The sequence below is a fragment of the Lactobacillus helsingborgensis genome (assembly GCF_000970855.1).
Taxonomy (GTDB): Bacteria; Bacillota; Bacilli; order Lactobacillales; family Lactobacillaceae; genus Lactobacillus; species Lactobacillus helsingborgensis.
On the sequence record NZ_KQ034046.1, the window covers coordinates 1,012,441 to 1,194,096 of the forward strand.

General features: G+C 36.3%; 164 protein-coding genes, 2 tRNA genes, 2 pseudogenes, 1 CRISPR repeat array and 4 other annotated features (1 of these 173 only partly in view). Of the genes and pseudogenes, 27 read left to right on the forward strand and 141 right to left on the reverse strand.

Features of this window, described 5'->3' with window-relative positions:
• The 10 genes from JF73_RS04715 to JF73_RS04760 form a co-directional block, all read right to left on the reverse strand.
• Positions 1-1,142 carry the 5' portion of a flavocytochrome c gene (locus JF73_RS04715; protein ID WP_046327181.1) on the reverse strand. It extends 253 nt beyond the left edge of the window, so 1,142 of the gene's 1,395 nt are visible here — the first part of the coding sequence; its start codon is at positions 1,140-1,142; its stop codon lies beyond the left edge, outside the window.
• Between the two features lie 30 nt (positions 1,143-1,172).
• Positions 1,173-2,576 (reverse strand): class II fumarate hydratase, encoded by a 1,404-nt coding sequence (locus JF73_RS04720; protein WP_046327182.1) that lies wholly within the window; start codon positions 2,574-2,576, stop codon positions 1,173-1,175.
• A 185-nt stretch (positions 2,577-2,761) separates the two neighbouring features.
• On the reverse strand, positions 2,762-4,798 hold the full coding sequence (locus tag JF73_RS04725) for a copper-translocating P-type ATPase (protein WP_046327409.1): 2,037 nt from the start codon (positions 4,796-4,798) through the stop codon (positions 2,762-2,764).
• A 118-nt stretch (positions 4,799-4,916) separates the two neighbouring features.
• Positions 4,917-6,290 carry a branched-chain amino acid transport system II carrier protein gene (brnQ, locus tag JF73_RS04730; protein WP_046327183.1) on the reverse strand — a complete coding sequence of 458 codons (1,374 nt, stop codon included), beginning with the start codon at positions 6,288-6,290 and terminating at the stop codon, positions 4,917-4,919.
• Positions 6,291-6,382: 92 nt separating this feature from the next.
• Positions 6,383-6,634, reverse strand: a binding site (T-box leader).
• A gap of 83 nt (positions 6,635-6,717) precedes the next feature.
• Positions 6,718-8,103, reverse strand: coding sequence for a branched-chain amino acid transport system II carrier protein (gene brnQ, locus JF73_RS04735; protein ID WP_046327184.1), 1,386 nt, complete (start codon positions 8,101-8,103; stop codon positions 6,718-6,720).
• Between the two features lie 99 nt (positions 8,104-8,202).
• Positions 8,203-8,451 (reverse strand) — a binding site (T-box leader).
• Positions 8,452-8,506: 55 nt separating this feature from the next.
• Positions 8,507-9,145, reverse strand: coding sequence for a copper homeostasis protein CutC (locus JF73_RS04740; RefSeq protein ID WP_046327185.1), 639 nt, complete (start codon positions 9,143-9,145; stop codon positions 8,507-8,509).
• A 58-nt stretch (positions 9,146-9,203) separates the two neighbouring features.
• Complete coding sequence (locus tag JF73_RS04745; protein ID WP_046327186.1) at positions 9,204-10,112, reverse strand: glycosylasparaginase; 909 nt, start codon at positions 10,110-10,112, stop codon at positions 9,204-9,206.
• 132 nt (positions 10,113-10,244) lie between these two features.
• The gene (locus JF73_RS04750; RefSeq protein WP_046327187.1) at positions 10,245-11,660 is read right to left on the reverse strand and encodes a DASS family sodium-coupled anion symporter; all 1,416 of its coding nucleotides are present in this window, start codon (positions 11,658-11,660) and stop codon (positions 10,245-10,247) included.
• A gap of 4 nt (positions 11,661-11,664) precedes the next feature.
• Positions 11,665-13,500, reverse strand: coding sequence for an FAD-dependent oxidoreductase (locus JF73_RS04755; protein ID WP_046327188.1), 1,836 nt, complete (start codon positions 13,498-13,500; stop codon positions 11,665-11,667).
• A gap of 12 nt (positions 13,501-13,512) precedes the next feature.
• A complete protein-coding gene (locus tag JF73_RS04760) occupies positions 13,513-15,297 on the reverse strand; it encodes an FAD-binding protein (RefSeq protein ID WP_046327410.1) in 1,785 nt (594 codons plus the stop codon).
• Positions 15,298-15,502: 205 nt separating this feature from the next.
• Here JF73_RS04760 and JF73_RS04765 point away from each other — a divergent pair, with 205 nt between their 5' ends.
• Complete coding sequence (locus JF73_RS04765; protein ID WP_046327189.1) at positions 15,503-16,396, forward strand: LysR family transcriptional regulator; 894 nt, start codon at positions 15,503-15,505, stop codon at positions 16,394-16,396.
• 60 nt (positions 16,397-16,456) lie between these two features.
• Here the strand turns inward: JF73_RS04765 and JF73_RS04770 are convergent, their stop codons facing one another.
• From JF73_RS04770 to JF73_RS04795, 6 genes are all read right to left on the reverse strand, one after another.
• A complete protein-coding gene (locus JF73_RS04770; RefSeq protein WP_046327190.1) occupies positions 16,457-17,176 on the reverse strand; it encodes an MIP/aquaporin family protein in 720 nt (239 codons plus the stop codon).
• Positions 17,177-17,309: 133 nt separating this feature from the next.
• Positions 17,310-17,681: a dihydroxyacetone kinase phosphoryl donor subunit DhaM gene (gene dhaM / locus JF73_RS04775; RefSeq protein ID WP_046327191.1), complete on the reverse strand. Its 372-nt coding sequence runs from the start codon at positions 17,679-17,681 to the stop codon at positions 17,310-17,312.
• Positions 17,678-18,262: a dihydroxyacetone kinase subunit DhaL gene (gene dhaL / locus JF73_RS04780; RefSeq protein WP_046327192.1), complete on the reverse strand. Its 585-nt coding sequence runs from the start codon at positions 18,260-18,262 to the stop codon at positions 17,678-17,680. Before dhaL ends, dhaM begins: the two co-directional genes overlap by 4 nt.
• Before the next feature lie 19 nt (positions 18,263-18,281).
• Positions 18,282-19,277, reverse strand: coding sequence for a dihydroxyacetone kinase subunit DhaK (dhaK, locus tag JF73_RS04785; RefSeq protein WP_046327193.1), 996 nt, complete (start codon positions 19,275-19,277; stop codon positions 18,282-18,284).
• 189 nt (positions 19,278-19,466) lie between these two features.
• Positions 19,467-19,949 carry a nitroreductase family protein gene (locus JF73_RS04790; protein ID WP_046327194.1) on the reverse strand — a complete coding sequence of 161 codons (483 nt, stop codon included), beginning with the start codon at positions 19,947-19,949 and terminating at the stop codon, positions 19,467-19,469.
• 30 nt (positions 19,950-19,979) lie between these two features.
• Complete coding sequence (locus JF73_RS04795) at positions 19,980-20,693, reverse strand: SLAP domain-containing protein (protein ID WP_046327195.1); 714 nt, start codon at positions 20,691-20,693, stop codon at positions 19,980-19,982.
• Positions 20,694-20,903: 210 nt separating this feature from the next.
• Here JF73_RS04795 and JF73_RS04800 point away from each other — a divergent pair, with 210 nt between their 5' ends.
• Positions 20,904-21,758: a glycosyltransferase family 8 protein gene (locus JF73_RS04800; RefSeq protein WP_046327196.1), complete on the forward strand. Its 855-nt coding sequence runs from the start codon at positions 20,904-20,906 to the stop codon at positions 21,756-21,758.
• Between the two features lie 166 nt (positions 21,759-21,924).
• Positions 21,925-22,206, forward strand: a complete 282-nt coding sequence (gene hbs / locus JF73_RS04805) for a non-specific DNA-binding protein Hbs (protein ID WP_038522851.1) — start codon at positions 21,925-21,927, stop codon at positions 22,204-22,206.
• Between the two features lie 55 nt (positions 22,207-22,261).
• Here the strand turns inward: hbs and JF73_RS04810 are convergent, their stop codons facing one another.
• The 5 genes from JF73_RS04810 to JF73_RS04825 all read right to left on the reverse strand — a co-directional run bounded on the left by JF73_RS04810 (position 22,262) and on the right by JF73_RS04825 (position 25,931).
• Positions 22,262-22,963: a methionine ABC transporter permease gene (locus tag JF73_RS04810; RefSeq protein ID WP_038522854.1), complete on the reverse strand. Its 702-nt coding sequence runs from the start codon at positions 22,961-22,963 to the stop codon at positions 22,262-22,264.
• Entirely contained in the window at positions 22,956-24,017 is a 1,062-nt protein-coding gene (locus tag JF73_RS04815; RefSeq protein WP_046327197.1) for a methionine ABC transporter ATP-binding protein, read from the reverse strand. Before JF73_RS04815 ends, JF73_RS04810 begins: the two co-directional genes overlap by 8 nt.
• 18 nt (positions 24,018-24,035) lie before the next feature.
• A complete protein-coding gene (locus tag JF73_RS04820) occupies positions 24,036-24,884 on the reverse strand; it encodes a MetQ/NlpA family ABC transporter substrate-binding protein (RefSeq protein ID WP_038522860.1) in 849 nt (282 codons plus the stop codon).
• A 46-nt stretch (positions 24,885-24,930) separates the two neighbouring features.
• Positions 24,931-25,170 (reverse strand) — a binding site (T-box leader).
• A 61-nt stretch (positions 25,171-25,231) separates the two neighbouring features.
• The gene (locus JF73_RS09625) at positions 25,232-25,420 is read right to left on the reverse strand and encodes a hypothetical protein (protein WP_143435077.1); all 189 of its coding nucleotides are present in this window, start codon (positions 25,418-25,420) and stop codon (positions 25,232-25,234) included.
• Positions 25,398-25,931, reverse strand: coding sequence for a dihydrofolate reductase (locus JF73_RS04825; protein ID WP_046327198.1), 534 nt, complete (start codon positions 25,929-25,931; stop codon positions 25,398-25,400). The genes JF73_RS09625 and JF73_RS04825 overlap by 23 nt, the downstream gene beginning before the upstream one ends.
• Before the next feature lie 156 nt (positions 25,932-26,087).
• Here JF73_RS04825 and JF73_RS04830 point away from each other — a divergent pair, with 156 nt between their 5' ends.
• Positions 26,088-26,396, forward strand: coding sequence for a TipAS antibiotic-recognition domain-containing protein (locus JF73_RS04830; protein WP_052727775.1), 309 nt, complete (start codon positions 26,088-26,090; stop codon positions 26,394-26,396).
• A gap of 27 nt (positions 26,397-26,423) precedes the next feature.
• Here JF73_RS04830 and pnuC read toward each other — a convergent pair whose 3' ends face one another.
• The 5 genes from pnuC to JF73_RS04855 form a co-directional block, all read right to left on the reverse strand.
• Positions 26,424-27,137 carry a nicotinamide riboside transporter PnuC gene (gene pnuC / locus JF73_RS04835; RefSeq protein WP_046327199.1) on the reverse strand — a complete coding sequence of 238 codons (714 nt, stop codon included), beginning with the start codon at positions 27,135-27,137 and terminating at the stop codon, positions 26,424-26,426.
• Positions 27,138-27,257: 120 nt separating this feature from the next.
• The gene (locus JF73_RS04840) at positions 27,258-28,412 is read right to left on the reverse strand and encodes a cation:proton antiporter (RefSeq protein WP_046327200.1); all 1,155 of its coding nucleotides are present in this window, start codon (positions 28,410-28,412) and stop codon (positions 27,258-27,260) included.
• Between the two features lie 138 nt (positions 28,413-28,550).
• Positions 28,551-28,874, reverse strand: coding sequence for an AzlD domain-containing protein (locus JF73_RS04845; protein WP_046327201.1), 324 nt, complete (start codon positions 28,872-28,874; stop codon positions 28,551-28,553).
• The gene (locus JF73_RS04850) at positions 28,861-29,568 is read right to left on the reverse strand and encodes an AzlC family ABC transporter permease (protein WP_046327202.1); all 708 of its coding nucleotides are present in this window, start codon (positions 29,566-29,568) and stop codon (positions 28,861-28,863) included. Before JF73_RS04850 ends, JF73_RS04845 begins: the two co-directional genes overlap by 14 nt.
• Before the next feature lie 154 nt (positions 29,569-29,722).
• Complete coding sequence (locus tag JF73_RS04855) at positions 29,723-30,130, reverse strand: carboxymuconolactone decarboxylase family protein (protein ID WP_046327203.1); 408 nt, start codon at positions 30,128-30,130, stop codon at positions 29,723-29,725.
• A gap of 140 nt (positions 30,131-30,270) precedes the next feature.
• Between JF73_RS04855 and JF73_RS04860 the strand changes: the two genes are divergently transcribed.
• From JF73_RS04860 to JF73_RS04870, 3 genes are all read left to right on the forward strand, one after another.
• Positions 30,271-30,639, forward strand: a complete 369-nt coding sequence (locus JF73_RS04860; RefSeq protein WP_046327204.1) for a MerR family transcriptional regulator — start codon at positions 30,271-30,273, stop codon at positions 30,637-30,639.
• A 177-nt stretch (positions 30,640-30,816) separates the two neighbouring features.
• Positions 30,817-30,905, forward strand: a tRNA-Ser gene (locus tag JF73_RS04865).
• A gap of 472 nt (positions 30,906-31,377) precedes the next feature.
• Positions 31,378-32,208: a hypothetical protein gene (locus JF73_RS04870; RefSeq protein WP_046327205.1), complete on the forward strand. Its 831-nt coding sequence runs from the start codon at positions 31,378-31,380 to the stop codon at positions 32,206-32,208.
• Positions 32,209-32,797: 589 nt separating this feature from the next.
• On the opposite strand, the gene JF73_RS04875 is transcribed toward JF73_RS04870, so the two are convergent.
• Entirely contained in the window at positions 32,798-33,502 is a 705-nt protein-coding gene (locus tag JF73_RS04875) for a hypothetical protein (protein ID WP_046327206.1), read from the reverse strand.
• Positions 33,503-34,111: 609 nt separating this feature from the next.
• Positions 34,112-35,032 (reverse strand): hypothetical protein, encoded by a 921-nt coding sequence (locus JF73_RS04880; protein ID WP_143435079.1) that lies wholly within the window; start codon positions 35,030-35,032, stop codon positions 34,112-34,114.
• A 254-nt stretch (positions 35,033-35,286) separates the two neighbouring features.
• Between JF73_RS04880 and JF73_RS04885 the strand changes: the two genes are divergently transcribed.
• The gene (locus JF73_RS04885) at positions 35,287-35,865 is read left to right on the forward strand and encodes a phosphatase PAP2 family protein (RefSeq protein WP_370448315.1); all 579 of its coding nucleotides are present in this window, start codon (positions 35,287-35,289) and stop codon (positions 35,863-35,865) included.
• Between the two features lie 77 nt (positions 35,866-35,942).
• On the opposite strand, the gene JF73_RS04890 is transcribed toward JF73_RS04885, so the two are convergent.
• Entirely contained in the window at positions 35,943-37,496 is a 1,554-nt protein-coding gene (locus JF73_RS04890) for an L-lactate permease (RefSeq protein ID WP_046327208.1), read from the reverse strand.
• Positions 37,497-37,795: 299 nt separating this feature from the next.
• Entirely contained in the window at positions 37,796-38,626 is an 831-nt protein-coding gene (locus tag JF73_RS04895) for a DegV family protein (protein WP_046327209.1), read from the reverse strand.
• A 243-nt stretch (positions 38,627-38,869) separates the two neighbouring features.
• Between JF73_RS04895 and eno the strand changes: the two genes are divergently transcribed.
• Positions 38,870-40,156: a phosphopyruvate hydratase gene (gene eno, locus JF73_RS04900; RefSeq protein ID WP_046327210.1), complete on the forward strand. Its 1,287-nt coding sequence runs from the start codon at positions 38,870-38,872 to the stop codon at positions 40,154-40,156.
• A gap of 249 nt (positions 40,157-40,405) precedes the next feature.
• Positions 40,406-40,969: a CRISPR direct-repeat array (repeat unit 36 nt; unit sequence GTTTTAGATGGTTGTTAAATCGATGATGATTAGAAC).
• Between the two features lie 256 nt (positions 40,970-41,225).
• Here eno and JF73_RS04905 read toward each other — a convergent pair.
• Positions 41,226-41,558 carry a YxeA family protein gene (locus JF73_RS04905; protein WP_052727776.1) on the reverse strand — a complete coding sequence of 111 codons (333 nt, stop codon included), beginning with the start codon at positions 41,556-41,558 and terminating at the stop codon, positions 41,226-41,228.
• Positions 41,559-41,775: 217 nt separating this feature from the next.
• Here JF73_RS04905 and JF73_RS04910 point away from each other — a divergent pair, with 217 nt between their 5' ends.
• Positions 41,776-44,049 carry an HAD-IC family P-type ATPase gene (locus JF73_RS04910; RefSeq protein ID WP_046327211.1) on the forward strand — a complete coding sequence of 758 codons (2,274 nt, stop codon included), beginning with the start codon at positions 41,776-41,778 and terminating at the stop codon, positions 44,047-44,049.
• 435 nt (positions 44,050-44,484) lie between these two features.
• Here the strand turns inward: JF73_RS04910 and JF73_RS04915 are convergent, their stop codons facing one another.
• The 10 genes from JF73_RS04915 to JF73_RS04960 all read right to left on the reverse strand — a co-directional run bounded on the left by JF73_RS04915 (position 44,485) and on the right by JF73_RS04960 (position 55,848).
• Entirely contained in the window at positions 44,485-45,003 is a 519-nt protein-coding gene (locus JF73_RS04915; protein WP_038522909.1) for a GNAT family N-acetyltransferase, read from the reverse strand.
• Between the two features lie 231 nt (positions 45,004-45,234).
• A complete protein-coding gene (locus JF73_RS04920) occupies positions 45,235-46,176 on the reverse strand; it encodes an aldo/keto reductase (RefSeq protein ID WP_046327212.1) in 942 nt (313 codons plus the stop codon).
• 472 nt (positions 46,177-46,648) lie between these two features.
• Positions 46,649-47,176 (reverse strand): adenine phosphoribosyltransferase, encoded by a 528-nt coding sequence (locus JF73_RS04925; RefSeq protein WP_038522915.1) that lies wholly within the window; start codon positions 47,174-47,176, stop codon positions 46,649-46,651.
• Positions 47,177-47,276: 100 nt separating this feature from the next.
• Positions 47,277-49,553 carry a single-stranded-DNA-specific exonuclease RecJ gene (recJ, locus tag JF73_RS04930; protein WP_046327413.1) on the reverse strand — a complete coding sequence of 759 codons (2,277 nt, stop codon included), beginning with the start codon at positions 49,551-49,553 and terminating at the stop codon, positions 47,277-47,279.
• 41 nt (positions 49,554-49,594) lie between these two features.
• A complete protein-coding gene (lepA, locus tag JF73_RS04935; protein WP_046327213.1) occupies positions 49,595-51,427 on the reverse strand; it encodes a translation elongation factor 4 in 1,833 nt (610 codons plus the stop codon).
• Between the two features lie 101 nt (positions 51,428-51,528).
• Entirely contained in the window at positions 51,529-52,464 is a 936-nt protein-coding gene (locus JF73_RS04940; protein ID WP_046327214.1) for a YitT family protein, read from the reverse strand.
• A gap of 15 nt (positions 52,465-52,479) precedes the next feature.
• Positions 52,480-52,791, reverse strand: coding sequence for a PTS sugar transporter subunit IIB (locus JF73_RS04945; protein ID WP_218838185.1), 312 nt, complete (start codon positions 52,789-52,791; stop codon positions 52,480-52,482).
• Positions 52,781-54,109, reverse strand: coding sequence for a PTS sugar transporter subunit IIC (locus JF73_RS04950; protein WP_046327215.1), 1,329 nt, complete (start codon positions 54,107-54,109; stop codon positions 52,781-52,783). The genes JF73_RS04945 and JF73_RS04950 overlap by 11 nt, the downstream gene beginning before the upstream one ends.
• Position 54,110: 1 nt before the next feature.
• Entirely contained in the window at positions 54,111-55,514 is a 1,404-nt protein-coding gene (locus JF73_RS04955) for a glycoside hydrolase family 1 protein (protein WP_046327216.1), read from the reverse strand.
• A complete protein-coding gene (locus tag JF73_RS04960) occupies positions 55,507-55,848 on the reverse strand; it encodes a PTS lactose/cellobiose transporter subunit IIA (RefSeq protein ID WP_046327217.1) in 342 nt (113 codons plus the stop codon). The genes JF73_RS04955 and JF73_RS04960 overlap by 8 nt, the downstream gene beginning before the upstream one ends.
• Positions 55,849-55,993: 145 nt before the next feature.
• Between JF73_RS04960 and JF73_RS04965 the strand changes: the two genes are divergently transcribed.
• Complete coding sequence (locus tag JF73_RS04965) at positions 55,994-57,877, forward strand: BglG family transcription antiterminator (RefSeq protein WP_046327218.1); 1,884 nt, start codon at positions 55,994-55,996, stop codon at positions 57,875-57,877.
• Between the two features lie 41 nt (positions 57,878-57,918).
• Here the strand turns inward: JF73_RS04965 and dnaJ are convergent, their stop codons facing one another.
• From dnaJ to JF73_RS05065, 20 genes are all read right to left on the reverse strand, one after another.
• Positions 57,919-59,061 (reverse strand): molecular chaperone DnaJ, encoded by a 1,143-nt coding sequence (gene dnaJ, locus JF73_RS04970; protein ID WP_046327219.1) that lies wholly within the window; start codon positions 59,059-59,061, stop codon positions 57,919-57,921.
• 80 nt (positions 59,062-59,141) lie between these two features.
• A complete protein-coding gene (gene dnaK / locus JF73_RS04975) occupies positions 59,142-61,004 on the reverse strand; it encodes a molecular chaperone DnaK (RefSeq protein WP_046327220.1) in 1,863 nt (620 codons plus the stop codon).
• A gap of 18 nt (positions 61,005-61,022) precedes the next feature.
• A complete protein-coding gene (gene grpE / locus JF73_RS04980; protein ID WP_046327221.1) occupies positions 61,023-61,610 on the reverse strand; it encodes a nucleotide exchange factor GrpE in 588 nt (195 codons plus the stop codon).
• Between the two features lie 12 nt (positions 61,611-61,622).
• The gene (hrcA, locus tag JF73_RS04985) at positions 61,623-62,672 is read right to left on the reverse strand and encodes a heat-inducible transcriptional repressor HrcA (RefSeq protein WP_038522942.1); all 1,050 of its coding nucleotides are present in this window, start codon (positions 62,670-62,672) and stop codon (positions 61,623-61,625) included.
• A gap of 135 nt (positions 62,673-62,807) precedes the next feature.
• Positions 62,808-63,740 carry a riboflavin biosynthesis protein RibF gene (ribF, locus tag JF73_RS04990; RefSeq protein WP_046327222.1) on the reverse strand — a complete coding sequence of 311 codons (933 nt, stop codon included), beginning with the start codon at positions 63,738-63,740 and terminating at the stop codon, positions 62,808-62,810.
• An 18-nt stretch (positions 63,741-63,758) separates the two neighbouring features.
• Positions 63,759-64,652, reverse strand: a complete 894-nt coding sequence (truB, locus tag JF73_RS04995) for a tRNA pseudouridine(55) synthase TruB (protein WP_046327415.1) — start codon at positions 64,650-64,652, stop codon at positions 63,759-63,761.
• A 44-nt stretch (positions 64,653-64,696) separates the two neighbouring features.
• Entirely contained in the window at positions 64,697-65,059 is a 363-nt protein-coding gene (locus JF73_RS05000) for a ribosome-binding factor A (protein ID WP_038522947.1), read from the reverse strand.
• Between the two features lie 20 nt (positions 65,060-65,079).
• Positions 65,080-67,716 carry a translation initiation factor IF-2 gene (infB, locus tag JF73_RS05005; protein WP_046327223.1) on the reverse strand — a complete coding sequence of 879 codons (2,637 nt, stop codon included), beginning with the start codon at positions 67,714-67,716 and terminating at the stop codon, positions 65,080-65,082.
• Positions 67,717-67,720: 4 nt separating this feature from the next.
• Positions 67,721-68,032, reverse strand: coding sequence for a ribosomal L7Ae/L30e/S12e/Gadd45 family protein (locus tag JF73_RS05010; RefSeq protein ID WP_046327224.1), 312 nt, complete (start codon positions 68,030-68,032; stop codon positions 67,721-67,723).
• Between the two features lie 2 nt (positions 68,033-68,034).
• Positions 68,035-68,331, reverse strand: coding sequence for an RNase P modulator RnpM (gene rnpM, locus JF73_RS05015; protein WP_109918474.1), 297 nt, complete (start codon positions 68,329-68,331; stop codon positions 68,035-68,037).
• 17 nt (positions 68,332-68,348) lie between these two features.
• The gene (gene nusA / locus JF73_RS05020) at positions 68,349-69,593 is read right to left on the reverse strand and encodes a transcription termination factor NusA (protein WP_046327225.1); all 1,245 of its coding nucleotides are present in this window, start codon (positions 69,591-69,593) and stop codon (positions 68,349-68,351) included.
• Between the two features lie 18 nt (positions 69,594-69,611).
• Positions 69,612-70,085, reverse strand: coding sequence for a ribosome maturation factor RimP (rimP, locus tag JF73_RS05025; protein WP_046327226.1), 474 nt, complete (start codon positions 70,083-70,085; stop codon positions 69,612-69,614).
• 105 nt (positions 70,086-70,190) lie between these two features.
• Positions 70,191-74,498 (reverse strand): PolC-type DNA polymerase III, encoded by a 4,308-nt coding sequence (locus tag JF73_RS05030; protein WP_046327227.1) that lies wholly within the window; start codon positions 74,496-74,498, stop codon positions 70,191-70,193.
• Between the two features lie 5 nt (positions 74,499-74,503).
• Positions 74,504-76,204, reverse strand: a complete 1,701-nt coding sequence (locus JF73_RS05035; protein WP_046327228.1) for a proline--tRNA ligase — start codon at positions 76,202-76,204, stop codon at positions 74,504-74,506.
• 26 nt (positions 76,205-76,230) lie between these two features.
• Complete coding sequence (gene rseP, locus JF73_RS05040) at positions 76,231-77,487, reverse strand: RIP metalloprotease RseP (protein ID WP_046327229.1); 1,257 nt, start codon at positions 77,485-77,487, stop codon at positions 76,231-76,233.
• 10 nt (positions 77,488-77,497) lie between these two features.
• Positions 77,498-78,295 carry a phosphatidate cytidylyltransferase gene (locus JF73_RS05045; protein ID WP_038522967.1) on the reverse strand — a complete coding sequence of 266 codons (798 nt, stop codon included), beginning with the start codon at positions 78,293-78,295 and terminating at the stop codon, positions 77,498-77,500.
• A gap of 8 nt (positions 78,296-78,303) precedes the next feature.
• Positions 78,304-79,038 carry an undecaprenyl pyrophosphate synthase gene (gene uppS, locus JF73_RS05050; protein ID WP_046327230.1) on the reverse strand — a complete coding sequence of 245 codons (735 nt, stop codon included), beginning with the start codon at positions 79,036-79,038 and terminating at the stop codon, positions 78,304-78,306.
• 4 nt (positions 79,039-79,042) lie between these two features.
• A complete protein-coding gene (frr, locus tag JF73_RS05055; RefSeq protein WP_038522972.1) occupies positions 79,043-79,600 on the reverse strand; it encodes a ribosome recycling factor in 558 nt (185 codons plus the stop codon).
• Entirely contained in the window at positions 79,593-80,327 is a 735-nt protein-coding gene (pyrH, locus tag JF73_RS05060; protein ID WP_038522975.1) for a UMP kinase, read from the reverse strand. The genes frr and pyrH overlap by 8 nt, the downstream gene beginning before the upstream one ends.
• A 171-nt stretch (positions 80,328-80,498) precedes the next feature.
• The gene (locus tag JF73_RS05065; protein WP_046327231.1) at positions 80,499-81,410 is read right to left on the reverse strand and encodes an ROK family protein; all 912 of its coding nucleotides are present in this window, start codon (positions 81,408-81,410) and stop codon (positions 80,499-80,501) included.
• Positions 81,411-81,612: 202 nt separating this feature from the next.
• Here JF73_RS05065 and JF73_RS05070 point away from each other — a divergent pair, with 202 nt between their 5' ends.
• Positions 81,613-82,749: an acyltransferase family protein gene (locus JF73_RS05070; RefSeq protein WP_046327232.1), complete on the forward strand. Its 1,137-nt coding sequence runs from the start codon at positions 81,613-81,615 to the stop codon at positions 82,747-82,749.
• A gap of 26 nt (positions 82,750-82,775) precedes the next feature.
• Here JF73_RS05070 and JF73_RS05075 read toward each other — a convergent pair whose 3' ends face one another.
• The 4 genes from JF73_RS05075 to JF73_RS05090 all read right to left on the reverse strand — a co-directional run bounded on the left by JF73_RS05075 (position 82,776) and on the right by JF73_RS05090 (position 86,068).
• Entirely contained in the window at positions 82,776-82,958 is a 183-nt protein-coding gene (locus tag JF73_RS05075) for a hypothetical protein (RefSeq protein ID WP_046327233.1), read from the reverse strand.
• 204 nt (positions 82,959-83,162) lie between these two features.
• On the reverse strand, positions 83,163-84,038 hold the full coding sequence (gene tsf / locus JF73_RS05080) for a translation elongation factor Ts (protein WP_046327234.1): 876 nt from the start codon (positions 84,036-84,038) through the stop codon (positions 83,163-83,165).
• A gap of 39 nt (positions 84,039-84,077) precedes the next feature.
• Positions 84,078-84,881 (reverse strand): 30S ribosomal protein S2, encoded by an 804-nt coding sequence (gene rpsB / locus JF73_RS05085; RefSeq protein WP_038522991.1) that lies wholly within the window; start codon positions 84,879-84,881, stop codon positions 84,078-84,080.
• 155 nt (positions 84,882-85,036) lie between these two features.
• Complete coding sequence (locus JF73_RS05090) at positions 85,037-86,068, reverse strand: GIY-YIG nuclease family protein (protein WP_046327235.1); 1,032 nt, start codon at positions 86,066-86,068, stop codon at positions 85,037-85,039.
• A gap of 58 nt (positions 86,069-86,126) precedes the next feature.
• Between JF73_RS05090 and JF73_RS05095 the strand changes: the two genes are divergently transcribed.
• Complete coding sequence (locus JF73_RS05095; RefSeq protein ID WP_046327236.1) at positions 86,127-86,741, forward strand: lysophospholipid acyltransferase family protein; 615 nt, start codon at positions 86,127-86,129, stop codon at positions 86,739-86,741.
• Between the two features lie 86 nt (positions 86,742-86,827).
• Positions 86,828-88,003 carry an SAM-dependent methyltransferase gene (locus JF73_RS05100; protein ID WP_046327237.1) on the forward strand — a complete coding sequence of 392 codons (1,176 nt, stop codon included), beginning with the start codon at positions 86,828-86,830 and terminating at the stop codon, positions 88,001-88,003.
• 67 nt (positions 88,004-88,070) lie between these two features.
• On the opposite strand, the gene JF73_RS05105 is transcribed toward JF73_RS05100, so the two are convergent.
• From JF73_RS05105 to JF73_RS05125, 5 genes are all read right to left on the reverse strand, one after another.
• Complete coding sequence (locus tag JF73_RS05105; RefSeq protein ID WP_038523003.1) at positions 88,071-89,471, reverse strand: FAD-binding oxidoreductase; 1,401 nt, start codon at positions 89,469-89,471, stop codon at positions 88,071-88,073.
• Between the two features lie 122 nt (positions 89,472-89,593).
• Positions 89,594-91,384: an ABC transporter ATP-binding protein gene (locus JF73_RS05110; protein WP_046327238.1), complete on the reverse strand. Its 1,791-nt coding sequence runs from the start codon at positions 91,382-91,384 to the stop codon at positions 89,594-89,596.
• Between the two features lie 2 nt (positions 91,385-91,386).
• Positions 91,387-93,141 carry an ABC transporter ATP-binding protein gene (locus JF73_RS05115; RefSeq protein ID WP_046327239.1) on the reverse strand — a complete coding sequence of 585 codons (1,755 nt, stop codon included), beginning with the start codon at positions 93,139-93,141 and terminating at the stop codon, positions 91,387-91,389.
• 70 nt (positions 93,142-93,211) lie between these two features.
• Positions 93,212-93,427 carry a YneF family protein gene (locus JF73_RS05120; protein WP_038523011.1) on the reverse strand — a complete coding sequence of 72 codons (216 nt, stop codon included), beginning with the start codon at positions 93,425-93,427 and terminating at the stop codon, positions 93,212-93,214.
• Positions 93,428-93,495: 68 nt separating this feature from the next.
• Complete coding sequence (locus JF73_RS05125) at positions 93,496-93,744, reverse strand: DUF896 domain-containing protein (RefSeq protein WP_038523014.1); 249 nt, start codon at positions 93,742-93,744, stop codon at positions 93,496-93,498.
• A 145-nt stretch (positions 93,745-93,889) separates the two neighbouring features.
• On the opposite strand from JF73_RS05125, the gene lexA reads away from it, so the two are divergent.
• Positions 93,890-94,513, forward strand: a complete 624-nt coding sequence (gene lexA / locus JF73_RS05130; protein WP_038523018.1) for a transcriptional repressor LexA — start codon at positions 93,890-93,892, stop codon at positions 94,511-94,513.
• 14 nt (positions 94,514-94,527) lie between these two features.
• Here the strand turns inward: lexA and JF73_RS05135 are convergent, their stop codons facing one another.
• Positions 94,528-94,902: a MerR family transcriptional regulator gene (locus JF73_RS05135; protein WP_046327240.1), complete on the reverse strand. Its 375-nt coding sequence runs from the start codon at positions 94,900-94,902 to the stop codon at positions 94,528-94,530.
• Positions 94,903-94,962: 60 nt separating this feature from the next.
• Between JF73_RS05135 and JF73_RS05140 the strand changes: the two genes are divergently transcribed.
• Positions 94,963-95,262, forward strand: a complete 300-nt coding sequence (locus tag JF73_RS05140) for a hypothetical protein (protein WP_046327241.1) — start codon at positions 94,963-94,965, stop codon at positions 95,260-95,262.
• Positions 95,263-95,479: 217 nt separating this feature from the next.
• On the opposite strand, the gene JF73_RS05145 is transcribed toward JF73_RS05140, so the two are convergent.
• From JF73_RS05145 to ylxM, 7 genes are all read right to left on the reverse strand, one after another.
• Positions 95,480-96,244 (reverse strand): nucleoside phosphorylase, encoded by a 765-nt coding sequence (locus tag JF73_RS05145; protein WP_046327242.1) that lies wholly within the window; start codon positions 96,242-96,244, stop codon positions 95,480-95,482.
• Between the two features lie 100 nt (positions 96,245-96,344).
• A complete protein-coding gene (rplS, locus tag JF73_RS05150; protein ID WP_038523030.1) occupies positions 96,345-96,692 on the reverse strand; it encodes a 50S ribosomal protein L19 in 348 nt (115 codons plus the stop codon).
• Positions 96,693-96,809: 117 nt separating this feature from the next.
• A complete protein-coding gene (gene trmD, locus JF73_RS05155; protein WP_046327243.1) occupies positions 96,810-97,535 on the reverse strand; it encodes a tRNA (guanosine(37)-N1)-methyltransferase TrmD in 726 nt (241 codons plus the stop codon).
• A complete protein-coding gene (gene rimM / locus JF73_RS05160) occupies positions 97,525-98,040 on the reverse strand; it encodes a ribosome maturation factor RimM (RefSeq protein ID WP_046327244.1) in 516 nt (171 codons plus the stop codon). Before rimM ends, trmD begins: the two co-directional genes overlap by 11 nt.
• A gap of 64 nt (positions 98,041-98,104) precedes the next feature.
• Complete coding sequence (gene rpsP, locus JF73_RS05165; protein ID WP_038523039.1) at positions 98,105-98,377, reverse strand: 30S ribosomal protein S16; 273 nt, start codon at positions 98,375-98,377, stop codon at positions 98,105-98,107.
• A gap of 86 nt (positions 98,378-98,463) precedes the next feature.
• The gene (ffh, locus tag JF73_RS05170) at positions 98,464-99,891 is read right to left on the reverse strand and encodes a signal recognition particle protein (RefSeq protein ID WP_046327245.1); all 1,428 of its coding nucleotides are present in this window, start codon (positions 99,889-99,891) and stop codon (positions 98,464-98,466) included.
• Positions 99,892-99,895: 4 nt separating this feature from the next.
• Positions 99,896-100,237: a YlxM family DNA-binding protein gene (gene ylxM / locus JF73_RS05175; protein ID WP_046327246.1), complete on the reverse strand. Its 342-nt coding sequence runs from the start codon at positions 100,235-100,237 to the stop codon at positions 99,896-99,898.
• A 379-nt stretch (positions 100,238-100,616) separates the two neighbouring features.
• On the opposite strand from ylxM, the gene JF73_RS05180 reads away from it, so the two are divergent.
• Positions 100,617-102,050 (forward strand): APC family permease, encoded by a 1,434-nt coding sequence (locus JF73_RS05180; protein ID WP_046327247.1) that lies wholly within the window; start codon positions 100,617-100,619, stop codon positions 102,048-102,050.
• A gap of 46 nt (positions 102,051-102,096) precedes the next feature.
• Here JF73_RS05180 and JF73_RS05185 read toward each other — a convergent pair whose 3' ends face one another.
• From JF73_RS05185 to JF73_RS05275, 19 genes and pseudogenes are all read right to left on the reverse strand, one after another.
• The gene (locus JF73_RS05185) at positions 102,097-103,578 is read right to left on the reverse strand and encodes a glycoside hydrolase family 1 protein (RefSeq protein WP_046327248.1); all 1,482 of its coding nucleotides are present in this window, start codon (positions 103,576-103,578) and stop codon (positions 102,097-102,099) included.
• 8 nt (positions 103,579-103,586) lie between these two features.
• Complete coding sequence (locus JF73_RS05190; RefSeq protein WP_046327249.1) at positions 103,587-105,470, reverse strand: beta-glucoside-specific PTS transporter subunit IIABC; 1,884 nt, start codon at positions 105,468-105,470, stop codon at positions 103,587-103,589.
• Positions 105,448-106,320, reverse strand: coding sequence for a PRD domain-containing protein (locus JF73_RS05195; protein ID WP_046327250.1), 873 nt, complete (start codon positions 106,318-106,320; stop codon positions 105,448-105,450). Before JF73_RS05195 ends, JF73_RS05190 begins: the two co-directional genes overlap by 23 nt.
• Positions 106,321-106,464: 144 nt before the next feature.
• Positions 106,465-107,889, reverse strand: a complete 1,425-nt coding sequence (locus JF73_RS05200) for a C69 family dipeptidase (protein ID WP_046327251.1) — start codon at positions 107,887-107,889, stop codon at positions 106,465-106,467.
• Between the two features lie 28 nt (positions 107,890-107,917).
• A complete protein-coding gene (ftsY, locus tag JF73_RS05205) occupies positions 107,918-109,132 on the reverse strand; it encodes a signal recognition particle-docking protein FtsY (protein ID WP_084608692.1) in 1,215 nt (404 codons plus the stop codon).
• A 2-nt stretch (positions 109,133-109,134) separates the two neighbouring features.
• A complete protein-coding gene (gene smc / locus JF73_RS05210; protein ID WP_046327252.1) occupies positions 109,135-112,698 on the reverse strand; it encodes a chromosome segregation protein SMC in 3,564 nt (1,187 codons plus the stop codon).
• A 12-nt stretch (positions 112,699-112,710) separates the two neighbouring features.
• On the reverse strand, positions 112,711-113,397 hold the full coding sequence (rnc, locus tag JF73_RS05215) for a ribonuclease III (protein ID WP_046327253.1): 687 nt from the start codon (positions 113,395-113,397) through the stop codon (positions 112,711-112,713).
• A gap of 107 nt (positions 113,398-113,504) precedes the next feature.
• Positions 113,505-115,274 carry an oligopeptide ABC transporter substrate-binding protein gene (locus JF73_RS05220; RefSeq protein WP_046327254.1) on the reverse strand — a complete coding sequence of 590 codons (1,770 nt, stop codon included), beginning with the start codon at positions 115,272-115,274 and terminating at the stop codon, positions 113,505-113,507.
• A 269-nt stretch (positions 115,275-115,543) separates the two neighbouring features.
• On the reverse strand, positions 115,544-117,310 hold the full coding sequence (locus JF73_RS05225) for an oligopeptide ABC transporter substrate-binding protein (protein ID WP_046327255.1): 1,767 nt from the start codon (positions 117,308-117,310) through the stop codon (positions 115,544-115,546).
• A gap of 193 nt (positions 117,311-117,503) precedes the next feature.
• Positions 117,504-119,264 (reverse strand): annotated as a pseudogene (locus tag JF73_RS05230) (oligopeptide ABC transporter substrate-binding protein).
• 534 nt (positions 119,265-119,798) lie between these two features.
• Positions 119,799-120,716: an ABC transporter permease gene (locus JF73_RS05235; protein WP_046327256.1), complete on the reverse strand. Its 918-nt coding sequence runs from the start codon at positions 120,714-120,716 to the stop codon at positions 119,799-119,801.
• A 14-nt stretch (positions 120,717-120,730) separates the two neighbouring features.
• Positions 120,731-121,690 (reverse strand): oligopeptide ABC transporter permease, encoded by a 960-nt coding sequence (gene opp4B / locus JF73_RS05240; RefSeq protein ID WP_046327257.1) that lies wholly within the window; start codon positions 121,688-121,690, stop codon positions 120,731-120,733.
• A 2-nt stretch (positions 121,691-121,692) separates the two neighbouring features.
• Positions 121,693-122,670, reverse strand: coding sequence for an ATP-binding cassette domain-containing protein (locus JF73_RS05245; RefSeq protein ID WP_046327258.1), 978 nt, complete (start codon positions 122,668-122,670; stop codon positions 121,693-121,695).
• A 2-nt stretch (positions 122,671-122,672) separates the two neighbouring features.
• A complete protein-coding gene (locus JF73_RS05250; protein ID WP_038523088.1) occupies positions 122,673-123,683 on the reverse strand; it encodes an ABC transporter ATP-binding protein in 1,011 nt (336 codons plus the stop codon).
• A 118-nt stretch (positions 123,684-123,801) separates the two neighbouring features.
• Positions 123,802-124,044 (reverse strand): acyl carrier protein, encoded by a 243-nt coding sequence (gene acpP / locus JF73_RS05255; protein ID WP_038523089.1) that lies wholly within the window; start codon positions 124,042-124,044, stop codon positions 123,802-123,804.
• Positions 124,045-124,064: 20 nt separating this feature from the next.
• On the reverse strand, positions 124,065-125,063 hold the full coding sequence (plsX, locus tag JF73_RS05260; protein WP_046327259.1) for a phosphate acyltransferase PlsX: 999 nt from the start codon (positions 125,061-125,063) through the stop codon (positions 124,065-124,067).
• 17 nt (positions 125,064-125,080) lie between these two features.
• On the reverse strand, positions 125,081-127,117 hold the full coding sequence (gene recG / locus JF73_RS05265) for an ATP-dependent DNA helicase RecG (RefSeq protein WP_046327260.1): 2,037 nt from the start codon (positions 127,115-127,117) through the stop codon (positions 125,081-125,083).
• Positions 127,118-127,119: 2 nt separating this feature from the next.
• Positions 127,120-128,778 (reverse strand): DAK2 domain-containing protein, encoded by a 1,659-nt coding sequence (locus tag JF73_RS05270; protein WP_046327261.1) that lies wholly within the window; start codon positions 128,776-128,778, stop codon positions 127,120-127,122.
• Between the two features lie 21 nt (positions 128,779-128,799).
• Positions 128,800-129,162 carry an Asp23/Gls24 family envelope stress response protein gene (locus JF73_RS05275; RefSeq protein ID WP_034981534.1) on the reverse strand — a complete coding sequence of 121 codons (363 nt, stop codon included), beginning with the start codon at positions 129,160-129,162 and terminating at the stop codon, positions 128,800-128,802.
• A 164-nt stretch (positions 129,163-129,326) separates the two neighbouring features.
• On the opposite strand from JF73_RS05275, the gene rpmB reads away from it, so the two are divergent.
• Positions 129,327-129,512 (forward strand): 50S ribosomal protein L28, encoded by a 186-nt coding sequence (gene rpmB / locus JF73_RS05280; protein ID WP_038523104.1) that lies wholly within the window; start codon positions 129,327-129,329, stop codon positions 129,510-129,512.
• Between the two features lie 48 nt (positions 129,513-129,560).
• On the opposite strand, the gene JF73_RS05285 is transcribed toward rpmB, so the two are convergent.
• The 10 genes from JF73_RS05285 to gmk all read right to left on the reverse strand — a co-directional run bounded on the left by JF73_RS05285 (position 129,561) and on the right by gmk (position 140,092).
• Positions 129,561-130,247, reverse strand: coding sequence for a thiamine diphosphokinase (locus JF73_RS05285; RefSeq protein ID WP_046327262.1), 687 nt, complete (start codon positions 130,245-130,247; stop codon positions 129,561-129,563).
• Positions 130,244-130,891, reverse strand: coding sequence for a ribulose-phosphate 3-epimerase (gene rpe / locus JF73_RS05290; protein ID WP_046327263.1), 648 nt, complete (start codon positions 130,889-130,891; stop codon positions 130,244-130,246). The genes JF73_RS05285 and rpe overlap by 4 nt, the downstream gene beginning before the upstream one ends.
• Before the next feature lie 11 nt (positions 130,892-130,902).
• Positions 130,903-131,796, reverse strand: a complete 894-nt coding sequence (rsgA, locus tag JF73_RS05295) for a ribosome small subunit-dependent GTPase A (RefSeq protein WP_046327264.1) — start codon at positions 131,794-131,796, stop codon at positions 130,903-130,905.
• Complete coding sequence (gene pknB / locus JF73_RS05300; RefSeq protein ID WP_046327265.1) at positions 131,789-133,774, reverse strand: Stk1 family PASTA domain-containing Ser/Thr kinase; 1,986 nt, start codon at positions 133,772-133,774, stop codon at positions 131,789-131,791. The genes rsgA and pknB overlap by 8 nt, the downstream gene beginning before the upstream one ends.
• Positions 133,771-134,520, reverse strand: a complete 750-nt coding sequence (locus JF73_RS05305) for a Stp1/IreP family PP2C-type Ser/Thr phosphatase (RefSeq protein WP_046327266.1) — start codon at positions 134,518-134,520, stop codon at positions 133,771-133,773. The genes pknB and JF73_RS05305 overlap by 4 nt, the downstream gene beginning before the upstream one ends.
• 4 nt (positions 134,521-134,524) lie before the next feature.
• Positions 134,525-135,850, reverse strand: coding sequence for a 16S rRNA (cytosine(967)-C(5))-methyltransferase RsmB (gene rsmB / locus JF73_RS05310; protein ID WP_046327267.1), 1,326 nt, complete (start codon positions 135,848-135,850; stop codon positions 134,525-134,527).
• Entirely contained in the window at positions 135,837-136,781 is a 945-nt protein-coding gene (fmt, locus tag JF73_RS05315; RefSeq protein WP_046327268.1) for a methionyl-tRNA formyltransferase, read from the reverse strand. Before fmt ends, rsmB begins: the two co-directional genes overlap by 14 nt.
• A gap of 14 nt (positions 136,782-136,795) precedes the next feature.
• Positions 136,796-139,195, reverse strand: a complete 2,400-nt coding sequence (priA, locus tag JF73_RS05320) for a primosomal protein N' (RefSeq protein ID WP_046327269.1) — start codon at positions 139,193-139,195, stop codon at positions 136,796-136,798.
• A gap of 62 nt (positions 139,196-139,257) precedes the next feature.
• On the reverse strand, positions 139,258-139,476 hold the full coding sequence (gene rpoZ / locus JF73_RS05325) for a DNA-directed RNA polymerase subunit omega (protein WP_038523130.1): 219 nt from the start codon (positions 139,474-139,476) through the stop codon (positions 139,258-139,260).
• A gap of 1 nt (position 139,477) precedes the next feature.
• Complete coding sequence (gene gmk, locus JF73_RS05330; RefSeq protein WP_038523133.1) at positions 139,478-140,092, reverse strand: guanylate kinase; 615 nt, start codon at positions 140,090-140,092, stop codon at positions 139,478-139,480.
• A 205-nt stretch (positions 140,093-140,297) separates the two neighbouring features.
• On the opposite strand from gmk, the gene JF73_RS05335 reads away from it, so the two are divergent.
• Positions 140,298-140,573, forward strand: coding sequence for a hypothetical protein (locus tag JF73_RS05335; protein WP_046327270.1), 276 nt, complete (start codon positions 140,298-140,300; stop codon positions 140,571-140,573).
• A gap of 37 nt (positions 140,574-140,610) precedes the next feature.
• On the opposite strand, the gene JF73_RS05340 is transcribed toward JF73_RS05335, so the two are convergent.
• From JF73_RS05340 to JF73_RS05415, 16 genes are all read right to left on the reverse strand, one after another.
• Positions 140,611-141,495: a GNAT family N-acetyltransferase gene (locus JF73_RS05340; RefSeq protein WP_143435085.1), complete on the reverse strand. Its 885-nt coding sequence runs from the start codon at positions 141,493-141,495 to the stop codon at positions 140,611-140,613.
• A 20-nt stretch (positions 141,496-141,515) separates the two neighbouring features.
• A complete protein-coding gene (recN, locus tag JF73_RS05345) occupies positions 141,516-143,204 on the reverse strand; it encodes a DNA repair protein RecN (protein WP_046327272.1) in 1,689 nt (562 codons plus the stop codon).
• A gap of 9 nt (positions 143,205-143,213) precedes the next feature.
• Entirely contained in the window at positions 143,214-144,026 is an 813-nt protein-coding gene (locus JF73_RS05350) for a TlyA family RNA methyltransferase (RefSeq protein ID WP_046327273.1), read from the reverse strand.
• Complete coding sequence (locus JF73_RS05355; RefSeq protein WP_046327274.1) at positions 144,026-144,892, reverse strand: polyprenyl synthetase family protein; 867 nt, start codon at positions 144,890-144,892, stop codon at positions 144,026-144,028. Before JF73_RS05355 ends, JF73_RS05350 begins: the two co-directional genes overlap by 1 nt.
• A 12-nt stretch (positions 144,893-144,904) precedes the next feature.
• Positions 144,905-145,147: an exodeoxyribonuclease VII small subunit gene (locus JF73_RS05360; protein WP_046327275.1), complete on the reverse strand. Its 243-nt coding sequence runs from the start codon at positions 145,145-145,147 to the stop codon at positions 144,905-144,907.
• Positions 145,128-146,495: an exodeoxyribonuclease VII large subunit gene (gene xseA, locus JF73_RS05365; RefSeq protein ID WP_046327276.1), complete on the reverse strand. Its 1,368-nt coding sequence runs from the start codon at positions 146,493-146,495 to the stop codon at positions 145,128-145,130. The genes JF73_RS05360 and xseA overlap by 20 nt, the downstream gene beginning before the upstream one ends.
• Positions 146,485-147,333, reverse strand: coding sequence for a tetrahydrofolate dehydrogenase/cyclohydrolase catalytic domain-containing protein (locus JF73_RS05370; RefSeq protein ID WP_046327277.1), 849 nt, complete (start codon positions 147,331-147,333; stop codon positions 146,485-146,487). Before JF73_RS05370 ends, xseA begins: the two co-directional genes overlap by 11 nt.
• A 50-nt stretch (positions 147,334-147,383) precedes the next feature.
• Positions 147,384-147,782: a transcription antitermination factor NusB gene (nusB, locus tag JF73_RS05375; protein ID WP_038523160.1), complete on the reverse strand. Its 399-nt coding sequence runs from the start codon at positions 147,780-147,782 to the stop codon at positions 147,384-147,386.
• Positions 147,760-148,218 (reverse strand): Asp23/Gls24 family envelope stress response protein, encoded by a 459-nt coding sequence (locus JF73_RS05380; protein WP_046327278.1) that lies wholly within the window; start codon positions 148,216-148,218, stop codon positions 147,760-147,762. The genes nusB and JF73_RS05380 overlap by 23 nt, the downstream gene beginning before the upstream one ends.
• Positions 148,219-148,237: 19 nt before the next feature.
• Positions 148,238-148,807, reverse strand: coding sequence for an elongation factor P (efp, locus tag JF73_RS05385; RefSeq protein ID WP_038523166.1), 570 nt, complete (start codon positions 148,805-148,807; stop codon positions 148,238-148,240).
• A gap of 72 nt (positions 148,808-148,879) precedes the next feature.
• Entirely contained in the window at positions 148,880-149,989 is a 1,110-nt protein-coding gene (locus tag JF73_RS05390; RefSeq protein WP_046327279.1) for a M24 family metallopeptidase, read from the reverse strand.
• A gap of 148 nt (positions 149,990-150,137) precedes the next feature.
• Positions 150,138-150,437 (reverse strand): 50S ribosomal protein L27, encoded by a 300-nt coding sequence (rpmA, locus tag JF73_RS05395; protein ID WP_276308982.1) that lies wholly within the window; start codon positions 150,435-150,437, stop codon positions 150,138-150,140.
• A 7-nt stretch (positions 150,438-150,444) separates the two neighbouring features.
• Positions 150,445-150,759 (reverse strand): 50S ribosomal protein L21, encoded by a 315-nt coding sequence (rplU, locus tag JF73_RS05400; RefSeq protein WP_038523174.1) that lies wholly within the window; start codon positions 150,757-150,759, stop codon positions 150,445-150,447.
• A gap of 13 nt (positions 150,760-150,772) precedes the next feature.
• Positions 150,773-150,845: a sequence feature (ribosomal protein L21 leader region), on the reverse strand.
• A gap of 88 nt (positions 150,846-150,933) precedes the next feature.
• Positions 150,934-151,773 carry a YitT family protein gene (locus JF73_RS05405; protein WP_046327280.1) on the reverse strand — a complete coding sequence of 280 codons (840 nt, stop codon included), beginning with the start codon at positions 151,771-151,773 and terminating at the stop codon, positions 150,934-150,936.
• A 169-nt stretch (positions 151,774-151,942) separates the two neighbouring features.
• Positions 151,943-153,271 carry a DUF2325 domain-containing protein gene (locus JF73_RS05410; RefSeq protein ID WP_046327281.1) on the reverse strand — a complete coding sequence of 443 codons (1,329 nt, stop codon included), beginning with the start codon at positions 153,269-153,271 and terminating at the stop codon, positions 151,943-151,945.
• An 89-nt stretch (positions 153,272-153,360) separates the two neighbouring features.
• Positions 153,361-155,124: a DUF2207 domain-containing protein gene (locus tag JF73_RS05415; protein WP_046327282.1), complete on the reverse strand. Its 1,764-nt coding sequence runs from the start codon at positions 155,122-155,124 to the stop codon at positions 153,361-153,363.
• 203 nt (positions 155,125-155,327) lie between these two features.
• Between JF73_RS05415 and JF73_RS05420 the strand changes: the two genes are divergently transcribed.
• A tRNA-Arg gene (locus tag JF73_RS05420) sits at positions 155,328-155,401 on the forward strand.
• A gap of 103 nt (positions 155,402-155,504) precedes the next feature.
• On the opposite strand, the gene JF73_RS05425 is transcribed toward JF73_RS05420, so the two are convergent.
• A complete protein-coding gene (locus JF73_RS05425) occupies positions 155,505-155,660 on the reverse strand; it encodes an AbrB/MazE/SpoVT family DNA-binding domain-containing protein (protein ID WP_233335871.1) in 156 nt (51 codons plus the stop codon).
• Positions 155,661-155,697: 37 nt separating this feature from the next.
• Positions 155,698-155,823: pseudogene (locus tag JF73_RS09840) on the reverse strand (AAA family ATPase); the annotation flags it as partial.
• Positions 155,824-156,217: 394 nt separating this feature from the next.
• Here JF73_RS09840 and JF73_RS05430 point away from each other — a divergent pair.
• Together JF73_RS05430 and JF73_RS05435 are read left to right on the forward strand one after the other, a co-directional pair.
• Entirely contained in the window at positions 156,218-156,397 is a 180-nt protein-coding gene (locus tag JF73_RS05430) for a type II toxin-antitoxin system HicA family toxin (RefSeq protein WP_046327283.1), read from the forward strand.
• A gap of 47 nt (positions 156,398-156,444) precedes the next feature.
• Positions 156,445-156,837 (forward strand): type II toxin-antitoxin system HicB family antitoxin, encoded by a 393-nt coding sequence (locus tag JF73_RS05435; RefSeq protein ID WP_046327284.1) that lies wholly within the window; start codon positions 156,445-156,447, stop codon positions 156,835-156,837.
• Positions 156,838-157,002: 165 nt separating this feature from the next.
• Here JF73_RS05435 and JF73_RS05440 read toward each other — a convergent pair whose 3' ends face one another.
• The gene (locus JF73_RS05440; protein ID WP_052059662.1) at positions 157,003-157,404 is read right to left on the reverse strand and encodes a hypothetical protein; all 402 of its coding nucleotides are present in this window, start codon (positions 157,402-157,404) and stop codon (positions 157,003-157,005) included.
• 584 nt (positions 157,405-157,988) lie between these two features.
• Between JF73_RS05440 and JF73_RS05445 the strand changes: the two genes are divergently transcribed.
• The 3 genes from JF73_RS05445 (at position 157,989) to JF73_RS05455 (ending at position 161,981) form a co-directional block, all read left to right on the forward strand.
• Entirely contained in the window at positions 157,989-159,029 is a 1,041-nt protein-coding gene (locus JF73_RS05445) for a PTS sugar transporter subunit IIC (RefSeq protein WP_371212568.1), read from the forward strand.
• 76 nt (positions 159,030-159,105) lie between these two features.
• Positions 159,106-159,462: an arsenate reductase family protein gene (locus tag JF73_RS05450; protein WP_046327286.1), complete on the forward strand. Its 357-nt coding sequence runs from the start codon at positions 159,106-159,108 to the stop codon at positions 159,460-159,462.
• A 116-nt stretch (positions 159,463-159,578) separates the two neighbouring features.
• Positions 159,579-161,981 carry a Xaa-Pro dipeptidyl-peptidase gene (locus tag JF73_RS05455; RefSeq protein ID WP_046327287.1) on the forward strand — a complete coding sequence of 801 codons (2,403 nt, stop codon included), beginning with the start codon at positions 159,579-159,581 and terminating at the stop codon, positions 161,979-161,981.
• Between the two features lie 88 nt (positions 161,982-162,069).
• Here the strand turns inward: JF73_RS05455 and carB are convergent, their stop codons facing one another.
• The 6 genes from carB to JF73_RS05485 all read right to left on the reverse strand — a co-directional run bounded on the left by carB (position 162,070) and on the right by JF73_RS05485 (position 170,459).
• Positions 162,070-165,252, reverse strand: coding sequence for a carbamoyl-phosphate synthase large subunit (gene carB / locus JF73_RS05460; RefSeq protein WP_046327288.1), 3,183 nt, complete (start codon positions 165,250-165,252; stop codon positions 162,070-162,072).
• Positions 165,245-166,330 carry a carbamoyl phosphate synthase small subunit gene (locus JF73_RS05465; RefSeq protein WP_046327289.1) on the reverse strand — a complete coding sequence of 362 codons (1,086 nt, stop codon included), beginning with the start codon at positions 166,328-166,330 and terminating at the stop codon, positions 165,245-165,247. The genes carB and JF73_RS05465 overlap by 8 nt, the downstream gene beginning before the upstream one ends.
• A complete protein-coding gene (pyrC, locus tag JF73_RS05470; RefSeq protein WP_046327290.1) occupies positions 166,327-167,604 on the reverse strand; it encodes a dihydroorotase in 1,278 nt (425 codons plus the stop codon). The genes JF73_RS05465 and pyrC overlap by 4 nt, the downstream gene beginning before the upstream one ends.
• A complete protein-coding gene (locus JF73_RS05475) occupies positions 167,604-168,560 on the reverse strand; it encodes an aspartate carbamoyltransferase catalytic subunit (protein WP_046327291.1) in 957 nt (318 codons plus the stop codon). The genes pyrC and JF73_RS05475 overlap by 1 nt, the downstream gene beginning before the upstream one ends.
• 146 nt (positions 168,561-168,706) lie before the next feature.
• Positions 168,707-169,249: a bifunctional pyr operon transcriptional regulator/uracil phosphoribosyltransferase PyrR gene (gene pyrR, locus JF73_RS05480; RefSeq protein WP_046327292.1), complete on the reverse strand. Its 543-nt coding sequence runs from the start codon at positions 169,247-169,249 to the stop codon at positions 168,707-168,709.
• Positions 169,250-169,535: 286 nt separating this feature from the next.
• Positions 169,536-170,459, reverse strand: a complete 924-nt coding sequence (locus JF73_RS05485; RefSeq protein ID WP_046327293.1) for a dihydroorotate dehydrogenase — start codon at positions 170,457-170,459, stop codon at positions 169,536-169,538.
• 242 nt (positions 170,460-170,701) lie between these two features.
• Here JF73_RS05485 and pyrF point away from each other — a divergent pair, with 242 nt between their 5' ends.
• Positions 170,702-171,409, forward strand: a complete 708-nt coding sequence (gene pyrF, locus JF73_RS05490; RefSeq protein WP_046327294.1) for an orotidine-5'-phosphate decarboxylase — start codon at positions 170,702-170,704, stop codon at positions 171,407-171,409.
• On the forward strand, positions 171,410-172,045 hold the full coding sequence (gene pyrE, locus JF73_RS05495; RefSeq protein ID WP_046327295.1) for an orotate phosphoribosyltransferase: 636 nt from the start codon (positions 171,410-171,412) through the stop codon (positions 172,043-172,045). It abuts the gene before it with no gap.
• Between the two features lie 1,345 nt (positions 172,046-173,390).
• On the opposite strand, the gene glnA is transcribed toward pyrE, so the two are convergent.
• The 9 genes from glnA to JF73_RS05535 form a co-directional block, all read right to left on the reverse strand.
• The gene (glnA, locus tag JF73_RS05500) at positions 173,391-174,728 is read right to left on the reverse strand and encodes a type I glutamate--ammonia ligase (RefSeq protein ID WP_046327296.1); all 1,338 of its coding nucleotides are present in this window, start codon (positions 174,726-174,728) and stop codon (positions 173,391-173,393) included.
• 168 nt (positions 174,729-174,896) lie between these two features.
• Positions 174,897-176,144: a methionine gamma-lyase family protein gene (locus JF73_RS05505; protein ID WP_046327297.1), complete on the reverse strand. Its 1,248-nt coding sequence runs from the start codon at positions 176,142-176,144 to the stop codon at positions 174,897-174,899.
• Positions 176,137-177,057, reverse strand: coding sequence for a tRNA (adenosine(37)-N6)-dimethylallyltransferase MiaA (gene miaA, locus JF73_RS05510; RefSeq protein WP_046327298.1), 921 nt, complete (start codon positions 177,055-177,057; stop codon positions 176,137-176,139). Before miaA ends, JF73_RS05505 begins: the two co-directional genes overlap by 8 nt.
• Positions 177,058-177,127: 70 nt before the next feature.
• Positions 177,128-177,532, reverse strand: coding sequence for a rhodanese-like domain-containing protein (locus tag JF73_RS05515; RefSeq protein ID WP_046327299.1), 405 nt, complete (start codon positions 177,530-177,532; stop codon positions 177,128-177,130).
• 54 nt (positions 177,533-177,586) lie between these two features.
• Complete coding sequence (locus tag JF73_RS05520; protein ID WP_046327300.1) at positions 177,587-177,805, reverse strand: YqgQ family protein; 219 nt, start codon at positions 177,803-177,805, stop codon at positions 177,587-177,589.
• Positions 177,805-178,485: a rhomboid family intramembrane serine protease gene (locus JF73_RS05525; RefSeq protein ID WP_038523231.1), complete on the reverse strand. Its 681-nt coding sequence runs from the start codon at positions 178,483-178,485 to the stop codon at positions 177,805-177,807. Before JF73_RS05525 ends, JF73_RS05520 begins: the two co-directional genes overlap by 1 nt.
• Positions 178,486-178,492: 7 nt before the next feature.
• Positions 178,493-179,068: a 5-formyltetrahydrofolate cyclo-ligase gene (locus JF73_RS05530; protein WP_038523234.1), complete on the reverse strand. Its 576-nt coding sequence runs from the start codon at positions 179,066-179,068 to the stop codon at positions 178,493-178,495.
• Positions 179,069-179,121: 53 nt separating this feature from the next.
• A complete protein-coding gene (gene rpmG / locus JF73_RS09535; RefSeq protein WP_081945351.1) occupies positions 179,122-179,271 on the reverse strand; it encodes a 50S ribosomal protein L33 in 150 nt (49 codons plus the stop codon).
• 82 nt (positions 179,272-179,353) lie between these two features.
• A complete protein-coding gene (locus JF73_RS05535; protein ID WP_371212569.1) occupies positions 179,354-181,381 on the reverse strand; it encodes a peptidoglycan D,D-transpeptidase FtsI family protein in 2,028 nt (675 codons plus the stop codon).
• Between the last annotated feature and the right edge of the window lie 275 nt (positions 181,382-181,656).

A 181,656-nucleotide genomic window follows, 5' to 3' on the forward strand; every position in this document is an offset into this window, starting at 1 on the left:
TTATGCTCCATTCCCGTTGATCTGCCAAATTCTTTATCTGTTTTATTTGTGACAGACTCATTCCAATTAGTAATAGTTTCGTTCAAGTTGGAAGCTGTGACACCAATATTTTGAGCTAGATCAGAAATTGATTCTCCATGACTAACCAATCCTACGTGATCATAAAATTCAACAGCAGTAAAGTTATTTCTAATACCTTGATCGAAAATCAAAAAAGCGCCGTTTTCATTTAAGTTGCTAATTGCGTCAGAAACAATTTTACGTGTACTTAACTCGTTGACGAATCTTTTACCAGATTTGTTAACTAGGATAGCTCCTTCTCCTCTTAAGCCTTCTCCTATCAAGTAGACGTGGTCACTATCAGTTTGTGCAGTTGGATGTACTTGAATAAAATCCATTTGCTCCAGCTGTGCATCAATTTGACCGGCAAGCTTTAAACCATCGCCAGTAGCACCGGGCTGATTCGTAGTCTTATAATTTACAAGGTCAGGACGATATTTTTTAATTAATTCTTTAGATGAACCAAAGCCACCTGAAGCTAAAAGAATAGCGCTTGCACTCACTTTTACTTGTCCATTCAGAGTATCAACCTGAACACCAGTTACTTGCTGTTTGTTATCTTGTAAAAGCTTAGTTACTTTTGCATTATTAAAAACTGGTATTTTATCTTCTTGTATTTGCTTTAAGGCTCCAGTTACTAAATAATTGCCTACCGGTTCCATTGAAGCAGGACGATGAGCTCTCTTTTTGCCCATCCCACCAGTAATAGTTAAATTAGTTAGCTCTATACCGTGATCCATTAGCCAATCTATTGCAAGAGCAGAATGATCGACAAAATAGCGTAGAAGTTCACGGTCATTCATCAATCCTCCGCCTTTGAGAGTTTCACGGTAAAAATCTTCTTTATCATCTATGATTCCCTGTTTTAGTTGAACAAGACTTTCAGAAGCATTCATTCCAGAAGAAGCCCTGTTTGTGTTTCCACCTAAATCAGAATTCTTTTCAAAGACAGCAACATTCAATCCTAATTCATGAGCCTGAATAGCTGCAGTTAAGCCGGCACCCCCTGCACCGATTATAATTGCGTCGTAACTTTCTTGTATTTCAGAAGCCTTATTAGGCGTAAAAACGAATTTACCCATTGATTTCTCCTCTACAGAAATTTAAAAGATTTATTTTTCAGGATTAGTCTGAGATATATTGGTCATTTCCATATAATCCATCCATTCATCATATTCCTTTTCAGTTAATTTGCCACTTTTGAGTGCTGCTTCTTTAAGCGTTGTTCCTTCTTTATCCGCAGTCTGTGCAATCTTAGCAGCTGCGTGATAGCCAATATGAGGTGACAAGGCAGTCACTGTCATCAAAGAACTCTCAAGCAGATCGTCCATTTTTGCAGCATTAACAGTCAAACCAGCAATCATTTTATCAGCAAAGCCTGTAATAGTTCCAGTTAAAATATCACATGAATCTAAAAACGCGGTGATCATAACTGTTTTGTAGACATTCATTTCAAAATTTCCTTGTGAACAGGCAAAAGTAATTGTAGTATCATTGCCAAAGACTTTCGCAGCGGCCATTGTTACCGCCTCAGCCTGAGTAGGATTAACTTTGCCAGGCATAATCGAAGAACCTGGTTCATTAGCGGGGATATTAAGTTCGTGATAGCCTGCTCTGGGACCTGATGCCAAGAATCTTATATCTTGGGCTATCTTAAACATGTCAGCAGCCAAGGTTTTTAAAGCACCATGGACAACATCTATGCCAGAATGGTGAGCTAAACCCCAAAACTTATTGGTATTAACTTTAAAATCATGGCCGTAGACTTTAGACAGTTTGTCAGCAATTTTGACAGTCATTCCCGGTGCAGCATTGAGGCCTGTCCCAACAGCTGTGCCACCAATTGCAAGTTCATATAATGTTGGCTTAAGTTCTTTGATATAGGATAAATCATGTTTTAAAGCTGAAATATAGCCAGAAACCTCTTGACCGAAAGTTATCGGAGTAGCATCTTGTAAATGAGTACGGCCAACTTTGACGGTTTTCCAATACTTGTCCTGCTTAATTTTTAGTTCGTCAATTAAGTGTTGCACGGCAGGTTCAAGCTTATCTAAAGCTTCAACTGCAACAATATTCATTGCTGTGGGATATGTATCGTTTGAAGATTGTCCTCTGTTAACGTCATCATTGGGTAAAATATCCAAATTTGGATGCATCTTGTTAGCTAGGTTAGCTACTACTTCGTTAACGTTCATATTGCTCTGAGTACCAGAACCGGTTTGTAATACGTGTAAAGGAAAATCTTGACGCAATTCATGATCATCTAATTTTAATAGTTGATCAATCGCTTCCTCAATAGCTTGCCCTTTTTCTACTGGTTCATCGCCGACTTCTACATTCGATTCAGCTGCAGCTTTTTTTAAATGTAAAAAAGCACGAATAATTGCAAGGGGCATTAATTCACCACTGGGAAAATTGTTACGACTTCTTTCAGTTTGCGGACCCCACAGTGCATCTTTAGGAATTTTAACAGGGCCAATTGTATCACTTTCAACACGATATTCTTCTTTACTCATACTAGATCTCCTTTTCAAATGTTAGTATTTTAGCTATTAAAAGCAGTAATATTCTCTTGCACTCATAATACAGATTTTTAGTTTTATTTTCAATATTTTAAAATAAAAGGGCTATCATTTTAAAATTTTAAAATTTATTTTATTTTAGCAAAAAAGCACTCTTATTGAGTGCCTTAATCAAATTTTTATATTTTTAGTGTTTCAGCATTAATAGCTACTATTACAGTTGAGAGCGACATTAAGATCGCACCGACTGCTGGGGAAAGTAAAATCCCCCATGGAGCTAGGATACCAGCAGCAAGTGGTAGTGCCACAATATTGTAGCCAGCACCCCACCATAAATTTTGGACAGTTTTTCTTTGGGTATGCTGCGCTAGTTTCAAAAAACTAATGATATCCAGTGGTTCACTATTAACTAAGACCACGTCAGCTGAATCCACCGCAACATCAGTACCTGCACCAATGGCTACACCAATATCAGCTTTAGCCAAACTAGGAGCATCATTGATACCGTCACCGACCATCATTACCTTTTGACCTTTATCTTGTAATTCAGCCACAATTTTTTGCTTGTCTTGCGGCATTAAACCTGAGTGAACTTCTGTAATTCCAAGTTTTTGGGCAATGTTTTGGGCAACATTTTCATTATCCCCAGTTAGCATCACGGGCGTGATATTCAAAGCTTTAATTTGTTTAATTAGTTCAGCAGCGTTAGTCTTAATCTCATCTCCCACGGCAACGTAACCTAAAAGTTCATTGCCCGCAATCAAGTAACTCGAGGTGTAGTTTAAAGCATCAACTTGTGGAAAATTATTGACAATACTTCTAGCTGTTTTTTCATTTACTAACTGGTAATCTTTACTGTTTAAAGTTCCAGCAACGCCTTTGCCGTCAAGTGTTTTACTATTTGACAATGGATAGAGCTCAATATTTTTTTCCTTAGCAAACTGTAAAATGCTTTGCGCAATCGGGTGATTAGAATCTTGCTCAAGTGAAGCGATCAGTTTAATTACTTCATCTGCACTGTACGACTTATTCAAGCTGTCACATTTGCGCACTTGAAACTTGCCTTCCGTCAGAGTGCCAGTTTTATCTAAAAGCAAATAATTAATTTTAGAGCTGACGCTGATCACGTTGCGATTTCTGATCAATAAGCCATTTTTAGCACCGATTGAGGTACTCTTAGCATTTACCAGCGGAATTGCCAACCCTAAAGCATGCGGACAAGCAATTACTAAAACGGTAACCATCCGTTCTAGCCCACCTGCTATTCCCCGCAAACTAGTCCAGACAATTAGAGCAATAATACCGAAAATTAACGCAGCGTAAAACAGCCAGCTTGAAACTCGATCAGCCAAATTTTGTAATTTTGACTTGTTCATTTGTGAAGACTCAACAAGTTTATTGACGTTTGCTAAAAAGCCGGAGTTAGCTGAATTGGTGACCTTGACAGTTAATGTGCCAGAACCATTAATAGAGCCGCCAATTACTTTATCACCTTTTTTACGAGTAATTTCGCGTGATTCACCAGTCACTAATGATTCATTAACTTGGCTTGAACCGGTGATGATGACACCGTCTAATGGAATACTTTCACCAGCTTTTACCAATATAACTGCATCTTTTTGTACATCATTGATTGCCGTATCTTTAACTTGATCACCTGATTGTACGTGAACTTTATCAGGTAAAAGTTTTGCTAAATCATGAACAGAACTATTGGCATTCATGACAGATGTCATCTCTATCCAATGTCCTAAAAGCATAATTAAAATTAACGTTGCCAGCTCCCAGAAAAAGTCCATTACATGAACTTTACTGTTTAGCAAATCATTTTTTACAAAAGCATACAGGCTATAAATATAAGCCGTAGTGATACCCAAGGAAATAAGGGTCATCATTTCGGGCTTTTTATCTTTTATTTCATAATACGCCCCGGATAAGAAAGGTTCTCCCCCATAGAAATACAGCACAGTTGCGAAGATCACCACTACCCATTCAGAACCCGGAAAAGAGAACTGAAAAGGCAAATGGACTCCCATCGCTGGTGATAAAAATATAATCGGTAAAGATAAAATCACAGAAACCCAGAACTTTTTCTTCAAATTGCCCATATGCATCATGTGCCCGCCATGCATCATCATATCATGGCCACCCATTTGCATGGATGAATCATTGTTATTCATTGAATGATTCATATTATGATTGTCGTTCATATCCATATTGTTCAAATTGCTCAGTCCCATCTATTTAAACCAAATTTTGCTCTTTAGTTTAATCTACTTTTATAAACAGATGGTGTCAAAAAATTAGCTTTAATAACATGAACTATATGTTGAGCTATTTGTTTTTGGCTGCGTGATAAAAATGGATGGCAAAACCTATTGCCAAACCCACAATAGCTGGAAATACCCAGTCCATTCCGATATCTGCAAAGGGTAAAAAGCGCATTTGAAATGATTTTAACTGCAGTGCCCACGGCTGCTTGCTAACAACAGGGGGAAAAGAGGCGATCATATCCAAGATAGCTGGAATAAAGGTTAAAGCAATCCCCCAGAAATAGACAATTGGGTCACGGTCAAAAAGAGAGCCGGAAATAGATAAAATAATCAAGACCATTGCTATAGGATATAAAAACATCAGCATTGGTGTTGACCACGAAATAATAGTATCTAGACCAAAATTAGCAGTAATAAAAGAAACGAACGTCATTATTGTCAACCAACCATGATAGCTGATTTTATTAAAACTACGGTGAAAATCTTGGGCAAACGCTGCAATCAAGCCAACTGCGGTTGTTAGACAGGTCAAGGTAACCAATGTAGCCAGCAAAGCATGACCAAAGTTACCTAAATAATAAGTCACGATTTGATTAAAAACAGTGCCGCCTTCTGCTGAAACTTTAAAATGGTTTAAAGTAGTTGCTCCTAACCAAATTAAGCCCACATAAATTACTCCTATAGCACCGGTCGCAATGACTCCTGCCCTAGCTGTAACTTCAGCGTTGCTTTTAGCCGAGGTTTTTCCCAGCTGTCTGACAGCAGAAACGATTGTATAACCGAAAGCTAAGCCCGCTAATGCATCCATCGTGTTATAGCCTTCTAAAAAGCCATTAAAAAATGGAGCAGTTTGGTAAGCAGCAGTTACGTTTTGCTGCTTTGCCGCACCCATAGGTGAAAAAGCTGCTAATAAAAAGACGGAAAACAGCAACAACAAAAATAATGGATTTAGAATACGACCTATACTATCCAAAATGGTGGATTGCTGGTATGAAATAATAAATGCCAATATAAAAAAGATTGCAGAAAACACCAGTAATGCCGGTTTCGCCACAGATTTGGGCAAGACCGGTTGCAAGCCCACTGAAAATGAAATACTAGCAGTCCGCGGCGTTGCAAATAATGGTCCTAAAGTTAAATGAATCAAAACCATAAAAGACAGGGCAAAAATTTTACCTAATGGTTTACCAATGTCGTAAACACCTTTGGCATGACTGGCACTGATTGCGAGTACAGCTAAAAGTGGTAATAAAACTGCAGTCACTAAGAAGCCAAAAGTAGCCATCCCCCAATTAGCTCCTGCAAGCTGCCCCAAATGAATAGGAAAAATCAAGTTACCAGCACCAAAAAATAATCCGAATAACAAAGAAGCAACAACTAAATATTGTTTCCAAGTTAAGGGTTTGGTATTCACATCTTGTTCAATTTCTTCCATCATGATTCCTCCTAAACAGAAAATCAAACACAAATTAATATGATAAAAAACTTTGATAAATAATAGGGCAATAAAAAAGCACCCTTGATTTAATCAAGGGTGCTGTCAGCACGGTACCACCTATATTACTGTAAACATTTTTACTGCTAAAAAATCTCACAGTCACTTCACGTACGGTAAAAATTACGATACGCTAACACGTTAATGGGTGTCACCAATATAAGCTACTAATCATTCACCATATAGCTCAAAGTTACTTTCAGTTTGCCATCACGGTCCATTTTCAGCTACAGGACTCTCTAAAACGCTACATGCAAACTTACTTATCTTTTCATCGCTTTATCAATATTAATGATATTTTAATCAATGCCTTTTTTCATGTCAACTATAATTTTAAAAACACCGTTAAAATTTAGATGGTACATTACTAATTTTGTAAAGATTTGACTTTTCTTGTTACCACATAATGACATGCTAAACCAATTGTTAATCCTAGTAAGGCTGGAATAATCCAATCCATTCCAATTGCCGCAAAAGGCAGGAATTTCATTTGCACACCTTTTAAGGCCAGTGCCCACGAACTTTGGCTTACTACAGGTGGAAAAGCAGCGATCATATCTAAAAATGCAGGAACAAGTGTGAACAGTACAGTCCAGAAATATACCACTCTATCTTTGTTAAATAAATTCGCAGTAATTGAAAGCAGAATTAAAACCATTGCAAAAGGATAGAGAAACATCAACATTGGTGTGGACCAGGCAATAATAGTGTCCAGACCAAAATTAGCAGTCAAAAATGAAGCTAATGTCATTAAAAATAACCAGGTATGATAACTAACTTTAGGGAAGCTCCGGTGAAAATCTTGAGCAAAAGCAGCGATTAAACCGACCGCAGTAGTTAAGCACGTCACTGTAATCAGACTAGCTAGAAGCGCATGCCCCACATTGCCCAAATAATAAGTCACTATTTGATTGAAAGTAGTGCCACCATCTGCAGCAATTCGATAATGTTGCAAGGTGGTTGCACCCAGCCAGATCAAAGCTACATAGATGACACCAATAGTTAAAGTTGCCAGTATACCCGCTTTGGCAGTGACTTTAGCATTGCTTTTGGCAGTGGTTTTGCCCATTTGTCTGACAGCAGTCACAACGGTTACCCCAAATGCTAATCCAGCCAGCGCATCCATCGTATTATAGCCTTGCAGAAAGCCGTTAAAAAAGGGAGCCTGTTGGTATGCTAAAGTTACTTTTTGAGCTGCAGCTCTACCCATCGGCGAAAAGAAACCCATCAGAAATACGATAAATAACAGTAACAAGAATAATGGATTTAGCACTTTGCCAATGCTGGTTAAAATGTTTGATTCTTCATAAGCAACCACAAACGCACATACAAAAAATATAGTTGAAAAAATTAGCAGACCAATTTGAGCCATGTTCTGCGGCAACATGGGCTCAATTCCTACTTTAAAAGAAATACTAGCTGTACGGGGTGTACCAAAAAGAGGTCCGATAGTAAGGTGAATTAAGATCATAAAAACTAAGGCAAATGTCGAACCCAGAGGCAGTCCAATGTCATATACGCCTTGGGCATGCGTTACACTAATAGCCAAAACCGATAATAAAGGCAATAGAACAGCAGTTACCAAAAAACCTAAAGTAGCAACCAGCCAATTTGCGCCCGCCATTTGTCCCAAGTGAATGGGAAAAATGAGGTTTCCTGCTCCAAAAAATAATCCAAATAATAAAGATGCTACAACTAAATATTGTTTCCAAGTTAGTGGTTGCTGGTTAACATCTTGCTCAAGTTCGTTCATGCATAAACCTCCAATTATAATAAAAATTGTTATTGCTCATTTTTTCTTCCAGTGAATTTTTTGCCATTTGAAATAAAAAAAGCACCCTGAATTTAATGAATTCAGGGTGCTTCAATTGGCACGGTACCACCTTTTTTACTGGCAAATTATCTCAAATTAATTTAACCAATCACTTCACGTACGGCAATATGCGATACGCTAACACAATAATGGGTGTTACCAATAATGGTTACTTTAATTCACCATATAGCTCCAAGTGATTTTCAGTTTGCTTTTGCGGCTCTATTTCAGTCTCCAGAGCTCTCTGTACGTTACCAGTAAACTTACTTTTCTCTTCATCGCTTTTAAGATATTAAAGGTATTTTAGTTTTTAATTAAAATATTGTCAAGTTTTCCTCAAAAATCAAGCCACTATTTTTGTGCCATGAACTTGTTGTACGTTTAATTTTTCAGCAATAAAATCACAATTTGTGCTTGTAATACCACCACCGGGTAAAATCTCTATCTGTCCTTTTGCCCAAGAAATAATTTCCTTAAGGTGGGAAATATTAGCCAAGATAGGTTTGCTCAGCTCACCGCCATGCGTCAAAATTCTTTTAACACCCTGTTCAGCCAACCAGCTTAGCTCTGCCTTTTGGATTCTTTGGGGAATTTCGTCAAAAGCCATGTGCATGACTACTTCAATGTTCAAAGAATGAGCCAAACTAAGCAGCTGTTTCATTTGTAACTTATTTAAATGGTTTTGGGAATTTAAGCAGCCAAATGCTACCCCCTGTGCTCCTAATTTGGCTGCTATTGTTAGATCACTAGCCATAATCTCAATTTCACTTGCACTATAAACAAAATTGCCACCACGCGGTCTAATCATTACTACAACTGGAATATTGCAGCTTTTAGTATAAGCGAGGGCTTTTTTCATTACACCGTATGTGGGAGTTGTCCCCCCTAACGCCAAGTCATTATTTAATTCAATTCTTTGAGCGCCATTTTTTATTACACGAGCAATATCGGTAAAATTTTCTACACAGGCTTCTTTTAACATTTAAATTCCTTTCTCAAAAGTTAGTAAAAATAGCACAAGCAGACAATTTTATCATTATTTAGTTAAAAGCTGAAATTTGGGTTTTATTATTTGGTGCAGGGTTAGCAGTAAATATCTGGGCTTTGTGCTTATTATCAGCAACACAAAAAGTAAATTCAACATTAGTTGCGACACCCCATTCCCCCTTATTATTCAGGGCAATTAATGAAATCTCACCAACTTGGCCATAGCGCTGTTTTAATTTTTTACAAAAAGAATAAACAGCTGAGTCACATGCTTCTTGCGGGCTTCTACCTGCAGACATTTGCCGCACAATTTCATAAGATAAACAACCTTTCATAATATCTTCACCAAGACCAGTAGCAGCCGCTGCTCCTATATCACTGTCAGCATAAAAACCTGAACCTGATAAAGGAGAATCACCAATCCGACCATTTTTCTTCATAAATAAACCAGATGTTGAAGTTGCTACCGTAACAGCACCATTTTGATCTAAAGTGATTGCGCCAACAGTGTCGTGACCAGCATAGGGGTGAACATCATGCTCATGAGTCTCTTTAACTTTTTGCTGCCATGTTTTCTTAGCATTAGCAGTAAGCATGTTAGTCATTTCAAAACCATTTTTCATCGCGTAATTGCTAGCACCTTCACCTACTAAAAAACTATTGGTTTTGTTTGAACTCAATTTGCGCGCCACAGAAACCGCATGCTTGACATTTTCAATAGCGGCTACAGAACCTTGTGCGAGTGTATTACCATCCATAAAGGCAGCATCCATTTGCACGATGCCGTTTTCGTTGGGCAATCCGCCATAACCAACAGAAGTATACTCGGCATTAGATTCAACCTGATTAATTAGTTTTTCAACTGCGTCTTTGGCATCTGTACCCTTTTTTAACAAGTCTGCTGAGGTTTTTAGGCCCTCATAAGACATATTCCACGTTGAAATTACCGCCCAATTATTCATTTTTAATCTTCCTTTTAAATTAGTATAGTAATAATACTAAACTAGAGCAGAAGAAGTAACAAGTGCCATCATAAAAATCTTTGGCGGGCAAAATAAAAAAGCTTTGAATACTACTATTCAAAGCTTTTTTGATTACCACATGCCGATAACTTTAGTCCAAACCAGACCGCCGCCTAACCAGATGATGTTAAGTACAACACCAATTATGGCGCTTAGTTTCCACCAATCTTTGTTAGAAACATAGCCTGTTGAAGAAAGCAAAGCGGCAGGACCTGCCGAATAGCTTGAAGTTGACAAGTATAAAGAACCGTCCAAAGCTAGCATTAACGCTGCCATCATAGGTGGCACTCCGGCGCCGATCGCAATTGAGAGAAATCCTGCATATAGAGCAGAAATTTGTGTAGAAACACTTGGGAATAAATAGTGGAGGTAGAAGTAAACCAAGAATAAGATTACCAGTACTAAAACCCAGTTCATACCATGAAGTGCACTACCTAAAGTCTTTGAGAACCAAGGGAAAAAGCCCAAAGTCATTAATTTTTGAGACATCAACATGATAATTGAAAGCCAAGTTAAGATGTTCCAAGCAAAACTTTGACCTAAAATATCCTTAACATTGATGACGCCAAATACCAATAGTAATGCAACTGCAATAAAGCTGACTAAAGTAGCGTCAATGCCAAACTTAGAGCCTACTAACCATAATGCAACTGACAGGACAAAAACCACACCCATAATTTTTTCTGCAGCTGTCATTTTGCCTAATTCTTGTAATTTTTTGTCTGCCCAAGCATGAGCATTAGGTGTTTCTTTGATCTTAGGAGGGTAAATTTTATATAGAATAAAAGGTACTAATATTAAGGAAATTATGCCTGGTACGATTGCAGCTACAAACCATTGCATCCAGGAAATAGTAACGTTTTGGGTCTTTGCTATTCCTAATGCCACCATGTTACCGGCTAAACCAGTTAGAAACATGGTGGATGTAACGATGTTAACTTCGTATTCTGTAAAGACCAGGAATGAACCCATGTCACGCTCAGTTCCCTTTTTAGGATCTGAACCCATTTCTCTTGATAAGTTATCAATAATTGGGTACATAATACCGTTAACACGAGCGTTGTTACTTGGGATACCAACTGCCAGAACAGTCTCCACTAGGGATAAGGCATAAGCCAAACCTAAAGTTCTCTTGCCAAAAGTTTTGACAAAGAAGTAGGCAATTCTTTTACCAAGACCCGATTTAATAAAGCCGGCCGCCATAAACATACACATAGCGACCATCCATGCCGTGGAATTACCAAAGCCGGCAGTGACTTCTTCCATCTTAAAAATACCGGTTAATGTAGCAATTACCACCGCTATTATTGTAGTTGCCATCATTGGTAATGGTTTAGTTACACAGGCAATTATAGTTGCAATAAATATGGCGAATAGGTGCCAGGCTTGAACGTTAATTGCCGCTGGTTTTAATGGAGTTAACAGCCATAAGCCAATGCCAATAGCTAGTGGTAAAACCCACTTTTTCCATTGAATTTTATCTGACATTTCTTTATTCTCCTTTAGAGCTATTTTGTGCTTTCTTAATCGCCGCATTCACGGCTTCCTTTAAAGCATTAGTTGTGGTAGAAGCTCCTGAAACTGCATCAACATTCGTAGAATTATTACTTACCATTTCCTGGGGTATACGGTCAATGGCTACAGCGCCAATTCCTTCCGTTTCATGATTTTCTAGTACTTCAATTTTTTTGATTTCATTATCAAAATAGGTCACGCGAACCAAAATCCTACCGCCAATACCTGCTTCAGAAGATCCTAGAAACTGATTTTGTCCCAGCTCAATTTGATCGTCCTTTTCACCATCCAAAAGATCATTAATTCGCGGCAACTTCTTCGTTAAATTAATCGAATCTTCAATTGGCTCTAACTTGGCAGCATTTTCTCCAGCAATTTTGCCAAAAATCAAGCATTCAGCTAAGTTGCCACCGCCCTGATAACGATTGACGCACATTCCGCCAAGCTCACCAGCTGTGTAGAGACGTTTGATTGGTTGATTGTTGACATCAAGTACACGGGCTAACTCATCATGTTCTGGTCCACCTTGGGTATTAAGCACTGCGGGAGCCAATTTAACTGCATGGACGTCATCTTTTAAATCGAAACTAGTCATTGACTCAGGTGCACGACCAAATTCCATATCCTTGCCGTTAGTGGCAAACTCGTTAAATTGCGAAACAGTATTTTCCAGATTTGCGGTCGGTACATTCATTTTTTGAGCTAATTCAGCCAGTGAACCGGCACTAACAACCTTGTCAAAGAACTTACCGTACTTGAGTTTTCCTTGTTTCTGTTCTAAGACAAACTTTTGATATTGCTGATTATCAAAGACCAACCAAGCATTGTCGTAAGCGTGAGGCAATAGATAGTCTCCATGTTCAGCGATATGACCATGTCTGAATTTGGCATCTTCACGCATAAAGCGAGTGCCGTCGTCTGCCACCGCAAAAATCGCACCTGATTTGACATTTTGCCAGCCGCTAACTTGCCGACCACGCTCATTTTCACCTTCAGCAATTACATAGCTGGGGACGATGCCTAATGACTCATAATTGCTCATGTGCCACATTTTTGCTCCAACTTCAGCAGTCATTTTAATCCCGTCACCCTTATTATAGAGAGTGCCCAGCGGAGTTAATTTAGTGACGTGCAGGTAATCTTGCTGCATCTGCTCATTATTTTCAAATCCACCTGTAGCAACAATTACTCCTTTGCGAGCATGAATATAATATTGTTTCTTATTACGATTAATAATTACTCCAGCTATTTCACCAGTTGCCTCGTCCTGCAATAAATGCTCTGCTTTAGAATTAAGCCAGACATCAATGTTGGCAGCATTTTTGACTACTTGAGCACGAATTACTTTCCATAGTTCAGCATCAAAGTCTTGATTATGAACCAGAGCAAAATCAAAGGTTTCAGAGCCGCGATATTCAGGATACTCACATAAATTCTTTTTCTTTGCTAAATGGTCACCCGGTTGATTATCACGTGACCAGATAAAAGGATCAATACCAAAATACTTCTTAAAATATTGCGGCATATTAACAAAGCCATCAAGATAAACAGCCATTGTTTTCTGATCAAAATTATATGGCGCTGCCAGCTGCTCATAATATTCAGCAATCTTCTTTCTATCATGTGCCATAGCAACATGCTGTGCTGAATAACGGGTGTTACCACCCTCATGACCATAAGGAGCAGCGTCAACTAATAAGACTTGAGCACCATTTTCTGCCGCAAAACGAGCTGCCGTGCCTCCGGCTCCACCGAAACCTAAAACGACTACATCATACACACCATTCCACTTAGTTTTTTCGTTGATTTTCATTTTTGCACTTCTTTACTGCTTTTCAGCGTTCTCAATTGCTTGGTTGACCGCTTCTTTAAAAGCAGCACTAGTTGTACTTGCGCCACTGACCGCATCAACCTCTGTAGTTTGTTTTTCAATCATTTCATTAGTTAGAACGGGAATTGCTTTACCTCCCAAATAAGGCGTTTCTTTTTCTTGCAGTGTTTCAATTTGAGAAATCTTATCACCTGACATCGTGACGCGTACCACAATTGGGACATCATTAATGCCATTTTCACTTATTCCAATCCCCTGATTAGGTCCAGATTCAAAATCGGTTGAAGAAGCATGAGCATCAGATTTTAGATCAGGGTTTTCTGAAGCACCTGTAACTACATCAACTTCAGCCATTTTTCTTTTTGGCCACGCAGCATTTTCTCCTGCAATTTTGCCAGAAATTAACAAATCAGCAATACTGTTTGCACCAATATATTTGGTAGCAAAAATATCTCCTAATTCACCGGCTTCATATAAATGAGGAATAACATTATTCTCCATGTCCAAAACTTCGCAATTTTCATTACGACGAGCGCCACCATGCGTGTGCAGAATGTTGTGGCGAATTGGGATAGCATAATATGGGCCTGCACCAAAAGCACGCATTGTTTCAATTTTGCGATTTAAAAACATATCGCGCTTTTTTTCATTGACTAAAAAGTTAAAATCACTGACAGCTTCGGCCAATTTTGGTGCGGCAATCTTGTCAGCTAATTCGGCAATAGTTTCAGCTTTTATTGCATAGGTAATCAGGCTCTTAATTTGTTCAGCCTTATCTGAGTCATCATGAGCTAGTTGCTCAAATTGCCTTTGATCCATGATGATATGTGGATGATTTTGATTAGGCTGCATAATCCAGTTGCCGTGGTTATATTTGTAACCATGACGGTCTTCTTCGTCTTCACGGTAATACCGCGTGCCGTCATCGCCAGCAACGAAAATACTACCATTAAATAAGCTTTTCCAGTTGATCATATAGGCAAATTTTTCTCTTGGCGCGCCTTCTCTTAAAGAAAAACCATGTGAATCATAGTTAGACATATGCCACAGTCTAGCGCCAGCTTCAACTGCCAAATCAATTCCTTTACCTTGATTATACAAAGTACCAATTGGAGCTAAAGAACCTTGACCTAAAAATGTTTGAACCATATCTTGGTTATTTTCAAAGCCGCCACATGATAGAACTACACCATTTCTGGCAGCCACATTTCTATTTATACCTTGATGTTTAATTTGCACACCTAAAATGGTTTTAGTGTTAGGATCCTGAATTAAGTGTTGTGCGGGACTTTCAAACCAAACATCAATTTTGTCTAAACGCTCGTAAACTTTTTTACGTAATAATTTCCAGAATCCGCCATTATACATACCAGCAGTCATGCTTTGTGAGCGCATTGTTTCTGCATGCTTGTATTCCGGATATTCTCCTTGAGGTCTTCTCCCAGTATATTGTGCTTCAATGCCAAAATATTTTTGAGAGTACTCCTTCATCTTCAAAACATTATTGACAAAAGCGTCTAAATCTTTTGGATCATACTTAAAGGGATAATAAGTTTGCTTATAATATTCACGGAGATCAGCAAAATTATCGCTCCAAGCAAAAGCACCACCAGCATACCTGGTATTGCCACCTTCATGACCTTCGGGAGCTGAGTCAATGAGGAGAACGTGCGCATTATTATCTGCCGCAAATCTTGCTGCACCGGCACCAGCTCCGCCGAATCCGACGACAATTACGTCGTAAACGGCGTCCCATTTGAGAGTTGAATCGTAGATCAAATTTTTCACCATCACTTTCTTATAAACTATTCTTAACCCAAATATATCCTCACCAACTTTTTAAGTCTAATTAAATTTTTTGAAAAAATATTCTAGTTTCATAATACAAAATACTATTGTAGCAACTTGTTATTGTACATTAAAGTTAAATTTAATATAATTTAATCAGATATATTTATAAATTTTATTTATTTAGGAAGTACTCATGAATGAAAAAGACTTATTATATTTTTGTAAATTAGTCGAAACTGGTAACTATACCACTACAGCCGCATTCTTTGACGTTACCCAGCCCACAATTTCCATGGCAGTGAAGCGGTTGGCAGATAAGTTCGATGATCCACTAATATTGCAAAAAAATCGCAAAAGTAAAATAACTTTGACTGATGCCGGCGACTTACTTTATAAAAGAGCAAAAATTCTATTGCAAGATATCGCCAGCATCAATTATGATGTGATGCATGCCAGTGACAAAAAAATTCGGCTTGCCTTTTCTGGGGAAGCCGGTAGCCTTTACATCGCCGATATTATACAAAAATTTTATCAAGCAAATATTGCTAATTTAATTGAATCTAGAATCGAAAGATCGGCTAACGCATTCTCTGATTTAACTGATGGCACTGTAGATGTGGCGATATATTCGTGGATGGTTCCTATTAATGATCCCGAATATTTTATTCATAACCTGCAAAGAACTGAACTAGTCATTATTACCAGTACGAGCGACAAGTGGCGGGATGTCCACCAAATTAATGCATCCGACTTACGCAACCGCAAGTTTGTGGCTCGTAAAAGAGGCTATTTAACTAGAGAATGCCTGGAACAGGAAGCAAAATTAGGCGATTTTACGCCACAGATTTCATACACAGCTACTACAATGAGAATGATGATTGAATTAGTTAAACGCAATGTAGGGATTGCTCTTGCTATGGAAAGCAGTCTAAAAGAGGTTTCTGATATTCACGTCATTCGGTTAAAACCAGGGCAAAAATTGTGGGCATACATGCAGATAGCAATGAGAAAGAGCTTTATACCTAACAAATATCAGCGCAAAGGGATCGAAATACTGCGACATTTTAAACCAGATGAATATCAATAATTTGGGCATAAAAAAACTCATGACTTTTCAGTCATGAGTTTTTGATATTACAGTTGAACTTTATGATAAAAGATTAAACAATAATGCAGCTAATGTACCACCAAGAAACGGACCAAAGACTGGAACCCAACTATAAGACCAATCTGAGTCTCCTTTGTTAGCTATTGGCATAAATTGATGTGCTAGTCTTGGACCAAGGTCACGAGCCGGGTTAATAGCGATTCCAGTAGGTCCTCCCAAGGAAAGACAGATTGCTGTAATCAAAAATCCGGCTAATAGTGGATTCAATCCAGGAGCCAACTTAATATTGGTCAATCCGAGTAAACCGTAAACTAAGACAAATGTTGCAATCATTTCAGTAAAGAAATTCCAACCATAGCTCCTAATTGCCGGTTCCGTAGCGAAAGAACCTAAAATTCCTCCTTTATCAGTTGTTTTTGCCCAATGTGGGTAGTATGTCAACCAAACTAGGATACCACCAATAAAGCCGCCGGCTATTTGTGCCACAATATATGGCAAAACTGAAGACCAAGGTAATTTATTTGCAATTGCCATACCTAATGACACTGCTGGGTTAAAATGCCCTGGACAAAGCCAACTGACACAGAACACGCCAAATGTTACAGCGAAGCCCCAGCCAAAAGAAATTGCGACCCAGCCGCTGCCTTCAGCTTTTGACTTTTTTAGATTGACACCGGCGCAAACGCCATCTCCTAGCAATACTAAGATGATAGTTCCGAAAAACTCACCCATTAATTGCATTGTTAAGTTACTATTCATTTTTATCTCCTACTATGATTATTGAGCCCTTTAAAGTCTCAAAATAATTATTAGTAGTAAACTGTCCCCATTTAGAATATATTACTTTATTAGTTTAATGTAAACCCTTTCTGCAATAAAAAATATTGTGAGCTCACTTTTTAATTTTTAATGGTTCTAGTTGCTGTTCAATCTCAGACAGATCAACTCCAGCTTCTACCAAAGCTGCTGCCGTATATGCTCCTTCAATAAAAGAGACATCATACACATGTATTTTCTTAGAAGTCATTTCTTGCGCCAGTTCCAAATTCATTTTGGCACTACCTAAATCATAAAAGGCCAGAATTTCGCTTGTTTGATTATCACTAAATGCTTGCAAAATTTTATCCATACTGGTACCGATGTCTTGATCATTTGTACCACCAGCAATCGTAATAGGAACATCTTTAGCTACTTGCTTTAAGAGCTGGTTCAAACCTTTTGTAATTTCTGGGACGTGTGAAACTAGTGTAATTCCTAAATTCATAGAATACCCTCAGTTTCTAATAATGCCTTAAAAAGATAGCCGCTTGATTGAGAACCGGGGTCAATATGACCCTTCGATCTTTCTCCTAAATATGATGCCCGCCCTTTTTTAGCCACCATTTCTTTAGTATGAGCTACTGCTTCATCGATTTTAGCGGCTGTTAAAGAATGGTCTTTTACTTCAGGAACTAATTCTGTCCAAACATCAACCATAGTTTTATCACCAGGAACAGCTCCACCACGCTTTTTTATTCCAGTTAATGCTGCTTCTAATAACTCACCGATATCACTGGTGGAGCTGCTTTTTTTAGCCATTTCTAAAAAAGCAGTACCGTAAAGTGGTCCCGAAGCACCACCAACAGTAGAAATTAAAGTCATAGCAATTTGCTTAAAAGCATCTGTAATAGAATCTGGCATCGTACTTAATTTTTGACTAACAGCGCTCATACCGCGGCTCATATTAAAGCCGTGATCACCATCACCAATTGCAGTGTCAAGATCACTTAAATATTGTTTATTTTGCTCAATTTTAGTGGCAAAATTATTCATCCATTCAACTAAGTTATTAACAGTTAACCCCATATTACAAACTCCTTTGTGATTACCAAGCTATTGTTTCAACCGGCTTATTCAAATACTCCAGCCATTTCTCATCTGCTAATTCAAAAATAGTAAGAGAAATACCAGCCATATCTAAAGAAGTCATATAATTGCCGACTTTCATAAATGACGGATTGACGTTAAACTCATTTAGTTTATCAAGTAAATCATTACTAAAAATGTACTGTTCCATTAAAGGAGTCGCACCCATGCCATTAACTAAAACCGCATATTTTTTGTGCCCTTCTAAGTGCATCTCATCGTTCAATTTTCCAACTAATTCTGTGACTAGATCTTTTGCCGGTCTAATTTTTTCACGACGATAACCTGGTTCAGAGTGAATGCCAACGCCATATTCAATTTCATCATCTTTTAAAACAAAACCTGGTTTGCCAGTTTCTGGATTGGTTGCAGCTGAAAGGGCAACAGCAATAGTCTTAATATTCGGCAAGACCTTTTTAGCAGTAGCATCAATTTCGTCTAAACTAGCACCTTCTTGAGCTAATGCCCCTACAATTTTATGCATGAAAATTGTCCCTGCAACACCGCGTCTTCCTTGAGTAAAAGTACTATTTTCAACAGCAATATCATCATCAACGACAATGGATTTAACTTTGATATTATCCATATCAGCCATATCTTTTGCCATATCAAAGTTCATGACATCTCCGGAATAGTTCTTAATAACTAAGAAAACTCCTTTACCTTGATCAACAGCTTTAATTGCTTCATAAATTTGATCTGGGGTTGGCGATGTAAAGACTTGTCCGCAAACAGCTGCACTTAGCATACCTTTACCAACAAAACCAGCGTGAGTAGGCTCATGACCTGAACCGCCCCCGCTGACAATGCCGACTTTGCCGCTCATTGAGTCTTTATCTGCTCTTACAACTGCTGCAGTATCTTTTATTTTTTCAAGATATTGCGGGTAGGATCTCACCATACCATCAACCATTTCTGGTACAACATTAGCAGGATCATTAATAATTTTCTTCATGACTTATACTCCTTAAACAAACTGAAAAAACAATTTAATTGTAACGCTTACATTATTTATTATACCAAGTACAGATTGCATAAACCATTGAGTCTGCAAAAATTATATATTTTGATAGCAAAAAAGCTTTAGTTTTCTTGTAAAAAGATTAACTAAAGCTTTTTAAAAATTTTGTTTTTAAAAGACCTGTTATTTTCTGATAACCTGATACCGATTGGCACGATTATTATCTGGCTGTTCAGCAGCATGTCCGCAAGCTACTATCACACATGTCTGAAAACCAGCAGGAATACCCAATTCTTTTTGCAAATCACTCGCAGAATTAAGAACTAAAGCCGCATTCATCAAATAAACTGAACCTAAGTTTAGCTCTGCAGCTTCAATCATTAAATTCTCTGCCGCTACTGAGGCATCCCTCTCGCCAAAACTACTATCTTTTTTGACGTTAATGACAAACAACAATGGAGCATTATAGCAAGCATTATTTGTTACCTGCTCTATCTTAGACAATAAGGTTTCATCTTCGACAACCGTCATTTGCATTACATCTGCCTCATGCATGCCGCATGGAGCAGCCTGAAAAGCAGAAATCAATTTATTGATGTCCCCTGGAGCAACCTTTTCACTGGTGTATTTTCTAACAGCTACTCTTTTTAAAACTGGATCAGTCATTTGTATGCCTCCTAGAAAACAAAAACTAAATTATTTAATAACCGCTTTACCGGTCTTGTGAACTAAATCAGACCATTTTAAGAATTCTGTATCAGAAATTCCTACAAACTTTTTGCCTTTGACCTTCTTGACGCTAAATACAAAAACTGTCTTACCTTTTTTAACGTAAGAATATTTATTGCCTTTTACCAGAAGCTTGCCTTTGCTATTGTAGACTTTAGCATTCCGTTTGACTTTATAGCTGGCAACTTTAAAAAGTTTCACATTACCGGGCTTGATGTATTCATCCTTCTTACTTTTCTTACCATTGACTGATATTTGCAAGTAACTCTTATTTTTAACCGTCTTAAGACCAATAATTGAAAGAATTGTTCCCTTTTTCAGCTTTTTGTTTTTAATTCTTTTACCTTTACTATCATAAATATAGGCATTTTTCTTTAACTTAACAGTTTTACCAACATACTTAAACGCGTTACTGGTATTAGTAGTATTCTTGTTAGGTTCCTTATTAGTATCTGACGGGGACGAAGTATTATTCTTATCTCCTGTTGTATTCGTCTGATTTTGATCAGTATTAGTGCTGGTATTGGTATTTCCTTCAGCTGTATTGGTGCTTGAAGCAGTAGTCTGATTTTGACTTGAAGAAGCTGCAGCTGTATCTGCGGCCAAAACCGGTCTGCTCGTACTCAAACCAATAGTCAGAGTAGCAACCCCAACTATACTTAACAATAGTCTTTTCTTCATATTGACACCTCATTATTAAAAAACTTATTTATATACATTCTACTACTTTGAATAAATAATTTCTTGTCTGCCAGTGAAAACAGGCTGTACATAAACTAATTTAACCAATGATTAATACTTTTACCACTTATATTATAAGGTAATAATTTCATTTTTGCTTTATACTAGTAAAGAATGAAATTGAAACTTACGCTTCAAAGGAAGGACTCCATGGAAAAGCAGCAAAAAGAACCAATCGAAATTTTGGTCACTATTGACCAGAATTATATCAAACCACTTGAAGTAATGATGTACTCACTTAAACTCAACAACTTGAATGAAAATTTTCGGGTCTGGCTGATTTACGACAATATCAATCGGCACTCTTTGACTAAATTAAAAAAATTTGGGGCAAAGATAGGCATTGACGTAATGACGCTAACAATGAATAAAAATATTAGTTTTCCCGATTCCCTGCTTAACTTGCATGACTATCCTAAAGAAATGTATTTCAGATTACTATCAAGCAAGATTTTGCCAGCTGATTTGCATCGCATTATTTACCTGGATCCCGATATATTAGTAATCAATTCCATCGTCCCTTTATGGCAATTAGACTTACAGGGTAAAATGTTTGCTGCCTCAGTACATGAAGGTTTAACCGACATTATGAGTTCAATTAATAACATTAGGCTTGGCACGTCAACTGGATATTTTAATTCAGGAATAATGCTAATGGATTTAGACCAGATGCGTGTAAAAATAAATATTGAGGATATTACACAGGCAATTGAAGAACACCACGACACTTTAATTTTGCCAGACCAAGATATATTAAATTACTTGTACGGTGAGGACATTTTAAAAATACCCGAAACAAGATGGAACTATGATGCCAGGGCATTTTCAGTTTACTTGACAAGAAGTACGGGTGAAATTAATACTGAATGGGTTATGAAAAACACTTCGATTTTGCATTTTTGTGGTAAGCCAAAACCCTGGCAAAAAGAAAAACATTCTCGTTTCAAACCCTTGTATTTGAATTACCAACAAATGGTCAATCGCCTGTTAAAACAAGAAAAATAAATATAACATTTAGCGTTTTACTGTTGAAGGAAGCTATATCTGTGCTAAAATAATAAAAGTTGCCGAATATCAAGCGACACAATGCTTGACGTGGTCTAGGTATAGAAAATACTCGGCTATTTTTAGCATTGAATGTGTAATATTTTTTATAGAAAAGAGAAGAATTATGGCTTCAATTAACAAATCTGAACTTACTAAAGAAGTTGCAGCAAAAACTGACCTTAAGCAAAAGGATGCTGAAAAAGTTATCGACGCTTTAATTGAATCAATTAAAGACAATTTGGCAAAAGGCGAAAAGGTACAAATTATTGGTTTTGGTTCTTTTGAAGTACGTGATCGTGCTGCTAGAAAAGGTAGAAACCCACAAACTGGTAAGACTTTGACCATTCCTGCAACCAAAGTACCAGCATTCAAGCCTGGTAAAGCATTAAAGGATGCAGTTAAATAATTTCTATTAATAAATACGAAAAAACAACGAGTTTTTAGCTCGTTGTTTTTTATATTTAATGATTTTGATGATTTAACTTGGTAGCGAAGAAGTCACCAATCACTTGAATGATAAATATTAGAATAATGACTAAAGCTGTCGCAACAAACGTTACGTCATTATTAAACCTATTGTAACCGTATGAAATAGCTGTATTACCTAGTCCTCCTGCTCCAATAGCACCGGCCATTGCTGTCAGTCCAATTAAACTGATAATTGTAACTGTAGAAACACGTGCAAGCTCAGATCTTGCTTCATTAATATAGACATTAAAAATAATGTCCCAAATTGTAGCTCCCAAACTTTGAGCAGCTTCAATTTTACCGTGATCAACACTTTCAAGTGCGACTTGTACTTGACGGGCGTAAAAAGGGAAAACTCCCAAAGTTAGAGGAACAAGTGCAGCCTTGACGCCAATCTGAGTGCCCACTATTTTTTGAGTGACTGGTGCGATAAATGCCAGCAAGATAATAAATGGGATTGCCCTGAAAATCGAAACTATTTTGTCACAAATATTAAACCAGAATTTGTTTGGTCTAATACCATCACTTTTAGTTAAAACTAGAATAACTCCGAAGATTAATCCTAATATGCCACCAAAAATACCAGACCAAAAAGTCATAAATAATGTTTGAATAATGCTGGTACCCCAGCCGGTATCACCTAACCAGCCTAACTGCACCACATTAGGAAAAACACTGTTAAACCAACTACTCATATAGGTCCCCCTTTTCGTTTAGTCGAGTAACTGCCACTTTTTCTTTTCTTAAAAAGTCCACTGTTGCTTGTTGTTTGTCTTTGTCGCCTTTAACTTGAACTAGCAATGTACCAATTGGTTCGTCATCTAATAATTCCACGTTACCATATAACATACTTGCTTCAACGCCAATTTGACGGTACAAATCAATGATGATGGTTTTGGTCACATTTGCCATACTATAGACTAATTGGTAAATTGCTTCGTTATCATTAAGTTTGTCCAAATTAAGTGACTTAAGCGTATTAATGACTTCAAGGGAGCCACCAACAAAACTTTTAGTAAGATCATTTTGTGGATGAAGCACCACATCACGCAAGTTGCCTTTTTCAATTATTTGACCAGATTGCATCAAAGCAACTTTGTTACAAATTTTCTTAACAGCACCCATTTCGTGTGTGATTAAAATGATTGTCAGATTAAGGTCTTTTTGTAACTTTTTTAGTAAAGATAAAATTTGTGCAGTATTTTGAGGGTCAAGAGCACTAGTAGCCTCATCAGAGATTAGAATATCTGGTTCATTTGCAAGTGCGCGGGCAATCGCAACCCTTTGCTGCTGCCCACCTGAAAGCTGAGCTGGGTAAAAGTTGGCCTTCTCTTTTAAATCGACCAGGTCCAATAAATTTAGTGATTTTTCCTTTATTTCTTTTTCTTTCAGACCAGAATGCTTTAGGGCAAAGGATACGTTGTCAACTACACTAATTTCATTTAGCAAGTTAAAGTTTTGAAAAATCATGCCGATCTTTCTACGCGCTAATTGTAAATTTTTATTAGCTATCACTTGCTTGCCGTCTTTGACAAAATCAGTATCATTGACTCTAATGTTTCCGGCAGTTGGTTTCTGCAACAAGTTAACAGTTCTTACTAAAGTAGACTTGCCTGCTCCAGAAAAACCTACGATGCCATAGATATCACCCTTTTCTACCGTTAAATTAACGTCGTGAACAGCATGTACAACCTTTCCTTTTTTGTCAGCGAAATCAACATTAACATGTTCTAATTCAACAATCCCCATTACATTCTTCTCCGATCATTAAAACTTAACGTCCCAAGCTGGTTTACTCATATCACCATAAAACTTCTTGTCTAAGCGCTTAGTTTCAGCTGTTTGATATGACTTTACTACAGCTAAATAATCTTTATTCTTTTCCTGACCTTTCTTTGCACAAATGATATTTACCCATTGTAAAGAATCTTTATTAACTGGTTCAATGAAGATAGTTTGCTTCTTACCTAAGCCTGCAGGACCGGCAAAGTCATTGTTAACTACAGCGGCATCAACAGAATTAATTACTCGACCACATTGATCAGCACTAACTTCTTTAACTTTGATGTTCTTAGAGGTTTTAATTACGTCTGCAGCAGAAACTAAAATTTTACCTTTGCGTAACTTAATTAAACCAGCATTTTTAAGAACAAATAATGCACGTGATTCATTACTTGCGTCATTTGGAACAGCAATCGTAGCGCCCTTCGGTATCTCACTTAATTTATGGTACTTCTTGGAGTATAACCTAATTGGGTTAATTTCAGTCCGACCAATTGCAACTACACCGCCTTTATTTGCCTTATTCCAAGCTTTAAGAAAGGCATAGTGTTGAAAAGCATTGAGGTCAATATCACCACTTTTAACAGCTTTATTAGGTTGGTTATAATCAGTAAAGTTTTTAATCTTAATTGTTACCCCGTACTTTTTCTTTGCCAAAGCAGCAGCATGTTGCCAAATAATTTGCTTGGGCTTGGTTTCACTAACAATACCCACAGTGACAACGTGATTGCTCTTTTGATTATCACCTTTTTTACCAAAACTAAACCAAGCAATAGCTACTACAACTATAGCTACCACAACTCCAATAATTATATTGCGACTTTTCTTTGTCATTTGAAAAACCTCCCAATTTTTCAATAAAAAAAAGCACTCATCCTAACATAAGGACGAGTGCTTCGTGTTACCACCTTTATTTTATTTATTACTCACGTAATAAATCTCACTAGCTATCTACCAATAGCTTGCAATTCTAACGGATGCAACTCCGCCACTAGCTAAATATCACCAGCAGTCATCATTTCGAGCCCATGTTCACTACACTTCGTTAACTAACTCTCACCAAACGTTAGCTCTCTTTATTAACTTGAGTAATAGTTACTCTGCTTTTCAAGATGTATTAATTATTTAATTGTTTATTAATTTAGCATTTAAAATTTATTCTGTCAACCACAAAATTAAAATTATTTGCTATTTTCATGGTATGACTTTATTTGGTCAAAATAAAAACGTCCGACTGCAAAAGTAACTATTCCCATACCGATTACTTGCCACCAATAATTATGATCCAGGTTCTCTGCTAAAATAAAACTGCTTATCAAGGTTAGGATACAGATGATTAAAATTAGACTAGATGTTAATATTCGTCTCATTAGATTGCTCCTTTCTTTTATATGTTAAAAAGTCAAATGAATATTTATTCTGCTCATCAGGGTAATGACTTTCTTTTTTAATCAAACTAAATTCATCATATTTGATTGGAATCATTGTTGTGTCAGCAGTGAAAGTTGCTTTTATTGCCGTTTTTTCCAAGTAGTCTGCCTGCTTAATTAAAGCTTTAAAAACCGAATTGCCTCCTATCACACATAAATTCTGGTTTTTATGTTTTTCAACCCATTCTTGTAATTCATTCTTTGACTGCACAATTACGACATTTTTGTTATTTTGATATTTTCTTTTTAATTCTTTACTAGTTGTCAGAACTACATGTTTTCTGCCCGGCAAGACTTTAGGCAGGCTCATAAAAGTTTTACGCCCCATTATTATTGAGTGACCATAAGTTATTTCTTTAAAGTGGTGTAAATCCAAGGGCAATTTCCACGGTAAATGCCCCTCTATACCAATTTGATGTTGTTGATCTTCAGCCCATACAAAAGTAATCATTTGTTCTCCTTTAACTTAATTATACCGTTTTTGAGTGCACTTTGGGAAATACTCGCATATCTGCCGTTTATTTTTAAACGACAAATCAATTTACACATGATTTTCGCTTTTAATATTGCTATAGTTATTTAAGTAGATAAAATGATGGAGGAAAAAATGACTAAAGCGGATCAATTTACAGATGAAAAATACAACCTAATGAAACAGACAGAAGCCGATTTAATAAGGGACTTGCAAGCTGTAGTCAAGGAACCTGAAAAAGAAGCAGAGCTTAGCGCTGAAATTTTTAAAAAGCATCAGAAATGGCTACAAATCATTATGCCTAATTATTCACCTGAAATACATTTGGGAATTGTTAGTGCCTATGACACTGATACCCGTTATCAGTCATATTATGATGATAAGGCGGGAAAAGGTGCAACCAAAATTTTAAGCAGAATTGTCAAGAAACATTTAGCAAAATAAAAAGTTCTTCCTAACAGAAGAACTTTTTTAATGGAACCAATGTGTGTGCTTATCCGTAAAAGCTAATAAATCATTGCTTAAATACAAAATGTAGGTCAAAAATAATGTCAGATTTGCATCCCCCTGAAAAGCAGTTACACCCCAAAGTATTATTGCTAAAATCCCCTGAATAGTCCAAAAATAATATTGCTCTCTATAATGCAACATACAAAGCATCGAACCAGTAATACCGACTGCACCTGCGGTGGCATCAATCCAGGGTCTGGGACTGATAAAAATTCGGGTATCCATTAAATAAAGCAGGCTTAAAACAACAGAGAAAAATAATAAGCTAAAAACCCAATTTTTAAAATTCAAACCACGAATATGTTTTTCAGCATTTTTCGTCCAAGACGGCAAGAGCAAAACTGGTAAGTCTAAAAGAAAAATATAGATGGCTTGCAAAATAATGTTGGCATAATTTTGCGCAGCAACAGAAACGATAATATAAATAATACTTGAAACTAACCCCAATATGCCGTTAATCGGTCTGGCATTTGTGATAGCAAGAGTGCAAGTAAATCCCAATATGGCTGCTACCATGGTAATTAGTGAAATAAAGTTTACTGACGATGAAAAAGTGGTGCCGATAATAACACCTATTCCCAACATCAATAACATATAAGTCTTAAAACTCCAACCCCGCATTTGGTTGATATACCATTGCATTTTAAAAATTCCAGTATTCAGCTGCATTTTCATTTTTTAAATCTATCCCTCCATCAAAATTGAATGAAAACATGTTTTTAATCATACCATACTTGAAGTGTGGGAAAAGAAATCGAACTTTTATCTGATAAAAATGTGCCACCTAAAATTGGATTATTTACTATGGCTAATTGCCCATTTTAACAAAAAAGGTGATAAAACAGTGGTCATAATAATAGCTCCAATCACAGTAGAATAAGCAGACGGCGCCAGTAAATGATTAGACAGACCTATTTGTGCAACCACCAGAGCCATTTCTCCGCGAGTAACCATTCCCGTTCCGACCAAAAAAGCGTTTGAATTGGTAAAACCAGCTATTTTTGCCCCTAAGCCAGCTCCAATTAATTTTGAAAGTATGCTCCCTACCGTTAAAAGCAAAAACAGTAAGAAATCATTGGCAATGCTTTTAATGCTCATTTCTAGGCCAATGCTGATAAAAAAGACCGGAATAAAGCTGCTGTAACCAATAGCAGTAAAATTTTGTTTTAAGCTTTTTTGAGCTTGAGTTTTGCTTAAAGCCAATCCAGTAAAAAATGCCCCAATGACATTGCTCAGACCAACAATTTCTGCTCCCCAAGCACTTAAAATGATCACTATCATAGCTATAAGAGTCTCCGAAGCTGGTAAGGTGATTTTTTGACTTAACTTAAATAGTCGCGGTATTATCTTGACGCTGATAAAAGCCAGCAAAAATAAGTAAAGAATTTGCAGGAATATCGCCAATATTAATTTTAAACCGGCACTATTTTTGGCGGTTGCAACCCCGATCATACTTGTAGCAACGCTTAATAATAAAATCGAAAGTAAGTCATCAACCACTGCTGCTCCTAAAATAGTCAGCCCCTCTTTGCTGTTTAATCGACCCATTTCCTGCAAAACAGCCACCGAAATTGAAACAGAAGTTGCCGCAAAAGTTAATCCTAAAAAGATGCTTTCTAATTGTGAAAAATGAAAAAAGATGCCAGTGGCATAAGCTACTATGATTGGTATTATCATTCCGCACACAGCTACCAAAAAACTGGGACGTAATAATTTGACTAATATCTTTAGATCACTTTCTAAACCAGCTAAAAACATTAATAGAATTACTCCCAAATCAGAAAAGACTTTTATCATGTCATTTGGTTGCACAATGTTTAATACTGCCGGGCCTACTATAATCCCGGCAAGAAGTTCACCTATGACCGCTGGTAAATTCAATCTATTGCTTAACTGGCCGCCAATTAGTGTTGCCAGCAAAATGATAAATAAAGTTTCTAAGAATTGCATTTTAAATCTACTTTCCACATAAAAAAGACCTTCAAAAATCAGACAGGCAACCCAAACCTGAAACTAATTCTTGAAAGTCTATGACTCCAACCTAATACTTATTAGTATTGATATTATAACAAACTTACCTAATAGCTGCTAAATTAAGCGGATAACAGCCAAAGAAACTATCCCCACTAACACAATAACCAACAATGACTTACTAATAATCGCGGCGGCAAAAGTTGGAATTGATGCTAAAACATACTCCACATTAAATTGGGGTAAGTGTCCCGGTTTTGCGAGCAATAAATTACTGAACCAAAGCGCAGACATAATCACAATTGGCACAAATGAAAGAAAATCAACCAATTTTTCTGGTAAAGAAAATTTTTTTAACAAAATGAAGGGAATTATCCTTGATAACCAGGTCGCAAGACCGCAGCCTAAAATCGTTAACAACGTATAATTAGAAGAAGACATACTTAAGCACCATTCCTAAACTACAACCAATCAGGGTTACCACTATCACAACCATATTTGCTGGTAAGACAATTGTCAGTAAATACGTCAAAACAAAAGTGATTGCTATGACAATAATCTGCAAAAGTTTCTGCAATTTTTTATCACCAACAACTTGCAAATATAATAAGCCAATAAACATGGCTACAAGAGCAAAATCAAGTCCAAATTTCTCTGGACTAGTAACAAAACTGCCTAGGAATGAACCAATCAGAGTGGCAATTAACCAAGTTATGTAAGACACAATATTTGCGGTATTAAACCAATCGAAGGTCATTTTACCAGAGGTATAATTAACCTTATTCATGCTCAGGGCAAAACTCTCATCTGTCAGAAAAGTGCCGATCAGAATGCCCTTACCCAAATTATCTTTTTTAAAATACCTTGCTACCGTGGTGCTCATTAAAATCATACGGGAATTGACTAAAAAAGTAGCCAAAATGATTGAAGCAATAGGACTGCCCGCAGCCAACATGCTCACAGTAGTGAATTGGGCAGAGCCAGCGTATATAATTACAGACATCAAAAAGACATTTAAAGTAGAAAAACCACTTGCTTTGCCAATAATGCCAAAAGCCATGCCAATACCAACGTAGCCAAAGACTGTTGGAATTGCATCTATCACTGCAGCACGTTTAGTTAATGAGCTATCCATCTTGCACCTCTTTATCTTGAAACATTAATATAAAATTAAATTGAAGTTAGCTTACATTAGACGATTAAAAAAGTCAAACTCCTTTCAGTCATAAAATATTTCGCCAACTAAAAACTAGCTCGCTAAAAAGTAGCAGCTAGTTTCAGGAATGAGCTTATTCATTTTTATTTGTTTTTGTAAAATCTACTCCGCGGTCTTTAAACACTTCTTTAGCAACAGTAATCGCATTCAGCACTTTGGGAAAGCCCACATAAGGAATAGTTTGAATAAAAGTTTCAATTATTTCTTCCGGCGTTAAACCAACATTCAAGGCACCATTGATATGAACATTCAGCTGTGGTTCGGTATCGCCCTGTGTTAACAAAGTTGTGATGGTGATCATTTCTCTTTGCTTTAGATCTAAAACACCGCGATCATATACATCACCAAACGCAAACTCAATAATGTAGCGCCCGACGTCTTCAGATAAGCCAGCCAGTGATTTAATAACGGATTTACCACCTTCGCTGTCAACTTTTTCTAAATTTGCTAAACCTTTTTGATAGCGTTCATCATTTTTCATAGTATCTCTCCTTTTTATTCTGCAAACTTGTTTCAACAGTTATTAGAATAGTTGCTGGAGTGCAGTCCATGTCAACTACTATTTTAAAAATATTACGACATGGTAAAATATAATCATATACTGTTAAGGAAGGAAATCAGATGAAATATTCAATTGGTCAATTTGCCGAACTTAGTGGCTTTTCAATTGACACACTGCGTTACTACGAAAAGCAAAAACTGCTTTTTCCCAGTCGTGATAAAAACAACCGCAGATTTTATACCAAAAAAGATGTGGCTTGGATTAGTTTTATTTCGCGCTTAAAAAAGACCGGTATGAGCATCAAAGAAATGCAAAAATATGCTAAATTGCGCTATGTGGGTGACCAAACTATTCCTGAACGGCTGGTTTTGTTGTTCAATCAACTAGATAATTTACATGAAGAAGAAAAGAAAATTAATGATAATATTGCATTTGTAGAACAGAAAATCAAAACTTATCTCAAAACAATCGGAGATTTTAAGGAATGATGGTAATTCTTTTACTTTGACTGCCTTTATAAAAACTATTGATTGACTATGAGCCGGTAAATAGCAAGCTCAGTTTTGACTAGTCTGACTAAATGCAAAGCAAGTACTCTTTTTACCGATTTATGATAAATGTCAAGTTGAAAAAATTTTCAGATACGGTATAATGTTATTCGTTATGGAGAGTTGGCAGAGTGGTAATGCACCGGACTCGAAATCCGGCGAACCAAGTTTTCCTTGGCGCGCAGGTTCAAATCCTGTACTCTCCTTAAATATATGGTCTTAAAACTTGGTATATCAACATTTTTAATTTATGTGATCGCCAAATGTTCGCAACCTTTTAATTAAAGTAATACATTATTCAAGATAAAAGAGCAGTTTCTATAACTGCTCCTTTATTTATAATCTACCAATTTTTAAATTAGAATGTTATTGTATTTGAATATTGTTAATGTTGCTTGTGGCGAACCAATTTTTACCGAGCAAAACATTATAGATATCTTGATTTAACCCTTGATCATGAACCCTCTAGAAAATTATTCACATTAAAATACCAAAGAACAGAAACTATGGCCTTATTATTCTTAGTAAAAAAGGCCACCGAAAATACTCGGAAAAGTTGTCCATGTAGAATATGATGTTCAATAGCACTGAAAAACATATACCAATTTATTCTTTTAAGACAGTTATAAAAATGGTAAATTATAAATGTATAGTTACAAGTATAATGGGAGAAGGCAAATGAAATTATTATGGATAATTGCACTAATAATCTTTGTTATTTACATAATTATTAGTGATAGAAAATTAGAAAATAACAAAAATTATAAAGAAGCATCAACACCAAGTAAAAATCCATCAAAGGAGCTGTTAGTGAAACGTTGGTGGGTATGGGGGTTAATACTAGTTTTAATTTGTGGTTTCTTTGTCTCAAATTCAAAAGATTCCGAAAGTCATAATGAAACATACAAGACTACCACACATCATTTTAAAAAGCCATCACCGATAAAAAAGAGAAAAAAGCTTTCTGCTTATACTACCAAAAAGGTTTCCAAATTTATACCAGTGAAAAACACTGCTAAAGCAGTTACTTTAGGTGCTGGTAAGTATAAAGTCGGCAGAGATATCAAGCCAGGCAGATACGTTATTAAAGCTGTCAAGGGCAGTGGTAATTTATCTAACAGCGATTTCACTATTAACGTTATTTTAGGAAACGATGCTAATGGCGATCGGTTAACTTCTTTTACTACCAACTTAGTAAAAAACGACAAAATCAAGATAGATTGGATAGAGTCTACAAGCTTCACACCAACACCAGATAAATATACATATAAAACAAAAATAAGTGCTGGTATATGGTTAGTAGGACTTGATATTAAACCCGGAAGATATGTCATACGGCCAATAAAAGGCAGAGGTAATTTAATATCGGAAGATGGTTCTGATGATAATTTAAACGAAATATTAGGCAAAATTGCTGAAAAAGGTCAAGTCAGCAAAGTAACGGCTGATTTAACTGCTGGAGAAGTTATATTGTCTACTATAGAATTAATTGGCTTAAGTAAAAAATAAGATTTAAATATTTTTGAAAATGAAAAACTTCTAAGAAATCACTATTCGAATTTAGATTTCTTAGAAGTAACACAAATACAACAGGGTTATGCCCTTTTGCATACACTATTAAAATTAAGCCACCCAAAAATACTAATAAGAACCATGGATTAAATATGATTCTGTTTTATTAAATTTCAACTAATGATATTATGTTTATTATATTGTTATGTAATAAAAGAGTCACTCAAATCTAATTGATGAGACTCCCCCAAATTTGTCTTAAATTGGGTATATTTATGTAAATATATTACATTTACAAGTTCATTATTGACATTATGCTATATATAGCCAACACTATTTACGTCCTATAACCTTACAATAACTATTTTCACACTTTAAAGTATTACAACGAAATTACTTCTAATTCATCACTTTTCTGTCCCATCTTAGCTATTTATCTTTTAGTGTGTGTTCTATAACAATATATAGGAAATTATAAACTCTGCGATTCAAAATCTAATTGATTTGTTTTACATCCAAAATTTAAGTACAAAACTCATTAGTAAATAAATTGTCTAGTATTAGTGTCAAATTTATTTTCTTTAAATTAACCCGCTTTATCCAGTAGTTGTACCTTTATCCCTTCATTTTGTTTTACTTTTTGTTGTATTTTTTTAGTACAAAAGTACATATTTAAAATCGGTGTATAAAGGGTAATGAAACCATTTATAAAATACAAAAAATTCGCTATTACAACTACTTCTTCATTATCTTTTTCTACAATAACTAGTAAACTTACTAACGCAATTAAGAATACCGACACCGAGGACAGAATTGATAAACTAGCTTTTTCATAAAGTTTTAAAATAAACTGATTTTCACCTTTACAAATTGTATTTATTTTTCTTTTGCAAACTCTAAAAAAATCTATTCCAAGTGCACTGCCAAATATAAGATACATAATTAATGAAAAAAAAGTACCATATTGATTCTTAAAAGAAAAATGATTCATAAATAGTCCGACAAAAACAATAAATAGCCATTGCAAAGTATAACCCACAAGAATAATAGTTAAATTATCATATTTATAAAGAAATTTACTATTTTTAATTACTTTAAGTTCTTTTAAATCCTCAAAAACAATTCTCGGAACTATTTTAAATTCCGTATAAAATATAACAGCTAAAATTAATATAATCAAAATTGCTTCAACCCAAATACGACTAGTAAAAAAAGCCATCACCACATAAAGCAACATTGTTAAACTTGTATATATTATCAGTTTTTTAAAATTTTTATTGATATCATTCATATAATTCTCTTATAAAATTATTATTATAAATACGGTAAAATAAACTTTAGGATGTTTAATTATATCTCTAAAGTTTTCTTAAAAATTATGATCTTTGCTCTGTTGCTTTGGCAACCTATTAACCTATTCTACTTACCGTAATCTTATTTACTTCTAGACCTCAACTACAGCTATACATCAAACATATTAACTTTGTTCATATTCCCAGTATTGCTTTTTCCACATCAATTATGTCACTATTCTTCAAAACAACCTATGGTCAATAAAACTTCGAGTTAATTTCTACCAGCAATTTTTGTTGTGTTAATTAATCTATTTTTGCCAAAAATCTAATATGTTCTCACTATAATACTAAAACTTGTTATTGTAGTCATATAGTTCATTGAATTCTTGTATCGTTAATTAACCTTACTAATAATCATACTACTAATTTTGTATAAAACGTGTTTTTAACTCTCATCTGCTTAACGTAAATCAAGGTTCTTGAACTTGTGAATCTGCTTCAAAATTCTTATCTTACTTTCTTTTAACTAGGAAAGCAGAATCTTGATAAAAAATAATCCTTTTTGGTCCATAATTATGACAAAACAATAATTTATCTAATCTTTACTAACCATCATTTTTTAATAAATAATGATATTGTACAGCTACAACAAAAGTTGCCACAAATAAACCTATCAAGTTCACAGTAAGCCAGTTAATAGCACTGCCCGAGAACAAGCATGTAGCAATCCATGGTGCAGCAATAATCAAATAGCCTCGAATTGCAGTCATAATTAAAGAGCCCCATTTAAAGCTTTTACTGATATCCTTTGCAGCAACCTTATTTCGTAAAAACTTTTGAAATATGATCGCTCCCAATATAACTAAAATAGTGATTAAGACAAATTGCCAAGCTTCAAGGTTAACTAGGATAAATTCCTTATAAGAAATATTGTTTGAGCAAACCACAAAAGCACAAACAATATCAAACAAATAGCCACGGCTAATATAATTTTTTCTGCAACTATTAATAATGAACTTAGTAGCATTTTTAAAAGTCTGCTTAGGCGATTGCTCTTGTCTGTCAATTACTTGGCGATTAATTAGATAATGATATTGCCAAGACATCCCAATTATAGCCACAACTAGACCAGCTATAATGGAAATAAAGACATTGAACTGCCCCTTAGTATAGAGGCTATAGGCAAACAAAGGTGCATTAACTACTACAAATGCCCGAACTCCTGTTGAAATCAAACTAGTATTGACAAAAAACGGAGTCATTTTTTTGCAAGCAATTTTATGTCTTAAAAAATTCTGGTAACGAACTAAACTAATTACTGCCACTAGAGCTAGAAGTACAAAAATCCACTCAAATCTAAGCATATAGGGTTGTAAAATTGTCAAAAGATAAAGTGTGCCATAAACAGCTAGGTCACCAATATGGTTAGTAGAATTATCAGCTAAAGCAAAAGCATGTTCATGATGAGCTATATCACGTAAAGCTTCACCGACAGTTTCCTGTTTAGTAGTTTTATTATCAGCCATTTTTCTCACCTCAAAATCCAGCATATCATTGATATCATCAATTTTAAGTTGTTTTTCATCAAAGTCAAGTTTTAATTTTAAGTTATATTTTACCTTTATCATCATTAATTAAAACTATTACTTATATCGAAAAAGTCTACTAATATTGCAATTCTTAAGTTTTATTCAAGAGTAAGTTTTTATTTTTATACCAAACAAAGTTGCTGTTAAAATACAAACGAGTAATAGTTATAGGTAGGGATTTGACTTTGAATATTAACTTCTGGATTGCAATTTTATCTGCAGCCATATTGTTGCTACTTATTTTCAATGTCAGAAATTCTCGTCGGTTCAACTTATTCGATCATTGGCTTCACCATAAACTACTGATTAGAAAGCACGATGGGATTGGCTGGCAGATTATAGCCTTTATAAATGATCCTAAACTACTAGTGGTCTTAGACGTATTTCTTGCTAGTTTCTTAATTAGTAAAAATAAAAATTTACTTGCTTTTTGGGTGCTATTTACTTTAGGCTTTACGGATTTAATAGGAATATTTTTAAAAAAATGGATGCGTAGAAAACGTCCGATTTTGCACTCAGACTTAGAAGAAGGCTATAGCTTTCCGAGCGGTCATGTTTTAGGCAGCACGGTAATGGCATTAATAATCTGGCAAATTTTTGCCAATCAATTAGGAAATCGGCTGTTATTAATTTTAGCTATCATTTGGCTGATGGTTGTGATATCGCGAATTAGTCTTAAAGCTCACTTTCCTTCAGACATTTTGGGAGCTACTTCTCTAGCAGTTTTATGCTTTAGTATTGCACAGCAGCTACTTTTCTTAATTATTTAATCAAAAAACACCCCTGATTTTTATGAATTCAGAGGTGTTTTTAAGTATGAGAAATTTGACTTACAGATTAATCAATATTATAAGTAACTTAACATTTTACCGGCAACAAACACGATAATACACAATACTGCAGTGTACCATGCACAGTGAGGCAAAGCTTTCTTAAGAATAACCCCCTCTTTACCTTCAAGTCCGGTTGCACCAGTCGCGATTGCGATATTTTGTGGTGAAAGCATCTTACCAGCAGTAGCACCAACCATGTTAGCTGCTGCCAGCCAATATGGACTTACTTTCAGTGCATGGGCAGCTTGTACTTGCAATTCACCAAAGAGTACGTTAGCTGATGTATCACTACCAGTAATAAAGATTCCTAGTACACCGATGATTGGTGAAATTACTGGGTAAAATGCACCAGTTAAAGTTACAAGACTAACCGCAATGACGTCAATCATTCCGCTGTAGCCCATGACTTTGGACAAAGCCACAATAGAACAAACAGTGATAATTGTTTTAACCAATTGTTTGATTGTGCTCGTTAATACGGAAAACATTTCCTTAAATGATAAGCCTTGAATAGCACCACCAATGATACTTGAAAGCAGTATTAAAGTACCTGGGGATGATAACCAGTCAATGTCAACCGGTTTGGCATTTGCACCATTGTAGAAATGGAAACTAGTTTTGACACTTGCCAGTGCATTATGAATTGCAGGAAACATTGATGAAGTGAAGATAATAAAGCAAAAGACCAAAATGAATGGTACCCAAGCTTTGATTTTTTCAGCAGTAGAAATTTGCGCTTTTTCTTCCTTTTCATTACTAGAGGATCCTGCTTCATCTTTCTTGCTGTAACCTCTAATAATAATCACCAAAAATAGCAGACAAACTAATGAACCAACAATTGAAGGTAGTTCAGGGCCCAAGTACTTAGTAATGAAAATTTCTGGTACTGCGAAAGTTAAACCAGCTACCAAAGTGCAAACCAATACACCTTTGCCTTTGAATGACTTAAGGCCTTTACCCTCAGTCATCATTACCAAAACGAATGGCACCAGCATCATTAAAACAAACAATTGTATAGCAATTAAATAACCTAATTGAGTTACTCCCAGTCCTGTTACTTTAGCCAGAGTTGTTACTGGTAGACCAACAGCACCAAAGGCTGTAGGAGCAGTATTTGCGACCAAGCACACTACAGCGGCTTTAATTGGGTTCATACCCAGCATTATTAAAATACTTGCAGGAATCGCTACCGCAGTACCGAAACCGGCAATGGCTTCCAAGAATCCGCCTAATCCCCATGCTAAGATTAATACTAAGAATCTCATATCCTTGGTAATTGAAGTTAACATAGACATTATTGTATCCATTCCGCCTGATTTTCTACTGATGTTGTAGATAAACAGAGCCGAGATGATGACATAAATTATCGGCCACAAAGCCATGATTATACCATCAATTCCTGCTGTGATACTGTTTGAAAACGAAAAGTGGAAACCGACAATGCTTAGAATTAATGATAATGCAAAGCCGATTAAACACGCCAAGTCACCCCGAATGTGAAAAACACCCAGGGAAAGTATCAGCCACACGATTGGAATGATCGCAAGGACTGTTTTAACTAAATCCATTATTATTCCTCCAACGAAACTTATTAATATGATTAAACTAAAACCTCTCATTAACTAAAAGATAGATTTTAAATAAAGATAAACTTGATAGCGCAGTTTGGTTTGTGATGAAAGCGCTACCTAATTTCATTATAGCACTATGTTCAGCACTTTAGAAGATGAATTTCATTTCACAATCTATGTAACAAAAGCGCTTTCTTTTTCTTACAAAAATAAGTCCTAACTTTATATTGTTAGGACTTAGGCTGCTTTTTTCTAATCTGTTATCTATAGAACAAATAAAATCTGGGTTAAAAACTTTAGAGGTCATCAAAACCGATCATTAGACTGCCTTCTTCGGCATAAAAGGTACATAATCCCCTCATTGGACGAATAGTTATCGCAGCTTCAGGATAAAGCTCTAAAATTTTTGCTTTTAAAGTTTCAGCATCCTTCATGTTTTTGCATTGGTCAATGATAACATGTCCACCCTGATACTTCATTTCACCCATTAATTTGATGATTTCTTTAAGCGCCCGCTTAATGCCGCGCACTTTTGCCAGTGGCTCTAATTTTCCTTCATCACTGGCAGTCCCTACTACATCAATATTTAAGACTTTGGCCACTTTGGCTACAGCCATATTGACACGTCCATTAAGCGCTAAGTTGTGTAAAGATTTCAATACAACGAGCAAATGCGTATGGGTTTTGTAATCTGAAATTTTTTGCTCTAGATCAACAAAACGGGCATTACTATTAACCAACTTTTGAATTTCTTGCAAAATAACCGAAATCTCGGGTCCAGCTGTTCTGGAATCAACCACAATCACGTGGCTGTCGGGATGATCTTTTTCATATATTTGTTTTGCTTGAAACGCGGAAGAAAAGCTGCCACTTAAACCACTGGTTATGGTCATAATGATAGCTCGCTTACTTCCAGATAAAGCTTCAAGCCATTCGTTGATACTGGGACAAGAAGTTTTACCTTCTTCCGTATTCTTCTCCATACTGGCAATAAATTCCTCAATATTAAGATTCTCATTATCGACAAAATCCTTGCCAGAAATAGTCATTGTCAAAGGAACGACAGTCAAATTGCTATTTGCCTGGTCATTTGAACCAGAATCTATAATTAACCTTACTTTTGTCATATTAATATTCCTTTTTGAAATAAACCAATCTTTTTAAAAATTGTATAGCATAATAATAAATCAAACCTGTCAAAAAAGCGACAAAATTATTTTTAATATTTTTTAACATTAGAAATCGGTTACAAATGTTTACATAATCACAAACTTAGGCTAAAATTTGACATGTAGATATGGAGCCTATGCTCCACTAATGTATGTACTTACACAAAATAGTACAGCATTTATTATTTAGGAGGTTTTTAGATGTTAAAATCAGTCATTGAAAATGTTCATGCACTGGAAATCTATGATTCACGTGGTAACCCAACAGTTGAGGCTTTTGTAACCTTATCAAACGGTGTTGTTGGTAAAGCTGAAGTTCCATCAGGTGCTTCGACTGGTGAAAACGAGGCCGTTGAATTACGTGATGGTGGCAGCCGTGTTGGCGGCAAGGGCGTATCCAAAGCCGTTGAAAACGTAAACACTGAAATTGCCAAAGCATTAAAAGGTTTGGATCCACACGATCAGGCAAACATTGACCGCGTAATGATTGAATTAGATGGTACCCCTAACAAGGCTAAGCTTGGTGCTAACGCTATCCTGGGTGTATCAATGGCTACTGCAGCTGCTGCAGCAAAAGATAATCACCAACCTTTATACAGATACCTTGGTGGTACTGATCTTGAAATGCCTCAAACTTTCCACAACGTTATTAACGGTGGTGAGCATGCTGACAACGGTATTGACGTTCAAGAATTCATGATCACTCCAGTTAAAAAGACTTCATTCCGTGATGGTTTTGAAAAGATCGTTAACACATACCACACTTTGAAGAAGGTTCTTGAAGACATGGGTTACGAAACTGGCCTTGGTGATGAAGGTGGTTTCGCTCCTAACATGAAGAACTCTGAAGAAGCTTTACAAGCTTTACACGACGCTATCGTTAAGGCTGGTTACAAGCCTGGTGAAGATATTGCCATTGCGTGTGACTGTGCTGCTTCATACTTCTACAACAAAGAAGACGGCAAGTACCACTTCGAAGGTAAAGTATTTAACGATGAAGAATTAGCTCAATACTACGACAAGTTACTTGACGAGTTCCCAGAATTAATTTCAATTGAAGACCCATACGATGAAAATGATGTTGACGGCATGATTAAATTTACTCAAAGCCACAAAGACAGAATTCAAATTGTTTTGGATGACTTCATTTGTACCAACCCTAAGCTTTTGACTAAAGCTATTAAGGAAGGTGCCGGTAACGCTTCATTAATCAAGTTAAACCAAATTGGTACTGTTACTGAAACTTTGGAAACTATCCGTCTTTCACGTAAGAACGGATACAACACCATGATTTCTCACCGTTCAGGTGAAACTGGTGACACATTTATCGCTGACTTTGCCGTTGCTGTTAACGGTGGTCAATTAAAGACTGGTGCCCCAGCTCGTTCAGAACGTGTTGAAAAGTACAACCGTTTGCTTGAAATCGAAGAAGAACTTGGCGAAGGCGAGCGTTTAGCTACATTCCCAGACAGTGTTGACAAAGACTAATTTGTTAATAAAAAAGCCTGCAATATTGCGGGCTTTTTTAGTGTCAAAATTTTTAAAAATGTGTTTTTAGCATAAATTCAAGATTTAAACTTCTATGCTATAATTTGAGTAAACATTTAATTTCTAAAACTGCATTATCAGGACTAGATTAGCTACCTTTTTCCTGATATTGCTGCAAAAGCTGGTCGTGTTTCTAATATTATTTGGTTTAATTCAACCATATTATTAAAATTTGATGATAAAACATCGGTTTTAGATGGTTGTTAAATTGATGATGATTAGAACAACAGGTCATTTATACTAGCGCTGATAATAGTTTTAGATGGTTGTTAAATTGATGATGATTAGAACACTTTCTGCATTGTCCAGTTATCAAGCCCCGTTTTAGATGGTTGTTAAATCGATGATGATTAGAACTGATTGGCGATGCTATTGGAGACGGTATCGGTTTTAGATGGTTGTTAAATCGATGATGATTAGAACAGGTTAGCAAGTCGGATTTGATGAGCAACAGTTTTAGATGGTTGTTAAATCGATGATGATTAGAACTCTTTTTTATCGCGAATTATCATGTATACAGTTTTAGATGGTTGTTAAATCGATGATGATTAGAACCATTAAGTCAACTTACACTGACAAAAAAACGTTTTAGATGGTTGTTAAATCGATGATGATTAGAACCCAAGTAGTACAGAACACTACCAGAACCTTGTTTTAGATGGTTGTTAAATCGATGATGATTAGAACTAGGTCTTGTTAACTTAACACCAGCTACAAGTTTTAGATGGTTGTTAAATTGATGATGATTAGAACAGTTTACTACTGAAAGCAACGAGACTATGGGTTTTAGATGGTTGTTAAGCAAAAGCAAAATATTACCATAAGCTCACAATAAAAGGCTTGCTTTTAAAGCAAGTCTTTTTGTTTCGCCTATTTAACCAGCCAATTAGAAAATACAATCAATACTAGTCTTTTACAATATCTGTTCATTAAGTTCTTCATGCTAAATAACCAATAATTTTTAAAATATGATACAGACAATGTGGCAAGATCTGCAAATTGATTAAAACTAATTTTTATTTACTTTCTTATTGAATTCTCTCTTTGAAACATACTGGATTTTCTTAACATACTGACCTCTATGATCAATTTTGATATATTGCTTAGAAGGGTCGTAACCACCTACTCTTCTGATCCTATATGGAAGTTTCTTACCAGTCTTGGCATCATAAGCTTGAACGTTAAAATACTTTTGCGTATTCTTTTCTACTTGAGCATAACTTTTAGTTTCGGGAATTGTAAGATTGAAACGATCGAAAATTCCATTATGAATAAAAAAGGGAAAACAAAAGAAAACTGCAATTGCTAACACAAAGACAAAAAATATTTTTCTAAAATTCATGATTACTCCTTATCCAATTTGGTTTTATAGATTTAGCAGATTAGCTAAAATAACTGCTTAATTTAAATTCTAAGTGTATTAATACACTGGTATACCTTTATTATACACTTTTCATAATTTTTTACGAGTACAGCAACAATATCTATTTTATTTGCTAGCAAAAGTCAATTATTTATGCTACTTTAAGTGCAGTATTTAAAACTAAGGAAGTAGTAATATGTCTGAAAAATTTAAAGGCTTAAGCCAAGCCGAAGCAGATAAACTTCTTCAAAAAAATGGTTTAAATGAAGTTCCTGAACCTCAATTTAACTTTTTCAAAGAATTTTTATCTAAGTTATGGAATTTATCGGCTTGGATTTTAGAAGCTGCCCTCCTTTTGGAATGCATCTTAGGTAAGTGGATTCAATCATTGTTTGTGCTTTTAATGTTGCTTTTTGCCGCATGGAACGGTGCTTCTAAGAAAAAGCAGTCACGCAAAGTATTAAACAATATTTCCCATAAGCTGACACCTTCTATTTCTGTCCAAAGAGACGGCAAGTGGCAAAATATTGATTCCAAATATTTAGTCCCAGGTGATTTAATCAGCATGCAGGCTGGTGATGTCCTAGCTGCAGATGTGAAATTACTTGAAGGTCAGATCTCTACTGACGAAAGTTCGATTACTGGCGAAGCCAAGACTGTTCGTAAAAATCCCCAGGATACAGCTTATGCGGGTACAACTGTGACAGAAGGAAACGGACTTGCTCAAGTCACAGCTACAGGAGCAAATTCGCGTTCTGGTAAAACAATTAACCTGATTAATAATTCAGCTGCTCCGGGACACCTACAACAATTATTAACCAAAATCATTTATTACTTATGTATTTTAGATGGTATTTTGACACTAGTAATCGTTGTGGCATCCTTTTTCAAAGGTGGCGACCTCAACAATTTAATTAATATGTTGCCATTTTTAGCTATGATGTTCATAGCTTCCATCCCTGTTGCTATGCCCTCAACTTTTGCACTCTCAAATTCCTTTGAGGCAACCCGTCTAAGTAAAGAAGGCGTCTTAACATCAGATCTGACCGGTATTCAGGACGCAGCCAACCTTAATCTGATTTTGCTAGATAAAACCGGAACAATCACACAAAATAAAACAGCTGTTGGTCAATGGACTAATTTTAGTTCATTAGATAATAACCAAGCCCTAGAATTGGCGGCTGCTGCCACAGATCAGAGAAATAAAAAAATTATTGATACGGCAATTGATGACTATGTAACCGGTTTAGGACTTGAAGTGAAGACAGGTACTGACTTTACGCCATTTACTTCCAGTACTGGTTATTCAATGGCTAATTATAACGGGCACAATATCAAGCTGGGATCTTTTAAGCAGCTCTCGCTCATTGATCAGAATGCTAATGAAAAAGCTAAAGATGTTGATTTTAGTGCGGGTCGCTCAGTTGCTGTACTGATTGACGATAAATTAGCTGGGGTCTTTATTTTGCAGGATATGGTGCGTCCCGATTCTAAAAAATCTCTTGGTGAGCTTAAAAAGCGTGGCGTTAAACCAATTATGCTCACAGGTGACAACCAAAAGACTGCTGAAGCTGTAGCTAAGCAAGTCGATTTACAAGGCGACGTCATATCAATTCATGATTTTAATGATCAAACTGATACCAGTAAATTAGCGGGTATTGCGGATGTTTTACCCGAAGATAAGTTAAAGATGGTTAAGTTCTTCCAGAAAAAAGGCTATATCGTCGGCATGACCGGCGACGGTGTTAACGACTCCCCCGCTTTGAAACAAGCTGAAGTCGGAATTGCTGTTTCCAACGCTGCTGACGTTGCCAAACGTTCAGGCAAGATGGTTCTTCTAAATGATGGTTTATCTTCAATTGTTAAAATTCTTGACGCTGGTCACAGGGTCTATCAAAGAATGACAACCTGGTCGTTAACTAAATTGGCGAGAACTGCGCAATTAACTATGCTTTTGACCTTCGGTTATCTTTTCTTTAACTATATCCCAATGGCGTTAAATGCAATGGTTATTTATACAATTATGAATAACATGGTCACAATGATGATTGGTACGGATAGGACTCACATTACCTATAAGCCTGAAAATTGGAATATGGCCCGCTTAGCCAAAATTGCTTTTTCACTTGCTTTCGGATGGACGGCCATCGGCATCTTTGCTATTGCATATCTTAATACTCACGGTTATAGTCACGGTACAGTGTCAACCATGGTCTACGTCTACCTTGTCTTAAGTGCTATGTTTATTATCTTAATCACCAGAACTAAGCGCTACTTTTGGCAGGATTACCCGTCAAAGGCTGTTGGTCTAACTCAGTTAGGTGATGTAATTTTAACAGTAATATTAGCTTTATTCGGCATAGCAATGACTAAAATTACATGGACGAATTTATTACTAACGTTCGCTGCTGCTTTGATTGCCGCTATCATTATTGACCTCTTTTATCAGCCGATAATGAAAAATCGCTAGTTTATTAATTTAATAAAGCAAAAGAAAAACCTGATCTTGGACTTTTTCCAAAATCAGGTTTTTTAAGGTATACCGATGAGTTCCTGAATTTTCCATCACATCGGTAAAAAGGTTTTGTATATGCTATTTGGTATAATAATTTAGAATAGGAAAAAATAGTTAAATTAATCAGGAAAATTAATTTTGGTAAGATGCGAGTCAACAGCAAAAATAAATTTTACTTTACCAATGACCCTCATATCCCCCCTTTCGCTGGTTGTACGTTTATAACAAATGCTGCATAAACATGTAGCAAGGGCTACATTATTTATGCTTTAAATTACATTCGTTATCTTTATCTTAATACATAAAATAACTAATGTAAACTATTTAGTTTTATTTTTTTACTATGAAATCAGTAAAATTTACTGATTTTAAATGTGTTAAATAACGAAATTATTTCTTTAATTCGTACACGTATGAAGTTTCGTCTGGACGATAAACTCCGTGTAACAGACCCACTTTGGTAAATCCCATTTTTGCAATCAGATGTTGCATTGCTTGGTTATCTTCATGAGTATCAATTCTAATCGAATCTATATCAGCACGATTGTCTTTAATATCATTAATAACAGCCCGCAATAACTTAGTAGCGTAGCCTTTACCAGAATGCTGTGAGTGAATTGCCACACGATGAATAACTACATATTTATCAGTGTCGCATAGCCATTCACCATCTAAATGATCGTAAATATGATCCGGTCCGTCAACAATTGCAATTGCTCCAACCGTTTCTTGATCTTCAGATACGGCTAAAAACGCCCAGCCATTTTCGATATCTTCTTTAATTTGTCCTTTTGACGGATATTCACCTTGCCACTGGTTAACACCGTGCTCAGCTAATTGATTAGCACCGTCTTTCAAAATAGCGATAATTTGGTCAAAATCGGCCATAGTTGCTTTTCTTAATTGCAAATTACTCTATTCTCCTTTTTTTGAAATACTGTACCATTATATATACTTGACCCCCAGCTTGTAAAAAATTTGCACTTCAAAAAAGAAAAAATTTTCATTTTTCAGTAAACGCTATCAAAAGAGTTTATAGACAGATTAACCTTATTTCAACTAATTTTTACTCAATAAAAAAAGCCTTGCTCTCACAAGACTTTTAACTCAAAAAACTAAAAATAGATCTTCGTTAGGCTTTTAAAAATCACTAAACAATTGATCAATTTCTTGATATTCACTTGGTGACAATTTAACTGACATGGCTTTCGCATTGCTTCTGACCTGATCAGCGTTGCGCGCACCCGGAATCACGACACTAATTGCTGGATTGGCCATATACCATGCCAAAACAGTCTGGGTAACCTTCGCCTCGTGCTTAGTTGCTATCTCACGGATACCCGCAATACCCTTGATTGCTCTGTCATACCGGTCTTCGTTAAAATCGCCCAGCAGTTTTCCACCGTCAGTGCTGTTAAACTTGTTCCAGTCATCAGCGCCGTATTTACCAGTTAACAGACCTGAAGCTAACGGGAAAAATGGCACAAATGAAATATTTTGCTCATGTAAATATTCCAATTCTTCCTTAACAGGAGCACGACGCACCAAACTATAATGATCCTCAACGATATCAACTTTCCCATTTTTATTTGCTTCTTTAATTTGACTCAAAGAAAAGTTAGAAACACCAATAGCCCGAATTTTACCAGCTTTGCGAATTTCATCTAAAGTTTCAATTGCTTCATCTTTTGGTGTATTCTCATCTGGGTAGTGCAAGTAAAAAATATCAATATAGTCTGTTTTCAACCGTAAAAGTGCGTCATCAACGGCTTTTTTAATGAAAGCAGAACTATTATTAGGTGCCATATTTTGTGACTTATCTTGGGCAGCCTTGGTAGCAATAATTACTTTTGAGCGATCATAATTTTGCAAGACGTCCCCAATGATCTCTTCAGATCTGCCGAGTCCATAGACATAAGCAGTATCAAAAAAGTTGATGCCCTGCTTAAGAGCCTCGCGCAGTAAATCATATCCGTCTTCTTCATTTAAATTTTTAAATAAGTTATGTCCCCCAACTTTATTTGTTCCTAAACCCAACTTAGTTGTGTAAACATCACTTTTGCCAATTCTGATTTTATCCATATCTATTCACTCCCAAAAAGCTATCATAGCTGACAGCTTATAAATTAGCGTTGTTTTTCTAAACTAATAATGCACTATAGGGCAAGGTAACAAACTTATTAGTAATACTTTTTCAGTAAATAAATTATTTAGGTTAAGCCAATTTATATTTTCACTTAGCTACTACCTATCAAACTACAAAGTATGGTAACCTTTTTCAACAGAAATTACTAAATTTAGCAAGCGCTTACAACAATTACAAAATTATACTTTAATTATGTCTTATATCCTCCTCTTAAAAAACGCTTTTATTACTACCGTAGTTGTATTCTAACGATTATTAAAACCAATAGTCAAGTAAGTTACCTTTTCTTAGTAGAAGAAGCTACTATATTAATATCACTGAAAGCAATAAAAATTGTCAATTTAACTACCAAAAAAGTTCCCCAAGAGATTAATCTCTTGGGGAACTTTTTAATTACATGTTATTCATTTAAGCACCGTGGTACTTGACTAACGAATAGACGTCAAGTCCCGGTAATTTTTCTTTTCCTTTTAGATCAGGTAATTCAATATAAAAAGCAGACCCAACTAATTCTCCACCTAAATTTTCAATTAGTTGTTTACATGCTCTTAGAGTTCCTGCTGTAGCAAGTAAATCATCACAAACTACCACACGTTGACCTGGTTTGATTGCATCTTTATGTATTTCCAAACTATTAGAACCATATTCCAAATCATAAGAAGCACGTTCCACTTCTCTAGGTAACTTATGTGGTTTCCTAGCAGGTACAAACCCAATACCCAATTCAGTAGCTACGGGACAGCCAACTATAAAACCACGGGCCTCAGGACCTACAATGACATCAGCATTTTTGCTTTTAACATATTCTGCTAATTCATGAGTAGCAGCTTGAAACAATTTGCCATCCTGTAAAATAGGAGTAATGTCACGAAAAATGATCCCCTTATTAGGGAAATCCTTAACACTTGCAATATGTTTCTCAAAATCGTTTGCCATAAGAAGAAAAAACCTCCAAAACTTAACTTTCTTGCTAAAGCTTATCCGACCTTAATATTCTAACAGATTTCAAGATTAAAAGCACTAATAATGTGAAAAATTAATGCTGCTTTAATTGCTCATTCACGTACATTAGCAATTTTTTACTAGACATATTTCTTAATTCACGAATGAAGGCAATTTGTGACCTAGTAGCAAGATAATACCGTGAAGCCGTTAACTTACTTTTAGCAGGGTGTTTGACAGCATAGATTTTATTATCTGCTAATTTAATAAAATGCAGCTCAGAAAATACACGTAAAATAAATAGAATATGATCATAACTCTGCTGTAGAAAAGGTCCAACTAAGCGGTAATCCTCGATCGTTAAACCAGGATGTGTATATACGTAGCGCAATACCTTTTCAAAATCTGACTTCACAGGCATTTGCGTCACCGGTAATTGATCCAAAATAAACCGTAAGTAAAGCTGAGCATAATTATTAGTCAAGGCTGCATCTAATTCACTTTGATTATGGGGAACGTCAAGAAAGACAGCTACCTCGCCTTCACTATCGTAATCATTAATCAGCGTAATTTTTGCTGGATCAATATCATATTTTGTAGAAGCAGAAATCTTATTTTTTTCGTCAAATAAAAGATACCTATCCGCAAAACCCATTACATATTTTTCAGATCGTAAATCAATAACTGGTGCAGGAACAACTAATTTAGGGGCTGCAAAAACAATACCTTTAATTATACCTTGCACTTTAGTTTGATTACGAAAACAATTTTCTTGTATGCCAATAAAAAGCTGATCAATGTATGGTAACAGGACCCTGGTTAAGTATTTTTTATTGAAACCTACCACATCCAATTTCTTATTGCTTTTACTGACAGTCAGTTTGATATGATTCTTATCTGCACCCATGTAAAAGCAGCCAGTAATATCAGGATGCTTAATGCTAAACACCGGCTCCACATTATCTGTGCCAAAAGGACCCGCCAATTTAATTTCCGCAATAGTCTTTAGATCAAGATTAGCAAACGGTAATTCAAAATCGTAATCTCTGATATTCTGGTTGTATGAACCATTAAAATTATTCTCAAAGGCTTTTCTTAAGGAAGGAATTTTTTCTTCAGTCATTGATAATCCGCAAGCAAAATCATGCCCACCGAATTTCAAAAATAGTTTGTCTTTTAAGGGATTTAGCGCATTAAAAATATTATAACCGGCAACGGATCTTCCAGACCCCTTGATAATTCCAGCTTCATTTTTAGTTAAAACTATGGTAGGTTTATGAGTTTTCTCAACCAGCTTATTTGCTACTAAACCCAAGACGCCTTCATGAAAATCTGGTTGATAAATTACCAGAGTTTGACTTCTGTCCCAGCCATTATTTTTAACTTGCTCAAGACATTCTTGAAAAACAGTTGCAGTCAGTTTTTTGCGTTCATCGTTTAATTTTTCAACTTTAGCAGCTATCTCCTCGGCTTTTTCATCAGTATCACATAATAGTAATTCCACTGCCAGAGAAGCATTGGCAAGTCTGCCAACAGCATTTAATCTTGGTGCAATATTAAAGCCAACATCAGTTTCGTCAATATGTCCTAATTGTAAACCAGCTTTTTTTATTAAAGCTCTTAGTCCCGGCCGCTCAGTCTCATTAAGCATTTTAAGGCCACGTTTTACTATTACATGACCTTCTCCTGACACCTTGACCATATCACCAATTGTGCCAATCATTGCTAATTCCAATAATTCAGGCATTGGTTCCTGCATTAACGCCCGACAAATAGTGTAGGCAACACCTGCCCCACAATAATCATCAAACGGATATTTTTGTCCAGGATAATTGCAGTGTACCAAAGCGTAACAGTCAGGAACTTGCTCTTGAAATTTATGGTGATCTGTAATTATTGTATCTACACCTTTACTTTTGGCAAAAGCAACCTCGTCAACCCCAGTAATACCGTTATCTACAGTAATAATCAGTTTAGTTCCATCTGCTACAATTTTCTTGTAGGATTCAAGATTTGGTCCATAGCCATCTTTAAAACGATCGGGAATGAAAAAATGAACATCGGCACCTAAAATGCCCAGTGTTTCCACCATAATAGTGGTGGCAGTAATACCATCAGCATCGTAATCACCATAGACCGTTATTTTTTCTCCTGCATCAATTGCTTGATTAATTCTGTTAACTGCCTTTTTCATGTCATGCATTAGAAAAGGATCAGCCAAATCAGCTTCAGTGGCATTAAACCAATAATCTATTTTTTCCGCAGTATTTATTCCGCGCAAAGAAAGCAGCTTAGCCGTTATTGGGCTAAGCTGATATTTCTCAATTATAGCAGGAGCTAATTCTTCACCTTTACGTTTGCGCCATTCAATCATTAATTTAATTCAGCCTTTTGTCGTTACTTATCTTTATTTTAATTTAAATCGTCATCATTCATTTTTAAGACAGCCATAAAAGCATCTTGGGGAATTTCTACATGACCCACTGCTTTCATCCGTTTTTTACCCCGCTTTTGTTTTTCAAGCAGCTTTGCCCTTCTATCAGGATCTCCTGTATGAATTTTCCAAGTAACATCCTTGCGGTATGGCTTAACAGTGGCACGAGAAATAATTTTTGCTCCAATTGCTCCTTGAATATCAACTTCAAAGTTCTGTCTAGGAATTAACTTCTTAAGCATTGAGGTCATTTGTCGCGCTCTATTTTGAGCTTCATCACGGTGAGCAATGAAACTAAGAGCGTCGACCACTTGTTTATTCAACAGAATATCAATTTTAACTAAATCAGTTGCCCGATAACCCGTAATTTCATAATCAAGTGAAGCATAACCTTTAGTGGAAGATTTTAAATCATCAAAAAAATCATAAATAATTTCGGCTAGCGGCATATTGTAAATTACGTTAACCCGATATTTGTCTAAATAGTCCATTGTCACAAACTCGCCCCGTTTACGTTGACATAATTCCATCACAGGACCGACAAAATCATTCGGAACCATTACTTCTGCTTTAACAAAAGGTTCCTGCACTTCCTTATATTCACCTGCAGACGGTAAATCAGAAGGATTATCAATCACTTTGGTTGTGCCGTCATTCATAATCGCATGATAATCAACAGAAGGGGCAGTCATAATCAAGTCTAAGTCAAATTCCTGTTCAAGTCTTTCCTGCACCACATCCATGTGGAGTAAACCTAAAAAGCCGCACCTAAAGCCAAAGCCTAAAGCAGTTGAAGTTTCAGGTTCAAATTCTAAAGCAGCATCATTGAGCTGCAATTTTTGTAAAGCTTCCTTAAGGTCATCATATTTTCCATTGTCTACGGGATACATACCTGAATAAACCATTGGTGGTATCTGACGATAACCGGGAAGTGGTTCCGCGGTCGGATGTTCTGCGGCAGTGATAGTATCACCAACACGAGTTTCACGAACGGACTTGATGTTAGCCGTTAAGTAACCAACATCCCCAGCAATTAGAATATCTTTTTTAACCGGATGTGGACTGGAAACTCCAACTTCAGTAACTTCATATTCCTTACCAGTATTCATGATTTTTATTTTATCGCCGGGTTTAACCGTACCTTCTTCAATCCGCACAGATAAAACAACACCGCGATAGTCATCATATTTTGAATCAAAAATCAACGCTTTTAACGGTGCTTGGAGATCTCCACTAGGAGCTGGTATATCTTTAACTATGCGTTCAAGCAACTCCTTAATTCCCTGCCCGGTTTTACCGGAAACTTCAACAGCGTCGGAAGCATCTAACCCCAACATTTCTGTGATTTCCTCTTTAGCCTGCTCCGGATTAGCTGAAGGCAGATCAATTTTATTTATAACAGGCAAAATTTCTAAGTCATCATCAATTGCTAAGTATGTATTTGCCAAAGTTTGGGCTTGCACACCTTGCGAAGCATCTACAACTAACAATGCACCTTCACAAGCTGCTAAGGAACGGGAAACCTCATAAGAAAAATCCACGTGTCCTGGTGTATCAATTAGATGAAAAATGTAGTCTTCGCCATCTTGCGCACGATATTTAATTTCTACTGAGTTCATCTTGATGGTGATGCCACGTTGGCGTTCCAGCGGCATATCGTCTAACATCTGATTTTTTAATTGGCGTTCAGATACCGTATCGGTCAACTCTAAAATTCGATCGGCAATCGTAGACTTACCATGATCAATATGAGCAACAATGGAAAAATTGCGAATACGCTTCTGATAATCTTGTAATTTTGTTATGTCCATAAATAATTTGCACCCTTTACTCTATCTTTATTATTATAACAAAGTAACTGAAACAGTTAAAAGCAATTAAGTAAAAAGTAAGGGTAGCCTAAACTATTTGATTAATTAGATTTGGTTTTTTTATTTAAGAAAAAATTTGGGGATTTCTTTCCTGTTTTTATCCTTGATAAAAAATTGGGCCTTTTATAAGTAAATCCTTCCCCTACTACTTCATTTACATGAAAAGAGACAATAAAGGCTGCGGGATCAAGAGACAAAACAATCTTTTTTAATTCATTTAATTCTCTAGCCGAAACTACGACAAAAAGAACACGACTTGACTTATGTGAATATCCTCCTTCAGCTTCAAAAATAGTTGATCCTCTGTTCATTTTCTTCATCACTAAATTAACAATTTTAGAATTTTGGTTACTGATAATAAAACTACCACTGGCTTCGTAAGGACCTTCTGTAATCAGGTTGACAACTTTACTTAATGTAAAAGAATAAATTAAGGTGTAAGCCATGTGTCTACTATCAATATAAACTAAAGAAAAAGTTAATATAATAAGATCCAAACCAAACAGTGTATGCCCAATAGGGATTCCTTTAAAGTGGTGAATCATTTTAGCAATGATATCTGTACCACCTGTGGTTCCACCAAAGCGATAGACAATTCCTTGACCCAAACCACCTGTCAGACCAGCACTTATTGCTGCCAGCAATAGGTCATGGTTGTAATCAATACTTAATTTAACTTGTTGCCAAACCCATAACCAAACTGACAGCATAAGCGTCCCATAAATTGTATAGATTAAGGCTTTCTTGCCCAAATAGTGATAGCCAATTAAAATTAGTGGACCGTTAAGTAAAAGTGTCGTATAAGCTGGATTTAATTTAAAAACTGCTTTTAATATTAAAGTAATTCCGCTAATACCACCATCTGCGAGTTTGTTTTTTATGTTAAACAAAACCAAAGAAAAGGCAAAAATCATGCAACCTATTGCTATCATAATCAGATCTAGGAATTTAATTTGTTCGACATCACTTCTAGTCATTAATATTTCCTTTTTTTAAGATAGTATTTCCTCAATTTGTTTAAAAACCTTATCAGCTCTCATTAACCCAAAATCTTGTGAGTTAATTGTAAATACAGGAATGTTTGAAGCCATCTTCTTAACATCTTTTTCTGCAAACTTAACTTGAGGTCCAAGCAGTATACAGTCTGTATCATTTAGATATTCTTCTATTTCTGATATGGGTATTGCCAAAATTTGGGCTTTAATATTTTTTTTCTTAGCTTCTTCCTCCAATTTGACTTGCATAATTCCGGTACTCATACCCGCGTTGCAAACAAGTAAAACTTTTATTTCCTTATGCAACATTTTCTCCGCCTCTTTCTTCTTCTAGTTTTTGCTTATCCCAAACTTTCAAGAATGGGTAATAAATTAGCCCGTCTATGATTATCATCACTAAAGTTAAAAATATTGATCTAAGATCCATATTTGATAAAAATTGCGCTATCGGGGCGGGAATATTCCAACCTGGATAAATAAACGTTTTATTTACAATTCCTATTGCCATACAAATATATGCGATTAATCCATTTATAGTAGGGGCAAGAAGCCAAGGAATAAAGAACAACGGATTTAAAACTATTGGCAGTCCAAAAATTAGCGGTTCATTTATGTTAAATAGTGCAGGAATGATTGCTACTTTTCCAACAGTTTTTAATTGTACAGATTTACATCTCAAAACCATGACTGCCAGAGCTAATGTGGCGCCAGAACCACCAATTACCATCCAGTTCCACCATAATGGTTCAGTCCAAATATGTGGCAAGTTAGCTGCCGCTATACCCTTAGCGTATGCAGCAGCATTAGCACTATAGTTGCTGTACATTAAAGGCTCTAATAAAGAAGTAACAGCCGTATCATGAATTCCAAACCACCAGCAAATTTGTGACAGAATAGAAGATAGCGATAGACCGAAAGCATTATCAACAGTGACAACTAACGGATGAAACAGGTTTAAAATTGCCTGCGGAAAAGTGATACGTAAAATTGAATTACAAAGCATGGCAATTATTGTACATATCACAGTGACAAAGATGATAGGAAAAATAGAAGCAAAGGAACTTTTTAAAGCAGGTGGAACCATATCTGGCATTTTAATTGTGCCAATCTTCTTAGTAGTAAACAGTCGGTAAAGCTCAGTAACAGCTATCCCAATGATGATACCTGCAAACAAGCCTTCACCACCCCAAAAATCATTACTTAAACCACCGTCTTTAGTAACCGACGTACACAAAATGAAAAACATTAATAAAGAAACAACAGAGGTAATAATAGTATTCATTTTGTAGTGTTTAGCTAAGAAATAAGCTATAGCTAATGATGTCCATAGACTGATACTTGACAACGTAACTGATCTAAGAATAACAAGCGGCATGCCATAGTTATTAACAAACAGTTGCCAGCCCTTGTAAAAATTATACATGCTGTCAGTTGTTGCCATTTTGGTATAATCGACAAAAGGTGTGGTTATAATTGTGATTATTCCTCCAATTAGCATAATTGGCATTAGTGTCATAAAGGCTGATTGAATTGCTTGCAGATATTTATTTCTTTGTATTTTATTTGCAATTGGTAAAATTGATTTTTCAATCCACTTAAGCAAAAAATTGTCTTTTTGATTTTCCATGTTAGCCCTCCTCTGTATTTTGTAATATTAAATTTTTATACCAAAAGTAACTTTTTTTTGGTATTCTTTTTAGGTCATGATCAAAATCTACCCTAATTAGCCCATATCTTTTTTCATAGCCGTTTACCCAGCTATAAAGATCCATAGTTGACCACGCATAATAGCCTTGAACATTCACGCCCTCCTTCTTGGCTTTAAGCATATAGCAGATATATTTTTTCATTATTTCAATACGTTCGTCATCCACCACATAGCCTGTTTTGTCTGCAGTTTCGTATTCCCCGATACCGTTCTCTGTGATATAGATTAAAATGTTACCGTAATTCTTTTTTATATCCATAAGCTCATCGTACATGCACTTAGGGTATAATTCACTACCCCATTTTGTTCTGGGTATATCTGGATCGTAGTCTGTTTCAAACCAGTCTTTTATTTTAATTCCCTCTTTAACTTTGGAATTTTTACCCTTATTATTCATAAAGACTTCAGTTTTACCTTCTGTATAAGGCTTAATGAAGGCCCGTGAATAAATATTCAGCCCTAAAAAATCAACAATGCCGGACATAAAAATTGGTTTATCTGCTTTTTTCACAAATGACAAGTCTATCCCACTATCTTTTGTTAAAGTGAACAATTGCTGCGGAAAATAACCTTTACATACAGTGTCGGTTACCCATTTGTTGTAGAATAAATCGGCCTTTCGGGCTGCTTTCATACTTAGATCATCTGATCTTTTGGTTTGAACATTGCTAGTGTCAATTACTATTCCAATTCTCCCTGGAAGATTTAACTTTTTATATTCTCTTACTACTCTTGCACTAGCCAATAAAAGATGATAACCGGATTTACAGAAAGCATTGAAATCCAATTTTTTATTAGGAGGATAATTACCCACAATATAGCTACAATAAGAATAATAATTAGGTTCGTTAATAGTGGACCAAAGTGGTACTCTATCTCCGAAATATTTAAAACAAATTTGGGCGTATCTCACAAAATAGGTAATTGTTTTTCTATTTTCCCAGCCACCAATATCATAAATTGGTTTCGGTAAATCATAATGAAAAAGCGTTACGTTAGGAACTAAGTGATATTTAAGACAAGTATCAATTACTTTATTATAAAATTCTATACCTGCTGGATTTATCTCTCCTACACCATCCGGAATAATCCTTGACCAAGCTATAGAAAATCTAAATGTGTTTTGGCCACCATCAGCCAAAAGCTTGATATCTTCTTCATATTTATGATAAAAATCCGAAGCTACATCACCATTTACGTGATTAATATTCAATGCACTATGATGTGAGAAATTATCCCATTGCGTCTCTCCTCGGTTACCTTCATTCCAACCTCCCTCACATTGATAAGACGCTGTCGCACTTCCCCACAAAAATTTATTCATTTTTATGTATCTCCTTCCATAAATTTATAAACAACTTAGACATCCTTCCAAAAAAGATTGCCATAGTTAAGTGATCCTGAGCATGCACCATTAAAATACTATATGGGATATCTTCTTTATTAGTTTCAGATACCAATAATCCTGTTTGTGATTTATGTGCTTTGTTTAAGGATTCATTTCCCTTCTTTTGTAATATCTCTGCTTCTTTAAAATTTGCATTTTGTGCTTTTTCAACACTCTGATAGAAATAATCAAACGCATCTCCAGAATTAGAAATTATTTCAAATGCCATTAACTGTATTTTTTGTTCTTTACTTTGGTTTTCCAAATCCATTTTTTCACCTTCTTTTTACTCAATAATTTAAAAGAACAAGAATACGCTTGCAACTTTTGTTTTGCGGTATGCGCCGCATTAAAAAGATTGCGAAATATTTCAATCTATCCTATTTTTTAATTAAAGTCTTTAATGAGGAAAAAATATGCAGTTAAATAATCGCCAGAAAAAAATTCTCTTAGTTTTGCTTGAAAAAACAGACAGGATCACCGGTAAAGAATTGGCAAACTTTTTAAATGTTTCACTCAGAACAGTCCAAACTGAGATTCATGATATTAATAATTTCTTACCTAGAACTATTTCTTCTTCAAATAGAGGGTATAAACTAATAGATAAAGATAAATTAGCGGGTAATATTAACCTATCGCTAAATGAAAATTCTTCTGAACAAAAAATGCTTCAAGAAAAAATATTTTTTGCTGAAGCGGCATTAGATATAGACGAATTGGCGGATCAATTTTATTTGAGTATGTCTCTTTTGAATAAATACTTAAATAATATTAAGCACGATTTTAAAAAATATAATTTAAAGTTAAATCGCAAAAAGAATAAATTAAGTATTTCAGGAAGTGAATATGACAAGCGCCTATTTATCAGAAATATTATTGTTTCCGAGCTTGTAAATGAAAATAAAAGCTGGGAAATGACGTCATTAAAAATTTCTGCTAGTGACTACACTCATGTTAAGAGCATAGTATTAACTACAATTGAAGAGTTTAATTACTATATTGACAAGCCATATTTAACCAATCTAGTTATTAATGTTCTGATCACTTTATATAGAGATAGACAAGCACATTTTATTGAAAAAATTAAATACAATGTCTTTAAAGAATCAATTGAATTTCAAATTGCTCAAAGAATATGCGACAGATTAACAGATCACTGGCCTATCATAATACCTAAAAATGATGTCGCGTATATAGCTTTATCAATCAGCGGGCAAATTGAACCAAAACAGTCTTTAGACTCTATGACAAATAATTACCAAATCTCAAAAACGATCAAATCGATTATCAAAGAGGTGTTTAATTATTATCTCTTAACTCTGGATTATGATGATATTCTGCCCCACTTTATTACTCATATTAGGTCGCTACTAAAACGAGCAAAAAGCAAACAATTTATTACTAATACCTCAATAATTAATTCAGTGAAAGAAACATCTCCTTTTACTTATGATGTAGCAATACACCTAACTAAACTGTTAGAAGACAAATTTTTGGTCAAAATTCCGCCTACAGAAATAGATTTATTGAGTATTTATATTGGATATGTCATTGAACAAACAAGTCAAAAAGACGATAGGATTAAAGTCGGAATCTGTTGTCCAGATTACAGACATATCTCGAAAATTTTATCTAAACAGCTAAAAGAGAGTTTTGCCAGCAAGATACAAATAGTTTTTGTGGATAAGTGTGTACCTACTCAACACGAAATTAATCAAGTCGAATTAATAATTTCGACCATTAAATTTAATTCAATGGGCAAACCCTTTGTTCTAATTAGTCCTTTTTTCTCAGAAAATGAAAAACTAAAGATTGAAAAGAAAATAATCTTAGTTAAACAAATGAAGGATGAGATAGCACAAAAAAACAGTTTAGCCACTTATTTCAATAAAAGGCTCTTTTTTAAAAACAAAAATTTAACTTCAAAAAGTGACGTCATTTACTTCTTAGGGAAAGCTATAGTAGAAGAAGGTATAGTACAAGAGAATTTTATTCAATCTGTATATCAAAGAGAGACAATATCTTCTACCTGTTTTTTTAATTTATTTGCCGTTCCGCACGCCATTGAACTTAATGCGAAAAAAACACAAATCGCTGTTTTGTTAGAAGAAAATGGCATAGAATGGGATAAAGGTCATAAAATCAATTGTGTTTTCATGATTGCTGTCAGTCATAGTGATCGCAAAGAATTTATGAAGTTATATAACAGTTTCATACAAGTGCTTTGTAATCCCAAATCAATTCAAAAGATTATTTTATCAGAATCTTTTGAACAGTTTATTGCCAATTTTTTACGATAAAAATAAAAAGCAGTACTAAAAATTTTAGTACTGCTTTCTTATTACTGTAATTTTTCTTTTAATCTTTCAAAAAAGCCTTTTTCCTGAGGGGTAATTGAGCCTCCTCCAGCTTTAACAAATTCAACTAAAGCCTGCTTTTGTTTTTCGTTAATTGATTTGGGTATTTGTACCTGAACAGTAGTAATTTGATCGCCATTACCACTGCCGCGCAAATAAGGAACACCTTCGCCATGCAAAGTAAATTCTTTATTTGGCTGAGTACCAGCAGGAATTTTTAACTTTTTATCTCCATGGACAGTTTTGACATTTATTTCATCGCCTAATGTTGCCTGTGCAAATGAAATTGGCACTGTGGTATAAATTGTCGTTCCTTTACGTTCGAATTCTTTTGAAGGTTTAATGCGGTAGCTGATATAAAGATCGCCATAAGGACCACCATTTTTACCAGCTTCGCCTTGGCCATCATAACGTAACTGCTGACCGTTATCAATTCCGGCGGGAATATTAACTTCAATGGTATTTTTACCATCAATTACACCATTACCATGACAGGTTTGACAAGGATGTTCAATAATTACACCTCGACCATGACACTTATCACATACTGTTTGACGCCGAATTACGCCTAGCATCGACTTCTGGGTAACAGTCATGTAGCCACTGCCATTACACTTATCACAAGTTATTGGGTGTGTGCCTTTTTCTGCCCCATTTCCTTTGCAAGTTGGACAAGTTTCACTTCTTGTGTAGGAAACCTGCGTCTTTTTGCCGGTAATAGCATCCATGAAATCAATTGTCAGTGTATAGTCTAAATCTTCACCACGTGTTGGTGCTGTTGGATTAGCACGACGCTGGTTAGCTCCTGTTGCACCGCCGAAGAAATCATTAAAAATATCACCAAAGTCGCCGAAGCCGCCAAAATCACTATATCCTTGGCCCGCACCACCAAAGCCGCCTTGACCATTGACTCCTGCAGAACCAAATTGATCATATTGGGCTTTCTTTTGTTTATCATGTAAGACTTCGTAGGCTTCATTAACCTCTTTATATTTTTCTTCCGCACCCGGTTCGTGATTTAAATCGGGGTGATATTTTTTGGCAAGTTTACGATAAGCAGAGGTAATTTCTTTATCACTGGCGTTACGATCAACACCAAGCACGCTATAGTAATCTTCTTGTGCCATCTATAAGCTCCTTAACTTTACAAAAGAAAAGAACTACTTTTCTTGGCAGTTCTTTTCTAATTTATTCAATTATAAACCCTTTACTTATCTGGGTCTACCTTATGAAACTCGCCTTCGCCTGCGGAACCGCTACCTGAATTACCATCTTGTGAACCAGGATTTTGGGGACCTGCTTGTGGGCCGGCTTGACCTTGTGCACCTTGAGCCCCACCATTAGCTTGGTACAATTTGACTGCTAGGTCTTGAGCAACCTTGGATAATTCATCCTTCTTAGACTTCATTTCATCCAAATTGTTGTCTTTTTGTGCCTTCTTCAAGGCATCAAGTGCGTCTTGTACTTTCTTGGTGTCGTCATCAGATACTTTACCTTTAACATCTTTGAGAGTCTTTTCAGTGGAGAAGATTAATTGGTCAACTTCGTTACGTAGGTCAACTTCTTCTTTCTTCTTCTTATCCTCTTCAGCATGTTCTTCAGCTTCTTTTTGCATCTTCTTAATTTCTTCATCGGATAAACCGGATGAACTCTTGATAGTAATCTTTTGTTCTTTACCGGTTCCCATATCCTTAGCAGAAACATTAACGATACCGTTCTTGTCAATATCAAAAGTAACTTGAATTTGTGGCACACCACGAGGAGCTGCTGGAATATCAGTTAATTCGAAACGACCTAAAGTCTTGTCATCAGCAGCCATTGGACGCTCACCCTGCAATACGTGCACGTCAACAGCTGGTTGATTATCAGCAGCTGTAGAGAAGATTTGACTCTTGGAGGTTGGGATTGTCGTGTTCTTCTCAATTAACTTGGTAAATACACCACCCATAGTTTCAATACCAAGTGATAGAGGAGTTACATCAAGTAAAACAACGTCCTTAACGTCACCAGAAATGACACCACCTTGAATAGCAGCACCTAAAGCAACAGCTTCGTCTGGGTTAATTGAGTGATCAGGTTCTTTACCCGCCCACTTCTTAACAGCTTCTTGCACAGCAGGAATACGAGTAGAACCACCGTTTAAAATAACCTTGTCAATATCATTAACTGTTAATTCAGCATCTTTTAACGCATTGTCAAACGGAATCTTAGTCTTATCAACTAAGTCAGAAGTTAATTCATCAAATTTTGCCCTAGTTAAGTCAGCTTCTAGGTGTAATGGACCAGATTCGCCAGCAGAAATGAATGGTAATGAAATATGAGTTGAAGATACACCAGAAAGATCTTTCTTAGCCTTTTCAGCAGCATCCTTTAACCTTTGTAAAGCCATTTTATCTTTAGAAAGGTCAACACCATTTTCATCTTTAAAGTTCTTAATCAACCAATCAATAATCTTGTTATCGAAGTCATCACCACCAAGGTGAGTATCACCATTAGTTGAAAGAACTTGGAACACACCGTCACCTAATTGCAAAACGGAAACATCAAAAGTACCACCACCGAGGTCGTAAACTAAAACTTTTTCGTCTTCAGCATCTTTGTCAAGACCGTAAGCAAGGGAAGATGCAGTAGGTTCGTTAATGATTCTCTTAACATCCAGGCCGGCAATTTTACCAGCATCCTTAGTAGCTTGACGTTGAGCGTCATTAAAGTATGCAGGAACTGTAATCACAGCTTCTGTTACTTTTTCACCTAAATAATCCTCGGAGAATTTCTTGATATACTGCAAGATCATTGCTGAAATTTCTTGTGGAGTGTATGCTTTATCTCCAATCTTCACCTTATAATCAGCTTCACCCATGTGGCGCTTAATTGAAGAAATAGTATTAGGATTGGTAATTGCTTGTCTCTTAGCAACTTCACCGACTTGAATTTCTCCATCCTTGAAAGCTACTACTGAAGGAGTTGTCCGATTTCCTTCTGGGTTAGTAATAATTTTTGGTTCCTTACCCTCAAGAACAGCAACCGCTGAGTTGGTAGTTCCGAGGTCAATTCCGATAACTTTTGACATTGATATGCTTCCTTTCAATTATTGTGCTACAACAACCATTGCTGGTCTTAAAGTACGATCTTTGTATAAATAACCTTTTTGCAAAACTCGCACAACATGATCTTTTTGATCGTCATTTTCAGCCGCAACTGTTTGAACAGCCTGATGTAAATTAGGATCAAATTTTACACCTTCAGCTGTAATTTCACTAATTCCGTGATCTTTCATCGCTTTAACCAGTGAATCAAGGGTCATTTGTACACCCTTTTTAAGTTGCTTTGATGCTTCGTCATCAACTTTGGTAGCTAAAGCTCTTTCTAAATTGTCCATTGCTGGCAGAACATCTTTGGCTAAAGACTGTGATTCATATTTAATAAGTTGTGCTCTCTCGTTATTATAACGATTTTGCATATTTTGCATTTCTGCTTGACTGCGCAAGAACTTATCTTCAAGATCATCTTTTTCCGCCTGTAACTTAGTCAATTTTTCTTTAATTTTTGTTTCTGAAGTTTCAGGCTTCGTTTTCTTGTTAGCCTCAGATTTTGAATCTGTCTTTGGTGACTGGGTTTTCTCAGAATGACGTTGATTTTCATCTACGTCTTTTTTGGTTTTTTCTTCCTTACTCAAGGCTAACCTCCTTTATTTAAATCTACCATAATATTCAAGCAACTTTTTTGCTAACTCGTTTCTAAAGTATTCAAGGAGTCCTATTACTTGTGAATATGGCATGTTATCAGGTCCAAGTAAAGCTATTATGCCTTTGCCATGTGAGCCGACACTGTACTCAGCTGTAAGCAGACTGTAATCTTTTAACAAGTCATTTGATAGTTCAGAGCCTAAACTTACTTTTACTGGATACCTATCACTTTTTAAACTTGCTTCATTATTCAAAATACTTGAAATCAAATCATTGTGCTCAATCAACTCATATAATGAACGTAAATTAGAAACATCGCTTAAAGAAATATTATTGAGCAAATTAATCTGACCATCAACGTACATTTGCTCACTAGCAGCATCACTAATAACATCTTTTACCAATTCAATTAATTCGGCAACATGACTAACTTTAAGTTTTTTACCTAAAGTTTGTTCCAGAAATTCAGGTGTCACTTCGCTTAAAGTTTTACCTGCCAATTCATCGTTAATCATTCGAACGGCACGTTCAATCTCATCACCATGAACATTATATGGTAACGTATAGACTTGATTATGAACATCACCGTCACTAGTTGCTAGAATGGCCATTATTTGTCTACTAAAAAGCGGGACTATTCTAAATCCTGAAATAGTTAAATCACTATTTTCAGGACCTTCCGCAAAAGCAGTGTAATTAGTCAAATCAGACAAAATTTTGGCAGCTTCCTGCACAATGTCATTTACCTGATGAAATGGCTGATCTAGCTGATTAATGATTCTCTTATAAACAGAAGAAGATATTTGTAAGGGCTCTACCAAGTTATCAAGGTAGTACCTGTACCCTTCAGTAGAAGGAACACGACCACTTGACAAATGGGTTTTTTCGATTAAGCCCTTTTCTTCTAAAACGGCCATTTCGTTGCGAATTGTTGCGCTCGAAACTTTAATTGGCAACTGATTCATGACTGTTTTTGAACCAACAGGATCATGTGTCTGCGTGAAATCATTGATAATTGTTTTTAAAATTAATTCTTGACGTTCGGTCAACATAAATATCGCCCTCACTTTTAGCACTCAATCTTCTCAGGTGCTAACAATTATTATGATACTAGCTTTTAGCAGAATGTCAAGCTGAGTGCTAACTTTTTTATTAAAAACCGTTATCTTTTAAGTCTGATAATATAATTACTTATGATTTGCAAAATAATTTTTAATTTCTGACTCGTCTCGACTCATCTGCTCTTTTAATTTCTTCAAACTATCAAACTTAATTTCGCCACGGGTATACTTATACCATTTAATTAGCATTTCCTCATCATAAGCTTCTTGATCAAAACCAAATAAATTTGATTCAATATATAGTTTTTGACCATCATTGATAGTGACATTATAACCAACACTTGTCATAGAGTCATACCATTTTCCTCTGATCTTAGTTTTGGTGGCATAAACTCCTACTTTAGGGACTACTTTTTTGGGCTTCCAAATTAAATTTGCCGTTGGATAGCCTAATTTATGACCATTGCGCAGCCCATGTCCAATATAGCCAGACATTAGATAAGGAAAACCTAACAATTTAGCTGCTAATTCCATTTCTCCGGCACTGATCGCTTTTTTTATTTCTGTTGAACCAATTTTTTCTCCGTCATAAGACTGTTTCGGGACATCAACTATAGCAAATCTGCCTTGAGCAAATTCAGGGAAGTTTTTCATATTGGCTATATTTTTGGGCCCATAGGTATAGTCAAAGCCGGCAACGACAGTATCAGTGCGCAATTTAACAATGATTTCGTCCACAAATTCTTGTGGCGTCAGCTGGCAAAATGCGTTATTAAAGTGCATTACTAATAAATAATCGACATTAAGCTTTTGCATTTTATATGCCTTTTCCGACAAGGTATCAATGTAGGTAACGTTTTTATTTTGATAAATTTCTTTGGGGTGGCGATCAAACGTCATCACAACAAGAGGTAAATGTTTTGCTTGTGCCTTTTTTTTAGCAGCTTTTATTATTTCTTGGTGTCCCCGATGAACGCCGTCGAAAAAACCCAAAGCAAGAACTATTTTCTGGGGGAAGATATTTTTCTTAATGGGATATGTTAAATGGATTATTTCCATAATAAGACCTTCATTCACTTATTCATTTTGTAAAAGCATTAAATAAGGGCGATACATGGTACCATCTTTCTGATAAATTGCCTTAACGCTATTATTGTACCGTAATGCCACCTTTTTTGCATTCGTTTTCAAGGAAATAGCAGCGCCATTTTTGACCTTAGTCCAATCCGTTTCACTGAGATCAGAGTGATTATAGTCCTTGAAAAAAGCATCTAATGGCTGAATAAATTCAGTGACGCGTTCAGGATTCTCAATTATTGTAGACAATTTAACTGCCTGCTCCAAATCAAAACCCGAACTTGCTGTACGCCTTAAAGTCTTCATCACTGCTGGTACACCCAGCTTAGTTCCCAGATCATTAACTAATGACCTTACATACGTACCCTTACTACATTCTATTTGAAAACTAAAAGTTTCTTGTCCTTTTTCGTCATCAAAAAATGGTTCACGTTCAAGTTCATAATTAGTGATATGCACTTTTCTCTTAGGTCGCTCAACACTTATGCCGGCTCTGGCATATTCATAGAGATGTTTCCCATTCACTCTCACCGCAGAGTAGATTGGCGGCACTTGCTCGATTTCTCCGATAAATTCCTGCATTGCTTTTTTAATTTCAGTTGCCGCAATTTTTTGAGTGAGTTTCTGAGAGCTTAATATTTTCCCACTAGTGTCACAACTATCAGTAGAAAATCCTAAAATTCCTTGCCCAACATATTTTTTATTTTGTTGATGCATTAGTTCAATTAATTTTGTAGCCTGGCCAATTGCAATGGGCAATACACCTGTGACATCTGGATCAAGAGTCCCAGCATGACCAATTTTTTTAATGTGCAACACCTTGCGTAAATGATAGACAACATCTGCACTCGTCATTCCCTGATCTTTATCTATCACTAAAATACCGTTTATCATTATATTTACCTTAACCATGAAAAAAGCGCCCAACAGCGCCTTTCTTACTTATTACGATTTGCATCCTGCTTTTTTACTTCAGCGATCAATTGATCAATTTTACTACCGTATTTAACCGAATTATCTCTTTTAAAAATCAGCTCTGGAACTTTGTAAACAGTTAGGACTTGACCTAAAAGGTGTCTCATCATTCCTTTAGCCTTATTCAAACCGGCAGCAGCTTCTTCTTCTTTTTTAGAATCTTCTGTAAGAATGCTGTAGTAGACAGTAGCATAAGACAGATCATTAGTACATTCAACCGCTGTGATTGTAACATCATTAACTCGTGGATCACGAATATTTTTGCGCAAAATTTTCGTTAATTCACGGAGGATTTCTCCTTCAACACGACCAATTCTGTGTTTCATGTTTTTCCTCCTAGTTAATCTTACTCAGGTTTAACTTCCTGCTTTTCAACCGCTTCTAATTCATCACCAATTTTAATATCATTATAGTTCTCGATGGTTAGACCACAGTCAAAACCTTGTTTGACAACTTTGGCATCATCTTTAAACCGTTTTAGAGAAGCCACTTTACCAGTATAGATAACTACACCATCACGAATTAGGTTAACTGTAGAATCTTTAGAAACATAGCCTGAGTCCACAAAAGCACCGGCAATTGTTCCTACTTTAGAAACCTTCCAAGTCTCGCGTACTGTTAAATTACCGACAACCTTATCTTCATAAGTTGGCTCAAGCATCCCCTTCATGGCAGCCTTGACATCATCAATAGCTTTATAAATTATACTGTAAAGACGAATATCAACGCCATCGGCTTCTGCTTGTGACTTGGCAGTAGCTGTAGGTCTGACGTTAAAGCCGATGATGAACGCATTCGAGGCACCTGCTAAAGTAACATCTGATTCGTTAACCGCACCAACGCCGGCATGAATAATATTAACGCGGACGCCTTCAACTTCGATCTTTTCAAGTGACTGTTGCAATGCTTCAGCTGAACCTTGTACGTCAGCCTTTAAGACAACGTCAACTTCCTTCATGTTTTCTTTCTTCATGGTGTCAAACAAGTTATCAAGGGTAACATGCTGCACATTTTCACGGGATTGTTGCAATGCCTGTTGTGCCCTTTGCTCACCGACACTTCTTGCCGTCTTTTCATCGTCAAAGACTACAATTTTATCAGCTGATTCAGGCACATCGTTCAAACCAGTAATTTCCACTGGCATTGAAGGAGTAGCTTTTTCAACTTGGCGTCCGCGATCATTAGTCATTACCCTGACACGACCAAAGCGATTACCGACAACAATAGGATCACCTACTTTTAGAGTTCCTTGTTGAACCAAAAGGTCTGCAACAGGCCCCCGACCACGAGAAAGTCGTGCTTCAATAACTGTTCCGATTGCTTTTTGTTTAGGATCAGCTTTCAATTCCATAACGTCTGCTTGCAATAAGATCATTTGCAGCAATTCATCAACATTTTCACCTGTTTTAGCAGAGATATTGACAAAAATAGTGTCTCCACCATAACTTTCAGGAATTAAATTGTATTTCATCAACTGTTCAGTGACGTGCTCTGGATTAGCCCCAGGAACATCCATCTTGTTGATTGCAACAATAATTGGCACCTTGGCACTTTTAGCGTGATCAATTGCTTCAATAGTTTGTGGCATTACACCGTCATCAGCTGCAACAACCAATACCACAATATCAGTTATTTCAGCACCACGTTCACGCATGTTTGAGAATGCAGCATGTCCTGGAGTATCTAAAAATGTAATAGGTTGGTTATCAACTCTTACTTGATAAGCACCAATTTTTTGAGTGATACCACCTGCTTCATGTGCAGAGACGTGCGTATGACGCAAACGATCAAGTAAAGTAGTCTTACCGTGGTCAACGTGGCCCATAATCGTAACTACAGGTGGACGTTTGGTCTGGTGTTTAGATTCCTTAGAAGCAGCCATTCTCTTATCATAAAGAGTATCAATATCTGAAATATCTTCATGAACTTTTTCTTTTGCATTAATATTGTATTCAGCTGCTACTAATTCAATCGCATCTTTATCAAGTGATTGATTTTGATTTGTCATCACGCCCAACATGAATAGTTTTTTAACTATTTCAGCTGGTTCCCGGTGCAATATCTTTCCTAGATCTTGGGCATTCATCCCTACTTCATAAACTAATGTTTCTGGTAAAGGACGTTCTTTTCTTTGCGTAGGCTGCTTTTTAGGAACTTGTTCAAACTGCTTTTTCTTATTCTTACGCTTATGTTTTTCTTGGTGCTTAGTATAATTATTTGCACCATAAGCTTGATTTCTACCCTTTCTGCCAGGTTTACCAGAATTGCGGCCATGACCATTACCACGACGCTTTTCTTCTTTTGCTGGTTCAGGAGCTGCAGTAGTATCTAATACTTTCTCTTTATGAACAGTATTATTATCTTGCTGCTTCTTCATTCTTGCTGGAGAAGGTTTGATAATCTTAGGACCTGTCACTTTAGGAGTGGTAGTTTCTGATTTGACAACTTTATTTTCTTTTTCGGGCTTTGAAACAGTTTTTCTGCCTTCATTGCTGGTCTTTTTATTCTGCTCATTACTATAAGATTTTTGAGCTTTTTCAGTTTGACGGTTTAACGTATTTTCTTCAACTCGCTGTTTTTGTTTTAGTTGTTTAAGCAGGTCTTGTGCGACCGGCTTAGAGGCTTTTTGGCTAGGATTTGATCGTTGTTTATTGCGGTCTTGCCCCTGCCTTGTCCAGTTATTTGCTCTATGCTGATTATTTCTTCTATTATTTCTGTTGCCATTATTTTCTTCATGCTTTTTTTCATTTTTGCGTATTGAGGTAACAGAAATTTTAATTTTACTACTCTTTTTTGCAGGTTTTTCTTGCTTTTTCGCGGGAGCGGAGCTACGGAAACTACCCTTTATTTGATTTACCTGTGAATCTTCAAGTGATGACATATGATTTTTAACATCGAAACCAAGTTCTTTAGCTTTATTAACGACAGCTTTATTATCGATGCCTAATTCTTTTGCCAATTCATAAATTCTTGTTTTAGTCATCAAATCACACTCCTTCATTAATTTTTTGTAATAATGCTTTGCAGAAACCGATGTCAGTTATTCCTAAAACCTTACGTTTTTTACCAATTGCTTGTGAAATTTCCGTACTATTAAATTCTGTAATAACAGAAACTTCATATTTTTGAGCCAAATTAGTAATTTTCTTGCTTGTATCAGTTTGACTGTCTTGAGCGAGAATAACCAGTTTAACTTTTGCGGCTTTAACACCCATTGAAACAACTTCAAAGCCGGAAACTAATTTACCAGCTTTTTGACTTAATCCCAGCAAATTTAATGCTTTTTGTCTATTTTGCAAATTTAATTATCACCAAACAATTCTTTTCTAGCTTTTTGATGATCAACGTATGAATATAGCTCGTCATAAAATTCTGCTGGAATCTTAGTTCCTAAACTACGTTCAATAAGTCCTTTTTCTTGAGCATTTTTTATTTGATCAGGATCTAGAGAAACATAAGCTCCACGACCCGGTTTCTTACCAGTTGGATCAACCGAGACATTTTTCTCTTTGTCAACTACGATGCGCACCAATTCTTTTTTTGGTTGCATAGTATCTGTTAACAGATCTTTTCTCATCGGAATTTTTCTCTTTTTCAAAAAGCTCACCTCTTATGCTAATCTTCAGTAGAATCTACTGTTTCCTCATCTGTGGCTTCTTCATGTTCATCCGGAACTTCTGCTTCTTCAGATGTCAATTCTTCATTAGTATTTTCATCATCTACAGCATCATCTTGCACTTCAGGTAAAACAGTATCATCAGTGGTAGAATTTTCAGCTTCTTTGTTCTCCTCTTCTGCTTGGGCACTGCTTTCATCAACAAATTCTACTTCAGACTCTGGTCTGATATCAATTTTATAACCAGTTAATCTAGCTGCCAAACGAACATTTTGACCTTTTTTGCCAATTGCCAGCGATAATTGATAATCAGGAACAATGACTAAAGCACTCTTTTCATCATCTTCATCTCCAAATTGCACAGCAATTACTTCCGCAGGATTAAGAGCATTGGCAATATAGTCAGACGGATCATCTTCATATTTGACTACATCAATATTTTCACCGTCAAGTTCGTTCACAACATTTTGTACCCGCGCACCTCTTTGACCAACACAGGTACCGACAGGATCAATATTAGGGTCATTAGATTTTACCGCAATTTTAGTTCTGTCTCCAGCTTCACGAGCAATCGAAACTATTTCAACCGTGCCATCATATATCTCAGGCACTTCTTGTTCAAACAGTCTCTTGACCATATCCGGTGCAGTCCGTGAAACCGTAATTTGCGCACCCTTAGAATCAGAACCAACGTGGGTTACCAATACACGAATTTGATCTTGAGGATTATAAACTTCACCGGGCATTTGATCATTTCGAGGCATTACTGCTTCAACATTACCAATTTTAACATAAACGAAACGATTATCACGTCTTTCAACAGTACCTGTAATTAATTCGTCTTCATATTGAGAATATTCATCAATGATATGATTTCTTTCAGCTTCTCGCAAATGTTGCATGATAACTTGTTTAGCAGTCTGTGCAGCTATCCGGCCAAAGTTTTTAGGTGCGACTTCGAATCTAATTTTATCACCAAGTTCATAAGCCCTATTGATGGTTAAAGCATCCTTTAAACTAATCTCCAATCGTTCATCATGAACTTCTTCAACGACAGTCTTTTCGGTCATTAACTTAAAGTCGCCTCTGCGCTCATCAAACTCAACTATCACATTAGTGGCTTGATTATAATTTTTCTTATATGCCGCTACCAGCGCTGCTTTGATGGCCTCAACAATCACATCCTGTTTGATACCTTTTGTCTTTTCTAAAGTAGCAAACGCCTCAAGCATTTCTTTAGACATAAATTTTAATCAACCTTTCTAAAACTCAATTGCAAATCTAATATTCGCAATTAATTTACGGGGAAGCGATAAAACTTTTTTCCTAGTTTTAACTTTAACAACAAGTTCGATTTCGCTGTCAGTGAATGACTTTAAAGTTCCCTCATATTCTTTTTGTTTTTCAACTTTCTGGTAAAGATTGACATGAACATATTGATTTAGAGCCTTTTGCCAATCGGCTGCAGTTTTTATTGGTCTTTCAATACCAGGAGATGATAATTCCAATACGTATGGATCTGGAAAAGGATCTGGTTGCAGCTGGTCTAGTTTAGCTGAAATTAATTCACTTAAGGCTGCAATTTCATCCATATCAATGCCATTCTCACGGTCAACGTAAATTCTTAAATAGTTTTGACCTTTTTCATTAACGTATTCAGTATCCACAAGTTCATCATTGCGCTTTGCAATAATTGGTCTTATCTCATCAAGAACAAAATCTTTAACTTTCGCCAAGTACTTTCCTCCGTAATAAAAAGAGTGAGCAGAACTGCTCACTCCGAATTATCTATTCGAACTTCTTTATCAAAGTATATCACATTTATATTATTACTGCAAAACTTAAAAGAGTGAAAGCTGATTTTGTTCCGGCATTCCTGCCAATACTTCATTTTCTTCCAAGTAATCCATAATTGTCTGAGACACTTTGCCCCGGTTTGCCAGGTCTTCTTTTGACAAGAACTTTTGCTCAGTTCTGGCAGCAACTATTTGTTTTGCAGCATTATTGCCTAATCCAGGGACGGCATTAAATGGTGCCAAAATTGTATGCTGATCAATTATTTTAAAATTAGTGGCTTCAGACTGATTAATATCAACCATTTTAATTTTAATTCCGCGCTCTAGGCATTCGTTAGCAATCTCAAGGACTGTGAGTAAACTTTTATCTTTTGCTGAGGCATCATTACCCTGATTTTGAATATCAGCCATTGCCTTTTTAACAGTATTTTTACCATGACTCATAGCCACCAAGTCGAACAAGTCAGCCCGAACTGAAAAATAAGCTGTGTAATAAATTTCAGGATAATAAACTTTAAACCAAGCAATTCTTAAAGCCATTAAAATGTAGGCAGTAGCGTGTGCCTTAGGAAACATATATTTAATTTTCAGACATGACGGAATATACCAATCAGGTATTTTATCATTTTGCTTCAAAACAGCCATGTCATCGTCACTAATTCCGCGACCATGACGTACCGATTCCATTGTGGAAAAAGCTACTTCAGGTTTAACGCCCCAGTGAATTAAGTCCATCATGATATTGTCCCTACAACCAATAACATCCTTCAGTTTGCAAGTACCATTATTGACTAATTCTTCAGCATTTCCCAGCCAAACATCAGTACCATGTGATAGTCCAGAAATCTGCAGTAATTCTGAAAAAGTAGTCGGCTTAGTTTCTTCCAGCATGCCCCGGACAAATCTTGTACCAAATTCCGGCACACCTAATGTTCCAGTTTCTGACTGAATTTGTTCTGGGGTTACACCGAGAATTTTAGGACTGGAAAAGAGTGACATCACTCCTGGATCATCAGGTGGGATAGTTAACGGGTCAACTCCAGAAAGATCTTGCAACATTCTAATCATAGTAGGATCATCATGACCTAAAATATCGAATTTTAGAATGTTGTCATGGATTGAATGAAAGTCAAAGTGTGTTGTCAGCCATGCAGCATTAACATCATCTGCAGGATACTGAACAGGCGTAAAATCATAGATATCCATATCATCTGGAACTACAACAATACCAGCCGGGTGTTGGCCAGTTGTGCGTTTGACACCGCTGACACCAGCTGCAAGTCGGTCTAATTCAGCTCCACGCAAATTTAATTCTTTCTCATCATCATAATGCTTAGCATAACCATAGGCAGTTTTATCGGCTACTGTAGCTATTGTGCCCGCACGATACGAGTTTGCCGGACCAAACATTACGCGAATAAAGTTATGAGCTACCGGTTGATAGTCACCAGAGAAATTCAAATCAATATCAGGAACCTTATCACCATGAAAGCCTAAAAATGTAGCAAACGGAATATCTTGACCGTCTTTAACCAACTTTGCGCCACAATCAGGACATTTTTTATCAGGCAAGTCATAACCTGAACCATATTCACCATTTTCAAAAAATTGGGAATACTGACATTGCGGACAACGATAATGTGGTGGTAATGGATTGACCTCAGTAATACCAGACATTGTCGCAACCAAACTGGAACCGACAGAACCCCGCGAACCAACCAAGTAACCATCTTTATTTGATTTAGCTACCAACCGCTGTGAAATTAAATAAATGACAGCGTAGCCATTGGAAATAATGGAATTAAGTTCCATATCAAGCCGATCTTGCACAATTTTAGGCAAAGGATCACCATATAGTTCATGTGCTTTATCGTATGTCAAATGCTTCATTTCTTCATCAGCATTATCAATGTGCGGTGGGTAAAGTCCATCTTTTATCGGTGAAATTTCTTCAATAGACGCCGCAATTTTATTAGGATTAGTGATGACAATTTCTTTTGCCGCTTCTTCACCTAAAAAACTAAACGCGTCAAGCATTTCCTGCGTGGTATAGAAATGCATATCAGGCTGCTTTTTGTTACGATCTGGATTACTGCGTTGAGCCGAAATTAAGATTGTCCGGTAAATAGCATCGTGTTCTTCAACATAGTGTGCATCCCCAGTGGCAACAACAGGTTTATTCAGTTCTTTTCCGAGTTTATAGATATTAGTTAAAATTTCTTCCAGCTCTTTTTCATCGGCAATTAAATGATCTTCAATCATAATAGAATAATTAGCTGGTGGCTGTATTTCTAAATAATCGTAAAAACGGGCCTTTTTCCGAGCTTCATCATAACCTTTCTGCATCATTGCCACGAAAACATCGCCTTCTGAGCAACCAGAACCATAGAGCAGACCATCGTGGTTTTTTACCAAATCAGATTTAGGTGTGCGCGGAATGCGGTAAAAATCTTTGGTACTGGCAATTGAAACTAAACGGTACATATTCTTTAAACCAGCCTGATTTTTAGCCAGAATAGTCATATGCTGTGGACGTGCCCTTTTAAACACTTGACCATGAGCAGCATAATCATTCATTTTGCCTAAATCATCTTCATGGTATTTTTTGTTAAAAGCATCTAAAAGCTTAAACATTAAATAGCCTGTTGCTTCCGCATCTTGATTAGCCCTGTGGTGGTGCTCAAGGACAACATTATACTTTTTAGCAAGGGAATCTAATGTATGTCTTGTCTGTTCCGGATGAAGCAAACGTGATACTTCCAACGTATCAACCACGGGCTGGGTAATTTCTGCTAGGTGAGCTCGTCTCAAGGCTGCATTAACAAAGCCCACGTCAAACTGGACATTATGCCCGCAAAGAGGACGATCGCCATAGAAATCCTGAAATTGCTTAATTACTACAGTTTCATCATCAGCCGCTCCAACCATTTCATCAGTAATTGAAGTCAGGTTAATAGTTTGTTCGCTTAACGGGTGATGCGGATTGATAAACTTATCAAACCTTTCTAACACCTCTCCGTTTTTCATTTTTACGGCGCCGATTTCAATAATTGTATCGTAAACCGATGAAAGACCAGTAGTCTCAACGTCAAAAATAACAAATTCACGATCTTTGTATGTCATCGAAGCTGGATTAATAACCAGCAAAGCGTGATCGTCAATCATATTTGCTTCCAGACCGTAAATTATTTTTACGCCATTTTTTTTACCCGCATTATATGCTTCCGGAAAAGCTTGTACGTCCGCATGATCTGTTATTGCTATTGCTTTTTGACCGAACTTTTTAGCTGCTAAGACAAAATCCGTTGCAGTATTCGTAGCATCGAGTTGGCTCATATTCGTATGTAAGTGCAACTCAACTCTTTTTTCATCACCCTGAAATTTTTCAGTCCTACCAATATGCTTTACCACTTCAAATGACGAAATGTTAAATACAATATCATGGCTATACTGGTCTTGTGACGCAGAACCCTGCATTTTAGCCCATGTTCCGGGCTTCACATCACGCATGCTTTGGATCTGCTCATCATCAGAAATAAATTTTTTAAATGAAATTGAGTCAGTATAATCTGTTATTTCTCCAGTAAAAAGCAGTGAGCCGGTTTTAAGTTCACGACTGGAAATGTTAAAAATATTGCCTTCAATAACTACATTTCTACTTCCGTCAGTAACTTCTTTTATTTGAGAAACAGGTATACTTTCATCTAGCTTACGATTACCGTAACGGGTCTTTTTGGTTGGAAAAGAAGTAGGAGCTGGTTTTTCCTGAGGCGGTGCAGCATCATATTTTTCCTGCATATTTTGTTCATGCTGCTGCTGCAATTTTTGCAAACTGGCTAAATTATTTTGTGAATTCTCTTCATCCACTTTTGTCACAAATTTTAAGTTAAAAAAGCCAAAATTTCTCATTTCTTCAGCTAATTGGTCAAGCATTCCTTGTTCCAACAAGCCGTCAACAATTAGATTGTCTACAGGAATGACCCAGCGACCATTTTCTTTTTCTGGTTTATGACTTGAAATAAATTCACGCGCTACCTGCTGCAATGCGTTAGAGTTTTGTACAGCAAACTGCCAGTAATCAGTTAAGTAGTCATCTGACCCATCTTGAGAACGCACAAATAAACGAGTATTGACAAATGAGGAAAAATTGGCTGTTATTGCCTTATTTAAAGCATTATAAGTTTCAAATTTTAACGGTGTAGTAAAAAGAACATGGATATCCCACCTGTGTTCTTTAGCGTAAACATCCACGTTCTCAATTTCGCCTTTTTGCAGTAAATCATTATCTGCAAATTCTTGCGGAAACTTTATCTGCTGCAATAACCTTAAAAATAGTTTATTTTTATCAGTCACGAAAATTACCTTAACTCTTTATTAATAAAATCGTCCAATTCGGACAATGTCATTTCTGTAGCTTTATCTTCAGTAGGCTTTTTAACCTCGACTACTCCTTCACTGGCTTTTTTACCAACCGTTACTCTCACTGGAGCACCTAGTAAATCAGCATCAGCAAATTTGACGCCTGCTCGTTCATTGCGATCATCATATAATACATCATACTTAGCACTATATTTTTCTTCAAGTTTTTGAGCTAAAGAAGTTTGATCATCATCTTTCATTTTCATTTGCACAATATGCAAATCAAATGGAGCAATTTCTTTTGGCCAAGCAATACCATTTGGAGTCAAATGTTGTTCAATAACAGCAGACAAAACTCTGGTAACGCCTATCCCGTATGAACCCATAATAACTGGTTGCGATTTGCCATTTTGATCCAAAAAGTTAGCGCCCATAGCTTTAGTGTAATAGGTTCCCAGTTTAAAAATGTGTCCTACTTCAATAGTAGTTGTGAATTTTAATGGTAAATGATCAATTGGATCTGGTTCACCTTCATTAGCAACACGAATATCTCCGAATAGGTCTGGAGTAAAATCACGGTTTAAATTCACATTTTTAATTTGGTAACCAGATTTATTTGCACCTACAACAACATTATATAGATTTTTAACAGTATTATCTGCTACTACTTTATCAGCCCAATCAGCTTTAAGTGGTCCAACGCTGCCTTTACCAACGCCGGTTATGTTTGCTAATTCTTCATCAGTAGCAATTCTAAGTGAGTCAACATCAAGTAAATGCTTTAATTTTACTTCATTGACCTCTTTATCACCACGAATCAAGACTAGGATGTTTTCTTTTTCATTAGCAACATAAAGCACACTCTTAACAATTCTAGTTGCTGGAATATTTAAAAATTTAACCAAGTCTGCGATACTCTCTTGTTCAGGAGTTGCAACTTCTGCTAATTGACCCGGTTCCTCTTTTTCTTGCTTGAACGTGTCAATACTGCATGCCATTTCCAAATTGGCTGAATAGGTGCCAGTCTCGTTGGTGGCAATAGTATCCTCACCAATTGCTGCGGGAGCCTGGAACTCAGTTGAGTTCTTGCCTCCCATAGTGCCGGAATCGGCTATTACAGGAGTAACCTTTAAGCCGCAACGCTCAAAAGCGGCCGTAAAAGCTTTTTTCTCATCATCAAATTGCTGATCAAGCTGTTCTTTAGTAGCAGCAAAACTATAAGCATCAAGCATGATAAATTCACGCGATCTTAATAAACCAAAACGCGGTCTATTTTCATCTCTAAATTTAGATTGAATTTGGAAAAGAGCAATAGGCATTTGCTTATAGCTTTTTAAATCTTTAGCAACAATATCAGTAAATGTTTCTTCATGGGTTGGCCCAAGCAGGCTTTGACGACCATGTCTGTCCTTCAATTTAAACATTTCCGGACCATACTTTTGCCATCTGCCTGATTCTTCCCATAGGGTAGCGGGTAATAAATTTGGCATTGCCATTTCGGGCACATTAATCTTTGCCATTTCTTCCCGCATTATTTGCTCGGCTTTACTTAGTGCTCTGTAGCCTAAAGGCAAATAAGCATAAACTCCAGCTGTAACCTGACGAACATAGCCGCCCCGGAGCATAAGTTTATGACTTTCAGCTACAGCATCTGCTGGTGCTTCTTTTAAAGTCGGCATAAATAATTTAGATTGTCGCATTAAATTTCTCTCCCAAACTAATATTTTTATTTAATAAAGTAGCGATAGATATCGTTACCCGTAACTGCAATAATTAAAATAAGTAGTAAGCCGAAGCCTATTAATTCAACCATTGCTTCGTGATTTTCAGAAATTGGTTTACCTCTGAAAATTTCTATAATGTTCAGTAAAAACTTGCCGCCGTCAAGACCTGGTATTGGAATTAAATTGACAATGCCCAAGTTAATTGAAATCATAGCTAAGAAAGCCAGAATATAGGTAAAACCCATTTGTGACACTTGCGAAGTCTGTGAATAAATTCCTACTGGTCCAGAGAGTTTATTTAAACTAAAATGTCTAAAAAGCCCTCCAACTGCCTGAAAAATCAGACCAGTAGTCGAAACCGCTGTATCCCAGCCACGCTTAAACTTTGCTCCTACTCTTTCATCGCCTTTGGCTCCAATACCAATTTGATAAACTTTTTGTCCTTGAACTTCAACAGGATTTGGCTTTAAGGATACCGTCTTTTTTTGTGCATCTTTAGTTAACGTAACGGTCACTTTTTTCCCTTTGCTGTTATTGATTGCTGTAGAAACTTGGGCAAAAGAATTTATTTTATGACCATTAACTGCCTTTATTTGTGAACCGGCCTCAATTTGGGCATTTGCAGCCGGTGAATTGGGCAAAACTTCCGCAATTGTAGTAGTTGCTGGACCTGGCACTGTAAAAGTCCAAATCAGAAAAACTACAAATCCCAAAATAATATTCATTAAGGGACCAGCAACATTGGTTGCCAGTTTTTGCCAAACATTTGCTTCTTGGAATTGTGTATCTCTGGGTGCAATAATCAATTCCGTTTTGGATTGGTCAATAATGGTGGCATCATGGTTGACATGATATGTGACCAGCTTATCTTCTTCACCATTTTCATATCCGGAAATTAATAGTGCATCTACCAGATCAACTTTAGTAATTTGCAAAGGAATGCCAGCAATAGGTACATCTGATTCGGATGCATCAATTCTAACTACTTCTTTTTGCTGATTAAGTTGCAAAACCACTCTCATACCGGGAGCTAAAGTTGTGTCATCATCTTTACTTGCCAAACGCACATAACCTCCTAAAGGAAGCCAGCGGATGGTATAGGTAGTAGGATTGCGTCGAACTTGAAAAAGTTTAGGACCCATGCCGATAGAAAATTCACGCACTAAAATACCGCATTTCTTTGCGACGATAAAATGCCCAAATTCATGTACAAAGACCAATATTCCAAATACAACTAAAAAGATAAGTATACCTTTCACAAGAACCCTCCTAGTGTATGATTCCTAGTAAAGCTGCAAATACGGGTAAAACAAATAGCATACTATCGAAGCGATCCAAAATACCACCATGACCAGGCAAGATTTTGCCAGAGTCTTTAACACCATAATAGCGTTTATAGGCGGACTCAACTAAATCGCCCATTTGTCCTACAATTGACAAAACAAATGCAAAAATTATCATTTCAACTTGTGGATGGTGCAAGTCAACAAAGTAAACATAAATTGCGGCACAAATTACGGCACAAACTGTACCTCCGATTGATCCTTCCCAAGTTTTGTTGGGACTAATAACAGGCCATAGCTTATGTTTACCTATTTTACGTCCAATCATGTAAGCACCGGTATCAGTCAACCAAACAACTACAAAAACGTAGCAAAGTAGCGCAAGTCCATTATTGGCATTTCTAATGCCTGCCATGTAATGAAAACCCGTACCAACATATAGTGAGCCTAACGTATAAACAGCTACGTCATCAAACGAAGTATTATTCTTGGTTAAAACTGTCCAAGTCAGCATCAACATGATGAGAGCAAAATAGATGCCGTATTTAGTCCAATGAAATGGCAGTGAGTTAATAAAACTATCAGGTACTGCCCAGGTTATTGTCGCTAATAAAGCTAATAAAAAGTTTACTGAAACTAATATTTGCTTTTTCATTAAAAAGAATTCACTAATTCCTACGGCTGCAAAAGCAACAGTGAGCCAGTCCATCCAGAGCCCGCCCATAACGACAATAGGAATAAATAATATTAAAGCAATTACTGCTGTGATCACACGTTGTTTCATAAAATTACCTAACTATCTGATTCATCAACTTTACCAAAACGGCGATGACGGTTTTGAAAGTCCTCAACCAATTTTACCAAATCTTCCTTGGTAAAATCCGGCCAATTTTTCTCGCTAAAAGCTAACTCAGAATATGCCAATTGCCAAAGCATGAAATTGGAAATTCTTTGTTCACCCGAGGTTCTAATGAGCAAATCTGGATCACTATATTGCCCAAGACTTCCTGTCATTAATCTTTGAGAAATCATTTTTTCATCAATATCAGCAGCAGAAATTGAACCTGTCGCAACTAAAGTAGCTAGCTCTTTAACAGCCGTCGTAATTTCTCTTCTTGAGCCGTAATTAAACGCAAAGTTTAAAACAAGTCCGCTGTTATTAGCAGTTTCAGCCATCGCTCTTTGCACAACATCATAAGTTTTAGATGGCAATTCATTCAAATAACCCATAATGTTGACTTTGACATTTTCCTTCATCAATGTAGGCATAAATTTATCAAAAAAACGTACAGGTAAATTCATGAGATAAGCTACTTCTTCTTTTGGCCTAGCCCAATTTTCAGTGGAAAATGCGTATAAAGATAAAACCTTTATTCCCAGTTCATTAGCTGCCAAAGTAATTCTTTTAACATTATTCATGCCTTCATAATGACCTGCAATGCGTTTCTTGCCTTGCCTAGTAGCCCAGCGACCATTGCCATCCATAATGATAGCCAAATGGTTCAATTGATTCTTTTTTTCTGCCATCTAATCAGCCTTGAGTAATTTCCTTACGTTTTTCCTCTGCAAGCTTGTCAATCTTTTTGGTTGCATCATCAGTAACCTTTTGTACTTGCTTTTCTAGATTACGTTGCTCATCTTCAGTTATTTCATCGTCTTTTTGCTGTTTTTTCAAGCTAGTCATTGCATCACGACGAACATTTCTAATAGCTATCTTGCCTTCTTCAGCCAATTTATTTACTTCTTTAGCAATTTCTTGGCGTCTTTCACCAGTCAATTGTGGAATTACCAACCTAATGACTTTGCCATCATTTGCTGGTGTTAAACCTAGGTTAGATGCTAACAGAGCATGTTCAATATTATCAAGACTATTTTGATCATAGGGTGTAATTAGCAAAACCCTTGGTTCAGGAATAGTCACACTAGACATTTGAGTTAACGGTGTCGGTGCACCATAATAGTCGACTTTAACACCTTCAAGCAATGCAGCATTAGCTACACCAGCTCTAATAGAGCTCAGGTTTTTCTCAAAGACGGTAATCGACTTTTTCATGTTTTCCTGAGCTTTTTTGATTGCATCATTATTCATTATTTTTTTCTCCTCCAATCATTGTGCCGATATTCTCACCCATGACAACCTTCTTAATATTGCCTTCAGTATTAACATTGAAAACAATAAGCGGTATGTTTGTATCCATTGAAAGTGAGCTGGCGGTTCTATCCATGACTTTTAAGTTTTTAGAGATAATATCTAATTGGGAAAGTTCGCTGTACTTTTTAGCATTAGGGTCAATCTTTGGATCAGCAGAGTAGACTCCATCAACTCCATTCTTGGCCATTAAAATTACATCTGCCCCGATTTCAGCTGCTCTTAAAGCTGCTGTAGTATCAGTTGAGAAATATGGGTTTCCTGTACCTCCACCCATAATCACCACTCGTCCTTTTTCCAAGTGACGAATAGCTTTTCTTCTAATGTATGGCTCAGCAATCTGTCTCATTTCAATAGAAGTTTGTAATCTAGTAGGAACACCAATATGCTCAAGACCATCTTGAAGGGCTAAACCATTCATTATTGTGGCAAGCATACCCATATAATCTGCTTGTGAGCGTTCCATACCTAGTTTGGCACCAGTCTCTCCGCGCCACATGTTACCGCCTCCGCAAACGATGCCGATGTCAACGCCTAAGTCATGCACCGACTTGATTTCTTTTGCCAGATGCCCAATTACAGTAGGACTAATGCCAGTTCCTTCATCTCCAGCTAAAGCTTCACCAGAAATTTTCAAAACTACTCGCTTATATTTAACTTTAGTCATGACAACCTCCTCTATTAACTTTAGTTATTCTACCATATAAAGACGGCAAATGTGGACTTAGAAATAAAAGAGAGAGATTTCTTAAAAAAGGCTTTTGCTAAATCATGAAAGAATAGTAAAAAATCCTGAGGTGATTTAACTTCAGGATTAATTTTTAATAAAAGAGAAATATTAATATTTATTCTCTCTATTAATTTGTAGCAGTAAATTATAAAGAGAACCGTACAAATTTGATTCATTTCTAAAATGAGCAGAAACAATACTTGGTTTAGTCAATGTACTGCCAATTATCGGATTATATTCGTTTACTAATTTGTCATACGCTTTATTGATACCATTGATTAAAATCGGCTGTGCGCTAATTCCGCCACCAATAGCTACTTTATTAATATCAACCACAGTTTGCATATTAAGGATCAGAACGGCAATTTTAAAACAATAATCATGAAAAATTGCAACAGCTTCCGGAACGCCTTCTTTTATAACTTCAAAGGCATGTAGACCATCATTTTCATCTTGATAATTAACTTTTTGATTAACAGCTTTAACAAATTTGACTGCCGAGCCATTAACTCCAAGCGCTCCCTGCATATCTTTAGGAAGAGAAAGGTTGCTAATCATAAAACTTAATTCTCCAGCCTGATAATGCGTACCGCGCAAAAGATGTCCGTTAATTATTATACCGCCGCCAACACCTGTTCCTAAAGTGATAGCGGCACAGTTAGTCTCATCTTTCAAACTTCCGAGCCAATTTTCAGCCAAAACGCTGGCCTTGCCATCATTAATCACGGCTACAGGAATGTGGAATTTCCTGCCATAGATTTCCGCAAAATCAATCCCATCTAAAAAAGGTAGTGAACCACCAAATCTAATCTTGGTATTTTCAATCTTGCCCGGGGAACAAAAAGCTATGCCTTTTACTTCATCTATGTGGTTTTTTACAATTTGATCTACATCGCTTAAAAATTGTTCTTTGTTTTGCTTAGTTGGTATCTTACTCTTTTTTATAATATTACCAGCAGAGTTTAAGACAGCAAATTTGATTTCAGTACCACCAATATCAACAGTTAAATAATTTCTCATATATCCCTTGTAATTCCTTATCTAAAAAGCTCAATGCATTTTTGCAGCAGCAATAAAAATTATATTTTAAAAAAGTATAAATTCCAACCCCCTAATTTTGAAAATGAGATTATCAAAAAATAATTGAATAAGCTTCTTTACTTCTATCATATTTTTTAAAATAATAAATGCAAGACTTAGTATTAAATAAGGATCTGAGTAAATGAAAAAATACCCCTATCCAGCTTATAAAAAAGCTGATATTGGTGATTATCTCAAAGTATTTGCTTGCACAGCAGTCATGACTCAACCAATAATGTCCCTAATTATGGCTGAAGGGCAATCTTACTATACCCAGGACATTTTTGGCATCATGTATAACTTAGTTAAATATACAGCACCAGCATTTATTTTTGGCATACTTTATTCCACTATCCGCACTTGTGATCTAACTGGTAGTTTTTCTTATCAAAAATACCTGCGCTCAAATTGGTCAAATCTTTTTGTTCCAACTATATGGTGGACTTTAATTTACTTACTAGGAATGCCGTGGTTACAACAAGTAAATAAGTTTACCAACTTCTGGTCATTTTGTTGGCACTTTGTTAGCGGCAACGCTGCACCTCATTTATGGTACAACACCATGATGTTGCAATTTATCATTTTAATGCCTTTTTTCTGGGCCCTTAGCCGCTTTATTGGTAAAGATGTCAAACGAGGCATCACGGTAGCAATCATAACTTTTATCTTCTATTTTGCTTGGCTTAGATTCTATGATTATTTTGTTTTTCATGGCCAGCAAGAAAGAAGTTGGTACCTTCTTGATCGTATTTTTATTTCTTTTATTATTTATGGTGTTTATGGTGTACTTGCTTGGCAACTGCGAGATTATGTCAATGCATTTTTGCAAAGATTTTGGTGGCTAATATTGATTGCCTTTGGCGGATGCTTTTTTTGGACTAACTTTGAATTACAAAATTTTGGTCACCCGGTACTTTTTGCTAATGCACCATATTATAAACCGTCAATGACTTTTTATTGCTTAGCAGTCATTGCCTTAATTTCGTCTTTTTGCTTGTATCAAGTCAGAAAAAATTCAAAAATTAGTCTACAGGTTTTTCACTTTTTAGCCGCTTACGCCTACCGAGCTTACTTATCAAATGTCTTTTGGGACCAAATTATTTGGTATGGCTTAAATATCAAACATTATGCCATTCTCCATCCTTTTTGCAGCTTTTGGGCGACCTGGTTATTAACGTGGCTATTATCTTTTGTATCCGCATATTTTTTACATGTTTTCTGGGCTAATACTAAAAGCTATTTACAAAACAAAATAAAAAGGCACTTATTAGTGCCATAAATATTTTTTAAAATGCTTCTATCTAATTAAGTAATTTCCATTACAAATGCTGCGCCTTGCGGAGTAGATAGAAAAATTGCCCCGGCAATTAAGATTAAACCAGTTAAAAAAAGCGTGACCTTAACTGATTGAGACGTGTTTTTGGCAAAACACATATATATTAAAAATGCCCCGACTGCTAATGAAATTAGCATTACCCAAAATCCCATAAGTTTTCACCGTCCTTAAAATAATCTTAATTACAGAATAGATGATAGGTTTAATAATATAAAGGAAATTTGAAAAGCTTAATTCTAATTAAATCACTTTTACTTTAACTTAACATTAGCAATAGTTTAATTTGGTGTAAATCTCATAAACGACAAAAAACCTTATCCTAATGGATAAGGTTTTTTATAAAGAATTATCAAATATTATTTCATTTGTTCTTTTACTTCAGCAGCAAAGTCTTCTTGCTTCTTTTCGATACCTTCGCCAACTTCGTAACGCTTGTAGCCAACAACTTCGCAACCTTCAGACTTAGCGTATTCAGCAACAGTCATGTCACCATCTTTAACGTATGGTTGATCAACTAAGCATATTTCGCTAAGGTACTTGTTTACTCTACCTTCAACAATCTTAGGAATAATATTTGCTGGCTTACCTTCATTTTCTGTTTCTTTAGTGAAAACAGCCTTTTGACGGTCAAAATCAGCCTTTGGCACAGAGTCCTTATCAAGATATTCTGGATTGATTGCTGCAACGTGCATAGCAATGTTCTTAGCAGCTTCTTCACTGTTACCTTTTAAAGTAACAACAGCAACAATTGCACCGCCGTTGTGCTTATAAGCACCGAAAACTTCATCATCGTTTTTGGTAATCAAATCAAATCTTCTTAAAGTGATTTTTTCACCAATAACGGCAGTAAGGTTAGTAATTTCTTCACCAATTGTGGAATTGCCCATTGGAGATTTTAATGCTTCCTCAACGTTAGCTGGTTTAGCTGCTAAAATCGCCTTAGTCACATCATCAACTAATTTGATAAATTTATCATTTGAAGAAACAAAATCAGTTTCAGAATTGATTTCGACTACAACAGCATTATTTCCTTCAAAAGCATATTCAGCTAGGCCTTCAGCGGCGATACGACCACTCTTCTTAGCAGCTTTAGCAACACCATTTTCTCTTAAAATGTCAATTGCTTTTTCAATATCGCCGTCAGCTTTAACCAAAGCCTTTTTGGAATCCATCATTCCGGCACCGGTACGGTCACGCAATTCTTTTACTTGTTTAGCAGTAATATTTGCCATTATTTATCCTTCCAAATAAAAACTTATTATTAACTAAGACTAGTCTTCATCTGATTCAGAAGTTTCTTCAGCTTCAACTGCTTTTTCAGCATCATTTTCAGCTTCAGCATTTTTATCTTCTGCACCTTTAGCCATCTCTGCTTCAGCACTGTCATCATCCTGACCTTGCTTACCTTCGATAACAGCATCAGCCATAGCTCCTGAAATTAAACGAATAGCACGAATAGCATCGTCATTTGCAGGAATAACTACGTCAACTGGATCTGGATCAGTATTAGTATCAACCATAGCTACTACAGGAATTCCAAGAATGTTGGCCTCGTGAACAGCAATCTTTTCCTTCTTTGGATCAACTACGAATAAAACATCAGGAATTCTAGGCATATCTTCAATACCGCCTAAAAATCTTTCTAATTTATCCTTTTCTTTAGTCAAAAGAGAAGCTTCCTTCTTTGGCAATACATCAAATGTGCCGTCTTCTGACATCTTCTTTAAATCTTTTAATCTTTGTACTCGGCTCTGGATAGTCTTCCAGTTAGTCAATGTACCACCTAACCAGCGTTGGTTAACGTAGTATTGACCAGCACGAGTAGCTTCTTCAGCAATTGAATCTTGAGCTTGTTTCTTAGTACCAACAAATAGGATAACGCCACCATTTTGAGCAACGGCTCTAACAAATGAATAAGCATCATCTAACATTTTAATGGTTTTTTGCAAATCAATGATATAAATTCCATTTCTTTGCGTGAAAATATAAGGAGCCATCTTAGGATCCCATCTTCTAGTTTGATGTCCAAAATGAACACCAGCTTCAAGTAATTGCTTCATAGAAACTACTGACATATTAACTTCCTCCTACGGTTTTATTCTTCTCAAGCGGTCATCTCAGTATTTCACCATTGTGAGGCACCAAAATACTGATTGCTCTTGATGTTTTTTACATATATGCAATATGGCATACGATAAAATAATACTAGATTATGGCTAAAGATGCAAGACTAAAAGTCAACTTTATGTTCTCTTAAAAATTGCTCTTTCCATAGTCGCGAGTGATGTTTAAACCAATATTCTCTTTTAAGAGCCAATTTCTTGTCCCGAAATTCTTCGTGGTAAATCATTTTCACCGGTCTTCTTGATTTAGTATATTTTGCTCCTTTGCCGGTATTATGAGCTTTAAGCCTTTTTGCCAAATCATCGGTAAAGCCCCCATAAAAGCTGCCATCATGACAGAGCAGTACATAAAAATAATAAGTTTTATCTTTTCCTCGTTCTGCTTTATCGCTATCTGTTTCGCGGATGATATGTTGGATTGCTGGAAGATAATTTCCTTGCTTGTCGTGAACCTCAATTGCATCTTTAAGCACCAAGCCATCACTACCGGTATGCTTAACGGCCTCAATAATAATCAGATTGCTGTCCTCACCGCGATGAGAAACATAGGGCTGTACGATTTTAATACTCAAATCATGCTTAAGACAAAAATAAGCAATTTCATTTAAGCGCTCGGGTCGATGCACCATAAACATTTTACCTTTCATTTTGAGCAGTCCGCTTGCCACCGTGATTATTTCTTCTAAATTTATTAGCAATTCATGACGAGCAATAGCTTTAGCTGGATCAGGATTAACCTTGTGATTTTGTGCTACTTTAAAATAAGGCGGATTAACAACGATCACATCATAGAAATCTTTACGCAAAAAGTCTGGAGCATCTTTAACGTTTTTTTGGAAAACCTGAATTCTGTTCTCCATTTGATTTAGGGCTATGGAACGCCGAGCTTGTGAAACAACCTCTTTTTGGATTTCAACAGCATCATAATGAGCACGATTAAAGTATGCCATGTACATTGTCGCGGCACAATTGCCAGCACATAAATCAGCAACTTTAGAATTATCTTTAATAGCGTCTTTAGCAGCAGCAGCTAAAAGCAAGGTATCTAAAGAAAAACTAAAAGAAGTGTTATTCTGAATAATTCTCAGGTTATCGCTATACATATAATCAATTCGTTCATTTTTCAATAATTTTTCCATAAAGATTTATCCTCTCTCGCAGCTTTGCTATAATATTTTACATCAATTGGAGGAAATTATGTTTTATCATTTCATTCGTCCGGTAGCAAGATTCATAGTTTGGCTATTAAACGGACATTTACATGTTAATCACAAAGAGAGAATTCCTGACGGCAATTATATTTTGGCTGCCCCACACCGCACGTGGTGGGAACCAATTCTCTTTGCCTTAGCAGCCAGCCCGAAAGAGTTTATGTTCATGGCAAAAATAGAATTGTTCAAAAATCCAATATTAAGATTTATTTTAAAACATGCCCATGCTTTTCCGGTTGACCGTGACCATCCCGGTCCATCAGCTCTCAAAACGCCTATTAAAGGCTTAAGAAACGGCAATTATTCATTAATCATTTTCCCCTCTGGCACCAGGCATTCTTCTGAAATGAAAGGCGGAACAATTGCAATTGCTAAGCTGTCAAATAAGCCGATTGTACCTGTAGTTTATCAAGGTCCTCTAACATTTACCGGTTTATTAAAGCGGCAACCTTTAGAAGTATGTTTTGGTGAGCCATTTATGGTTGATCGTAAAATAAAATTAACTCATGAAAATGAAGCAATGCTTGACAATAAGTTGAAAAAAGCCTGGGATAAAATCGATCACGAACAAGATCCCAATTTTCACTATCTACCCAGATAAAAATTATAGTACACAATCTCCAAGTCTTTTTTTCAAAACGAGTGTTAGAATATTATTGTAGAAAATCTAGACGGAGGAATTTAAAATTGTTGGAAAAAACTTTTTATAGGACTATGTTAAGCAAATCTTTTCCCTTTCCTGTTAAGGTAACTTACTGGGATGGTAAAAGTGAAGTTTACGGAAATGGTACTCCAGATATAGAGATTATTTTCAATGAAAAGATACCGACTAGTGCTATTTCTAAAAATGCTTCCCTTGCTCTAGGCGAAGCATACATGGATAAAAAAATTGAGATTAAAGGCAGTCTGCAAAAATTAATTTGTGGAGCTTATGAGAGTGCCGGTAGTTTTATGCGCTCAAGTAAATTCCGCAAATTTCTACCAAAGGAAAAACATACTGAGGAACAAAGTGAAAAGGATGTTCAGAGCCATTATGATATTGGTAATGATTTTTACAAGTTATGGCTTGATCCTACATTAACTTATTCATGTGCTTATTTTGAAGACGGAAACGAAGATTTAGAAGCTGCGCAGTTGGCAAAAATTCATCATATCTTGAATAAACTACATCCTGAAAAAGGAAAAACTTTACTTGATATAGGCTGTGGCTGGGGCACTTTAATGCTAATTGCCGCTAAAGAATATGGTTTAAAAGTAACTGGTGTCACACTCAGTGAAGAACAGTATAAACTAGTCCAGAAGAAAATTTACGATCAAAATTTGCAAGATGTTGCCGAAGTAAAACTGGAAGATTACCGTGAACTGGGAAACCAGCAGTGGGACTACATTACCTCTGTAGGAATGTTTGAACATGTTGGTAAAGAAAATTTAGGAAAATATTTTGCTGATGTAGCCAAGTACCTCAAGAAGGACGGAATTGCTCTTATTCATGGCATTACTCGTCAACAAGGTGGAGCCAAAAATGCCTGGATCAATAAGTATATATTCCCGGGTGGTTATGTGCCCGGTTTGACCGAAAATGTTAACCATATAGTTGAAAATGGCATGCAGATAGATGATCTGGAAATGCTTAGAAGACATTATCAGAAAACCTTGGAAATTTGGGACAGTAATTTTAACAGCAAACGAGACGAAATTCAAAAAAACATGGGTGAGCGTTTTACCCGTATGTGGGATTTGTACTTGCAAGCTTGCGCTGCATCTTTTGAATCAGGCAATATTGATGTAGTGCAGTATCTGCTAACTAAGGGTCCCTCTGGTAAAAACTTACCGATGACTCGAAAATATATGCTGGATAAATAATAAAAAAGATGATAAATATTTATCATCTTTTTATTTTGCATTATATTTCAGTTGCTATTTTTAAAACTTAAGGTTTAAAAATCTTACCTGGGTTAACGATGTAGTTTGGATCAAATAATCTCTTAACCTTACGCAGTAAGTCAGTATAATCCTTACCGTAAAAGTCTTCATAGTAGTTTGCTCTAGCATAACCAATTCCGTGTTCACCAGACATATTACCATCAAGAGATTTAGCAGTTTTATAAAGTTCAGAAATAACTTTGTCACTGGTTTTAGCATATTCTTCATCTGTCATATCATCTGAGCAGAGGTAAATGTGCAAGTTGCCGTCTCCAGCATGACCAAAGTTTGGAATACGGATATTTAGTTGCTTTTCTAATTCTTCAATCCGGTCCAAGACTACTGGAATATGATTAATTGGAACACAAACATCAATTTCATCCATCTTAGGTGTTGAATTTTGAATAGCGAGTAGCAACTCTTCACGGCATTTCCAAATCTTCTTAGCTTCTTCTGAGTCAGCACTTAAAACAATTGCTTTTTCTGCTTTAAATGGTTTGACAGCTTCCAAAGTTTCATTCAATTCTTCACGCCATTCATTTTCTGTGAAGGAGTCTAAGCCGATAATGATAAAACCATCACCATGCTTAATTGGAAATTCATCTTTTGCGTAAGTTTCCCATAGTTTAACAACTTTGCGTCCCATAAATTCAACTGTAGTTGGTACCACACCTGACTTCAAAATTGCTGGTACAGATCTAATTGCATCATTTAAAGTTGGAAATGGAATAATAGCATTAATTGACTTGTGCGGTCTCGGGTAAAGACGAATTGTTACCTCTGTGACAACGCCTAAAGTACCTTCTGAACCAATAATCAGGTCACGTAACGAATAGCCAGATGAAGATTTAACTGCTTTAGAGCCAAATTTATACAATTTACCATTAGTCAAAACTACTTTGATTTCACGGATATGTTCTCTAGTAACTCCATACTTGATAGCTTTAAGTCCACCAGCATTGGTTGAAACATTGCCGCCAATAGTAGCCCAGTGCATAGCAGGTGCCGGCATGTACATAAACGGTTTATCTGCAAGGTATTCATCAAGGTCCTTTAAACGTAAACCTGCTTGCACAGTCATGGTCAAGCTTTCTGGATCATATTCCAAAACCTTGTTCATTTTAATCATGTCAAGTGAAATTCCGCCATCGACTGCTAAGTTGGCACCCATTAAGCCAGTTGAATTACCTCTTGGAACTAAAGGTATTTTATTGTCATTGGCATATTTAACTACATGCATAACTTCTTCGTTAGTTACTGGTTGAATAACCAAATCAGGCATGGCTTTTACAGTCCCAAATTGATCATGATCCCAGTGTGTGGTTGGTTTGGTAATAAATCTCTCTGGGTCAGAAATGAATTTTCTTAAGTTATCAAGATCAGTTTGATTAATTTTATGATATTCCATTGTAATTCCCTTCTTAAAAAATCATAATTTAGCTACTGCTAACATGATAAATTTACTCTATAATGTAAACGCTGTCAATAGCTATCATAAAAAAGCACAAAGTTTTATCTTTGTGCTTTTTTTCACTTTTGGCTATTTTGCAAGGTGTATAAATTATAATAATAACCTTTTTGTGAAAGAAGTTTTTCGTGATTACCTCTTTCAACAATTTTACCGTCATTTAGAACAATAATTTGGTCGGCATCAACAATCGTTGAAAGCCTGTGTGCAATAGCCAAAGTGGTACGACCTTTGCGCAAGCGTTTCAATCCTTGTTGAATTAATGTCTCCGTTTCGGTATCAACATTTGCAGTAGCTTCATCCAAAACTAAAATTTTTGGATCTGTTACTAAAGTTCTGGCAAAAGAAATTAACTGTCTTTGACCCTGACTGAATTCACTACCACCTTCACCAACTTTAGCATGATATTTACCTGGGAGGTTTTCGATAAAAGTATCAGCTTGAACTGTTTCGGCCGCTGCTTTTATCTGCTCATCAGTGATATTTTTGTTGTACAAACGAATATTCGAATTAATATCACCGTAAAACATAAAAGGTTCCTGTAAAACTAAGCCTAACTTTTTACGTATTTCAGCTTTAGGATATTTCTTAATGTCAACGCCGTCTATCAAGACCTCGCCTTTATAAAATTCATAAAAGCGCATCATCACGTTAATAATAGAACTTTTCCCGGAACCTGTGTGTCCGACAATTCCCAACGTTTCGCCCGGATTAACAGTGAATGAAATATCATGTAGTATTTCGTTCTTACCATCATAAGAAAAACTTACATGCTTGAACTCAATTTTACCTTGGTTAATTGTCAAACCCGCTTCAGCATTCTGTTGTGGTTCATAATCAGTATTGTCCAAAATACGAAAAATTCTTTTACCGGCAACAATTCCGTCTTGGAAGAAAGTCATTTGATCCATCATATTTGCAATTGGATTAAAGAATTGCGAAATATATTGTGAAAAGGCATAAACCACACCTGCTGGTACAAACGTTTCTCTCAAAGGAAAACCAAAGTACATTAGTGTCAGGGCTAAAGCAAGGGAATAAAGCAAACTAGTTAACGGTGAAAGCAAGAGCGAATTAAGGTTGATCATATCAAACCTGGTTTTCATCAAAGCATGGTTTTCATTTTCAAAATTATTAGTCATGCGATCTTCCTGCTTAAACTGCTGAATTAAGGAGACTCCCTCAATCGACTCGTTTAAGTTAGTATTGATACGACTCAGTCTTTCACGATAACTACGATAAAGTTTTGAACTTCTTTTCGAATATTGCCAAATAATCACTAAGAGCAGTGGTAAAAATGCCAATACTATAAAGCCGGCTGTCACATTTGTTGAAAACATTGCCACCATGGCGGAAATGATAGAGAAGAATGACATGACCACACTTGACAAAACGGTCAGGAAATTACTCAAAGTCATGGTATCATTTGTCACTCTTGAAACAATTGAACCTGCTGGAGTTTGGTCAAAATAGCGCATCCCTAGTGTGTGCAACTTTTTGTATAATTCAGCACGCAAGCCTTCAAGTGATTTTTCAGAACCTAAAGCAAAAAAATATTCATAAGTAAATTGCAGAATACCTTTAATTACTGAACCGAAGGCGTAAAGAAAACCTGCAAATAAAATGACCTGTGTTGTTACATCAGTTTTAACCAAGAAGTTATCAAGAAAATACTGTAAACCGTAAGGCAATAGCACATTAATAATACTTACAAGGAGAGCACCAATGCCCGCGATTATCATTTCATTTTTAAAATGCAAGACAAAACGCAGAAGTCGTCTAAATATGCTAAGTTGTTCTTTTACCGGAATTTCCTGAGACCAAACAGACTGGAAAGATTTTTCATCATCCATATTTATTCACCCACCTTGTCTTCTAATTCCTGTCTTTGCCACATATCAGCGTACCATCCGTTCAGTTCCAATAAATCATCGTGTGTGCCGCGTTCAACAATTTGACCATCTTTGAGAACCAAGATTAAATCCGCATTCATTACAGAAGTCAACCTATGCGTTGCAATCAATGTCGTCTTACCTTCGCGCTCTTTTCTTAAAGATTTTAATATTGCCATTTCAGTTCTGGCATCAACCGCTGATAAAGCGTCATCCAAAACTAGAATTTGACTTTGCTTAAGAAGCGCGCGGGCAATTGACATCCGTTGCTTTTGTCCTCCAGATAATGAAACACCGTTTTCACCAACTAAAGTATTGTAGCCACCTGGCATTTGTAAAATATCATTGTGCAAATCACTTTTCTTAGCTGCAGATACAATGGCACTCTCATCGCTGTCAGCTTTAGAAAAGGCGATGTTTTTTTGGATACTAGTCGAAAAGAGGTAATTATCCTGCGGTACATAAGAAATTTGACGCAATAATACATTAAGAGGAATTTCTCTGATGTCATGACCATTTAAAGTAATTTCACCGTCATATTTGTCAAATTCACGCAGTAGTAATTGAATAATGGTAGTTTTTCCAGCACCGACTTTTCCTACCAGTCCTAAAGTTTGTCCTGTATGCAAAGTAAAATTAACGTTTTTTAATACTGGTACTGTTGGTTCATCAGGATAGGCAAAAGATTTAACGTGATATTCCAAATTGCCGGCAATATCTTGGGCTGAGAGGCTCTGGTCTGCGTATTTATCCGTAATTTCTGATTTTTCATTTAGCAGTTTTTCAACTCTGTCATAACTGGCGCTCCCGCGTTCCAAGATATTAAAAAGGTAGCCGATTGCAAACATTGGCCAAACCATGTTGCCGATATATGCGATAAATGAAACCAGTTGCCCGATTGTCAATACTTTATTTAAAACTAGCAAGCCACCATAAATAATAGTTATTGTGTATGTTAGTCCAATAAGTAAAGTTCCCAGAGGGTCAAACAGTGAATCCCATTTAAATACTTTTTTATTAATATTAATGGTTTCATCAATCATCTGGTCAAAGGCTTCCGTGTCTTCCTTGCCTTGCCCAAAAGTTTTAATTACCTTGATGCCAGAAACAGATTCTTGTGTTTTGTTATTCAGCTTGGAGAAAGCAGCTTGAGATTTATCAAAAGCATCGTGCAGACGATCACCTAATTTCCAAGCACCCCAAGCTAAGAATGGTAAAGGCAGTAAAGCCACAATGGTTAAGCGCCAGTCAACAAAAGCAATCATGGCAACCATGGTGGAAACACTCATAATAAGCGAGTCAACTAGCGTTAAAACGCCTTCTCCTGCAACTTCCTGAATTGCGGAAACATCGTTAGTGGCATGAGCCATTAAGTCGCCAGTCCGGTGCCGCTGATAAAACGTGCGATCCATTGCCATAAAATGACTAAACAATTTAGACCGCATTTGCAGCTCCAACTCTGCAGCACCGCCCCAAATTTGCTTACGCCAAAAATAGCGGAAGCCATAAAGTAAAAGTGCGGCAAAAATAATTGCTAAAATAAGCAGTCCGTATTGCTCCCAACTAATATGACCACGGTCTAATTGATCCGCCATCAAACCCAAAATCCGAGGTGGCACTAAATTTACAACAGAAGTAAGTGCCAAAAATGTGACACCGATAAGGTAACGCTTTTTTTCCTTTTTAAAAAACCAACCTAATTTAAAAAATATTCCCATGTTTCACCTGAACATTAACAATAAAAAAACGGAGACATACGCTCCGCCTTTAATTCAATTTAGCAAATTTTTATTTTTGGTGCTTCATCATGTTCATCACTTGGTTAACCTTCTTGGCTGAAGGTTTTTGTCCCATTTGTGACATCATAGCAACAATCATATCTTCACTAATTGGCGGATTATCCTTAAAGTATTTTTTCATATATGCTCTTGCACCATAAAAACCACCGACTAGGCCTAATAAAAGTGCTATAACAATTAAAAAAATAGCTAAACCCAATTTCATAAAAAATCACCTCAATTTGTCCAATAGGTATATCTTACCTAAAAATTAAGTAAAATTAAAGGTCAAAGTTAATCTTTTCTTAAACCTTTCTGACGTTGTGCTTTTTTGGCTTTTTCAGATGTTATTTCCTTGCCATTTTTATCAATAATGACCAAATTCTCAACATCTTGTTTAAAACCAGCTCTGAAATTTTTAATAAATTCCTGATGTAATTTTTTTCTTTCGTTTTCCTCTGCAGCAGTCAAACCACTGCTTTTTTTCTTATGATAGAGTTCATTAATACGATTAATTAATTTTTGTTCATTATCTTCTGTCATTTTCGCACCTCTCAATTATGAAAGTCTACCTTATTTTTGGTAATAAAAAAAGTTAAACATTTTTCAGAACATTTGTTTGTAGTATCAAAATAAATCTGCTAAAATAAATAGTATCAAGAAAACGTTTAAAATACTGGAGATTACAATGACGACGAAACAAAATACCAAGCAGTTACAAATTTTACGTTATATTTATGAAACCGTGGCAGATCGCGGCTTTCCACCAACTGTTCGTGAAATTTGCCATGCAGTTGACCTATCGTCAACTTCTACCGTTCACGGACATTTATCTCGTTTAGAGCGTAAAGGATATTTAATTAAAGATGCAACGAAACCCCGAGCTCTTGAAATAACTGAAGAAGGCAAAAAAGCTATTGGCATCAAGCCTAATGAAATTCCTGTTATTGGTGATGTGGCTGCCGGTCAACCGATCTTAGCAGTCGAAGATATCGAAGATTATTTTCCTCTGCCGCCTGATTTAGCTAATGATGCTGGTGACCTCTTCATGTTGAGAGTTCACGGTGAAAGTATGATTAATGCTGGTATTTTAAATGGTGATAATGTCATTGTCCGCAAGCAAAGTACGGCAATTAACGGTGAGATAGTAGTAGCCATGACTGATGAAAATGAAGCCACCGTCAAACGCTTTTATAAGGAAAAAGGTCATTATCGCCTTCAGCCTGAAAATGATACGATGGATCCAATTATCTTGTCCAGTGTACATATCCTGGGTAAAGTTGTTGGTCTTTATCGGAGTTCAATAGTTTAATTTAAAAATTTGCACTATTTTTCTCTTGATTCAATAGTGCTTTTTTTCTGCAAAGTTTCTTTTACTTCTGCCAATAATTTTTTCTGCATTTTTAATTTGTTAATTTTGGCAGATATAGTAGTAATTTTTTCTGCAATCAATTTTAAGTTTTGCTTACACTGCTTTTCAGTACTACACGATTCATCGTGTAGTTTTTTTATTTCCTTAATTTCTTGCAGTGAAAAACCCAAGTCTTGAAACTCTTTTACTGCTTCAAAAATATCACGTTCGTTTTCAGTAAACCAATAGTTTCTTCCCTTACGAGCAGGAGTTAATAAGTTTAAGTAGATATAATGTCTAATTGTATCACGTGTAGTATTTTCCTTTTGGATAAATTCTTTCAAATACATAATTATCTCCTTGACGTAGGGTCGACCCCAGATGATTAAATTTTAGCAGGAGGTATTAAAATGTCATATCTAACAATCTCTTTAACTATTATCTATGGTGCTCTTATGATTAGCGCCAGCTTTCTGCTAATCACTAGTCTGCCAATTTGGCTGATCATGGTCAACGTTTTGTTTGCATTAGGCATTATTGCTGGAAGTATTCTAAAGATACCACTTTTAACTACTATATTTCTAGTAGCACTTTTATTTACCGCTTTAGCAAATGGTTTTTCTCTCCATCACCAAATTACTTGGATTCACTGGTTCATAAGACTCATTTTAACCGTAGCCTTAATCTGGCTAAATTTAAGGTTTCGCTAAGCTAGCAAGTATCTTTTATTCATTTTTATGACTATCTTAAAACGGCTTAAAATACTCTTACAAAAGGAAAAAAGTAACTTTCCACAAGCAATGCTATATTTGTTTTCACAAATTTTTATAAGTAAAAACGTTGATTATTAGGCATGCATTTAGATAACTTGTGAATTATGCGGCTGTTTCACTTTAGTTCCACAGCAGTATTTTTTCACAAACTTGGTTAAATTTCACTAATGATATTAGCTGCTAAATTAATTGCTGCTTCATGAGCATACCTGCCCCAGCCTCTTTCATCATGCTTTTCTATGTCTTTAAGAGAATCCGCTGTAAATAATATTTGTGCAAAGTCGACCCCTCTAAATTGTGCACAAGCAGCGAGCGCTGCACATTCCATTTCAACACATGAGGCGCCCAGTGCTTCAGCCTGTTTTACTTTCTTGGCAGTTTCTCTAAAAAAACCATCAGTAGTCCACGTAGTTACTTCTTTAACCGTAAATCCATTTTCGTTCATTAGTTTCTTTGTTTTGTCTAAAAATGCAGATTCTAACTCGACAAATGTCCCTGGTTTTAAATAATGAAATGACGTACCTTCGTCTCTTATGGCTTTTGTAGGCACCAGAAAATAATTTTCCGGTAAATCAACCAAACAACCTGCTGAGCCAATTGCTAAAATCTGTTTAACACCGTAGCCTATTAACCAATCTAACAGTTGTACTGCAGCAGCGGCGCCCATTTTAGCCTGACAAAGGGTAAACTTTGCTCCATCTAAATCAACTTCATAAATGGGAGTTTTTCCTTCAAAACATTCAAAAAATCCCACTTGTTTATGAGGACGACCAACTAAAAATTTGTTGATTGCAGCTGTAGTTAAAAATGCAAACAGCAATTTAGCTTGAAAATGAAAGTGATTAATTTCTTTTTCGTGCTCTGGTTCTAAAACTGCTTTTGGACTAGTATCAAAATTTAATAAAAATGGTTCATTCATAATTCTACCCTCCATAAAAAATATTTTGCTGAAGATTTTAACATAAACAAAAAAGAGAATCATCCCTTTACGGAATGATTCTCTTTTACTTAAGCGTGAATTAGCGACGCTTTTCTGCAATTCTAGCAGACTTGCCGTGACGATCACGTAAGTAGTAAAGTTTAGCACGACGTACACGACCGTGACGCAATACTTCAACCTTGGCAACACGTGGATCGTTTACTGGAAAAGTACGCTCAACACCAACACCAGATGCGATCTTACGTACAGTGTAGCTGGCACCAATACCAGTTCCCTTACGCTTGATAACTACGCCTTCAAACATCTGAATACGTTCATGTGAGCCTTCAACAACACGAACATGAACACGAACTGTGTCCCCTGCACGAAAGTCAGGAATATCGTCACGTAATTGTTCTTTGGTTAATTCTTGAATTAATGGATCCATTTTTATTTTCTCCTTCTGCGGCATTCATTAGCGTTTTCTACGTCAGCGGAATACCCCTAACTATTAGTGCAAAATAAATTCACACCTCAGTTATACTAGCAAAATTAACAGCTAAAATCAAGTTTGATCTTCTTCCTGCTCTATTTGCGCCAGCATTTTTTCTTCTTCTTTACTCAAAGTATAATTTTTAAGCAAATCTGGGCGATACAAATAAGTTGCCCGTAAAGCTTCCTTGTGCCGCCATTGAGCTATTTTTTGGTGATTGCCAGACGTTAAAACCGCAGGAACTTTCATACCCTCAAAATCATCAGGTCTAGTATATTGGGGATATTCCAGCAAGCCGTGAGCAAAGCTTTCTTCCACTGGTGAGGCATCATTGCCTAAAATTCCCGGTATCAATCTAACTGTGGCATCAATCATACTCATTGTCGGCAATTCCCCACCCGTTAGGACATAATCACCGATTGAAACAATTTCATCAGCTAGATCATAAACGCGCTGGTCGAAGCCTTCATAGTGACCACAAATAAATGTGAGATTTTCTGCTTGAGACCACTCTTGAGCCATTTTTTGATTAAAAGTTTTACCCTGAGGCGCGGTAATGATTACTTTGCCTTTATTCCTAATTGAGTCGAGTGCTTTTTTGATCGGCATAATTTGCAAGACCATGCCAGCGCCACCACCATAAGGACTGTCATCAACATGGTGGTGAATATCAGTGGTAAAATCACGAAAATTGACTAAGTTGAGCTGCCATTTACCATCTTCAAGACCACGCCCGAGCATTGAAGTCGTCAGCGGAGTAAACATATCCGGAAAAAGCGTCAATACGTTAATCTTCATTGCGTAATCCTTCCAAGAGTTCTACAAAAACTTTTTTATGTTCAACGTCTATCTTTTTAACAACTTGATCTATATAGGGAATTAAATACTCATTACCATTTTCTTCGGTAATTTCCCAGACATCGTTCGCACCAGGAGTTTCAATACCAGTTATTTGACCCAAATTAGCCCCCGATTGATTATCTAACACATCACAGCCCAATATATCGCGATAATAATAAGATCCTGCAGGCAGTTCATGTTGATTTTGCTCGCTGACAACCAAAGTTTCCCCAATTAGCTTTTCAGCACTGTTAATATCAGTAATTTCATTAAATTGAATCAGCCAAAATTGCTTAAAGGGTCTGCTTTTTTTGACTGTTAAAACCGTTTCGGAATCATTTTTGATAGCTAACTTTTTATTCAAGTCAAACCGTTCTTCAGGAAAATCGGTTATTAACGCAACTTTTACTTCCCCTTTAAGTCCGTGAGTAGACAATATCCGTGCAACATCATAAAATTGCATAATTTCTCCTAGTCAAAGAAAAAAGTTTGAAGTAGTCAACTTCAAACTTTTAACAAACGATTCACTATTTATTGAATTTGGAATCATGCAGTTTCTTCATTAAGCCTGCACCTGAAAGAAGTGAACGTACAGTATCTGAAGGTTGTGCACCTTTCTTCAACCATTCAAAAATCTTGTCTTCGTCTAATTTCAATTCCTTAGGAACAGAAACTGGGTTATAGTAACCAACTTCTTCAATAAAACGACCATCACGTGGCATTCTTGAATCAGCGACAACGATTCTATAAAATGGCTTTCTCTTAGCACCCATGCGGCGCATACGAATTTTTACTGACATAAATTTATTCCTCCTAAAAGTTACGTTAAATAATATAGCACTTATTTTTTTAGGTGTAAAGTGTTTTTACTTAACAGGTGCTTTTTTTATGAATGATACCTCTTGACCTTCATCCGCTTTTTCTTATTCTTCTTAAATTTCTTCCCCATGTGACGCATAGCCATTCGTCCCATAGGAGAATTCATCCCCGGTAGATTATCCATTCCTTTAAAATTACCCTTGGTAATCTTGCTCATCATATCGCGGGCCTGTTTAAATTGCTTAATCATTCTGTTGACTTCAACTACCGGCCGTCCAGAACCAGCTGCAATTCTTCTTCTACGGCTAGGGTTAAGTAATTCAGGGTTCTCACGTTCTTCATTTGTCATAGAAGAAATAATGGCTTTAACATAAACAATCTGTTTTTTATCAAAATTGACATTTTTAAGTTGCGGATTGTTCGCCATCCCCGGAATCATCTTCATTAATTGATCAAGAGGGCCCATTTTTTCAACTTGTTCCAGTTGATCGACAAAGTCGTTGAAATCGAAAGTATTTTCCTTCATCTTTTCAGCAACTTCTTCAGCCTTTTTAGCGTCATAATCTTGTTGAGCTTTTTCAATCAAAGTCAGCATGTCACCCATGCCCAAGATTCTTGATGCCATGCGGTCAGGGTAGAATTGTTCTAAATCAGTTAGTTTTTCACCCTGCCCAGTATAAATGATTGGTTTACCAGTCACTGCCCTAATTGATAGAGCAGCACCACCACGGGTATCACCATCAAGTTTAGTTAAAATGACACCAGTGATATCTAAGCGGCTATCAAATCCTCTGGCAACATCAGTTGCAGCTTGACCCGTCATGGCATCTACTACCAATAAAATGTTATCTGGCTGCGCCACCTTTTTAACTTGCTCAAGTTCCGCCATTAGCGGTTCATCGATTTCCAGACGACCGGCCGTATCGATAATGACATAATCATTTTTGTTTGTTTCAGCTTGACGTAAACCGTTTTGGACAATTTGAGCCACATCTTTTTGGTCCTTTTCGCTATAAACCGGAACTTTTAATTGGTCGCCAATTTGCTGCAACTGGTCAATAGCAGCAGGACGGTAAATATCGCCTGCGATTAATAAAGGGCGGGCTTTTTCTTTTTGCATTAATAGGTTAGCGAGCTTGCCTACAGTAGTTGTTTTACCAGTACCTTGAAGTCCCACCATCATAATTACGGTTGGAATGTGCTTAGACTTATTTAAAGTTACGGCACTATCACCCATCATCTTAGTCAATTCATCATTGACAATTTTAATAACCTGTTGACCGGGATTAAGACTTTCTTGGACTTCTTTTCCTAGTGCTTCCTGTTTAATTTTCTTAATAAAGTCTTTTACAACTTTAAAATTGACGTCGGCTTCAAGCAAGGCAAGTCTTATTTCACGACTGGCACTGTTGATATCGTCTTCTGATATTTTTCCTTTACCGGTTAAATTTTTTAAGGCCTTTTGAATCCTCTCACTTAAATTTTCAAATGCCATATATTTATTCTCCCCTTAGTTGTTTTAATAGATTAGTGGACAGCTCCAAAGCCTCATTTGGATTGTCTTTTTTTATTGCGGATATAACTTGGTCTAAATTAAGCTCTATTTTATTGTAATCACGCTTCATATGTAAATTATCTTCGTAATTTTTTAATAGTTTACGGCAGCGACGTAAATTATCGTAGACTGCCTGCCGAGAAACATGATGGTTGGCAGCTATTTCTCCTAAAGATAAATCATTATAATAATAATCCTCAAAATAGTTTTGTTGGCTTCTGGTTAAAAGACGACCATAGTATGCGTATAGGTCACCTAAAATTTCATTTTTTTCGAGTTCGTTCATTACTCTCACCTTGAACCAGTATAGCAAAAATGTTGGTAATTGACGATCTTGAAAACCGGATTTTAAGTATGCAAAAGACACAAGTTCTTGCTTTTCACTATAAAAATTTGTATCATGGTTTTTAATGAATTTTTTGGATATTTATATAGCGATTATAAATTGAGTTATTCTTAAAATTTATCAAAAAGTTGGTACGAGAATTATTAATTTAGGTACCACTTTTTTTATTGAAATTGTTAATTTGCAAAAAATGTTAGTTTTGATCTTTTAATTTATATTAAAAAAGTTCACACCTTAGTCACTTACTGTGTGAACTTTTTGCTGGTTCGCTGATAAATTAATTTGTAAATTAAACACTAAACTTTAAGGAGCATAAACTGTGAATTTATGGGAAAAAATGAACCGTAAAGAAGATCCTGGCATTTATCAGGAAAAAGACGGTCATTTAGTTAGAACACTTAAAGTGCGTGATTTTTTGGCGCTTGGTGTAGGGACTATAGTTTCAACTTCAATTTTTACTTTACCAGGTGAAGTTGCAGCTTTACATACTGGACCCGCGGTGGCTATTTCATGTGTCATAGCATCAATTGTAGCTGGTTTAGTTGCATTTGCTTATGCAGAAATGGCTGCGGCGATGCCTTTTGCTGGTTCCGTATATTCTTGGATTAACGTGATTTTTGGAGAATTTTGGGGTTGGTTTTCCGGCTGGGCCTTATTAGCTGAATATTTAATTGGAATGGCCTTTATTAGTTCAGGTTTGTCAGCTAATCTGCGTGCATTAATTGCACCCCTTGGTTGGAAATTACCAGCTGCCTTAGCTAATCCATTAGGTGTCAATGGTGGTTTAGTTGATTTAGTGGCATTAATAGCAATTTTACTGGCCGCATTTTTAGTCAGTTTCGGGGTCTCAAAAGCCTCTCGCGTAGAAAATGTGTTAGTAGTAGTCAAAGTTTTAGCAATATTGCTTTTTGTTATTGTGGGCTTGACAGTTGTTAAAAAAGCCAACTTTATTCCTTTTATTCCTCATTACCGCGCAACTGCAAAGGGACCGTTTGGTGGCTGGCAAGGTATTTACGCTGGGGTTTCCATGATTTATATTTCATTTTTAGGATTTGATACCATAGCGTCTAACTCAGCAGAAGCTGTTAATCCTCAAAAAACACTGCCAAAAGGAATTATTGGCTCATTGTTCATTGCTGTGGCCTTATTTGTGGCAGTAAGCTTAGTTCTGGTGGGCATGGTGCCTTATCAACAATACCTAAACTCGGCTGAGCCAGTTGGTTATGCTTTGAGAAAAACCGGTTTTACTCACATTGCTACTATTGTGCAATCAATCGCAATTTTAGGTATGTTTACGGCCTTAATTGGGCTTTGTATGGCAAGCTCACGTTTAGTTTACTCACTTGGACGTGATGGCATGTTACCTAAAAAACTGGGTAAGTTAAATCGTGAACATCGCCCAGCCAATTCGTTATGGACAATCGCCATTGTTTCAATCATCATCTCGTCTTTTATACCATTTACATTCCTAACACAATTAGTTTCTGCCGGAACTTTAATTGCCTTTATGTTCGTGTCAATTGGAATTTACCGTTTAAGACCGCGAGAAGGAAAAGACATCGTTGATCCAGCATTCAAAATGCCTTGTTACCCTGTTTTACCGCTTTTAGCATTTTTAGGTTCATTAGCTGTGTTTTGGGGCCTAGATCTTCAAGCAAAGAAATATATGTTAATCTGGTCAATTATTGGCATTATTATTTATTTGGTTTATGGCATGCAGCATTCAACTATGAACAATAACATTAAGAAATAAGAAAAGCCTGGGGTCTCCCAGGCTTTTTATTTAAGTAAAAATTGTCCTATTCAAAAAACTTTTTGGGTATCTGTCGATCATAAGATAATAAATCCTTGTACCAATAAAAAGAATCCTTTTTATATCGCTGATACGTTCCCTTGCCGTAATCATCGAGATCAACGTAAACTAGGCCATAACGTTTAGACATTTGAGTAGTTGAAGCTGAAACCATATCAGTTGTCCCCCACATTAAATAACCCATTAATTCAATACCATCATTATTAACTGATTCAAGCATTTGTGCAATATGTTTTTTCAAATAATCAATGCGATACTCATCGTGAACCTTTTGTTCTTTAGTCAAAGTATCTTTAGCACCTAGTCCATTTTCAACTATAAACAAGGGCTTTTGGTATCTATCATATAAATTAATCAATGTTAATCTTAAACCGATTGGGTCAATTTGCCAGCCCCATTCACTGACAGGGAGATATTTATTAAACACTCCTGCGGTTCTGTTAGCCTTCGTGACCTTGAGTCCCTCAGTATTATAAGCAGTGCAAACGGAAGAATAGTATGAAAAGGCAACAAAATCTGCTGTACCCTTGGCAATGATCTGTAATTCCTGTTTCGTCATTTTTACATTAAGTTGCAATTTCTTTATTTTTTGCAATAAAACAGGAGGATATTGACCTCGTATCTGCACGTCGCTAAAATTCAAACTTTCCCGCATCACCGCTGTAGCCTGCAACATATTTTGGGGATCACTGTTATAAGGATAAACCATCGTACTAGTGATCATACTGCCAACCATCAGGTCAGGATAATTTTCATGAATGTAATTGGTAATCGCTGCAGAAGCAGTAATTTGATTATGCAGAGCTTGATAAATTACCTCTTGAAAATTTTTATGAGGAAACCTATCTTCAACTAATCCTCCAGAAGAATATGGGTGGCGCAAAATACTATCTATTTCGTTGATGGGTATCCAGTATTTTACCAACCCATGATAGCGATCAATGACTAATTTAGCGAATTTAACGAAATAATCAGCAACTTTTTTATCATACCAAGCATTATATTTTAATACTAATTGCAGTGGAATTTCATAATGGGACAAAGTGATTATAGGTTGAATTTTTAAAGCCTGCATCTTAGCAAATAAATGGTCGTAAAATTTTAAGCCATCTAAATTGGATTCTTTTTCGTCACCTTGAGGAAAAATTCTACTCCAGGCAATTGAAGTTCTCATAGCACTGATTCCTGTTTGTTTTAAAAGGGTGAGGTCGCTGTCATAACGATGATAAAAATCTACCCCATGTCTTTTGCCGTAAGCAGCCGTGTTTTTATCTGCCATTGCTGTTTGAATATCACTAGTCGTTATTTGGTTTACTTTTTGATAATCATTTTGGTCTTTAGCTGAATCATATTTTTCAACATCCGCAATTGAAAAACCTTTTCCACCCTCATTCCAGGCTCCTTCAACTTGATTTGCTGAAGTTGCCAAGCCCCAAATAAAATTTGGGGGAACATTATAATAATTCATATTCTCTCCTAAACTAGTAACATAACGTTGTCGTTATCCGATACATTTTTCTTTGCTGCTTCTTTATCTATTATTGGTAACACTTGCAAAAAGTCCTTAGTATTGGTTACAACCATTAAAACCGTGGGATCATAGCCCGCTTTTTTTATTTCAGCAATATTAAATCTAATTAACTCTTGTCCTTGTTTAACCTCGTCTCCCTTTTTGACAAATTGCTCAAAGCCGCGACCTTTTAATTCAACCGTATCTATGCCAATGTGAATTAGAACATCCGCGTTATTCTTTAAATGTAATCCAATCGCATGTTGACTTTCAAAAACGGCGGTAACTATTCCATCAGCAGGTGCAACAATTCGACCTTCTTCTGGTATTATGGCAATTCCTTTTCCCATTACGTTGCTTGAAAATGTCGGATCACTAACTTGTGTAATGTCTTCTAGTTTTCCTTTGACAGGTGCTTTTAAGTTAAAACTTGGATGACGTTGTGAATTAACCTTATCTTGTTTACTTTCTGCCTGCTCTGTCTGAACCGGGTCATCAAAGCCAATTAGCCAGGTAGCTATGAAAGTGACAATACTGGCAACTATCATAATAATGATTGCCTGAATGACAAAGTTTTCAGTCTTAGAAACCCACATTGGTAAACTTAAAATAGCGGGAGTAACATAAATGAATGCTTTTAACTTCAAGAAACTGGCTACTAAGCCGGCAATTGCTCCTCCAATCATTGCGCCATACATGGGCTTTTTTAGCTTAAGGTTGACACCAAATAATGCCGGTTCTGTTATACCACCTAAAAAAGCTGTCGCACTTGACGAAAGGGCAAGAGATTTTAACTTTTTATCTTTGCTTTTTAAGCCAACTGCAAGAGAAGCTGCCGCTTGTGAGATATTAGAACAAAGCGCAACGACACGAATAATCGGATCAAAACCCTGTTCAGCCACTAATTGAATACTAATAGGCGATAAAGCTTTATGAATACCAACTGAAACCAACCATGGATATGCGGCAGCTAAAATAGGAATTGCTATGAAGCCGGCATTATGGAATAACCACAATGAAATAAACGCAATACCTTGAGAAATCCAGTTTGAAAGTGGACCAATAAATAAAAATACTAAGGGAGCAGTAATTAACATCGTCAGCATTGGTTCCATGAAAACTTTAACCATCCCTGGTGTGATTTTCCTAACAAACTTATAAATGTACGACATTATCCACACAGACAGAATTGCAGTGATTAAAGTCGAAGAATATTGAATTAGTGGCACTTGCAACCCTAAAAATTTAAATGGTTTATTTGCTGTTACGATGCCCACCCAATTAGGATTGACGGTAACTAAACCGATAAAGGCACCTAGCATACTATCCGTTTTAAATATTTTTGCTGCAGAAAAGCCTACATAAGCTGGAATGAAATAATATCCCGTATCAAAAATCAAATTTAAAAGTTGGTATGTTTGACTTTTATCAGACATTACATGGGTAATTGTCAAAATCAAGAGTAAGACCTTACCCATACCAGCACCCGCTAATAAAGGTATAGCAGGGGCAATTGAACCAGTAATCGCACTGATAATTGCATCAAAGATACTTACTTTTTTCTTCTCACCACTTGAATTTTCAGCATTAGATTGAGAGTCTTCCAGCTTAATATCACTTGCAAGTTGGTCGTATACTTCTCCCACATTATTTCCTATTACAAATTGGAATTGTCCCCCTTTTTGTATTACTTGCAGGACACCGTCAATCTTTTCGGCTTGTTTGGGATCTGCTTTTTGATCATTTTTTAAAACAAACCGCAGTCTAGTTGAACAGTGGACCACAGATTGAATATTATCTGCACCTCCAATTGCAGCTAAAATTTCTTTAATCATCTCTTCGTATTTCATTCTTTTTCTCCGTTTCTGAAGTTATTTTGTTTATGTGAATGGCTAAATACATTACTTCTTCGTTGCTAAGATCATAATTGTATGTCTTAGTGATATATTCTTTGATCTTCAAAGCACATTTATATGCGGCAACATCACTATTTTTTATGACTTCAAGAATTTCACTACTCAAGTCACCAAACGATTTTTTATCCTTTTGATAGACCATATATTTCCAAAAAAATTTTAAATGTATTACGAACCGGTTATAACTTAAAGATTGATAATCAATATTTATCTTAAAGTAATAACGAACTATTTTGGTAATTTCCTTAATAAAATCAACTGATTTCTTGAAATCACTAATATCGTTACCTAACTCTCCACTAATAATATGAACGGCTATAAAACCGGCTTCATCTTCTGGAAAATTTAACTTAAACTGCTTATTTAATAACTTTAAAGCCCAAATTCCATATCTATACTCTTTCGGATAATAATTCTGAATTTCCCACAGAAAACTATTGCTTAAATAAAGTCCCTTCTTTCCCCTTTCTACGCTGGTTGCCAAGTGATCAGTCAATGTAATATAAACACTGTCTGCGAGCTCTATCCCTTCTTCCTTTTTTAACCTATCAACAATTTTTTGTGCAATTTGAAAAAAGATGGGATCTGTTTCGTGAATCGTTTGCAATAAAACTTTTCTTTGTTCGTCACTTACCGGAGAAAAAATTTTATAAACTTTGTCTTGAGGAATGGTATCTCCCACTTTTTTACCAAAAGCAATTCCTTTTCCCAAGACAACAATTTCTGCCCCATTTTTATTAGTGGTCACTACTCCGCCGTTATTCAGTATTTTTTTAATAATCATTTTCATTCCCTTTTGACAAAAAAAGACTCACTCATCCTCAGATTAAGGATAAGTGAGTCTTGCGCCACATTGTAGCTAACAAATCCACTCTTATTCACTTGCCATATTAATAATATCGCTTTCATGAATTATGTTCAAGTTTTTTTAGAGATTTTCATCCATATTAAAGGTTAATTTAGACATATTGATTGAGTCAATCATCATTTGTGCCCACAATTTTTCTGACCGTTTGCGAGTATAAGTCACTGTTTCTTGATTAGCCTTAGTCAAATATGAAGTCAATTCAGCACCAGTTTTGCCTTGAGCTTGAGCAATCACATCTTCTACACGCCTGCGATAATATTGATTAAGTTCATTTAAATAGTCAGTATCTAATTGCACAAATTGTGGGTAATGACTTTCTACTAAAACAGCCAAAGATTTATAATACCACCAAGCATCATCAAGATTATATTCCATAGAAGTATTGTTGTATGAAGGATCAGTGTCATTCATATTGGCAAAAAATGGCACAAAAGGTGTGAATGTAGGTCCGCCGATACATAACCACATGATTGCAGCCTTATCACTTTCAATATCGTTTCTTATCTGTAAAATATGTGAATTTTGCGTTCTGTTCAATCCAATGGGACGGAAACGATGTTTTTCTTCTTCTGTTCCTTTGCCAAAGGGATCATAAGGTGTGTTTTGGTAATGGCTACCAAGCACAAATTCAATGTCTTCTCTGGTAATTTTCTTAGCTGCTCGACGAATAAATGGCAAATCTCCGTCAGTAGGATCTTGCTCAATTTCAGGATTAAAATATTTTTGACCGTACCACACGCGGTTAGTATTATAAAATCGATCTTGCTGACTATAGGTACCAAAAATATGACGGAAATTCCAACCCTGATGATCAACGTTTAAATGATGTTGCGCCACAAAGTCTTGAATGCCTTCACTCCACATAAAGTTCTCTGAATCATCAAAGTCCACTTGTTCAATTGATACACGGTTAGCAGCTATGGCATAAGCATCATCTGGAATACGCTGTGCCACCCAATGATGACCGGTAACGATTTCCATGTACCAAATTTCATCCTTATCACCAAAAAGGACTGAATTACCTGCTGGTGAGCCATATTTGGCAATTAGTTTACCTAAATATTCAACACCATTTCTGGCAGAGTGAATATAAGGTAAAACAACAGACTGCATACAATCTTCGTCAAGACCATCTTTTACCAGTGGATCAAAAGCAAGCGCACGTTCATTACCGTATGTTGATTCAGTACATGACATTGCCACGTTTTCTTTATTAATACCACTTTCATCGTAATATCCACGGTTTTTGTAATCAACATTTGGTACAGCCGGAACAGCTTGAGCATTTTCAGGTAAGTCTAATTCAAACTTATTCAACCAAGACTTAATTTTACGACCAGATTCATTTTTAGCAGCAGGTCTGATAATAAACTTTTGCGGTGTAATGGGACGAAAAGTATCATCATTACGAGCAATCATGGTCGAACCATCAATCGAAGCTTTTTTGCCAACTAAAATAGTAGTACATGCACTGTATTCTTTCATTAATATCTCCCCTTGAAATTGTTTTATACTAAATTAAATCATGAAATAGACCCACTGCATAGTTTGCAGCATCAAAATCGGCTAGATCGCTAGGTTTTTCGCCTAAACCAACTAATTTAACCGGTAGTTTCATTTCGTTTCTGATCGCTAAAACCACTCCCCCTTTAGATGAGCCATCTAACTTGGTTAAGACCAATCCAGTTAGTTTCGTGGTTTTATCAAAATCCTTAGCTTGTAAAAGCGCATTTTGACCAGTTGAGCCATCCAAAACTAATAAGGTTTCTGTCGGTTCAGCAGGTGCCTGCTTCTTAATAGTGCGCTCGATTTTCTCAAGCTCACTCATTAAATTCTTTTTATTTTGCAGGCGTCCTGCAGTATCCACCAACAAATAATCATAATTTTCTTTTAGAGCTTTATCAGTTGCATCGTAAACTACTGAAGCGGGATCAGCCTGCTGCTGTCCCGTAACAACCGGCACACCAACTTTTTCGCCCCATTGTTCGAGTTGCTCAACAGCTCCTGCTCTAAAAGTATCAGCTGCTGCTAAGAGAACAGATTTGCCTTGGTCTTTAAAACGTTTCGCCAATTTACCAATCGTGGTGGTTTTGCCTGCTCCATTGACACCTACAAAAAGATAGATGTTAGGTTTGCCATCATTATGTACTTTAAGCTTTTCATTTTCAGAATTACCATTTTCGTCATAAAGATTAACTAATTTTTCTACTATGACTTTCTTCAAATCATCACGAGATTTTGCTTTTTGTAATTTTGCCTCATCTCGCAACTCATCAGTTAATTCTTCAGCTGTTTCATAACCGACATCGGATTCTATCAGTAACTCTTCCAGATCATCAAAAAAATCTTCATCAACTGTACGAAATTGAGCAAAAAACCGATTTAGTCTTGCGCCAAAGCCTTGGTTGGTTTTTTCTAAACCCTTTTCGTATAATTCAGTTTCATTTGTGGCTTCTTTTATATCTAAATCATTATCGCTCAGCGATTCACTAGATGAAGACTCACTCTCACTGTCTTCGCTTTTTGCGGTAGCAGTTGCATCCTTTTCTTCTTGTGCTGAATCATCACTTAATTTTGAATCATTTTTTGTCTCTTTGTCTAGTTGAGTTTGATCTCTATCCTGCCCTTCTTTTGAGCCCTCTTTTTCAGTCTGCTTTTTTTCTTCTGCAGTATTCTTTTCTTCATCTTCGCCAAATAAAGACTTTTTAATTTTATCAAATAATCCCAATTTTATTTCACCTCATTTTTTAATTCTTTTAAAGAAACAGACAATACTTGTGATACACCCGATTCTTGCATCACTACGCCGTATAACTGATCTGCCCTTTCCATTGTTCCCCGTCTATGTGTTATCACAATGAATTGCGTGTGCATATCATATCTTTCCAAAAATTGGGCAAAACGAGTAACGTTGGCATCATCTAGTGCTGCTTCGACTTCATCAAGTACGCAAAATGGTACTGGTTTAACTTTAAGCATAGCAAACAATAAGGTGATGGCAGTTAAAGCTCTTTCTCCACCCGAAAGCAAGCTCAATTTTTGCAGCTTCTTTCCTGGTGGTTGGGCAATAATTTCAATTCCGGTTGCAAGTAAATCTTCAGGTGCGGTTAACACCAGTTTGGCATTGCCACCACCAAATACTACCGGAAATAAATCTGAAAAACTCTCTGCCACAGCATTAAATGTTTTGCTAAAACGATTGCAAACTTCTTGATCCAACTCCGACATTGATTTTTCCAAATTATCCCGACCTTTTAACAAGTCGTTTTGTTGTCCATTGAGAAAATCATAGCGTTTCTTAACATTCTCATATTCTTCAATAGATTTCAAATTAACCGGACCAATATCTTCTAAGGACATACGATGTAATTTGACATCCCGCTCGAGTTGCGCCCTATTCTCCTTGTTATTAGTAGTTTTTGCCTGCTCAAGGGCAGCTTCATAAGTTAGGGAATAGTCCTCACTTAGTCTAGTGAGTCGCTGGTCAATTTTACTGTTAAATTGTGCAATTGCCACAGAAAATCTTTCTTGTTCAGCAGCAGCATCTTTACGTAAGTCATAGTTACGACTTGCTACCTGATCAAGCTGATTGATCTTGGCATCAAATTGACCCAATTTTGAGCTTAATGTATTCAGTTGCTTTTGTAAATCTTGCCTTTGTGTTTCACTCTTTGTTTTTTCAGTTTCATACTTGGTCTTGTTTTCATGATCAAGATTACTGTTTTGCTCAAGACTGTGTAATTTTTCTGTTAAGGCGGTAACTTGCTTTTGCTGCCGCCCTAGTTCACGTTTTTTCTCGGATTCCTGATTAGCGATGTTTTCCAGCTTATTGGCATAAACGGCGATTTGAGGGTCAAGTTGACCTAATTTATCTTGCACTTGCTCATTTAATGTGGAGAAGTTCTTGATTTTATTTTGTAGATCAGCAATCAAACCTTTTTGAGTGATTATTTCCTTTTCAAAAGTTGCTTTTTTGGCAGTAGCTGATTCTAATGCCTCTTTGGTTGAAGCAATTTCTTTATTTCTTTCTTGTTCCTGATGCTCAAATAATTTGTTTGCTTCTTTCAGTCTGTTAACTTCTTTTTCTTGATTTTGATAAGAAAGGGCGGCTTCTCCCAAGTCACGACTTAGTTGCTGTTTTTCTTCCTGTTTCTGTGCTATTTCTTTTAACAGGTTATTTTCTTGAGCGTCTATTTTGGTAAATTGTTCTTCTTCACCTGCAATTTTGCTGCGTATTTCTTTAATAGCTGCCTGCAACTTGTTAATTTCAGCAACTGTCTGCAGGGGCGAATTGCTTTTTTGATTGCGAGTACCGCCAGTCATGGATCCACCTGGTGAAATGACATCACCATCAAGTGTGACTATGCGGTAGCGGGCAACGCGCTGCCTAATTGTCATAGCACTTTCAATTGTATCAACGACTATAGTACTACCTAGCAAATAATTAATGGCAGAGTTGATATCTACTCCTGGAATACTGGCAACTAATTCACTCGCTATGCCTTGATAACCTTCATAAGCTGATATAATTTTGACAGTTGAAGGGGGTATTGTATATTCTCTAAGGCCATCTAATGGTAAAAAAGTTGCTCGTCCTGCCCCCCGTTTTTTGAGCTTATTAATTGCATCGCGGGCGTCAGTTTTTGTTTTGGTAACTAGGTCTTGCACTCCGCTACCTAATGCAGTTGCCATAGCTGCTTCAAACTTAGCCGGAAAAGAAATTAATTCACCTACGGCACCAATTACCCCGGGATAATCTGCCAAATTATTGAGAACGTTCTTAACACCATAATAGTAGCCTTCATGACGTTTGCGAATATTTTCTAAAGCATCATTACGCGCTTTTAACTGGTTGTATTGCTGCTTGTGACTTTCTAAAGCTTGTTTAACAGCAAACAGTCTTTTTTGCTTTTCTGTTTGTTTTTTAGTGAGATCTTCTAATTCTGTTTTTTCAGACTGATATTTTTCCTTCAGTCTCTTGCCTTCATCTCTTAAACGTTTTAGTTCATCAGTCTCATTTGCAAGTTGTTGGGCGACATCTGTAGTTTGATACTGGCTACCATCCAATATTTTCTTCAACTCAGACTTAAGATAAACTATTTCATTGTTATTTGAAGTTTGATCTTGCAACAGTTGAATGTAATCAGTTCTCATTTTTTCAAGACGGGCATTTAATTCATCTGGATTATCTTTTAGCTGGTGCGCAAGTTCAGCTCGCTTTTCTTGCAAACTTTTTTGTCTTTCAAGCAAATCGTCTTCTTGTTCTCTTAAAGATGAGCAATCTGTTTTTAAAGTGGTAATTTGTTTTTTTAATTCTTCTAGTTCAGACTGATACTCTTTTTTGGTTGCTTCACTGTATTGCTTGCTCTGCTCAACAACTTGCAGATTAGTATTGATATCAGAAAGTTTCTTTGTCAAAGCCAGCAAATTTTGTTGAATTTGCTCTCGTTGAGTATTTAATTTTTTATACTCTTCCCTTTTAGAGGCAACAGCATTTTGAGACTCTTTTACTTCACGGTCAAGTTTTGACAAAAGAACTTGGTTTTGATCAGCCTTTTCCTGTTCTGCATGTTTTTGCTTATCTAGGTCCTGTATCTCAAAAGCTAGCAAAGCTTTTAGTTTCTCATCTAAACCTTTTTTCTGAAATTGGTATTCCTTAGCTAAAGAACTTTGTTCATGAAGTGGTTCAATTCGTTGCGCCAATTCCTTAACTAAATCGTTTATCCTAATTAAATTTTCAGTCGTTTGCTTAAGTTGAACTGCTGCTTCTTCTTTTTGTTTTTTAAAATGCAAAACTCCTGCTGCTTCTTCAAATAATGACCGGCGCTCTTCCGGTCTGGAATTGAGGATTTGGTCCACTCGACCTTGAGATATAATAGCAAGACTGTCTTGAGAAATACCAGAATCTAAAAACAACGCGCGAACATCTTTTTGTCTGACGTTTCTCTTGTTGATTAAGTATTCGTTATCTCCCGAGCGCAAAATTCGGCGGGTCACGACTACTTTATCATCTTTAAAGTTCAGCTCACGCTTTTTATTGTCAAAAATTAGGGAAACTTCTGCATGATTAGCGGGTTTACGAAATTCACTGCCGGCAAATATCACGTCTTTCATATTTGAACCCCGTAATGATTTAGCGCTGGATTCACCCATAACCCAGCGAATTGCCTCAGTGATATTACTTTTGCCACTACCGTTAGGACCAACTATACCAGTAATACCGGTATCAAATTGTATCTTTGTTTTTTCTGCAAAAGATTTGAACCCGTCAATTATCAACTCTGTAAGTGGCACACACTCATCTCCTTAATTGAGTTTAGACAAGGCAACCTTGGCAGCTTCCTGTTCGGCAGCCTTCTTATTATGCCCTTGTCCTTGAGACATTATCTTACCATTAACTACTAATTGAACCGTAAAGTTTGACGGCATTTGTTCTTCTTTTAAAACCTCATACTCAATTTTAACAGGACCATCTTGTTGTAAGAACTCCTGCAAATCGGTCTTGTAATCGCGTGAAGCATCAAATTTGCCCGCATCAATTAACGGATAGACAGTCAAATTCAAAAAATGTTCGACAGCTTCCATGCCTTGATCAAGAAAAAGCGCACCATTAAATGCTTCAAAAACATCTTCTAAAAGCGTCTTACGTGAGCGCGCACCTGCTTTTTCCTCACCATGACCCAGATTAATTTCCGCTGGAAAACCAAATTTTTGGGCAAACTCTGCAAAGCCTTCTGTATCTACAATATTAGAACGCATTCTGGTTAACTCACCTTCATTTAAACTAGTGAAGTTGCGGTAAAGGTAATCAGAAATTGCTAACTCAAGAACAGCGTCTCCCAAAAACTCTAGTTTTTCGTAATCACGAATTCCCTCTTCTGGATGTTCGTTAGCATAAGACGAATGGGTAAACGCTTCCTCTAATAACTTTGGATTATTAAATTTAATTTTATATTTTGCATATAGACGATTAATAAATTTAGTACTAACCATTTTGTCATCCCCTTAATACAATGATTATACCAGTTTTTACTAGTAAAAAAGAAAACTATTGTCTCTAATGACAATAGTTTTCTCAACATTAGTTTCTAAGCTTTAGTTTATTTCGCGTAGGCAACTTTATACCATAATGGGTGGCCATTGTTCATTTCACTGGGACGTAAAGAATAGCCGGTTAAATCCTTATTAATGGCATCGATTTGGTAAGAATTGTATGTTGGAATAACATAAGCTTCATCAATCATGTACTTTTGCCATTCATGGAATTTTGCAGCTCTGTAATCATGATTAAATGATTTTTGTGAATCCATTTCTTTAATTAATTTGGTATTTTCTGGAGTAACAAAACGAGAATAATTTGACATAGTTCCTGCACTGTACATTTGCGCTTGCGAAGGTTCACTTGAAAGCGACCAACCTGCCATAAAAACATCTATACCTGGTGCATCATGCTGAACTTTATCATAAAATGAATTAAATTCTGTCAAACGACCGCCAACAAGTTTTACGTTTAACCCAATTTTTTCCCATTGTTGGATATAATTTTGCATAATAGGTTGCTGAATCGAATCCCCCGATTTTGCTAAAAGATTGATTTGAAGGGGCTTACCATTTGGTTTTGTTCTCCATTTACCGTTCTTCTTATAGCCTGCCTTATCTAATATTTGATTGGCCTTTTTAAGGTTATATGAATAGCCAGCTACATCTTTATTAAAATAATCACCAAATTCAGCTGGAACTAAAGTCGGTACTTGAAAACTCAAGCCATCAGTATAATGCTTATATACAGCGTCTGTATTCATAGAATAGGCCATTGCTTGCCGCAGCGCCTTATCGCCCATTTTGGCATTAGGATTCATAACATTTTTTGATTTCTTGGCATCCCATTTTCCCACCTTAAATGCCATATAATTATAGGCTAAAGGAATTTCTGCCACAAAATTAACCCCACTTGTGTCCTTGACTTCTTTCCACTGACTATTTACAACTCTTGCAATATCAAATTTATGATTCTTGATTGATTGAGATGCTGAATTAGGTGAAACCACTTGATAAATAATTTTATCTAATTTGGGTTGACCGCGCCAATAATATTTATTTGGTATCCACGTCACGGATTGGCCCTGAACAATCTTTTGCACCTTAAAAGGACCAAAATATAAAGGCTTTTTCCTAATTTGATTAGATGATTCAAGTTTAGCAAAAGGGATATTTTTTAAATAGTGGTATGGGGCAGCAGCTTCCCAAATATAACCGTTACCGCTATAATACATTCCCGGCTTCAATTCTTTACAATGCAAAACTACTTTTCGACCCTCAGGTCCATTCGGCATTTCTATACCAGAAATAGCATCAGCTTTCCCCTCATGATATTCTTTCATACCATTAATAATATTAAATTGAGATGAATATCTTTGTGATTTTGTAGCTTTATTAGCAATAATTTCATAAGCAAACTCAATATCTTTGGCAGATACCTGTTTACCATCTGACCATTTTACCCCGTTTTTGATAACGATAGTCACGGTTTTTGCTTTACGATCCAATCTCAACGTCGCAGGACCTTCATCATTAATCTTATAATGATCATCGGTATCAAATAATGATTCTTGACCAGGACTTGAAACATCTGCATCAGTCTGACTCATTTGTAATTCTTCATTAAATATACCGGTAAAAGGCGTATCTGTTTCTTCAGCAACCCTAATAGTGCCACCTTTTTTTGCAGTTTTAACAGGCGTTTGTACCGCAAATTTTTTAGTCGAATTCTTATTTTCGGTTTTACTGCCTTCATTTTTTCCACAGGCAGCTAAAGTCAAAACTGCTGCTGTTATAACACCCATAGAAGCCAAAGCTTTTCTTGTTTTCATAATACGAATCTCCTTAATTGATAAAGTTAAAGGTATTTTGGAAGCAAGTTAACAGATATAAATATTAGCATTTAGCATGAAATTTGCAATACTATGTTAAGCTAAAGCATAAACAAATTAAAATTTTTAGTTTTAATTTTGCGTAATATGATATCTTGATTAATTGTTCAATAATTAAATTTTTAGAGAACAAAAAAACAGATAAAATGCTTTAATGCGAATTTTATCTGTTTTTATTGTATATAAACTATATTTTTAATTAAATAATACTATTTTACATAACCCAACTTAAAGTAAACGGTGTTGCTGTCAGAAGGCTTTAATGAATAATTTGTCAGCTTCTTGTTAACAGCAGTCACTGAGTATGAATTCGTAGTTGGAATGACAAATGCTTGATCAAACATATACTTCTGCCACTCGTGGAACTTTTGCACACGATATTTATGGTCAAAAGCTTTTTGTGAATCCATTTCCTCAAGTAGTTTCGTATTTTCAGGTGTCGCAAATCTCTCATAATTAAATGGTGAACCTTCGCTATAAAGTCCTTGAGGTGATGGCTCGGAAGAAAGGTTCCAGCCAGCTTCAAACATATCAACTGCTGGATCATCGTTATGAACTTTATCGTAGAATGAGTTACCCTCAGTTAATCTTCCTCCGACTAAACTAACATTTAAACCAATTTTATGCCATTGTTGTAGATAGTTTTGAATAATTGGCTCTTGGGTGGCACCACCACTCATAGCCAAAAACTTGATTTTAAGAGGTTTGCCGTTTGGTTGAACACGCCATTTGCCCTTCTTTTTGTATCCAGCTTTATCTAGGATTTGGTTGGCCTTTTTTAAATTATAAGTGTAACCTTTAATGTCCTTATTAAAGTAATCACCAAATTGTGCCGGAATAAGAGTTGGCACATGGAATGATATACCGTGAGTATAGTGCTTAGTTACTTCATCAACATTCATAGCATAAGCAATGGCTTGACGTAAAGCCTTATTATTCATCTTTGATTTATGGTTCATCACTACTTTATTGGTCTTCGAGTCAAATTTACCCAATTTGAAACCAACATACCAATATCCTAACCCAATTCTGGCTACAAAGTTAACGCCTTTGGTATTTTTAACCTGTGTCCATTGGGAACTTACAACACTCGAAATATCAAATTTGTGACTTTTAATCGCTTGCGAACTTGAATTAGAAGATACTACCTGAAATACTATCTTATCTAGTTTTGGTTTACCACGCCAATAATATTTATTTGGTGTCCAGGTTGCCGCTTGACCACGAACAAGTTTAGTTAACTTATAAGGTCCAAAGTACAAAGGCTTCTTTCTAACTTTATCAGACTCCATTAACTTGTTAAAAGGCACATCTTTCAGGTAATGATACGGCTCTGCACTTTCCCAGAAGTAGTCATTACCGCTATTTGTCATACCAGGTTTTAATTGAGTAAAGTGCAAGATTACTTTTCTACCATTTTCACCATCAGGCATTTCAATTCCTGAAATGGTCTTTGCTTTACCTTCATGGTAGTCTTTCATTCCCTTAATATTCTCAAGCTGGCTTGAATATCTTTGCGACTTAGTTCCCTTATTAGCTAAAATCTCGTATGGGTATTCAACATCTTTAGCTGTCACTTGCTTCCCATCAGACCACTTGACGCCTTTTTTAACGACAATAGTCACAGTTTTGTTTTTACGGTCAAGCTTAATCGTGGCAGGACCTTTATCATTGAAACGAAATTGATCGTCTGTATCAAACAGAGATTCATTTCCTGGTCCTGAAACTTCGTAGTCTGTTGAAACCGTATATAATTCATTTGAAAAAATCCCAGTAAATGGGGAATTACTTAGTAAAGCAATTTTGACTGTTCCACCTTGTTTAGCTTCCTTCTTTGGCACGGCTTCAGGGAACTTGCTAGCTGTCTTAGCTCCTTCATTACTGTTATTGTTATTATTACTCTTACCACAGGCTACTAGAGTTAAAGCTGCAGCAGATAATAACCCTATAGAACCTAGAAACTTTCCTTTTTTCATAAATTCTCTTCACTTTCTTAAATTATTATTTCTGAACTGGAACAAGTTAATAATTTTATAATAACACGTTAAATTAAATTTGCAAGTTGAATATTAATCTTGTTTTAATTAGTTTTATATTTGTGTATATCAAAAATAATTTAATGACTTTTTATTATAACTACTTTTGTCAACACAACAACATTTCAAATTACTAGGCATAACCAACTTGATACCAGAGACTGTTACTTTGCGATGGTCTCTTAGAATAACCGGTTAATGCACTATTAACAGAGGTAATTTCATAGGAATTGCTCAAAGGTATGACATAGGCTTCATCAAACATGTACTGTTGCCATTTGTGAAATTGCTCCACACGATATTTATGATTAAAAGACTTTTGAGAATCTAATGAATTCATCAGTTTAGTATTTTCTGGTGTAGCAAAGCGACTATAGTTGGATGGTGCACCAACATCATATAATGCAGCAGGTGAAGGCTCGCTTGATAAGTTCCAGCCAGCAATAAACATATCGACTTCAGGAGCATCATGTTGAACTTTGTCATAAAAAGCATTAAATTCTGTCATCCTATTGCCAACTAATTCAACATCTAAGCCAATTTTATGCCACTGTTGAATATAGTTTTGAACAATTGGCTCATCCATAGGAGTACGGCTTTTTGCCAAAAGGTTGATTTTAAGTGGTTTACCATTTGGTTGAACACGCCATTTACCTTTTTTCTTGTAACCGGCTTTATCCAAAATTTGACTAGCTTTTTTTAGATCATAATTATAACCCTTAATATCTTTATTATAGTAATCACCAAATTGTGCGGGAATTAATGTAGGAACGTGGAAAGTTAATCCATTGGTATAATGCTTTGAAACTTGTTTAACATTCATTGCATAGCCAATTGCTTGTCTTAGAGACTTGTTTGCCATCTTAGAATTCTTGTTCATGACATTTTTATTTGTTTTAGCATCCCATTTACCTACTTTTATACCTAAATAATCATATGCTAACGGAATCTTAGCTACAAAATTGACTTTTTTAGTATTTTTAATATCCTTCCAGTAAATATTAATGACATCTATCACATCGAATTTGTGGCTCTTTATCGCCTGTGTGGCTGACTTAGTAGATACAACCTGACAGACAATCTTATCTAATTTAGGTTTTCCTCTCCAATAATATTTATTGGGAGTCCAAGTTGCTGATTGTCCTCGCACCAATTTGGATAATTTGTAAGAACCAAAATAAAGCGGCTTTTTTCTAATTTTGTCAGATGATTGCAATTTACTGAACGGAACATCTTTCAAATAATGATAGGGAGCAGCTGCCTCCCAAAAGTAGCCATTACCACTGTTAGTCATACCCGGCTTAAGTTCCGAATAATGCAAAACCATCTTTCTACCAGATTCACCATCCGGCATTTCTATTCCAGAAATTGTTTTGGCTTTCCCTTCATGAAAAGCTTTCATCCCTTTGATAAATTCAAATTGACTAGTATATCTTTCTGTCTTAGTCGCTTTTGATGCCATAATTTCATAGGAGTATTCCATATCTTTGGCAGTGACTTGCTTACCATCAGACCACTTTACGCCCTTTTTGACTGTAATCCTAACCGTTTTATCTTTTTGATTAATTCTTAAAGTAGCTGGACCTTAGTCGTTAATTCTATAATTATCATCTGTGTCAAAAAGAGATTCATCTGCTGGCCGAGCAACATTAGCGTCAATTTGCGTCATGGAAATTTCATCACTAAAAATCCCAGTAAAAGGTGAATCGGTTTCAATCGCAATTTTTACAGTTCCACCCTGCTTTACTGCTTTTTTCGGCACTGTTTGAGAAAACTTGTTGGCAGTCTTTGCATCATTACTATTACTTTTGTTATTATCTTTACCACATGCTACTAAAGTCAATGCTGCAGCACTGATTAATCCTACAGAACCAAATATTCTTGATTTTTTCATTTTCATAACTCCTTTTATTTATTTATGAAGTTGTAAAACAAACTTATTATTAAATTTATTAAATAATAGCACATAATATTAAAATTTCAATATAATACTTTTATTTATATAATTATTTATTATTTTTAAGCTAATGTTTAAGCGAAAAATGACAAAAATATGGATAATCTTAATTAATACTGCGGATTAAATAATTAGTTTTCATATTCTTAAGATATAGCAAAGTTACTAAGTAGTGATAATTCTTCTCTTTATATATTTTACTAAAAATATAAAACCTGATATTGCTTTTGCAACATCAGGTTTTTGTATTAATTATTAATCATCAATTGGTGTAATTTCCGGTCTCGGTTGAGTTTCACGTTTTTTCTTAGGAAACCGGTTTTTATTCGAGGTGGTTGTATTAAAAGCTGACCGTATGATACAAAATAAATTACATCTGTAACTAAAAGTTTTTTAATTTACTAATTTACTTTTTATCTAACATAAAAAAGCATTTTTTAACCAAAAATGCTTTTTAAGAATGAATATCTCTTAATTTTCTCTTTGTCTTGCGTCACCTGCTCTTTGCAGTGCCCGACCAACATAATTTATACTTAGCGAGATTGCCAGCAACAGAACCGTAGCAGGAACCCATAGCCACGGCCGACTAACAACGTTAGTCGGATCATTGGCAAAACCGATCAATGTACCAAGAGACGGAACAGTAGAAGGAAGTCCGTAATTAATAAATGATAGGGTGGTTTCAATACCAATATTTCCAGCAATTGTTAAAACGACATCAATAATTAACATCGAACCAATATTGGGTAAAACTTCCCGAAACATAATCTTGATATCAGATGATCCAGAAGTTTTGGAAGCTAAAACATAGTCCCTTTCTCTTTGAGAAAGGACAAAGGCCCTAAAATATCTAGCGGTTCCAGTCCAACCAAAAATTGAAATTATCCAAACCAAAGTTACAGAGCTATAGTGAGGAATAACTGTAACCAGTACAATTTCAATAGGCATAGCTGGTAAAACTTGAACAAAATCTACAATTCTCATTATGACAGCATCAATATAACCACCATAATAGCCAGAAACTAGACCTACAATCAGACCCACAGTTTCACAAACGAGGGTCACTCCCAATCCAATTAAAATTGAGTTACGACCACCCATAATTAGAAGTTGTAATATGTCACGGCCCCCATCATCAGTGCCGAGAAAGTGCCCGCTAGTACCCCAGCTGATATAAGCATCAAGGATTTTCGTTTCAGTTACTTGATCAGAGTGCAAAAATAGTGAACCACCAAACGTAAATAGAAATATTATGACAATCACTATAAATGCAGTTAGAGCTACTTTGTCTTTAACAACTTCTCTTGCAATTACTTTAAAACTTGAAGCAGGAGAAGAAACTTGCTGTTTTTCTTCTTTAGCAGAAGCGTCTTTTTCTTTCTTAAACATTGTTTCTTCCTCCCTTATTTTATCCTAATCCTTGGATCAACTATACTCATGATAATATCAGAAAGTAGGTTGCCCAGAAGTGTTAATATACCAAAAATCAAAATTAAAGCTGTAAGTGTAGTGTAATCACGTTGGTCTATTGAATCCAAGAAAAGTTTACCCATACCAGGATAACTAAACACTGTTTCAATAATCATGGACCCACCTAGTAAACCAGTGATCACAGTCCCAAATGAAGAAGCTATAGGTAAAAGTGAATTGCGCAGAATATGTTTATTAAATACGACATTTTCTGGAACACCCTTACTATGCGCCGTACGGACATAATCTTCAACCTTATTATCAACAATCCCTGTTCTCAAGTACTGGACAATACCAGTAGTTGTTATCAAGGCACTCAAGATAGCAGGTAAAATCATATGATAAAGTTGACTGCCTAGTGTCCCCCAAAAACCAGAAGCATTAGGAGAAACAGACCCTGAAATGGGGAACCAGCCTAAAGTAAAACCAAACAGCCAAATTCCTAAAATGTAGAAAACAAAGCCTGGAATAGCAAATGTCACATAATTAAATATTTGTACTGCCTGATCCTGCCATTCATCTTGATGACGTCCAGCAATGACACCCAGAGGAATAGAAATAGAATAACTAATAATTGTTGTTAATAAAGATAGCCAAAAAGTATTAACTGCCCGATCTGCAATTAACGATGTTACTGGTACATGCTGAATATAGCTGGTCCCCAAGTCGCCTCTAAATAAATTGCTTACCCAGCGACCATATTGTATAGGTGCTGGATCATATAACCCAGCTGCCTTCTTCAAAGCTTCTATTTGCTTAGGGTCAGTATTTGGATTTATTTGACCACTAAATGGATCACCTGGCATCATTTTTGCCAAGAAGAAGACCAAAATACTTAAAATGATTATTTGCGGAATCATAACTAAAATTCTTCTTAAAACTGTTTTCCACATAATTAGTCTTCCCCCTTTTCATTCATTTGTTCTTGTTCGACTTCTTCTTTTGGAAGAGCTACCCAATGCCTACCAGATACTTGTTGCAAAGGATATACCCGACCATCTTTGTCGTACCATTTGCTTTGGTCATTTTGAAATTCTTGTTCAACTTTTTCACGATGCTTTTTATGTTCTTCACGATGTTCAACATCAACTTGAGGAATAGCTGAAAGCAATCTTTTAGTATATATATGAACAGGATGATTATAGATGTCTTCACGAGATCCTATTTCGACTAAACGACCTCTATGCATGATAGCCAAGTTCTCAGACATGTGCTTTACAACACCCAAGTCATGGGAAATAAAAAGATAAGCTATATTATATTGTTGTTGAATATGTTTCATGAAATTTAACACCTGTGCTTGAACTGATAGGTCCAAAGCACTAGTAGGTTCATCGGCAACGACTAAGCGAGGGTTGGTGGCAACAGCACGAGCTACACCAATTCTTTGTCTTTGTCCCCCAGAAAATTCGTGCGGATATTTATAAATTGAATCACTTGGCATCCCAACGATATCCAATAATTCTTGTACCCGATCCCTTTCTTGATCTGTCGTTAGATTTTCAAAATTACGGATTGGTTCAGCGATAATATCTTCAATGCGTTTTCTCGGATTAAGACTTGACAAAGAATCTTGAAAAATCATCTGCACATCTTTGTTATAGTTTAATTTGCGCCGATTTCTTGATTTAGTAATGTCAACGCCCTTATAAAAAATGTGCCCACCAGTAACTTTTTCAACACCGACTATTGCTTTACCAGTCGTGGACTTTCCTGAACCGGATTCTCCAATCAGACCATATGTTTCACCTTCGTTGATGGTAATACTGACATCATCAACTGCGCGCACATAATCAGTAATTCTGTTCCAAAAGCCTGATCTGATAGGATAATGAACCTTTAAGTTTTTTACCTGAATAATCTCTTTAGCCATATTTATTCCCCACTTACTTCATCTTGAAAGTGGAATGTCTTCCAACAAGTACATCTTACCCAGTGACCAGGTTCAACTTCGTGCATTACCGGATTCTTTTCATGAGCACTAGCTGGAATCCATGGGATTCTAGCTGCAAACCTGTCTCCTTCTCTAGGCATATTTTGCAATGATGGAACTGTTCCCTGAATAACGTGCAAATCTTCTTCTTCATCCTCAGACTGAGGCATGGAATTAAGAAGAGAGCGTGTATATGGATGCAGAGGATGTTCAAAAATTGTCTTAACATCAGCTTTTTCAACAATTTGTCCACCATACATAACAGCAACTTGATCAGCTGTTTCAGCCACTACTCCTAAATCGTGGGTAATTAAAATAATACCAGATTGAGATTCTTTTTGAATATCTTCAAGTAAATCAAGAATTTGAGCTTGAATAGTAACATCTAAGGCAGTGGTCGGCTCGTCCGCAATAATGATCTCCGGTTTACATGCAACTGCCATAGCGATCACAACACGCTGTCTTAATCCCCCAGAAAGTTCAAAGGGATACATTGCATAAGTTTCTTGCGGCTTGGGCATTCCAACTTGATTGAAAAGTTCGATTACACGATCATGCCGTTCCCTTTCCTTCATATTAGTATGATAATATAGAGTTTCTGCGACCTGATCACCGACACGCATCAACGGGTTCAAACTAGCTAAAGGATCCTGAAAAATCATGCCAATCTTATTACCACGTATTTTATCAAAGAGTGATTCATTTAAGCCTACTAAATTCAATTCATTATAAAGAATATCACCAGTGACTTTCGTGTTTTTGTGGTCATACAAGCCAATAATACTAGATGCAATTGTACTCTTACCACATCCAGATTCGCCTACAATAGATAGAATTTCATTTCGCTTCAATGTTAAATTGATATCATCCGCAGCATCATAAAACTTTCCATTTAAACGATATGCAGTATGCAAATGCTGGATATCCAGTAAGAGATCACTTTGTTTTTCCAAAGGTCATTTCCCCTCCCAAATTTTCAAACAATTTATTAAAGATATTTAATAAATTTATTTAATTTCTAATTATAACCATGAAACTTGTCGTATGCAAATTTATAATTAAATTTTTTGTTTATTTTTTATGTGCAACAATGTAATTAACAGCATCTCCAACTGTTTTTATTTTTTCTGCATCTTCATCAGAAATCTCGGCGCCGAATTCATCTTCTAATTGCAGAATGAATTCTACCAAGTCAATGGAATCAGCGTCCAAATCACTTGTAAAGTTTGTATCCTTGGTAATTTTATCCTTATCTACTTCAAAGTTATCTGCCAACATATCACGTATTTTTGTAAAAATCTCTTCTTCAGTCATTTTAGTACTCCTTGTTAATATTATTCTTTATTTGCAAATTCAGCTTTAAACTCATCAATAATTTTTTCTTGTAGTATTTTATCAACTTGTTTAAGAGTGAAATAAACAGCACGTTCACCTGAGCGTCCATGCGTTTTTACCACTGGTGCATTAACACCAAGCAGAACCGCTCCACCGTATTTATCAACATCAAATTTTGACACTAGTCCTTTTAATGCCTTTTTGATCATTAATGCTCCTAATTTAACAAAAAGACCATTATTTAGCAAACTGTTTTTTAAGAGGTGGATTAAAACTCCCGAAGTTCCCTCAATATTTTTTAAGACAGCGTTGCCAGTAAAACCATCAGTTGCAATAACATCAGCTTTACCATCAAGGAGTTCATTTCCTTCAATATTGCCAATAAAGTTTAATTTACTGTCGAGCAGTAGCTGATAAGCTTTTTGATGAACATCATCGCCTTTATCATTTTCTGCTCCATTATTGAGTAAACCAACTCGGGGATTGTTTATGCCCCTCACCTTTTCGGCATAGTATGAAGCCATTTTGGCCCAATCAAGCAGATATTCCGGCTTGCTCTTAGCATTTGCACCAACATCTATCATATTAAAACCATCATCAGAATTTTTAACAGGTAAAGTCGGCATCAAACCAGGACGAGCTACACCCTTAATACGGCCAATGATAAATATTCCGGAAGCTAAAATAGCACCAGTGTTGCCCATTGAAAAAAGTGCATCAGCCTTGCCTTGCTTCACAAATTGCGCTGCAACGACAAGTGAGGAATCCTTTTTTTGGCGAATGGCTTTTACGGGTTCGTCGTCATCCTTAATAACTTCAGTAGTATTCACAATTTCTATTTGACTTATATCATTACCTAATAAACTTTTTATTTTAGTTTGATCGCCAAATAAAACGAATTGAGTATGGGGCAATTCTTTCTTGACTCGTAATACTGCTTTTATAACAGCTTCAGGTGCTTTTTCTCCACCCATTGCATCAATTGCAATAGTTTTCATAGTTACCACAATCTTTTCTAAGTTCTTTTTTGTTGTAATTGTTTATATTCTAACACTTGCTTTAAATTTTCATTTGCTGGATTCTTTAATGAAGGATCAGTTCTAATTAATTTTTTAGCTTCTTTTTGCGCAACGACCATCGTTTCGTAATTATTGACTACACTGCCAACTTGAAATTCCGGTAAGCCAGACTGCGCTTTGCCAAATAAGTCCCCTTCACCACGCATCTTCAAATCTTCTTCAGCTAATTTAAAACCATCTGTAGTTGATGCCACGATTTTCATTCGCTTTTTACCGGCTTGAGTATTGGGATCGGCCAAAAAAATACAATAACTTTGAGTTTTTCCTCTACCTATTCGCCCCCTTAATTGGTGCAATTGACTGATGCCAAAACGATCAGCATTAAAAATTACCATCATATTCGCATTAGCCACATCAACTCCAACTTCAATCACACTGGTAGTCACTAAGATGTTGATTTTGCCCTCCGCAAAATCACTCATAATTTCATCTTTTTTATTTCCAGGCATTTGCCCATGCAACAATTCAACTTGTTCTTGCGGAAAATCATGTCTTAATTTAGTAAAAAGCTGTTCAGCATTTTTTAAATCAAGAACTTCAGATTCTGAAATTAACGGTGTGACGGCATAGATTTGAAAGCCCTGCTTTAACTGTTCTCGCATCAACTGATACACTTGATCCATTTGTGTACTTGTTTTCCACGAAGAAATTATTTTTTTACGACCAGCTGGTAAATGATGTATTTCTGAAATGGTCATATTACCATAGACAGTTAAAGCAAGTGTTCTCGGAATTGGCGTCGCAGTCATAGCCAAAATGTCTGGGAGATTGCCTTTATTAATTAAAGCTTGTCTTTGATTGACACCAAAGCGATGCTGTTCATCAATAATCACCAATCCTAATTTTTTAAAAATCACATTTGGCTGTATTAAAGCATGGGTACCAATTACTACATTAATTATGCCCTCAGTTAACTCATGATAGATTTCTCTTCGTTCCAAAGTTTTTGTAGTACCCGTTAATAACGCGCAGCGCACACCTAAAGGCTTTAGTAATTCATCAATTTTTTTAAAATGCTGTACGGCTAGGATTTCAGTAGGCACCATAAGTGCCACTTGGTAACCAGCTGTAATTGCGGCAAAAATTGCATAGACAGCCACAATTGTTTTACCGGAACCCACATCCCCTTGCAACAGCCGCTGCATTTGAATTGGGGAAAAAAGATCAGCAAATATTTCATTAATCACTTTTTTTTGATCTGGCGATAATTCAAAGGGCAATGCTTTGGTAAGCTTGGCAATTTCTTCTAAGTCATACTTTTTGGCATATCCCTGATTACGCGGATTAAGTTCTGTTAATTCTGCCAGTTCGGTTTGAAAAATAAAAAACTCTCGAAAAATGGCACTTCTTTTAGCTAATTTGGCTTCTGTCAAATTTTGCGGATGATGCATCTGCTGCACAATTTTTTGCTCAGGTAACAGCCGATACCTTTGCCTAATTGATAACGGAACAATGTCCGCCACATTGTCAGAAAATTCGGTTAAAGCAATATTTATTATGTCGACTAATTTTTTCTGCTTAATGTGGCGATTTACCGAATAAATTGGCGCCATGCCACTGTCATTTTCTTTAGCAGCGATAAATTTAAACGCTGCCAGACTTTGGCGCGCCACGTTATATTTGCCGTAAATTGCTACTTCTTTACCAACAATGACCTTTTCTTTTAACCACGGTTGATTAAAAAAATTGACCATGACAACATCATGGTCAATTCGTAACTTAAAGCTTAATTTGCTTTTTTTATATCCAAATCGGCTCACAAAAGCTTCAGTCGCTACAATTCCTTTCAACATTACCTTTTGCCCATCCATGATCTGGTCAAGTGGAATTGTCTGCAGTTCATCATAGCGAAATGGAAAATAATATAACAAATCATAAATACTATAAATTCCCAGACTACCCAGTGCGGCGGCAGTTTTAGTACCGACACCCTTCAAGTCAGTCACAGGAGCAAATAGTTCTTTTGCAATCATAATTATTCAACAGAAATTAAAAAGTTGTATACGGGTTGACCACCATCATGAATTTCAAATTCAAGGTCGTCGTGCTTTTTCTTAACAGCATCTACAATCTCTTGAGCTTCTTTTTTATTAGAATCGCGCCCGTACATCACAGTAATAATTTCCGCATCTTCATCAAGCATTTTCTCAATCATTGTTGAGGTAGCAGTGATTAAATCTGTATTCGCAACTTTAATATCACCGTCTACAATGCCCAAGAAGTCATTTTGATGAATTTCAATATCATTAATAGTAGTGTCGCGATTAGCTTTGGTAACTTCTCCTGAAACAACTGTATCAAGTGCATCAGTCATGTTTGCTACGTTATCATCTAGAGAATCATCAGGATCAAATGACAGCATTGCCGTCAAACCTTGTGAAATAGTTTTTGTAGGAACTATGCCAACTGGTATATCGCTAACTTCTGCTGCTTGTTTGGCTGCCATGATAATATTACCGTTATTAGGCATTACAATAGCTTTCTTGGCACCTGATTTTTTGATGGAGTCAATAATGTCTTGAGTTGAAGGGTTCATTGTTTGACCACCAGAGATAATGCGGTTTACTCCTTCACTCTCAAATAATTTTCTAATACCATTGCCGGAAGCAACAGCAATTACTGCAAAATCAACGCTCTCCTGATTTTCTTCACTGTTGTTAACTATTGTTTCATGCTGGATCCGCATATTATCAATTTTGATTTTTCCCAGCTGTCCGAATTGACTTCCATAAGCAAAAATGGCAGCAGGATGCTCAGTATGAACATGAACCTTAGCTACTTCGTCATCAGAAACAGCTAAAAGTGAATCTCCTAGTTTAGATAAGTGATCTCGAAATTCATCTAAATTGAATGTCTTTTTATTAGGAACATCGGCAGTTAAGTCAACCATAATTTCAGTACAGTAGCCATTAGCAATATCTTGAGTTGAAAGTTGAGATTGAACTGACTGGTGGTGCATTGCATTAATCATTTCATCCATTTCACCTTCATCAGGCTGGTAGCGATCAGCAAATTCCTCACCAAGAAGACCTTCTAGAAAGCCTTCATAAATAAAGAGCAGTCCTTGACCACCTGAATCAACTACGCCAACTTGCTTTAAAACTGGCAATAAGTCTGGTGTAGTCTTCAGCGCCTTTTTTGCACCTTCAACGATTGCTTTCATAACTTCTTCAACATCATCGGTTTCATTGGCCTTATTGGCGCCTTCTTGCGCACCAACTCTAGCAACGGTCAAAATAGTACCTTCAACTGGTTTCATCACGGCTTTATAAGCTGTTGCAACACCATTAGAAAAAGCATTTGCCAACTCCTGTGCATTAAGAGTTTTCATACCCTGAGTTGCTTTATAAACGCCTCTGAAAAGTTGGGAAGAAATAACCCCACTATTGCCGCGTGCTCCCATCAACATCCCTTTAGCAAGACTTTCAGTTAAATCACCGACACTATTACTTGTGTTTTGAGCAACCGCTTTAGCACCACTTTCAATAGTTAAGTTCATATTAGTTCCTGTGTCTCCATCAGGAACTGGGAAAACGTTCAAAGAGTTAATAAACTCTGCGTTGCGACCAAGTCTATGTGTAGCAACGCGAACCATATCTCTAAATTTCTTACTATCTATTTCCTTTAAAACCAATATTTCTAACCTCCGCTTGAGTTATTCGTCAAGCACTTTGACACTTTGAACGATGACATTGACAGCTTTAGTTTCAATTCCAAGTTGATTTTTCAAATTAAACTTTACACTATCTTGAACGTTGCGGCTGACCTCGGAAATTTTAAGACCATAGCCGACAATTATATAAACATCAACCGTAATCTTATTATCCTCAGATTTAACAACAACTCCGCGTTTATAATTTGCACGATTTAATATTCCATCGAAACCATCACGGATAGCATTTTTTGAAGCCATGCCGACAACGCCATAATTGGATGTAGCTGCGCTACCAACAACAGTTGCAATCACTCCGTTTGAAATATCAATCAAACCATTTTTTGTTTTGATTTTTACAGCCATGTTTACCTCCGTATCATTGTTCTCAATATTATGTATCTATTTTATCATAGTAATCAAGTTTAAATACAAAAATCCCTTCTTAAAAAATACTTTTGCAGTTGCAATGATCTTAAAGTTATGCTATCTTAACTTAGTATGAAAACACAACAAAGGAGGTTTAGCAAATGGCAAAAGATTATATTACTGGCAAAAAGACAACTTTTGGTAATACACGTTCACACTCACTGAATTCATCACGTCGTGCGTGGAAGCCAAACCTTCAAAAAGTTCGTATTCTTGTTGATGGCAAGCCTAAGCGAGTATGGGTTTCAACTAAGACATTAAAATCTGGTAAAGTTACCCGTGCATAATAAGTTTTAAAAAAACTAGCAGAATCAATTCTGCTAGTTTTTTGTTTCTTAAATATTTTGAAAACGATCAATATCTTTTGATTGAATAACAGCAACAGTGCCTTTTTTTAAAGATAGTTCAAGCGGCTTTTTTTCTGATAGAAATTCATTTGAACTGAAAGAAATCGGATAATCCCCGTTAAAGTCAGCTAGAGAGTATTTGGCACCGGCAATATTTAAGTGCTGTACTGCAGTTAAAGTGACAACGCCAAAATAATTGTAGTCAGGTATTTGGTATATCGTGTGTTTGCCGGCATTATAAAATTTAATTGAGTTTTGCTGGTCAATAAGTTCTATTTTTTCAGCAAAAGGATTAAATTCAGGTTTTAATACCATCAGCAAGTTAGACATAAAATGATCTAATCTGCCCCCTGTTGCTCCCAAAATAGCTAAATGCGATACCTGATAATCACAAAAAGCACACCGCATAATAAGCTCGCTATCCGTTAAGTCTTTTTCTGGAAGTGAATACCTAATATCACTAACTTTACTCTCAATTCGCTCTAACTCATCTTTTTGTAGAGAATCAAAATCTCCGACAGCTAAATCAGCAGTTAAACCCAGTTCTTCCAGCAGAAGCGCGCCCCGATCGACGCCAATAATTAAATCTTTACTTTTCTTAGCTGCTAAAAGTTTGGCCTTAATATTGCTAGGCCACTGATTCTTAGGTGCACCTAAAAGAGCCCATGCTTTCATTTTAAAATCTCCGCCAGCTCATCAACTTGCTTATTAATATCTCCCTCACAGAAAAGATAAGAACCTGCCACAAAAACATTAGCGCCAGCCATTTTTGCCTGTTTTGCAGTTTGGGCATTAATACCGCCGTCGACTTCAAGCGGAAAATCAGCTTTAACTAATTCTTTAACCTGACTAATTCTTTTGACAGATTCAGGAATAAATTTTTGTCCACCAAATCCAGGGTAAACTGTCATCAATAATATTTGATCAAGTTTAGGGATAAACTTGTTTAGGACAGAAATTGGGGTATCAGGGTTAAGAACAACACCAGCCTTAACGTGATTTTGCTTAAGATAGTCCAACCAGTAATTTAGCTTTGCTTCATTCATTGCCTCATAATGCAGCAGCATTATTTGTGCACCTGCTTTAACAAAAGCAGGCACTAACACGTCTGGGTTATTGCTCATCAAATGAATTTCGGCCTCTAAATGAGGAAACTCTTTTTTAAAATCTGAAACAAGCTGCGGTCCAAAGGACAAATTTGGTACAAAATGTCCATCCATAATATCAATATGAAAACGTGTTATACCAGCTTTAGCTGCTATTTTAATATCATCTTTAAGATCAAGATTATTAATATTTAAGATTGATGGTGCAATCAATTTTTTCCTCCTTATTTTAAATATTCGGGTAATCTGCCATTTTCGATTTCTTTGCGCATTAATAAGTAATTTTCATACCGGGATTTTTTTATTTGCCCTTCTGCAACTAACTGCTTTACTTCACACTTAGGTTCGTTTATGTGCTGGCATCCCCTAAACTTACAGTTTTGACTGGCCTTTTTGAACTCAATAAAATAATCACATAATTGGTTTAATTTTATCGGAGTTAGATCAATAGCAGAAAATCCCGGCGTATCAGCTAGGTAGCCGTTACCTAATTTAAAAAGTTGTACCGTCCTGGTAGTGTGTTTGCCGCGATTTAAACTTGTAGAGATAGCAGCAGTTTTTTGCGCTAAATCTTCCTTGAGAGAATTGATCAAAGTCGATTTACCGGCACCAGATTGACCAGCTAAAGTCCAAATTTGCTCAAAACCGATATTAACTGGTAGTGTTTTACTCACTGCTTCTTGACTTAAGTAAATTTCATAACCGATTTTTTGGTAATATGCAAGATTTTCGTTAATATCTGCAAGTTCTTCTGAATTGACCAAGTCGCTTTTAGATAAATAGATGCTTACTGCCACATTTTGCCATGAAAAGAAAGTTAAAAACCTGTCTAAAAGTGGCAATGAGAAATCTGGTTCGACTGCTGAAATTACCAGCAGGATATGGTCAACATTGGCTAATGCAGGGCGACCAATCAAATTTTTACGTGGTAAAACTTTCACTAAATAACTGGTACCTTGGTCATCTATTTGTATTTCAACGTGGTCTCCTACAGTAGGTTTTAATTTATTTTTGCGAAAAACTCCTCTAGCCCTAGTTCTCACAACCCGGCTTTTAGTCTGCACATCATAAAAACCGGCGATTAGGCCAGTAATAATTCCTTGAGTATTTTTAGCCATTTTTGACCTTCTCACTTAAAATAGTTTGACCGTCGCGAACAACCTTAAGTGCGCCAGGTCCATCTTTAAGCTGGAACGGGATTGAAAAGTTCATATCTCGTTTAATGTATAAATCGCGATATATGTCGTCAATTGAATGATTGTCATCTGCAATATAAATTTGGATATGATTGCCACGATTGTTATCAGAATCATCTTCATCATTATTTTCATAGCTGACTGTGAAGTTTTTAATTGCAGTAAGATTGCGCTCCTTTTTCTGCCCTTCGGAAACACTGATAGAAATTGTACTTCCACGTGGTACTTCTGTTCCTGCAGCTGGACTCATTGAAATTATCATACCCTTTTTTACCTTAGACGAGTATGCCGAACTTACCTGCAAAGTAAGTCCATGCTTGTGGGCATATTCTTGGGCATCTTTTAAGGAATAGTCTTTTAAGTCCGGCAATTTAATCATATGGTGCTTGGCACGATCGTTTTTACCTTTTGAAACGGTTAAAGTAATAGTAGTTTGTGTAGGTTTGACTTCAACATCTGCTGCAATACTCTGCCCAATAACATGATTAGGTGGCACGCTAGCAGAAAACTGATTTTCGCGAATTACTTCAAAACCCATCTTTTCTAGTTTTTCAACTGCAATTTCATATTCATCCCCAGTCACATCCGGTACTTTAACCATGCCGGCACCGTCAGAAACATAAAGATCGATAAATCTGCCCCGCTTTATTTGTGAACCTGCTGGAGGCGTAGTCTTAATGACTTTGCCCTGATCAATACTATCAGAACTTTTATGCTTTATTCGACCAACTTTTAAGCCTACATTTTCAAGCTCATTCCGGGCTTTTTTCTCGCTTAAATTTGTTACATCAGGTATGCGCACATCCTTACGACTATTATTGGTCAGAACAAAAATCATTAACCCAGCAATTAAAACGGCAGCAAACCCGATAAACAGCCACCACCATTTATGCTTGCGCATTGCCTGCGTAAAACTAGCTTTTTTGGGGCGAGAATTTTCTGTCATGTTCTCAGTGTTGGTCTGGTCCTCTTTTATTTCCTCTTTTTGCTTAGAATTAGGCTTAAAATTAGGTAAAATAATTGTTTCATCATTATTATTACCATGTGTCGGATTAAAAAGCGGTTCGTTAGCGCGGCTGGGATTAAGGCTAGTATCTAAATCATCCTGCATTTGTTTAGCAGAATGATAGCGATCTCTTGGATCTTTGGCAGTTGCTTTTAAAACAACATTTTCCAGCGCTTGAGGGACCTCAGGATCCTGCTTTCTAATTGAAGGAATTGGCTCCTGAGCGTGTTTTAAAGCTATTGAAACGGCTGAATCGCCATTAAATGGTACATGTCCAGTAATTAATTCATATAAAATTATTCCTAAAGAATAAATGTCTGACTGCTTGGTAACCAGCCCCCCGCGTGTTTGTTCAGGAGACATGTAGTGCACTGAACCAATAGCAGAGTTAGTTTGAGTAACTGAATTTTGATTTAAGGCAACAGCAATACCAAAATCAGCAATTTTAATATTGCCATGCTTATCCATTAGAATGTTTTGCGGCTTAAGATCGCGGTGAATAACATTATGTTTGTGCGCTAAAGACATTGCACTTAAAATTTGATCCATAATTTTAATTACAAGTCTTAAATTTAAGGGCGAATTTGTCCTAATATAGTCCTTTAGATCTGGACCATCGACGTATTCCATAACCATGTAAGGCAGGCCGTGATCTGCTCCAACATCAAGCACCATAACAATATTCGGATGACTTAATTCACTGGTCGCTAAAGCTTCTCTTTGAAAACGTGCTAATGTTTGCGGTTCTTTTTGTAAATCTAAGCGTAATATTTTTACCGCAACTTTGCGTTGCAGGATGATATCTTCAGCGAGATAAACATTAGCCATCCCACCTTCGCCCAACGTATCAATAATCCGGTAACGATCTCCCAGTAGATAGCCTTTATTAATCACTGCTCATCACCGCCTTCATTCAAAATTAGGCAAGCAGTGATATTATCCTCACCGCCAACGCGGTTGGCTTCATCAATTAATTTTTGGCAACGTTCTTTTAGTGATAGGTCTTTTGTAGCTAAAATTTGCTGAATTTGAGGGTCACTTAAAGAGTTGGTTAGGCCGTCTGTACATAGCAAAATAATATCATTTTCACCTAGCGATACTTGTCTATATTCGGGATCAATCGTACTTGAAACTCCTAGAGATTGAGTAATGATATTTTTTTGAGGGTGGTTTCTGGCCTGCTGCTTAGATATTTGGTGCAACTTTACCAGCTCATTAACAAGAGAGTGATCTTCCATTAATTGGGTAAATTCACCAGCTGAATAGCCGTAAGCACGTGAATCGCCTAAATGTGCAATCAAAGCTTCATTTGCAAAAACGATTGCCAAAACAATAGTAGTTCCCATGCCATTGAGATCTGGAAAACGGTCAGCAGTTTTCAAAATAGTTTCATTTTCACTACTTAGCTGCACGTTAAGCCATTTTTGTGCTCTATCACAGTCATAAAAATCGGTATCAACAAAATTATGACCTAAATGGCTGACAGCCATTGTAGAAGCAACATCGCCACCCTGGTGACCTCCCATACCATCACAAACTATTGCCATTAAAGCATTGTTTTTATTCTTAAAAACCTGTACGCAATCTTGGTTACTTTTGCGTATTCGTCCAATACTAGAAGCAAATGCTGTTTTAATCAAAACTTTAACCTCGCACTATAAACTTTGCAATAAAAAAGCCATCACTATCATAACTATCAGGTAAAATCTTTAACATGCCGCTAGGAGCCGATAATTTACCTGCTGTAAAAGGTTGCAGCTCAAACTGAGAATGTGTTTCTAAAAAAGATTTTACTACATCTTCGTCTTCTTCTTTTGTAATTGTACATGTTGAATAGACTAATTCACCACCAGCAGATATTAAGGAACTAATATGATCCAAAATTTCAAGTTGTATTCTTTGTAAATTAATAAGATCAGACTTTGTTTTAGTATAACGTATTTCAGGTTTGCGCCTGATAAGACCTAGACCAGAACATGGTGCATCAACTAAAATTTTAGCAAATTCACCTTTGTCAAAAACTGTATCAGCCTTTCTGGCATCAAGTGGCTTAACCAGCACCTTAGAAGCGACATTCATGCGCCTGCTGTTTGCCAATACTAAATTGAGTTTTTTCTCATGGATATCTAAAGCAGTAACTTGCCCCTGAGGTAAGTTTTCAGCGATTTGTACCGTCTTTCCGCCGGGAGCACTGCAAGCATCAAGTACTTTTTCATTTCCAGAAAAATTGAAAGCACTTACTGCCAAACTAGCAGCTTCATCTTGAATTGTCAATTTTCCTTCATGAAATAATTGCGTCTTAAAAACTCCACCATGGGCTAAAATCAATTCATCATTGGCTATTTCAGAATCTATAGGGGCAAAACCCAAATTAGTTAAATTTTCCTTAACTAATTTTTGCTCTGCTAAGTGAGATACTCTCACTGTATTTTTAGCGCTTTTATTAATGCTGGCTAAAATTTTAGCAGCTCTCTGTTCACCCCAGTGACTAATTAAATAACTTACCAACCATTTCGGAGTACTTTCTTTTACACTAAGATAATCAATTTTATCTTTTACACTTGGTAGAACTGAGCCCTGTCTAATTAAAGAATGCAAAATACCATTCACAATTTTATAGCCCACAGAATGTTTCTTGCCGAATTCTTTGGCTAATTTGTTGGCTTCATTCAAAACTGCCCTGTTAGGAACACTATCCATGAAAAAAATCTGGTATGCAGACAGCAAAAGCAAGGGATAAAGGTAATTCTCCTTTAGCTTAGTTTTGATTAAACGCCGCAGTTGATACTCTAAATAGATTTTCTCTTGAATAGTACCGTAAACTATTCTAGCGGCAAAATTCTGGTCAGCCTGCGAAAGGTTACTTTTTATTAAGTTATTATTCAAACTGATATTGGAATAGGAATTATCATCTAAGACACGGATAAGCGTCTGCAAAGCCACCGCTCGGGCACTTTTAAGAGTCGACAATTTTTTCACCTATCTTAAACTTCTGGCCCTGACCATTCAAAAAGCTTTTAATCGCCATTTTATTCTTACCAGCAGGTTGAACTTCAATTAAATTTAAAACAGTGTTGTCCGCAAAACTGATAGCAAAGCGGTCTTTATTAGCCACTACGCAGCCTGCTGGCAAAGCAGTTTTATCTTGGGCAACTTGAGCTTGCCATATTTTAAACCTTTTGTTATCAACTAGTAGATATGCACCTGGATCAGGATTTAGTCCTCTAATTAAATTATTGGCAGCAGCTGCTGTCATATTTAAAGTGATCTGTTCCTGCTTTTTGCTAATATTAGGAGAAAAAACTACTTTACTAGTATCTTGTGCCTTTTTATTTTCCGGATTAGCAATTATTTGAGGCAATGTTTTCAGTAATAAGTCACGCCCCAGTAATGACAGTTTTTCAAATAACGTACCGGCAGTATCATTCTCATCAATAGCAATTGCTTCTTGCGCATAAATATCCCCGGCATCCATTTGCTTAACCATTTCCATAATAGTTACGCCAGTTTTTTGGTCACCGTTAATAAGAGCATATTGAATTGGTGCTCCTCCACGATATTTAGGCAAAAGTGAACCATGAACATTAACAGCAGCAATTTTAGCTGATTGCAAAAGCTTAGTGGGTAAAAATTGTCCATAAGCAGCGGTAATTACCAAATCAGCATGCATCTCAACTAATTGATTAAGTTCGTCTGATTTACTTAATTTTGCAGGTTGAAAAACAGACAAATTTAACTTTTCAGCCAGTTCTTTTACTGGAGACTGCGTTAGTTTTTGTTTTCTGCCCACTTTTTTGTCAGGTTGAGTTACTACGGCTTTAATTTCGTAATTACTGTCGGAAAGTGCCTTTAAAATAGGAACAGCAAAATTCGGCGTTCCCAGAAAAATTATTGATGTCATTAAACATATCCCCTTTACATAATGCGCTCCGGTTCATTGTCAATATAAACAGATAAACCATACTTTTTAACCTTTTGCGCAGAATCTTGAATTTGGTGTAATAATTGGTTGAGTTGATCCTCTTTTTTATATTTTACCAGTATTTGATAATAATATTGATTTTTTAAGCGAGAAATTGCGCTGGGAGTTGGTCCTAATACAATCGTTTGACGGTTTAATTGTGGCTGCAACCAATTCTTTATTTTATATGCTTCGCGAGCAGCATTTTGTTCTTTTTTAGCAGCAACTGAAATTAAAACCGTGTAAAAATAAGGTGGATAATTGCCTGCGTGGCGCACACGCATTTCATATTGATAGAACCGTTCATAATCCTGCGTTTGCGCCAGTTTGATGGCATAGTGATCAGGATTAAAAGTTTGTATGATAACTTCACCCTTTTTTTCGGCTCGGCCTGCTCTACCTGCTACTTGAGTCAAAAGCTCAAATGTTCTCTCAGAGGCATTGTAATCAGGCACCCACAGACCAGTATCAGCATTAATCACTCCTACAAGAGTAACGTTAGGAAAGTCTAACCCTTTGGCAATCATTTGTGTACCCAGTAAAATATCTGCTTCATGATCACCAAAAGCATCCAATATTTTTTTAAAAGAACCTTTTCGTCTGGTGGTATCAACGTCCATACGTAAAATACGCGCCTCCGGTATTAACTTATTGAGTTCTGCCATGACCTTTTGCGTACCGGTACCCAAAAAACGAATATTTTTACTATGACAATTAGGACACTCTCTTGGAATAGCAGCAGTATAGCCACAATAATGGCACTGCATTTTTTGTGTATCTTTATGCATTGTTAACGAAAGATCACAATTAGGACATTTCATTACGTAGCCGCATTCTCTACAGAGCATAAAGTTGGCAAAACCACGTCGATTTAGCATTAGAATAACTTGTTCTTTATTTGCCATTCTATTTTTTATTGCCGTGACGAGTTCAACAGACAAGTCAAATTGACCACCAGTAAAGTTGGCTTTTTTTAAGTCAATTAAGTTTACTTCAGGCAAACTTTGTTTATTTGCACGTTGTGGCAGCCGCAGTAATTGATAGACTCCCTTTTGTGCACGTGCTCTGCTCCCAAGTGCCGGCGTTGCACTACCTAATAGTAAAGGGCATGAGTTGTATTTGCTGCGCCAAATGGCAACATCGCGCGCATGGTAACGGGGATTATCTTCCTGTTTATAGGAAGATTCGTGTTCTTCATCAATTACGATTAACCCGATATTTGTTAATGGTGCAAATACAGCACTACGGGCTCCCACAACAACACGTACTTCACCCCGTCTTATTCGGCGCCATTCGTCATATAATTCTCCTTCAGACAAGCCACTATGCAAAACAGCAACTTGTTCACCGAAATGACTTTTGACTTGTTCTACCATTTGTGGTGTTAAAGAAATCTCCGGTACCAGCATGAGTGCATTTTTGCCGATTTTTAAAGTTGCACTAATAGCATTTAAGTATACTTCGGTTTTACCGCTACCGGTCACACCTTCCAGCAGAAAAGTCTGCGCTTGTTTTTCATTAATGATCGGTATAATTTTTCTTAATGCGTTTTTCTGATCAGGATTCAAAATAATCTTTTTATTTTGATTTTCGTCTTTATCATAGTCATCTAGCGGATTACGATATATTTCCACCTGTTTTTTATTAAGCCAACCTTTTTTGACAGCATTAGTTAACGAAACAGTATTAATTTTGGCATCTTGCTCAATCTCGTTTTGTAAAAGAGGAAACTTGGCATAATTTTCAATTAAAAACATGACCAGCTTTTTCTGTTTGGTGGCGTTTGAGCGTATCGCTTCATATATATTTACGTAATCTTCTTTTGTTTTTGTTAATAAATATTGGCTTTCAGTTTTAACTTTAGCGCGATTTTCCACCAGGTATTCGACTTTAGCATCATTTGAGCGTAAAAGATGGCGAATTTCAGCAATTTGCTTGTTGTTAGTCACTCTATTTAAATCAAGTGGTTCCCCTTGAAACAGACGTAATTTTTTGGCTTTAGCAGACACTGGAACCAGAATTTTGCGATAATTTGCCCGCATAACTCTAGGCAGCATAGTTTTTAAAATTGAAATGCGATATGAATAAACGTGATTGGCTAAAGCTTGGGAAAGCGTAATTAATTCTTTGGTTAAAGGCGGCATCTCATCCACCACCAAAAGTAGGTCTTTTAATTCACCTTGATATTTACTTTTTGTACTTAGACCAATTACAAATCCTTGTACTTTCCGCGGGCCAAAAGGCACAAAAACGCGCGAACCAACCTCTACTTCGCCCAGTTCATCAGGGATATGATACTCAAAAACTCGATCTGTTTGCTTAGCAGCAACATCAACAATAACTTGCGCAATCATTAAATCACCTTGAAAAAATGACCTCCATCTCTTTTAGGATGGAGGTCATAAAATTTTATTAATTACTGATTAACCTCGCGATGATTGGGATCAACGGTAACTTTGCCAGCTTCTATTTCTTCTAAAGCTTTGCCAACAGGCTTTTGCGATTTATAATTTTTTAAAGCCTCAGGCTCACCGTCTTCCAACTCATGCGCCCTCTTAGCAGCTAAAACTGATAATGAATATCTTGAATCAACTTGAGCCAACAATTTATCTATAGATGGATATGTAACTCTCAATTTAATCCTCCCTAACCATTTTACGATATGTATCAATTACGCGTTTAACACTTACATGTTCCGCATCGACGATAGCTTTAATGTGATCAACAGCATTAGCCACGGTATCATTTACCACAGCATAATCATAATCCTGCATAACTAGAATCTCATGCCGAGCCTGCTTAATTCTGCCCATGATCACATCTTCGGATTCAGTGCCCCGATTTTCCAACCGCAAATGTAATGTATGCAAGTCAGGCGGTGTCAAAAATATAAAAACACCATCAGGCATCTTCTCACGCACTTTTTGCGCACCGTTGACGTCAATTTCTAGTAAAACATCTTTACCTTCATTAAGCATCTTCTTTACAGGTGCCAATGGAGTACCGTAAAAATTATTTACATATTGATTATACTCCAAAAGTTCACCTTGGTTGATAGCCTGCTCAAATCGCTCTTGAGTGACAAAATAATAATCTTTGCCGTTAACTTCACCAGGTCGAGGCTTTCTAGTGGTCATTGACACTGAATACTCAAACGGAAAGACTTTATTTTCCACAATTGCACTTTTAACGGTACCTTTTCCAACTCCCGAAGGTCCCGAAAGGACAAGTAACAAACCTTTTTCTGCCATGCCATACTCCCCTATCAAAAGCTATTACGTCTAGTTTGCACTAAAATGAAAATATTTTCAAGTTTTGACAATTTTATGTAATTAACTAGCAAGCAGTATATTGGATTTTACCAAAAATATTTGATTTAATACTTGTGTTTTTGAACAAATGTTCTTATAATATTGATAGTCAAACGAATGTTCGGTCTAAATTGAGGCATTTATAATGAAAAATTCACTAAGAAAAATATATCATTATTTTTTTGATTATGATGAAGATAGATTAAGCATATACAGTCAGTACAATTATGAAGTTTTGGCTGCCCTCAACAAAGCATTAATGCAACACTCTTTTGTCTTGATTTCTTATCAAGATGGTCTAAGTGAGATTGGTCAAATTACAGGACGAGTATCTGCGGGAAGGTATGTTTTGCGCTCAGCCAATAAAAAAATAATCAAAATAGTTGATCTTGATTCAATCTTTCGTATTGACTTTGCCTAAAACAACTGGATTTAATAAAAAATTTAGTCAAGGATCTTTATGATTCTTGGCTTTTTAAATACAATGTTTCGCTTAATATTTTAAAACCAGCTTTTTCATAAATATGAATAGCCGCTTTATTGGTGACGTCAGCATTTAAAGCAAAAACTCTGCTACCTTCTTTTTGCAAAATTGCAATCATTTTTTTGATAAAAAAAGTACCAAACCCTTGTCCCCGAAATGGCTTATCAATAAACAATCCGAAAAAGTAATCTTCATTATCACCATGATCAACGGCACAATAGCCAGCAACTTCATTATCTTTTAATAAAATAAAACTTTTAGTATCTTTATCCAACAAGGAATTTTTGATGTATTTAGTAGAAGTGGCAATGGCATCTCCAAAAGCGTTACTGTGTGCTGTGGCAACTTGAGCAACGTAGTTCGTTGTTAAAGGCTTAACGGCTAAAACCTGATTTAATTTGTCAGCCTTTTCAATTGATACTGGCTCTGAGGTTTGCATATAATAATCAGAATCTTCTTTGACCACTGTTAAGTTACAATTTGCTAAAAAGTCTGGATTTTTTGCTAAAAAAACTTTTTCTGACACAAATTCCCATTTATGATAACCATATTGCAACATAATTTGTTTGGCATGCGCCCACATCTTTGTAGCAACATGGTGCCTGCGAAATTCAGGATCAACTACCAAGTGAACTTCTACTTCTTCATTTGGACCGTCATCAGCATATAGCATTGTTAAACCGATTAACTTTTGTTCCTCATAAGCTAAGACAAATGTTGGCATATCACTAAAATAGTTGTATTTATTGCTTAAATAAATTTTTGAGTAGGTGTTATCTGCTTTATTTATTTTTTTATTTAAACCAATAGCCTGTTTGGTCTCCTCGTTATTTAAAGTAATTCTTTCAATAACTTTCATTCTTTTGCCTTTCAATATTATTATTTCTTTTTTCTTTTAAAGCTCCTCATCAGATCCTTGGCATTTTGTTTAGCTGCCTGCGTCACGTCACTACCAGCCATCATTTCTGCAATTGCAGTTATTGTTTCTTCCTGAGTTAAAGGCCCGATTTGAGTATAAGTAGCACCATCTTTGACTTTCTTGGCTACCAAATATTTCTGATCTCCCGCAGCTGCTACTTGGGGTGAATGTGTAATCGCAATTACTTGTTTATTTTCACCAATTGAATGCAATTTTTGACCAATTGCCGCGGAAACGCGACCGGAGACGCCAGTATCAATTTCATCAAAAATCATTGTCCCCACTGGTTCAACTTTACTAAAAATTGCCTTCAAAGCCAGAATTAACCGTGATTGCTCTCCGCCAGAGACGATCTTAACCAGCGGCATTAATTCTTCACCGGGATTTGGCGCTATTAAGAAGACAATATTATCGGTGCCCTTCTTGGTAAAAGTCTTAGTTTTGGAAAAATCAATACTAAAACGGGCCTTAGCCATATAAAGATCTGCCAATTCCTGTTTTATTTTCTTTTCCAAAGTGGAAGCGACATTTTTCCTAATTTCATGCAAATTCTGTGCTTCAACTTTTAATTTATTTTCTAGTTCTCCCAGCTGTTTTTGCAATTTTTCTTCATCAAGTCCGCCAGTTTCATATTGTCCCAGTTCCTTTTGTACTTTGGCATAAAATGCAAATACATCCTCTAATGAAGGACCGTATTTTTTCTTTAAACCGTTAAGCAGATCCAGCCTATTTGAAACATACTGAAATCTTTCTTCATCAAAATCCATATCATCTAAGACATTTGACAGTTCACTACGGGCATCACTAATAGCGAAAACTCCGTCATCAATTGTCTTAGCTATATCTTTAAACTTAGACCCATACTCAGCCAATTCATTTGCGGCATTTTGCGCTTTTCCAAGTAAAGTTTCAATGCCGTGATCTTCATCATCGTACATTTGCATTAAATAGTTGGCTGTATTAACAATTTTCTGATAATTATTTAACTCATCATATTCGTCTTCAAGCTCATCATCTTCATGAGGATCCTTTAAATCAGCTTTAGATAATTCCTCATTTTGAAAAGATAAAATATCCTGCTTTTGTGCTAGTTCCTGTGCGTCTTGATGTAAATGATTAATTTGAGCAGTTAATTTTTGCCAATTACTAAAATCGGTTTGATATTGGGCAAGCTCCTGCTTAAATTTGGAAGAAGCGTAATTATCCACCAGATCAATTTGCCTATCCTGATCCATTAAAATTTGTTGATCATTTTGACCGTGAATATCAACTAAATAATTACCCAGTTCGCGTAAAACATTAATCGTAGTCAGTTGACCGTTGATGCGCACGACATTTCTTCCTTTAGCAGCTAATTCACGGCTAATAATCAATTGTTCTTCTGAATCTGGTATACCATATTGTTCACAAAGTTCGGTAATCTTTTTAGTTTCATGGTCCAGTTCAAACAGACCAGTGACCACAGCCTTTTTTTCACCACTACGGATCATTTCCTTTTGGCCGCGACCGCCCATCAATAGTGAAACTGCATCAATAATAATTGATTTACCAGCACCAGTTTCACCAATTAATACAGTCATATTTTCTTGAAAGCGAACCTTCAATGCTTTAATAATGGCAAAATTTTTAATATCCAGTTCAACTAACATATTCCTCTCCTAAAGATTGGCAACGGCCTGTGCAACAATATCTTCTGGTCTCTTAGCCCAGAGCAATTTGCCGCCATCTTTTTCGTCTTTTTGTAAATGAATTAAAAATTCAATATTACCTTTACCACCTTTTATCGGCGAATAATCAAGATCAAGAACGTTAAAACCAATTTCGCATGCTTTTTCTATGGTATGCTCAATTACGCTGCAATGGACGGCATGATCATGAACTATACCATGTTTGCCTACTTGATCAGGACCCGCTTCAAATTGGGGCTTAATTAGGCAAACAGCATCACACTGGTCTTTTAAGATCTGATACATCGGCGGCATAATTAAATCTAGTGAAATAAATGAAACATCTGTCATGGCAAAATCAGGCAAACCATGAGTAAAGTCAGCAGGCTTGCTATAGCGAAAATTTTGCTTTTCCATCACTATCACACGCGGGTCATCACGTAATTGCCATGCCAGTTGGTTATAACCAACATCTAACGCATAGACCATTTTGGCATTATTTTGTAAGGCAACATCTGTAAAACCACCAGTAGATGCACCTATGTCTAGACAAATTTTGTTTGTTAAATCAATTTGAAAAGATTTTAAAGCTTTCGCAAGCTTAAACCCACCACGAGAAACATACTTTTTACCTGATTGTTTGACAAAAAAAGTTTCATCTATTGGAAAATTAGTACCACTTTTATCAATTCTTTGATGATTATGATCAGAAACTAATCCTGCCATAATAGCTCGCTGAGCCTGATTTCGAGAATTAAATATTCCCTGCTTAACTAATAAAACGTCTGCTCTTTGTTTTGTCATTACAGTACCTTTTTATATAAATCAAGAAAGCCAGTCAAAATGTCTGAATTAATGTCTTTTAAGCAGTTTTGAGCATGTGCTATTAATTTATTCAATTCTACTCGGCTTTTGGTAATTCCAAGCAAGGTCAACGTGTTATTTTTACCGCTTTCCAAATCTTTATGTGTCTTTTTACCCGCTTCTGCACTGGTTTCGACTACATCGACTAAATCATCATAAATTTGATAAGAGCGGCCAAAATCTTGAGCAAACTGCAGTAGCAACTCTTTTTGAGAAGGACTGGCATTGCCATGTTCAACAGCCATTTCAACGCAGGCCTTAATTAAACAGCCTGTTTTTAACCACTCCATCTTGTTAATAAAATCAGAGTTATCAGCCACACTTTTGTTATTGGTAGAATCAATATCTAAATATTGACCACCAACCATACCGTTGGGACCAACTGCTTCAGTGATTATTGCCACTAATTTAGCTGAATTGCTTCCTTGTGCTATCCATTTTATGCCCATTGGTAGCAAGGCATCCCCAGCAAGAATCGCTTCGGCCTCACCCCATTTTTTATGGCTAGTTAATTTACCTCTGCGGTAATCATCATTATCCATAGCGGGCAAGTCATCATGAATTAATGAATATGTATGAATTAGTTCAATTCCGCAAGCAATCCTAATTTCTTCATCATTTATTTTAGAATTAATGGCATCTAAAGTTGCCAAAAATAGTAAAGGACGAAGCCTTTTTCCTCCAGCCATTACGGAATAAGACATAATCTGACTAATCTTAGTATCATTAACTTCACTTTTTAAATGATCTGCTAAATAGCTGTCAATAATTGGTGTCCAAGTTGCTTTAAATTCTTTAAAAGTCATAATGATTCTCTTCTATTTTTCTGGTGCTGCAGCGTCATTTGGATCAAGTTTATGTTCCGTACCATCACTGTCAATTAATTTAGCTACAGTTTCTTCAGCTGCAGTTAACTTTTTATTTAAATCACGACTTAGTTTTACACCGGCTTGAAACTGTTCAAGGGCATCTTCAAGCGGCACATCACCTTTTTCCAAATTATTAACAATTGTTTGCAATTTTGCTAATTCCTCTTCAAAATTATTTTTCTTCGTTGTCATTTTTATTTCTCCTAGTTGAACTAATTATAGCTTTGGCTTGTCCGTCTTTGAAATGGATATTGACTTCATCTTTAACTTTGGTCTGGCTAATTGAACTGATCGTTTTATCTGCTCTATCAGTGACATAGGTGTAGCCCCTATTTAAAGTCTTAAGCGGACTATAATCATCTAGTTGCTGAGCAGTTTGTCCCAAAATATTGCTTTTTGCTTGTAAAAAATGTTTGATACTCGTTATTAGCTTTTGCTGACAAAAATCAATCTGCTGCAGTAAAGAAGTTACTTTTTTATTAGGACTAACTGCTATTAATTTTTGGTTTGTCAGCTGAAAATCGTGGCGCCCATTTTCCAACTGGTGCACCATATTATTGTGAAGCCTGTCACGCAGGATATCGAGCGTTTGGGCCTGTTCATCATAAAGTCTGGCAGGTTCGCGCATAATGACAGAATTAGTAATACGAGTTAAAGTGTCGCGGCGCACCCTAATAATATTTTGTATACTGGAAACAAGAGCGTTCTGCAATTGCCTAATACTTATTAATTCATCAGGTATATTTGGTGTAGCATATTCGGCAGCCGCAGTTGGAGTAGCTGCACGCACATCAGCCACTAAATCGCATAGGGTCGTATCCGTTTCATGACCAACGGAGGAAATGACTGGCATCTTCATGTCAAAAACCTGACGAACGACTCGTTCTTCATTAAAGGGCCACAGATCTTCAAGAGAACCGCCACCTCGACCAATAATCATGACGTCGTACTTATCTTTGAACTGAGCTATTTGTTTCATAGCAGCTACTAATGAATCCGCGGCAGTATCTCCTTGAACTTGAGCCGGAAATAAATCAACTTCAGCATGAGGAAATCTTCTATTCACTGTCACCAGAATATCATGAATAACTGCTCCCGAGGCACTGGTTACAACAGCGATATAATCGGGATAATGCGGCAAAGGCTTTTTATATTGCTTATCAAATAAGCCTTCTTTTGCTAATTTCTGTTGCAACTGCTGTAACTGCTCGTATAATGCACCCAGTCCAGCCGGTTCCATCGATTCTGCATAAAATTGATAAGATCCTTGCGGACTATAAACGTTTACATATCCTGTCACATAAACTTTCATACCTTCTTCTGGTTTAAATTTCACTTTATCAAAATAGGAGCGAAACATTACCACATTAATCTTAGATTTTTCATCTTTCAGTGAAAAATACTGGTGTGAATTGCGGCGAAAGCGAAAGTTTGATAATTCTCCTTGAAGAAAAACTTTATGTAAATACGGGTCATTTTTAAACTTCTGTGTGATATAGTAATTTAAATCTGAAACCGTAAGATACTTACTATTTTCCATGTTTTCTCCTTGTCAACTGAACTACCTGCTCCATTAAAGATTCAACTGTCAATGGACCTACTCCACCTGGAACAGGGGTGATATAGCTAGCGACATTGGTTACATGAGCATAATCAACATCCCCTACTATTTTGCCGTTAAAGCGATTTATTCCTACATCTATTATAACAGCACCTTTTTTTACCATATCTGCTGTTACCAGATTAGGCTGTCCTGCAGCAGCAACCAACACATCTGCCCTCTTGGTATATTCGGATAATTTTTTAGTTTTTAAGTGCAGAATTGATACAGTTGCATCCCGCTCAAGCATCATTGCCGCAAGGGGCTTGCCCACTATACTACTGCGACCAATAATAACCACATTCTTACCCTTCAACTCAATATGATAATAATCTAATAGTGTTAAAATGCCATGCGCAGTTGCAGGTTCAACAAAATGGTCACCGCGCCACAAGCGGCCAACATTTGCGGGAGTTAAGCAATCTACATCTTTTTCAGGGTCAATCGCAGCCAGAGCTTCATTTAAGTCAATCTGCCCGGGTACAGGCAATTGAATCATGATACCATTGACTTTTTCTTCTTCATTCAGACAATTTATCAAACTTAGCAGCTCTTTTTGTGTCACAGAAGATGATAATTGAAACAATTTTTGTTTGATGCCGATCTCTTTTGCTCGTCTTTTTTTAGTTTTTAAATAAATTTTACTACTGGGATCATTACCAATATTAATTACGCAGAATAAGGGTTGTATGCCCTCACTTTTTAAATGGGTTACCTTTTGCTTAAGTTTAGTAGCTCGTAAGTCAGCTAAGTGCTTGCCGTCCAAAAGTTGTGCCATTAAGTCTATTCCTTTTCTAAAAAAATAGCCGGCTTAAAGCCGACTATTAGTTATTTTTGAATAAAATTTGCCAACATTCCATTAATAAATGGTTTACTTTTAGGATCAGCAAATTCATCACACAAGTTTAAAGCTTCATTTACTGCAGCTTTGGGCTCAATTTCTTTACTGTACTTTATTTCATATAAAGCAACTTCCAAAATTGCTAACGAGATCTGATTAATCCGATTGATACGCCAGTTTTTTTTCAAAAAACTAGCCAACTCACCTTTTAATTCATCTCTCTTTTCAATTACGCCTTCAATTATTTCTTTGGCATAAGCAGAAAGTTCTTTCAAATCAAGCATTGCAACAGTTTTAGCTTCAACTTCAGCAGCTGAATACTTAACATCCTGATTAGCCAAATACACAGCCTGCATTGCAACTCTACGACTTTGGTGTTGATTCATTTTTACTCTTTTCATCTATGTCAGAAAATAGCTGAGAAGTTCCGCTGCCATCTTCATCTTCATCGTCTGGAAATTCTAAGCCGGTAACATGAACATTAATTTCATTAAGAGTTAAGTCTGTCATCTGCAATACTTGTTGCTTTAAAGATTTTTGCAGATCCATTGCAATCTTAGGTACATTTCTACCCGCCTCAATAGAGACGTAAACATCAGCAACCAAATTGTGTTCATCGTCAATATTTACGGATACACCTTTACCGCGGTCTTCTCTTCCTAAAACGCGATTGATCCCAGACTTGACATTGCCGTGCATTCCAGCAACTCCGTCAACTTTTTCGGCAGCAATGCCCATAATAACTTCAAGAACACTTGGATCTATTTCAATTTCTTCACCGTTATTTTTATCATCTAAGACAATTTTTGAACTATCTGCCATTTTTGTTTACCTCGATTAATTATTTGTTCGCACGAGATACATAAGTACCATCGACTGTATTAATTACTAAAACATCGCCTTCATTAATAAAGAAAGGTACGTTAACGACTAAACCAGTTTCCATAGTTGCAGGCTTACCACCACCAGAAGACGTGTCACCTTTAATATTAGGCTCTGTTTTGGCAACCGTCAATTCAACAGTATTAGGCAACTGAATTCCTAAAGTCTGGCCTTCATGCATAATAACGCTAATTTCCATGTTTTCCTTTAAAAACTTAGCTTCATCTTTTATTTGTTCATTCGGAATTGCTAGCTGGTCATAGGTCTTATTATCCATAAAGACATAACTTGAACCATCATTATATAGATACTGCATAGTTTTTGTTTCAATTTCAGCAGTCTCAACCTTAGCGGTAGAACGGAAAGTATATTCCTGCACAGCACCTGTATTTAAGCTCTTCAGCTTTGAACGCACAAATGCACTACCCTTACCAGGCTTAACGTGTTGAAATTCAACTATACGCCATAAGTCATTATTATACTTAATGGTCAAGCCATTCTTAAATTCGTTAACTGATATCATTGTCATATTGAGTACCTCATCTCCATAATATTATCTTACCAATTAGTAAGCGATTTTACTATAATTATTATTTAACTTTTACAAAGAAATTAAGTTGTCTTTAGGCAAGGTTGACAGTGTTTCAGGAGTTTGATCATGAACCAAAATATCGTCCTCAATCCTTACGCCACCCTTATTAGGCAAATATATGCCTGGTTCAACTGTATGCACCATATTGTTAAGCAATTCTTGTTTGCCAAATGGTAGAGCTGGTTGGCATAATTCGTGAATTTCTAAGCCGATACCATGACCGATACCGTGACCAAAATATTGCCCGTATCCTTGTTCAGTGATATAACTTCTAGCAGCCTGGTCAACATCACTACCATGATTACCTTTAACCGCAGCGGCAATGCCACGACGCTGAGCTTCATGAACAATCTGATATATTTTATGCATTTCCTGGTCGACTTTGCCAACGGCCACTGTTCTGGTAATATCAGCAGCATAACCATGGTAGAAGGCACCAAAGTCAATCACTACCATATCACCATCTTCAATCACTTTGTCACTTGCAACTCCATGAGCCCAAGCAGATCTAACTCCTGAAGCAATAATGGTGTCAAAACTAGGCCCATCTCCACCGTTAATCTTAAAATAGTAATCTAATTTAGCTCCGATTTTCCGTTCTACCACTCCCGGTTTGATTAGTGGCAATATTTCGTTAAAGCTATCCATTGAAATATCAATTGCTTTGCGTAAAGTTTCTAACTCAAGTGAATCTTTAACGTTGCGTACTTTTTCGACTAATTCTTCACAAATCTCAAAGTCAACCTGCGGATTTAACTTTTGCAACTTGTTAAATTCAACAGCTGAAACAAATTCACCTTCAACCAAGACCTTTTTGAGATTTGCTTTCTGCAGCTGCTTTGCAATCTCAACGTCTTGGTCTTCTTTTTTCATTATTACACTAATTTCGCCCGGAGCCTGCGCCTTAATCTGATCATCAAAGCGTGAATCAGAAAGAAGAATACGATCTCCTCGAGTGGTTAAAATTAACTGAGCTTCTTCACCAGTAAAGTTCGTAAGATAACGGTAATTAGCCTGATTAAAAATTAGTAAGCCATCAGCATTTTGCTCTTTTATCAAATCAATTACTTTGCTTATTCGCCTATTAATTAAAGTTAATAATTCATCTTCTTCAGCCATAATTATATTCTCCTGTTGATCTCTCGTGTTTCGTTTTTATCTAAATTTTAACCCTAAAGATATTCAAATTACTATCCATTCTTTTGTAAAATAAAGCAGAAAAAAGACGAGAAGCATATGCTTTTCGCCTTCTTATTTAAGAACTAAATTACTTAGCTTCTTCTTCAACGGGAATAACAGAAACTTGCTTTCTGTATTTATCCTTCCGTTCAAACTTAACTACACCGTTAACCAATGCAAATAAAGTATCGTCTCCACCTTGGCCAACATTTTTACCTGGGTGAATCTTAGTACCACGTTGACGATAGATAATTGAGCCGGCGTGAATAGTTTGACCATCTGCAGCTTTGGCGCCTAAGCGACGACCAGCTGAATTACGGCCGTTAGCAGTAGAACCTCCACCTTTGTGGTGGGCAAATAATTTAAGATTTAAAATATTCATCATTATTTCACCTCTAGTTTAATTCAATTTTTTCAACTGTAACCTTAGTATAAGGTTGACGGTGACCATATTTTGAATGTGAGTGCTTCTTTGGCTTGTACTTAAAAGTAACTACTTTCTTTTCCTTGCCCTGCTTTTCAACTTTAGCAACAACTTTAGCACCTTTAACTAAAGGTGTACCAACTTTAACGTCTTTGCCATCAGAAGTAAGAACTACTTCGTCAAAAGTTACTTCATTACCTTCAGCAGCTTCTAGCTTTTCAACAAAAACACTATCGCCTTCAGCAACTTTATATTGCTTACCACCGGTTTTAATAATTGCGTACATTTACTACCCTCCAAAAATTACTTAGACTCGCCAATCGAGGTGCTTAAAAAGACTTATTGCCCCGAAATGTGCGGTTGCAGATGTGGAGGAAACCACAAATACAACTACTTTATAATACTACTCTGACTAATTGTTGGCAATAAAAAATACCTTCATTGTTAAATAAAATTACAATTATATTTGCCATTTACCGCCATGCACTTTAGCAATATTTTCCGTAACAATAAATGCTTCACTATCAATCGCTCGTGCTTTAGCCACCAGTTGACCATATTCATTAGTGTCAACCACAATAACCAATTGCTGTTTATCCTGGTCGCTATAGCCGCCAACCACATTATATACGGTCAGTCCATCATAGTCGTGCTGCAACATTTGGCGAATTTCTTCCAACTTACTATTACTCATAATGCGCACTTGATATTTTTTATCAAAACCAGTTTCAGTGTAGCGCATAGTAATAGTCGTAATTATTTGAGAAAAGGCTGCCAATAGAAAAGCTTCAACACCATCTACGAAAATATTCAAGAAAATGACTGACATATCAATAACCATTAAGGACAGTGCGGGATCAACAAAGAAATATTTTTTGATGATTAATGGTGGAATTGTTGTCCCTCCCGATGAGGCATTAATCCGGTAAAGCATTGAAACACCAACGCCCATTAAAACGCCGCCATAAATTACAGCCAACATATTATTTGAAGTTAATTTATAACTAGGTGTAATCGCCATTAAAATCGGAATCAAAAAGCTTCCTAATGCTACCTTCTTTAAAGTTTCCTTACCTAAAAACACAGCAGCAAGTATCAGCATTATTGAGTTAACAACAAAAACCGAAACGGAACGGTTAATTCCCCAAACAGCTTCAATTAAGATTGAAATACCTGTAGAACCACCTGCAGCAACATTAATTGGCGCATAAAAAAAGTTAACTGATATTGTAATTATTTCTAATCCAGCTAGAAAGAATAACCAGTATTGCCATGTGTGTGCCTGTTTTTTAGCTTTCATCTCATCTTCCTTCCATAAAATTGTTATTTTATATTGTACAGGAAAAACGCCAAATTATGCAAGAAATGTGGGCTTTTTGATTGGTTAAGGCTATACTTGTTATCTGTCAAAAACATAATAGTTAAAACATTTTCTTAAATTATTAAGAAATTATAAAGAAAAATTTTTTCTACTTATCTGCTAAGCGATAATTAATTGTCTGGTTACCTTCATAAGCGGGAAGACCATTTTCAGCTCGATATAACGCACGTTCAAATGCTTGGTAACCTTTACTTGAACTAACTGCAAACTTAATATGATATTTATTGGCAAATTCACTGATATTCCAGGTACTGTCATGTGCCGCAAAAGCAGTTACCAATATGACAATATCTAAATCTTTTATTTGGTTTTCAATTACTTTTTTCTTACCCTGAAAAGCATCAATTGGAATTGGTATACCATGATAGCGATTAACTACACTTTCAAGTATGGCCTCGTTTTGATTATCACCAACAGCAATTCCAACACGTTGATAATGAAGGTCCATTTCAAGTCGCGGTACTTTAGTATCTTTTGCTTCTTTCTTAGTTTTTTTCTTTCTAATTTGCGGATCTTTGGGCTGTTCAAGTTGATACACCCAGCGTATCTGAATTGCTTCTGCAGGATTTTTCTTCAAGCGCACATCACCATCATACCAAGCTAAATCTACGATAGAGCCATCAGTTAGGCGAATATTTTCGTCCCAATACTTACTTGAATCAACGGGTAAAAGAATTTGCTTACCGTGAATCCGCAATTTTTTACCTTGTGCATTGCGAGTAATTGCCAAATGTCCAGACCTTCCCTGCACCACAGCGTATTTAAAAGTAGAAATGGCATCGACTTCCATACTGGGTAGATCACGAAACCCAACAACTCGTAAAATAGTCGCATCATAGTGCGAATTTTTATCTTCTGGAATCGCTTCGACAATGTCGCCGCTTTTTAAATTCAAGGAATGTATTTGTGATTCTGTTAAAGTAAAAACCGTACGATTACTATCATTAATTAAGTCACAACCCGTTAGTAAACGAATTACTGTATATCTCTTGCCTTTACGGTAGTCCCTTTGAGGCTTTTTTATGGGCGCTAGTGCTTGCTCAAAAACTTTTTTATCAATCAGGTCTTTCGTAGCCGGGGCTGAGTTGAGAGCTTTTTTTAAATCAACTAAATTTTGTCTATATTCCTTATTAATGCTGGGAGTAAGAGTTAGTTGCTGAATAGCGGAAAGGGCTGAATTTTTGGCAGAAAGATCTGCAGTATTGATGATAAAACGCGTCAGACTTTTTAACAGCAAATTAAGTTGTTGGAAATCGACCTCCACGTTGTTTTTAGCACTTTCTGGGCTATTATTTGCATCTGTATCAGCGGTCATACCCAAGATTAGTTTAATTGCAGCCAGTCCGTTTTTTAAGCTTTTCTCATCTCCAGCCGTCTGATTAAGAATTCTTTTTAAATTATTACGATAATCGAACATGTTTATACCTATCTCTTTTGTGATTTACTTTAGTATAGCAAATGCAAAAAAGCCCAGCGTAGTGCTAGGCTTAAAGTCAAAAATTTTTACTAGAAAGCTCCACCACCGGAACCTCCACCGAAGCCACCGGACGAACCACTGGAAAAGCTGCTTGACCCGGTAGATATACTATCGTTAAAGCAAGAATCAAAGTTAGCAGAAAAGCTATCTTTGCCGGTATTAGAAACAAAACCATAGTAAAAGTAATCACTACGTGCCAGTTCTTCTTGAGTGAATTCTATTTTCAGTTCTTTCATTACTTTATTGGCTAAGCCAAAAGCAACGGCATAAGGCATGATATCCTCCCACAAAATGAGATCACCAACATCCCTCATCTTAAACTTACCGATATCTTTTAGCATCTTTTTGAAACCACGTATCTTTTCAGTTTCAATTTTTCCTTTTTCTGAATAAATACCAGTCTGCCTGATAATGAAAATCAGCGCTAGCAAACTCAAAATCAGAATCAAAGCCTCGCCAAAAACTATCACTAAGATAAATTTAAGTGAGCTCATGAGAGCTACTACCGAAGCAGCGAAACTGATGACCATCATTAAAATTATGATAGCTATATTTTTATTTTTACGATTTATTAATGAATCGGGCAAATATATTTGCTTTTCTTTACTATCAAAATAATCTCCTGCCCAAAAGTCAAAATCATTGCCTAATCTCTTACCATGATATTTTTTCAAGGCTTGAGTGGTAAAACTAGTTCCATCCCCAATCTTGTTAAAGAGTGTTTTCATTAACCTGCTTTCTTCGACAATACTTTCGTCTATCGCGGTTATCCGATAATAAGTTTTAAGATGGGCTTTATAATCTTCAATCCTAATTTTTTTCTGTGCTGCCAGTTCCATCAAATAAGCGGTAAACGCGCGATTATCCGGCTGTTTTGCAGTATCCAAAATTTGCGCTAATATTGGATTCACATCAGGTATTTCATAGTTATGGGCTAGTTCGCGAATTTTGCGGGGCATAAAACCAATTTTTTTGGTCCTAAAACCCTTAATGATACCTAAAAGTCCTGCAATTAGACTCACAGCAATTAGCCAGAGACTTCTTCTTACCCCTTTTTTTTGCTTTAATTCCGTATTTCGCGCTAACTCTTTCTCCTGCTTTATCACTGCCTGACGGTGATTCTTACCTTTGACATTTTGATTGTTGGCAGTAATTTTAGGAGGGAAAATAGTATGAACTTCAATACCCATGTCACCAGCGAGATTTTCAGCTGTCATGACAATTTTTCCTTTTTGAGGATTAACTTGCAGATGACCATCGATTGGTCCGTGGGCCCATGCTTTTAGACCCTTTACAGGCCCTGGAAAAATAACACTGGCTCTGACATAGTCCAAATCCCTATCCCAGCCATTGCCGATAATCTTAAAGTTAAGTTCAGCAACATCACGATAATTGGTAATAGCATTAGAGATGCGATAAAAATAAGTAACGGTGAAAAGGCGGTTACTTTTTATTTTATGAAATACCTTAAAACGGTAGCCCTTTTTACTATTTATCAGGTCATAATTATCAGTTTTGTGTGCCTTCTTTTGACCGTCCTTTACTATCACTTTGATATCGTCAATCTTCTGATTTGATTGCAGATTCTGACGATAATAAACACCATTGGCAGAGCTGTTAAATTTATAGGTGATTGCCCTTTTCATCGACAATGAACCATCAGAATTCACTTTAGCAGTAGTAATGTTTTTAGCAATATCATAATCAACATCTGCTTTTGCTTCTTGTCCAGAAACAAAACAAAATAAAAGAATTCCTATAAGAGATATCAGTTTTAGAATTTTATGTTTCATGCTTTTTCCTATCTTTTTCTCTTCACTTTTCTTTATTATACAGATTATAAATCACAATTAACAAATCAATTTTCCTCCTTTCTTTTTTATCATCAATATTAGCTTTAAAAATAAGTTGAACAAAAAAGAAATTTCCGGTTGCAATTGCAAAAACTTTTCTCTATAATAGTTAATGTTCTTGCGCGGGAATACGCAAAACTAACGGTCTGGTAGCTCAGCTGGATAGAGCAACGGTCTTCTAAACCGTGGGTCGTGAGTTCGAATCTCACCCGGATCATAAAATCAAGCCTGTAAGCATTGGTCTTACAGGCTTTTTGCATTCTCTAAGTATATAAAAGACATCCAATATGCTTCATAACCAAAGCTTTCAAAGCGTTGTGCTATTTTGCTTTCTTTTTTTCTCTCAAAATTAATTCTTTATCCTTTACTTTTACCTCAAACGTGGCATTTTCAGTAGTAATTCCAAGATCTCTGAATAATGATTTAGAAAGTCTGAAACCTTGGGAATAACCTCGTTTTTCTAATGTAATTTCCATTTATATATTTATTATCATAAATTTAATATGTTTAAGGTAAATTAGATTGGTGGTCTAAATCAATAAATAAGACTCTTGATCCTTTGTTTGCCAGCCATTGACAATAATTTTATGCAGATGGAGCTCTACCAACCCCATTCTTGATAACTGTAAAAGTGATAATCTATATTTCTTCCTCTCCTTTAATTATACTGTACTCATATGTTATGTATGATCTACTTATGCTTAATTTAAAATGGTAACGTTATAAAGAAACCTGTTGAAACTAGGTATGCTCAAACTGCAACCAATAACTGTGTCACTAACATCCAAGCTTAAAAGCTTTTATCAAACTTGTTAGCCATACGCCTAGAAGTATTATTCACAATCTTATTCCCCATAGTTTATATGCTCAATATAAGCTATTTATGCTTAACTTTTGTTTATATTAAATTCTATAATATTTAAATAACTCTTGTATTTATTTTCATAAAAACTACAAGCGTAATAAGATTTTTATCATTTTTATTTACACACGTGCTATACACGTGTAAAATAATATCTGAAAGGAGAATTAGATGGTTAAAAGACGAGACGCCCTTAAAATTTTAAAGAAAAATGGCTGGTGGCTTAATCGTCATGGAACTAATCATGATGTTTATACCAATGGTTACCAGTCAGAGCCAATTCCTCGTCACGGTGATTTAAACAAAATTACATGGCAAAAGATTATGAAACGAAATAATCTTAAAGGATAAAATTAAGGGGGCTACCCTTTATTCGTGTACCATCTTAAATTACTATTATGAAAAAAGATAAAATTGTTGTTTTTCCAATTATTATAAAACCAACTAATGATTCTAAAATTAAGTACACTGTAAATGTCCCAGACCTTGACCGTGATACTCAAGGAAAATCAATTGTAGAAGCTATTGATATGGGAAAAGACTTAATTGGTACTATGTCATTAGTAGAAGATTTGCCAAAATCAAATACTAAAATTCCTAAAACTAAAGATGATGAAATTGCTACTTTAGTTACCGTCAATATTTCAGCATATAAACGGAAAAACGATGAACGTGTAGTTAAAAAGACTGTAACTATTCCAAATTACTTAAATGAAGAGGGAAAAGCTGCTGGTCTTAATTTTTCAGCTATTCTTTCTGAGGGTATCAAAGCAAAAATAGGTATTGAATAATTTGAAAAGTCCAAGTAGTGTCTGGGAAAAAAGTGCTCTTTGAAGTTAAATTAAAAAATTTACAATTTAAAAAGACCGACAAATCAACGTTTTATTGACGTGATTTGTCAGCCTTTTTAGTTAGGTTAGAGTTTTTTCCCAGACTCTTTTTGTTTTGTAATAATACTAGTCCTTCTTAATTTTTGAAATCAAATTTTTTTGCCGCTTGGGGTTTAAACGGTAATAGCCGGAGAATATTCCTAAAAATGTTAAAACAATCGTACCAATAACCAAAAGCAAGATGCTGTCTTCATGAAGTTCGCCGATGAATTCATATAAAGATGAAACCATCTTTAACCAACCACCTAAAGAAACAAAATACCAGGCTGTAGCCTTATCGATAAAGCTCATAGCAGTACGTAAATCAGATTCATTTTTGATGATACTACCAAGAATTCTGACGGCCCGCCTTTTTTCAAGATAAATTTTGACAATAGGTATAATCCAGTACAAAGGAGAAATCTTTGGCTGAGCTTTACTTGATTGATTGAACTCTTTTAAAAACCATTCGTAATCATAAAGTTCCATTAGTCCTTGATATAGGGGAAATGCGAATAATAACCAGTCTCCCAAAAAACTAATGCAGTTGATAAATAGTGAGATAATAAACACTTCTTTCTTTGATATAAACCAATCTTTTTTTACTTTAAGATATTCTAGTCGTTACAAAATAATTATTCAAAAAGTTTAATTTGATACAAATTATCTTGTAAGCATAATATTAAAATTTGAAAAATAAAATTTATAATTTTTAATAATTAATTTCATTAGCTAGTGTAGCGAGAAAGCTTAAGATGCTTATTATCTTCGTCGCTGCCATCAAAAAATAATTTTATTAATAATTAGTCTTGCTTTTACTTCATCATTAATGTATGATATTGCTTAAATATTTATGAGAGGTAGAGATTATGACGACAATTAACAAAATTAATCAACCGCAAGTTAAATATTATTACTGGTACTTCAGTTATTTGATCTGAGTGCCTAGTTTTGTCATTGCCTTAGACACACAGTTCAACCTTCATGACAATTGTGTGTAAAGACTTAAGTACTTTCTTCTCTATGAATTCACACAGTTGTCGTCATCTGTGTGAATTTTTTATTGGGAGAAAATAATGAATACTATTAAAAAGATTACTTTAGACACCTTAAATGGTTTATCCACTGGTATCGTAGTGGCTTTGATACCAGGAGCATTAATTAACCAGCTAGTACAAGCTCTTTTACCTAGCATGCCACAATTAAGTTTTATTTTAGCATTAACTGCTTTTGCCTCAGCCTTGCTACCCGCAATTAGTGCTGTATGCGTCGGCATGACGGCTAAGTTAACGCCAATTCAGACTTCGTCATTAGCTTTAGCAGCTACCGCCGGAGCAGGTAATTTTGTGATGAACAAGGGCAAAATTGCGGTTATGGGCAGCGGCGATGTTATCAATACCGCTATTACCATTATGATTGCTTACGGGCTGGTCTTGTTTTTTGGTAAAAAACTTAAGGCCTACACAATTCTGTTAGTACCGCTATTAGTACTTTTAATTGCTGGGGGAATCGGTTGTCTCACACGTATTCCCGTTAGTCAACTAACTAGTTTGATCGGAATGGGAGTCGAAAAATTAACTGCATTACAACCAATTGTAATGGGTATTCTCATGGGAATAGTATTCGGCTTACTTATTGTTTCCCCTATTTCTTCTGTTGGTATCGCTACAGCAATCAGCATTTCTGGAATTGCTTCAGGTTCAGCTAATCTGGGCATCACAGCAGTCTCTTTTGCACTGGCTGTTTTTGGCTGGAAAGCAAACAGTTTTGGAACTTCAATCGCGCATTTCCTTGGTTCTCCTAAAATGCAAATGGCTAATTTAATGACCAATCCTAAACTGCTGATTCCTCTTTTAATTAATGCTGGTATCATGGGCGGCTTAGGTGCCGTATTCCAAATTCAAGGGACGCCAATGAGCGCTGGCTTTGGCTTTTCTGGCTTAATTGGGCCCGTCGCAGCGATGGCTAATCGCCCAGCAAACGCAATTAATATTATTCTGATTGCATTTTTGTTCTTTATCCTTCCAATCGCTCTGGGATTATTGATGAATTACTTGTTTAATAATAAAGTTCATCTTTTTACGAGCAAAGATTTCGAATTAGATTTTAGCTAAATAAAAAAGCTTTTGTTTCTATTTTTCAGACATTTTGTTAGACACTGCTATAATTGAGACAAAGGAGCGTATGAAAATGATAAAATTCTATGGCTATAAACGTTGTTCAACTTCAAGAGCGGCTCAAAAATGGTTGGAGGATCATAATGTCAAGTTTGATTTCCAAGATTTAGTGGAACTACCGCCTAAAAAATCTGATTTGGTTAAATGGCTGACACAGTATCAAGACCGTGGCCTAAAATATTTTTTTAATACTCACGGCCAAGATTATCGTAAATTGCATCTTAAAGATCAGCTGCCCCAAATGACAATAGAAAAAGCAGCCGAAATGATGTCAAAAAATGGTAAGCTGATAAAAAGGCCCCTTGTTGTTGATGATCAAAACCTAACTTGCGGTTTCAATGAAAAAACATACCAAGAAGTTTGGCTTTAAATTAAAAATAAATTCGGTAAAGAAAGTTTTGTCAAGAAACTTTCTTTTTTATTTTCATATTTAACTTCATAATATTTTAAAGAACAGGTAAAATAATAACCAAAAAGGAGAATTTCATGAAATACAACCAGTATGCTTATGTGAAAACAGATTACAAAACACAAGTTGAAGAATTATTACAAATTAAATTTTTACCATCCGCTTATCAAAAATTATCTTTTGGTGCTCTTTTAGCTGAACTAACCGCCAATACAGTTGCAGTTATTGCGCCTGACGCAAAAAGCGCACGAAATGCAAAATTAGCCGAGTTTGCTGTATCAGATAGTGAAAGGCTCAGCGACTTTTTAGACACAGCACCAGAAAAAATTGATTGTAGTCAATTTTATAATGTAGCATTGCAATTACTCGGATACCACGTTGGCTACGATTATCAGTTAAGTGAGCCACTAAAATTTATGCAAAAACAAGGCTTGCCTTATGTTAAAAATATTGGTGACAAAAAACATTTAATTCAGGCTTTTTACCGTTTACTTAATACCCGCGCCAAAAATGGCCAACTTTTAATTGATGTTATGGCTGGTGAAGGATACTTTTATAACCGTCGAAATCAATTTGCTAAGAATAAATTTCTCTTTTTTAACGGCAAAAGTATGCCTATTTTTGATACCAGTAAGGTAATTAGAGAAGTAGTTTATGTTGAAAGCGATTTGGATACTGACGGAGATGGCAAGAGCGACTTACTGCAGACAACAATTTTTCGTCCAATTGAAAGTGAAAATTTGCCGGTCCCTGCTCTTTATACTGCCAGCCCCTATTTTGGTGGCATGATTGATAACGAGCAACGCAACCATAATGTAGATGAAAATTTAAGCGATGCAACTGAGTGGACCAATCCGCAATACCAAGCTGCCCCTGTGGTAAAAGCTAAAAAGCCGCTGGCAGATAGTAAAGAATCGTATAAGCCGGTGGAACAGGCTGTTGGGAAGTCTTCTTATGGTTTAAATGAATATATGTTAGCACGAGGTTTTGCCAGTGTCTCTGCTGGTGCAATTGGTACACGCGGCAGTGATGGTCTCAGAATTACCGGTGCTCCAGAAGAAACTGAAAGTGCAAAAGAAATAATTGAATGGTTACACGGCGATCGCATTGCCTATACCGATAGATCACGCCAGCATGAAACTAAAGCTACTTGGTGTAATAAAAAGATTGGTATGACTGGCAGGTCATATTTGGGAACTTTACAAATAGCAATCGCAACTACCGGTGTAGCTGGCCTAAAAACGGTCATTTCCGAAGCTGCCATTTCCTCTTGGTATGATTATTACCGCGAACACGGCCTAGTAATTGCACCTGAAGATTGTCAAGGCGAAGATTTAGATATGCTGGCAGAAACTTGCCAGTCAAACTTGTGGGATGCCGGTGATTATCTAAAAATTAAGCCTAAATTTGACGAAATGCAGAAAGTATTACTTAAAAAAGCTGACCGTAAAACTGGACAATATTCTGATTTCTGGGAAAAACGCAACTACCGCCATCATACAGAAAATATTAAGTGTTCCTGGATTAGTGTTCATGGCTTAAATGACTGGAACGTCAAGCCTAAGAATGTCTATAAAATTTGGCAAAAGGTTAAAAACCTTCCTATTCAACAGCACCTTTTTCTGCACCAAGGGCCACACTATAACATGAACAATTTGGTTTCAATTGACTTTACCGACTTAATGAATTTATGGCTGGTTCATGAACTCCTAGGTATCGAAAATAATGCCTATGAACAGTGGCCGACCGTATTAGTCCAAGACAATCTCAAAGCTGACAAGTGGCATGATGAAGATGATTGGAGTAATAGCATCGGCACTGAAACCGTCTACTTCCCAACAGATAACAATGAGTTGACAAAAGATGCAAACGGTATGCAAAAAGTATCTTTTACCGACTTGGGAGGAACGGAGTTTAAGAAAGCTAAAATTTCAGAAAATGATTGGCAATACCAATTTATTTGTGGCAATCCCAAATGGACTAAAGCCAGTTTGCGTTATACCACAGATGAATTTATTCATCCCGTAACCATAGTTGGTCGACCGGAAATAAGAATGCGCGTGTCATCCAGCCTTAACAAAGGACAAATTTCAGTTGCTTTAGTTGAAATGGGCGATCGCAAGCGTCTGACAGCTACTCCTAAAATTTTAATGCCTGGAGAACAAGAACTGGGTTTCCATTTTAAGGTTGATTCTTTACAGGAATTTATGCCAGATAGGCTTACTCACGCCAAATTGATCACTAAAGCACACATGAATTTGCAAAATTACCAAGATATGAAGAAACCTGCCAAAATTAAAGCTGGCGACTTTTATGACTTACAGTTTGAATTGCAGCCAACTTACTATACGATGCCGGTAGGCAGTAAACTTTGTCTAATTATCTATTCAACCGATCAGGGAATGACAAAAAGGCCGCTAGAAAAGACGGTCTACACAGTAGATCTGGCCAAGACCGCAATTAAGTTTAGCCTTAAATAAAATCGTCCTGCTATTCTCTATCACTATATTTTGTAACAAAAAGACAACTGGATCAAAAACCCAGTTGTCTTTTTTACTTAATAAATTCTTATTTGATGTCTATTGTTGAAAACGACCGATTTTCAAGCGCAGTTAATAGTGCCCGCGCGGTGTCTAAACTCGTAATTAGCGGAATGTTTTGTTGAATAGCTGTTTGGCGAATGATAAAGCCGTCAGAAGTTTTAGCTAAATCATGTCCCATCGTATTAATTACTAAATCAATTTTACCGTTTTTAAATTCAGTTAGAATATTTGTGGCACTTTGGTCATGAATTTTGTCAACATGAGTAATATGCAGGTGGTGCTGCTCTAAAAATGCAGCCGTTCCGCTAGTCGCAAAAATCCGGTAACCAATTTGCGCAAATCTTTTGGCAATTGGTAATATTTCTTCTTTATCGCGGTCTTCAATCGTCAATAATATGTTACCACTATCGGGTATCTGCATATTAGCACCTGAAAATGCTTTATAAAGCGCCTTAGGAAAACTGAAATCACTGCCCATGACTTCGCCAGTTGATTTCATCTCTGGCCCTAAATAACTATCAACATCCGAAAGTTTACTAAATGAAAATACAGGTGCCTTCACGCTAATCATTTCTGGTTCTGGCGCTAAGCCGGAGGAGAAGCCTTGATCTTTCAAGCTCTCACCCATAATGACCCGCGTAGCGACTTGCGCCATTTCAATACTGGTGATTTTGCTTAAAAACGGGACCGTTCGACTAGCACGGGGATTAACTTCAATAATATAGATTTCTCCCCCGCGCTCAATTAATTGTAAATTCATAATTCCGTGACAATTGAGCTTTAAAGCTAATTTTTTGGTAATATCAGCTATTTTTTGCTTAATAGCAGGTGAAAATGTTTGAGCAGGATAAACAGCCATAGAATCGCCTGAGTGAACCCCGGCATGTTCGATATGTTCCATTATTCCGGGAATCAGCACTTCTTCCCCGTCACAAATGGCATCAACATCACACTCGCGCCCATCAAGATAGTCATCGACCAAAATAGGATGACTGCTGGCAATATCAACATGATTATGCAGGTAATCTTCAAGTTCGGCTTGATTATAAACTATTTCCATAGCTTTACCGCCCAAAACATAACTTGGTCTGACCAGAACTGGATAGCCAAGCTTCTGCGCCGCCTTAATTACACCATCATGTGTAGTTGTGGTAATTCCTTGCGGCTGCTTTAAACCTAGTTCTTTAACTACTTGATCGAATAATTCGCGGTCTTCAGCTCGGTTGAGGTCTGCTACACTGGTGCCCAAAATCTTGATCCCATGTTTCTCTAACCCAGCAGCCAAATTGATTGAAGTTTGACCACCAAACTGAATGATTACGCCTTCCGGCTGCTCAAGATCACAGACATTTAATACGTCTTCCAAAGTCAAAGGTTCAAAATATAATTTGTCAGATACAGAAAAATCAGTGGAAACAGTTTCGGGATTAGAGTTAATAACAATAGCCTCATAACCCATTTTTTGCAATGCTTTGACACAGTGAACGGTAGCATAATCAAATTCCACACCCTGACCTATACGAATCGGACCCGAACCAACTACTAAAACTGATTTCTTATTCGTCTTTTGGCTCTCATTTTCAGCGTCATAAGTAGAATAAAAGTATGGTGTTTCAGAAACAAATTCTCCTGCGCAAGTATCTACCATTTTGTAAACTGGCACTAATTTATGGTCTTTCCGAAAGTTTCGTACTTCATCTTCTGTTTCGTGCCACAGGTTGGCAATAGTATGGTCACTAAAACCATATTTTTTAGCATTTTTAAGGACAGTTATATCATCAGGATTAGCTGCAATAGTTTTTTCTAGATCGACAATATGCTTTACTATATCTAAAAAATAAAAATTAATTTTGGTTAATTCATGCAAATCAGACATTGTATAATCGCGCCGGAAAGCTTCAGCGAGGTAAAAAAGCCGATCATCTTGGGCTTTAACCAATTTATTTTCCAAATCCTCATCGCTGGCCTTGTGTGCCTCAAGAGAATAAAAGTCTTTTTGGTCAATTTCAAGCGAGCGCACAGCCTTTTGAAAGGCTTCTTCTGCAGTTCTCCCAATTGCCATGACTTCCCCAGTTGCTTTCATCTGTGTACCAAGTTCACGATTTGCTTTAGCAAATTTATCAAAGGGCCAACGAGGTATCTTGCAGACCACATAATCCAAAGCAGGTTCAAATTCGGCAAAGGTGGTGCCGGTGACTGGATTTTTAATTTCATCTAAAGTTAGTCCCACAGCGATTTTAGCCGCCATTTTAGCAATCGGATAGCCGGTAGCCTTAGAGGCCAGAGCAGAAGAACGGGAAACCCGGGGATTAACCTCAATGACATCATAATTGAAACTATTGGGATCAAGTGCTAGCTGCACATTGCAACCACCTTCAATTTTTAGTGCTCGAATAAGTTTCAAGGAGCAGTCCCGCAGCATTTGATATTCTTTATCAGATAAAGTTTGTGATGGTGAAAAAACAATTGAATCTCCAGTATGGATACCAACAGGATCAAAATTTTCCATACAACAAACAATCATGGCATTATCGTCATGATCTCTCATTACTTCAAATTCAATTTCTTTATAACCCGCTATTGAACGCTCAATTAAGCATTCGGTAACTGGTGATAGTTCCAATCCATTTTTAGCTATTTTAGCTAATTCTTCACGGTCATTGCAGATGCCGCCACCGGTACCTCCCATAGTAAAAGCAGGACGAACAATAATCGGATAGCCAATTTTATCTCCAAAATCTAGTGCTTCTTGCACTGTTTTCACACTCGTTGAAGGTGGGACCGGTTCACCCAGTTCTTGACAAAGTTCTTTGAACTTTTCCCTGTCTTCTGCTTGTTCAATTGAATCAAGCTTTGTACCTAGGAGTTCAATATTTAGTTCATCTAGAATGCCACTTTTAGCTAAAGACAATGCCATATTCAATCCCACTTGTCCGCCTAACGTAGGTAAGATTGCATCAGGAAATTCTTTACGAATAATGCGGGAAACTGATTCCAAAGTTAAGGGCTCAATATAAACCTTATCGGCAATAGTCGTATCAGTCATGATGGTAGCGGGGTTAGAATTGACCAACACTACTTCGTAGCCTTCTTCACGTAAAGCTAAACAAGCCTGTGTTCCGGAATAATCAAATTCTGCTGCTTGACCTATAATAATTGGACCTGAACCAATTACCATGATTTTTTTAATATCAGTTCTTTTAGGCATCGTTCTCATTTTCCTTTCTCTGGTCAATCATTTGCATAAAGTAATCAAATATCCCTTCTTCGTCATGTGGCCCCGGTGTACTGTCTGGATGAAATTGCACCGAAAAAGCTGGGTATTTTTTATGCCGCAAACCTTCAACAGTGCCATCATTAACTTCAACGTGCGTAACCATTAAATTCTCTGGATCAATTGAATCGCGGCTAACAGCATACCCATGATTTTGAGAAGTAAATCCAATATTTCCTGTAGCAATTTCACGTACTGGATGATTAAATCCCCGATGGCCGAATTTCATTTTATAAGTCTTAGCACCATTTGCCAGAGCAAAAACTTGATGCCCCATGCAGATACCCATGAGTGGTATATGCTGCTCAACTTCTTGCACCATCTTAATTGCCTTTCCCATTTCCAGCGGATCTCCTGGGCCATTGGATAATAAAACACCATCTGGTTGCAATGACAAAATCTTGGCAGCCGAAGTAGTATAAGGAAGAACTATGCAATTGCAGCCCCTTTGGCTTAGTTCACGTAAAATACTGTTTTTTATACCAAAGTCAACCACCACAACATTACGCTTTGTACCAGGTACAGGATAGGATTTTGCAGTGGAAACTCTATCCACTGCACCCCTGGTTATTTGACTGGACTGCAACTCTTTGGCAATTTCTGCCGCGTTCTCCTGAGAATCACAAATTTGACCGCGCATAGTTCCATGACTACGCAGCTTTTTTACTAATTGTCTAGTGTCTACACCCTGAATACCTGGAACATTGATACTTTCTAAAAACTGGGGTAAAGTGGTTTGCATACGCCAATTATCTGGGTGACGCGCCACTTGATGACAAATTACCCCTTTTATACCCGGTTCAAGTGATTCATAATCAGCTAGTGTAATACCATAGTTGCCAATTAAAGGATTGGTAAAAACTAAAATCTGATCAGCATAGGATTGATCAGTAATCGCTTCTTGATAGCCAGTCATACCGGTAGTAAAAACCACCTCTCCCCTAGTTGTTTGGTCGGCTCCAAAACCTGAACCCGCAAATATACTGCCATCTTCTAAAATTAAATATCTCATTTATTTTCCTCTATTTGAAAGACAACTTTGCCATCAACCATTGTTAAGACTGTTTGACCGTAAACCGTGTCACCCTTAACTGGGGTGTTTCTTCCCTTAGATTTAAAATCAGCAGTATTAATGGTTATTTTTTTACCAAGATTAAAAATTACTATATCAGCTGGTTGACCAATCGCAATTTTTCCTGCTTTTTTCAGTCCAAAAGACTCAGCTGGTGCGATTGTTAGCCAAGTTAATAACTGACTCAAAGTGAAAATACCAGTTTTAACAAACTTGGTATATAGTTCACTAAAAACTGTTTCGCTACCAACTATCCCAAAAGCTGCTTTAGCAAAACCGCCTTGTTTATCAGCAGCGGTATGAGGCGCATGGTCAGTAGCTATCATGTCAATCGTGCCGTCAAGCAATCCAGCAATTAAAGCTGCTTGGTCTCTTTTCGTTCTTAATGGGGGATTCATTTTAAACTTAGCATCATCGCCAGTAATATTTTCTTCTTCTAACAGAAGGTGGTGAGGAGCAACTTCACAAGTAACATTGATACCCCTAGATTTAGCAATTCTAATTAGTTCAACACTGGTAGCAGTTGACACGTGACAAACATGATAGTGAACGCCGGTTTTTTGCGCCAGTAAGAGATCACGTGCAATTTGTGTGGTCTCAGCTAATTCAGTAATAGGAGCTAAATGTAATTTTTTTGCTTTTTGACCTTCATTAATCACACCATGATTAAATAGTGCATCATCTTGTGCATGTTCAGCAATGATTAAATTATTCTCTTGTGCTTTTTGCATTGCCAAATACATGGTACGAGCATTCTGCACTCCTTTGCCATCATTACTTAGCGCCACACATCCGGCTTTTTTAAGTTGAGCATAATCGGGAATTTCATCAGTATCTTCATCAATAGTTATGGGGCCATATTGCAAAATATGCACTAGACCATTTTGGTCATTATTGCGCACCATTTTGGTCATTAATTCCGGGGTGTTAGGGACAGGTACCACATTAGGCATTGCACAAACCGTAGTAAAGCCACCATGCGCCGCTGCCAGCGAACCAGTCTGAACATTTTCTTTTTCAGTTTGACCAGGATCTCTATAGTGGACATGAACATCAACTAGACCTGGACTTACCAGCTTGTCTTCCGCGTTAATTACGCTGTCGCCGGTTAAGCTGGTCCCAATTGCTGCTATCAAGCCATCTTTAACTAAAAGATCAGCTTGCATAATCTGACCACCAACAAAAAGATAGCCATTTTTAATCACAGTTGTCATTAAGACAGACCTCCTAATTTACGTCCGCGCATGACCGCTTCAATCATTGCCATGCGCATAAAGACCCCATTCTCCATTTGCCTTACGAAACGACATTTTGGAGCTTCAACTAAATCACCACTAAGTTCAACATCATGGTTAATTGGACCTGGATGCATGATAATGGCATCATCTTTCAGTTGGTCATATCGTTTTTGATTAATCCCATATTTTGCATGATATTTTTGAGCATCAAATTGGGCTTCATTTGGATCACCAGCATGCCTTTCATGCTGCACTCTCAAAAGCATCATTACATCCATTTGACTAACCAGATCATCAATCGGCTTATATTCGCCAAATTTGTCAAACTGTCTGTCATACCAATATTCAGGACCCGAGAAATAAACTTTTGCACCCAGCCTAGTTAAAAGATCCATGTTACTTTTGGCAACTCGTGAATTGGTAATATCTCCGACGATAGCTACTTTAAGATTTTTAAAATGACCAAATTGTTCGTGAATTGTCATCATGTCCAATAAACACTGTGACGGATGCTGACCACTGCCATCCCCAGCATTGATTACCCCAATGTTAAGGTGCTGGTTTTGCTTAGGATGGATCAATTGGTTGTAGTATTCGTTTTCTGAATGCCTGATTACTTCAAGATCAATGCCCAGAGCTGCCATAATAAGTGACGTGTCATAAAGGGTTTCACCTTTTTTAGTTGAACTATGTGCTGGATCAAAAGGAATAACCTTTAAGCCTAGTTTTCGTTCAGCCATTTCAAAACTGGTATGAGTTCTGCTGGAATTTTCAAAAAACATATTAGTAACATAGACCGGACAAGTTAAATGTGGGCGGGCACCACCATTTTTAAAATATTCTGCTCGTTCAATCAGTGCCATTACTTCCTCAGCTGTTAGGTTTTCGACGCTAACAAATGATTTTAAAGTGACAAAATTTGTATTTTTCATTTTTACTCTTTCCTAAAAAAATAAACCTGCAGCTTTTCAGCTCCAGGTTTAGCAAAAGGGTTTTTAGTTTAGTCCAAGACTTAACAAAAAGAACTCATACCCTTCTGACCCTCTCTGGAGCCAATTAAACGGTTGAATTGATTCTATTATTGCGGCAATGGCTTTAATTCCACACTGTCTTTATTATCAATTTCTTCAACATGAACCGCTATTTCTTCATGCGAAGATGTTGGGATATTTTTACCAACGAAATCTGCGCGAATCGGTAATTCACGGTGGCCACGGTCAACTAGCACTGCAACAGCAATTGAGCTAGGTCTGCCCTTATCCATTAAAGCATCCATTGCTGCTCTAACTGTCCGCCCAGTAAAAAGTACATCATCGACCAAAACAACGTGTTTATTGCCGATTTCAACACCTATTTCCTTAGAATTAACAACAGGGTCTTGCTTTAACGATGCATCATGACGGTCATCGCGGTACAAAGTAATATCAAGTTGACCCAGTGGCACATCGACCCCTTCAAGTTTTTGAATGCGGTCATGGATTCGCTGAGCTAAATAAACGCCACGAGTTTTAATCCCTACGAGTACCAGATCTTCAGTACCCTTGTTACGTTCAATGATCTCATAAGTAATTCTGGTTAGCGCTCTCTTCATTGCTGAAGCGTCCCAAATTTCTTTTGTCATCTTTTTCTCCTATTGCTACTTTACCCATGAAAAAACACTTAATCTATTGAGACTAAGTGCTGTGTAAAAGTCAATACTTAATTGAGCTTTCCTTGCTAGCCTCACGGGACTAATTTTAAAGGACATCTATTTCAATATAATGGTTAAACGAGCAGTTGTCAACACTAAAGTTATGTATCGGGCAACTATTATTTCTAGCAAAAATTTTTAAGTTTAAAAAAATATTTTCTAATTATATAAACCATGTCTAACTTTTATTTTAAAGCCGCCTCACTTAAGAAACAAACTAATTAAGTTCAATCTGACCAACAAGATCATTGATATCAGCAACACCCATTTTTGCTAAAATTGCGGGCAATTCATCTGCTATGTGGGGGCATATTAATGGATCCTTAAAATGAGCACTTCCCACTTCGACTGCATTGGCTCCGGCTAACATAAATTCAATTACATCTTCAGCTGACTCAATACCGCCCATACCAATTATGGGTAATTTAGTTGCTGTTCTCACCTGATTAATCTGATAAATGGCAATAGGTTTCACTCCCGCACCTGAATAGCCACCAAAATTATTGCCTAACAGTGGTTTACGTGTCTTGATATTGATGCGCATCCCCATTACCGTATTTATTAGTGACAGACCGTCTGCACCACCAGCTTCTGCTGCTCGGGCAATTTCACCTATGGCAGTAACGTTAGGTGTTAACTTAATGTAAATCGGAATTGTGACCGCCACTTTGATTGCAGCAGTTAGTTTTTCAACTAATTCTGGATGAACACCAAAACTCATTCCACCTTGAGCAACATTGGGACAAGAAAAATTTATTTCCAGGGCATTAACCATCTTAGAAGCAGCTAATTTTTGGGCCACTTCGACATAGCCGGCACTACTTTCACCACCAACACTGGCAATAATGGGCAAAGCAGGATATTTCTTTTTAATGTCAGGTAACTTGGTACTAACTACTTGATCAACTCCCGGATTAGTTAAACCGACAGAATTTAATACTCCATTTTCTAAAACTGCAATTTGAGGTTGAGGATTACCAGCCCGCGGTTTAGGTGTAGTAGTTTTTATAACCAGCGCCCCCAATTCATTTAAATCAAATTTCTCAGCCGCAGATACATCACCAAATCCGAAAGTACCACTTGCTGGCATTAACGGATTTTTTAAGCTTAGACCCGGTAATTTTACTTTGATGTTAATCATATTATCCTCCAAAAATTGCTGTTCTTTTGCTCATAAATATTTTTGGGTATATTTTACACGTTTTTGACCATTTTAAAAGTAAAATTTTTAGTTGTATTTTATTAGCAAAAATGTTAATCTCAATGTTAATGAACTTTAAACGGTACAGAGAGACCGCAAGTTGAACATGGCTTAATTTTTTTAAAAGTCTATTTTGATGCACTCTCGTACCAAAGTAGGCTTTTTTATATGTGGAGGCGTTAATGAAAAAAGCGGTATTTGTAGCATTGGACTATGACAATCAGAAGGATGTTGAGAATCTGCTTCAGAAATTAGGTGATCCCCAAGAAACCTACTTAAAAATTGGCATGGAACTATATTATCATTATGGTTCGAACTTGGTAAAAACTTTAGTTGAACAAGGATACCATATTTTTCTAGATCTCAAATTACATGATATTCCTAATACAGTTTACCAAGCTGCCAAACAGATAGGAAAATTAGGAGTTTTTTGTACCACCGTTCACGCACTTGGTGGTAGTGCAATGATTGCAGCAGCTAAGAAAGGGCTGGTTGATAGTACCCCTAAAGGTAGCGAAGTCCCTAAACTCTTAGCTGTGACGGAACTGACCTCCATTTCAGCTGCAACTTTGGCAAATGAGCAGAATTGTTCATTGTCAATGGCTGAAGAAGTGGTTAGTCTAGCTCAGACTGCTAAAAATGCCGGTGCTGACGGTGTAATATGTTCACCGCTTGAAGTACAAAATTTGCGGGAAATAGTTGGCCAAGATTTCTTATATGTTACACCGGGAATTAGATTATCAGCTAAAGCGAATGATGATCAAAAGCGCACTGCCACTCCCTTAAAAGCAAAAGAATTTGGCTCAAGTGCGATTGTAGTCGGTCGACCAATTACCAAAGCTGAGAGTCCCGCACAGGTTTATCAAGAAATTAAAAAGGAGTTTGAATAAATGTATCAGGAACAAATTATCAATAAACTAATCGCCGAAAAAATAATTACATTTTCTCCGCAAAAACCATATCAATATGCTAGCGGAATGCTATCACCCATTTATACAGACTTACGCTTAACTGTTTCTTATCCAAACTTGCGCGACTGGATTGCGACAGACTTGGCAGCGTTAATTAAAAGCAGATATCCTGCTGTAACTGTAATAGGCGGTGTGGCAACTGCTGGTATACCACATGCAGCATGGATTGCTGCTAAGCTTAACCTGCCCTTGATTTATGTGCGGCCAAAGCCTAAGGATCACGGCAAAGGCAAGCAGATTGAAGGCCGCTTTAATAAAGAAGACAATATCGTGTTAATTGATGATTTAATAACCACAGGTGGCTCTGTAATCAATGCCGTTGATGCCACAAAAAAAGAAGGTGGTAATGTAATTGGCGTTAGCTCAATCTTTACATACTATTTAAAAGATACGAAAAATAATTTTGCTCAAGCTGGCGTCGATTTTAGTCCTCTACTTTCCTATCCTGAGTTATTGCAAAAAGAAAAAGAGTTGAACTACATCAGCTCTGAAGAATATGAGGCTTTAAAGACCTGGCACGAAGATCCGTGGAAATGGGGCAAAAAGTTTCAGTAAATAAGAACTGACAAAGATTGCTTCACAGCATAAATTTGTCAGTTTTTTATATGTAAAAAAATCGGCAGTTAATTACTGGCAATTATTCTCAAAAACTTGGTAGTAATAATCATTATTTCAGTTATCAGACCAGCAAAAAGTTACTTGCGCCTAAACTTTTAGTCTAGTTCTTTATTAGGAAGTCCCAAGAGGTGCGCAAAATATAAAGATGTGGCAACCATTACTAATATTATATCCTTACTGAAAATCGATTGTTCTTCATTCTTAGTCCTCACTTACACTAATTTATTTGAGCAATAAAAGTTTACTCAAAATCTCGCCAACACATCAAAAAAGACTGATTTTTTCAAACCAGCCTTTTTTGATGTGTATATACGATTTAATTATAGATATCATTAGAAAATTGTTTAATTATTATCTACTTCTTTTTTACTATCAACAAAATTGAGAAAACAGTTGCTAATATCAAATTTATTTGAATATTGCCTGATCAATTTTTCTGACATGTAAAAGAATTTAATCACTCTAAACTTTTTCTGTGGTATTATTAATCATAGTAGTGAGAATAAAATTATTTTTATTCTCACTACTACTTTTAAATGTTAAGCAAAAGTCCGAACTTTAGCATAATTCAAAAACCATTGGATTTTTCTTAACATTATTCGACACAACTTCAATGTATGCCAACATCGGAGTTGTGTTTTTTTAATTGACATTAACTATCCTCTCTTTTGCTAATTTTTCGGTAAATACTAGTTTTCCTATATTTATTTTTATTATTTCCAGAAAAGCATTACCCCTTTCATTCATAGCACCTAATTTAAACTATGTGAATTATATAATAATCGTAATCAAATTTTTAAAAATTGTCAATAAACTATTGAATATTTTTTAGTTACTGTATTAAATTATATCTGCTTTCACATTTTGTTATCTAGATTTATAAATAACAATCGAAAAATCTATGATTTAAAGGTCTAAGAAATAGGTTCTTTTTCATCTAATTTAAATAACAATTAAAAATACTATTTTGGTTTATATTTTTCGCTATTTAAAATTATTTAAATAACTAAAATATTATAAAGTTGATTGGTTTCTTTCAAAATTACGATTCTTTTCTTTTATTTTAGACTATAATATAACAGTTTTACTTACTGGCACTTTGGAAAGCTTTCTTTCAAATTTTTGTTTAGCCATTAATATATTAATATAAAAAATAGAATGATTAAAATATATAAAAATATTACATTAAGTATTATATATTTTGTTTTCCCAATAAATAAGACCAATAAAAAAAGTAGCATAAGAAATTTATGCTACTTTTTTATTTTTATAACTAGATTATTTAATAACCCATATAACGATTTCTTTCCCAATCAGATACGGTTTGAGTATATTGAGACCATTCTAATTCTTTAGAATCAATAAAGCTTTGAGTTAAATGCTCACCTAAAGCATCTTGAATTAATTGATCCTTCTTAAAGGCTTTTAATGCGTTATGCAAGGTTGAAGGAAGTGGTTTAATTCCCATTTCATTACGTTGCTTCTCAGTTAAATCAAATAAGTTGCAAGTTACTGGCTCCATTGGCATTTTTTCTTCCTTAATACCAGCTAGACCGGCACTTAAACATGCAGCTAAGAGCAAATACGGATTAGCAGTAGGGTCAGCAGAACGCATTTCTAAACGGGTATTCAGTTCTCCTGCAGATGGTACTCGAACCATTGGTGAACGGTTCTTTGAAGCCCAAGAAATATAAACTGGGGCTTCAAATCCTGGAATTAAACGCTTATAGGAATTGACAGTCGGATTACCAACAGCTGTGATTGCACGGGCATGTTCCAAAATACCATTTAAAAAGTACAGAGCTGTTTTTGACAAATGGTACTTATTATTCTTATCATAAAAGGCATTTTTGCTACCTTTAAACAAGGACATGTTAGTGTGCATTCCATTTCCTGCTTGACCTTGCAAAGGTTTAGCCATAAATGTGGCAAATAAACCATGCTGCTTAGCTATTTCACGCACAATCATTTTAAATGTTTGCACACGATCAGCCGTTGTTAAAGCGTCATCAAATCTAAAGTCAATTTCCTGCTGTCCGTCACCTACTTCATGGTGAGCAGCTTCTACTTCAAATCCAATGCTCTCTAAAGTTTCAACTATATCTCTCCTACAACTTGCACTTTCGTCATTTGAGGTTAAATCAAAATATGAGGCATGGTCTGGGACCTGTGTGGTCCAATTGCCATTTTCGTCAAGTTTTAACAAATGAAATTCGGCTTCAAAACCAATATCAAAGGCTGTAAAACCCATATCCTTCATTTGTTCAATTATCCTTTTAAGATTATTGCGTGGATCCCCTGCAAAAGGTTTGCCATCAGTTGTATGAACTGAACAAGTCAGGCAGCCAATTTTGCCGCCTGTAGTATCGCTCCAAGGTAAAACGGACCAAGTCGAAAAGTCGGGGTAAAGTACCATATCACTTTCTTCCAAACGAACAAAGCCGTCAATTGAAGAACCATCAAAGCGTACGTCATTACTTAATACTGTTTCCAATTGACTATTTGGAACTTCAACTGCTTTAAGAGTTCCATTAATATCTGTAAAAGCTAGTCTAATAAATTTGACATCGTCTTCTTTTACACTTTTTCTAATGTCATCTGCTGAAATTTTCTTTGTCATGATTCTCCACCTAAAAATCTTAAAATAATTGGTATGGTTTAAACTAGAAATACCTTCTTGTCTAAACTAGATTAAAGATTAGCAAATCCTTAAATAAATGTAAAGTGGTCTAACAAAAAAAGTAATAATTTTACCAAAGTTTTACCTTACTTTTATAAATAGTATTACCTATTTAAAGAATAATTCATTGACAGCATTTGTAATCGCAATTTTAACGTGGGCATAAGTCAGACCGCCTTGCATATACAACGCATAGGGTGGTCTAATTGGTCCATCCCCAGAAAATTCAATACTGGCACCTTCAATAAACGAGCCGTCTGCCATAATAACTTGATCTTCATATCCCGTATCGTTACTTGGTATCGGATCCACAAATGAATTAATTGGTGAGTTTTCTTGTAAAGCCTTGGCAAACCTAATCATTTTATCTTTATCATGGAAAATTACCGTCTGAATTAAATCGGTTCTATCTTCATTCCATTTGGGAGAAACTTCTAATCCCATTCTTGCTAAAAGTGCAGAGGAATAAATCGCGCCTTTAATTGCATTACCGGTAACACTTGGCGAAATAAATAAACCTTCGAAATAATCAAGATTGTTATTTAAGCTTGCGCCTTCTTCGCGACCTATTCCTCCAGCAGTGAGTCGTGCAGCCGTATTTTCAATTAGCTCATGCTTACCAACAACATAGCCACCGATTTTAGCTAAACCTCCGCCAGCGTTTTTAATTAACGAACCAGCCATAAGATCTGCTCCAAATTCAGTAGGCTCATGTTGTTCGGAAAATTCGCCATAACAATTATCAACAAAAACTATACTTTCAGGGGAAACTTCCCTAATCAGCGCAATCATCGGTTTAATCTTGGCGACAGTAAAACTTGCTCTGGTATTATAGCCACGTGAGCGCTGAATAACTACCATTTTCGGTTGATGTTCTCTTAATAATTTTCGTGCCGCTTCAAAATCAACACTGCCATCAGACAACAGCTCTACATAAGAAAATTTAACGCCGTATTGCTTCAAACTGCCTCGACCATCACCGGCAATACCAATAACCTGTTGTAAAGTGTCATAAGGCATCCCTGTAAGATACATCAGTTCGTCACCCGGAAGTAAATTACCAGCCATAGCTGTAGCAAGAGTATGAGTGCCAGAGACAAACTGCGAGCGTACTAGAGCATCTTCTGTGTGAAAAATTTGGGCATAAATACGGTCAAGTTTATCGCGACCACTGTCATCTGAGCCGTAACCAGTACTGCCAATTAAGTCTGATTCAGCTACAGCCTTATCTTTAAACGCTTGTAAAACCTTATTTTGATTAAAAAGAATATTTTGATCAATTTTTGCCAGTTGTGGTGCAATTTCCTGATCAATTTCTGCTACAATTTGTTGTAATTTTTCTGGCCAATTATTCATTTAACCATTCCCCGACTTTCATTAAAATTTTTTTCATACATTCTGGATCCCTTAGGGGATCAAACCAGTAAACAGGTAATTGATGATGAAAATATGTTAATTGCCTTTTGGCATATCTTCTAGAAGCTGTCTTTAAATTCTTAACGCAACTCGCTAGACTATCTTCTTTAGCAAAATAAGGGAAAAATTCCTTATAGCCAATGGCTTGCAAGATCGTATATTCTTGCGCCCTATTCTGATATACGTATTTTGCTTCATCAAGAAGCCCTTGATCAAGCATCTGATCAACACGTTGATCAATTCTACGATAAATTTCTGCACGGTCAGAATTTAACCCGATAATCAAATAATCATACCGGGGGTTTATTTCCTTTTGTTGCTCGGAAAATTTTTGCCCGGTGCGCGTAATTACAGTTAATGCGCGTAAAACCCGACGTGAATTATTTGGGGGGATTTTCCGAGCCGCTACTGGGTCACGGTTATTTAACTCAACCCATAACTTTTTTTTACCATTTTCAGCTAAGTAATTTTCCCATTCGGGGACAACTGCCTTTTGCTTCTTTTTTGGTTCACCCAGTTTCATTTCATTTAGCAGTGCATTGACGTAAAAGCCAGTGCCTCCAACTAGCATGGGAATCTTTTTCTTAGCAGTAATTGCATCAACTGCTTTTTCAGCCTGAGTGACAAAGTCGGCAACAGAATATGGTTTAAAAATAGATTGAGTATCAACTAAATAATGAGTAACTAATTCTTGCTCCGCTTTCGTTGCCTTGGCAGTTCCAATGGCTACTTCCTTATAAACTTGCATTGAATCACCCGAAATTATTTCGGCATTAATTTTTGTGGCAAGCTCAATAGCCAGTGTAGTTTTACCAATTGCTGTTGGTCCGACTATTGCTAGCACCTTTTGCATTTTTGTGTCCTTTTTCTGTATTTAATATAGAAAAAACACGTTTGAATGGCTTAACAAACATGTTTTCAATTTAATATTTAGATTTCTTCGTCCGTCCATCCCAGTCCTCAAAACCAGTTTTCAACCATTTGATTGATGAAAAATTCTTCTTTTGTAAGAATCTGGCAGCGCGCAACGTTACTGATAAAGAATCGGAGTACAAATAAACGGGTAAGTCTGTTCTTAACTCCGTATATTGATATTTGAGCATTGTATAGGGCAAATTTCTGGCACCATCAATATGCTTTCTTTTAAATGGTGCTTTTTCACGTAAGTCAACCACTTGCGCCTTCCGCATTCCCTGATTAAATTGCTCATTAGTTAGATCTCCGCCACCTAAAAGTTTTGTTTGTATCTTATGCCATAGCCATACTGCAACAAAGGCTAGAATAACTATAATTAAAATTGCGTCTATAATAACTAAAAAAGATGACATAAATTTTCTTCTCTCCCATTATTAGTTTTTAAACCAAAATAATTCCAAATCGCTCTAAGAGTCGTGTTTGTCCTTATTTTGACGTTCTTCATATTCGTACTCACGTCGCAATATTAGCTTTGCTACTAAATAATCGTGCTGGTCTATTAAATGCGAGTGATTGATGTTATCGAGTTCAAGCGCCATGAGCTCAATATCCCATATTCTTTTACCTACATGAACAAATATACCATACTTTTCTAATAGCTGTTGCACATCGTATAGAGTTTTCATTATAGCTTAATTACCATGCCCATTCTGACGGTTGCTACACAATAAATAATTAAAATACAGGTAGCAACCACACGTTTTTTAAAAGAATACTTTCTATAAGTTCTATCTCCAATTATCACAGCAATTAAAAAACCAGTCACTAAGCCGCCAATATGCCCTTGAATATCAATATTAGGTGCAAATAGATCTAATGCTATGTTTATTAAAGCTAACCAAAAGGATTGTTTTCCCAAATAGACTAAGACAGGATTATTCCTATTTTGTAATGCTGTCGCTGTCATTGCTCCAAACAAGCCAAATAAAGCAGTAGATGCGCCAGCACTAATAGCACTATCACTACCCCAAGCTAGGCTCAATAAATTTCCTCCGACACCTGAAAGTAAATAAACTACTAGAAAGCGCCAATGACCCAATATTGGTTCCATATAAATACCAAGATAATAGATCATTACGGCATTAGAAATCAGGTGCATAATTCCAATATGTAAGAATTGCGCAGTAAATAAACGCCACCATTGGTTGCCAGCTACAATCGCATAGTTATTCATTGCACCCATTTTAATTAATACATAGGTATTTTGTGAACCACCAATGAAAGTTTCTATTAAAAATACCACGAAAAGAATGACTAAAATACATATTGTTATATAGCTATTTCTATATCTTTGTCGCTGATCCATTATAACCTCATTTATTTGCTAAAACCGCATTAGGAGTGATAATCGTTTGAATTGCAATATCAGTAGGTTCAACTTGCCACGAAGCTGTTTCAAAAATCATTTTCGAATTAACTAAAGCAACGGTTTTTGATTGTGGATGTTTAGCTAAAAAGCGATCATAATAACCGCCACCAAACCCAAGGCGTTGATGAGAGTCTAAAGCAAAAGCCAGTCCCGGAACGATGATCAGATCTAAGTCGTTGTTAATTTGTGCATCTGGTTCACTAACTTCTGCAACCCCGAATTTTGACTTAGTCAGCTTGGTCATGTAGCTATAGTAAATAAAATCCTGTGACCGTTCGGCATTATCATTAGCCCGGGCAAGATATACATCTTTACCCATATCCCATAATTGAGCTATCAATCCTGATGTATCAACTTCATAAGTCAAAGAGGATGTGATTCCTACAGTTTGACATTCATTGAGCCACTGCAAGTTCATTATTTTTTTCAACAAAATTTGATCTTCAGCATCTTTTTCTGGTGTTTCAGCAAAATTGCTCAACTTTTCTATTTGTTGTTGTCTAATTTCTTTCTTTGTCATAATTCTTCCATATAAAAAATAGCAGGAGCATAGGCTCCTGCTATATTGGTTTATTACTTAGTTTCACGATGAAGAGTAGTATGCCTTTCAACTGGGCAATACTTCTTCAAACTTAAACGTTCCGGATGCTTACGCTTGTTTTTCTTAGATAAGTAACTTCTATCGCCACATTCGGTGCATTCCAAAATGATGTTGTCTGCCATTTCTTTCACCACCTACGCTTTTATTCTGACTGTATTATCTTAGCATTTTTCTAATATTATTGCCAGCAATATTGTCACTTTTCTATTTTTTATGTAATTTAAAATAGTTTTGTACCATTGCTTTGGTCATCTGCAAAGTATACGAACCTTCTAGTTCGGGATCAAGTCCTGGAAAAATTACAGCAGTAGCTATCTCAGGATTTTTTGAAGGGGCATAGCCGACAAAAGTAGCGTTTACTAACTCAGGCGGATCTTTTTGATTAGGATTATCCGGATCATAGTAAAATGTCTGTGCAGTGCCTGATTTACCTGATATAGCAGGTTTGACGTTTTTCAACTTATGAGCTGTACCCCAAGAGTTAGTGCCGTGAACAACACGCCAAAATCCTTGTCTGACAATATTGAGTTCAGCTTGAGTCCACGGAATTCGAAGCTGGACGTTAGGCTTTCTATTATAATCAATATATATTTTTTTACCATTATTTGAGGTTCTACCAATCGATTGCACGACATAGGGCTGCATCCGGTAACCACCGTTAGCAATAGTAGAAACATACTGCACCATTTGAATTAAAGTGTATGCATCATAGTTGCCATAAGACAAGTCTAATACTGAACCGGGCAATACTAATCCTTGCTCATTAAACGATCTACCTTGAATACCCGATATCTCTCCCGGTAAATCAATACCCGTCTTTTGACCTAATCCAAACATATTGAAATTCTTACGTATTGGTTCAAAGGCAGTTTGCGGCATGTGAATTGATTTTTTAGGAACATAAGATGCCTTCACCCATTTCATTGCCAAGTGCATCATATAGATATTACTGGAAACCTCGAGTGCAGTTTCTGCATCTAATGCGCCAAAAGTACCGATTGGATAGACAGATTTCTTAACAGGTGTACTTGGTAAATATACCGGTGTATCAGGCATCACGTTGTTTGTGGGACTAATAACTTTATTGATTAAGCCACCACTTACCATTGCTCCCTTAACGGCAGACCCCATAACAAAGGACTGGTTAATAACGCCTAATGCGTTATTAGTAGTTTTATTTTTTTTAGGATCACGGCTAATTCCTGCCATAGCCAAAATTGCACCCGTTTTAGGGTTCATGGCGACGGCATACGCACCGTTTGAATAATGGGCAGCCCCTGAACTAATGGCCGCAGAATAGATTTTTTCTAAAGAATTTTGGACTTCTTTTTGATACTGGGCATCCAGAGTCAAGACTAAACTGGAGCCAGCCTGACCTGAATAAACAGATTTTGACTGTTCAATATCTCCTGAATTTTTAGTCCAAACTTTGCTGGTTGCTTTAGTTCCCTTTAATAATGGTTCATATTTTTCTTCTAAATATGAGGTGCCAACCCGGTCGTTTCTGGAATAGCCGTTAGTTAAATAATATTGTAGATTATCGCTAGGTAACCCTGCTTTTTCGGTAGAAACTGAACCGATAATACTCTGAATTGAGGAACCATTTGGGTACGACCTTTGCCAATCAGTGCCAATTCCAACGCCAGGCAGATCTGAAAGATGCTCACCTACACTGGCGATTTCCTTGTCAGTCAAATGATTATTTTTGATATAGATTGTAGAAAGCGTGTACGCTCCAGAGATCTTGTTATAAATTAAAGCCGCAGTTCTTTCCCGTTTATTTAGCTTAATATGCTCAGCACTCACTTGCTGTTGGATTCTCTTATTGATTAATTCATCATCTTGAGTTTGCCGGACAGATTTTGGTACCTTGGCAGACTCCTTGGCACTATTTTTTTTATTAGCTAAATAATAATCAATTACTTGCTGCTCAGTCGGTTTTTCATCGTTAATTGTAATATAGCGACTAAGGGCGTTAGAGATGGCATAAATATCCTCTGTGGTAGTTGAGACGCTTTTGGTATAAGTAATGGCATTTTTAGCCCTGTTACCAACTAAAACGCGACCTTTAGTATCATACATTACTCCTCGAGGAACCTGACTGGAAACCACAGCAGAATTAGATTTTTGGACTTCAGCTTTAAAACGGGAGCCATAGCCAATTTGTAAATACGCTAGTTGTCCAATTAGAGTAGCAAAAAGCACAAAAATAATTCCTAAAATTATTTTCATCCTGACCGGAGTAGAAGCCTGTTTTTTTGAATTATCATTCTTTGTTTTCAATTTTTTCTTAAAAAAATTCACGTAGCCTCAACCTCACTAAACTAGTGTAATTTTATCAGAAACCAACAGACAATTCTATTGATTAAAAGGGGTTTTGCCAAAATTTTAACAGTTATAAAATAAGTAAAGCAAATAAAGTGTTCGTAAGCACTTTAATAAAAATCTTCTGTATTTTGCTAAAGTGTAATAAAATAATGTTAGTTGATTAATATAGAAAGAAGAAA

Coding starts and splice junctions, on each gene's coding strand:
- JF73_RS04720 (WP_046327182.1), bottom strand. CDS start 2,576: ATGAGTAAAGAAGAATATCGTGTTGAAAGTGATACAATTGGCCCTGTT.
- JF73_RS04725 (WP_046327409.1), bottom strand. CDS start 4,798: ATGGATATGAACGACAATCATAATATGAATCATTCAATGAATAACAAT.
- brnQ (WP_046327183.1), bottom strand. CDS start 6,290: ATGGAAGAAATTGAACAAGATGTGAATACCAAACCCTTAACTTGGAAA.
- brnQ (WP_046327184.1), bottom strand. CDS start 8,103: ATGAACGAACTTGAGCAAGATGTTAACCAGCAACCACTAACTTGGAAA.
- JF73_RS04740 (WP_046327185.1), bottom strand. CDS start 9,145: ATGTTAAAAGAAGCCTGTGTAGAAAATTTTACCGATATTGCTCGTGTA.
- JF73_RS04745 (WP_046327186.1), bottom strand. CDS start 10,112: ATGAATAATTGGGCGGTAATTTCAACGTGGAATATGTCTTATGAGGGC.
- JF73_RS04750 (WP_046327187.1), bottom strand. CDS start 11,660: ATGTCAGATAAAATTCAATGGAAAAAGTGGGTTTTACCACTAGCTATT.
- JF73_RS04755 (WP_046327188.1), bottom strand. CDS start 13,500: ATGAAAATCAACGAAAAAACTAAGTGGAATGGTGTGTATGATGTAGTC.
- JF73_RS04765 (WP_046327189.1), top strand. CDS start 15,503: ATGAATGAAAAAGACTTATTATATTTTTGTAAATTAGTCGAAACTGGT.
- JF73_RS04770 (WP_046327190.1), bottom strand. CDS start 17,176: ATGAATAGTAACTTAACAATGCAATTAATGGGTGAGTTTTTCGGAACT.
- dhaM (WP_046327191.1), bottom strand. CDS start 17,681: ATGAATTTAGGAATTACACTAGTTTCACACGTCCCAGAAATTACAAAA.
- dhaL (WP_046327192.1), bottom strand. CDS start 18,262: ATGGGGTTAACTGTTAATAACTTAGTTGAATGGATGAATAATTTTGCC.
- dhaK (WP_046327193.1), bottom strand. CDS start 19,277: ATGAAGAAAATTATTAATGATCCTGCTAATGTTGTACCAGAAATGGTT.
- JF73_RS04790 (WP_046327194.1), bottom strand. CDS start 19,949: ATGACTGATCCAGTTTTAAAAAGAGTAGCTGTTAGAAAATACACCAGT.
- JF73_RS04795 (WP_046327195.1), bottom strand. CDS start 20,693: ATGAAGAAAAGACTATTGTTAAGTATAGTTGGGGTTGCTACTCTGACT.
- JF73_RS04800 (WP_046327196.1), top strand. CDS start 20,904: ATGGAAAAGCAGCAAAAAGAACCAATCGAAATTTTGGTCACTATTGAC.
- hbs (WP_038522851.1), top strand. CDS start 21,925: ATGGCTTCAATTAACAAATCTGAACTTACTAAAGAAGTTGCAGCAAAA.
- JF73_RS04810 (WP_038522854.1), bottom strand. CDS start 22,963: ATGAGTAGTTGGTTTAACAGTGTTTTTCCTAATGTGGTGCAGTTAGGC.
- JF73_RS04815 (WP_046327197.1), bottom strand. CDS start 24,017: ATGGGGATTGTTGAATTAGAACATGTTAATGTTGATTTCGCTGACAAA.
- JF73_RS04820 (WP_038522860.1), bottom strand. CDS start 24,884: ATGACAAAGAAAAGTCGCAATATAATTATTGGAGTTGTGGTAGCTATA.
- JF73_RS09625 (WP_143435077.1), bottom strand. CDS start 25,420: ATGAGACGAATATTAACATCTAGTCTAATTTTAATCATCTGTATCCTA.
- JF73_RS04825 (WP_046327198.1), bottom strand. CDS start 25,931: ATGATTACTTTTGTATGGGCTGAAGATCAACAACATCAAATTGGTATA.
- JF73_RS04830 (WP_052727775.1), top strand. CDS start 26,088: ATGACTAAAGCGGATCAATTTACAGATGAAAAATACAACCTAATGAAA.
- pnuC (WP_046327199.1), bottom strand. CDS start 27,137: ATGAAAATGCAGCTGAATACTGGAATTTTTAAAATGCAATGGTATATC.
- JF73_RS04840 (WP_046327200.1), bottom strand. CDS start 28,412: ATGCAATTCTTAGAAACTTTATTTATCATTTTGCTGGCAACACTAATT.
- JF73_RS04845 (WP_046327201.1), bottom strand. CDS start 28,874: ATGTCTTCTTCTAATTATACGTTGTTAACGATTTTAGGCTGCGGTCTT.
- JF73_RS04850 (WP_046327202.1), bottom strand. CDS start 29,568: ATGGATAGCTCATTAACTAAACGTGCTGCAGTGATAGATGCAATTCCA.
- JF73_RS04855 (WP_046327203.1), bottom strand. CDS start 30,130: ATGAAAAATGATGAACGCTATCAAAAAGGTTTAGCAAATTTAGAAAAA.
- JF73_RS04860 (WP_046327204.1), top strand. CDS start 30,271: ATGAAATATTCAATTGGTCAATTTGCCGAACTTAGTGGCTTTTCAATT.
- JF73_RS04870 (WP_046327205.1), top strand. CDS start 31,378: ATGAAATTATTATGGATAATTGCACTAATAATCTTTGTTATTTACATA.
- JF73_RS04875 (WP_046327206.1), bottom strand. CDS start 33,502: ATGAATGATATCAATAAAAATTTTAAAAAACTGATAATATATACAAGT.
- JF73_RS04880 (WP_143435079.1), bottom strand. CDS start 35,032: ATGGCTGATAATAAAACTACTAAACAGGAAACTGTCGGTGAAGCTTTA.
- JF73_RS04890 (WP_046327208.1), bottom strand. CDS start 37,496: ATGGATTTAGTTAAAACAGTCCTTGCGATCATTCCAATCGTGTGGCTG.
- JF73_RS04895 (WP_046327209.1), bottom strand. CDS start 38,626: ATGACAAAAGTAAGGTTAATTATAGATTCTGGTTCAAATGACCAGGCA.
- eno (WP_046327210.1), top strand. CDS start 38,870: ATGTTAAAATCAGTCATTGAAAATGTTCATGCACTGGAAATCTATGAT.
- JF73_RS04905 (WP_052727776.1), bottom strand. CDS start 41,558: ATGAATTTTAGAAAAATATTTTTTGTCTTTGTGTTAGCAATTGCAGTT.
- JF73_RS04910 (WP_046327211.1), top strand. CDS start 41,776: ATGTCTGAAAAATTTAAAGGCTTAAGCCAAGCCGAAGCAGATAAACTT.
- JF73_RS04920 (WP_046327212.1), bottom strand. CDS start 46,176: ATGGATAAAATCAGAATTGGCAAAAGTGATGTTTACACAACTAAGTTG.
- JF73_RS04925 (WP_038522915.1), bottom strand. CDS start 47,176: ATGGCAAACGATTTTGAGAAACATATTGCAAGTGTTAAGGATTTCCCT.
- lepA (WP_046327213.1), bottom strand. CDS start 51,427: ATGGACATAACAAAATTACAAGATTATCAGAAGCGTATTCGCAATTTT.
- JF73_RS04940 (WP_046327214.1), bottom strand. CDS start 52,464: ATGACTAGAAGTGATGTCGAACAAATTAAATTCCTAGATCTGATTATG.
- JF73_RS04945 (WP_218838185.1), bottom strand. CDS start 52,791: ATGTTGCATAAGGAAATAAAAGTTTTACTTGTTTGCAACGCGGGTATG.
- JF73_RS04950 (WP_046327215.1), bottom strand. CDS start 54,109: ATGGAAAATCAAAAAGACAATTTTTTGCTTAAGTGGATTGAAAAATCA.
- JF73_RS04955 (WP_046327216.1), bottom strand. CDS start 55,514: ATGAATAAATTTTTGTGGGGAAGTGCGACAGCGTCTTATCAATGTGAG.
- JF73_RS04960 (WP_046327217.1), bottom strand. CDS start 55,848: ATGGATTTGGAAAACCAAAGTAAAGAACAAAAAATACAGTTAATGGCA.
- JF73_RS04965 (WP_046327218.1), top strand. CDS start 55,994: ATGCAGTTAAATAATCGCCAGAAAAAAATTCTCTTAGTTTTGCTTGAA.
- dnaJ (WP_046327219.1), bottom strand. CDS start 59,061: ATGGCACAAGAAGATTACTATAGCGTGCTTGGTGTTGATCGTAACGCC.
- dnaK (WP_046327220.1), bottom strand. CDS start 61,004: ATGTCAAAAGTTATCGGAATTGACCTCGGAACTACCAACTCAGCGGTT.
- hrcA (WP_038522942.1), bottom strand. CDS start 62,672: ATGTTGACCGAACGTCAAGAATTAATTTTAAAAACAATTATCAATGAT.
- ribF (WP_046327222.1), bottom strand. CDS start 63,740: ATGGAAATAATCCATTTAACATATCCCATTAAGAAAAATATCTTCCCC.
- truB (WP_046327415.1), bottom strand. CDS start 64,652: ATGATAAACGGTATTTTAGTGATAGATAAAGATCAGGGAATGACGAGT.
- JF73_RS05000 (WP_038522947.1), bottom strand. CDS start 65,059: ATGAAACACAGAATTGGTCGTGTTGAAGGAGAAATCCTCCGTGAATTA.
- infB (WP_046327223.1), bottom strand. CDS start 67,716: ATGACTAAAACAAGAATTTATGAATTGGCAAAAGAATTAGGCATCGAT.
- nusA (WP_046327225.1), bottom strand. CDS start 69,593: ATGTCTAAAGAAATGCTTGAGGCGTTTGCTACTTTAGAAAAGACAAAA.
- JF73_RS05035 (WP_046327228.1), bottom strand. CDS start 76,204: ATGCGACAATCTAAATTATTTATGCCGACTTTAAAAGAAGCACCAGCA.
- JF73_RS05045 (WP_038522967.1), bottom strand. CDS start 78,295: ATGAAACAACGTGTGATCACAGCAGTAATTGCTTTAATATTATTTATT.
- uppS (WP_046327230.1), bottom strand. CDS start 79,038: ATGGCAGAAAAAAAGAATCAATTGAACCATTTGGCTATCATTATGGAT.
- frr (WP_038522972.1), bottom strand. CDS start 79,600: ATGAATAATGATGCAATCAAAAAAGCTCAGGAAAACATGAAAAAGTCG.
- pyrH (WP_038522975.1), bottom strand. CDS start 80,327: ATGACTAAAGTTAAATATAAGCGAGTAGTTTTGAAAATTTCTGGTGAA.
- JF73_RS05065 (WP_046327231.1), bottom strand. CDS start 81,410: ATGAGAAATTATTTAACTGTTGATATTGGTGGTACTGAAATCAAATTT.
- JF73_RS05070 (WP_046327232.1), top strand. CDS start 81,613: ATGAAAAAATACCCCTATCCAGCTTATAAAAAAGCTGATATTGGTGAT.
- JF73_RS05075 (WP_046327233.1), bottom strand. CDS start 82,958: ATGGGATTTTGGGTAATGCTAATTTCATTAGCAGTCGGGGCATTTTTA.
- tsf (WP_046327234.1), bottom strand. CDS start 84,038: ATGGCAAATATTACTGCTAAACAAGTAAAAGAATTGCGTGACCGTACC.
- rpsB (WP_038522991.1), bottom strand. CDS start 84,881: ATGTCAGTAGTTTCTATGAAGCAATTACTTGAAGCTGGTGTTCATTTT.
- JF73_RS05090 (WP_046327235.1), bottom strand. CDS start 86,068: ATGGAAAAATTATTGAAAAATGAACGAATTGATTATATGTATAGCGAT.
- JF73_RS05095 (WP_046327236.1), top strand. CDS start 86,127: ATGTTTTATCATTTCATTCGTCCGGTAGCAAGATTCATAGTTTGGCTA.
- JF73_RS05105 (WP_038523003.1), bottom strand. CDS start 89,471: ATGGAATATCATAAAATTAATCAAACTGATCTTGATAACTTAAGAAAA.
- JF73_RS05110 (WP_046327238.1), bottom strand. CDS start 91,384: ATGGATGATGAAAAATCTTTCCAGTCTGTTTGGTCTCAGGAAATTCCG.
- JF73_RS05115 (WP_046327239.1), bottom strand. CDS start 93,141: ATGGGAATATTTTTTAAATTAGGTTGGTTTTTTAAAAAGGAAAAAAAG.
- JF73_RS05120 (WP_038523011.1), bottom strand. CDS start 93,427: ATGAAATTGGGTTTAGCTATTTTTTTAATTGTTATAGCACTTTTATTA.
- JF73_RS05125 (WP_038523014.1), bottom strand. CDS start 93,744: ATGACAGAAGATAATGAACAAAAATTAATTAATCGTATTAATGAACTC.
- lexA (WP_038523018.1), top strand. CDS start 93,890: ATGACGACGAAACAAAATACCAAGCAGTTACAAATTTTACGTTATATT.
- JF73_RS05135 (WP_046327240.1), bottom strand. CDS start 94,902: ATGTATTTGAAAGAATTTATCCAAAAGGAAAATACTACACGTGATACA.
- JF73_RS05140 (WP_046327241.1), top strand. CDS start 94,963: ATGTCATATCTAACAATCTCTTTAACTATTATCTATGGTGCTCTTATG.
- JF73_RS05145 (WP_046327242.1), bottom strand. CDS start 96,244: ATGAATGAACCATTTTTATTAAATTTTGATACTAGTCCAAAAGCAGTT.
- rplS (WP_038523030.1), bottom strand. CDS start 96,692: ATGGATCCATTAATTCAAGAATTAACCAAAGAACAATTACGTGACGAT.
- trmD (WP_046327243.1), bottom strand. CDS start 97,535: ATGAAGATTAACGTATTGACGCTTTTTCCGGATATGTTTACTCCGCTG.
- rimM (WP_046327244.1), bottom strand. CDS start 98,040: ATGCAATTTTATGATGTTGCACGGATATTGTCTACTCACGGACTTAAA.
- rpsP (WP_038523039.1), bottom strand. CDS start 98,377: ATGTCAGTAAAAATTCGTATGCGCCGCATGGGTGCTAAGAGAAAGCCA.
- ffh (WP_046327245.1), bottom strand. CDS start 99,891: ATGGCATTTGAAAATTTAAGTGAGAGGATTCAAAAGGCCTTAAAAAAT.
- ylxM (WP_046327246.1), bottom strand. CDS start 100,237: ATGAACGAACTCGAAAAAAATGAAATTTTAGGTGACCTATACGCATAC.
- JF73_RS05185 (WP_046327248.1), bottom strand. CDS start 103,578: ATGAATTATTATAATGTTCCCCCAAATTTTATTTGGGGCTTGGCAACT.
- JF73_RS05190 (WP_046327249.1), bottom strand. CDS start 105,470: ATGAAATACGAAGAGATGATTAAAGAAATTTTAGCTGCAATTGGAGGT.
- JF73_RS05195 (WP_046327250.1), bottom strand. CDS start 106,320: ATGATTATTAAAAAAATACTGAATAACGGCGGAGTAGTGACCACTAAT.
- JF73_RS05200 (WP_046327251.1), bottom strand. CDS start 107,889: ATGAAAGAATACAGTGCATGTACTACTATTTTAGTTGGCAAAAAAGCT.
- rnc (WP_046327253.1), bottom strand. CDS start 113,397: ATGGTTAGTACTAAATTTATTAATCGTCTATATGCAAAATATAAAATT.
- JF73_RS05220 (WP_046327254.1), bottom strand. CDS start 115,274: ATGAAAACAAGAAAAGCTTTGGCTTCTATGGGTGTTATAACAGCAGCA.
- JF73_RS05225 (WP_046327255.1), bottom strand. CDS start 117,310: ATGAAAAAAGGAAAGTTTCTAGGTTCTATAGGGTTATTATCTGCTGCA.
- JF73_RS05235 (WP_046327256.1), bottom strand. CDS start 120,716: ATGTTTAAGAAAGAAAAAGACGCTTCTGCTAAAGAAGAAAAACAGCAA.
- opp4B (WP_046327257.1), bottom strand. CDS start 121,690: ATGTGGAAAACAGTTTTAAGAAGAATTTTAGTTATGATTCCGCAAATA.
- JF73_RS05245 (WP_046327258.1), bottom strand. CDS start 122,670: ATGGCTAAAGAGATTATTCAGGTAAAAAACTTAAAGGTTCATTATCCT.
- acpP (WP_038523089.1), bottom strand. CDS start 124,044: ATGACTGAAGAAGAGATTTTTACAAAAATACGTGATATGTTGGCAGAT.
- plsX (WP_046327259.1), bottom strand. CDS start 125,063: ATGAAAACTATTGCAATTGATGCAATGGGTGGAGAAAAAGCACCTGAA.
- recG (WP_046327260.1), bottom strand. CDS start 127,117: ATGATTGCAAAAGAACTATTTGCTCCTGTGACTGACTTGAAGGGTGTC.
- JF73_RS05275 (WP_034981534.1), bottom strand. CDS start 129,162: ATGGCTGTAAAAATCAAAACAAAAAATGGTTTGATTGATATTTCAAAC.
- rpmB (WP_038523104.1), top strand. CDS start 129,327: ATGGCAAAAGATTATATTACTGGCAAAAAGACAACTTTTGGTAATACA.
- JF73_RS05285 (WP_046327262.1), bottom strand. CDS start 130,247: ATGAAAGCATGGGCTCTTTTAGGTGCACCTAAGAATCAGTGGCCTAGC.
- rsgA (WP_046327264.1), bottom strand. CDS start 131,796: ATGGCTAAAAATACTCAAGGAATTATTACTGGCCTAATCGCCGGTTTT.
- fmt (WP_046327268.1), bottom strand. CDS start 136,781: ATGACATCAATAATTTTTCTGGGAACGCCGAATTTTGCTGTTCCTATT.
- priA (WP_046327269.1), bottom strand. CDS start 139,195: ATGATTGCGCAAGTTATTGTTGATGTTGCTGCTAAGCAAACAGATCGA.
- gmk (WP_038523133.1), bottom strand. CDS start 140,092: ATGGCAGAAAAAGGTTTGTTACTTGTCCTTTCGGGACCTTCGGGAGTT.
- JF73_RS05335 (WP_046327270.1), top strand. CDS start 140,298: ATGAAAAATTCACTAAGAAAAATATATCATTATTTTTTTGATTATGAT.
- JF73_RS05340 (WP_143435085.1), bottom strand. CDS start 141,495: ATGAAAGTTATTGAAAGAATTACTTTAAATAACGAGGAGACCAAACAG.
- recN (WP_046327272.1), bottom strand. CDS start 143,204: ATGTTAGTTGAACTGGATATTAAAAATTTTGCCATTATTAAAGCATTG.
- JF73_RS05350 (WP_046327273.1), bottom strand. CDS start 144,026: ATGACAAAACAAAGAGCAGACGTTTTATTAGTTAAGCAGGGAATATTT.
- JF73_RS05355 (WP_046327274.1), bottom strand. CDS start 144,892: ATGACTTTTAAAGAATTTAAAGCAACTTGGACACCAATTATTGACAGC.
- JF73_RS05360 (WP_046327275.1), bottom strand. CDS start 145,147: ATGACAACGAAGAAAAATAATTTTGAAGAGGAATTAGCAAAATTGCAA.
- xseA (WP_046327276.1), bottom strand. CDS start 146,495: ATGGAAAATAGTAAGTATCTTACGGTTTCAGATTTAAATTACTATATC.
- JF73_RS05370 (WP_046327277.1), bottom strand. CDS start 147,333: ATGGCACAACTTTTGGACGGCAAGCACTTAGCTGACTTACGAGCTACT.
- nusB (WP_038523160.1), bottom strand. CDS start 147,782: ATGAATCAACACCAAAGTCGTAGAGTTGCAATGCAGGCTGTGTATTTG.
- JF73_RS05380 (WP_046327278.1), bottom strand. CDS start 148,218: ATGGCAGATAGTTCAAAAATTGTCTTAGATGATAAAAATAACGGTGAA.
- efp (WP_038523166.1), bottom strand. CDS start 148,807: ATGACAATGATATCAGTTAACGAATTTAAGAATGGCTTGACCATTAAG.
- JF73_RS05390 (WP_046327279.1), bottom strand. CDS start 149,989: ATGGCTGAAGAAGATGAATTATTAACTTTAATTAATAGGCGAATAAGC.
- rplU (WP_038523174.1), bottom strand. CDS start 150,759: ATGTACGCAATTATTAAAACCGGTGGTAAGCAATATAAAGTTGCTGAA.
- JF73_RS05405 (WP_046327280.1), bottom strand. CDS start 151,773: ATGAAAGCTAAAAAACAGGCACACACATGGCAATACTGGTTATTCTTT.
- JF73_RS05410 (WP_046327281.1), bottom strand. CDS start 153,271: ATGTTCGATTATCGTAATAATTTAAAAAGAATTCTTAATCAGACGGCT.
- JF73_RS05415 (WP_046327282.1), bottom strand. CDS start 155,124: ATGAAACATAAAATTCTAAAACTGATATCTCTTATAGGAATTCTTTTA.
- JF73_RS05425 (WP_233335871.1), bottom strand. CDS start 155,660: ATGGAAATTACATTAGAAAAACGAGGTTATTCCCAAGGTTTCAGACTT.
- JF73_RS05430 (WP_046327283.1), top strand. CDS start 156,218: ATGGTTAAAAGACGAGACGCCCTTAAAATTTTAAAGAAAAATGGCTGG.
- JF73_RS05435 (WP_046327284.1), top strand. CDS start 156,445: ATGAAAAAAGATAAAATTGTTGTTTTTCCAATTATTATAAAACCAACT.
- JF73_RS05440 (WP_052059662.1), bottom strand. CDS start 157,404: ATGGAACTTTATGATTACGAATGGTTTTTAAAAGAGTTCAATCAATCA.
- JF73_RS05450 (WP_046327286.1), top strand. CDS start 159,106: ATGATAAAATTCTATGGCTATAAACGTTGTTCAACTTCAAGAGCGGCT.
- JF73_RS05455 (WP_046327287.1), top strand. CDS start 159,579: ATGAAATACAACCAGTATGCTTATGTGAAAACAGATTACAAAACACAA.
- carB (WP_046327288.1), bottom strand. CDS start 165,252: ATGCCTAAAAGAACTGATATTAAAAAAATCATGGTAATTGGTTCAGGT.
- JF73_RS05465 (WP_046327289.1), bottom strand. CDS start 166,330: ATGAGATATTTAATTTTAGAAGATGGCAGTATATTTGCGGGTTCAGGT.
- pyrC (WP_046327290.1), bottom strand. CDS start 167,604: ATGACAACTGTGATTAAAAATGGCTATCTTTTTGTTGGTGGTCAGATT.
- JF73_RS05475 (WP_046327291.1), bottom strand. CDS start 168,560: ATGAAAAATACAAATTTTGTCACTTTAAAATCATTTGTTAGCGTCGAA.
- pyrR (WP_046327292.1), bottom strand. CDS start 169,249: ATGACAAAAGAAATTTGGGACGCTTCAGCAATGAAGAGAGCGCTAACC.
- JF73_RS05485 (WP_046327293.1), bottom strand. CDS start 170,459: ATGATTAACATCAAAGTAAAATTACCGGGTCTAAGCTTAAAAAATCCG.
- pyrF (WP_046327294.1), top strand. CDS start 170,702: ATGAAAAAAGCGGTATTTGTAGCATTGGACTATGACAATCAGAAGGAT.
- pyrE (WP_046327295.1), top strand. CDS start 171,410: ATGTATCAGGAACAAATTATCAATAAACTAATCGCCGAAAAAATAATT.
- glnA (WP_046327296.1), bottom strand. CDS start 174,728: ATGACAAAGAAAATTTCAGCAGATGACATTAGAAAAAGTGTAAAAGAA.
- JF73_RS05505 (WP_046327297.1), bottom strand. CDS start 176,144: ATGAATAATTGGCCAGAAAAATTACAACAAATTGTAGCAGAAATTGAT.
- miaA (WP_046327298.1), bottom strand. CDS start 177,057: ATGCAAAAGGTGCTAGCAATAGTCGGACCAACAGCAATTGGTAAAACT.
- JF73_RS05515 (WP_046327299.1), bottom strand. CDS start 177,532: ATGTCATCTTTTTTAGTTATTATAGACGCAATTTTAATTATAGTTATT.
- JF73_RS05520 (WP_046327300.1), bottom strand. CDS start 177,805: ATGAAAACTCTATACGATGTGCAACAGCTATTAGAAAAGTATGGTATA.
- JF73_RS05525 (WP_038523231.1), bottom strand. CDS start 178,485: ATGGATCAGCGACAAAGATATAGAAATAGCTATATAACAATATGTATT.
- JF73_RS05530 (WP_038523234.1), bottom strand. CDS start 179,068: ATGACAAAGAAAGAAATTAGACAACAACAAATAGAAAAGTTGAGCAAT.
- rpmG (WP_081945351.1), bottom strand. CDS start 179,271: ATGGCAGACAACATCATTTTGGAATGCACCGAATGTGGCGATAGAAGT.
- JF73_RS05535 (WP_371212569.1), bottom strand. CDS start 181,381: ATGAAAATAATTTTAGGAATTATTTTTGTGCTTTTTGCTACTCTAATT.